The organism is Dyadobacter sp. CY323 (assembly GCF_021390245.1).
GTDB lineage: Bacteria > Bacteroidota > Bacteroidia > Cytophagales > Spirosomataceae > Dyadobacter.
Map to the genome: position 1 here is coordinate 230,686 of NZ_JAJUXH010000005.1, position 196,354 is coordinate 427,039.

General features: G+C 45.4%; 149 protein-coding genes, 2 tRNA genes and 2 pseudogenes (1 of these 153 cut by a window edge). 79 read left to right on the top strand and 74 right to left on the bottom strand.

The features are described 5' to 3' along the window. The 5 genes in view from LZG72_RS11780 to LZG72_RS11800 are tightly spaced (at most 45 nt apart) and all read left to right on the top strand, a layout consistent with a single transcriptional unit that may run on beyond the window. Positions 1-3,275, top strand: partial view of a TonB-dependent receptor gene (locus tag LZG72_RS11780; RefSeq protein WP_233871965.1) — the 3' portion only. 232 nt of this gene lie to the left of the window's left edge; the window shows 3,275 of its 3,507 coding nt (coding positions 233-3,507); its start codon lies beyond the left edge, outside the window; it ends in the stop codon at positions 3,273-3,275. A 24-nt stretch (positions 3,276-3,299) separates the two neighbouring features. Continuing rightward, positions 3,300-4,745 carry a RagB/SusD family nutrient uptake outer membrane protein gene (locus LZG72_RS11785; RefSeq protein ID WP_233871968.1) on the top strand — a complete coding sequence of 482 codons (1,446 nt, stop codon included), beginning with the start codon at positions 3,300-3,302 and terminating at the stop codon, positions 4,743-4,745. Positions 4,746-4,790: 45 nt separating this feature from the next. Further along, positions 4,791-5,846, top strand: a complete 1,056-nt coding sequence (locus LZG72_RS11790) for a carbon-nitrogen hydrolase family protein (protein WP_233871971.1) — start codon at positions 4,791-4,793, stop codon at positions 5,844-5,846. Between the two features lie 31 nt (positions 5,847-5,877). Continuing rightward, positions 5,878-6,954 (top strand): DUF1611 domain-containing protein, encoded by a 1,077-nt coding sequence (locus tag LZG72_RS11795; protein WP_233871974.1) that lies wholly within the window; start codon positions 5,878-5,880, stop codon positions 6,952-6,954. A gap of 11 nt (positions 6,955-6,965) precedes the next feature. Continuing rightward, positions 6,966-8,036 (top strand): mandelate racemase/muconate lactonizing enzyme family protein, encoded by a 1,071-nt coding sequence (locus LZG72_RS11800; protein WP_233871977.1) that lies wholly within the window; start codon positions 6,966-6,968, stop codon positions 8,034-8,036. 45 nt (positions 8,037-8,081) lie between these two features. On the opposite strand, the gene LZG72_RS11805 is transcribed toward LZG72_RS11800, so the two are convergent. The 10 genes from LZG72_RS11805 to LZG72_RS11850 all read right to left on the bottom strand — a co-directional run bounded on the left by LZG72_RS11805 (position 8,082) and on the right by LZG72_RS11850 (position 23,894). Then, a complete protein-coding gene (locus LZG72_RS11805) occupies positions 8,082-11,948 on the bottom strand; it encodes a hybrid sensor histidine kinase/response regulator (RefSeq protein ID WP_233871980.1) in 3,867 nt (1,288 codons plus the stop codon). Between the two features lie 149 nt (positions 11,949-12,097). Then, positions 12,098-13,648, bottom strand: a complete 1,551-nt coding sequence (locus LZG72_RS11810) for a rhodanese-like domain-containing protein (RefSeq protein WP_233871983.1) — start codon at positions 13,646-13,648, stop codon at positions 12,098-12,100. A 105-nt stretch (positions 13,649-13,753) separates the two neighbouring features. After that, entirely contained in the window at positions 13,754-14,995 is a 1,242-nt protein-coding gene (locus tag LZG72_RS11815; RefSeq protein WP_233871986.1) for an MFS transporter, read from the bottom strand. A gap of 49 nt (positions 14,996-15,044) precedes the next feature. Beyond that, positions 15,045-15,632 (bottom strand): hypothetical protein, encoded by a 588-nt coding sequence (locus LZG72_RS11820; protein WP_233871989.1) that lies wholly within the window; start codon positions 15,630-15,632, stop codon positions 15,045-15,047. Between the two features lie 8 nt (positions 15,633-15,640). Next, positions 15,641-16,549, bottom strand: coding sequence for a DUF1684 domain-containing protein (locus tag LZG72_RS11825; RefSeq protein WP_233871992.1), 909 nt, complete (start codon positions 16,547-16,549; stop codon positions 15,641-15,643). Positions 16,550-16,582: 33 nt separating this feature from the next. Continuing rightward, positions 16,583-17,941: a RagB/SusD family nutrient uptake outer membrane protein gene (locus tag LZG72_RS11830; RefSeq protein WP_233871995.1), complete on the bottom strand. Its 1,359-nt coding sequence runs from the start codon at positions 17,939-17,941 to the stop codon at positions 16,583-16,585. A gap of 11 nt (positions 17,942-17,952) precedes the next feature. After that, complete coding sequence (locus LZG72_RS11835) at positions 17,953-21,324, bottom strand: SusC/RagA family TonB-linked outer membrane protein (protein WP_233871998.1); 3,372 nt, start codon at positions 21,322-21,324, stop codon at positions 17,953-17,955. 230 nt (positions 21,325-21,554) lie between these two features. Beyond that, complete coding sequence (locus tag LZG72_RS11840; protein ID WP_233872001.1) at positions 21,555-22,514, bottom strand: FecR family protein; 960 nt, start codon at positions 22,512-22,514, stop codon at positions 21,555-21,557. A 56-nt stretch (positions 22,515-22,570) separates the two neighbouring features. Then, a complete protein-coding gene (locus LZG72_RS11845; protein WP_233872003.1) occupies positions 22,571-23,122 on the bottom strand; it encodes an RNA polymerase sigma-70 factor in 552 nt (183 codons plus the stop codon). 316 nt (positions 23,123-23,438) lie between these two features. Continuing rightward, complete coding sequence (locus LZG72_RS11850) at positions 23,439-23,894, bottom strand: PA2169 family four-helix-bundle protein (RefSeq protein WP_233872005.1); 456 nt, start codon at positions 23,892-23,894, stop codon at positions 23,439-23,441. A gap of 153 nt (positions 23,895-24,047) precedes the next feature. Between LZG72_RS11850 and LZG72_RS11855 the strand changes: the two genes are divergently transcribed. The 11 genes from LZG72_RS11855 to LZG72_RS11905 all read left to right on the top strand — a co-directional run bounded on the left by LZG72_RS11855 (position 24,048) and on the right by LZG72_RS11905 (position 44,647). Further along, positions 24,048-24,464 carry a BLUF domain-containing protein gene (locus LZG72_RS11855; RefSeq protein ID WP_233872007.1) on the top strand — a complete coding sequence of 139 codons (417 nt, stop codon included), beginning with the start codon at positions 24,048-24,050 and terminating at the stop codon, positions 24,462-24,464. A gap of 154 nt (positions 24,465-24,618) precedes the next feature. Further along, on the top strand, positions 24,619-25,227 hold the full coding sequence (locus LZG72_RS11860) for an RNA polymerase sigma factor (RefSeq protein WP_233872009.1): 609 nt from the start codon (positions 24,619-24,621) through the stop codon (positions 25,225-25,227). Between the two features lie 81 nt (positions 25,228-25,308). Then, the gene (locus LZG72_RS11865; protein ID WP_233872011.1) at positions 25,309-26,412 is read left to right on the top strand and encodes a FecR family protein; all 1,104 of its coding nucleotides are present in this window, start codon (positions 25,309-25,311) and stop codon (positions 26,410-26,412) included. 184 nt (positions 26,413-26,596) lie between these two features. Continuing rightward, positions 26,597-30,040, top strand: a complete 3,444-nt coding sequence (locus tag LZG72_RS11870; RefSeq protein WP_233872013.1) for a TonB-dependent receptor — start codon at positions 26,597-26,599, stop codon at positions 30,038-30,040. Positions 30,041-30,050: 10 nt separating this feature from the next. Then, on the top strand, positions 30,051-31,868 hold the full coding sequence (locus LZG72_RS11875) for a RagB/SusD family nutrient uptake outer membrane protein (protein WP_233872015.1): 1,818 nt from the start codon (positions 30,051-30,053) through the stop codon (positions 31,866-31,868). A 10-nt stretch (positions 31,869-31,878) separates the two neighbouring features. Further along, positions 31,879-32,865: a sugar phosphate isomerase/epimerase gene (locus tag LZG72_RS11880; RefSeq protein WP_233872017.1), complete on the top strand. Its 987-nt coding sequence runs from the start codon at positions 31,879-31,881 to the stop codon at positions 32,863-32,865. Then, positions 32,862-34,271, top strand: coding sequence for an enolase C-terminal domain-like protein (locus LZG72_RS11885; RefSeq protein ID WP_233872019.1), 1,410 nt, complete (start codon positions 32,862-32,864; stop codon positions 34,269-34,271). Before LZG72_RS11880 ends, LZG72_RS11885 begins: the two co-directional genes overlap by 4 nt. Positions 34,272-34,317: 46 nt before the next feature. Continuing rightward, positions 34,318-37,395, top strand: coding sequence for a PVC-type heme-binding CxxCH protein (locus LZG72_RS11890; RefSeq protein WP_233872020.1), 3,078 nt, complete (start codon positions 34,318-34,320; stop codon positions 37,393-37,395). Positions 37,396-37,443: 48 nt separating this feature from the next. Continuing rightward, on the top strand, positions 37,444-39,936 hold the full coding sequence (locus LZG72_RS11895) for a plastocyanin/azurin family copper-binding protein (RefSeq protein ID WP_233872023.1): 2,493 nt from the start codon (positions 37,444-37,446) through the stop codon (positions 39,934-39,936). Positions 39,937-40,091: 155 nt separating this feature from the next. Next, complete coding sequence (locus LZG72_RS11900; protein ID WP_233872025.1) at positions 40,092-41,015, top strand: ABC transporter ATP-binding protein; 924 nt, start codon at positions 40,092-40,094, stop codon at positions 41,013-41,015. Then, complete coding sequence (locus LZG72_RS11905) at positions 41,012-44,647, top strand: ABC transporter permease (protein ID WP_233872027.1); 3,636 nt, start codon at positions 41,012-41,014, stop codon at positions 44,645-44,647. Before LZG72_RS11900 ends, LZG72_RS11905 begins: the two co-directional genes overlap by 4 nt. Before the next feature lie 58 nt (positions 44,648-44,705). Here LZG72_RS11905 and LZG72_RS11910 read toward each other — a convergent pair whose 3' ends face one another. The 5 genes from LZG72_RS11910 to LZG72_RS11930 form a co-directional block, all read right to left on the bottom strand. Next, on the bottom strand, positions 44,706-45,056 hold the full coding sequence (locus LZG72_RS11910) for a hypothetical protein (protein WP_233872029.1): 351 nt from the start codon (positions 45,054-45,056) through the stop codon (positions 44,706-44,708). Positions 45,057-45,326: 270 nt separating this feature from the next. Then, positions 45,327-46,751, bottom strand: coding sequence for an RNA polymerase sigma factor (locus LZG72_RS11915; protein ID WP_233872032.1), 1,425 nt, complete (start codon positions 46,749-46,751; stop codon positions 45,327-45,329). A 129-nt stretch (positions 46,752-46,880) separates the two neighbouring features. Further along, entirely contained in the window at positions 46,881-47,738 is an 858-nt protein-coding gene (locus tag LZG72_RS11920) for a hypothetical protein (protein WP_233872035.1), read from the bottom strand. Positions 47,739-47,790: 52 nt separating this feature from the next. Continuing rightward, positions 47,791-49,203, bottom strand: a complete 1,413-nt coding sequence (locus LZG72_RS11925) for a Dyp-type peroxidase (protein ID WP_233872037.1) — start codon at positions 49,201-49,203, stop codon at positions 47,791-47,793. Between the two features lie 89 nt (positions 49,204-49,292). Then, the gene (locus tag LZG72_RS11930; protein WP_233872040.1) at positions 49,293-50,651 is read right to left on the bottom strand and encodes a hypothetical protein; all 1,359 of its coding nucleotides are present in this window, start codon (positions 50,649-50,651) and stop codon (positions 49,293-49,295) included. A gap of 411 nt (positions 50,652-51,062) precedes the next feature. On the opposite strand from LZG72_RS11930, the gene LZG72_RS11935 reads away from it, so the two are divergent. Beyond that, the gene (locus LZG72_RS11935) at positions 51,063-51,704 is read left to right on the top strand and encodes a response regulator transcription factor (protein WP_233872042.1); all 642 of its coding nucleotides are present in this window, start codon (positions 51,063-51,065) and stop codon (positions 51,702-51,704) included. A 32-nt stretch (positions 51,705-51,736) separates the two neighbouring features. Next, positions 51,737-52,063, top strand: coding sequence for a hypothetical protein (locus tag LZG72_RS11940; RefSeq protein WP_233872045.1), 327 nt, complete (start codon positions 51,737-51,739; stop codon positions 52,061-52,063). 50 nt (positions 52,064-52,113) lie between these two features. On the opposite strand, the gene LZG72_RS11945 is transcribed toward LZG72_RS11940, so the two are convergent. Continuing rightward, a complete protein-coding gene (locus LZG72_RS11945; protein ID WP_233872048.1) occupies positions 52,114-54,042 on the bottom strand; it encodes a sensor histidine kinase in 1,929 nt (642 codons plus the stop codon). 315 nt (positions 54,043-54,357) lie between these two features. Here LZG72_RS11945 and LZG72_RS11950 point away from each other — a divergent pair, with 315 nt between their 5' ends. From LZG72_RS11950 to LZG72_RS12010, 13 genes are all read left to right on the top strand, one after another. Continuing rightward, a complete protein-coding gene (locus LZG72_RS11950) occupies positions 54,358-55,632 on the top strand; it encodes a hypothetical protein (protein ID WP_233872051.1) in 1,275 nt (424 codons plus the stop codon). A 3-nt stretch (positions 55,633-55,635) separates the two neighbouring features. Further along, complete coding sequence (locus LZG72_RS11955) at positions 55,636-57,000, top strand: Dyp-type peroxidase (protein WP_233872054.1); 1,365 nt, start codon at positions 55,636-55,638, stop codon at positions 56,998-57,000. 392 nt (positions 57,001-57,392) lie between these two features. Further along, a tRNA-Ser gene (locus LZG72_RS11960) sits at positions 57,393-57,477 on the top strand. Positions 57,478-57,750: 273 nt separating this feature from the next. Further along, entirely contained in the window at positions 57,751-58,713 is a 963-nt protein-coding gene (locus tag LZG72_RS11965) for a site-specific integrase (RefSeq protein WP_233872057.1), read from the top strand. Further along, a complete protein-coding gene (locus LZG72_RS11970; protein ID WP_233872060.1) occupies positions 58,710-58,949 on the top strand; it encodes a tyrosine-type recombinase/integrase in 240 nt (79 codons plus the stop codon). Before LZG72_RS11965 ends, LZG72_RS11970 begins: the two co-directional genes overlap by 4 nt. Before the next feature lie 296 nt (positions 58,950-59,245). Beyond that, complete coding sequence (locus LZG72_RS11975; RefSeq protein ID WP_233872063.1) at positions 59,246-59,530, top strand: hypothetical protein; 285 nt, start codon at positions 59,246-59,248, stop codon at positions 59,528-59,530. A 275-nt stretch (positions 59,531-59,805) separates the two neighbouring features. Beyond that, positions 59,806-61,170, top strand: coding sequence for an IS110 family transposase (locus LZG72_RS11980; RefSeq protein ID WP_233872066.1), 1,365 nt, complete (start codon positions 59,806-59,808; stop codon positions 61,168-61,170). A gap of 42 nt (positions 61,171-61,212) precedes the next feature. Beyond that, the gene (locus LZG72_RS11985) at positions 61,213-61,605 is read left to right on the top strand and encodes a hypothetical protein (protein ID WP_233872069.1); all 393 of its coding nucleotides are present in this window, start codon (positions 61,213-61,215) and stop codon (positions 61,603-61,605) included. A 5-nt stretch (positions 61,606-61,610) separates the two neighbouring features. Next, positions 61,611-62,525 (top strand): IS3 family transposase, encoded by a 915-nt coding sequence (locus LZG72_RS11990; RefSeq protein ID WP_233872072.1) that lies wholly within the window; start codon positions 61,611-61,613, stop codon positions 62,523-62,525. A 589-nt stretch (positions 62,526-63,114) separates the two neighbouring features. After that, the gene (locus LZG72_RS11995) at positions 63,115-64,257 is read left to right on the top strand and encodes a hypothetical protein (protein WP_233872075.1); all 1,143 of its coding nucleotides are present in this window, start codon (positions 63,115-63,117) and stop codon (positions 64,255-64,257) included. 149 nt (positions 64,258-64,406) lie between these two features. Then, positions 64,407-64,841: a response regulator gene (locus LZG72_RS12000; RefSeq protein ID WP_233872078.1), complete on the top strand. Its 435-nt coding sequence runs from the start codon at positions 64,407-64,409 to the stop codon at positions 64,839-64,841. A gap of 569 nt (positions 64,842-65,410) precedes the next feature. Beyond that, positions 65,411-68,443 (top strand): PAS domain S-box protein, encoded by a 3,033-nt coding sequence (locus tag LZG72_RS12005; protein WP_233872081.1) that lies wholly within the window; start codon positions 65,411-65,413, stop codon positions 68,441-68,443. After that, entirely contained in the window at positions 68,440-68,838 is a 399-nt protein-coding gene (locus LZG72_RS12010; RefSeq protein ID WP_233872084.1) for a response regulator, read from the top strand. The genes LZG72_RS12005 and LZG72_RS12010 overlap by 4 nt, the downstream gene beginning before the upstream one ends. Before the next feature lie 441 nt (positions 68,839-69,279). On the opposite strand, the gene LZG72_RS12015 is transcribed toward LZG72_RS12010, so the two are convergent. The 8 genes from LZG72_RS12015 to LZG72_RS12050 all read right to left on the bottom strand — a co-directional run bounded on the left by LZG72_RS12015 (position 69,280) and on the right by LZG72_RS12050 (position 80,663). Then, the gene (locus LZG72_RS12015) at positions 69,280-70,197 is read right to left on the bottom strand and encodes an AraC family transcriptional regulator (protein WP_233872087.1); all 918 of its coding nucleotides are present in this window, start codon (positions 70,195-70,197) and stop codon (positions 69,280-69,282) included. Positions 70,198-70,257: 60 nt separating this feature from the next. After that, complete coding sequence (locus LZG72_RS12020) at positions 70,258-71,058, bottom strand: SDR family oxidoreductase (RefSeq protein ID WP_233872090.1); 801 nt, start codon at positions 71,056-71,058, stop codon at positions 70,258-70,260. 355 nt (positions 71,059-71,413) lie between these two features. After that, positions 71,414-71,647: a hypothetical protein gene (locus tag LZG72_RS12025; protein WP_233872093.1), complete on the bottom strand. Its 234-nt coding sequence runs from the start codon at positions 71,645-71,647 to the stop codon at positions 71,414-71,416. Positions 71,648-71,891: 244 nt separating this feature from the next. Then, complete coding sequence (locus LZG72_RS12030; RefSeq protein ID WP_233872096.1) at positions 71,892-73,421, bottom strand: tannase/feruloyl esterase family alpha/beta hydrolase; 1,530 nt, start codon at positions 73,419-73,421, stop codon at positions 71,892-71,894. Positions 73,422-73,506: 85 nt separating this feature from the next. Continuing rightward, positions 73,507-74,463 (bottom strand): LamG domain-containing protein, encoded by a 957-nt coding sequence (locus tag LZG72_RS12035; RefSeq protein WP_233872098.1) that lies wholly within the window; start codon positions 74,461-74,463, stop codon positions 73,507-73,509. An 86-nt stretch (positions 74,464-74,549) separates the two neighbouring features. Continuing rightward, on the bottom strand, positions 74,550-76,226 hold the full coding sequence (locus LZG72_RS12040; protein WP_233872101.1) for a RagB/SusD family nutrient uptake outer membrane protein: 1,677 nt from the start codon (positions 76,224-76,226) through the stop codon (positions 74,550-74,552). 12 nt (positions 76,227-76,238) lie between these two features. Next, positions 76,239-79,628: a TonB-dependent receptor gene (locus LZG72_RS12045; RefSeq protein ID WP_233872104.1), complete on the bottom strand. Its 3,390-nt coding sequence runs from the start codon at positions 79,626-79,628 to the stop codon at positions 76,239-76,241. A gap of 90 nt (positions 79,629-79,718) precedes the next feature. After that, complete coding sequence (locus tag LZG72_RS12050; protein ID WP_233872107.1) at positions 79,719-80,663, bottom strand: FecR domain-containing protein; 945 nt, start codon at positions 80,661-80,663, stop codon at positions 79,719-79,721. Between the two features lie 230 nt (positions 80,664-80,893). Here LZG72_RS12050 and LZG72_RS12055 point away from each other — a divergent pair, with 230 nt between their 5' ends. Then, complete coding sequence (locus tag LZG72_RS12055) at positions 80,894-81,403, top strand: RNA polymerase sigma factor (protein ID WP_233872110.1); 510 nt, start codon at positions 80,894-80,896, stop codon at positions 81,401-81,403. A gap of 212 nt (positions 81,404-81,615) precedes the next feature. Next, a pseudogene (locus LZG72_RS12060) lies at positions 81,616-82,776 on the top strand (IS3 family transposase). 600 nt (positions 82,777-83,376) lie between these two features. Here LZG72_RS12060 and LZG72_RS12065 read toward each other — a convergent pair. The 12 genes from LZG72_RS12065 to LZG72_RS12120 all read right to left on the bottom strand — a co-directional run bounded on the left by LZG72_RS12065 (position 83,377) and on the right by LZG72_RS12120 (position 98,330). Then, positions 83,377-84,636 (bottom strand): MFS transporter, encoded by a 1,260-nt coding sequence (locus tag LZG72_RS12065; RefSeq protein WP_233872114.1) that lies wholly within the window; start codon positions 84,634-84,636, stop codon positions 83,377-83,379. A gap of 29 nt (positions 84,637-84,665) precedes the next feature. Further along, positions 84,666-85,745 carry a hypothetical protein gene (locus tag LZG72_RS12070; RefSeq protein ID WP_233872117.1) on the bottom strand — a complete coding sequence of 360 codons (1,080 nt, stop codon included), beginning with the start codon at positions 85,743-85,745 and terminating at the stop codon, positions 84,666-84,668. Positions 85,746-85,755: 10 nt separating this feature from the next. Next, the gene (locus LZG72_RS12075; RefSeq protein ID WP_233872119.1) at positions 85,756-86,835 is read right to left on the bottom strand and encodes a Gfo/Idh/MocA family protein; all 1,080 of its coding nucleotides are present in this window, start codon (positions 86,833-86,835) and stop codon (positions 85,756-85,758) included. 13 nt (positions 86,836-86,848) lie between these two features. Next, positions 86,849-87,619, bottom strand: coding sequence for a hypothetical protein (locus tag LZG72_RS12080; protein WP_233872122.1), 771 nt, complete (start codon positions 87,617-87,619; stop codon positions 86,849-86,851). 13 nt (positions 87,620-87,632) lie between these two features. Continuing rightward, positions 87,633-88,388: a sugar isomerase domain-containing protein gene (locus LZG72_RS12085; protein WP_233872125.1), complete on the bottom strand. Its 756-nt coding sequence runs from the start codon at positions 88,386-88,388 to the stop codon at positions 87,633-87,635. A 12-nt stretch (positions 88,389-88,400) separates the two neighbouring features. Continuing rightward, positions 88,401-89,447 (bottom strand): hypothetical protein, encoded by a 1,047-nt coding sequence (locus tag LZG72_RS12090; protein WP_233872128.1) that lies wholly within the window; start codon positions 89,445-89,447, stop codon positions 88,401-88,403. 203 nt (positions 89,448-89,650) lie between these two features. Then, positions 89,651-90,682, bottom strand: coding sequence for a hypothetical protein (locus LZG72_RS12095; protein WP_233872131.1), 1,032 nt, complete (start codon positions 90,680-90,682; stop codon positions 89,651-89,653). A gap of 40 nt (positions 90,683-90,722) precedes the next feature. Continuing rightward, positions 90,723-92,153 (bottom strand): RagB/SusD family nutrient uptake outer membrane protein, encoded by a 1,431-nt coding sequence (locus LZG72_RS12100; RefSeq protein WP_233872134.1) that lies wholly within the window; start codon positions 92,151-92,153, stop codon positions 90,723-90,725. Between the two features lie 19 nt (positions 92,154-92,172). Next, positions 92,173-95,475 (bottom strand): TonB-dependent receptor, encoded by a 3,303-nt coding sequence (locus LZG72_RS12105; protein WP_233872137.1) that lies wholly within the window; start codon positions 95,473-95,475, stop codon positions 92,173-92,175. Positions 95,476-95,824: 349 nt separating this feature from the next. Beyond that, positions 95,825-96,868, bottom strand: a complete 1,044-nt coding sequence (locus tag LZG72_RS12110) for a FecR family protein (RefSeq protein ID WP_233872140.1) — start codon at positions 96,866-96,868, stop codon at positions 95,825-95,827. A gap of 63 nt (positions 96,869-96,931) precedes the next feature. Next, on the bottom strand, positions 96,932-97,567 hold the full coding sequence (locus LZG72_RS12115; RefSeq protein ID WP_233872145.1) for an RNA polymerase sigma-70 factor: 636 nt from the start codon (positions 97,565-97,567) through the stop codon (positions 96,932-96,934). A 445-nt stretch (positions 97,568-98,012) separates the two neighbouring features. Next, positions 98,013-98,330, bottom strand: coding sequence for a hypothetical protein (locus LZG72_RS12120; RefSeq protein WP_233872148.1), 318 nt, complete (start codon positions 98,328-98,330; stop codon positions 98,013-98,015). On the opposite strand from LZG72_RS12120, the gene LZG72_RS12125 reads away from it, so the two are divergent. Further along, positions 98,320-99,723, top strand: coding sequence for a HAMP domain-containing sensor histidine kinase (locus LZG72_RS12125; protein WP_233872151.1), 1,404 nt, complete (start codon positions 98,320-98,322; stop codon positions 99,721-99,723). The two genes, LZG72_RS12120 and LZG72_RS12125, sit on opposite strands and share 11 nt — an antisense overlap. An 83-nt stretch (positions 99,724-99,806) precedes the next feature. Here the strand turns inward: LZG72_RS12125 and LZG72_RS12130 are convergent, their stop codons facing one another. After that, entirely contained in the window at positions 99,807-100,307 is a 501-nt protein-coding gene (locus LZG72_RS12130; protein WP_233872154.1) for an AraC family transcriptional regulator, read from the bottom strand. A 546-nt stretch (positions 100,308-100,853) separates the two neighbouring features. Here LZG72_RS12130 and LZG72_RS12135 point away from each other — a divergent pair. After that, positions 100,854-101,222: a hypothetical protein gene (locus tag LZG72_RS12135; protein ID WP_233872157.1), complete on the top strand. Its 369-nt coding sequence runs from the start codon at positions 100,854-100,856 to the stop codon at positions 101,220-101,222. A 182-nt stretch (positions 101,223-101,404) separates the two neighbouring features. Here the strand turns inward: LZG72_RS12135 and LZG72_RS12140 are convergent, their stop codons facing one another. Next, positions 101,405-101,830 carry a response regulator gene (locus LZG72_RS12140; protein ID WP_233872160.1) on the bottom strand — a complete coding sequence of 142 codons (426 nt, stop codon included), beginning with the start codon at positions 101,828-101,830 and terminating at the stop codon, positions 101,405-101,407. A gap of 110 nt (positions 101,831-101,940) precedes the next feature. On the opposite strand from LZG72_RS12140, the gene LZG72_RS12145 reads away from it, so the two are divergent. Continuing rightward, positions 101,941-102,201 (top strand): hypothetical protein, encoded by a 261-nt coding sequence (locus LZG72_RS12145; protein ID WP_233872163.1) that lies wholly within the window; start codon positions 101,941-101,943, stop codon positions 102,199-102,201. Between the two features lie 188 nt (positions 102,202-102,389). On the opposite strand, the gene LZG72_RS12150 is transcribed toward LZG72_RS12145, so the two are convergent. Further along, positions 102,390-102,611, bottom strand: a complete 222-nt coding sequence (locus LZG72_RS12150; RefSeq protein WP_233872166.1) for a DUF6965 family protein — start codon at positions 102,609-102,611, stop codon at positions 102,390-102,392. Between the two features lie 364 nt (positions 102,612-102,975). Here LZG72_RS12150 and LZG72_RS12155 point away from each other — a divergent pair, with 364 nt between their 5' ends. From LZG72_RS12155 to LZG72_RS12175, 5 genes are all read left to right on the top strand, one after another. After that, a complete protein-coding gene (locus LZG72_RS12155; protein ID WP_233872170.1) occupies positions 102,976-103,224 on the top strand; it encodes a hypothetical protein in 249 nt (82 codons plus the stop codon). 438 nt (positions 103,225-103,662) lie between these two features. Further along, positions 103,663-104,085: a response regulator gene (locus LZG72_RS12160; RefSeq protein WP_233872173.1), complete on the top strand. Its 423-nt coding sequence runs from the start codon at positions 103,663-103,665 to the stop codon at positions 104,083-104,085. A 166-nt stretch (positions 104,086-104,251) separates the two neighbouring features. Then, on the top strand, positions 104,252-104,659 hold the full coding sequence (locus LZG72_RS12165; RefSeq protein ID WP_233872175.1) for a hypothetical protein: 408 nt from the start codon (positions 104,252-104,254) through the stop codon (positions 104,657-104,659). A 232-nt stretch (positions 104,660-104,891) separates the two neighbouring features. Further along, a complete protein-coding gene (locus tag LZG72_RS12170) occupies positions 104,892-105,284 on the top strand; it encodes a response regulator (protein WP_233872178.1) in 393 nt (130 codons plus the stop codon). A 118-nt stretch (positions 105,285-105,402) separates the two neighbouring features. After that, positions 105,403-105,690 carry a hypothetical protein gene (locus tag LZG72_RS12175; protein WP_233872181.1) on the top strand — a complete coding sequence of 96 codons (288 nt, stop codon included), beginning with the start codon at positions 105,403-105,405 and terminating at the stop codon, positions 105,688-105,690. 103 nt (positions 105,691-105,793) lie between these two features. Here LZG72_RS12175 and LZG72_RS12180 read toward each other — a convergent pair whose 3' ends face one another. Beyond that, positions 105,794-105,973: a DUF3606 domain-containing protein gene (locus tag LZG72_RS12180; protein ID WP_233872184.1), complete on the bottom strand. Its 180-nt coding sequence runs from the start codon at positions 105,971-105,973 to the stop codon at positions 105,794-105,796. A gap of 121 nt (positions 105,974-106,094) precedes the next feature. Between LZG72_RS12180 and LZG72_RS29155 the strand changes: the two genes are divergently transcribed. The 3 genes from LZG72_RS29155 to LZG72_RS12190 all read left to right on the top strand — a co-directional run bounded on the left by LZG72_RS29155 (position 106,095) and on the right by LZG72_RS12190 (position 112,596). Continuing rightward, the gene (locus LZG72_RS29155; RefSeq protein WP_255701011.1) at positions 106,095-107,378 is read left to right on the top strand and encodes a DNA polymerase ligase N-terminal domain-containing protein; all 1,284 of its coding nucleotides are present in this window, start codon (positions 106,095-106,097) and stop codon (positions 107,376-107,378) included. Beyond that, on the top strand, positions 107,291-108,787 hold the full coding sequence (gene ligD, locus LZG72_RS29160) for a DNA ligase D (RefSeq protein WP_310590554.1): 1,497 nt from the start codon (positions 107,291-107,293) through the stop codon (positions 108,785-108,787). Before LZG72_RS29155 ends, ligD begins: the two co-directional genes overlap by 88 nt. 1,049 nt (positions 108,788-109,836) lie before the next feature. Next, on the top strand, positions 109,837-112,596 hold the full coding sequence (locus LZG72_RS12190) for an MGH1-like glycoside hydrolase domain-containing protein (protein WP_233872187.1): 2,760 nt from the start codon (positions 109,837-109,839) through the stop codon (positions 112,594-112,596). A gap of 41 nt (positions 112,597-112,637) precedes the next feature. On the opposite strand, the gene LZG72_RS12195 is transcribed toward LZG72_RS12190, so the two are convergent. The 12 genes from LZG72_RS12195 to LZG72_RS12250 all read right to left on the bottom strand — a co-directional run bounded on the left by LZG72_RS12195 (position 112,638) and on the right by LZG72_RS12250 (position 131,227). Then, entirely contained in the window at positions 112,638-114,977 is a 2,340-nt protein-coding gene (locus LZG72_RS12195; RefSeq protein WP_233872190.1) for a phosphocholine-specific phospholipase C, read from the bottom strand. Positions 114,978-114,999: 22 nt separating this feature from the next. Further along, positions 115,000-116,277, bottom strand: coding sequence for a ComEC/Rec2 family competence protein (locus tag LZG72_RS12200; protein WP_233872193.1), 1,278 nt, complete (start codon positions 116,275-116,277; stop codon positions 115,000-115,002). Then, positions 116,264-117,490: a ComEC/Rec2 family competence protein gene (locus LZG72_RS12205; RefSeq protein ID WP_233872196.1), complete on the bottom strand. Its 1,227-nt coding sequence runs from the start codon at positions 117,488-117,490 to the stop codon at positions 116,264-116,266. Before LZG72_RS12205 ends, LZG72_RS12200 begins: the two co-directional genes overlap by 14 nt. A 12-nt stretch (positions 117,491-117,502) precedes the next feature. Beyond that, on the bottom strand, positions 117,503-119,275 hold the full coding sequence (locus tag LZG72_RS12210; RefSeq protein ID WP_233872199.1) for a metallophosphoesterase family protein: 1,773 nt from the start codon (positions 119,273-119,275) through the stop codon (positions 117,503-117,505). Positions 119,276-119,435: 160 nt separating this feature from the next. Beyond that, a complete protein-coding gene (locus LZG72_RS12215; RefSeq protein WP_233872202.1) occupies positions 119,436-121,010 on the bottom strand; it encodes a RagB/SusD family nutrient uptake outer membrane protein in 1,575 nt (524 codons plus the stop codon). A 21-nt stretch (positions 121,011-121,031) separates the two neighbouring features. Beyond that, the gene (locus LZG72_RS12220) at positions 121,032-124,505 is read right to left on the bottom strand and encodes a SusC/RagA family TonB-linked outer membrane protein (protein WP_233872205.1); all 3,474 of its coding nucleotides are present in this window, start codon (positions 124,503-124,505) and stop codon (positions 121,032-121,034) included. 170 nt (positions 124,506-124,675) lie between these two features. Next, a complete protein-coding gene (locus tag LZG72_RS12225; RefSeq protein WP_233872208.1) occupies positions 124,676-125,800 on the bottom strand; it encodes a FecR family protein in 1,125 nt (374 codons plus the stop codon). Between the two features lie 69 nt (positions 125,801-125,869). After that, positions 125,870-126,475 carry an RNA polymerase sigma factor gene (locus LZG72_RS12230; RefSeq protein WP_233872211.1) on the bottom strand — a complete coding sequence of 202 codons (606 nt, stop codon included), beginning with the start codon at positions 126,473-126,475 and terminating at the stop codon, positions 125,870-125,872. Positions 126,476-126,563: 88 nt separating this feature from the next. Further along, the gene (gene eutC / locus LZG72_RS12235; RefSeq protein WP_233872214.1) at positions 126,564-127,403 is read right to left on the bottom strand and encodes an ethanolamine ammonia-lyase subunit EutC; all 840 of its coding nucleotides are present in this window, start codon (positions 127,401-127,403) and stop codon (positions 126,564-126,566) included. Then, entirely contained in the window at positions 127,400-128,782 is a 1,383-nt protein-coding gene (locus LZG72_RS12240; protein ID WP_233872217.1) for an ethanolamine ammonia-lyase subunit EutB, read from the bottom strand. Before LZG72_RS12240 ends, eutC begins: the two co-directional genes overlap by 4 nt. Before the next feature lie 12 nt (positions 128,783-128,794). After that, a complete protein-coding gene (eat, locus tag LZG72_RS12245) occupies positions 128,795-130,117 on the bottom strand; it encodes an ethanolamine permease (RefSeq protein ID WP_233872220.1) in 1,323 nt (440 codons plus the stop codon). 915 nt (positions 130,118-131,032) lie between these two features. Beyond that, the gene (locus LZG72_RS12250) at positions 131,033-131,227 is read right to left on the bottom strand and encodes a hypothetical protein (protein ID WP_233872223.1); all 195 of its coding nucleotides are present in this window, start codon (positions 131,225-131,227) and stop codon (positions 131,033-131,035) included. Between the two features lie 278 nt (positions 131,228-131,505). Between LZG72_RS12250 and LZG72_RS12255 the strand changes: the two genes are divergently transcribed. The 13 genes and pseudogenes from LZG72_RS12255 (at position 131,506) to LZG72_RS12315 (ending at position 154,145) form a co-directional block, all read left to right on the top strand. Further along, entirely contained in the window at positions 131,506-132,111 is a 606-nt protein-coding gene (locus LZG72_RS12255) for an RNA polymerase sigma factor (protein WP_233872226.1), read from the top strand. 75 nt (positions 132,112-132,186) lie between these two features. After that, complete coding sequence (locus LZG72_RS12260) at positions 132,187-133,233, top strand: FecR family protein (RefSeq protein ID WP_233872229.1); 1,047 nt, start codon at positions 132,187-132,189, stop codon at positions 133,231-133,233. A gap of 193 nt (positions 133,234-133,426) precedes the next feature. Further along, a complete protein-coding gene (locus tag LZG72_RS12265) occupies positions 133,427-136,819 on the top strand; it encodes a TonB-dependent receptor (protein WP_233872232.1) in 3,393 nt (1,130 codons plus the stop codon). 20 nt (positions 136,820-136,839) lie between these two features. After that, a complete protein-coding gene (locus LZG72_RS12270) occupies positions 136,840-138,477 on the top strand; it encodes a RagB/SusD family nutrient uptake outer membrane protein (RefSeq protein WP_233872234.1) in 1,638 nt (545 codons plus the stop codon). Between the two features lie 61 nt (positions 138,478-138,538). Further along, on the top strand, positions 138,539-140,116 hold the full coding sequence (locus tag LZG72_RS12275) for a CehA/McbA family metallohydrolase (RefSeq protein ID WP_233872237.1): 1,578 nt from the start codon (positions 138,539-138,541) through the stop codon (positions 140,114-140,116). Between the two features lie 53 nt (positions 140,117-140,169). Next, positions 140,170-143,199, top strand: a complete 3,030-nt coding sequence (locus LZG72_RS12280; protein WP_233872241.1) for a PVC-type heme-binding CxxCH protein — start codon at positions 140,170-140,172, stop codon at positions 143,197-143,199. 45 nt (positions 143,200-143,244) lie between these two features. Beyond that, positions 143,245-144,576, top strand: a complete 1,332-nt coding sequence (locus LZG72_RS12285; protein WP_233872244.1) for a neutral/alkaline non-lysosomal ceramidase N-terminal domain-containing protein — start codon at positions 143,245-143,247, stop codon at positions 144,574-144,576. Positions 144,577-144,613: 37 nt separating this feature from the next. Further along, positions 144,614-145,864, top strand: a complete 1,251-nt coding sequence (locus LZG72_RS12290) for a polysaccharide deacetylase family protein (protein WP_233872247.1) — start codon at positions 144,614-144,616, stop codon at positions 145,862-145,864. A 610-nt stretch (positions 145,865-146,474) separates the two neighbouring features. Continuing rightward, the gene (locus LZG72_RS12295; protein WP_233872250.1) at positions 146,475-149,477 is read left to right on the top strand and encodes a type I restriction endonuclease subunit R; all 3,003 of its coding nucleotides are present in this window, start codon (positions 146,475-146,477) and stop codon (positions 149,475-149,477) included. 51 nt (positions 149,478-149,528) lie between these two features. Continuing rightward, entirely contained in the window at positions 149,529-150,854 is a 1,326-nt protein-coding gene (locus LZG72_RS12300) for a restriction endonuclease subunit S (RefSeq protein ID WP_233872253.1), read from the top strand. A 9-nt stretch (positions 150,855-150,863) separates the two neighbouring features. Further along, entirely contained in the window at positions 150,864-151,877 is a 1,014-nt protein-coding gene (locus LZG72_RS12305) for a virulence RhuM family protein (protein ID WP_233872256.1), read from the top strand. A gap of 68 nt (positions 151,878-151,945) precedes the next feature. Beyond that, positions 151,946-153,507 (top strand): annotated as a pseudogene (locus tag LZG72_RS12310) (type I restriction-modification system subunit M). A gap of 350 nt (positions 153,508-153,857) precedes the next feature. Beyond that, entirely contained in the window at positions 153,858-154,145 is a 288-nt protein-coding gene (locus tag LZG72_RS12315; RefSeq protein ID WP_233872259.1) for a hypothetical protein, read from the top strand. Between the two features lie 543 nt (positions 154,146-154,688). On the opposite strand, the gene tilS is transcribed toward LZG72_RS12315, so the two are convergent. Then, the gene (gene tilS / locus LZG72_RS12320) at positions 154,689-156,116 is read right to left on the bottom strand and encodes a tRNA lysidine(34) synthetase TilS (RefSeq protein ID WP_233872262.1); all 1,428 of its coding nucleotides are present in this window, start codon (positions 156,114-156,116) and stop codon (positions 154,689-154,691) included. A gap of 27 nt (positions 156,117-156,143) precedes the next feature. Between tilS and LZG72_RS12325 the strand changes: the two genes are divergently transcribed. From LZG72_RS12325 to LZG72_RS12370, 10 genes are all read left to right on the top strand, one after another. Next, positions 156,144-157,757, top strand: coding sequence for an OstA-like protein (locus tag LZG72_RS12325; protein WP_233872265.1), 1,614 nt, complete (start codon positions 156,144-156,146; stop codon positions 157,755-157,757). A 175-nt stretch (positions 157,758-157,932) separates the two neighbouring features. After that, positions 157,933-158,553, top strand: coding sequence for a T9SS type A sorting domain-containing protein (locus tag LZG72_RS12330; protein WP_233872268.1), 621 nt, complete (start codon positions 157,933-157,935; stop codon positions 158,551-158,553). Between the two features lie 75 nt (positions 158,554-158,628). Beyond that, positions 158,629-159,552, top strand: a complete 924-nt coding sequence (locus tag LZG72_RS12335) for an outer membrane protein assembly factor BamD (protein ID WP_233872270.1) — start codon at positions 158,629-158,631, stop codon at positions 159,550-159,552. 47 nt (positions 159,553-159,599) lie between these two features. Continuing rightward, positions 159,600-159,911, top strand: coding sequence for a DNA-directed RNA polymerase subunit omega (locus LZG72_RS12340; protein WP_167268283.1), 312 nt, complete (start codon positions 159,600-159,602; stop codon positions 159,909-159,911). Positions 159,912-160,045: 134 nt separating this feature from the next. Next, a complete protein-coding gene (gene coaBC / locus LZG72_RS12345) occupies positions 160,046-161,254 on the top strand; it encodes a bifunctional phosphopantothenoylcysteine decarboxylase/phosphopantothenate--cysteine ligase CoaBC (protein ID WP_233872273.1) in 1,209 nt (402 codons plus the stop codon). Then, a complete protein-coding gene (locus tag LZG72_RS12350) occupies positions 161,251-162,159 on the top strand; it encodes a DUF4835 family protein (protein WP_233872276.1) in 909 nt (302 codons plus the stop codon). The genes coaBC and LZG72_RS12350 overlap by 4 nt, the downstream gene beginning before the upstream one ends. 382 nt (positions 162,160-162,541) lie before the next feature. Continuing rightward, the gene (recN, locus tag LZG72_RS12355; RefSeq protein WP_233872279.1) at positions 162,542-164,209 is read left to right on the top strand and encodes a DNA repair protein RecN; all 1,668 of its coding nucleotides are present in this window, start codon (positions 162,542-162,544) and stop codon (positions 164,207-164,209) included. Positions 164,210-164,239: 30 nt separating this feature from the next. Further along, complete coding sequence (locus LZG72_RS12360) at positions 164,240-164,677, top strand: viral A-type inclusion protein (protein ID WP_233872282.1); 438 nt, start codon at positions 164,240-164,242, stop codon at positions 164,675-164,677. Positions 164,678-164,679: 2 nt separating this feature from the next. Further along, positions 164,680-165,342, top strand: coding sequence for an SCO family protein (locus LZG72_RS12365; protein WP_233872285.1), 663 nt, complete (start codon positions 164,680-164,682; stop codon positions 165,340-165,342). Next, positions 165,326-165,763, top strand: a complete 438-nt coding sequence (locus LZG72_RS12370) for a cytochrome c (RefSeq protein ID WP_233872288.1) — start codon at positions 165,326-165,328, stop codon at positions 165,761-165,763. Before LZG72_RS12365 ends, LZG72_RS12370 begins: the two co-directional genes overlap by 17 nt. On the opposite strand, the gene lptC is transcribed toward LZG72_RS12370, so the two are convergent. Genes lptC through LZG72_RS12385 form a run of 3 tightly spaced genes read right to left on the bottom strand, consistent with a single transcriptional unit; the run spans position 165,711 to position 168,332 of the window. Next, positions 165,711-166,319 carry an LPS export ABC transporter periplasmic protein LptC gene (lptC, locus tag LZG72_RS12375; protein WP_233872291.1) on the bottom strand — a complete coding sequence of 203 codons (609 nt, stop codon included), beginning with the start codon at positions 166,317-166,319 and terminating at the stop codon, positions 165,711-165,713. The genes LZG72_RS12370 and lptC overlap by 53 nt on opposite strands. Positions 166,320-166,330: 11 nt before the next feature. Next, positions 166,331-167,626, bottom strand: coding sequence for a hypothetical protein (locus LZG72_RS12380; protein ID WP_233872294.1), 1,296 nt, complete (start codon positions 167,624-167,626; stop codon positions 166,331-166,333). Next, positions 167,610-168,332 (bottom strand): type III pantothenate kinase, encoded by a 723-nt coding sequence (locus LZG72_RS12385; protein WP_233872298.1) that lies wholly within the window; start codon positions 168,330-168,332, stop codon positions 167,610-167,612. Before LZG72_RS12385 ends, LZG72_RS12380 begins: the two co-directional genes overlap by 17 nt. A 496-nt stretch (positions 168,333-168,828) precedes the next feature. Between LZG72_RS12385 and rho the strand changes: the two genes are divergently transcribed. The 3 genes from rho to LZG72_RS12400 all read left to right on the top strand — a co-directional run bounded on the left by rho (position 168,829) and on the right by LZG72_RS12400 (position 171,702). Next, positions 168,829-170,709 (top strand): transcription termination factor Rho, encoded by a 1,881-nt coding sequence (rho, locus tag LZG72_RS12390; RefSeq protein WP_233872301.1) that lies wholly within the window; start codon positions 168,829-168,831, stop codon positions 170,707-170,709. Positions 170,710-170,833: 124 nt separating this feature from the next. Next, positions 170,834-171,184: a hypothetical protein gene (locus tag LZG72_RS12395; RefSeq protein ID WP_233872304.1), complete on the top strand. Its 351-nt coding sequence runs from the start codon at positions 170,834-170,836 to the stop codon at positions 171,182-171,184. Further along, positions 171,181-171,702 (top strand): hypothetical protein, encoded by a 522-nt coding sequence (locus tag LZG72_RS12400; protein WP_233872307.1) that lies wholly within the window; start codon positions 171,181-171,183, stop codon positions 171,700-171,702. The genes LZG72_RS12395 and LZG72_RS12400 overlap by 4 nt, the downstream gene beginning before the upstream one ends. A gap of 58 nt (positions 171,703-171,760) precedes the next feature. Here LZG72_RS12400 and htpG read toward each other — a convergent pair whose 3' ends face one another. Then, on the bottom strand, positions 171,761-173,599 hold the full coding sequence (gene htpG / locus LZG72_RS12405) for a molecular chaperone HtpG (protein ID WP_233872310.1): 1,839 nt from the start codon (positions 173,597-173,599) through the stop codon (positions 171,761-171,763). Positions 173,600-173,840: 241 nt separating this feature from the next. On the opposite strand from htpG, the gene LZG72_RS12410 reads away from it, so the two are divergent. Further along, a complete protein-coding gene (locus tag LZG72_RS12410; protein ID WP_233872313.1) occupies positions 173,841-174,392 on the top strand; it encodes a hypothetical protein in 552 nt (183 codons plus the stop codon). 62 nt (positions 174,393-174,454) lie between these two features. Here LZG72_RS12410 and LZG72_RS12415 read toward each other — a convergent pair whose 3' ends face one another. Together LZG72_RS12415 and LZG72_RS12420 are read right to left on the bottom strand one after the other, a co-directional pair. Then, positions 174,455-175,159, bottom strand: a complete 705-nt coding sequence (locus LZG72_RS12415) for an MCP four helix bundle domain-containing protein (RefSeq protein ID WP_233872315.1) — start codon at positions 175,157-175,159, stop codon at positions 174,455-174,457. Positions 175,160-175,329: 170 nt separating this feature from the next. After that, a complete protein-coding gene (locus LZG72_RS12420) occupies positions 175,330-177,795 on the bottom strand; it encodes a TonB-dependent receptor domain-containing protein (RefSeq protein WP_409017696.1) in 2,466 nt (821 codons plus the stop codon). Positions 177,796-178,174: 379 nt separating this feature from the next. Here LZG72_RS12420 and LZG72_RS12425 point away from each other — a divergent pair, with 379 nt between their 5' ends. Then, positions 178,175-178,912 carry a DUF6962 family protein gene (locus LZG72_RS12425; protein WP_233872321.1) on the top strand — a complete coding sequence of 246 codons (738 nt, stop codon included), beginning with the start codon at positions 178,175-178,177 and terminating at the stop codon, positions 178,910-178,912. Between the two features lie 77 nt (positions 178,913-178,989). Here LZG72_RS12425 and LZG72_RS12430 read toward each other — a convergent pair whose 3' ends face one another. Further along, positions 178,990-179,625, bottom strand: coding sequence for a peroxiredoxin (locus tag LZG72_RS12430; protein ID WP_233872324.1), 636 nt, complete (start codon positions 179,623-179,625; stop codon positions 178,990-178,992). A gap of 400 nt (positions 179,626-180,025) precedes the next feature. Here LZG72_RS12430 and LZG72_RS12435 point away from each other — a divergent pair, with 400 nt between their 5' ends. The 7 genes from LZG72_RS12435 to LZG72_RS12465 all read left to right on the top strand — a co-directional run bounded on the left by LZG72_RS12435 (position 180,026) and on the right by LZG72_RS12465 (position 185,935). Further along, positions 180,026-181,204 carry a cysteine desulfurase family protein gene (locus LZG72_RS12435; RefSeq protein WP_233872388.1) on the top strand — a complete coding sequence of 393 codons (1,179 nt, stop codon included), beginning with the start codon at positions 180,026-180,028 and terminating at the stop codon, positions 181,202-181,204. Next, a complete protein-coding gene (locus LZG72_RS12440; protein WP_233872327.1) occupies positions 181,170-182,372 on the top strand; it encodes an XdhC family protein in 1,203 nt (400 codons plus the stop codon). Before LZG72_RS12435 ends, LZG72_RS12440 begins: the two co-directional genes overlap by 35 nt. Next, positions 182,373-182,978 carry an NTP transferase domain-containing protein gene (locus LZG72_RS12445; protein ID WP_233872330.1) on the top strand — a complete coding sequence of 202 codons (606 nt, stop codon included), beginning with the start codon at positions 182,373-182,375 and terminating at the stop codon, positions 182,976-182,978. A gap of 125 nt (positions 182,979-183,103) precedes the next feature. Continuing rightward, the gene (locus LZG72_RS12450; protein ID WP_233872333.1) at positions 183,104-183,937 is read left to right on the top strand and encodes an ATP-binding cassette domain-containing protein; all 834 of its coding nucleotides are present in this window, start codon (positions 183,104-183,106) and stop codon (positions 183,935-183,937) included. Positions 183,938-184,039: 102 nt separating this feature from the next. After that, positions 184,040-184,849, top strand: a complete 810-nt coding sequence (locus LZG72_RS12455; protein ID WP_233872336.1) for a hypothetical protein — start codon at positions 184,040-184,042, stop codon at positions 184,847-184,849. Positions 184,850-184,862: 13 nt separating this feature from the next. Then, positions 184,863-185,243, top strand: a complete 381-nt coding sequence (locus tag LZG72_RS12460; protein ID WP_233872339.1) for a GntR family transcriptional regulator — start codon at positions 184,863-184,865, stop codon at positions 185,241-185,243. Positions 185,244-185,254: 11 nt separating this feature from the next. Next, entirely contained in the window at positions 185,255-185,935 is a 681-nt protein-coding gene (locus LZG72_RS12465; RefSeq protein WP_233872343.1) for a GIN domain-containing protein, read from the top strand. Between the two features lie 56 nt (positions 185,936-185,991). Here LZG72_RS12465 and LZG72_RS12470 read toward each other — a convergent pair whose 3' ends face one another. The 14 genes from LZG72_RS12470 to LZG72_RS12535 form a co-directional block, all read right to left on the bottom strand. After that, the gene (locus LZG72_RS12470) at positions 185,992-186,822 is read right to left on the bottom strand and encodes an SPFH domain-containing protein (RefSeq protein WP_233872346.1); all 831 of its coding nucleotides are present in this window, start codon (positions 186,820-186,822) and stop codon (positions 185,992-185,994) included. A gap of 5 nt (positions 186,823-186,827) precedes the next feature. Then, on the bottom strand, positions 186,828-187,004 hold the full coding sequence (locus tag LZG72_RS12475; protein WP_233872349.1) for a hypothetical protein: 177 nt from the start codon (positions 187,002-187,004) through the stop codon (positions 186,828-186,830). Between the two features lie 159 nt (positions 187,005-187,163). After that, a complete protein-coding gene (gene pgl, locus LZG72_RS12480) occupies positions 187,164-187,886 on the bottom strand; it encodes a 6-phosphogluconolactonase (protein WP_233872352.1) in 723 nt (240 codons plus the stop codon). A gap of 3 nt (positions 187,887-187,889) precedes the next feature. After that, on the bottom strand, positions 187,890-189,398 hold the full coding sequence (gene zwf / locus LZG72_RS12485) for a glucose-6-phosphate dehydrogenase (RefSeq protein WP_233872355.1): 1,509 nt from the start codon (positions 189,396-189,398) through the stop codon (positions 187,890-187,892). Between the two features lie 11 nt (positions 189,399-189,409). Beyond that, positions 189,410-190,825, bottom strand: coding sequence for an NADP-dependent phosphogluconate dehydrogenase (gene gndA, locus LZG72_RS12490; protein WP_233872358.1), 1,416 nt, complete (start codon positions 190,823-190,825; stop codon positions 189,410-189,412). A 227-nt stretch (positions 190,826-191,052) separates the two neighbouring features. Beyond that, positions 191,053-191,259, bottom strand: a complete 207-nt coding sequence (locus tag LZG72_RS12495; protein ID WP_233872361.1) for a hypothetical protein — start codon at positions 191,257-191,259, stop codon at positions 191,053-191,055. Further along, entirely contained in the window at positions 191,260-191,439 is a 180-nt protein-coding gene (locus tag LZG72_RS12500) for a hypothetical protein (RefSeq protein ID WP_233872364.1), read from the bottom strand. It lies immediately after the preceding gene. A gap of 23 nt (positions 191,440-191,462) precedes the next feature. Continuing rightward, positions 191,463-191,927 carry a hypothetical protein gene (locus LZG72_RS12505; RefSeq protein WP_233872367.1) on the bottom strand — a complete coding sequence of 155 codons (465 nt, stop codon included), beginning with the start codon at positions 191,925-191,927 and terminating at the stop codon, positions 191,463-191,465. A 198-nt stretch (positions 191,928-192,125) separates the two neighbouring features. After that, positions 192,126-192,199 (bottom strand) — tRNA-Ala (locus LZG72_RS12510). Between the two features lie 356 nt (positions 192,200-192,555). Continuing rightward, positions 192,556-193,083 (bottom strand): PolC-type DNA polymerase III, encoded by a 528-nt coding sequence (locus LZG72_RS12515; protein ID WP_233872370.1) that lies wholly within the window; start codon positions 193,081-193,083, stop codon positions 192,556-192,558. Positions 193,084-193,196: 113 nt separating this feature from the next. Further along, entirely contained in the window at positions 193,197-194,219 is a 1,023-nt protein-coding gene (locus LZG72_RS12520; RefSeq protein ID WP_233872373.1) for an energy transducer TonB, read from the bottom strand. Positions 194,220-194,255: 36 nt separating this feature from the next. After that, positions 194,256-194,609 carry a PadR family transcriptional regulator gene (locus tag LZG72_RS12525; RefSeq protein WP_233872376.1) on the bottom strand — a complete coding sequence of 118 codons (354 nt, stop codon included), beginning with the start codon at positions 194,607-194,609 and terminating at the stop codon, positions 194,256-194,258. A gap of 85 nt (positions 194,610-194,694) precedes the next feature. Then, complete coding sequence (locus LZG72_RS12530) at positions 194,695-195,165, bottom strand: Lrp/AsnC ligand binding domain-containing protein (RefSeq protein WP_233872379.1); 471 nt, start codon at positions 195,163-195,165, stop codon at positions 194,695-194,697. A gap of 570 nt (positions 195,166-195,735) precedes the next feature. Next, complete coding sequence (locus tag LZG72_RS12535) at positions 195,736-196,035, bottom strand: hypothetical protein (protein WP_233872382.1); 300 nt, start codon at positions 196,033-196,035, stop codon at positions 195,736-195,738. Positions 196,036-196,354: the final 319 nt, after the last annotated feature.

Genomic DNA, 196,354 nt, shown 5'->3' on the forward strand with positions numbered 1-196,354 from the left:
TAATGGATGCATCTTCCATTCAGCAGGGTAACCTTTTGGACAAACTGAATGGCGCATTAAAACAGCAGGGATTGATCGTTGAAAAACTCGGGGAAGGTAAATATGTAATTAATTCATATCAGAATCCGTACCCCAGTGAGACGCCTGAAAAAGGAAATTCAAAAGCGTCAACAACGGAACAAAAATCAGCTGTTGAAACCACCATCCGGGGAAAAGTAACAAGCGAGGACGGACTGGGATTGCCGGGCGTAACGATCCTGGAAAAGACTTCCAAAAACGGAACGGTAACCGATGCGGATGGAAATTACAGCATTGTATTACCGGAGACACTCCCTAATCCGGCCCTGGTTTTTTCTTACATCGGATACATCATCCAGGAAGTTTCTGTCGGCAATCAAACCACGATCCATGTCACGCTCCGGCCGGACATCAAGACACTCAATGAAATTGTGGTGGTCGGGTATGGCACCCAGCAAAAAACGGAAGTAACTGCATCCATCGCTACGATTTCACGACAAAGCATAGAGAACCAACCACTTACAGGTCTGGATCAGGCGATGGCCGGCCAGGCAGCGGGCATTCAGGTTGCCCAGCGCTCGGCTTCGCCAGGGGGTGGGGTCACTGTCCGGGTACGTGGTTCGGGGTCGATCGGTGCTGGCAATGAGCCACTTTATGTAGTGGACGGGATCCCGATCGAGGGCAGTTTCAGCCGTGACCTGAACCCGCTCGCTTCCATTAACCCAAATGACATTGAGTCCATTCAGGTTTTGAAAGATGCATCCTCAGCCGCCATTTACGGGTCGCGCGGGGCCAATGGGGTGGTACTGATCACAACCAAAAGAGGAAAAGCCGGCAAACCGAGAATTCAGTTCGAAACCTACTATGGTATCCAGGAAGTGGCGAAAAAGGTTGACTTGCTCAATGCGCGGGAATACGCCGAATACAACACCGAAGCACGAAACAATGCCTGGGTGGACCAGGGCGGAAAAGCGACTGACCCAAATGAAGTCCGGGTGGACCGGTATAAGGTCCCGGAAATGTTCGCCAATCCCTCACAACTGGGAAAGGGAACGGACTGGCAGGATGCCATATTCCGCACAGCTCCGGTGCAAAACTGCCAGGTATCGATTTCGGGCGGGAACGAGAATACCCAATATCTGGTATCAGCCAACTATTTCGATCAGGAAGGCATTGTGATCAACTCAGGTTTCAAGAGGTACTCATTCCGGATCAATCTGGATACGAAATTATCGGAACGTTTAAAGATGGGCGTGAACCTGTCCCCTACTTTTTCAAAAAGCAAAATCGTGCAGGCGGAAGGGCAATTCTGGAACAATGGGATGATCGCTTCCGCATTGTCGCTGCCGCCCACCATTCCGGTATACAATGCGGATGGCACCTACGCGGTAACGACCACACCTTCCCCCTACAATATCGGCGCCATCGAGAACCCGGTATCGGTTGCCAACCGCTGGAAAAACAACCAGACGAGGTTCCGCGTGCTTGGGACGGTCTTCGCGGAATACAAACTGGCTGAATCACTTACATTTAAAACTTCGCTTGGAGGAGATTATAACGACTCGGAGCAAAGCATGTTTTATCCTTCCACGGTAAGCCGGGAAGGCGTAACGGCCCCGGTTGTGCCCGCGGCGGAGGCTTACTTTCAGCGGAATTACAACTGGCTGAATGAAAACCTGCTCACCTTCAACAAAGTAATGGATGGCAAGCATTCGATCAATGCGCTCGTGGGTTTTACGTCACAAAAAGCGAATTTGAAAAACGCCTCCCTCACGGCTACCAATTTCCCGAATGACCTCGTGCCAACTTTGAATGCAGGCCAGATCACAGGTGGCGGAACAGGCATTTCCGAATGGTCGCTTTTATCTCTTTTAGGGAGGGTCAACTACAGTTATCAGAACAAATACCTGCTCACCGCCACCATTCGCCGCGACGGCTCGTCACGTTTCGGCGCATCGAAAAAATGGGGCACTTTCCCTTCGGCGTCAGTGGGTTGGAATGTGCATGAAGAGCAATTTATGGGGAGCCTCAAAGCGGTCAGCAACCTGAAATTGCGTGCGAGCTACGGACTGGCCGGTAACAATACCATTGGCAACTACGGACATATTGCATCGCTGGGAAATGCCAAATATGTATTTGGCAGTGGCGCCGCCGCTGCTGTTAACGGATTGCTTCCTACCTCGATCAGCAATGAAAACCTGGGCTGGGAAATGATGCGCCAGGCTGACCTCGGCCTGGATCTGGGCTTACTCAGCAACCGCCTTTCCCTGACGGTGGATTATTACAATAAAATAACCGAAGACCTTTTACTGAGTGTACCCGTGCCGGCCTCCACAGGTTTTGCGACAGCAATCCAGAACATTGGGAAGATCAAAAACTGGGGCTGGGAATTTAGTCTGGGTACCAAAAATCTCGTCAATGCCTTAAAGTGGAGCACCGATTTCAACATTTCCTTTAACCGGAATAAAGTATTGGCCCTGGGCCCCGAAGGAAACCCGATCATCAGCCGGAGCCCGGCATTCACGCCGAGTACGCACATCACCCAGATCGGTGCGCCAATGGGCAGCTTTTACGGTTACCAGGTTGTGGGTGTATATCGTGATCAGGCTGATCTGGATTCGAGCCCATCGATAAAAGGCGCGGGCACGGCAGCTTCCAGACCGGGAGACCTGAAATTCAAAGACATGAATGGCGATGGGGAGATTACTTCTGCGGACATAGGCATTATAGGCAATAATCAGCCCGATTTCACATTTGGGATGACCAACAATTTTTCCTACAAAGCATTCAACCTGAATATTTTGGTAGACGGGGCCGAGGGTTTTTACACACTGAATGGAGCGAGGAGAAACATTACCGCCGTAACGGGAAGTTACAGTCGCAGGGATGTCCTGAACCGCTGGCAGTCGCCTGAAAATCCTGGCGACGGAAAAACGCCAAGGGCCAATACGAACCCTACCGGCGGCAACAACAACAATATTTCCACCATGCTCGTGGAAGATGCATCGTTTCTGCGGATCCGCAACCTGAATTTGAGGTATGCACTGCCGTCGACACTGTTCAATAAGGTGATCCAGGGTATATCGGTTTACGCAAGCGTTCAGAACGCTTTTACATTTACCAAATACATGGGCTACAATCCCGAGCAAAACTCGCAGGGCAGCAATGAGGCAACCACCAATTTAAATCCCGGCATCGACTTCAATGCGTATCCTCTGGCTCGCACCTACACGCTCGGCCTAAACTTATCCTTCTAAAAGACCACGGTAAAATCAGTTATCATGAAAAAAACAATACTTGCCACGTGCATTGGATGTTTATCCATTCTGTCCTGCCGGAACGACTTCCTGAACCTGGCCCCGATCAGTTCGGTGAACACGCAGAATTTTTATAAAACCGCCGGGGATATCGAACTGGCTGTCAATGCAGCATATAGCACTCTTCAGCTTGCGGGTCAGTTCTCTCAGGGATATTGGGTAGTAGGCGAAACCAGGTCCGACAATACGTTCAATTTTGAAGACGGCGGCAATAACGATCACGTAGACCTGGACCTGTTCCGGATGGCTTCTTCCAACAGCATCCTGAGTTTGATCTGGGTAGACTATTACCGCGGGATTATGGCATGCAATGTTGTTCTCGAACGTATCAACGGCGTTACCATGGAGAATGCGCTGAAAGAACGTTACATCGGAGAGGTCAGTTTCCTGCGGGCTTTGATGTACTTCAATCTGGTGCGGATCTTCGGCGACGTCCCGCTGGTCCTGACCGAAACCAAATCGGTGGAAGAAGGATATAGCCAGGGCAGGATCGCAGCGAACGAGGTGTATTCACAGATTATACAGGATCTGCAAAGCGCGGAAAACAAGTTGCCGAAAACGTACTCAGGTGCGCTAGTCGGCCGCGCCACCAGCGGCGCGGCGAAGGCCGTGCTGGGGAAAGTCTATCTGACGAAAAAAGAGTATGCGGCGGCACAGGCAAAGTTAAAAGAGGTAATAGACCAGGGAACATACAGCCTGCTCACCGATTACGCCGCATTATGGAACCCGGCCAACAAAAACAATGCAGAATCGGTTTTTGAAATACAATTTAAAAAGGGCACAACCGGCACGTCCAGTGCATTTCTAAGCTGGTTCGCCCCCCGGAATTCAGGCAATTCGGTCACCATCAATGGTTTCGCATATGGCCGGAACCTTCCGACAGAAGATCTCGCGAAAGCTTATGAGGCAAACGATCTGAGAAAAAAGAGCTCGCTGGCGGAAGGCTACACGAACAGTTCCAATGTTTTTGTAAAAGATAAATACACGCTAAAATTCAATGACCAGCCATTTACAGCCAATAATTATGACAACAACTGGCCCTACCTGCGCTATGCCGACGTGTTGCTGATGTACGCAGAAGCAACCAACGAAGTAAATGGAGGCCCGAACCAACTGGCCTATGACCAGATCAATGCAGTCAGGAAACGGGCCGGATTGAACCCGCTGCCCGCCAACCTGAACAAGAATACTTTCGCCCTCGCGCTCGAACACGAAAGGCAGGTTGAGCTTGCATTTGAGGGACACCGCTGGTTTGATCTGGTACGTACAGGCCGGGCGCTGGAAGTGATGAATGCGCACTTCAAAGGTTCAGTCGTATTGCAGTCGTTTCAGCTGCTTTATCCCATTCCACAAAGTCAGATCGACATTAACCCTGATCTCATCAGACAAAATCCGGGGCATGTCTTGTAAATCATTCATTTACCACATTCAAAGCAGATTTAAATGATCGACCATATGAAAAATTCAAACCGGCGCAGTTTTGTAAAAAACCTGGGTATTGGAAGCCTGGCAGCCATTGGCGCTACGTCAGCCACTACTGCCGCAAATCCCGCCACAGCCTCCGCTGCGGCTGCCAATGCGATTCCTGCTTCTTCCGGCAGGAAGATCTGGGTAGCGACCATGACCATGCACAAAATGGACGGGAATACCTGTGAAGAGATCGTTCAGGCAGCAGTTAAACAAATGCAAAAAGCGCTTCCCTACAAGCCGGACATCATTTGCCTCCCCGAAGCCTTTCACATACTGGCCATCCGGGGCAAGCGGCCGTCCGTCACCGAAACAGCGGAAAATGGCAGCGGCAACCTGACGCGTCCCTTTCAGGAATTTGCAAGAAAAAACAACTGCTATGCGATTGTTCCCTTGTATTCAAAGGAGGGAAACCGCTATCACAATACGGCTTTTCTCATCGACCGTCGCGGTGAAATTGTTGGTAAGTATCATAAGATCAGAACTACGACGGGTGAAATGAAAAACGGGATATCGCCCGGCCCCCTGGACCCGCCGGTTTTCAAAACTGATTTCGGGACGATCGGGATACAAACCTGCTTCGATATCGAATGGCTCGACGGGTGGCGCCGCCTGCGTGAAAAAGGCGCCGAACTGGTATTCTGGCCGTCGGCATTTGCGGGTGGAAAACTGGTTAATACCATGGCATGGCTGAATAAATTTGCCGTCGTTTCGAGTACCGCGAAAGATACTGCCAAGATCTGTGACATTACCGGAGAAGAGCTGGCTGCCAGCGGTTTGTACGATTCATGGGGGGTGTGCGCCGAGTTGAACCTCGAAAAAGCATTTCTTCATTCTTATCCTTATTACGAGCAGTTCCCAGCGATTCAGGCGAAGTACGGTCAGAAGGTCCGGATAAGGACTTTGCATGAAGAGGAATTTTCGATCATTGAAAGTCTGTCGCCCGATGTGAAAGTGGCTGATATCATGAAAGAGTTTAACCTCAAAACACATGAAGAACACCTGCATATAGCCGAAATACAACAAAGACAACACTGGATGTAGCCTAAGCTGCTACTGGACTAATCACCTTCTTATGCTTAAAAGTGCGATCATTTTCACGGATGGAATATTAAACCATCCTAATGCAAAAACGGCCCACGGGCTTATCCGGCGAAGTAAGCGGTACGAGATCATCGGTGTGATCGATCCGAAGTTCAATGGCCTGGATGCAGGCGAAGTACTGGATCGGATTCCCAGGAATATTCCCGTTTACGCGTCAGTAAAAGATTTTCAGGAGCAGTCTACCCGCAAAGCGGATTTCGGGATTGTCGGCATCGCCCTGCCAGGCGGAAAGATGCCGGAAAGTCTAAAAAACGAACTATCACAAGCCATTATAGCCGGCATATCCATTGTTTCCGGACTGCATGACTTTCTCTCTGAACACGACGAATTCAGAAAACTGGCCGGCGAGCACAACGTTGAGCTGATCGATATCCGAAAGCCCCGCCCGAAGAAGGAATTAAAGTTCTGGACCGGTGAGATCCGCCATGTAAAAGCGCCGGTGATAGCGATCCTGGGTACCGACTGTGCTCTTGGAAAAAGAACCACCACATCACTTCTGACGCAGGAACTGACCAACGCGCACATCCATGCGCAAATGATCTTTACCGGGCAAACCGGCTGGCTGCAAGGGTACGAATATGGTTTTATTCTCGACTCCACCTACAACGATTTCATTTCCGGCGAATTGGAAAATGCCGTGGTAAACTGCTACCGCGAAACTTCTCCGGACGTGATCATTCTGGAGGGACAATCCGCATTATGCAATCCCAGCGGGCCTTGCGGCGCGGAATATTTGCTCTCGGCAGGTGCGAAGGCTGTGATTTTACAGCATGCACCCGGGCGTACCTATTACAACGGACATGAAAAAACCGGAATAAAAATATCGCTGGAAAGGGAAATTGCCCTCATCAGGCTTTATGGCAGCGAGGTGCTGGCAATAAGCCTCAACACATCCGGCCTGGAAAAGGAAGAAATTGAACGATACCGACAAGCGTATCGCGAGAAATTCGGCATACCGGTTGTGCTGCCGTTACAGGAGATCGGGGCACTCAGTACTATCGTTAAACGATACATTCAAAGCCAGAAACAGGCAATCCCTGCCATTTGATTTCACCTATTTTGAAAATAAAATACATTTCGCTCAGCGTCGAGGACTTGCAGCTGAGCCGGCCTTATACCATTGCTTTCAAGACAATCAGTTCCGTTGAAAATGGGATACTCCGGATCCATTCTGAGGATGGACGTACCGGCCACGGTGCTTTCAACCCGATTTTCGAAGTAGTGGGAGAAACGCTCACGCAGGCAGTTGCGCTTTTCCGGACGGACGAGGCAGAGTTTCTCGCAGGCCGTGATATCCGCGAGCTAAATCAGCTCTGTGATGAGGTGCAGCAAAAATACAGGCAAAGCCCCGCGTTACGGACCGCATTTGAAATTGCATTGTATGATCTGTTTTGTCAAAACCTGCAGGTGCCGCTGGTCCGTTTTCTGGGACGCAAGATCCAATCGATGCCAACTTCGGTAACCATTGGAATTCTGGGCGTAGAACAAACGCTGGAAGAAGCCCGGGAATACATTGCGCGGAAGTTCAGGATACTAAAAGTGAAACTCGGAAAAAGCATTGACGAGGACATTGAGCGCATGCTGAGGTTACATGAACTTTGCAAAGACGATGTCGCGCTCATAGTGGATGCGAACCAGGGATACGACAGAGCAGAACTTCTCCGCTTTAAAAACCTCACTGCCAAATGCAACATACGATTGATCGAACAGCCTGTGAAAGCCGGAAATGAGCATTTGCTGGCAGGATTACCAGATGACTTACGGGAAAAACTAGTCGCCGACGAATCTCTGCTGTCCGTTAAAGACGCCTCTGCATTATCAGCAACTCCTCTCCTGTTTGGCTACTTTAACATCAAACTAATGAAATGCGGAGGTATTACCGAAGCCCTGAAAATCGCATCTGTTGCGGAATCGAGCGGGATTCGCCTGATGTGGGGCTGCAACGATGAAAGCAAGATCAGTATTACGGCTGCGCTGCATGTTGCATTTGCCTGTGCAAATACGGGCTATATTGATCTGGATGGCAGCCTGGACCTTAAAAAAGATGTGGTGGGGGGCGGTTTCGAGCTGAAAGATGGTTGGATGACAATCAGCGACAAACCGGGACTCGGACTGGAAACAATGGAATAGAATGTGGTAAGCGAAATATGCGAAAAAGGTGTGATCTGCATACCTTCAGGCATGCACGCCGTGGATCTTCTCAAAGGCTTTTTTCAGAACTTCCTTGATCACTTCCAGCTTCATTGGTTTGGCCATATAATCGTCCATCCCGATGCTCAGACACGTATTCCGGTCTTCATTCATGGCGTTGGCGGTTAATGCTACAATGTACGGCCGGGTGGCATGTTCCTTCCGGATGATCTTCGTTGTTTCCAGACCATCCATTTCCGGCATTTGAACGTCCATCAATACCACATCGTACTGACTCCTGCGAAGCATTTCCAGCACCTGCAAGCCATTGTTGGCGATCGGGGCCTCGTAACCCAGCTTTTTGAGCACATAGTCAATAAACTTCTGGTTCACCAGGTTGTCTTCCGCTACTAAAATGCGAAGGGGGTACTGACCTGAAAAATCAGGACCCAGTACTTTATCATCCGGAGAATCGGCCGGAATATTTCGCCGGTCCGGAACCCGATCCGTGTAGCCTGTCGTAATGTGGAAATGGAATGCAGATCCTTTCCCATATTCACTTTCGGCCCTGATCCCGCCACCCATTAACCTTACTAATCTCTCGCAAATGGCCAGTCCCAGCCCCGTACCGCCATATTTGCGGTTAATGGACGAATCCACCTGCGAAAATGCCTTGAACAGATTGGTCAGATTATCCTCCTTAATCCCAATGCCCGTATCTCTCACGGTGAACCCAACGCCGATCTCGCCGTACCTGGGTTCCGCCGATTTGTAGACCCGCACCGAAATCTCCCCGCTGTCTGTGAATTTGAGCGCATTGTTGATCAGGTTCGTCAGCACCTGTTTCAGTCTCGAACTGTCCCCGACCAGGAAATGCGGCAAAGCCGGGTCGATGTGATGAACGAGCCTGATATGCTGCCTGGAAGCCTGCAAAGCAAAAAGGTCCATGATCTCCTCCATGGCAAGCCGCAGCTCGAACTCGTGTGCTTCAAGGTCGATTTTACCGGATTCTATTTTTGAAAAATCAAGAATGTCGTTGATCACATTAACCAGCGTTTCGCCGCAGGCTGCAATGGTTTTTGTATAATCCTGCTGCTCCTCCGTTAACTGGGTTTCCGCAAGCAGCGCCGTCATACCGATCACGCCGTTCATCGGCGTCCTGATCTCGTGGCTCATGGTTGCGAGGAAAATGCTTTTGGCCTGGTTGGCACGCTCAGCTTCATCCCGGGCAATCTGTGCCTGCTCATGCTGCTCGTAGAGTTCTTCAGCCTGCACCCGAAGTTCTTCGGATTGTGACTGCAATTCTTCATTCAAAGCCTGCAAATGTTCCGATTGCGCATGAAGTTCTTCCGTCTGCTTTTGAATGAAGCTCGTGCGTTCTTCCACAAGTCTTTCAAGTTTGGCTTTTTGTCTGACAATGGCGGCGACCCGGTAATTATAAATGAGATAAATAATCGCGGCAGCGGCGGCGAGCGCCAATATCCGGAACCACCATGTTGCCCAAAAAGGCGGTTCTACGATAATGGAAAGACTTTGCTGCCCCATAACCCATTCGCCTGCGATGTTTTGCGCCTTCACTTTGAATGTATATTGTCCGGGGGGAAGATTGGTGTAAACCGCCGTATTTTTATTTCCCACATCATTCCACTCCTGATCAAAACCTTCCAGAATGTACGCGTAGTTTTTTCTAGATGAAGTAAAATCCAGCGCCGCATAGTCCAGCGCCACAAACGACTGGCCGTACGACAGGGTTACCTCCTTCGCATCTGAAATATTGCCGGGCAAAACAGGTGTAAAATCCTCTGCCGCGAACGACCGCACTCCCCGGTTGAAAATCTTGAAATTGGTGATTACGATCGGATAAGTCGCATTGCCCTGCTTGATCTCACGTGGATTGAGCCGGTTGAACCCATTAACACCTCCAAAATAAAGATTCCCAGCTCGATCCTTGAATGCCGCTTTTTGCTTGAACTCCCTACCCTGCAACCCATATTCCAACGAATAGTTCTGAAATTTTTCAAGCCTGGAATCAAATTGTGAAAGTCCGTCACCGGTACTGATCCAGAGCCTCCCCAGGTCATCCTCGACACTAGCCAGAGTTACATTGTTGACTAGTCCGTTTTCGGTCGTGTATCTTTTAAATTTCGCCGTGCCCGGGTCAAATCTTACCAGTCCTTTTGAGGTGGAAACCCATAAAATGCCGTTTTTATCCTCCATAATGTGATTGATCGCACCATTGGAAGCGCGCCCGGGATCGGTGATACGGAATCTCGTAAATGTGTCCGTAACCGGATTATAGCGGTTGAGCTGCCCCTCGTCGGTCCCGAGCCATACATTCCCTTTGCGGTCCGCCAGCAGGCAGTTTACAGTGTTATCGGAAAGGGTTTTAGGATCAGTAGGTTCGCTCAGGTAATGTTTAAAAATCCCCGTTTTGGGATCATACACATCGATTCCTTCTCCATAGGTGCTCAGCCAGAGCTTGCCGTCTGTTGTCTTTATAATGGCATATATGTTGTCGGTATACAGGCTGTTGGCGATGCCCGGCTTCTTTTTAAGCAACGTGGACCTTCCTGTTTTTGGATCAAAAAGGCTGAGCCCGTCACCCCATGTACCGATCCAGAGCTTTTGGTCGATGGCGGGTACAATGGCCAGCACAAAATTGCCGGATATCCCTGCCCCCGGACCTTGCTGCTTGTATGCGGTAAATTCCTGTGTTTTTTTGTCCAGAAGATTCAGCCCGCCGCCATCGGTGCCGATCCATATATTCTGGTCCGCATCTTCATGAAACGCGATTACGAAATTGTTGGAAAGACTGTTTTTTGACGAATTGTGCCGAAAATGCGCAAAGCTGTTGTTACTGTTATAAATGCTGACGCCGCCGCTGTAAACGCCGAGCCAGATATTGTTTTGGCGGTCCCTGTAAATGCAGTCCACCGAATTCCCCGCCACGCTGCTGAGATCTATTTCGTCGTGCTTGTGTGACGTGAATGTCCACGTTGTTGTGTCCAGGATGTTCAGACCGCCGTTTTCAGTCCCCACCCAAATTTCACCCTGGCTCTCGTTGATGCTGGTGATACTGTTGTTGGATAAACTTAACGGATCGTTTGCATCCTGTTGAAATCGCCGGAATGTTCCGGTTTCGGGCTCGAACAGATTCAGGCCTTTGCCAAACGTCCCGACCCAGATGCGGTTTTTAGAATCCTGAAAAAGAGCGCGTACATCATCCCCGGAAAGCGAGGCCCCCATTTTACTATCATGCACAAACCGTTTGAAAGACCCGGTTTTGCGGTCGAGCAGATTCAAACCGGTGGAAGTACCTGCCCAGATATTGTTCTGCCTGTCGCAGAAAACCGTATTTACATTGTCCCCACTGAGGCTGTTGGGTTTGGTGGGATCAAACTTGTAATGTACCGAGACAATGCCATTCGCGGGATCAAACAGGTCGAGACCGCCGGTCGTGGCGATCCACAATTTCCCTTCCTGATCGAAAGTGATCTTATTCAGGAAATCACCGGAGATCGTTTCCGGGTTTTTCAGGTCCGTGAGATAAGATTTGAACTGTTTTCCGTTGCGGTCGAGTACGTTCAGCCCGCCTCCGCTGGTCGCAATCCAGATATTTCCCGCTTTATCTTCGGCGAGGCAGGTTACAAAATCACTGCTGATGCTGCTTTTGTCCTGATCGTCATTTTTAAAAATTTTAAATTCATGCCCGTCATACCGGTTCAATCCCCCGTTCGTCCCGATCCAGATGAAGCCTTTGCTATCCTGAAATACACAATTGACATTATTATTGATGAGGCCGTTTTCCGCAGAAATATGTCGGAAATGAATCGGGTTATGCTGAGAAAATGCCTTTAATACCGTGAGCTGCATTAAAAACGCACACAACATATACTGGAAATACAGCTTCATACGATCCAAAAGGAGGTGTAATATTACTTCATGAATATTTGTAGTAATATACAGCTATATTGGAAAAATCCGCGCATCGCCCGGATAATCGCCTGCGCTAACTTGCTGACTCGGGACGCATTAAACCTTACTGTTGAATCTGTAAAACTTTACAACACAAAAAACCCATGCGTTGCATCACGGTCGAGCTGCCGGACCAGACCATACTCCCATTCCAGATAAGCCTCCATGGCGGCAGGATCAATGTTTGTACCTTCATAGGGACGCCTGTAACGATCATGGGGCGGTGACGCCAGCTGTGCATGTATATCGCCGGGACCAGTGAGTGCGTAACCGTGCTCCACCCAGGATTTTGTCCCGCCTTTCAATACAAAAACCGGTTTGTTTGTCAGCAACTTAAATTCCGTCGCTGCAAATGCGGCTAGGATCCCATCTGGCGAGGTAAGTATATATATTTCAGCAGAGGGCAGGTTTTCAATCGCTTCGTCCAGGCCGGATCGCAAAGCATACCAGGAATTGGGAATGTGGCCTTTCAGATATTGCCTGCTCGGGGCGAAATCAACTACAACAAGCTCATTATCAGATCTTAAAAATTCAGACAGGGTATCGGCATCGACCAAATCAGGTTTGTTTGTAAATGGAGGAACAGGATTTTCGGGGAAGCCTTTTTCCAACCAAAACGCATTGTCCGGTGTTTCAAGGACAAATACCTCCCAGTTCATCTGTGCCAGCCATGACGCAGTCATATTCGCGCGGACTTCCTCCTTATCCGCCAGAATGAGGCGGGCGCCCCGTACCGGCGCAAAATGATCGGTTTCCTGAACGAGCTGGCCTCCGGGCGCCGATAGAAAACCATGCAAATGCCCCGCTGCATATTCCTCGGGCATGCGCACATCAAACCAATAAGTCGTTTTGTCTTTATCCTCTAAAAATTCCCGAAGAGCCAGAAACGAGATCGTTTTTACGCCCGCCCTGGCTGCAACCGAGCGGCTTCGTGACAAAGCAAGCTCTGCATTTTCGGGACTTACCTCTCCAAAATGCCTGGATTGTCCGTGTTCGAGCTTTTGCCCGGCAAGCGTCCATCCGATCGTTCCGTTTCTTAATGCGGCGACCCGGTTGGAAATCCCTGCATTCACGAGTGACTGCGTGCCGATAATGCTCCTTGTCCGTCCGGCGCAGTTTACGATCACAAGCGTCTGCGGATCGGGCGCCAGGTCCTGCACGCGTAGTACCAGCTCCGCGCCGGGAACGCTGATGCTGCCTGGAATGCTCATGGTCTGGTACTCATCAAACCTGCGCGCATCGAGCACGACTACATTTTCTTTTTTTGAAATGAGCTGATCCACTTCTTCGGCCGATAGAGAAGGAGTATGTCTTTTAAAATCGACCAGTTCACCAAAAGCCTTGCTGGGTGCATTCACATCGATGAATACCTCTCCCCCGGCCTGTTCCCATCCTTTCAAACCGCCTTCGAGCTGCTGCACATTGATGTAACCAAGGTCTTCCAATCTTGCCAGCGATTTCTCGGCCAGTCCTTCCCCATTGTCATACACCACCAGTAAAGTATCTCGTCGTGGTATCCTTCGGTAGATTTCTGTTTCAATGACTGAGAAAGGAAGATTCGCCGCGAATAATGGATGTCCGGTGGCAAAAATGGCTTCTTCCCGAACATCGAGAATCGCTATTTCTTCCCGTTGCATAAGCGCCTTTCTGACTTGTTGATAACTTATGGTCTGAATAATTGAGGATGTTTTTGGCTGTGTTGAAACCGACATATTACACCGAATAAATGGACACCAATGTTTTTATTTTTCAAGAAAATCAAGATCTCTTCCATGTGTCTCCGGGATCGTCAGAATGGAAAATAATCCCACTCCAAAGGCCAGAATGCCTACCAATGCACCGGACTCTATCACTGTAAAAGAATCTTTGAACGACATAAAAAGGGTTGTCATGAGAATTACGGTGCCTCTCACCATGTTGGGCACGGTGGTGGCCGCCGTAGCTCGCAGGTTGGTCCCGAACTGCTCGGCGCTGATCGTCACAAATAATGCCCAGTAACCTATTCCCAAGCCCATCAGCACCGTTACCGCGTAAAGCTCGGCAGCTGTATTTATCCCGAAAAACAAATAGACGATGCTGAAAACAAATGCAAACGCCATCAGATAAGCAACCGCCTTCTTTCTGGACTGAAGCCAATGGCTGAGAATCCCGCAGGCAAAATCACTGATGGAAATACCGATATAAGCCCACATGATCGAAAGTCCGGGTTTGATCGGCTCCGCAATTCCAAATGCGCGTCCGAACTCGTCGCTGAATGTCGCCAGGACGCTGATCACAAACCAGAATGGAATGCCGATCCCAATGCATTTCAGATATCTGATAAGGCGATCCCTGTTTGTAAAAAGCGCAAAGAAATTCCCCCGCTGGACAGACTTCTGGCTTTTGATCTGTTCGAAAATCCCCGACTCAAATACGCTCATGCGCAACAACAAAAGTAAAACCCCCATGCCGCCACCGACGAGATAGGCATTACGCCAGTCGAAAATTTCAAATGTAAAATAAGCAAAAACAGCCCCCAGCATGCCTATTCCGCCAATCAGCGAGCTACCGAGCGACCGGATCTCTTTGGGCAGGATTTCGGAAACCAGCGTAACGCCGGCACCGAGCTCGCCCGCGAGCCCGATGCCCGCTATGAAACGCAGTGCTTTATATGTGGCGGGGTCTTGCACGTAGGCGCAGGCAATGTGCGCGACGGAGTACGTGATGATGGAGCTGAAAAGAACGGAAAGCCGGCCTTTTTTATCACCAAGTACACCCCAGAGAACGCCTCCTAAAAATAGTCCGGACATCTGCCAGTTCAGGATGCTGGCGCCCACTGTTGATATTTCGGCCGCGGAAAGCCCCATTGATTTTAAGCTCGGGATGCGAACGATCCCAAAGATCAGGAGGTCATACACATCTACAAAATAGCCCAGAGAGGCTACGATAACGGGTGCACCGAATAAATGAGATAATACAGAACGGTTCGCTTGTATGGCATTCATGATTGAACATTATAGTATACTAAAATAAAACCCGGGTTTTGGTAATGTTCTATTCCCGGGAAAGGTCCCATACATTGGGCAGCGTGCTGTTGGAATAACCGGAAATAAACGATTTGGCCGAACCATCTTCAAAGTAAACCGAGCGGCGCACCGCCCCGATGTTGGCACCATAAACGTGAATACTGATCGAAACATCGTCCGCCAGCGTGTTGCTTACTTTATGCAGATCACCCACTGTCGGCGAAACGAATTCGACGTCTCCCGGATGAAGGTATACAGGCTCTCCCGCCCGTTGCAGCCCGCCATCTTCTCCAAATTCGTAATTCTGTGAAAACTCGGACCCTCGCAGCATTCCGATCATTCCCCAAACGGTATGATCGTGAATGGGCGTTGTTTGCCCCGGTCCCCAAACAAAACTTACAACCGAAAAACGGGAAAGAGGATCGGCGTATAACAGATGCTGCTGGTAGTATTTCTGGTCAGGTTTTGCATAATCGTCCGGTAACCAGTCGTCGGCCTTCACCAGCTGTCTGAGTAAATCACCGCCTTGCTGAAAGATCACTTCTTCTCCGGGATCTTGCCCGATCAGTTCGGCCAGGGAAATAATGAACGTTCTTAATCTTGCCGGATTCGCCATAATCGCATTTAAATAGACTCCAGTGTATATTTTTTCTCGCCTGCCGGAATTGGAATGGTCAGTTTGTTTTGCTTAGGCGGCAACGGGCAAGGTGCGTATACCGAAAAGGCGCAGTTAGGATTTGTGGCTTTGTTGAAATCAACGATCACAGAACCGTCGCTGCCGGGTTTATCAGCATTTAAAAACCGGAAAGCATAGGTTTCCTTGCCACCGAGCTGGTCTGAAAAAACAATGAACAAACCGCCATTTCCCTTATCGAGTGCTTCCAGTTTGTAGGGCTTACCCCCAAGCTGGAATTCAAGCAGTCCGGCTGCTGCCCTTTCATTGGTTTTGCCAAAAATAGTCGTGATAGGGATCGTAGAATTGGAGGCATAAGGCTTGAAATGCGCTTTTACACGTAATTTTTCATCCACCGGAAACCTTTCCACGCCTTTGAATTTGGCCTGGTTTTCACTTTCATTGTTCAGTAAACGGATTGCCAGCTCGCCCCCGCTATCCTGAACGAACCAGTGAACGGCACCGCGTTCGAGCGAAACCGGCGCTTTTCCCGAATACACATTTAAGTTCTCTCCCGCGGGTTTCCCGTCAAGCAATACGCCCGACCGCTGATCAAATCGCGCAGTGACTTTCCGGCCTTCAACAAAGTAACTTCCTGCGATCTCCGGGAATCCCGGTACAGGCACAACCAGCTTGTTTTTTTCTCCGCTGCCAAAGGAATTCTCTCCCTGTTCCAGCCACAGCATACCGATCAGGTTCAATGGACTCGACGGAGCACGCAGGTCTTTGTCCCGTTTATCGAAAAAGGCGGTAATTTCTTTTTTGTAATCAGCGCTCTGCTCGTTGTTTTGTGCAAATGCGGCAGCGGCCTGTAAAAGAAGCAGCAGCGCGAATACCGTGGTCTTATTTAGATTTTTCATTTCAAAAAAAGTTTATGTTGGAAGTCGGAATTTTTAGTATCCTGGATTTTGCTCCAATGCTTTATCGGCATTCAGTTCCCGGATGGGTATGGGAAGCAGCGTTTTGTTCACATCTGTAACCTTTAATACCGCGGCAGCCCGGCCCGTTCTCACCAGATCAAACCAGCGGTGAGGTTCGTAGGCAAATTCGAGTCTCCGCTCATTCTCTATCGCCAGCAGCAATGCCGCTTTGTCGGCGGGAGTAACCGCAGCAACTCCGGCCCTGGTGCGGATGAGGTTCAGGTCGGCAACGGCCTCCTGAAACTTGGCAGCTCCACCCAGCTCTGCCCTCGCCTCGGCACGGATCAGGATCAGCTCAGCAAGGCGCAGCACGTAGGAAGGGTCAATGGACGGACTTCTGTAATACATGGTCCCATACCACAATCCGCCTATCGTCTTCGCTGCGAGCACGCTCCGGTTTCCTCCGATCTCCGGATTGTTGATCAGGTCGAGGAAAGCACTGTTGGGTACCCAGGTCCTGGTTCCTCCGTTTTCCGGCGGCTGCCATGAGTTACGGTGACTATTTTGATTGGTATTGCTGTACGATGTTTCCAGGATCGATTCGGCCGACGCGATCACGCCGTTACCCCAAAAGGAATTATAGGGAGCTGCGATTTTATAGGTTGGGTCTGCGATGAGCCTGGTCGCATATTCTTCCGCAAGCGACCATTCTTTTTTATACAAATGAAGTCTTGCCCGTAATGCCCATACGGTCTTTTTAGTGGCACGGATACGGTTGGTAGTTGCGGGGAGCCGCTTTTCAGCTTCATCCAGATCCTTCAATACCTGCGCATAGGTTTCTTCCAGAGAACTTCTTTTCAGACCGTCTTTATCTGTTACCGATTCTGTCGGCAGCAAAGCCAGCTGAGCGCCGCCCCAGGTCCGGGCCAGATCGAAATAAGATAGCGCCCGTATAAAATACCCCTCGCCTACCAGCTGGTTTTTCAGACTTTCCGTCAGCTTGATGTCCGCTACATCCGGCACTTTCAGGATTACGTGATTAGCCCGGTTAATGGTTTGGTAAATGGCCGTCCACACACTGCCGACCGTGCTGTTATCAGCCGTTACCTCATGGTTGATGAATTGGGAAGGATCTGTGCCCGGGCCCGTTCTCGCTATATTGTCGCCCGACAGGTAACCAATGGACTGAAAGGAGCTTCCATAATAATTGTTTCCCGCCAGCGCGCGGTACATGCCGCGAACTGCGGTTTCCGCCGACACCTTGTCGACGATCGTCACCTGATCGGACACCGAATCCAGCGGCTCGACTTCCAGAAAGCGGTCGCACGACCAGACAAAAATTGCTGCGAATACCAGGAAAATGTGTCTTAATAAGTTCAAAGAATGCTTCATTACTATATTTTTTAAAGAGTAATACTTAAACCAAGCTGAAAACTGCGGGGCTGAGGCGGCGTACAGAAGTCATCTCCGAGTACGTTCTGGTTGCTGGTGATGTAGGATTCGGGATCAAAGCCGGTGTATTTGGTCAGCAGCCACAAATTGGTTGCATTGAAATAAACCCTGGCAGCATCCACGCGCAATCTCTGCAATACGCCCCGGGGAAAGGTATAACCGACCGAAAGTGATTTCAAACGAATGAATGAGCCGTCTTCCAGCACCCGTGTCGTGGGGTCGAGTGTGTAATTTTGACCGACGGTTGTAATTCTTGGAAGTTCAGCAATGTCGCCGGGCTTTTGCCATCTGTTCCTGGCCGACTCCAGATAGAGACGTTCCGCCCGCGTGCCACCGCTTTCTCCGTAGGCCCGGTTGCGGTTGTACACTTTGTTACCCTGCTGAAAAGAGAAAAACAAGGAGAGATCCACATTCTTGTAGCGGAAATTATTGGTAAGCCCGCCAATGAATTTGGGAACTGTCTGCCCTACGATCTGGCGATCGGCGACTGTGATCTGGCCGTCTTTATTCGCGTCTTCATAAATGGCTTTCCCATTCTCCGGGTTGACAGACAAATGTTTATATGCCCAGAATGAGCCCAGCGGAGAACCTTCGATGGAACGGTGGTACGAATAGTTGATCGGCGTGGGCAGCTTTTCGATTTTGTTATAATTGCGTGCGATATTGAAGTTGGTGCTCCATACAAAATCCTCCCCTTCCACATTGGTACTGTTGATACCGATCTCAATTCCTTTATTGCTGATCTCCCCCGCATTGGTGTACAGGCTGGTGAAGCCGCTAACGGAAGGCACCGGCAGTTCGAGCAGTACATCTGTGGTGTATTTCCGGTACAGATTGACTTCGGTGGTGATCCTGTTTTTCAGAAATCCTGCCTCCACGCCGGCCGCGATCTGGTTGGTTTTTTCCCATCTCAGGTCCGGGTTTCCGAGTTGCTGCGGCGCGGTTCCTGGGTTTTCGGAAGATCCGGGCAGATCAGCATACCCCTGACCGCCAGCCCAGAGGCCTCTCGCTGCGAAGTCGTCGATCCCGTTCTGGTTTCCCGACAGACCGACGCTAGCCTTCACTTTCAGGTCGCTGATGGTATTGGATTTTTCAAGAAATGCTTCTTCCTTCAAACGCCACGCGATGCCGGCTGAGGGAAAGTATCCCCATTTTTTGTTTTCCCCGAATCGCGAGGAACCATCTGCCCGCACCGCCAGCTCTACGAAATATTTCCCTGCATAACTGTAATCCACCCGCGAAAAGAAGGAAGCCAAGTTCCCTTTCGTCCAGCTCTGCGCAGATTTCTGATTGGCGGCAGATGATATCTGCGTGTAGGAATTGTTGGGGAAATTGGTGCCTTGCGCAGACGTATTCTTGATCACATTGCTCTGAATGGTGTTACCCAGGAGAATGCCCAGATTGTGGTTCTCTCCAAATCTGCTTCTGTAAGATAAAGTTTGTTCATTGATCCAGGTGCTGTTTTGGGTAACGGACGAGCTCGCCGATCCGTTTGTCGGGGCCGCGCCTAGTACGGTTTTGTCTGTCCAGTACTGGTACTCGTCATAGTTGTTGAAATCGAGGCTCCAGCTGGTCCTGAATTTCAGGCCCGGGAGGATTTCCGCATCCACATACAAATTCCCGATGTAGCGCAGACTGGTCGTTTTGATAAAATTATTGTTCACCAGCACATCCACATTATCAAAACCACCCCATAATGCAGGCGTACCGTCGGTATTGAATTTGGGAAGATTGGAGGCGGTCAGCAATGCGGATTGAAAGATCCCGCGGGGGGTACTTCCGGTGATCAGCTGGTTGCGGAAAGAACGCGAAATGCTGTTGCTCGTCCCGATCGTAACTTTATCGTTAACGTTCTGATCCAGGTTGATTTTAAGACTGGCCCGGTCGAAATAAACCGGCTTGATCGTGGCTTCCTGCTTGGTATAACTTCCACCAATGTAGTATTTTGTTGATTTCGTGCCGCCCATTAATGAAAGGTCATAATTGCGCAGGCGCGCCGTCCGGAACACGTCGTTGAGCCTGTCGTACGTTCCCTGCTCGCTGGGCTCGCCTCTTCCGCCTTCGGAAACCGGTCTGTACGGACGGTTGGCGAAAGTTTGCTTTAACGCCGGATTGTCTATCCCGGAATTGATCCAGGATTCGTTGACAAATTCAGCCGTTTCGGGCCCCGATACAAGTTTCCACATGCGGCCCTGGTCTACTTTTGCAAATCCCTCCGAAACGTTCAGGCTGATCTTCGCACCGGAATCGTATTTTCCTCTTTTGGTGGTAATGATGATAACCCCATTGGCTGCCCGCGCACCGTATATGGACGTGGCGCTGGCATCTTTCAGCACCTCCATACTTTCAATGTCGTTGGGGTTTATATCTGCCAGTGCCGACGTGGACGTTCCGCCCATGTTGATCGTCTGCATGCTTTCATTGTTCAGAAACACGCCATCAATAATGTACAATGGAGAATTACTGGCATTAATGGAAGTCGTTCCGCGCAGACGTACAAATGCCGATTCGCCGGGAACGCCATTGTTGGACGTAACCTGCAAACCAGCCACTCTGCCCTGAAGCTGGGCATCCGCACTTGCCGCAGGGATCTGTTTGATCTCATTGGCATTGACTTTCGAAATTGCCCCTACGAGATCTTTTCTGGCGCGGGTGCCGTACCCTACCACTACAACTTCCTCCAATTGCTTGCGATCGGCCACCAGCTGGACCGACAGATAGGACTGACCTCCCGCTTTTACCTCCTGGCTCAGATAGCCGATATAAGAAAATACAAGTATGTGGTCCGTGCTGATATCACTGATTGAAAAATTACCTTCGGAATCGCTGACAGTTCCCTGGTTGGTCTCTTTAATGCGAACACTCACACCCGGCAATGGCTCGCTGTTCTGGTCGGTAATCTTTCCTTTTATGGCGAGTAACTGGGATTCACTCTGAATGGAGGCATCATTTCCGGTAACCTCCTTTTTTGTTTTTTTGACAAGAACATTACTTCCAATGATTTTGAAAGAAAATCCCCGGCTGACGAGGAGTTCGGTCAACACTTTTTCCAGTGGCTGGTTTCGGAAAGTATGTGTTATCCCGCCCTGGCCGGCAACTTCGCTGGCGTTATAGACGAATTTATAAGTACTCTGTTTCTCAATGCGATTGAGCGCATCTTTTAACGTCGATTTGTCGAGACTGAAGTTAAAAATAGATTGTCCGTCAGCATGATGCGCGTGCAGGCTGGTGGCAATTGTGAAAAACAAGGTAGCAAAGGCACAAGCAATTCTGACAACCTTTCGATGATAAAAGGCAACTGATTTTTTAAAACTTAAATGCATACATTTGTTTTGGTTTAATTTTTCCAAAGGTTAAATCACTCTTCCACTCTGCTTACCGATGGTCCAGATCGGTGTTCCGCAGAGTGGTTTTTTTTCTACATGTCAGCCAGGATGGTACTTACTTCCACCTCAGCCGCAACATTCATACAGTATCAGGATCGCAAGGCTTTTCATTGTTTACATTAAGATATAAATTCTATCATTTAAGTAGATTAAATAGCTAAAAAAAGTCAGCTGCACCCCTTCCCTATCAATTTTACCGTACGTCCATTCGTACCGAATTCGAACTTAATGTTGTTCACCTCACACAAAACATTCAGTAAATCATTGATCTTGATCGAATTGTCGAAACTAGCTGTGTAAATGCATTTGGTTAAATCCTCATCCGAGAACGTAAATTTTACCTGGTACCATTTTTCAAGCTGTGCGGTGATATCGGCGAGCGTTTGCTCATGAAATTCCAGTTTTCCTTCTTTCCAGGCAAATTTGGTACCCATATCAAAACGGGACGAAACGACTTCACCCGACTTCGCATTGTACTCGATTTGCTGCTCCGGCAAGAGTACGGCCAGCTGATCCTCACTCCTGTTCACCTGAACTTTACCTCGTTGAACAGCTACGGTCATCCATTTCTCGTCGGGGAATGCCCTCACTACAAATGCAGTCCCCAGTACTTTGGTGAGCAGTACGCCCGAACGCACATGGAAGGGACTTTTACTGTTTGGTTTTACATCAAAAAATGCTTCGCCATCAAGCTCAACATCGCGATTTGCGGTAAAATCTTTTACATATTTCAACCTGCTGCCTGCATTTAGCCACGCATGCGAACCATCCGGAAAAGCGATTTGTGTCACCTTCCCGACGGGACTGCTCACTGTAATATAGTCCTTTTTCGCCTGACCTGATAGTTTGTAAGCCAGCCAGCCAAACAGCAAAACCAGGCTAACGGATGCCGCCATACGCAACCAGGTATTGACAAGAAATCTGTTATGCCCGAAGTGGGTTTTGACTTTGATGTTCCGGAAAATCCGATTTCTCAACTCCTCCGGCTCCTCAACAGAATCAACCTCCCAATGCACCTCTTTTTCATTTTCGGAACGATACCAGGCATCCAGTTTCTCTGCCTCCTCCCGGGTAATATCCCCGGTCCGGTATTTTTCCATAAGTGTGCGTACGTCCTGTCTGGTCATTGTCGGGCTGATATATGAGTATGTACTACAGGTATGGTCACTACCCTTAGTGGATATTAAAATTCTTTTAACAAAGCCACCATCATCAGGAGCTGGATGTCTTTTAATGAAAGTCGTAATATCTTCAGTGCTTTTGAAAGATGTGCTTCGACGGTTTTGGGAGAAATGTTCATCTCGCGGGCAATGTCCGGGATTACGAGTCCCTGCTGGCGGCTATATATAAATACCAGCCGGCATTTTTCGGGAAGGCTTTCAGTAACGGTATTCAGGTATTCTTCAAGAAAACGGGCATGGATCTGCGGCTCATCCCACTGCACGGTCTCCTGGGTATAGTTGCTGCTGATGAGGTCTTGATGTCTTTTTTCGGTGGCGATGGCTTTAAAAACAGCAAACTTGACCGCTGTTGCCAGGTATGCGGGGAGTGATTCTATCTCTACCTTGCTTCTACGCTCCCATAATGTGATGAATATTTCCTGAACAACTTCCTCAGATGCCTGTTTGTCTCTCAGATGGTTATAGGCGATTGCCAGCAGTTTGTTCCAGTAGCGGTCATATATTGCCTCAAAAGCTGACTCATCAGACGCCTTTCTCTGAAGTCGTTCAAGCAATTCGGTGTCTGTATATATTCTCTGTGCCCCGTACCCCATATGACATTAGATTATCTCAGAAGCTTATGAATCAACAATAGTATGGACTTAGGATCGGAGTGGTTTGCCGGATCATCACAACCCAAAAATACATGATTTAAAAGTCTACTAATCTTATAGACAAAATAAGTTAATATAACTTAAAGAACCAAACATTCGGGCGGAACTTACATTCAATTCAGCAGGTTTTCTGTTGCCGTTATGGGATGAAGGCGTAATGGAATTAAATGAAAAAAGCTGCCCTTTGCAAGGCAGCTTTAAATTGGGTTATTTTCGCTTACGCTTTGGCAATATCGCGTAAAGCTTTGATCCTGTCATGAGCAGAATTAATTCCCTGCGCCTGGCTGCTCACGATTGCGAGCGCGTCCGAGGGAAGTTCATTGCTGGTCAGGGCATCACTATATGCTTTTTTGATGGCGTCCTCTCCGCGTTCCGCTTCGGACAAAATGCTCGCCCGGTCGCTGCCTCCAAATAACGATTTTACGTCAATCCAGGCGCGGTGCAGGGTGCCGCTCACGCTTTTATCCGTTTCCAGATGGGGTGCAGACCCCGATATTGCAGACAGTTCCTGAACATTTTTGCGGCTTTGCTGCGCATATTCTTCAAAGAGTGTTTTTAAGTCGATATTCTCATCATTGATATCCGCGATTACTTTCTCGAAACCAGCTACGCGGTCATTATTAATTTCAATCAGGTCATTAATTACACCAGTTACATTTTCTAATGTTGCCATAATTTAGTTCTAGTTGTTTAAATCAATTTCTTACGAATACCGTGCCATACGCGCTTTCATTCACATGAGCGGGGATATAAATTTAGCCCTCATCATTCAGTGGCAGGATTTTTGAGTCTTGTTTTCGATTTAAAACATCGAACTAATTGTACTATGGATTACTGTCTTGTTTACATCAGCTCATCAAATGAACTTTCTGCTGACCAGCTACGCGAATTATCAACCAAAAGCCAGGAAAAAAATCGTCTGCTGGGCATCACAGGTGCGCTGCTTTACTGTAACGGCAGTATCATCCAAGTCCTTGAAGGTGAGGAAGAGAAAGTGAATATCCTTTACAATGTTATCGCTAAGGATCGCAGACATAACCAGGTAACAAAACTATATGGCGGGCAAATTAAAGAGCGATCATTTTCGGACTGGCTGATGGGCTACAGAACTTTGACGCAAAGCGAAATGAGTGCCCTGGAAGAGGAAATTCCTTTCATCAGAAACCCTTATTCAAAATCCGAATCAAAAACGGTGGTTATGTCTCTCGTACAAACATTTTATAAAAATAATCACCGCAATTAGTAGAACAGCTTGTGCGATTCAGTCCGCTATGTCCACAGAACTCCCCGATTTTGTGGCAACCGGGACAATGCTTTTGCCAAATATTTCTTTGTCAATGTCAATAAAACAATGATAAATTATAACTTTAACGCTTAATAATTATACAAATGGAGTAATGAAACGACAGGATTACGACCATGAAGCTGTTAATGAAGATCTGACGCTTTGGAAACAGATGTTGGATGGGGACAAAACAGCGTTGGGGACTCTGTTTGATATTTACGCAAAAGAACTGCTTACCTATGGTTACCGGATCTCGCCGAGCGAGTTGGTCAAAGACGCTGTTCAGGATGTTTTTGTGAACATCTGGCTACGTCGGAATACGCTTTCCCATGATATAAAAGTCCGATTTTACCTGTACCGGTGTCTGCGTCGCGCCTTGTTTAAAGGGATTTCCACGGAGGAGTTGAACAACACTATCACGACAGACCTGGAAAGATGGGCGGTATCGGAAAATTCGGCTGAAACAGACTGGATTTCCTCAGAATCCGAAAATCATCAGAACAATCAGCTATCTGAAGCTTTGAGCGGCCTCTCGCCACGGGAACGCGAAGTCATTTCCCTGAAATACTATTCGGATATGAAACTCCGGGAAATCGCCGCACTTCTTAACCTGAAAGAACAAACCATTGCCAACACGCTGCAGAACGCATTGGCGAAGCTCCGCAAGTACGTCTCCCACTCCGTTTTGCTGTTCTGGTTTTTGGGTGAAAAAATACTTTAAAAAATTTCACATTTCGTTTGGTAGTAAACTCAATTTTTGTCCTCTGTATGGTACAGGGATATATTTTCCTTGTAAAATACCATGAATAACTATCTACATTTCTCCACGGAGGATTTCGCGCAAGACGAATATTTCATTGGCTGGGTCGCTTCTACAAATATCGAAAAGGAGGCTTTTTGGCAAAACTGGCTTGAAACCTACCCTTTCAAACGAATGGAAGTTGAGGCAGCCAGACAGTTGGTTTTGATCGCCCAGCGTGCTGCTGAGTCGGAAATATCCGATTATGATATTCAAGTGCTGAAAGAATCCGTGTTCGAAAAAATTGAGACGATAGAAAATAAAGGAAAGCGGATAGCATGGAAAGTACCGTTATGGGCCGCAGCAGCGGTTGTGACAGCATTGCTCGGTTTAGCCCTTTTATACAATTTTACGAACCAAAGGTCCAGCCCCAAATACAGCCAGCTTGTTTCCAATGCATCAAAAAAATATGTGTTGAACGAAGTGGAAAACAAAAGCAAAGTGACGATGCTGGTGAACCTGCCCGACGGGAGCTCGGCTATTTTGCGGAAAGGCAGCAAGTTGTCGTATCCCAATCATTTCGGATTGGAGGCCAGGGAGGTTTTCCTGACCGGTGAGGCTTTTTTTGAAATTGTACGCAGTCCGCAAAGGCCGTTTTATGTGTATACCAATGAAGTAACAACCAAAGTATTGGGGACAAGTTTCAATGTACGGGCTTACCAGGACGACAAAGAGGTTTTGGTGAGCGTAAAAACGGGACGTGTTTCCGTACTGAAAACATCCGGCCTGGAAACCGGCCCGCAGGAGGAAAAGAACTTTTCGGAAGGTCTGATGCTGTTGCCAAATCAGCAAGCCGTGTTTGAGAAAGGCCAGACAAACCTGGTGAAGCAGACGAAAAGTCAGCCAGGGCAATCCGACGGCCGGCACATCGATCAAATGCGTTTTGAATACAATGAAAAAACAATCGCTGAAATATTTTCGCAGTTGGAACAAGCCTACAACATCAGCTTCGTATATGACTCTACCGTTATCGGAGACTGTCCAGTTACCGCCTCTCTGACGGGTGAGCCATTTAACCAGAAGCTAAACCTCATTTGTAAGGCGGTAAGAGCGAAATACGAGATTGTAAACGGGAAAGTAATTGTAACCGGAGATGGATGTAAATGATTTAAACCTAAACCCTTAATCACCTGTAACCGACATTTTATGAAATAAACCTACCAAATCAATTTCCCATAATGCAACGAATCCGATAAAGTTGCTGCTTTACCGGATCCAGGATTCCGTACATCATGACCGATGGACAGGAATGTTTTTGTCAAAATCTTCGAAAATTTTAACAACCAAACTTATGCAAAAAACGCAAAGATTGAAAAATCTGCTGTGGATTATTATGAAATTGACTTCATATCAATTGGTCCTCTGCATTGTTTTCGCCGGGCTGGTATCGGCGAAAACCATACGAGCTCAGGATATTCTTAGCCAGCCTGTAACTGTTCACATTTTGGAGCAGCAGATGAAAAGCGCACTTCAAACGCTGGAAAAAAGCTCCAACATCAAGTTCGTGTACAGCTCCAAATTAATAGATGCCGAACGACGCGTGAGCCTGCGCGTAACCAATGTGCCCCTGGCCACCGCGCTGGACAAATTACTGCGTCCGCTTCAATTAAAATATGAAGTTTCGGGACGGCAGATTGTGCTCGACAAAGCAGACAAGCCCACCAGCGCGCTGGAAATTAAAAGCGTTGCCGAAAACCTGGACAAGCTCATCGCCGGGCGGGTAACCGACATCAGCGGCGAGGCACTGCCTGGTGTAAATGTACTAATCAAAGGAACGCAGCAAGGTACGGTTACCGACGTGGAAGGACGTTACAAGCTGGATGTGGCCGACGACCAATCGGTCTTGATCCTCTCTTTTGTAGGCTACATTTCACAGGAAATTCCGGTTGGAAACCAGACGACAATCGATGTAAAACTTACGCCCGACAACAAAGCGCTGGACGAGGTGGTGGTAGTAGGATACGGAACAGCAAGAAAAGCCACGCTGACTGGCTCGGTATCCACTTTGAAAGGAGAAGCATTAAGTAATATCCCTTCCGGAAACCTTTCCAATTCGCTGGCCGGGAAGTTCAGCGGACTTACTGTCGTGACCACCTCCGGTCAGCCCGGTAACGATAACTCGACCCTGCGGATCCGGGGCCTGAATACCCTGGGCAACAACACACCGCTCATTGTCGTCGACGGCATTCAGGGCCGGGACTTCAACCGGTTGAATCCGAACGACATAGATAATATCACCATTCTGAAAGATGCTTCGGCCGCCATATATGGTTCCCAGGCTGCGAATGGGGTTATTTTGGTAACAACCAAACGCGGAGTTTCGGGAAAAAGCGAAGTGAGTATCAACGTAAGGCAGGGAATGTCGTCGCCGACCATTATCCCCAAGTTTGCCGACGCAGCTACTTACGCGCAAACATTGAATGAGATCGATTTATATGCAAAACGCCCGGCCCGGTATTCGCAGGAAGATATCAGACTGTTCGCCGATGGCACAGATCCCTGGTTGCATCCCAATACCAGCTGGTATGACCTCATTTTCAGAAAGTCCACCCCTCAAACGTTCGTTGACGCATCTATGAGAGGCGGCACCGAGAATGTCAAATATTACCTGTCGGCCGCATACAGCTATCAGGATGGGATATTCCGGAAAAGTGCCAACAATTACAACCAGATAGGTATCAGAAGCAACCTGGATGCCAAACTCAACAAATACGTCAATCTGGGAGTTGACCTCAATTTCCGTCAGGAAAACAGAAACAATTCCACCGTGGCGCTATTCGATCTGCTGCGTTATGGCATGGGACGGCCGAACCGCGTAGCATTTTACGGGGACTATCCGGCGTCTGGTTATGAATCGGGAAAAAATCCGGGAGTGGTTGCCACGGATGTTACCGGCTACGATAAAAGCATCGACTATATTTTCCAGAGCAACACCAAACTGGAAATCGCGATCCCCGGTGTCGAGGGGCTCTCACTTGTGGGTAATGCTGCATTTGATAAGTTCATCGAAAATCAGAAGACGTGGAGAACTCCCTGGATGCTGTATTCCTGGGACGGTTTGACGATGGATTCAAATAATATGCCGGTGGTTACCGGGGCGATGTCGGGCTATTCAACCGCCAACCTCGATCAATCCATGATCGATCGCAATGGGCTGGTTTTAAATGGTTTGATCAATTATTCGCGCACCCTTGGCCGTCACCACGTGAAAGGAATGGTAGGTATTGAGCGTGGATCCGGCAAGTCTATGAATTTCTCCGCTTTCCGCAGCTATTTTGCATCGACGCTGATCGACGAATTGTTTGCGGGAGGAGATCTGGACAAAACCAACACCGGCTCGGCCAGCAACAATGCGCGCCGGAACTACTTTGGTCGCTTTAATTATGACTTTTCGTCCAAGTATCTGGTCGAGCTGGTATTCCGCTACGATGGATCTTACATTTTTCCGGAAGGGAAACAGTACGGTTTTTTCCCCTCCATTTCGGCGGGATGGATCGCGTCTGACGAGGCATTCTGGAAGGATAATCTGTCGTTCATCAATACTTTCAAGGTTCGTGGATCGTGGGGACAAACCGGAAACGACCGGATAGATCCTTACCAGTTTCTGGCCAGCTATGGATTTGACAACTCTGCGAACGGGACCCAGAGCCAGCCAAAAGATTCAAAGAATACCACCGTATTTAACGGGCACGAAGAAGTGAAATTCCTGAAAGAATTGAGAATTGCCAATCCCTCCATTACCTGGGAAGTTGCCAGTCAGACCAACCTTGGGGTGGATATGTCTTTGATGAACCATAAACTCGATATCTCGGCAGACTATTTCTACAATCTCCGCTCCAATATTCTCTGCTACCGCAATGCCTCCATTCCTTCGACGGCAGGCCTAACGTTACCCCGTGAGAACATTGGCAAAGTAAGCAACCAGGGAATCGAATTTGATATTTTTTATACCAATTCAGCCGGGGATTTTACATATAGTATCGGCTTAAATGGCGGCTACGCAAAAAGTAAGGTGATTTTCTGGGACGAATCTCCCAATGTACCGGATTATCAGAGAGCGACCGGGAAACCTGTTAATACCGATCTGATCAGCAACAATTCCGCCGGTCTGTTTTACGAGGCGATCGGCATTTTCAGGGATGAGGAAGAGATCAAAAATAATCCGCATTGGCTGAATGCGCGTCCCGGCGACATTATGTTCAGGGATGTGAACGGGGACGGAAAGATCGATGGTCTGGACAGAGTTCGTTCAGACAAAACTACTACCCCGCTTTTTACCAGTGGTTTAAATTTCAATCTTGGGTATAGAGGATTGTATCTCAATGCCGGATTTCAGGCGGCAATGGGGGCTACGCGGTACCACGAAATCGAATCGGGTGAACTGGGCAACTTTTCAATGGAAGATCTGGACGGCCGCTGGACGCCGGACAACATCGACGCCTCGAAACCAAGAGTCGGCAACTACCGGTCTGAGTACTGGAATCAGGGAGCTACCGGACCTAACACGTACTGGAACCGGAATTCGGATTACCTGCGGTTGAAAAATCTCGAAGTGGGTTACAAGGTTCCGGACGCCGTCAGTTCGAAACTCGGACTGAAAAATTGCAGGATTTATTACACCGGAATGAACCTGTTGACATTCACCGCATTGAAGACGTTCGATCCCGAAACGACTTCCAGCACAGGTTACCCATTGAACAAGGTAAATAGTTTAGGTTTATCACTATCATTCTGACTTTCCGGTTATGAACTACAAAAAATATATTACCATCCTGATATTGACGGTGGGCGGCATCATGTCGTGTTCCAAAGACCAGCTTAATCTGGACCCGCTGAGTGAATATTCCGAAGCAGCAGTATGGAAGGACCCGGCTTTGGCGGAGCTTTTCGCCAATGGCATCTACGATGCGATGGACATCCCCTATTCAAAGTTTATGCAGATGTGTTTCGTCGACGAAGGGCACCGGCGGGACAATAGTAATGTTCTCAATTTTAATAATTCGATAATTAATCCTGACAATGTGCCGGGCTGGCTGCAAGGCGAAGGACATCCCCGTCTGATCTGGGGCGAACTGTATGCGATCAACAGAAAGTGTAACATTCTGCTGGAAAATGTAGACCGGTTACCGGACAATGCAAGGCTGATCGACGGAAAAACGATGAAAGACCGGCTGCGCGGCGAGGCTTATTTTCTCCGGGCATGGACGTATCATTATCTGATCAAGCTTTATGGCGGAGTACCTGTCATCGACAAAATTTATTCACTGAATGACGAATTCAGTATCAAGCGGAATTCTTTTGAAGAATGCGTTAAGTTCATTGTCAGCGATTGTGAGAAAGCCGCAGAGCTTTTGCCGGTCAAACATACCGGCAGTAACAGAGGCCGGGCTTCCAAAGGTGCAGCTCTTGCGCTGAAATCGCGGGTATTGCTTTCCGCAGCCAGTGATTTATACAATAAGTTCGATTTCGCGGGCTATACCAATCCTGAGAATGTGAGGTATACCACCGGAAATCAGAAGGACCGCTGGCTTCTCGCAAAAAATGCGGCCAAAGCAGTGATCGACATGAACGTGTATAATCTCTACAAAGCCTCGCCTGCTGCGTCGGATTCGGTTGCCCAGAACTTCATTGACTTCTTTTTGTTGGATTCTGAAACGGAGGAAGACATTTTCATCAGGTACTTCAGTGCGCGGCTTGTTCCCTACAACAATAATATTTTGAACAACAACAATCCGAACGGATATCACGGTGGCGGAAACAATTGTCCATTGGGAGATCTGGCGGATAGTTACGAAATGAAGAATGGCTCTGCATTTAGCTGGCAGAACCCTGCGCACGCTGCCTCGCCCTATGTAAACAGAGATCCGCGTTTTTATGCCTCAATCCTTTATGAAGGTGCAAGTTGGAGGCCAAGAACCGCTGACGTAGTCCCGATAGAGCCGAATGGGGTGATCAGCATTGGCGATAAGCAGATCTGGAACCCGCAAACCAATGCAATGCAGCTTTTAGGAGGGCCGGATGGACGGAACGGCACCGTTTCAGCTTTTGAAGGAGGATATACAGGATACTATCTGCGAAAATTCATGGATTACAGAAAGGATGGTCAATTCCAGAATATTTCACAGGATACGCCGTGGAGACACATCCGATTTGCGGAAATACTGCTCAATTATGCCGAGGCCTGCATTGAGCTTGGGGAATATGACGAGGCAAAAACCTATCTCAACAAAATAAGAAAGAGAGCCGGAATGCCTGACATAAAAGACACCGGCGACGCGCTCCGCAACCGCTACCGGAACGAACGCAGGGTAGAAATGGCTTTCGAAGATCAGCGGATGTGGGATGTAAGACGCTGGACCATCGCACCACAAGCTTATGCTCCCGTGCATGGGGTAAGCATTCTTTATAAGATGGACCCGCAAACCCGTATCACTTCGAAGGTACCCACAATCACGCCAAAGCAGGTTGAAAAAAGATCCTGGTTGGATAAGGCTTATTTTTTCCCGATTCCGCGGACGGAAATGGATCGGAATAAGCTGCTTTTACAGAACCCACTTTATTAAGATTCCTCAGATGAGTAATGAATCAGTAACCAATTTCAGCAACCTGTCCCGACGCCAGTTCGTCGGGAACATGGTTGCAGCCGCGTCGACACTGCCGTTAGCCGGCCTGGCGAATACCCTGGGTGCAGGTCAGGTAGCCAATGCTGAACCGATGATCTGCATTTTTTCCAAACACCTGCAATGGTTGTCCGTGCCGGAGTTGGTCGGTACGGTGAAAGATCTGGGGTTTAAAGGTGTGGACCTGACAGTACGGAAAGGCGGCCACGTGGAAGCCGCCCAGGTGAAAACCGACTTGCCAAAAACCGTGGAGCTGTTTAAAAAAGCGGGCGTGGAGGTGCCGATGATGGTTACCGATATCGTCGACCCTGAGCATCCCGACACCAAAACAATTCTCGAAACTGCCGGACAACTGGGGATCAAATATTATCGCACGGGCTACCTCAAATACGATCCTAAGATCAGTGTGTCGAAAAATCTGGATATCTACAAAATCAAAATCCGGAAGCTGGCCGAAATGAACGAGAAATACAAGATCCATGGCGCCTATCAAAACCATGCAGGAACAAATGTAGGTGGCGCAGTGTGGGACCTTTGGGAACTGCTCAGGGATGTTGACCCGCAATGGATGGGCTGCCAGTATGATATCAAACACGCGACAGCCGAAGGCGGATCGTCGTGGGTAAATGGGCTGGATGTACTGCAGCCTCACATCCGCTGCATGGATATCAAAGATTTCATCTGGGAGAAAAAGGATGGCAAATGGCAGAATGTGAATGTGCCGCTGGGAGAAGGTATGGTGGACTTTAAAACCTATTTCAATCTTCTGGCAAAGCACGGCATGTCCGGACCGTTTTCACTTCATCTGGAGTATCCGCTCGGAGGCGCCGATAAAGGAAGCAAACAACTCTCCATTCCCCCGAAAGAGGTTTTAGCCGCCGTTACGCGGGATTTTGAAACCTTGAAAAAAATGATCAAAGAAAATTACTCAGCCGGATGAAAGTGATAGAATCAATATTTAAGAATACCCTTTCAAGAAGAGAATTTATCCGCAATTCAGGGGCATTAACCGGTCTGGGACTAATTGGGGACAGGTTTTCAGAAAGTATGGGGCCGGTTCCGCAAAAGCTGATTAAAGTGGCAAAAACCAGTTCCAACTTTGAGAGGGAGCCGCTGATCCGGCCATTTGGCTTCAAAGGCGGCTACATGACCGAAATGTGGCAATCGGCCTCGCGGCTGGAATCGGAATCTGGCAAAAGCGAGATCGGGATCTGCACGCAGAATGTGTTATATGCCGATGCCGACGTATTCGCCGCATATTCCGAAGCCGGCGGGAATGCATTAATGTACGCGCTCACCGAAAAGGCTTTGCAGATCGTTAAAAATACCCCGTTCCGCGACCCGGTGGATCTTATCGAAAAGATTTTGCCGGAAGTTTACAGTGAAGGCCAGAAGCTTACCGGCAAACGCGGGCTCAATAAAATATTTGCCCTGAATGCATTGATCAGCGCCGACAATGCAGCCTGGCTGCTATATGCTGCGGAAAATAACGTCACGAATTTCGACGCAATGATCCCCGAGCCGTATAAGAAAGCATTGTCATACCATAATAAAAAGGTCGCCATCATTTACCTGGCATCGTACAATCTGCCGATTGCTGAACTTAAAAAGGCTGTACAGCAAGGGTATTTTGTGATAAAAATAAAAATAGGCCAGCCCGGTACTCAGGAAGAAATGCTTCAGAAAGACATGGCCCGCCTGACGGAAGTGCACGAAGCGATCAAGAATGCGCGTACCTCCCAGACCAAAACCGGAAAGCTTTTTTACTCACTGGATGCGAATGCGCGCTACGAGAAAAAGGCGACTTTCATGAGGTTGCTGGACCATGCCCGGAAGATCGGGGCGGCGGAACATATCTTGTTCGTGGAGGAACCGTTGCAGGAAGTGAATGAAGAAAATGTAGCCGATATAGGAATTAGGATCGCCGCAGACGAAAGTGCGCACGACGAAGCCGGGGCTTTGAGACGCCTGGAACAGGGATATAGTGCCCTGGCTTTAAAAGGTATTGCCAAAACGCTGAGCTTATCGATGAAAATGGCCAAACTGGCTCACGAGCGTGGCATTCCCTGCCTTTGTGCGGATTTGACGGTCAATCCGATCCTGGTTAACTGGCATAAAAACCTGGCAGCCCGCATTGCTCCATTCCCGGAACTTGATATGGGGATTATGGAAACCAATGGCGACCTCAACTATTTGAACTGGCAGAAAATGCTCACGTATAATTCCTTCCAGCAATCCTCGTGGGCAAGCGCGAAAAATGGCGCTTTTAATCTGGATTCGAATTTTTATGACCAAAGCGGAGGTATTTTCGAAGCTCCCGACCATTATAAAAAAATGCTTAAATGAGGTATTCGCGGCAAGCTGCTCCATTATTTTTTAATTGTGATCTGACATGAAAATTCCTGACTTCAAGATATTCAGCTGCATTTTTACCCTTATCTTAATTTCCGGTTGTCAAGGATTAAAGAAAGAAAAACCTACGGACCTGTCGGATATTGCAGTTAATGAAGAAGTTGCCAAAACACTCCGGGAATTCGAGGGAATGGGTGCGTTATCTGATAACTCAGCCCCTACCGCAGCCTCAGCTGCCCTCAACCAATTCAAACATCCGGACGATCTGGAACTTGACCTGATCCTCGCCGAGCCGAAAGTGAGGCAGCCCGTTTTCATGAACTTTGATCACCGCGGAAGACTTTGGGTCGTACATTATAATCAGTACCCATATCCAAAAGGCTTGAAAGTAGAGCAGCTTGATAATTATCTCCGGATTAAATACGATAAAGTCCCAGGTCCGCCTCCAGATGGCAACAAAGGCGCAGACCGGATCACGATTCACGAGGATACCGACGGAGACGGGCGTTATGACAAAGAAACGGACGCGATTACGGGGCTGAACATTGTTACCAGCGTGACGTTGGGCCGAAAAAAAATATGGGTACTAAATCCTCCCTACCTGCTGGCATATCCCGACCCGAACGACGACGGGATACCGGATGGGAAACCGGAAGTTCATTTGGAAGGGTTTGGAATGGAAGACACACATGCCGTGGCCAACAGTCTTCGATGGGGTCCCGACGGGTGGCTGTATGGGGCGCAGGGAAGTACAACCACGGCGAATATCAGTTCGAAAGTCTCTAAAAATGTTGCATTCCAGGGACAGGTTATCTGGCGCTATCACCCCGAAACTACTGTTTTTGAAGTGTTCGGCGAAGGTGGAGGAAATACGTTTTATATCGAAATTGACGACAAAGGCAGATTGTACTCGGGAGACAACGGCACATCGCGGGGAATGTATTACAAGCAAGGCGGATACTACAATCGCAACCTGGATAAACACGGCCCATATACGAATCCGTATACCTTTGGCTACCTGCCGAGCATGGATCTCACCGGAGACAAAAAACGCTTTACCCACGGCTGGGTCCGCTATCAGGGAGGCAGCCTGCCGACGCGTTATAACGATAAGATGATCGCCATTAACCCGTTGCAGGGATATGTACAATTGACGGCGATGACTGCAAACGGTTCCTCGTTTTCGAACAAGGATGAGGAACGTATATTAACTACCGATGACAGATGGTTTCGTCCGGTGGATATAAAATCCGGACCAGACGGCGCGATTTATTTGGCGGATTGGTACGACAGCAGGCTAAGCCACGTCGACGCACGTGATACCTGGCACAAAACAAGCGGCAGGATTTACAGGTTGAGAAATAAGAATGCCCCGAAAACTGAAAAGTTCGACCTAAAGAAATATAGCGGCGACGAACTGATCGCCTTGTTTTCAAATCCAAACCGATGGTTTCAGCAAGAATCTCTCCGGATACTTGGCGACAGGAAAGACAAAACACTCTTACCCAAATTAACGGCGCTTTTGAGAGACGGTACCGGACAGATTGCATTACAGGCTCTTTGGGCCATTAACCTCACGGAAGGATTCGATCATGCAATGGCAGAGGCCGCATTGACCCATAAAGATCCGTTCGTGAGAATGTGGGGAGTGCGGCTAATCGGCGACTCTCCGGAACGCGCAGATGCTTTCGGGGAAAACCTCATCGGGCTGGCTGCGACCGAAAGTCATCCCGAAGTGAGAAGTCAGCTGGCATCGACCGCAAAACGAATGCCTGATAAAACTGCGGTCTCAGTTCTCGAAAAGCTGATCAGAAGTGAACGCGATTCGAATGACCCCGACATTCCGTTGCTGATCTGGTGGGCGCTGGAATCCAAATTGGGCGCGAATACGGATAAAATCGTCACGCTGTTTTCCGATGAAAGTCTTTGGAATGTTCCGATCGTCAACAAGCATTTGTCCGGATTGCTGGTGAGAAGGCTTGTCATGGAAAATACAGCAGAAAGTTTTTCCGCCTGCGTTAAAATACTGAAAGCGATCCCAAAAGATGAGTACCGCGGGGTGGTGCTGAATGGTCTTCAAAAAGGATTACTGGGCAGCGATTTCGACAGGTTATCCGAAGAACTGACCACTATTTTAAAATCTTATGCCGCGACTTCCGGCGGCGGATTGTCATCCGCCATGTTACTGAAACAGGGAGATTCTGCCGCATTCGCATATGCTACGAAACTAATACTGGACAACCGGGCCGAAACCAGGGAACGAGTGCAATACATCCAGATACTCGGAGAATTGCGCACGCAAAAATGCATTCCGGTGCTGTTAAACCTCGTCGAAACCAGCCAGACCTCCGTTTTGATCAAACAGGAAGCACTACGGTCACTGCAACAATTTGAAGGAGAAGAAATAGCAGCAAAAGTGATTGGAATGTATCTTAAAAAACTGAACTATAACAAGGAACTGCAATCCGATGCAATTGCTTTGTTGGTCAGCCGGGCCGTGTGGGCGCATCAGCTGCTCAGCTCCATTGAATCGGGAAAAGGGATCACTAAAAAAGACATCAACAGTCAAATGCTGCTAAGGTTGAAAATGATTGACGATCCGAAGATAACAAGCCGGATTGATGCGCTTTGGCCTGAAAACAACGTGGCAACTTCGGCGGAGAAAACGGAAAAGATAAAAGCGATCTCGGCGATTTTACAAAAAGGTCAGGGCAATATTCCCAAAGGCAAAGAGCTTTTTGCCAATACCTGCGGAAGCTGTCACCGTCTTTTCGATGAAGGCGGCGATATCGGCCCCGATCTTACCGGATATGACAGAAGAAATGTTAACAACCTGTTGTTGAACACATTAAATCCGAATGCCGACATCCGGGAAGGTTATGTTTATTATCATGTTACGACAAAAGACGGCCGGATTTTATTAGGTAAACTCATTGACAGAAGCGGGTCTACCATCACATTCAGGCCAATCGGCGGAAGAGATTTGACTTTGTCACAAAAGGAAATTGTGAAAATGGAGGCTCAAAAGACTTCCATGATGCCGGAACGTTTGCTCGACGATATGACGGATGCACAAATACGCGACCTGTTTTCTTATATTACCAGGCTGAACCGCTAATTCAGCAACGTTTAGGTTTCTTAATTACTGTTTATTTATTGTGTACCAATGCTTTACAAATACTTTACTATCTTATTACTGCTGGTTTCTCCGTTTTTCCGTGACGAATCATATGGGAAGACAGAACCAAAAGAAGTCGTCATCAGGGCCATCGAAGGACTGCAATTTGATATAAAAAAGTTTAGCGTAAGGCCCGGATCCGAGGTGAGGATCAGGTTTATCAATACGGACGATATGAGCCATAACCTGGTGATTACCAGCCCCGGCGCCCGGGAAGAAGTAGTGACTGCCGCGCTCAATCTGGGAGATAATGCAATGAAAATGAATTTTATTCCGGCCTCATCCAAAGTACTTTGGTCGGTACCGGTACTTTCCCCCGGTGACACAAGCGTCATCAATTTTGTTGCGCCGCAAAAGCCCGGAGTATATCCGTATGTGTGTACTTATCCCGGCCACGGCTACCTGATGTTCGGCGAAATGCACGTTACCGACCAGGAAATTTCTCCGGCCGCTGCCACGGTTGCGGTTAAAAAAGAAACGAAAGATCCGGGTCATGAATCGCATCACACCAAATCCCCCGAACGGCCATTCAATGATACCATTCCCTATGTAAGCCGTGTATTTATAGAAGGCGCGGGGCCGGCTGCGATCGCCGTGCATTTGGCAAATGGTCTTTCATATTGCTGGGATGCAGGCAATTGCCAGTTGCGTTTCGCCTGGCACGGCGAATTTCTGGACTATACCGAATTCTGGAAAGGCCATAAAGATGCTTATGTGAAAGTTCTGGGCGATATATTTTACCGGAATGAAACAAAATCCTCCCTCCGCATAGGTAGCCCCGATAAGATGCCCGTTTCAAAGTTCAAAGGTTACCAGCTGGTAAACCGCTACCCGGAATTTCATTATTTCCTGGATGGTACAGAGGTTTTCGAGACACTGCATCCTACTGAAAACGGCGAAGGGATTGTCAGGACTTTCCGGTTTCCAAACAACAGCAAAGACATTTGGTTTGATTTTGATTCCAAAGACGAAGTCGTTTTCACAACTCCCGGCGGAAAAGTGTTAAAGGATAAGGTGAAACTATCCCTGGACAAGACCAGGAAGTTTACCATGGTTATTACGAAAAAGGATACTTCTGAACTCGCCTACCGCGTGGAGAATATTCCTACGCCTCCCGGCCTGACGCCCGAAACCGGTGCCATCGCATTTTTGCCAGACGGACGGCTTGTAGCCTGCTTCCTGAGAGGCGAAGTGATGATTTACACGCCGAAAACCAGGAAATGGAAACTGTTTGCGAACGGATTACATGAGCCGCTGGGAATTATGGTCGTAAATCCATCCGAATTTATTGTAATGCACAGGCCGGAGCTAACAAGAATAAAAGACACGAATGGAGACGGCCAGGCCGATATTTATGAAACGGTATCGGATGAATTTGGTATTTCCGGTAACTACCATGAATACAATTATGGTCCGCTGAAAGATGCGGAGGGTAATATGGTACTCGCATTCAATACGGCGTCGCCGAGAGGCTGGGTTATGAAGGAGTCGCGGGGCACCGTGGATGCCGTGGGGACCAATCCGCCGGGGCAGATGTTTTCGCCCGTCCCCTATCGTGGCTGGATCATGAAACTCACACCGAAGGGTCAGCTGCTTCCTTACGCAAGTGGGTTGCGTTCACCGAATGGGCTGGTCTACGATCCGAAAGGCAATCTATTTGCCACTGACAATCAGGGTGATTGGGTGGGCACATCGCCCCTGTACCACATCAAAAAAGACCATTTTTACGGACATCCGGCCAGTTTGGTATGGCGCAAGGATTGGAACAAAGGCGATCCATTTTCTCTTCCGGTGCCTGCATTGGACTCGATCCGGACCAAAGCCAGCGTGCTCTTTCCTCACAACATCATGGCCAACTCCATTACCCAGCCGGTATTTGACATTTCAAATGGCAAGTTTGGCCCATTTGCGGGGCAGCTTTTCGTTGGCGATATGAATCAAAGCAGGATTCTGCGGGTCATGCTCGAAGAAGTAAATGGAGATTTGCAGGGAGCATGCATCCCTTTTATCGATTCCAATGGCCTGAGAAAAGGGAATAACAGACTGGCGTTTTCGCCGGATGGAAGTCTCTGGGTGGGCCAGGCGGAACATGCATGGGCCGGCGCAACAGGTATCCAAAAGATCGCATTCACGGGAAGGCAGCCAGCTGATATTCAGACGATGAGCCTCACAAAAGATGGATTTGACATTACTTTTACCCAACCCATGGACGAGGCAAGTCTTTCGAATCCGGAAAACTATCAGTTTAAACACTACTATTATGAATACCACAAAAAGTACGGATCCGACCAGTTTGATATCCAGTCCATTCCAGTGGTGAATGTAAAAGTGTCGCCAGACAAAAAGAAAGTCTCACTCCGTCTTAAATCGCTGAAACCCGGATACATCTACGAACTGAAGCTGGATCGTTTACTGGCAGGAAACGGCAAGCCTCTTCCAAACAAAATCATCTGCTACACTTTGAACCAACTGAGAAAGTAGCTTTAAAGGTTTAGGAGCTCTCACGACAGGTTTTCGAATCAGATTAGAATTTCCTATGACATTTTTCCAAAATCACTTTGGAATTTTCCTCGCTGTTTATTTACTTTGAAATACAAAGTACTTTTTAAAATAGGCGCATCGAAAATAAAATTACAATGCCATTAGAAATTTACAATTTATCAAAAACGTACCGCAACGACAGATCCGGAGGCACGGTGCAGGCATTAGCGGACGTATCCCTGACCATCCCGGGCGGCATGTATGGTTTGCTTGGTCCGAATGGAGCCGGCAAATCCACTTTGATGCGCATTCTGGCAACGCTGCAGGAACCGGATGCAGGCCGTATTCAGCTGGGAAACATCGATGTGATCAATCAAAAAGATGAGGTTCGTAAAACACTCGGATATCTGCCGCAAGAATTTGGTGTTTATCCAAAAGCCAGGGCAGAAGATCTGCTTGACTATTTCGCGGTACTTAAAGGTTTTTCACAGCGTAAATCGCGGAACGAAGTGGTTGAGGCGCTGCTGCGCAAAACCAATCTTTGGGACGTCCGCAAACAAAAGCTTGGCGGCTACTCGGGTGGAATGCGCCAGCGCTTCGGCGTGGCAGTAGCGCTGCTAGGCAACCCGAAGCTGCTGATTGTCGATGAACCCACGGCTGGGCTCGATCCCGCAGAACGCGTCAGGTTCCTGAACCTGCTGAGTGAACTGGGCGAAAATAGTGTCGTGATCCTTTCTACGCACATCGTGGAGGATGTATCCGAGCTTTGCACGAACATGGCGATCATCAACAAAGGAAGAATTTTACTGGAAGCGCAGCCGCTACAAGCCGTATCAATGCTCAAAGGCAAGATCTGGCGTAAGCTGATTGAGAAGAATGCATTGCAGGAATTAACCCGGACCCATCAGGTCATTTCTACCAGGCTGCTCAGCGGACGTACACTGGTGCACGTTCAAAGCAGTCATACACCTGGCAGCGGCTTTGAGCAGGTTGAGCCGGACCTGGAAGATGTTTATTTCAGCACCATGGTTGGAAATAACAATATTGAATACACACCAAAACAGGATTCGAAACCATGAAATTTTCGGAGATCTTTCGTTTCGAGTTCGCCTACCAGGTACGGCGTCCCTGGCCCTGGCTGTTTTCCGGGGTTTTGCTTGTACTTTCTTTTCTGATGATCAGGGACGGATCGGTTTCCGAGGTACTTTACGCCGATTTCTTTCTCAATTCACCATTTTCCATTGCGCTTACCACTGTATTTGGTAGCTTGATATGGCTGATCATGGCTGCGGCGATAGCCGGGGAAGCAGCATCGCGGGATGTTGCCTCTGGAATGTACCCTCTGTTATACACCACGCCCGTCAGCAAGGCCGAATACCTTGGTGGACGGTTCCTCGCGGCCTTCATCTTAAATGCGTTGCTGCTCCTGTCTGTGCAGGCCGGCATCCTGCTGGGGACCTACTTGCCGGGTGTGGACGCCGAACTGATCGGTCCGTTCCGGCCGGCTGCATTTCTTACGGCTTACATTTTTATTTCGCTCCCGAATGCATTCGCTGCTGTGGCAATCCAATTCTGCCTTGCGGCACAAAGCGGCCGCGCCATGGCCAGCTACCTGGGAAGTTTCTTCATCGTCTTCATGGGTTTCTTCGTCGCCTCATTGCTATTTTTCAAGCGGAGCATCGGCACATTGCTGGATCCAATCGGTATTCGTTTTATCGTAGAAGACATCGCGCATTTGTGGACACCGATTGAAAAGAATACCCGATTATTAGAACTGGAAGGCGAGATACTTGCAAACCGGCTTCTGTGGCTCGGCATGGGTCTGCTGGTAGTTATGTTGACATATCTACGCTTTCGCTTTACCCATCGGACAGGCAGTCGCCGGGGCAACAGATCCAGGGCGAACTCCGCGGATGCGGACGTACCAGTCCCTGGCGACGTGATCGAGGAAAACAAATCATCGTCGGCACCTCACTTGCCGCATTCCATTGGCTTTGCTTTTCATACACGTCAGACACTTGCTATTGCCCGGGCTTCCTTCCGCTCGATCGCGACCAGCTGGGCAGGTCTGACCATGCTGGTTTTCATTCCACTCCTCGCCATTCTGGTAATTATTGACCAGATGGGCTCCATGGGTACTCCAATTTTACCCACAACTTCGCGTGTTACCCCTGAGTTAACCGGCTCTATGTCGGATGAATTGAACCGCTGGGTGATTGTTCCGTTTTTGATTGTCTTTTTTGCGGGTGAACTGGTCTGGCGGGAACGGGATGCCGGGATCAGCGAGATTACCGACGCCATGCCGGGTTCGGAATGGCCGCTTTTCCTGGGTAAATTCTTTGGAATCGCGCTGGTACTCGCTTTGTTCATGGCTATGCTCACTGTTGCAGGGGTACTTTCTCAGGTTATACTGGGTTACCAGCATTTTGAGATTGTGTTATACCTGAAAATTCTGTTTGGCTTTCAACTAATTGAATACCTGATCTTTGCGCTTCTTGCCGTGGTTGTGCATGTAGTAGTGGATCAAAAATACATTGGGCACCTCGTGGCGGTCCTATCCTTCGTATTCGTCTCTTTACTGGCGGGAATGCTCGGGATCGAGCACAATCTACTGATCTACGGGGCTGGCCCGAAATGGTCCCATTCTGAAATGATCGGGTTTGGCAGTTCAACCGGACCCTGGTTATGGTTTAAACTTTACTGGGCAGCCTGGGGATTGCTTCTTGCGGTGGTTGCGAGGCTGCTTTGGGTGCGCGGCGTGAAGAAAGATCTTTCGGTACGGATCCAGATCGCACGGCGCCGGCTTGCGGGGCCGACCGTGTGGGTGGGAAGCTCGGCAGTAGCGCTTATTCTGGCACTCGGAGGTTTTATTTTTTATAATACAAATATTTTAAACAAATACTCGACAACTCCGGAGATCAAGCATCTGCAGGCCGAATATGAGCGGCGCTACCGACAATATGCAGACAAGCCTCAACCGGAACTGACAGCGACCCGATTGCAGGTTGAAATTTATCCGGAACAACGGACAGTTGCGATTCAAGGCACCTATACCTTGGTCAATCCCCATTCACAAGCAATCGACTCGATCCACATTGCCACCGCAACGGGCATCGTTCAGACTAAAAGCCTGCGTTTTGACCGGACAGCAAGGCCGGTAATCGAGGACAATGAGCATGGATACCGCATTTACGCCCTGGATGAGCCACTCGCGGCCGGCGACACACTGAAATTGCACTTCAACCTGTTTTTTGAGCGGCGGGGTTTTAGCAACTTCGGAAATGATCCGGCTTTGGGGGAAAACGGCATCTACTTCACCAGTGAAAAGTTATTCCCGTTTATCGGCTACCGGAGACACCGTGAACTGATCAGTAGTGCAGACCGCAGAAAGTATGGGCTGGAAGCACGTCCGGTGATCGCGGCGCTCTATGCTGCGGAAGGACAAGAGCCGGGCTCACGCGGCGGGGGCATTGCCTTTGAAGCAGTAGTCGGGACCAGCAAGGGTCAGGTTGCCGTAGCTCCGGGCGCATTGCGGCGGAGCTACGGCAAAGGTGACCGAAGCTACTTTCACTATGCTGCCGATGCTCCGTTAGGCAGCGAGTGGGCTTTTTTCTCGGCTGATTACACCATCCACGAAGAACAATGGCTTAATCCTGATAAGTCAGGGCAAGATATTGCCATACGGATTTACCATCATCCTGCACACACCGCACATGTGAAGCGCGTAGCGCAAAGTACGCAGGCCTCACTTGACTATTACATCAATCAATTTGGTCCGTATCCCTACCGCCACATCACGCTCGTTGAGCATCCCGGCGCGCGCGGCACGGGTGGACATGCGGATGCCGGTTTGGTCTCCTATGGCCAGGGCTTCGAGTACTGGATACCCAAAAACGAAGAGAACAGCCTCGATTTCCCAAACTTCGTAATAGCCCATGAAATGGCACACCAGTGGACCTTACCCTACGCGATTGTGGAGGGGTTATCCTTTCTGAGTGAAGGACTTGCGACGTACTCTGCATTGCAGGCGGTAAAAGCGTCACGTGGCGGACAGCAGCTCCGGCGGCTTCTGCAACAACTCCGGGAACATCATCCTCACGCCCCGATCCGTCGTGGCGAGCCGTTACTGCGTGCATTGGACCCATACCTGGGATATCGCAGAGGACCCTTCGCGATGTACGCGCTGAGCGAGTACATTGGCTCCGATAAAGTGAATGGCGCACTTCGGGAATTAGTTAAAAAACATGACGCACCCACAGCCCCTCTCGCTACAACGCTGGACCTGTACCGCGAGCTGAAAGCGGTCACGCCCGACTCATTAAAATATTTGTTACACGATCTGTTCGAGGTGAATACTTACTGGGAATTTAAAACGGGACACACTGTGGCGAAGCAGACTAGCGCCGGCACCTGGGAAGTCGCGCTCACTGTGCGGGCGCGCAAGACCGTGTACGACAGCGCGGGCGTGGTGACTGAGCCGCGAATGGATGATTGGGTGCAGATCGGCGTGTTCGCCGAAACCAAGAATGGAGATGAATTGAGTAAACCGCTTCACGTACAAATGCACCGCATCCATTCCGGTCAGCAGACGATTACGGTTACCGTACCAGACAAGCCGGTCCGCGCGGGCTTGGATCCATACCATTTGCTCGATTGGGAGCAGGGGTACGGTGATAACATCCAGGAGATCAAAGCGTATGATAAAGATTGAGAAGATGTTGCTGACTAGCACAGAATATGGCTGGTAGCATCTGCCGATGTACAATCTTTTATTTGTCTTCCAGGCTTTCAGGAGATAGTCGTAAAGCTGCCGACAATGCATTCAATAACGAAGGCATTTCACCTTCTGCACCCATGTCCGGTGCAATCGACAATACTTTGGTCGCCACGAGTCCCATCTGACCCACTACTGAGCCTGCTTCCAGAGGATCGGCTTGGAGCAGCTCTTTCAGCTTTTGAAGTTCTTCGGCGATCGGTCTGGTATTCTCGCCCTCAGAAAGCGGCGCAATCCATTGATCGATCAGGTCGATCCCCATCCGGGGAGTTATTGGATTTTCCTGGTCCATCAACTGGGCCGTTGTTTTATCCATTAATGCTGTTGTATCTGCAAGGCTTTTCATATATCCTGGTCACTATCTGTAGTTTAGGCCAGGTCCGTATGAAACATCATGCCATGCGCCCGCCCAGTTAGAAAATGAGGTATAGACGCTCCACCGATGGTTCTGTGCGATTTTTATTATTCGAACCCAGGTATATGGGGATGTGATTGCCGTAATCGGGATCGGTGGTTGAATTAATGCGTTTGAAAGGACATAATTCAGTCAGCTTAGGAATGTGAGACAATGGAATGCAAATGGGCGCCCGGTTTGATACTGAACGCCCATTTGCATTTACTCAGCCAAGGTGATTTCCACCACGCCGCCTTTACCTGAATCTCCGTATTTTTTCAGGCCGTCTGCTTCGTTGAGCTGCCTGAGATTGTATTTTTTCTTTGCAAGATCAACCGTTTCATTCCGGTTTACAGGTACGCCATCGACCACCATGTGATTGACGTTATCCAGAAACGAAAATCGGCCACTACCAACAAATTTATTGGTGTTGAAATTAACCTTTACATTTTCGCCGAGTAAGTACACGACTTTGTTTTCATCGGACCAGAACAATTGAGACGCATAAAAGGTACCATGCGATAGCTTAGCCTTTGTTCGGTCAGGTCGTACATCCGCGGGTAAACGTACTATCTGATGTGCTTCGATATCCCTGTTTTTAAGGGTAACAGGCAGTTCTTTCACGAGGTTGGCGGTATCAAACGATAAGCCTGCAATTAATAATCCCCCCAGAGTGCTTAAATTTTTCATTGGTTCTCCATTTTTAGTTTTTTCAACTATGATGGAATTCCCGGAAATGGTGGCAGTGTTTGTATCGGAAAATATATGGGCACGAATTTCTTTATGATTTGCCGTTAAATCGGACATGTTCTTTTGAATCACCTGGTCTTCCTGCACGATTTCCGGCTTGCCGATATTTTTGTTTTTAAGATCATCAAAAATTAAAAATCCACAGAAAATGACGACTGCCGAAGTTCCCCAGATTGCGGTTTTCGATAGAAATGTCGAACCGCTGCCCGCTGGCTTCCATTTCGGAATGAGTGCGTGCTGCGCCCTGGCGGTTTGAAATGATGCACCTTTAAGTGGTTGAATCTGCAGGCCACCTAACTCACGGGATACGAACTCATCAATGTTTCGAAACTGAAATGGCAGGAAAAGAAGAGGAAACCATTTTCTGTGGCCTTTCTTTTCCCGGATTTGGGCACTGAGAAGCTCCCGGACCTTTTTTCGCGCCCGGGCCAAATGCGACTTGGATGTTCCTTCACTGATACCAAGCTGCGCTGCGATTTCACCATGTGTAAGGTTGTCGATCACATACAAATTGAACACAAGCCTGTGATGCTCAGGTAAATTGGCGATGACTTCCAGGAGCTCCGTTTCGGAAAATGAAAAGTGATCACAATCCGGATTTTCTTCCTGAATTACTTCATACGCAGCCGGATATGCGGCACCCTGAGCCAGCTTTTCCCGGATTTTTTGCTGCCGCAGATGTTGCAAGGCTACATTCACGACAATGCGTCTCAGCCAAGCTTCAAAAGGCCCTTTGTTCTCAAAACTCGACACTTTTCCGATTGCAACAACGAATGCATCATGCGCCAGGTCTTCCGCCGTTTGCCGGTCTTGCGTATACCGCCAGCAAACCCCGATCATTTTGCTGATGTTCTGCCGGTAGGTATTTTCCCAGAAATTGTTTGTAAGATTATCCATAACTGAAACAGTATCTCACATGATGCAATTTTTCCGAAAGGTTGCAGTGGGTATTCAAAAAATAAAAGAATAACCCGCCCGGGCTCTACCTGGTGCGGGTCTCTTAGTTACGTTCTGGTTTGAGCTAGATTAGTTTTGTTTTTCGGAAATTTCGACCTGAACCAGGAAACACCCGATATTGTCATCAAAATACAAATTGTCATATTTCGAACTGCTAATGTAATTCCAACTTTGAAGCCAACTGGATGATCCGTCTCCCAGATACGCTGTTTTTGAAACTGGCAATCCAGCTGGATCAAAATTTAACAATATATCGTTAACGGACAGAAATATTCTGATTTTCTTCCCAGTATCGTTTGGGATCGTACGTTCGTGATTGATCGTAAATATTTTCGGCGTCAACTCTTCACGTCTTGACACAAAGTAGCTTCTGAAGTCATTTGCTTCATCCATCGGTGCCAGGTAACCCAAAACATTTCCAATCGTCTCGCCCGGTTTTAGCAATAAACTCTTTTTAGCACTGATCTGCTTGTCGCTGTCGCCGATATTTACAAATTTGTTTCCATTCGATGTAGTCCACGGAACTGGATTTCGCTGATCCACACCCGCTTGCTTAACTACCGTATGAACGGCCAAATGTGTCGTACCTGATATTCGGAATTTGCATTCTTGGTTGGAATCCAGTTCAAGCCCCGTGTCAAACCAAACCACGTTGCTGGGCAGCAGGAAGGTTGAGAATATTGTCTTTTCGTCCGGCGAAAACAGGCTGTTTTTCTTAAATTCGAATACTAGTCCACCATTATCTTTCAACTCTGCTTTTAGTTCACCACTTGCTCCCACGGATCTAAAAAAAAGAATTGAGCCTGTAAAGAGAAAAATAAAGATCAATCCAAAAAAAACCATTGTCCTCCACAGATGTTCGTAAGACTGAATAATAGCTCCTATAAAGCTGGCTGTAACCGGCACTCCGGTATGTGGCTTGTCCATGTTTGCTTTTTTTTTAACGTTGACGTCAATGTACCTTCGCAGGTATAGTGCACTAAACAACTGTTTTAAGAAATGTCAGGCTGGGTGCAAAAAAGTACTCGCCGCCTTTCATGTGTACAAACTGTCTAAATGAAGCTTTTATAGATGGACTGGCTGTTCCGTACGTTTTAGGAAATTGATAGGTTCTGTCCATGTGCGATCCGACGGACTGGCCAATGATGGGATCAATTCCGGTATTCTTCTCGGGAAAAGATGGATCATTGCTAAATTTCTTTTGAACGTGTTCGAACTGCTCCACAATGCTGGCTTGGTAACTCATAAATAAAAGACCCACGCCAGCTTCCGGCATTTGCTGCATGATTGGCTCTAGTTCTGTGTCAACACTTCTCATACCAAAGGGTATTCCCCTGCGAGCCATCATTTTCTCGCTCGACTTTGACGTTCTGGGATTAACTTTTCTAATGTGAGCGAAATGCGGGCAACGCCCTTCACTAAGATCTTTTGAATAATTGAAATTGTTGTATTCCGCACTGTTGGGAATGGAGTCTTCGTCATCCAGCATCACGGGAGTACCATCTTCAAAGCGACCGACAAGATAAGCTCCTGCCAACTCTCGCTTGGATTCCTGACCCAAATCCGGGAATAGGTCTTCCCCTACAATTTCCTCAGCTTTTTTGAACTGGCGCACATTCTGCTCCAGTTTCCTGAAAACAAAATAACTTCCCAAAGCAGGTTTCGAATCATTTTGTTCTGCATATGGGTCAGGGATTAAAATGAGATCCGTATCCGCGGAAGGGTCAAAGTCCGGAGCAGACTTTGGATCCGAGATATCTATGTTATGCAGTTTGTAATATTCATCTATCTCCTCTTTGAGGAACAATGGCTGACTCGTGCCGTCCACGTATCCAAAATGTTCAATACCCTTTTCAGCTGAATTCCGGATGGCATTTCCATATTCAACCCCGCAGACACTGCAAAAAGTGGAAAGCGTATCGATCAGTTCTTTTGCAAACTCACCCATCCGATTCTTATCATCATCTGCCAGCAAGATCATGGCGTCTATCCTAGTGCGAAATCCCGATTCCCATCTGCGACTATCAGGATCATTGAGTTCTCCCTTTCGAAGCTTCATCCCTTTTAAAAATGCCTCATCCTTAAACCTTTTGTGAACATCATTGAAGCCTAGCACTTCATAGCCCGAAGAGGTCAGAAAAAATGAAGCAAACAGATTTCCGGGTTTCTTGTCCTTCTTAAATGCCTCTCTTTCCTCCAGCTGTTTTTTTATGCTGGTAAGATGGTTTTCCGCGAAAGTGCGGATCCATTCTTTAGTTGTTTTTCCTCTGTTCACACGAAAACGGACAAAAATATGTGTGGTGTAATCCCGACCATGGCCTTTGAGGGTGTTCCCCTGAATGTTTTTAAGAAAGCGGTCGGTTGAAAGAAGAGTTGGGTCTACGGGTTTCATAATATCAGAATGATAATTTACGATTTTAAATGAAAAGTAATGTGCCTCGTCAGGATACTAACATTTGTCTCAACCAAGCTTGCCAATGCTTATTTTTTGATAATCCGGTTCGCAATATTGTAGGATACGCCAATAAAAAAAGCTGGTCTGATTGCCTTCTCTGTGATTTCAGCGAGCTTTGTCTCCGTCTTGTATGACGCCCCCTCCTGGTATTCCGGTTTCAGCCGGTCTACGGAAATGAAGCTCACGCCTGAATTGATTATTATTCGTTGACTTTTGCCAAGTACAATGGAGCCGCCTAAATAATAAGATGCAACCAAGGTATTTTCTTCTTTAAATCCGGCGCCCACTCCCATCATAAAGCCAACTGCGTGGTTCTTGCCGGTTCTAGGATAGGCATGCATCATGGCAGCTATTCCCGGACGGACCTTATTATAATTATCCGCCTTCTCCAGCTTGCCCTCACCATCTGAAACGTCTGCATAATGGTATTTGGCATCCTTTGCTCCATTACCAACCGCAAAGTTAAGGCCCACACTGAAATCGGCTTTCCAGCCACCTTTCACAGGAATTTCTACATCAATCGGCTGAAAGCTTCCAGCCGGCAGCAGCCGACTGGTTTCCGGATCACGTTCGACCACTATACTATACTTGATAAAGTCACAATCATCCGCCTGTACCGGTGGCCCCCATACGGTGAAAAAAAAGTCTGTTGCCAGTGCATTCTGAAGAGCAACTACGTCGTCGACTAACTTCATCAAATCCTCCTCGTCGATATGGTCGTAAGATGTTTCAAATAAATCCAGTGCATCATCCACTATCTTTTTCGAGACGTCATCCGGTGCGGTTTCCCGGGCTACTTTATATTTGGCTTCGGCAGTCTGATAAGTCTTTTGAAAATTGTTTATATCACGTCGCATATCCGAATCAACCAATGGAACTTTGGGCAACTTCTCTGCTAACAAAGCATACTTTTCCCACGGGAATTTTGCAAGAGCAGTCAATTCAGCTCTCCGTGACTTTATCTCAACAATTTTGTCGGCCTCCATAAGATATGCCTTGCATGAGACGATGAGGTCTGTCATCAGCGCTTTAAAGTTGCCAGCATCAGCCTTATTTTTAACCTGAGTCATCTCTTCGGTGGCCTTTGCACCTTCGCCCGAGCCCTCACTGGCTTCTGATGCGGCTTTCGCCGGATCTTCTATGCGGAATAATGTATTAAGCTCGCTGGAAGATGGGGTCGTACTCACCACTTTTTCCCCCTTTATACTTACCTTATAAAGAAGGGTATTGATGTTAATGATTTTCAACGAAGCCATGGTACCGTGCTTGACAGGGGTTATTTTGTTATAGACCGACCAGCTCGGGAAATCAAAAGTTGCATGCTGCGCTTTTGCGACGGTTGTGGCGGCCAAAAGAAGGTTTAGTGCAAATACACGTGTTTTCATAATCAGGAAGTTTGTAATTGAGGAATGCATTGGAAATGCTACTTTGAGCACTTCAAAATTCCACAAGACTCACGGAAGCTCAAATCCCTGATAATTACTATATTATATCCTCAAATTTAAGGATATTCAAAACGACTTTCCTGGCTATCAAGTTTTCAACCAGATAGGTATCCTTAAATTTGAGGACTTAAAATACTGGGAATTGGGGATTTTCTTGTGGCGGCCTAGATCTGAAATTTGTCTTATAATTATTCCTACCCACTGATAACCCGGATACGAGAATAAAGACACTTTTCCATGGTGAGAACAGTAAATTAATTAAGTAACCTACTAAAATTCAATATGGTATATCATTGCTTTTTAACTTTTTATTTCACAGATTGAAGCTGATTCAGACTCGGCGGTCACCCTATGCGCATACTTATTGCAGAAGATCATCGGATCTTATTAGAAAGTCTGGCCATGTTGCTTTCCAGTATCGATGGTGTAGAGGTTGTTTCGAAACATACCAATGGCAAACAGGTGTTAACTGCTCTTGAACTGGATGCTAACATAGATCTCGTTGTCTCAGATGTACAAATGCCCGTGATGGGTGGAATTGAACTTACACTTCAGATACGAAGTCGGTTTCCGGGCATAAAAATATGCCTGCTTACGGTTTCTGATCAGCCGGAAGCAATAAAAGAGGCGATCCGGGCAGGGGCGGATGGATATGTACTGAAAAGTGCTGAACGGGCTGAATTAGAATCTGCATTGCGCATTATAGCCAGAGGCAACAAGTTTTACAGTGAAGAAGTGATGATGCAATTGGCCAATAGCAAGGGACTCGAATTTGTCCCGGACAGAGACAAACCACAAAAAATTGCCATTACCCAAAGAGAACTTGAGGTACTTAGACTCATTGCACAGGAATTTTCAGGTACCCAAATCGCTGAGAAGCTATTTATAAGTCCAACAACAGTTGAAACGCATCGCAAACACCTCATGCAAAAGCTGGGCGTGCAGACAACGATCGGCTTGGTTAAATACGCAATTCAATTTCAGATAATTTAATAAATGTTCCACAATTAAACCCAACTCAAACTATGTCTAAAACAAAGTATGTGCACCTGAAAGGCCGTGCAGATATTAGAATGACCCCTGAGGGAAAAATCGCGCTGTACCTTTATGACCCGTTGACGCAGGAAACGATTATTAATCCAACGAATCCAATCGTCTTCACTCATATACCCAGCGAGGGACTTCCATTGATGTTCCTAAACATCGATATGATCGCTGAATTTGGAGTCAATTCCTTTAATCTTCATTTACCCACATTGGAACAAATATATTGCGGGATAACGTGGGAGAAGGCGGAGGACCCAGAAGCGGGGACAATTGATGTCATGAACTCAACTGATCCACCGGACTGAAATTCCAGGCCAAATCTAATTTTATGCACAAGAATCAGATTCCTATCGAATCAGACAGATTCGATAGGAATTTTTATTTGTATTTGTGTACCCGTGTTCCCAATCGGCGGCGTATAGTATGTACCGCCCAAGGATTCCAGCCGAGTCTGAATGTTTTGAAGACCAATACCTCTTTTACTGTTGGTTTGAACAAAGCCGATGCCATCGTCTACCACGGTAAGTGTGATATCACATTCCGTCCTGCACAGGCTGATGCCGACATTGCTTGCCTGAGCATGCTTGATGGCATTGTTGATCAGCTCCCAGACAATGCTATAAATGTTAAACTCAATTTCCATTGGCATTCGCTCATTCAGCCCGACAATGGACAACGAAAACTGCAATCTTGAATTTTGGTTCAATTGGCCAACCAATGTTGTCAGCGTGGAAGTGAGCCCTTCCTTTTCCAATTCAGAAGGAAGGATATTGTGGGAAATGTTACGAACTTCCGCATAAGCATTTTTTATTAAATGTTTTAGGTTCTTGTAAACAGATTGTTCCGCCTCGGATAAGTTTTGAGTGTTAATGGACTGAATTGTCATATTGACCGCGCTGAGAAGACTGCTAAGGTTGTCATGAAGTTCCAAAGCCACTCTCTTGCGCTCGATAGTCTGTCCCTTAAAAAGGGCCGTTTTGATTTCCTCATTTTTATAAATGAGTTCCTGGTTGGCGATAACCAATTCCATTGTCCGCTCTTCAACCCTGGTTTCGAGGTTTTTGTTTGCATCAGCGAGCTGGGTCCGGGCTTCTTCTATCAACGTACGCTGATGTTCTATCTCCCTGTTTTTCGACGCAAGTTTTTTATTATTCCAAAACAACAGGACTGCTGCTACGATCGCAACCGTTATTCCTAAAAACAATCCATTACGTGTCTGTGCCAATTGCTGATTCCTGTTTTGTTCAGTCTGGAGTTCGTTTGTTTTTTTTACATTGTCATATTGTGCCTGCAATGTTTTGATCCTCTGGTCTTTTTTCTCCCTCGACAAGCTGTCCCTCAAAAAAATAAAACTTTCATAGGAAGCCAATGCCCTGGCAGGCTGGCCAATTTTTTTGAAAATTTGATAAAGTCTGTCCTCCGCTTCTGTTACAATACTTCCATTCTTTACCGATTTCGCACTTTGCTTCGCCAAATTGCAGTAATGCAATGCTTCGCGCCAGTTTTTTTGATCGGTATAAACTTCACTGATATGTAGTAAAATACCACTTTCTAAATCAATACTCCCTGTTTTCCGGGCTATTGTTGCGGCTTCCTTGTAGAAACGGAGCGCCTTCGACATGTCCCGCATTTCTTTACATGCCCACCCGATCGTGTGCAATCCCTGGGCTTCATACCACGGCACATGGTTGGCTTTTGCAAATCGATACATTTGCTCACTAACCTTTAATGCCTGAGGGAACCGTCGCTGTCCACGGTACATTTCCCCATACACATTCAGAATCGACAGATAGACCTTCTTGTCGGGATGGGTGCTGAGCACTGCTAACCCTTTTTTGCAGAATTTTTCCGCTTTTTCATATTCTTTTAGATTAGCATATGCATGAGCCAGAGCTCCATAGGACCTGGCCATGCGCAAATACTCTTTTTGATTCTCAGCAATCGCCAAAGCGTCAAAATGAGACAATATGCTGGCGTAATTATCTCCCTGTAAAAGATGGAGATACCCGGTATACTGATAGGCAAAAATAAGTCTTTCCTTAATCCCTCGTTTCTCGCAAAAGCGAATCATCAGGTCGGCATAATGCTTCGCAGAGTCGATGTTGATGTTCGTATACAACCTCATAACCTGCTCCAGATCAGCCAGGAAAATTGAATCTCTGGCGTGATTAAGCGGAGCCTTTCTTAAACGCTCAATATGCTTTTTCAAATTGTCAATTTCATGCACCTGGCAATATCCTAAATGCGCACACAAACACAGAAAAAATAGAATTGTCTTCATCATTGTAACGGAGGATTTAGAACAAGTCTCAGTATGTACTCTTCTGCTGATAAATATCCTTAAAATTCAGGATACAATATCATTATTATCAGGGATTTACGAAAAGATTTACCGGTACTAGCTTTGGCTTACATTCTTATTCTTTTAAACCCTGACCTAATCGCTCGACAGATCTACCTTGCCGTAATTCAGAAAGTAAGACTGCATCTGGTTACATAATGCACATACACAACGATATGCCATATACGTGCCGTAGTTACCCTGAATTTCCAGCTTCGGACCGAGAGGATCAATCTTATTATCAAATTAAACAAGCTTATGGCGATCACAACAACTTCCGGACATACGTTACTCACCATCGTCTGCGAAATAGATACATCCAAACGAGCTCGACTCGAGAAGATTCTTGCGGAGATCCGCAACGATTTATCGGACAATCAGTATATCCCTTTCCCCGCTATCCGCCTGCTGCATTTCGCTAGTTTCGTCATCACCCGTGAAGAATCAGAACCAGCGTTACTGATATTTGAAAACAATTTTGACGGTAAATGGAATCCATATCTTAATGAACTGGTAGAATGTGCCGGACCAGGATTGCACCCTATTTTCGAGTGCTGCATTCATTATAATTCACCGCATTTTCACCCGGTATACCTAAAAAGGTTTTTGACTAAATGTACTGTCAGGCCAAATGCATATCATATAGGGAATGTTGGGCGGGCAGCGGGGGATATCAAAATGAACCAAAAATTGCGGGAGCATTTACAGACATTTTTAGATGACCTATTTGCAAATGCCAATCCTGAAAGTTTCTCCCCAAAGGATTTACGAAAACGCATGCAAGATTATACCAGATCACTGCGAGAACCCGATTACTTAAAACAGCTCCCGCCGCGCCAGAAATTTCTGGAAATCGTTGTACCCAAATTCCTCAAGCTGTTCTTCTTTGCATTAACCGTCGTTTTAGCACTAGGATTTTTGCCTGTCTCAATCATTCTGCTGCTCATTTTACGCAAAAAAGAAAAAAACGATCCTGTTGATACGGTGCATCCATCTCTTTCGAAAGTCGATCATTTGATGAATTCCGAAAATCGAATCACACAGAATCACCTTGCCAACATCACAGAAATAAAGCCGGGTTGGTTCCGTCTAACCTTGTTGAGAGCGGTGCTCTTCTTTACTAACTTACTGGCCCGTACCTCAACACAAGGAAAATTAAGCGACATTTCAAGCATCCATTTCGCACACTGGTCAATCATTAATGATGGTAAACACCTCTTGTTTCTGAGCAATTATGACGGTAGCTGGGCTAGTTACCTTGACGATTTTATCGATAAGGCGAGCTCGGGACTTACCGGTATATGGAGCAATACCAAAGGATTTCCTTTAACGCGTTACCTTGTCAGGGACGGCGCCAGCGATGAAATTCCTTTCAAGGCGTTTGCCCGCAATCATCAGGTCCAGTCCCTTGTATGGTACAGCACTTATCCTGATTTGACCGTTCAGAACATTGACAAAGACAGTATGATCCGGGAAAACCTGTTTAAGGCGTTAGATGACTCGGAAATTCAGGAATGGCTAAAACTATTTTAACAAATGGCACAGTTGGAAAACTCAGACATACAAGGATTCGCATTGAGTTCTTATTCGAAAAACATGCCTTGTGCAAGTTATTATCTCCTGAAAATTACGGATCCGGAGAAGTGTAGACGATGGCTTAAAGGGCTTTTGAATGAGATAACGACCGGTTTGGACAGAAAGGAAGATTTTTGTCAAAACATCGCATTTACGGCTACCGGTCTTGCAAAGTTTGGGTTTACAGAGGGTGAACTTGGATCGTTTTCAGCTCCATTTCAGGAGGGAATGATTACATCCACACGACAACAAATATTAGGTGATTACAGGGGCAGTGCACCCCAAAACTGGTCCTGGGGCAATGCAAGCAAACCGGTAGATGTATTGTTATTATTGTTTGCCCGGGATGAGAACATGCTTGCCGAACGTCACAGAAAAATTACAACGCAAATACAATCCAATGGCGGTGTGGAACTGATTGTTTCACTCTCCGCGGGAAGGCAACCCGACTCTCGTGAGCATTTCGGATTTTTCGACGGAGTTGGTCAGCCGGTAATAGAAGGTACTGAGCAAAGGTCGAGACAACTAAAACGTACAGGTCATGCAACAGAAATAAAGGCTGGCGAGTTTATCCTGGGCTACGAGAATGAAATGCAAAAAATCGATTCTGTGCCAACCAGGAAAATCATGGAAAATTTTGGGCGCAATGGGACATACCTTGTATTTCGCCAGCTTGAACAACACGTCGCCGTTTTCTGGAATTATTTGAAAAACACAACGAGTAAAAACGGCGAGGAAGGTTCTATCCAAAAGCAGGAAAGTCTGGCTGCAAAAATAATCGGACGCTGGAAAAGTGGCGCGCCGGTTACGCTTCATCCCCTTTGCGATCCAACTAGTCCATCTGAAACGCCACAAGAAAATAACTTCACCTATGCCGAATTCGACAAGGATGGTTTGCACTGTCCGGTCGGAGCCCACATACGCCGAACAAATCCCCGGGATTCGTTACTTGACGATGGATCACTGTCCCTTCTTACTGTGAACCGACACCGAATCATCCGTAGGGGCAGATCTTATGGAGACCGCTTGCTAGATGTTTATAATGACGACAAAAAAGAGCGCGGGCTACATTTCATATGTATCAACAGCAACATTGAAAGACAATTTGAGTTTATTCAGCAAACCTGGGTAAATAATCAAACATTTGGCGGTTTGAATAGTGAACTGGATCCTCTGATAGGACACAGGGAAACATCAGATACCTTTACAATTCCGGGTTGCCCGGCGAGAACAAGAATTCATGGACTGGAAGACTTTGTTACTACTAAAGGTGGAGCTTACTTCTTCATGCCGGGGATTGAGGCCTTAAGGAATTTGACACAGTAGTTAATAACTTGAATGTAAACACTTTAAAGTTGTATTAACTGAAATTGCACCTCATATTTTGAATTAGACTGCAATTCATTTCTGAGTCCAAAAAGAAGAAGCTGGAACAACAGCTTTGGGGATATTGCCAAAATTCTGCGCGAAAAATGAATGCGGATGAGTTCCATAATACAGCTCAGGAGGCAAGTAAGGTACTTGTCAAGATCGTCATTAATGGCAAAGACAAGCTCAGGTACAAGATTTAGTACTCAGGTTTGCCTTCAAATGTCATTCACAGATGGCATATGAATTCCCAGTTCAGCTTTTGGATTCTAAAAAAATTGAGCTCAGATCTTGCGCTTAAAGATTTTGTTCCTATTTTTGCACCACGTTTCGCACACGGCGAAACATTTAGAGAGATGGCAGAGTGGTCGATTGCGACGGTCTTGAAAACCGTTGACTGTAACAGGTCCGGGGGTTCGAATCCCTCTCTCTCTGCGAAAATCAATATCAAAACACATCAAAAGCCTGCAAATCAACGATTTGCAGGCTTTTTTTCTTTCCACGCTATGCCAAAATGTTCAATAAAGCCCAATATGTTGGTGAGCAGTTCGGTGAGTAGTTGGAGGTGGAAAAAAGTGCTCACCGAATTACTCGTTACTTTTTGTTTATGAACCTGTTTACGGCGTAAACATCTTGATTTAAATAGGCTGCAATCATAATTTTATTCACTTTAAAATTTGATTGCTATGTTAATAAAAATGCTTCACGTTGCTCTTTTATCTTAAAAAGCGCAACAATTATGTCAAAGGTGAATTGCCAATTTACATGAGATTGACAGTCGACGGTCAAAGGATTGAGATCAGTACCAAAAGGGAGTGCGAGCCTGAAAAATGGAACTCGTCAGCTGGCAGGAAGAATGGTGCCAAAGAAGATGTAAAGCTTCTCAATGCGTATTTGGATACCCTTCAGTCCAAAGTTCATGATGTTCACAGGCAGCTCATTGAAGCAGGTCGACCCATTACAGCCGAATCTGTAAAAAATATTCTGGTTGGAAGTGCGGTAAAACCGAAGATGATCCTTGAGATTTTTCACGAGCACAACGACAAGATGTCGAAATTGGTAGGAACCGACTTTGCTCCCGGCACATTGGAACGTTATAAGACATCTTTTGAGCATACAAAGGAGTTCATAAAATATAAGTACCGAACTGCCGACCTTGAAATTGAAAAGCTGGATTATGACTTCATTGCCGACTATGAATTTTGGATGAAAGCTGTCCGGAAACGCAGTCATAATACGACAATGAAGTACTTATCAAACTTTAAAAAGATCTCTCTTCTGTGTATCAAGCGGGGATGGCTTGCCTGTGATCCATTTCATGCTTATAAAATGACAAAGCACGAGGTAGATAGGCAAGCGCTGACCGGTCCTGAACTGCAAGCAATAACAACTCGTGATTTCGGGCAAGGCCGATTGGCGCAAGTACGCGACATATTTCTGTTCTGCTGCTATACTGGTTTGGCGTATGCTGATGTTTTCAAGCTGAAACGTTCGGAAATTATCGATGGTAGTGATGGTGAAAAGTGGATAGTCATAAAGAGACAGAAGACCGAATCGCCTTCAAGAATTCCACTTTTGCCACAGGCATTGTCCATAATTTCTGTCTATGACGAGCATCCGCAATGCATCGCCAGGATAGGTTGCTACCAGTGTTGTCAAACCAGAAGATGAATTCTTACCTTAAAGAAATCGCTGATCTATGCGGGATTACCAAGGCGATCATTTTTCACTTGGCCAGGCATACCTTCGCGACAACTGTAACCTTGACGAATGGAGTGCCAATCGAGAGCGTTTCAAAAATGTTGGGGCATCGTAATATTAAAACGACTCAGCTTTATGCGAAGATCGTCGATAAGAAAATTGGGGACGACATGAGAAGGTTGAAAGAGGTATTAGGTAATTCATAGATAATTGTCTGACAAACAAACTCGGCAAAAGGGCAGCTAAATAAGTGGCCCTATAACTTGAGGATGGTGAGAAGCCGCCAAAAGCGTTCAGCATAATGGCGGCTTTTCTATATCCTAGCTTTCCCCAACAGAGCCGCCAGCCCTCCGGGCACTTATATCCGTTTCCTTTTGGCTGTTAGAGGGCCACTGTTAGAAGGGCTTTCTTTTTTTTCGTTTTTTCTTTGTCAAACATTCATTTAAGAAAGGGCGAGAGGAAGAAGAAAGAAAACATTTTCTAACTTCTAGCAGCAGTAATCATGGCTCACAACATCAATTTCGATGAAAATATCGACAAACACAGCTTTTTTAGTGTAAAAGAAAAAGCATGGCACGGGCTCGGTCAAATCGTGGATCAATACGCAACAAGTGGCGAAGCAATCCAGCATGCAGGCCTCAACTACCAGGTTCAAAAAGCCGGTTTATCCGCAGTAAACCTGAGCAGCGGAAATGCGGGTGAGAATGTACCGGTACCAAACTATTATGCAACCATGCGCACTGAAAACGATGCAGTCATTGGAATTGTAGGCAATGTATTGTCCTGAAATCATTAGACTGTAAAAATGCAGTTGAATAAGAATGACAACTAGAGAGACGGACTCATAATTTCTTATCTTGTATTAGCTTCATAGAAAAGCTCCTAAGCTAAATGGTATTTTAAAGTCCTTCCTGAAATCTGGGCTGGAATGTATACGTCCTTGTTGTTGCAGAGACATTTGTTGAATTAATTGGTGATCTCAGTTTGAGAATCCCGTACAGAAAAATCTTAAATCCACAATACATTCCATGAAGCTATTTACTCTTTATAGCAATCGATCATATGGAAAGGAAATCATTACCACTTCGGGTTGTCAATTTCAATGCAGCAGGGATTGACGTCGGTTCTCGCAGTCATTTGGTTGCGGTAGATCAAAATAAAGATAATGTCCGCACATTTGGAATTTATACCAAAGATCATGAGGAGCTTATCAAACACCTTCAAAATCATGGAATTTCCTCGGTTGCGATGGAAAGTACTGGCAGCTACTGGCAGACACTATTCAATGCGCTTCAAAAAGCGGGTTTTACCGTTCTATTAGTTGGAGGGAGCCAGACTAAAAATGTTCAAGGGCGTAAAACAGATGTTATCGATTGTATTTGGATTCAAAAGTTACATTCACTCGGCTTGTTGTCAGGAAGTTTTTTACTAAGTGATGCGCTACAGGAATTACGAACCTATTATTACCACCGGCAGCATCTAATTGAACAAATATCTAAATACACTCATAAGATGCAAAAGTCGCTTCGACTGATGAATATCAGATTAGATGTGGCCATTCGGGACATTACCGGAAAATCCGGGCTGGCTATAATAGATGCGATCTTATCCGGAAGTAGAGATCCACAGTACTTAGCATCTTTAGCGGACATACGGATGAAAAAATCCAAACAAGAGATCGCTGATTCGCTGCAGGGCTGGTGGCGTGATGAATTATTATTTGAACTAAGCGCTGCTAGGGAATTTTATAAACTTTACGAAAAAGCACTTGTCGCCTGCGACAGTGTAATTGAGAGCGCTTTACAAAAGTCTGCTCCCTCGGATTCAGATTCTCTTCCCGGAAGCGAAATGAAAAACATAAACAAGCAAAAAAGCAAAAATGCTCCCGATTTTAACGTATCGTTCCTTGCGCGCCAATATTTTAAAACAGATCTATTTGCAATATCAGGCATAAGTTACAGCACCGTTCTTTGTCTACTGACCACAATGGGTAACGATATACATAAATTTCCGTCTGGCAAGAGCTTTGCAAGTTGGCTCCGCTTGGTTCCAAATAATAAGGTCAGCGGTGGACGTATAATCAGTAGCAGAACACCATCTGGTAAATCATACTTGGCTTCTGCGCTACGTCAAGCAGCAAACTCGATTGGAAATCAAAAGAATCATGAATTAAGCCCGTTTTTTAAGAGAATCGCTTACAAAAAAGGAAGAATAACAGCTATTACTGCTACTGCCAGAAAGCTTGCCGTTATTATTTGGAATATGATTACGAAACGGACGCCGTATAAAAAAGATCAGGTCAAGGAGACTGACCAAAAATCCAAATCAGTTGTGTTAAGACAAGTTGAACGACGTATTGATGCATTGAAATTAAGTCATGATGAACTCAAAGCACTTTTTACAAGAGCCTCATTATTAACTAGTTGATGCTGAGTTGTACAGAAATAGCTTTACACAAAAGCAAAACGGATGAAAGCAAAAGAGAAAAAAGTTACGGTAAAAAATCGGATGCCTTATGAAAGACTAAGCGATACGGAAAAGAAAAAGATCGTTCATGAGATCAATTCCGGATTAATTGGTCAGAGAGCAGCTGCTCGGAAATATGGTTTGAACCGAAAAACGGTTGGTGCATGGGTTGTTGATTTTTCTTCGTTCAATATTAAGCCACGGGAGGTGGCAGAAGAAGCCATCAGCAATATGACTGAAAGTTCAAAAACCCGAATCCTGGCCAAGCAGGTTCAGGATCTTACGAAGCAACTTGAAAAGGCTAACCTAAAAATTAGCGGACTACAGACTATGATTGAAGTCAGCGAGCAAGAACTTCATATTAAAATCAGAAAAAAGCCTGGTACCAAACAGTAAAAAGAATGAGACAGAAGCATCCGGAAGAAAGCCTCGGAAGTCTCTGTGAACTGTTTGGTGTTTCGCGTCAGGCTTATTACGATGCGGCAGAGCATGAAAAGAAAACATCGATTGCCCACATGCTGGTGTTGTCATTAGTCAAAGAATACCGAAGTGATATTCCATTGATAGGGACCAGGAAACTTCTCTTTATGCTAGTGCCTGACTTGGCACAACATGGTATTAAAATCGGGAGAGATCAATTGTTTGAGCTACTGCGTTTCCATGGCCTTTTAATTCGAAGAAGAAAGCGAATTGTAAAGACCACCGATTCCCACCACTGGCTTAAAAAGTATCCCAATTTAATCAAAGGGTTGGAAGTGACCGGAGCGAATCAATTGTGGGTTAGCGACTTAACTTATATACGAACCTTAGAAGGATTTAGCTATCTGAGCTTGATAACGGACGCATTTTCAAGGAAGATTGTAGGCTTTTCCCTTTATCAAACCTTGGAGGCAGCTGGTTGCATAAGCGCTTTAAAGATGGCAATTGCTGAACGAAGATTTGACTCCCCGTACTTTTTGATCCATCATTCCGATCGTGGAATTCAGTACTGCTCTGCAGAATATGTGAGTATCTTAAATGATGAAAACATCGCGATCAGTATGACTCAGAGCGGAAGCCCCTATGACAATGCCCTTGCAGAGCGGGTAAATGGTATCATAAAGAATGAGTTTTATCCGAAACGGGTTTATCAGAATCACAAAGAGGCTGCTAAGGCAATCACGAGAATTATTCATACATACAACAACAAACGGCCGCACGCAAGTATCGACTATTTAACTCCCGACCAGGCGCATACGCATGAAGGATCATTGATGAAACGCTGGAAACGGTATCAGAGAAAAAGGAAGAATGTGCCTGAGCCCGTTGAAGTATGATGCGAGCAATTCGATGTCCACATTGTTCTTATAACCCCCATTTCAATTGAGGGGGATTATAAGAACAATGTTCAAAGCCAATTGAAATTTGAATTTGAAAATGGCGTATATTAAGCTTGCAAAGTAATTCCAGTACTAAGGAAATTCCGGTGTAAGATTTTAGTAGTATTAACAAGAAGTCTAGTAAAGTTCAATCAGGATTATCACTAAAAACTGTAAGGTTTTTTCAGGACGACACACTATTAAATAAATTCTGTTCCAACTGGTCTGCCGCCGGCGAATCATATCCATACTTACAGTCTGCTCATAGATACGCCGCCGCGGAAACCAACTAACCGGCCAGGCCAGAAAGATGTCTGTGTTGCTTGCCAGCCCGGTAACGTGTCCCATCTTTGTTTTTTTGACTAATCATTTTCCGGTTTGTAACAAACCATTTAAGGTGCTGGTTACACAAAAAAGAACCGGCAAGTGTGCCCGCATTATTAGAATATTATTAGAAGTTATAAATAACGGCACAATCTATCATCATTACATTTCGCATAGTTTTAAATTAGGGCTTCGGATCTACCCCTCTCACATTTTCAGAAAAATGAAACGTATTCCTATAATCTTCTCCGAGCAGAAGGTTATTCTGGCTTTTTATCTGGGTGTAAGTATGCTCGCCGGTTTCTGGCAATACGCCTATGGCCCTGTCACATACGACCACTTTTTGATACTCAGAGCTGGATTTGAGCATTTGGCTGAACAACAAAACCTGTATCTGCATTATCCAGGCCAGTATGCGGGCACGTATGGCTACCACCCGATTGTCTCCATTTTATTTGCACCCTTCAGTTTTTTAAGCATAGCCACAGGTATGACCTTGTGGTTATCAATCGTATCGTGTATCCTCTTCTATTCGATTAAGTATCTCCCGATCAGCCCTGCGGATAAGGTTTGGTTTTGGTGGCTGATTTTAGCAGAATTGGTCCTCTCATTCAACTTTCAACTTCATGACCCACTGCTCGGCGCGCTGGGGTTACTGACCCTGGCATCCTTTCAGAGGGGCCGGAGCAGGAGCGCAGCGATGTATCCGGTCATAGCCGCCTGCTTACACCCGTTTGGTATCCTGTTTGCAGCACTGTTTGTTTTCTATCCGAACCGGCGTAAATATTTGCTTCATTTAGTGATCTGTGCATTGATCATTTGTATCATTCCTTTGTATTTTACAGGCATCGATTATTTTATCCGAGTGTACAGTGATTGGGCCATTTCACTGCTGGCAACCCTTGGGCCAGTCGCCGATGCGGCGACCCGCGTCAGGCAATCATGGGTATCAAGCGTGAATTTGTGGAATTTATATGCTGTTGCGGCCTTTTTTTTCGGCTTAATTTGGGTTACCAACCTAGTCCGGATTGCGTTAATCGACAGAAAAAGAATGCTTCTTCTTCTTGCCTATTGTTGCATTTGGATCAGTATTCTTCAAAATGGCCCGTGGACGGCCTCTAATTTCCTGACCTCGCTGGCGCTGATCCTGTTTTTCCTGGCCAACAAGGAGCGGCCACAACCATACCTAACCGTATTTTCCGTTACACTGCTACTCGTTATTTTTTCGACCAGCCTGGACATGTATGTGACTGATTGGCTGACGGACTCCGAGCGGTTACAACTCTGGCCGGGCATCATGGTGTTGCTGACATTACAATTTCTGCTACTTTCCCCAAAAAGTGAGAACAGGTTTGCAATAAAATGACCAGTCAGAAGCAATGATAGGTATAATTGGAACAATCAGGCATTGCTGTCAGACCGAATACACTTTTAATCATCAGGACCTGGAGCAGACCTTCTTAACCACTTCTGGCACAAATGTTATCCGGGCCGCCACTCAGAATTTCTTTCCTTATGGCAAATACCGATAAAGAGCATAACTCCACGGTCCGCGTTTTATTAGTAGACCAAGATCACGAACAATCTTATGTGACCGGTATGTTACTGGTCGCCATGGGATATCAGGTCCAGGTTTGTAACAGCGGAAGTGATTGTATTAATGTAACGGAAACATTCAGCCCTCATGTGATCTTGCTGGATATCGATATGCCAGCCGTGGATGGTTTTCAAGTATGCGGCCACATCCGCAAGCAGATGTGGGGAAAGCAGGTGCGCATCATCGCGCTAACCGGTCGTAGTGATAACCAAATCGGCAAATTTACCCCGGCGGGTGGTTTCGACGGACACCTCAACAAACTAGCTGGTTATCAGGATCTCTCAGACAGAATTGCGGAATACTTAAGAAATAACTGCGCAGCTGGCTATTTGCCAAACAATACGGGTAAGTAGTATAAACCGTGAACATCGATGGCGAATGAGTGTAAGCGCCGGTTTGAACAGGTCTGAGTGACTTATGGAAGGGAACCGGGTGAATTGCAACGCTCGGCCGAGCCACGGCAAGTGTCAATTAGCACTATGAAGCCACAGAAGCTACGTGGTTTTCAATTACTCAAGCTGAAACTAGCACCGGAGATGTTCATTTTTGGTGCTGCTTTTACCACTGATTTATCTCCCAGATAGGGATAATGCTACGAATTTTGGCACGAAAAATACCTCTGTGCCCTGAGAGGGCATAACACCTCTAATGGATAGTTGGTTTTCAGTGCCTAATCTAAGACTTAGTGACCCACTTGGGTATGTAATTGGTGCGTGCCCTGCGGTTAATGCTATTGTCGAAACTCAGGTTTATGAACTTATCCTTTAAAAAAGCATGACCACCAGTAGGCCACATTCTACTTAGATGTCAAATATATATGCATTTACTACGAAATTGTTTTACATTCAGGGGATAGTGGGTGCTTTAAATCTATTATAGGAACAAAGTCTTGCCGAGTTTAGCATATATAAAATACACAAAAGTGAAGAGCGATTTGAAAATAGTGTACCTGGAAGGTTCAGAGGCGGGGACAATCACGGCGAAACAAGCCTTGGACAAAAAAGGGATAAACGCGGAGATACGTGTTGGCTGCAACAAGGATCAATATATAGCGGAACTAGCGGGTTTTACGCCAGATATTATCCTCTCTGAATATACTCTGGCCGGTATACACTGCTCTGAAGCAGTTGCGAGTCTACGGCAGAGCGGGATGAAAATCCCATTTATCATCGTTTCCAATGCAGTGTCTGATGAAATGGCGGAAGAGCTTCTGCTGCTGGGGGCGGACGACTACATTATTAAGGACCAGCCCGGCCGCCTGCCGTTGGCAATACAGCAGAGCCTTGAAAAATACAAGCTTATAAAAGAGCAGCAGGACATGCTCGAACAGTTAACCAACAGTGAAAAGCGTTTCCGAGCGCTGGTGGAAAACAGCACGGACGCCGTTGTCGTGCTCGATGCGCAGGCCAGGCCAACCTACGTTTCGCCGACCGTTATAAACGTATTGGGATACACCCCACAGGAGGTCCTTACCATGGATCTTTTTACTTTGGCACATCCTGACGACGTGGAAGAACTCTCTAAGGTCATGATGAAAGTACTTGCCACTCCGGGGGTACCCATCCAGGGGCATACGGGGCGGATGCTGCACAAAGATAGCACCTGGCGCTGGATTGACGCTACAGTAACCAACCTGTTGCATGATCCGGCTATCAACGGCATTGTTGACAATTTCAGGGACGTAACCGAATCGGTCCTGGCCGACCAGCAACGCAAACACAGGGAAAGACGCCTGAACCAAGCACAGGCCGTTGCCCATCTGGGCAGCTGGGAACTAGATATGGAGACACAAATTAGTATGTTCTCCGATGAAGCATGCCGGATCTATGGTTTGTCCCAAACAGACAATATCCAAAGTACGGCTTCCTGGATATCCTTCGTACATCCTGATGATGTTGAATACGTACTCAAAAAGAACCAGGATTCACTGGATTCCCAGCAGGCGGCGGACTACTACTACCGCATCGTCAGAAGGGACGGGCAGGTCAGGCACCTGCATGCACAAACCCATATTGAGTTCAATAGCCAGCGGCAGCCCGTCAGTTTATACGGCGTGATGCACGATGTGACTGAAATTAAAAAATCTCAGCAGGCCCTGCGAAATTCGGAGTCCAACCTGCGGGCAATCTTTGAAAATTCCACGGAAGGTTTTATCCTGGCAGATACCCAGGCGGCAGTCAAGTACTTCAATAATAAGGCGGCCCGTTTTTATGAGGTAATTACCGGCGAAAAAATTGAAGTCGGCTGCAGTTTATATCATGGGGTCAGTAAGGACAAAAGCGCTGATTACGAAAAGGTGATCACCAGTGTACTATCCGGTAAGACCCGCCAGTATGACCATGTATATGAGCAGATCGATGGGGACAGCAAATGTCTGAGCATTATGTTCATCCCGGTGTATGAAAACGGTGAGATCACGGGGCTCAGCCTGGCTATGAGGGACGTTACCGAACGGAAACTGGCCCAGGAACTACTCCAGCGTTCAGAGTCGAACATGAACGCGATCATCAACAATACGGATGCACTCATCTACTCCCTTGACACCGACCTGAGATACATCACCTACAACGACGCACTTAAAAGCATGATGAAGGAAAGGTACGGCATAGATGTGCAGCCAGGCGATAACATCCTCAAATCTATGGAAAAGTTTGATCCGGGTTCTGAGTCGGACTGGTCGCAAATCAATGCCAGGGCGTTAGGTGGGGAAATTATGAAATTTGAAAAGGAAATTCCTTATAACGGGAAGCGCAATCATTTTAGATTCTCCATTCATCCAATAAAAGAGAACAACACTCTTGTCGGTTTATCATGTTTTGCCAATGATATTACCAAGGAGAAACAGGCCGAAGATGAGGTGCTCAAAGCGCTTGAAGAAAAAAATATCATTCTTGAAAGTATCGGGGATGCCTTTTATACAATGGACCGCAACTGGATTGTCACCTACTGGAACAAAGAGGCCGAGACGGTGTTGAGTTGTCCAAAGGAAAGCATACTGGGTAATAATTTATGGGATTTGTTCCCTGATGCTGTGGGCTCTTTATTCCATACTTCTTACCAAAAGGCTTTTGAGCAGAATACCATCCAGCATTTTGAATCCTTCTATGAAAGGGACAATACCTGGCTGGAAGTGTCAGCCTACCCGTCAGCGAGTGTTCTTTCAATATATTTTAGGGACATTACCCAAAGAAAGCATTCGGAGTCGCAACTCAACGAGCTCAACAAAAGCCTTCAGAAATATACGGACGAGCTCATCGCATCCAACAAGGGCCTTGAACAGTTCTCCTACATTGTATCACACAACCTGCGTGCACCAGTAGCCAATATCATAGGCCTGGCCGAACTTGCCAACGAGGGTATTTATCCTATGGAAGTTAAGGAGCAATTTTTAAGCGAGCTATTGATAAATGTCGAACGGCTCGACGATGTCATTTCAGACCTTAACACGATTTTACAGGTTAAAAGAGGAGTAAGCGAGAAAAGGGAGCTGGTTTCTTTGCAGCGACTGATAGATGAAATCAGCTCGAGCATTCAAAACATCATTGAAAAAGAAAATGTGAGGATAGAAACCGATTTTAGCACTGTAGGCGAATTGTTCACCCTGAAAAGTTATTTACACAGCATTCTTTTTAACCTGATCATGAACAGTATTAAATACCGCCGAAAGGACATTGACCCAGTGATCACGATAAAAAGCAGCCTGGACCAGGACCAGGTTGGCCTTTCCCTTCGGGACAATGGTATGGGAATTGACCTGGCCGGCAAAGGTGCGCAACTCTTTGGTCTTTACAAGCGCTTCCACTACCATGTAGAAGGAAAAGGGATGGGGTTGTTTATGGTCAAGACACAAGTAGAAATGCTTGGGGGGAAAATTGCCGTAAACAGTGTAGTCAATCAAGGCACCGAATTTAAGGTTGAATTTAGTTCGAACGCGTTCCGCACCCCTACCCCATGAAACTGCCCTCTCAATTCATTGTCGTCGATGACGATCGCGGTAATAACCTCATTTGCAAATATGCCATTGCTTCTATTGCACCCCACGCCCGCATTCAACTCTTTACTGAGCCCGAAAAAGCACTGGAATGGATCCAGAAAGACTTTAGCAATAGAGCAGAAGACCTGAGCACGGCCCTCTTTCTGGATATCAACATGCCGGTGATGAATGGCTGGGAATTTCTAGATGAATTCAGTTCGTTCCTCCCCGGGCTCCACGCAAATTACAACATATTTATCGTTTCTTCATCCATCGACCCGGAAGACAAAGAGAAGGCAGAAAACCACCCGCTTGTGCAGGGCTATTATTCGAAACCATTGAGAAAGGAAACAATAAAACAGATATTTAGCACATAATTATTGCATCCAGGCTGGCTAATGTTCATAACAAGTAATTGAATTCGTAATGTAACCGTTAAATTCTCAGATGTTAAGAGTTAAACGCCTTATCAACATAAGCAACATTCGAAGGAGAATCTAAATGTAAGGCAAGCTGCTCCCTTTTTCATGGTTGTTGATATCCAAACATCCTCAAATTAAATATTAAAGTAGAGATTAGGCCCGTTCAGCCCAAGCCTAGTGCCGATACTTTCAACCCGCCATTTCCCTATTGTCTTCGTTCCATTACTATGTTCTCGATTATAAAAAGTTTGGAGTAAAGCTGCGTCAGTTGCTGAACGGCCGTTATATAAAACAACTTCTGGATATTTGATGGTGTTGTGGGAGAAGTAAATTTCTTCTCACTTATTGCGATAGGTTCCTATACGTATCACCCTCAAAATTCATAGCCTGCCTTTCTTAATTAAAGCTCGCTCTGAATTCCAGAGGGGAATAGTTTGTCTTTGATTTGAATAACTTACTAAAAGACTGCGGATGCTCAAAACCGAGCTGGTAGGCGATTTCTCCTACTGTGAGATTACTGAATGTCAGCACTTCCTTTGCTTTTTCGATCAGCTTATTGTGAATGTGCTGCTGCGTATTCTGGCCTGTTAGTGCGCGGAGCATGTCGCCCAGGTAGCGGGGCGAAACATGTAGTTCGTCCGAAAGGTACTGGACGCTCGGCAGCCCTTTTATCAAGGCGGTTTCGTCATCGAAATAATTATTCAGCAATTGGTCAAGCTTTTCCAGCAATGCATTGTGGATCGGGTTTCGGGTAATGAACTGGCGTTTGTAAAACCGCTGGCTGTAATTCAGCATCAGTTCCAACTGCGAAATCAGCACATCCTGGCTCAGGTCGTCGATCGCCGTTTCGAGCTCATCGCAGATGTTGCCGGCAATGCCCTCGATGATCGACTTTTCCTTGTCTGACAAATGCAGCGACTCGGTCACCGAGTAAGAAAAAAAGCCATAATGCTTGATTTTGGCGTCAAGTGGATAGTTTCGAAGAAAATCAGGGTGGATCAGCAAGGTAAATCCCAGGGTTTCTTCGGCCACCTGAATGCCCGTCAGCGGCTGGCCCGGCGAGGAAAAAAACATTCCCCCTACCTGGAAATCGTAGGTTGTTTGCCCATATCGCATCCGGCAGCCCGCCGATTCGTTATAGGTGATATTATAAAAATCCATGGCAAAAGTATCGGCCAGCATTTCGGCCGTGATGCGTACTTTATTGAAGTCGAGCAGGCTGATCAGCGGGTGCAAAGGTTGTGGCAGGCCGAATGCACGCTGCATTTCGGAAATGGAGTGGTACACGCGTGGTTTGAGATGTTCCCTTTTCATAATCACATAATGGGCTGCCGGCGCAAATCGTTCCAGCTCGCTCCGGCAGCCCGTTTGATTTTAAACAGCGGCTAACAATTGTTTAATCCCGTATCGAAAAGCCTCGTCGCCCTCGGCCAGGCGCTTCGCATACCATTCTTTGGCATCGTCGCCACAGACGTATCTCAATGTGTCGGTCCCATCGGTAGCCGCACCGAACACCACTTCGGCGATTTGTTCGGAAGTCGTCGCCGCTTGGTCAGGTGCCAGCATCGCCGTGAATTTGTTTATCAATGTTTCATAAGCCGGGTGCGTGGCAAACACCGACTTCGCACCGATTTCCGTCGCCACCAATCCGGGTTCAATGGTTTTAATCCCAATTCCAAATTCATTAAGCTCATAAGACAAACTTTCCGCCCAACCTTCCAGCGCAAATTTGCTGGCATCGTACATCGAGCTCATAGGGAAAGCCATCAGCCCTGCCGAGGAGCCGGTTGTGATAAAAAGTCCCGCTTTCCGCTTGCGGAAGTAGGGAATAAAGGCCTGCGTCACGCGCACGACACCGAAAAAATTGGTTTCCATTTGCTGTATCAGCTGCTCGTCGGTCATCGCTTCCAATGCGCCAAACAATCCATAGCCCGCATTGTTAAATACCACATCAATATCGCCCAAAGCTAACACTTGCTGCGTGATTTCGCGGATTTGCGCCGGGTTGGTCACGTCCAGGGGCAGCACCGTTACATGATCCAGCGCATTGAGTTCTGTTTCATTTTCAGGCTTGCGCATGGTGGCGATCACCTTCCAGCCTTTGGCCGCAAACAATTTGGCCGTAGCCCTTCCGATACCTGTTGAAGCACCAGTAATAAAAATCGTCTTTGTCATTTGTCTAACTTGTTATTTTCGTAAGACAAATTTCTGCGTCGCGCAGCTGGCGCTTGTAGCGGATGTGGAGATTGTTGTAGCCGAAATGGTCTTGCGCCATCCTTTACTTCTAGCTAGCCAGTGCCAGCTCTTTTTGCATATCTTCACCCAATGCCTTCCTGAGCGGCGCGGGCTGAATTCGACGCTATCAATGATGGCCTAAAACTTAATATGACGTTGTCGATGTTTGATAACCATTGGGTTGATCCAAGTGAATTATATGCTGAATATCTGGTTTATCATTTCCATTCTTAACGGTTTCACATGTTAACCCTGGGCAGCGGGCGTTTTTTCCACGTTTTCTTTGTCTTCTGGATCAATGGAAGAGGAGAGGATAAATATGGTGATTTATTCCTGTAACAGGCCAGGGAACGAACAGAATGTATCCAGAAACTCCCACCCGTTCATTACCGCATATTGATATCGAGAACGAGCGCAGCGTGCTGATCCTGTGCACATTAGTATAGTCTTCCTTGATCCATTCCAACGCCTTTTCAGGGGCAGTAAACAGATTGATGCTGGCATTAGGCGCAATAGGAGGCAATGACATATTTGCAGATTAGGTTGTTGCCGGGATCGTCATCGACCACAATGAATTTAGAAGGTTGTTTCATGAAATTGGAATTTGGTAAGCACTGGCGCGCTTTCACGATCTCGGGGGAACTGCGCCAAGTTTCTACCAGCGCTTCATACGGACGGCAACCTGTTATCAAAAACACCACCATTTAAAGTAAGGTTTGCGAGGTAAACATGCCGATACGGTTAAATTTTTCCAAATAACAATTTCATACAAATCATCTTTCAGGATTGAAACTTGCTTCTTTCATAGGATCGCCTTTTCCATCGAAAATTGCTTTGTTGGGATATGGAAAAACAGGGCGTGTCATCGTCGTCTTTCCCTCAACTAATTTCGAGGCAGTCAGCCGGTCGGGGACTATACCTTTTTCAACCCAATCCTGTACTGCTCGCAGCCAGTTGACCTTATCCGGACCTTGCCCGCCGCCGTGAAGCACACCCGGCATTAAATACAGACGGACATACTTGTTCAGCTCAGGGTCGACCTTTTCGGCTTCCTTATAATACTCAATAATATCCAATGCGGAAATAACCGGATCGGCCCATCCCTGCCATATCAGCATTTTGCCGCCTCGTTTTTTGAATGCGCTATAGTCCTTACTATCGGCATTGAGGTATGCAGCCGCATACCTTGTATCCTTTGCCAGATTGGCCAGGTCATAAGTTGCATAATCCCAGTCCTTATCATTAAAAATTAAGTATTTGAAAGTTTCTATACCAAAATAAGAATGCAGGCTGGGGTATGCGGCAGTAGGAGGTTTGGATGCCGCGATCCACGGGTCCCAGCCACCAGGCTCATTCTCGCCGCCAAGTGGAAAGCCTGCATGTATCTTTTTGCCATTTGCTACAAGAGGTTCATAAATCGTCCGGAGAACTTCGATCTGTGCACCGGTAAAACAAGCCGGTCCCGCCGCGTTGCCTTCACATACCGGCAGACTGGCAAGGTCAAACCGGCACGCATTTGGGTCATTCAAAATAGTGTCTCTGACACCGTCCAGTGCGTCACATTGTTGCATGATTCTAGATTGCAGCAGTGCTAAGTGATCTTTGCCCAGTACTTGTGCGCCCAGCTTGCCATCCCGGTATAACTTCTGAGCTATTTGAACAAGTTTTGCTGAAAACCCCGTCCAATTGAATGCAGGCGCGCCTGCTACGATGCCATCAAAGTCTTCCGGATATCGCTGCGCTTCCATCATTGCCTGCCCTCCACCTCGTGAAGCTCCCACAAAATAACTGTAGGAGGGAGGGGAACAATAAAAGCGTGCTATCAGATTTTTACAAACTACCGCTGTTCTGTGAATTGCCAGGTGACCAAAATTAAGCTGTCGTTCCATGTTGTCTACGGCCCAGATCGAAGGATCATGTTTAGTATGTCCAACGTCTGTACCGGCATTGGCATAGCCCTCATCGGTCAGGCTCCTGAGGCTATTACTGACAACGCCGACAAAGCCCCCGCCGCCGCTCATGGCAAAGCGACCATTAAAGTCTGCCGGTAAGATCAGTTCAAAATTGATTTCACGCCCGATCACCCCCAATAACTTACAATAGGCCTTTTTTGCAGGCCCTTTCCCGTCCGGATCATCTCCTGCGTTTATCTGCGTAGCGGTGTGAATGTTAACTTCCGGCAAATCGAGTGCTTTCATTTGCTCACAAGGCTTGCAGGATGCCCCCTGCCCATGACTCAACGAAGCGGAAGTCATGAACAGAAGGATCAAAGCAATTGAAAAAAGGCAATTCGTATTATTCATCGTAACATCAGTTAGTATGCCAGCGGGTTTTTAGAATCGGCGTGAACCACCGAAGACGTTTACTCAACGATGATCACCAACCAGCTTATTTTTTACCCAATGTAGCCTGATAAAGTGCGGCGATTTCTTTTGCGGTCAGTGCCCGGTCATACACAGCCAATCCTCCTAATTTTCCATCGAAGCCTTCCTCGTACGTTGGTTTCCCCTCTGGATAAGTCGGCCACATGGGGTGATCGCGCTGGGCTACGGTAAAATCAGCACCATTGGGACCACCGTCGAAAATCGGCCCTTCGTAATGAAAGGGATTGAAATTGGCGTTCGTATCCAGAGCTCCATTTACATAAACGCTGATCCTTTTGGTATCATAGGTATACGCGATCATGTACCATGTATCCTTCTCGAGAAACGTTTTACCCGTTGCATAGTCAAACGCAAAGGGATGATTGGGAGTGGCTCCTCCGTAAGGAGACAAGTATCCCATAGCCTGGTGCTTGGCCGGACTTCTTTTATATGTTCTATAGTCAGTCTGAGAAAGACCACTCATAAAGAGCGCATATTGTCTGGCTGGATACCTATCCCCTATCCCCTCTGCCTTACCGAGAAATTTCATATCACCTTCATTCCACATACCCGCTATGTACTGCCACGGGCGATCCGATTGCCGCTGAATCCACGAAACGATTGTGATCTGCTTTTTACTACCGTGAATATTCAAGCCTTGCGCGTCAGCGCGCTTTAATCTAAGCCACTGCCCCCACTCCAGGTCCGCGCTATACTTCCCGAATACCCCGTCTTCAACCCTGCGGATTGGTCCGTTCATTTCCTCCAGTTCGTATTTATACTTCCCTTTTGACTTCTTTGTCGATCCGGATTTCTCCTGAAAATCCCAGAAAGTCAACAGATTGGGAATATCGACCGGGCTTTTTATCTTCTTAAATTCACTGTTTTCGGGGTTATTTCCCCTTGCAGTATTCGTGCTTTTTGCGCTGCCTTCGGTTCTGTCATCATTGAAACCAATGGGATTTAGCAGTAGTACGGACAAAACTAAACTCGTTATTGTAGACATAAGATCTGACTTAAGAATTAAAACAATTGTTTTTTGAGAAATAAATAGCCCGGTAAGAGCAGTTAGTTATAACCAGGATTCTGGTCTATTTTCGCATCCTTGTTGGCTTCAATGTCTGTATTCGGAATGGGCCACAGGTTATGAAAATCCTTGATATCGTCCTGGTTCAGGTCATTGTATTTCCGGACACGCTCTACCAGCACTCCCATTCGGTGTAAGGTGATTCTCCGGTGTTCTTCATAGACCAATTCCCTTGCCCTCTCGTCGAGCAGAAACTCCAAGGTTACCTCACCTGCTGTAATAGCTTTGGCTTTCGACCTGCTGCGAACTTGATTTACGTCGTTAGCGGCCTGTGCCTTTTCACCCCTCAGCACATACGCCTCAGCGCGTAGCAAATACGTTTCCGCCAATCGTAATATATACATATCCCGATAGGTGCTTCCAGAAGTGGCTTTCAGGATTTTGTTAGCCTTGTCGGCATACAATTCGTCCGGATGATCTCCTGGCGTAGTTGCTTTGGAAGGCCAGGGATACCACCTCCAAGGCTGTAATTTTCCGTTTTGGGACGGATATTTAACTGCGCTCGAATCGTACCAGACAGAAGCACGATTGGTATATTTCACATCCCGTACAATGTTATGCGAAGCATTGCGGATGTCGTTGTTCCAATCGCTTTCCCACAAATCATAGAGATAGTAGTCGGTATTCATCATAAAAGAGACGCCACGTCCACCCATGTTGTAGTCAGACATTCCCTGACCATTCATACCGGTTTTTCCGTCCGGATCCGTGAGTGTCCAGCCTGCCGGTACCGCGTATCTCTCAAGACAGTTCTGACTTCCGCCAGAGGAAACCAGTAACCCACCCGGAACGTCAGGCTCCATTCTGGCGAGCCACAATGTTTCCGTATTTCCAGCGCTCCGTTTTTGGTTGCCTCTTTGAAACAAATCCCAGAACACATCCTTGTCCGTCTCGGCGACCCGGGCACCAAACCGGTTTTTCATCAATTGAACATGGGGGTCATTGATCACCTTGGTAGCGGCGGCAATGGCATCATCGTACCTCCCTAATGTAATGTAGGTTTCCGACAGTAAATGAAACGCAACCAGATCGGACACTTTCCCATCGACCACTTGATTAATAGAAGGCAGGCTCCGGGACGCCTCCTCAGCATCCAGCGCTATTTGTTGAAGAACCGCTTCCCTGGACGCCCGGGTCAGATCAGTTCTCGGGGATGCCACCTCTTCCAGAATCAGTGGAACTCCGCCGAACAGGTAAACCAGGTAACGGTAAGCGTAGGCCCTGAAAAACTTGGCTTCGCCAGTAATGTTCTGTTTCTGGGTATCGGCGATATCACTGGTTTCAATACGCGATATAATGGTGTTCGAATTTGAAATTATCTTGTACCAACTCTCCCAGTGATACTTCACCATATTATTGGTGGGCACAAGCCACACATTATAATCGCCGAACCTATCGGCATCGCCACGTGCGTGCTTGGCAATATCGGTCGCCTGAAAATGGGCAAAGTAGTTGACATTTTCTGCTATCCCGAAATTGATTTCCCGGACCCGCGCATAAAGGTCCGTCAGCGCACGCTCGTAATCATTGGCTGTTTTATAAGAGTTTTCTAGACTAAAAAAGTCCAGAGGCACCTCGTTTAGGAATTTCTGTTCATCGCAAGCCGTCGTGAAAAGCATGATCGCTCCGACCATTCCTGCTATTAGATTTTTTCTCATGTCCATTTTGATTTATAGAGAAACATTTAGCCCAACAGTATAAGCCTTCATCACGGGTAGCGGGTTGCTGCTGGTAACTCCTTGCCCTGTTTCCGGATCCCAACCATCCCATTTCGTCAGCGTTACCATATTCTTTCCGCTCAGGTAGAGGTTCGCTGATTTCAAGCGAATTTTGCTCAGCAGCTTAATCGGCAGTTGATAAGACAGCGAAACATCCTGCAGCCGTGCGAAACTTCGGGATACATAGCGTACAGGCGCGATCTGTGCAGGTTCCCACACCAAAGGATACTTGCCGTTTGGATTAGAAGGAGACCAATAGTCGTAAAAGGAAAACCAGTTCCCGTGCTGCGCCGTACTTTTTGTATTATTTACCCCGGTAGGATGGTTAGCACCCAGGTAAGCATTTTTGCCACCTTGGATGGTATTGATAAAAAACCGGAAGGAGAAGTTGCTATACTTCAATGTGTTCTGAATTCCCATCTGATATGCCGGCTCCGTTCTTCCCAGAATCCTCCTGTCCTTTTCAGCAGAAAGCTGTCCGTCTCCATTCTGATCGACCATCCGGTAAGTTCCTGGTGAGAAACCTGCTGGTATTTCATCGGACAATTGCCAGATTCCATTGGTTTCGAAATCATATACTGTTCCGATTGAATTCCCGATAAAAAGTCCGCTGGCAATCAGATCATCATCCCTGCCGTCCCCGTCTTTATCAACCCCTAGTAATTCGGTGATTTTATTACGGTTCGAAGAAAAATTCAAATCGACGTCCCAGCTAAATTTTGGTCTGTGAACCGCTTTGCCGAAAATTTGAAATTCAAACCCATGGTTGACCAACCTGCCTAGGTTGCTTGTTATGGACGAAAATCCGGTGGCAATAGGAAGACCGACGTTCCAGAACAAATTAGTCGTCACGGTTTTGTAGTAATCGACGCTTCCCTTTATCCGGTCATTGAAGATGCCATAATCCACACCAAGGTTCACACCCGCGGTCGATTCCCAGGCCAGGTTATCATTCGCTAAACTCGACGGAGACTGTCCCAGTGATGTGGTAGCACCATCGCCGAATACATAACTGGAGCTGGTGGTCGTGGCCACACGAGCCAGGGAGTTATAGCGTGCGATCTGATTGCCGTTCTCCCCGTAACTGGCCCTCAACTTCGCATAACTGATGACCGGGATCGAGAAGAATGACTCCTCCGAAAGTGTCCAGGCGCCCCCAATGGAAGGGAAAAGTGCTGTCTTATTATTTTTTGCAAACCCACTGAAACCGTCTCTCCGCAGGGTAGCAGTTAACATATACCGTCCCCGGTAATTGTAATTTGCTCTGATCATCTGATAAACAGACGATTCTTTATGTGCAGAGGAAGAGTTGAACATGGTAGTTGCCTGCTGGATATTGTTGTATCCCAGACTGATATTTGGAATATTGTATCCACCTGCATTTGTGGTTTCCCCAGCTATCTTATTGTATCCGGCCACAAAAGTCAGATTGATACCGTGCTGGCCAATTTTCTTATCATATGTGAAGATGTTATCAAATAACATATCCAGGATCGAGCCGTGTTCCTTGCCTACTGACCCGGTCTGTCCTCTGTCGTAGGGATTGCTGTTGGACCGGTTCCACCAGCGGAGGTTATTGCTGTAATTCATCCGGTAACTGAACCCTTCCAAAAAGGGCAGCTTGATGATCCCGTAAAAATTACCGGATGCCCTGTTACTGATATCTTTGTCGTCCGTCTGCGCGTCGAGAAATGGATTTATCGCGACATCGCCTCTCGGATTCACGATAAAATTCCCCTGCTCATCCCAAGGCAGTGACAGAGGCGATGTCCCCGACGCGATGGCACCTATAGCAGGAGTTTTTCCCGACATATCTAAAAACGAACCGAACGTATTGACACCTACGGTAAGCCACGGATTGATATTCGTTTCCAAATTGACCCTGACAGTGGCTCTTTTATACTTATCATTAAGAAGATATCCCCGCTGGTCCGTGAGCCCCCCCGACAAATAATAACTGGTAGATTCGGTACTTCCCGCAATACTCAGCTGATGATCATTGATATACGCAGCGTTTGTCAGCGCGTCCCACCAATCAAAGTTGTTTTGTTTCTCTATCCCCTCGATCTGCATCGGACGCAGTTCGGATAAACTAAAATTCCAGTTTGGATTGGGATTAACATAGTCAGGGGCCAGATAGGCGTTTTTATAGTCTATAGCTTTCACCTTTTGAAGTGTTTCCTCGCGATCGAGCAGCCGCGCATTCACGCTCGGATTCTGGATGGAATAGGATCCCGAATAACTGATTACCGGTTTTTTGGCCGATTTTCCCGAGTTGGTGGTGATGATGATTACTCCATTGGCCGCTTGCGCGCCGTATATCGCTTTACTACTGGCGTCTTTTAAAACATCCACCGATTTGATATCGGCCGGATTCAAGTCGGAAAGTCTTCCCCTGAAGATAATCCCGTCGACCACAATCAATGGGCTGGTGCTTCCGCTCAAAGTGTTCTGTCCACGAATCATAATACTGGGCTCCTGCCCGGCCTGGTTGACCTGACCGATCCGGACGCCAGGCACGGAGCCTTGAAGCGACTGCAAAATATTGATGTTCGGAGCCTCCTTGAATGCTTCCAGGTTCACGGAAGAAACAGCGCCGGTCAAGTCACTTTTTTTCTGACTTCCGTAGCCTACAACAACCACCTCGTCAAACGATTTCTGATCGGTCGACAGCGAGATCTCGATCGTGCTCTTGTTCCCTACAACCACTTCCCTCGTGTGATATCCCACAAATGAGAATACCAGAACTGAACTTTCATCAGCCACATCGACAGAAAAGTTTCCGTTGACGTCGGTGACCGTTCCTTGCTGCGAACCCTTGATGAGGATGCTCACGCCGGGCAACCCCTCGCCTTTTTCATCCTGCACCTTCCCGCTAACGCTAATTGATAAACGCGCGACGGTTGGCGGGACGATTTCCACCTTCTCTTTGGCTGCTGGTCTGGTGACATTAGGCAACGTGTTCCCTCCCTTTTTCTGATCAATGATCTCTTGAAGGACATTCACCATTTTCTTCAAGGATTCCATACCTTTCTTATCGTCCTGATAAATGATGACATATTTCGAATCTAGGATCTTATACTTTAACCGCGTGTGTTCAAGTGCGCTGCTTAAAGCTTCGTTCGCACTGGTATAATCGTCAGGATTATAATCTTTCCGGATACTAATATTTTCCACGATCTCGCGGTCGTAGGTGAAATGGACATGGTAACGTTTGTTGATATCCTGAATTACCGTGAGTAATTTCTCTCCGTTGACGTACCTCTCCGACCCACTGGAGTCGCATATGGTTAGACTGAGAAACAGGACTCCTGACAAGAGAACTTGCAAGTAGTTTTTCATACCAGATTAAATTTTGAAGTAAGGGTTTAGGGTTTAAGGGCATTAAAGAACACTAATTGAAAGGGCGAAGTATTGCATGGGAAATTGCGTTTAGTTGACAATGATGGTGTTTTCATGCTCTTCGAATTCAATATCAAGGGAAATTTCGAGCGCATTCCGGATGAGTTCCCAGTTCGCATACGGTAAAGACAAATCCATCCGCTTGCTCAGCAGAGCCTTGTTCTCAATTTGAAATTTCTTCCCATAGAGCTCCTCAAAGCGATTTAAAATATCGGCAAGGGACTCGTTCTGAAAGTCCAGCATGCCGTCTACCCATGATGCGTTACGGATCAGGGTCGTGGATTCTTTTACAACCAGTTCCGTCCGCTTGTCGTCATAGTGCACAGAATTGCCTGGTTCCATGGTTATCGTTTTTCCATCGATGTTATCCAGTTCCAGTTTAACTTTTCCCGATTCTAAGAAAACATCTGTTAAACCCCGGCGGTTGCGGACATTGAATACTGTCCCCAGTACCTTCACCTTCACATCGCCCGACTGCACCACAAACTCGGTCCCATTCAACTTTTTTACTTCGAAGAAAGCTTCCCCTTCCAGTTTCACTTTCCTGATACCCTTCCGTTTCCAGTTGTTATCCCACGACAGCTGTGTGTTTGCATTTAGCAAAACCTTGCTGCTATCAGGTAATATGATACTTTTCGTCTCGCCATAAGACGTTCGATGCGTAATGGACTCAATTTTTTGAAGATGAAACGGCCAGTAATTAAACAATGAAATAATCAGCGTTACAGATGCTGCTATCATCAGGCCCCAGCGAACGATTTTGTATGATTTACGACTGCCTCTCTCCTCGTCGAATTCCATCCCCAAGAGGATTTCGGCCGATCCCTGCCAGTCTCGTTCTGCCATCGTGTCAATAATTTTTTCAGATTCCGGCCCACCGATCAACAGCAGGAACTCTTCGTATTCCGATGGTGACAGATCGTTATTCCGGTATTTTATCAGCAACTGAGTTAACCTCTGATCTCTATTACTCACTATGTAGTTCTTTTAAGGTGTCTGACTTTGGTTTTTGCACTTCACACATGAGTCATCGAACTTTCCTTTCTTTTTATACTGCATTGACGGATTGCTCCCTTTTTAGGACTAGTGAAACTTATAATTTTTTCACAATTGTAATAATTCGTGATTTTTCATACCTTTATTGAGCACTTTACTATGGGTTACAACTTCACCTTTCACAGGGAATTGGCTTAAAATCTGTGAAAATGGAAGATATTAATAAGCAGTACAGGGAATTTCTCTATCGTTTTTTTCTTAAGCATGTAAAGGTCCATGCACTTGCGGAAGATCTCGCGCAGGATGTGTTCATCAAGTTCTGGCAGCGCAAAGATCATGCTGACTCCATTGAAAATATCAATGCCTGGCTCTACACACTGGCCCGTAACCGACTGATGGACCACTACAGGAAACTTGCATCTGAAAAAAAGTACCAGGACTTGATTTGGTATGAAATGGAACAGCATTCCAATGATGTCATTCAGGAGATATATAAAAACGAACTGGATGAGAAAATAGGGGCCCTTCTGAAATCTCTTCCCCCGCGCCAGATTGAAGTGTACCGGCTAAGCCGCGAAAATGGTCTGTCATTGGATGAAGTTGCAAAGACCCTAGACATCTCCCCCAATACCGCGAAAAACCATCTGGTTCAGGCCCTGAAGGTGCTCAGGATTGCATTAAAAAGCAGTTATGTCCTCTTCCTGTTTAGCATTAATTAAACGTTTCCTATTAAGGGAGATACTTCGAGTACCGCGTCACCCTTTGGCCGAACTGGAATCACGGCCAGTCCCTACATGAAATTGTCTTTGTAAATAAAGGCAGCTCCTCAGTCACTGATACGCGATTTGACCTGACCTCCCCCCGGCAAACGAGACAGCTGAAAACTAGAGATTTCGGTGGCAAAAACGGATCAAAAACGTAATTTGTCACTATGAAAAAGTCAAAATTCACTGAAGCGCAGATCGCTTTTGCACTTAGACAATCGGAGACCGGCACACGGGTCGAGGAGATCTGCCGCCAATTGGGAGTTTCCCAGGCCACTTTTTTCAATTGGAAGAAAAAGTACGGCGGGATGGGTGTTGCTGAGCTGCGCAAGTTACGGCAACTTGAAGAGGAGAACGCGCAGCTAAAAAAGCTTGTGGCGGACCTGAGCCTGGACAAGCAAATGCTTCAGGATGTGATTAAAAAAAAGCGGCCGCCGCGCGGTTGTGAAGCCACCCTATAAGAAGGAAATGGCAAATTGGTTGGTGTTTAATTACCGGGTTTCAATCCAGAGAGCCTATCGCTGCGTGAAGTTAGTCAGGGCAATGTATTATTATAAGCGCCACCGCCGCGATGATACGCTGTTGGCAATGCGCATGAAAGAAATTGCAAATACTCGGATTAGGTATGGGTTCCGGCGGATTTTTGTGCTGTTGAAAAGAGAAGGATTTGGCGATAATCACAAACGTGTTTATCGTGTTTATAAGGCCTGTGGGCTGAATTTACGAACAAAGAGGCCTCGACGAAGCCGTAGTGCAGAACACCGATTGGAACGTTTGGACACTCAAGGAATCAACAAAGTTTGGAGCGGACGCCGCGCGGCATGGATTTTGTCCAGGATGCGCTCTTCAACGGCGAGCGGTTTCGGGTATTAACTGTAGTCGATAATTGTACAGGGCCGCCTGGCGGTAAAATTTGCCACGGGTTAATGGCCGGAAAATCGCTAAAAGGCATTGACGTTGTTGCTGAACTAAGCCGGATTTGTTTGGTCGAAGGTCGTTTTCCGGAACGCATTCAATGTGATAATGGCAGTGAATTTACATCAAAAGAAATGGACTTATGGGCATACTCCAATGGTGTTACGCTTGACTTTTCAGGACCTGGAAAACCAACCGATAATCCATATGTTGAATCATTTAATGGTAAATTCCGAGATGAGTGCCTTTCCGTTAACTGGTTCTTGTCATTGGATGACGCACGAGAAAAAATTGAAGATTTTCGGTGGGAATACAACCACTTCAGGCCTCACAGCGCACTGAATGATTTAACACCGAAGGAATTTGTTAATTTACATCAAGAAACACCGGAAACTCTACTTTCAACCGTCTGAAAACCAGGGAGGGCCTCAGGAGTATTCGTACGAGACGTGCAAACTATTCGGGAAGGTTTATTTATCCGATGACAAGAGAGGGTGCGCCTTAGCTTCCTTTCCTGAGCGTAAGAAAACCACTCTAAAGTCACTGTGGCTAGAAGCAAAACTCATTTTCACAGGTATAGGAATTAGTAATATTTCAAAGGCCATCAACCGTGAAAAGGAAATTTCTCGACACTATCCCGCCAGTCCAATTTTTACCAATGGTTCATAGGCGTACGCCCAGAAAGTCATAACAACGGCGTCGGCAGACAGCTGATGAACGAGCTTGTAGCTGAGTCCGAACGTATGAAGAGACCGATATATTTGAGACCTCCACTATCAAAAACCTTCCCTGGTATAAGAAGTTTGGGCTTGACGTTTATAATCAGCTAGATTTTGGATACAATCTTTTTCTCATCCCAAATGGTCAATAGCAATGCGCATTGGAGGCACAGATATGCACGTGGTAACACTCGTGTTCATTACCGAATGCGATAACTAAATACCGCAATTCGTACTAATAATCCAGAGGCTAGAAGTCTGTAGCCGCAGAGCATTATATATCAATGAAAGTTTCTAGTCACCTCCTGATATCAAAACATCATTAGTTTTTAGGCAATCCTTTCTGTAGAAGAATAATAACGCCACTATAATACATAAGGCTGCAAAGAAATAGCCAAGTGACAAGAAAGCGATCCCATTAGACAAGCCAAAAACAGGTTTTAACAGCCCCAACACATATGGAGATATGGCTCCAACGATAAAGGCGAAAGATAACATGATACCCGTAGCTGTGGACCGATATGGAGGCTCGACAACATCAAATAATGACGCGAAAATGTTGGAGTCATAAAGTCCCTGACAAAGGCCAAAAACAACCAGTGTTATATAAACTGTCGAGAGAGAATCCGTAGTCCCCATGAAGTATAATGCGGGAACTCCCATCATCAAGCCACATAACTGAACCATTCCACGCATTCCGGTCATTTTCCGTGTGAACCGGTCTGCAATGCGAGCTCCTAAAAGGATCCCTAACAATGCCGTCACCTTATAGTAAAAAGTAGAATCAAATCCAGCTTGTGCGAAAGATAGATTATATTTTTCATGCAGAAAAGTCGGCATCCAGGTCATAAACCCAACCCCCGCGAATTGCATTCCTGCAAAAGCGCATGCAAGCAGGATCGCTGTCGGTTTCTTGAAAAATATGGAAATTACTTCTTTGATGCTCTTCTGCGAAGGGATCACACCTACGATGCTTTGTCCTGAAACAATATTTCTTACCCTCCAGTAAATAAGCGCGGCAAGAAATATACCCGCTCCTCCGAAAACGTAAAACGCCATGCGCCATCCGTACAAATCTGCAATGTAGCCAGTTACAAAACTACTAGCAATTACACCGACATATAGGGCTGTCTGATGGATGGACAGTGCCGTCGCCAGCGTCTTTTTGTGAGATTCGCCTATCAGAGAATTAGCGGAAGGTGAATAAAAAGCCTCGCCGCCGCCCGTAGCAACGCTTCTCAGCAAAATCAATTGAAGCAGCGTCTGGCTCAGTCCCGTAGAAAGGGTTGCACAAGTCCAAACAAGCAGACTGATAATAATTACCCTCTTCTTGGGATATCGATCTCCGATGACACCCGCTACCGGAACCAATAATCCGTAAATTAATATGAGCGAAGAAGATACAAGTCCCATATCGGCATCCGACAACGCTAAATCATCACGGATGGCAGATAACACCACGTTGTAAATCTGCCGATCCGCCTGATTAAAGAAAAAGGCCAGCCAAAGCAATCCTACAAGCTCCCATTTATAGGGAACGCTTTTTTTTAACATAATATGGAATATTTATTACCCTGATCTATTTATTTTCGGTTTTTGTCAAACCATTTTTTCGAATCTGCGGTGAGGTCGATGCCGGTCAGGATTAGGTTTCGGTATTCTTCAATTGTGGGCTTCCAAAAGGTCTGAAGAAATCCTAGTAAACGGGTGTCTGCGACCTGCTCCGTACAAAATTTAACCGTATTGCCTATGCTGTGGGTATTGTTATCATGAAAGCTTCCTGTAGGAATCTGATCATACCCATTTTTTTCAAGATCTATGTAGGAGGCGGCCCTATTGGAATCGCGCTTGATCGCTGCTGTCTGCGGGTTCTCTTTGAGGTTTTTCGCATTTTTAGCAGATTTCAGAGCGAAACTTTCTCCGTAGTACCAATTGCTTTGGACAACTGATTTAGGCATTTTCTTTAAGAACAAATCCAGGTTATCCCACATATAATCCGACCAGATCCAGGGGCGGGCCCCTCCTTTTTGTACTTCGCCGATCAGGTAGTAAAAATCACCCCACCATACATCATTTTTTCGGACAACTGTATGTAAATAGTAATGTTGGTGAGAGGCCGTTTCTTCATCCATTCCCAAGTGAAAAAAGCGTGGTTTGTCGAAGATGTCGATTACTTCTGCAATAATATTCCTGCAAAAGGTATAGTAGGGTTGCGTAGACACCATGCGTGCGTACGGCCCCATCCATGTATCATGGCCAGCCGAGAAATTTAGTTTCGGGATCGGCTCCAGACCTAAAGCACGCATTTTTGTCAACTCCTGACGTAAACGGTCGGGCGACCATGCATTGTGAACAGAGATTTCAGGATGGCTTTCGTATTTCACCGCATCGCCCAAGTCGATCACTACCATATTCATACCCGACTTGGCCATACGCTCCAGCGCTTCATTCCACAGCGGCTCGCTCAATCGTAAGTCGGGCCTGTAACCTCTGAAGGGCCTGTGAGGAGATATGTATTCTTCCCACATATTAAAACTCAAATGCAGAAGCCCTGCCCATATTTTTTTATCCTCAGGTTTGGGCTGGGCGTGTAAAAAGCCCGGAATCGTACTGAGTGCCCCCGCAGCACATATTTGTTTCACGAAAGTTCGTCGAGCAGTCATTTGTTGTAGTTTAGGGTAAATAGACGGGACTTTGGGTGGCAATGCTTTCGTAGCAGGCGTTCATCACTTCAATTGTTTTCTGATGCCATTTCAAATTAATGGCTGGCTGCCTGCCCGTACGGACACAATCGGCAAACTCTTCCATCAGGCCGATCCACTCATCGAAATAGGTATACTGCACCGTGTAGCGGTCGTTGGGCGCACCGTTATGGTAAACATTGGGTCCAAAGCAATCCGCCAGCACAACACCATTGTCCCCGCAAATTGAGACGTTCACTTCCATGCGTTTAGGATGGACTTCCCAACCCGGTCCAGGTACCTCAAGCCGTTCTTCCAGTCGCGACCAGGAAGGGTCGAAAAGGAAGCTCGTGCCATTCTTCATTTTTCCGGTAACTAGCATGGTGTCCTCTACTTGTAATTCCGGACGAATGTTAGGGCCGGCTTCGGCATACACATAGTCAAAATCACTCTTAGTGAACCAACGTATCATGTCAAATACGTGGGGGTGGTCGCACAGGCACCCGCCCCTATACCGGGTGGCGTCAGAACTCAATGAAACACGTTCCCCAAAACTCTTTTCAGGGACGCCCTGCCAGGGAAAAGCCCAAACCGGCGTCAGGGTAATATTGGTCGCATTGAAAGTGCTGATGTCTCCAACTGCACCTTCCGAAATGAGTTTCTTCAACCTGGCCACCACGGGATTATAATGCAGCTCCAGCTCGATCTGACAAACAATGTTGTTTTCCGCTGCAAGGCGCATCATTTCTTCATATTCCACCATGTTGAAAGTCGGGACTTTCATGCTTAAAATATGGATACCCCGGCCGGCGCAAAGCCTGAACTGACTTATATGCTCCGAATTAGCTGATGCCATTACGACAGCTTCGATATCGGGGTGATTATCAAGCATTTCCTTTTCGTCGAGATAGCAAGGGATGTCATAACCCCGACTTAAAAAGTCCTGCTTGATTTTATCGCTTTCGGCGCTTACAGCCACCCATTCAAAATGACGGTTATCATTCAAAGTCTGGAAATATTTCCTGGAATGACCATGCGTCAGCGATAGCATGGCTATTTTTATAGGTTTCATGAGATGGATGGAGTTAAGCAATGATTACTTTTCTACGTTCACTAGCAGATGTATGGACGGCATTGACCAGATTTACCAGGTGCAAATGCTGGTCGGCCCACTGCCGTATTAACACCGGGGTTTTTAATAATTCAAATGCTGAACGCACATGTTCTATCTGATTTTCATCAAAACCAAACAGCTCCATATCGGTATCTTTGTACTGTTCAATTCCGTTTCGCGTATAACCGTAGATCGAATATTGAGAAACCTGTGTATCTACGACCCGATCGCTGGCCGTACCACGCTGACCAATCAACTCATGCCTTTCCTGGAAAGGGGACCCCGCGGGGAGTTGTGTGCTAATTTCAATACTGCAAAGCACCCCGGTATCCAGGCGTAAAATGATGTTGATGGATTGCTTTTCCCGAACTGCAAATACCGACATCGTTTTTCCCCCGCTTATAAATTCGCAAAGATCAATTTCACGGTAAATCAGCGCATCAACAGACCATTGATCAGGGGATGCCAAACAGCTGAAGCGAAACAGACACGCATTTTCGACCACAGAATCCGCGATGATCTTTCGTAATTCGGTGAAAGCACGATTGACCCTCCAGGTAAGCAATGGCTGCTGATTTGTTTTAGGCAGAGAGGCTAGCAAATGCCAACCCGGGAGTAGCTGAAGTGAATCGCCTGGTTGAGAGAAAGTACTTAAACTAAGAGGCTGGTCAACTTTTACATTGTACTTGTCGAGTAGCTCCTGTAATGCCACTTCGGTGGCTTTACTTCTAGATTGTTCCATGCATTTTAATGATTTACAAAGACTTTACGCGGGGGAAATATTTCTTAACGTATTTGGCATTAATCTCATCTCCACCAGGTGCATTCGCACTGGACCAAACGGGGGGAGTTATGCCCCTTTCGACGCACTTTTTTACTGTGGCTATCTCTAAGCGGTGTGCAATGTAAAAATCGACAATGTTCGAAATGGGGGCGATCGCTGTATCGAATCCGTCAACATTAACCACAGCGTCACCCACAGGATTGTAATCGTCGATGCACACATCGGCATAATCAAACAGGTTTTTCTTGTTCGGGTGGCGAATGAAATGGTCCTCCGGCATATCATTCTGCCAGAAAGATGAGCTTACGGCAATTATTTTTGCGCCATTTTCCCTGGCTTCCATCGCGGCATCAATCGTTGCAGCATTAATCCCTATGTTATGAAAAATGATAAGCACATCGTCTTTTTGAAGCTTGAAATACTTTACAATGCTTCTTCCATAATTGACCGTCCGTTCCAGTTCAAGGTATTTCAATGCCTGGTTAAATACCGAAAGCCCTGTTTCCATGAGCGGATTAATATTTGCCAGTCCACCAGCCCTGAAAAACATTTCGCCCATCACCAGCGTGGTGTGCCCGCCACCCCCATATACATGGATAAGCTGGTCTTTCGCTATCGCGCCCGCCATCAGATCGGCGGCCTTTTCAATATTTTCTGCCTGTTCGGTTTCTACTTTCTGCAGATTGGCTATTACTTGCTGTAAATAGCCCATATCATTTGTTTCCATTGTATTCAGTGCTTATTTGATACGATATTTTTCATCCAATACTTCTCCGTACGCGTCGCCGAGCATCTTCCACATTTCAAGTGCTCTCGGAGCCGCCAGCACGGTGCCATGACCGCCGCGGTACGTCCATGCAAACAGACTGTCGGTACCCATATCATTATAGAGATGGACGATCTCCTTGATCTCGGAAAGATCATCAGGCTCCTGATAGTAGTTCATCAGCCACCGTTGTGACTCCTTACCGTATTTTTTGGCAACATCAATGGTCTGCTGCGTGATTGATTTAAAGTAGCTCCGTGGTAATTTATAGCTAATGATAGTGGTACTGAATACATCAAAAGAATTTACTTTTGCTACCTTATCCCAGTTATCGTAGCCCCTGTTTTCTTTCACATAGTAGTTGTTGATCGTTGCATGTACGCATACCACGATCTTACTTGCCGGGCGTATCGCTTTAATTTTATCGGAAGCGACTTCAAGAATTCGTAAAGCGTTGGTTTCTCTGAATTCAACTACCTCTTTGGTAAGCATACGAGGCATTTTGTAATTATATTCTTCTCTAAATTTCTGCTTACAAGTATCACAACGACATGCCCAATCGTCGCCTGGGCCACCTGTAATAGAGGCATAACTTTTCGGAAGCGCATAATGGGGCTCATCCCAGAAGAAACCGTCAGCATCAACCTCGTAAGCCAGTTTTTCACAAATCCTATAAAAGTATTCCTTAAAAGCTTTGGTGTTGAAGCAGACCGCAGGCAGCTGTTCTCCTGTAAATGCTGAGACTTGCCGGTTTCCCGGGTTATTGGTCAGAAATATGCTTGGTGGTTCGCCGCCAAACCATTTCCCTATTCCCCAGGTATCCAGATAAACTTTCAACCCCAGGTTCTTTGCAACTTTTGTCACTTCTATGATATTGGGGAACCAGAAGTCGATATCAAATTCGGATAATGCCAGGATAACCGCATTACAGTTATGCGAGATCATTTCTTTGAAATCCTTCTCTGCATGTTCAGGATAACTTAGGCCGTAATAACTTACGCCTGTTTCTTTTACGCTCATAAAAACTGGATTGGTTGAATAATTATAAATCGGTATTAAACTCCCCGTTCTACTATCTGATAGTATAGCTGTAAGGGCGCCTGACTGGTGTCTTGCTTATGGTTTTACGAGATCCATGCGAATCAAATTCAGCGGAAGACGGAACAAAACGGTTAAAGAAAACGCTAGCTGTTATTAATATACGCGAACAGTTTTTTTCACCTTTACGACTTTTTATTTTGATCAAACCACTTCTTGGATGCCCCCATCAGGTCAATCCCTTCCATAATTAAACCTCTGTATTCCTCAATCGTCGGTTTCCAGAATGTTTGTAAAAAACCCATCAATCTTGCATCCGGAATGTGCTCACTGCAAAACTTGACGGTGTTGCCTATACCGGTAGTGATCTTTTGATCATTGCTCGAAGTAGGGATTTGATCATAGCCATGTGATTCCAGCTCCAGATAAGCGTTGACATACGTCTTCTTGGGTTCTGTAAGCGTCTTAAAATCAAACTGGTCCTGGTAATACCAGTTGCTCTGAATGACCGATTTCGGCATTTTTTTGTAAAAAGTTTCAGGGTTATGCCAAACATAATCCGACCAGATCCAGGGGCGTGCTCCCCCTTTCATAACCTCTCCTATTATAAAATAGAAATCCGCCCACCATAGATCATTCTTCCGGATCACCGTATAATCGAAATGCCGCTGATGTTGTTCCGTTTCCTCATCCAGTCCCAGGTGAAAAAAACGTGGTTTATCGAAGATATCAATTGCTTCCGCGATCAGGTCTTTGCAAACATTATAATACTTATCGGTTGACAACATTCGGGAATATTCCTTCATCCACGCATCGTGTGTGGATGAGAAGTTCAACATGGGGATAGGCTCCAAACCTAGCTTACGAATCTTAGCTAGTTCTTCACGTAGGCGTTCTGGTGTCCAAGCGTTTCTAACAGCTATCTCGGGGTGGCTATTCCATCTAACGGAATCGTCAAGATTGATAAGCACGACATTCATGCCAGAATCAGCCATTTTCCTTAAAGCGTCATTCCAGAGAGCCTCGTTTGGCTCAAACTCTTCTCTCAAACCGCCATACTTGGCAATACCCGCAGCAAAGTTAAAGGAAAGGTGTAGCAGCCCAGCCCACACCTTGCTCGGTGGCGGCGCTACCCGCCCGGCGATGAGCGAGCCAGGAATCGTTGCTAATATACTTGCTGCCGTGGCCTGTCTGATAAATTCTCTTCTGGTATTCATATGTATATCTGGTATTTGATTGGGCTGGAATATGATCGGGTTAGTACCCTGGATTTTGGTCCGCGGTGGGATTTAGAGCGCTGTTATAGTTGAGTTCCGAGACAGGGAGAGGCCACAAATAGTGTTTTTCCGAAATCGATTTTTTCGTTGCGGCTTTAATGTAGTCATTGGCTTTCCCTGTTCTTTTCAGATCGAGCCAACGTTTTCCCTCGGCCTGGGTTTCATACCCCCGCTCTTTACGGACTAATTCGATGAACGATTCCTTGCTGTAATTCGCCAGCTTGTAATCCACCGGGGATACCTGGGCCGTATTGTAACCATACGCCCGGCGACGGACCTTGTTCAATGCCTCCAGTCCCAGGGTTGTAGGGCGCCCCTCAGCTTCGCAGGACGCTTCCGCGTACAACAGCAGCACGTCAGCATATCTGTATAAAGGGTAATCCGTTCGCGGCTGAAGGTTAGCGGCGTCCGAAAACTTTTTATTGAGGATGGTATTATCCCCCAGCCCAAATGACCATTTGTACCAGTTATAGCTTTTTCTCAAATCCTTATCGTCCCAGGACGCATACACCGGCTGCTCAAGAGTGCTGTATAACGCCATGTATCCCGCTTGCAGCAGATAAGGCGTACCCACGCCGTTTGTATATAGCGGATAAGCCCATGATTGTTCCTGGGAAAATTTGAAATAGAAGATTTCTTCTGGCGAAGACACCACATCTGCCCCGAATAGTTTCAAAAAATCGTCCGGTTTGGCGACTTCAACGAGGCTGTACTTGGACGATGATATCACTTCATTGGCTTTGCTGCTTGCCTGTGCGTGGTCTCCCAGATAAAAGTATACGTCGGCGAGCAGTGATTTGGCTGCCCATTTTGTGGCCCGACCGGCAGCGGATACTGCATCCGGGAGATTGTCTTCCGCAAACAAAAGATCTTGTTTAATCAGATCATAAACGGCGTCTGTACTGCTCCTGGTCAGGCTTTCTTCTTCCATGTTATCCTGCGTGCGAATGATAACTCCTCCCCAGTTCCTTACTAAATGAAAATATGTTAAGGCACGCAGGAATTTCGCTTCACCGATGAATTTGTTTTTGTCTGCTTCGCTAATACCCTTCCCGTTTGGCGCATTTTTAATAACCAGGTTCGCATTCCGGATGCTCAGGTAGAAGTTATTCCATACCGTCCCCACACGGGTAATGTTAGTTCCATCCAGCCCCTGGAATTCACTTGGTGGTGCCCAGCTGGCCCTTCCCATGTGATAGTCGGTGGATGTTTCCAGCATGGCAACGTAAACGGCGCCAAACCCGTTTCCATTTCTTAGGGGTGAATATATCGCGGCAACGGCGCCGTCAACCTCGTCGGCAGTATTATAGAAAGTCTGAACCGCCAGCGACTTCGGCGCTTCTACCAATAAATCCTCACAAGATGTTAGAGACACTAAAAGGGCCAGAATTGTAATAATATATAGTTTCATGTCTTTAATGTATTTAGCGTTAAAAATTGACCCGAATACCAACCATATATGACTTTGCAGTTGGGTAGGTAGAAAAATCTATCCCCTGTGCAATCGAGTTGGCACCTCCCATTGAGTTTACCTCGGGATCCCACCAGGAGTACTTCGTAAAAGTGATTAAGTTCTGGCCGCTCACATAGATCTTCGCGGCACGTATCCAATTGACGCCCCAGGTTTTTAAGGGCAGCGAATAACCCAGTTCTATATTGCGTAAGCGCAGATAGGATCCATTTTCAACGAAACGGTTTGCAAAGTTCAGCGTTTGGGTACGGGTGATACGCGGATATGCCGCATTGGTATTGTCCGGGGTCCAGTGGTTGTAATAAACCTCTTTTAGCATGTTGTTCCCGTAGCCATAATGCAGCGTATTCCCTACTCCGCTGATATTGACAATGTCATTTCCCTGCGAACCCTGCAGGAATAAATTCAGGTCCAATCCTTTGAAGGACATGGTAGAATTGAGGCCATAAATAAAATCCGGATTTGGGTTCCCAATAATAGTCTTGTCATTCAAATTAATAGCGCCATCGTTATTTATGTCCTGATATTGGATTGCGCCCTTCTCATTATAGCCATTTTCAAGGTATCCGTAGAAGACGCCCAGCTCCTCGCCTTCCCGGAGCAGCGTGGTATTGTCTGAGAAAACAAGCATATCCACAGCCCCACCCAGAATATCCTGGTGACCGTATAGTTTAACTACCTTGGTTTTATTGAAAGCGATATTTCCGTTGACATCCCATTTAAAAGCGCCGTCTATCAAATTCGCATTTACTGAGAACTCAAATCCCTTGTTCCGGATCTGCCCGATATTCCGGATGGTACTGGTGTAACCCAATGAAGAAGGCAGCTGAACGGTATTGAGAAGGTCACGGGTATTTTTAACATAATAGTCGGCCGTGATCTGAATTCTGTTTTGCATAATAGCCAGATCCATCCCAATGTCGGACTGCTCGGTCGTTTCCCATTTCAGGTTTCCCGGGAGTACCGTACCTGGCGCAAATGTATTATAAAGCGTATTGCCGAAAACATTTTTACCCGAAGATAGCTGGCTCAAAGTAGCGTAGGCATTAATTGCCTGCGAACCCGTTTGCCCCCAGCTTGTCCGAAGTTTAAGATCCGTTATGAAGGGAATATTCTCCATAAACTTTTCTTGCTTGATTCTCCATGCTAATGCGGCCGATGGAAAATGTCCCCATTTATTTCCCTCACTATATTTAGAAGATCCGTCGGCGCGAAAGCTCAATGTTGCAAGTACCCGGTTGTCGAAGTTGTAGTTTAGCCTTCCCAGGTAAGATAATAATACCGATTTGGAATATCCGGAACCGGGAATACCGGGTATTGAAGCCGACGCAAGATTATAGGTTTCAGTAACATCACTTAAAAACCCGGTGCCTGAGCCGCTCAGCGATGTGCTGGTGAAATCCTGGACCGTAAATCCGCCCAACGCAGAGAGTGAGTGCTTTCCAAACAATTTGGTATAGCTGATCGTATTTTCATTTAAAAGGCTTGTAAACTGGCTGCTGGACACGCTTGCGCTGCCCTGTGAATTAACATATTTCCGTGTTTGATAGTAATCGCTCCGGTCATCACTGTTTTCAACACCTCCGTAGACTTTCAATATCAACCCGCCGATTGGTTCATAACTAATCGAAGCATTTGCCATTACTTTATTGGATAGCGCTGCATCTTTTGTTTCGTTAATAAAGTTTAAGGGGTTGGTCAGACCTTCTGACAGAAATGGATAAGCTGTCGATAATACCCTGTACGTACCATTCTCGTTATAGGGGGTAAGCGTGGGGGGCGCTACCAGAGAAGCACTGATGAGCGAGGCACCGAACCGTGCCCCGGACGAATTTTGCCTGTCTGTTATGTTCCTGGAAAGTGTTGACGAGAAGTTTGCTTGGATTTTCGAACTTAGCGCGTGATGAATATTGGTACGAAGGGAGTAACGTTTATAATTACTGCCTTTGATAATACCTTTTTGATCAAAAATACTCCCCGAAAGAGAGAACTGGGTTTTCTCATTTCCTGCACTGATATTTAAGGAATGATTTTGGATCGGGGCCTTCTGAAAAACGAAATCCTGCCAGTCAAATCCATTGCCAAAACCGTTGATTTGATCCTCGGTAAAATAGATGCCTTGTCCATCATTTATCCGTTGCTCATTATAAAACCGGGCATATTCGACCGCATTCATAAATTCCAGCTTCTTCCGTAATTGCTGCGAACCATATGTTGATTCGTAATCTACCTGCATTTTCCCCTGCTTCCCGGACTTGGTAGTAATGAGTACAACCCCATTGGCTCCCCTCGATCCATAAATTGCGATGGCTGATGCATCCTTCAGTACTTCGATACTTTCGATATCCGCATTATTGAGGATCAACGGGCTGCCATTTGAAGGAAAGCCATCGATAACGTAAAGCGGCTCATTACTTCCTTGAATGGAGTTTGTCCCTCTGATACGAACACTGACCCCCGCCCCGGGCGCGCCCGTATTTTGCTTAACCTGCACACCCGAGGCCCTTCCCGAAAGTGCCTGCATTACATTCGCCGCAGGAAAAGAATTTATCTCCTCTCCCTTGATGGTAGACACCGAGCCTGTCAGGTCGCTCTTTTTTACAGTGCCGTATCCTACCACCACAAGCTCGTCAAGGGAACGCGTATCCACACTCAATGCGATACTCAGGCTGGTTTTTGTACCGACTTCAATCTCCCGGCTGATGTAACCAACAAAACTGAATATCAATACGCCCGCATCATTTTGCAGGGAAATTTCGAAATTACCGTCCGCATCCGTGGTGGTGCCTTGTGAAGTTCCTTTTACAACGATACTTACTCCCGGCAGCACCCCGCCCTTTTCATCGGTAACTTTTCCATTAATCAGCTGGAATATGGGCTGGTCGTGATGGATAGATGATTTCGTAGAATCAATATGATGTTGTATATTCCTCTCTTTTAAATTCCTGAAAATTACGATGGTTGCATTAGGGCCTTCTTCAAAAGACAGCCCCGTCCCGTCCAGTACGTGCCTCATGATCTGTTCAACTGACATTACCTCATTGGGTAAGGATACCTTCTTAAACTGGGAAACATTTTCCAAGGAATAAGCCATTCTGAACCCGGATGCTTTTCCTATTTTATTTAGCGCACTGCGTAATAATTCATTTTCAATTTCGAGCTTTATCCTTTTTTCCTGAATGCTCTGGCCATTTATCGTACTGGCCAGCATCAACTGCGTAGAACACAAGACAATGGTAATAATACATACACTGATCCTCATGATAAAATGATTTTGACTTGGCATTATACAATGCCATTTACACTCGGTAAAGAAATTTTTCATAAAATTCAGGAGTTTGAAATTAAACAATAACGCGTCAGGCCAACCCATTTTGCTTACGAGAGCAAAAGGGGATGTAAACAAGCTGTACTCTTTTGTAGGATAGGATTTATATAGGGTTTAGACGAACGGATACTTCACTAAGATTATGACGTCGGGTAAAAATAAATCGTTAATACTCACGTATACACTGATTTTTTCAGTATGATTTGATTCAGTAGCTCTATAAACTGAACTATTGACTATAAGTTTTTCCTAACAGGCAAAGGCGTAAATACGGGCTTTCAGATCAATTACATCCATTGCCATCGATAACGATGTCCATGTCTGATTTCATTGTATAGGTTGAATTTTGAATAGAACACAAGGTTTGCAGCACATTTTCAATGGATTCGGTACCAACGAATGAAGATACGATCCTGCAATGCTTCAATTTTTCGTTCTTAAACTGTATTGTCACGCCATATCGCTTCTCCAAGAACTGAGCGATATCTTCAAAGCGAACCCCGTCAAATTCCATGTCGTATTTCGTCCATTCCGTCTCTTCCGGGTCAATTTCCTCTTGTATGACACTCGAACTCTCATTACTATACGTCAGCTGCTGATTGGGTAAAATGACGGCCAGGACTTTTGATCCATCTTCAATACGCACCTTGCCTTCAGCCACCGAAACAGTAATGTTATTTTGCTCGGGATAGGCTTTGATGTTAAACGCAGTACCCAAAACCACCGTTTTTAGTTTACCCGAATAGATGGTGAAGGGAGATCGTTTATTTTGGCTGGCATTTATCTTTTTTACTTCAAAATAAGCTTCTCCCTGCAAAGTCACTTCCCTGCTCGTGTTCGAGAAATTTGGATGGATATCCAGCGTACTGCCGGCCTGCAAAATGATGGAAGTCCCATCAGGTAAATTTATAGTACGAACATAATCGCTTGGCGTTCTGGAATCCGCTGCGACAAATGCTTGCTTGTTTTTCTCTGATGTCTGAGGTGACATCCAGAAATAGGCGCCAAACGAAAGCAGCAACAGGGTAACACAAGCCGCCACCAGCCAGCTGCGGGCAGGCAATAACCTCCGCGTTTTAGTAGGAATATTCCGGCTACTATTTATATTAGTTTTGTCCAGAGACAGAATGCCGCTAAAATTGGCTTTATTAAACAACTCAACTTCCTCTGAGGTGATGCTGCTATCATTCATCATAGCCTGTAGAACCTCCAGCAAGACCGGTTCATTCTCAATTGTGTTAAGCGATATCAGTTCATTATGTTCTGCCGGGCTCAGCTGATCTGATAGGTGTTGCTCCAGCAAATATTTTATTCTTTCCTTATTCATTAATGAGATGATAAAAGACAAGCACAATTCAGGATTTATCGGTCATTCATATACAAGAATGAGCTAAGAGCAAAACGTACTATCGGGAAATGGAAAATTTTGCAAATATTTTATAACAACAAACATAACAAGAGCGAAGTCGAACCCCTCGTTACTCAAATGCTCCCTGATTTCTCTCAGGGCAGTAGTCAAAACATTTTTGACGGTACTTACGGAGAGGTTAAGTTCAACTGCTATTTCGGCCGGTTTCATGCCTTCATCACGGCTCAGCCGGAAAATACGTTTCCGCTGATTCGGCATCCGGTCTATGGCCTGGAGAATGAGTGCGTTAACCTCCTGAAAGTAAACCAGATCAACCGGGGTATTCACTCTGGCAGTGCTATCCTCGGTCTCCTCGCTCAGCTTGCTAAATTGGCTCCTGTCCAGCTGGCTTTTTCTCAGGAAGGTCAAACATTCCCGTGACGCAACTCTATATATCCACCCGTTGATATTTTCTAATTCCGGAAGTTTATCTCTGTTAAGCCAAATCCTTACAAATGTTTCCTGAAGGACTTCCTCTGCGTCTGCCGCGGATTTTGTAAACTTTAAAACGAAGGGATATAGGCGGCCGTAGTAAAAGTCAAAAAAAATCTCGTAGGCCTTTTCATCACCTTCGGAGATTCGAAGTAAGAGTTCACTAGAGTCTGGTAATGTTTTCAAGGTTTAAGAAATATTTATTTTATTAAGATTCAGAAGTCTGCAAACTACTTGAACCATAATCAAGTTCGCCTTGCCGGAATGATCGGGTGGGTCTTAAAAATCACGCACATATTGCATATTAATGATGCAAAACGGGGGGGCCTTACACCCCTTTGAAGTAGCGCAGACAATTATCAAGTGCCGCCAACAATGCGGGCGTTAGGCAATGCTTCCACATAGGTATAATTGCTAAATGGCAAGACGCATACTAGGACTGGGCAACTGATCTGTTCACCGCTGGCCTTGTCAAGATAGTGCAGCAGCTTACCTGCAAAATCATTCATCATTACGTCCGCAGCCTGATAACTGATATGAAACTGGCTTGCATGACCTTGCCAGATTCATTGAGGTGATGGCAAAACTGTGAGTACCGGTAACCATCCGGATATTGAGCTATGTATTCTTCCTAAAGTAGCTGACGCGTTACACCGGTATCTCTAAGCTCGGAAAGGAAATAAGCCAGCCGCTCACGAAAATCCGCTTTACGTTCAACCTCATTTTGAATAGAGGTGGAATCTGCATAGATCATCGATGATAATATACCATCATCCAGGGCAAGCAGTTGCTTAAAGGAGTAAGGGCCTGCTAGCAGTCGGTCTTTGTAAAACTTAATTGTATTGCGGGAAATGTGGAGTTGCCTGGAAATGTTCCGCTCTGATACATTCCGGTCCAGTAGTTGTATGATCAATCGCAGTGCCTGCATCGAAGTAACTTTGTTGGCCATCCTTTGCTTTTGTTTTTTTACAAAAGATGGTTGGTTTAGTACTTCAATACCAATCTGGGGTGGCTCTCTTGCCGGAATCTTACAAAACATCCAAGTGGCTCAGATTGCCGGAATCGTTGCCAAACATACGTTTTATGACTGGCTCTATTTCCCGGAATCACTGGCTCAAGTTGCCGGAACACTGGCTCTCTTTGCTCCGGAATATCAAGTTTGCGCCCAAGATTTAATTATGGTCAGTAAGACGAGCTTCTCCCGTGAGGAATTCAATGACCAGGCTCCCATTATCTTGAACATACTAAACCAGCGCCTCGCCAAATTACCGCAAGAGTCTGATGTTGTCTCCATCGCACAGGCGCATGGGCTGCACCGCTGGCAGCGTGGCTACTCGCTCCCTGAGCTGCTTGTAGAACTTGAGCATCTCTTTCGAGTAGTTGTTGGGCTCATCAGTAACTATCATCAAAACGTACACAAACTTTCAGCCGATGTAATACTGGAAGTACATGCACATGTTTTGGACATTTCACAGGAAGCAGGCCGCGGAAGTGTCCTTTACTTTGATGAGCTTAGGCAAACGAATGCTGCTGAGCAGGCTAGCATAACCATGCAGGCACTTCGTCAACTTGAACAACTGAGCAAAAGCAGAAGCAAGCATCTGCGTGAAAGCACGCACGATCTCAGATCAAGTTTTGGGGTATTGATGGGTACCTCACAGATGCTAAAGATGCCGGATACCGAGCAAGAGCGCATTACCCTGTTTGAAATGCTTAATAGAAATCTAGGCTTAGTGAGGGATATGCTGTTACAGTTGAGTGATTTCTCACGCATTGAAGCCGGACAAGAAACTTTGGAGATCAAGAAATTTGACGCAGCAGACCTGCTTAATCAGTTGATTGGAAGTGCCCAGCCGCTTGCCGGGAGCCGTAATCTGATCTTGCAAGGGGAAGGGCCAAGCGAGCTAAAAGTAACCAGCGACCCAGTTAAAACCCAAAGGATCGCTCAAAATTTGATGTTAAATGCCCTTAAATACACTATAAAGGGAGGCATCTATATTTCTTGGGCGCAAGAGAATGAGACAAGATGGATACTCAGCATCCAAGACTCGGGCCCCGGCTTTTCCGCAGACAGCCCAGCCGGTCTGCTGGCTGAACAGTTAAAACCTTTGGGCGAGCCTAGCAGCAGCCATCAAACTGGTGGAAAAGTTGAATATCCTTTAGACCATGCGCCCTCAACCGAGGCTATTAAACAGCATCCGATTGAAATGAAAGAAAGTGAGGGGCTCGGTTTGTTTATTGTAAAGAAATTATGCGAGCTTATGAAAGCTAGTATGGATATCGAAAGTGAACCTGGCCGTGGCACACTCGTTCGGATTAGGTTTCTTACTGATCAGCGGTAAGCATCTACAATTACTTGTAGCTTTTTTTTCTTATGAGCTGATGGTTATCAATTAGTTAATATTTTTACCTCATCCATATGTTTTTAGTGCGCCTTAATACGATCCTGGCTTTTAAAGAAGCTTGGGGTCAATCCTGTGATCCGTTTAAATTGGGTTGACAAATGGGCCACACTGCTGTAATTTAGCAAGTAAGAAATGTCAGTTAGACTTAGTTCGTCGGAAATCAAGAGCTTTTTTACCCGTTCAATTTTACTGGCAATAATAAAGTTCTCGATTGTGACGCCGGTAACCTCAGAGAAAGTGTGGGCGAGGCTTGAATAGTTCTGGCCAAATTTTTCACTCAGGTACTTTGAATTATTTAGTTTTAGCCTTTCACCGGACCGCGTTACCATGACGCGGATTGCTATTTTAATATTTTCAATAAGCTGTGCCCTTTTATTGTCCATCAATTCCAATCCCGACCTTTTTAAGGCGGCGTTCAGCCGTTCTAGTTGTTCGGCGGGCAGTTCTTCGTCAACTTCGACTTCTCCAAGGGAAATATGCCCATGCCGCATGCCTAACGTATCTAACTCTGCCTCTACCACAATCTGGCACCGCCGACTTACCATATTCCTAATGTGAAGTATCCCCATTTATTTATAAGATTTTAAACTTGGTTTTCTGTATGGACTATTATTGAATACTGGTGTTGTCTTAGTCATTATGACTGATGAAGGAAGGATTTTAAAAATCTTATAAACGGAGCGTATTTACGATCCAGATTTTACCCCGATGAATTGGCTTAACTAGATGCCGGACGATAGGCAGCTACCGGCGGCGTGGTTTCTAAGTAAGATATGACTTGAACCTCGGTAAAAGTAGGGTTGAACAATTTAAAATCTCCTACAAAATCATCTTCAACTAGTTGACAATTTGTATAGAAACAAAATGATTTGATCTTAGTAATTCCATTCTCGTTTGCTGACATTTCAATTGTAAAGTGGCCCATGGTAGTTGTTACTGTGTTTAGTTGGTGAAAGAACATTATTGGTAAGTGCATATATTATATTAACAAAATCCACAAAAAAAACGTGCTTAAAGATTGTGAATCAGACCGTTGAGGTAGCACCTATTTCAGCGTCGCGACACTCATGTGGAATGGTTTTTTTGTGGACACACGAAATTTTTCTAAACGGCATGGAGGATGCTTTTCAAAATATGATCAACCGTCACAGAACGGAAAGGAACGAGATTGTCAAGGAACGGGAATCAGAACGGGCAAGATTACTGGCGCGGCAAAAAGAAGAAGGGTTATGTTGAGTAATGATCGAGATGCAGTAACGATGGCTAAATTCCTATTAGAGAATTCAGAAGAGATAATTCAGATGGGAAACACGTACATGAGACGATGGATGGATACTATTGAAAGGCAGAAATACGAGATGGAACAATTTAAAGAGAATATGAAAGCGATCAAGCCAACTGATCATGGTGCACCATTGCTTTTGAATTTCTGGTAGGGTTACAAAGCCAACACATCAGCCTGGCTTGTCTTACCGTAGAAAATGGCTGTAAACATTGGTTATCGAGTTTTAACCGGCTTTAAGCAGTTGTAGATTGTCAATTCGTGAGGCAAGGCGAATTCTTGGAAATGCGCTGGATAGTATCGTACACGTTACGGAAATAGACATCAACAGTTTACTTATGCGAAATTATTCGGCGCGGCGCACCGCCTCCAATATTCCAAAATGACACTGATCGTTTTCCTCAGTTCGTCGAAAGCGCCCTGTTTGACGAAGAACCCCTGAGCGGACACACTATACGCGTCAATTACCATTTGCTGATTCACGGCTGTTGAGAAAAACAGGTACGGGATGCATCTAATTTGAAGCTCGGCATCGGTGTGAAGTTTTTTCCTTAGCTCGAACCCGTCCAGTCTAGGCATATTAATATCTGACAAAATCAGGAATGGCACTGAGGTAGAATCTTGCAGGTACGCCAATGCGGCTTCTCCATCTTCAAAATAGAGCCGCTTGTTGACGCACTCCAAGGAGTTAAATACGTCTTCAAGTAAATATCTGTCGTCTTCATCATCTTCTACAATGACGATGTCGCCGTTCTTATTCATGTTTAGGAAGGGGTCAGATGGTATTCGTGCAATATACCGATGTTTACTCAGAATCCGGGTGGAGTGATACCGGCTGGAATAATTTTCGCAGGGATGCCCAAAAATAGGCTATGACCAACGAATATCAGGAAATGCTTGCCCGTCATCGGGTCGAACGTGAAGAGTTTCTAGCCCAGCGCCAGGTGGAGCGACTAGCTTTGAAATTGAGGCAAGAAAACAATTTGGTCATAGCTGAACGGGAGAATCGCATTGCGAAATCCCAAGTCCTAATTAGTAATGCATCAGAGTTATTTCATTTCACCAAGGTCTATCTCGAAATATGGAAAAAGTTGCAAAAGCGGCAATTGAAGGAACTAAATGATTTAAACTAGACATTGTCCACCGAAACGACTATTGCTTTTCCTTATGTGATGCTCAGTTTACGATTGCGTTTACTTCCGAAAGGTGTCTTTGCTATTCCATTACTACTCAAAGAAATTTACTGATGTCATCAAGTGAATGTAGTCGTTTCCAGATAATTGAGATTTGTAGCGGCACCTGCCCATTTATCGGTTATATCTTACGCGCCCAGACTTTTTCTTGTCAGCAACCAATCTTTCAGTTCCATTAGTCTTAGCCGGCATGAATCATGCGGCTTGGAATTTGGATTAGCATCCAAAATTTCAAACTCTCGGTCAACAAATGTTCTCGCGTCCCCTATGGTGCTAAAACTATTGATCATAATAGGCCCTGTTGGCAGTTCCCTGCCTTCATACCACTCTTTAAGCTCTTCGACCGTCATTTTAAGTTGAGTTACGTAGCAAGCTACGAAGGTAACGAGTCCCAAAAATTTATTGCGTGGCGATAGCTACGGGATGTTCTCGAAGATTTTTCGGTGTCACGTATTGACACGCAGGTTTTTAATTGATACTATGATGTCAAATTTATGATATCATCAACATCAATAAGCTCAAAAATCACTACTCACCCAACAGAGGATTATCTCCTTTCAACCGCTTTCCCGCATCTGACTTCGGTGAAGCCAGAAATCCGCTGCCATCTGGGCCAATTCTACATGTGTGCTCAAAACTGCTCTACGTGTGTGGTGACATTCAAGTTTACAGATCAGTGGGAAGTCGATACATGCGTGAAATGGATAAACTGATATGGCACACTGGGGAAGCGATTACGTTGGCGGTGATCTCCAAGTAAAGAATGTTGTGTTCTTTGAGAGGGGTACCCTTGTGGAATGCCTGATCTGTCCCACTTATATTGCCCGCCAGGAAAACCCGTATGCTACGGGGACGACGATCATGCAGGTCAAGATCGGGCTAGAATACCGGCGTCAGTTTAAACTGGAAGAGGTAAGGAAGAGTATTTTAATGACAATCGAAAATATCTTTGAATTTGGATGATTCCATGTGATAAAGACTTAGCGCGACGATACGTTCGCCATACAGTGCCCGATACCAATGAAGCACCCTTTTGCGTGCCAGAGGGCTTGTATCAGATAACGGAAGTCAAGAGCTATCTGCGCGGGCAAAGGCTTGAATGCAGGACTTATAAGCCAAGCGAAACCCGTCCTGAATATACGCTGACCTTCTACCAGGGACTTCACCACCGAACAAACATTGAAAGTTTGAAGGTGATCACTGACCCTGAGAACTTTGGGAAATAGGGTGCAAAAAGACTTCTTAAAAGCGGAAGCTCCAACCATGCCATTTATCTACAGTGATTTGGTTGCGTTCGAGCCCAACCCCGGCGCCAGAACTTCTTTCCAGAATTAAAGGTTGTTATATCTACGTTGGCACTTTTATAAATGGCCGACTTAACCCCAGGTTGAACTCGGTTACATGAATAAGAGTGGAGAAATAGTCATTATTGAAGATGATGAAGACGACAGATATTTACTTGAAGACGTATTTAACTCCTTAGAATGTACCAACAATCGGCTCTATTTTGAAGATGGAGAAGCTGCATTGGAATACCTGCAACACTCTTCCTCGGTACCATTCCTGATTTTATCAGATGTCAATATGCCTAGACTGAACGGGTTCGAGTTAAGGCACAAACTTCACACCGATGCTGAACTTCAAATAAAATGTATTCCCTATCTTTTCTTTTCTACGGCTATAAGCCAGGAAGCGGTTATAGCAGCATATAGTATGTCAGCCCAGGGATTCTTTGTTAAACAAGGAGTGTTTGAGGATTTGAGAACAACCATTCAGGTCATACTGGAATATTGGAAGCGGTGTGCAGCCCCTAATAACTTTTGATTTCAACAATATCTGACCCATCCAAACTAAGAAAAAAAAACATTTTTAGCCCTCAAGGAATACATTCAGCTGACCTTTAAAAATAAAGGTAACTATATACGAGTTGGGACCAGGCGAAAATTGATTGGCTCGGTTTTGGTAAAGGCATAGCCTAACCCCGTATATTATGAACAACAATGGAGCTATCTTAGTAATTGAAGATAACGAAGACGATAGGTTTATAATGGAAGAGGTGCTAATCGACCTAAACTATCCAAATAACAGAGTCTACTTCAGCGGAGGAAAGGAAGCAATGGATTATTTACAAAACTCTGAGTCTAACCCATTCATTGTGTTTTCTGATATAAGCTTAATAAAGCTTAGCGACTTGGAAGTGAAAAGAGAGTTGCGAGCTGATAGAGTATTTTTATCAAGACGTATCCCTTTCATACTGTTATCCGATACCTCAAACACAAATATTGCCTACGACAGGTCACCGCAAGGCTCTTTTATTAAAACTTGCTCAATCTCCGAGTTTACAAAAACGATCAATACTGTCATTGAATATTGGCAACGCTGCTCACCTCAGAACTAATTAGATATTTACGGAGAGAAATTAGAGAGGCTTCGGCCTCTTTTTTGTGGGAAAATTGTTAAGGAGAAATAAAATTGACGGGCAAGCTCCATGAGTTCTCCATTGATGATCCTGGCGAGCTAAAAAATATTGAGAACTACAAATCGCGGTACAGGCATACGTGGCGGCAAACCTGGAATAATTTTTGGAATAATTTTTTTTGCGAAATTCTTTGCAAAATAATAAACGCTTAATGGGAAATAAACAGCTTCTTGTCATGATTGACGATGATATAGATGATCATGAAATATTTAGAATGGCCCTCAATGAGATTGGAGAGCCTGTACAATGTCAATTTTTTGTTGACTGTGAGTCGGCAATAGCGCATTTTTTGAAAAACACATCAACACCACCGGGATACGTTTTTATTGATATCAGGTTACCAAGATTGAATGGTGATCAGTGTCTACAAGAACTTCAACAACTAAAACAGTTTGATTCGCCCCTACTTGTCGTTTATTCATCTTCCATACCCCCAGAGTTCCGTAGCAAGCTTGCGAAAGTCGGGGTCGACAAATTTTTAGAAAAGACCGGATCTATACAACTGCTTGCTAACCGGATTGAGGAGCTGTTGACAGTCGAATAATTCAAATAATTGATGTTGCCCGTCGCGAGTGAATCTGAGAATTCACTTAACCATTTGCCTAAAACGATGGAACTTTGTAACATTATGCATGGCAATCCAGAACCATCGTATAATTACAATGCACTTACCGGAAGAAGACGCCTCCAAGATCAAAGAATTTGGGTACCTAACCATCAAGGAAAGACTTATAATGAGGTTTGTGGTCGCCAGGGATATCCTGGGCAAGGATTGGCGGGACGAGCTGGCCGAGAACGATCCATTCTTTAATACGAAACTCGGTCTGACTTTATGGGATCAGTATCTCAAGCGATTTCTGACACTTCAACGCGGTCACGTCGACCGTATTGAGCGCGTAGTCGTTGCCATGGAAAAGCTCGCTGGAATTAAAATTGTCCGGGAAGCTTAATTGGAGTGTGGCCAAATTTAACTTAGCACAATGCTTACCTGCAAAATGATAATGGCCATACCAAGCCTAAAAGAAGGCACTCCGTTTCCGGAGCATCATTAAATTACTTTTTTCCTAAGTATTCTCGGACAGCTTTCGCCGATGTTCCTGTTTCTTTGACTGCTTCAACTAATTTTTCCTTGGAAACGCCTAGGGCTTCTGTCCAATAAGCAACTTCATAGTCTTCGCTGAGATTGATTCGGCTGCTGTCTGCTGGTCCTCGTTTTGTTTTGTCATCTGCCATGGTCGTAATGGTTTGTTGATAAAGATTTGCCTATAAAATTGTACCCAACGCCATCTGGCACGCGCTTTGATATGTTTTGCCTCACCTTTACTGATCTCCAAATACTTAGCTACTACTTACAATGAGCCTGGTCAAATACAAAGAAAAACGCTCTGAAAATAAAACGCCTGAGCCATTTGGCGGTAAACCCGACAAGAATATCCTTCGGTTTGTGATCCAAAAACATGCAGCTTCACACCTTCATTATGACTTCCGGCTGGAAATGGAAGGTGTGCTTAAAAGCTGGGCCGTGCCCAAGGGGCCATCGATGGATCCGGAGGTAAAACGCCTGGCGATGATGGTGGAAGACCATCCGTATGACTATCGCACATTTGAAGGGATCATACCACAGGGAGAGTATGGAGGAGGCACCGTGATGGTGTGGGACGAAGGCGTGTATATGCCTTCAGAAGATCCCAAAAAAGACAAAAAGGCCAATGAGAAAAAGCTCTTGCATGAGCTGCACAGTGGAAAGATAAAGTTTGTAATGAGCGGCCAGAAACTTAAAGGGCGGTTCGCCCTTGTAAAGGCACATGGAAGAGGGGAGAATGCCTGGCTGCTGATGAAGCTCGACGATGAGTATGCCACAAAAGACGATATCACTTTGGAAGACAAATCGGTGATCTCCGGCCAGGATCTAAAAGAAATTGCCTCAACCAGTGAAAATGTATATGGACAGAAGCCAAAGGAAAAAAGCAAGCCTGTTTCAAAAAAGAAGGTTAAAGAAACCTTGGAGCAACAGGTCGATCCCGATGATACCCAGGTTCCAGAGTCGGAGCTGGACGTCACTGCTATTCTGAAGAAAGCGCCGAAAGGCAAATTCGATACCACGGTCACTCCTATGCTTGCCACGCTTGTAGACGCTCCTTTCGATGATCCGGGATGGCAGTATGAGGTAAAATGGGATGGATATCGAGCGCTAGCATTTATGAAAGACGGTGAGGCGGATTTGAAATCGAGAAATAATAAATCGTTTAATGACAAATTCTATCCGGTATTGACCGCGATCAAAGCGTGGAACCTGAATGCGATCATTGATGGGGAGGTTGTAGTGGTCAATGACAATGGTATTTCGAATTTTAACTCTCTACAAAACTGGCGAAGTGAAGCGGACGGAGAGCTATTGTTTTATGTGTTTGATATCCTTTGGCTGGATGGTAAGAACCTTATGGGGCTAACTCAGAAGGAAGAAGCGCAGTACTACTTCCGCTCGTTCCGGAAAGCGGCATCATCCGGAGCGGTTTCAGTGTCGAGGCCAGGGGGACCGAGTTTTTTGATGTGGCCAAAGATATGGGCCTGGAAGGGATCATTGCCAAAAGGTCAGATAGCACTTATCTGTCTGGTGACCGTTCTAAAAACTGGCTAAAAATTAAAGTACAAAAACGTCAGGAAGTGATTATTGCAGGCTATACAAGAAACGATGATTCGCCCAAGCAATTCAGTGCGTTGCTGTTGGGCGCATACAAAGATGGCCGGTTGCAATATGTGGGAAAAGTAGGGACTGGCTTTAACGACAAGCAGCAAAAGGAGATGATCGCACAGTTCAAACCATTGATCATTGACAAGGCTCCCTTTGAAGAAGCACCGGATTACAACAAACCATCACGCTTTCGCCGCAACCCGCCACATGCATCGGCCACCTGGCTAAAACCGCAGCTGGTCTGTGAGATCAATTTTGCAGAGGTCACCGACGAAGGCGTATTTCGGCACCCATCGTTCCTGGCTATGCGGGAAGATAAGAATGCAAAGGAAGTGGTTATTGAAATTGCTTCTGATACAGAAAAAGTAACCGAAACGCCAAAAGGAACAGCCCTTAAAGATGTGGTCAAACCGCCAGAAAAGCTGGATGGTAAAACGCTGTTGAACCCAACAGAGAAAACGCAGTGTAAGAAACTGCAAGGGCATGAGCTTAAATTTACCAACCTGGATAAGGTCTACTGGCCCGATGAGAAAATCACCAAGCGGGATATGCTCAATTACTATTACCAGGTTGCGCCCTACATACTACCTTACTTGAAAGACAGACCGGAATCCATGAACCGGCATCCGGGCGGTATTAAGGGGCCAAGCTTTTATCAGAAAGATGTGACTGGAAAAGTCCCTGACTGGATGACCACCTACAGATACCACAGCAATGACGAGCCGGAAGACAAGAATTATCTGGTAGCCAACGAAGAAGCGACCCTTCTATACATGGCCAATCTGGGCGCGATTGAAATTAATCCATGGAGCTCTACAACCAATAATCCGGATAACCCTACCTGGTGCATCGTCGATCTGGACCCTGCCGATAAAACGACTTTTGATCAGGTAATTGAGGCCGCCTTGGTTACAAAGAGCGTTTTAGACGAGCTTGGTGTTCCGTGCTATCCTAAAACGAGCGGTTCGACAGGAATCCATATTTACATTCCATTTGGCGGCAAATATACCTATGAGCAGTCCAAAGAGTTTGCCCGCATCATCGTGACGCTGGTGCATGATCAGATACCAGAATTCACTAGCCTGGAAAGGGCGATCAAGTCCCGGAATGGAAAAATGTATCTGGACTTTCTTCAAAACCGTCCTGGGGCGACCCTGGCAGCGCCTTATTCAGTCCGGCCAAAGCCCGGCGCGACAATCTCTATGCCCCTTCATTGGGAGGAGGTAAAACCGGGGCTGAAAATGTCAGACTTTACAATCTTCAATGCGATGTCTCAAGAGCGCCCTTTCCAATGGCTCCCGGACAAGGCTTTCCTGTATATTATCATCCAACTGCCAGCCAACTACCTGGCGTGAGAACAAATCGATCGGCACCGGCCACCCGGCAGACACACAAATAAGCCCATTTGCCGCCTTTCAAAGGCATAAATGTAATATCGGAAACCCACACACAATTAGGCTTGCTTGGCTTAGGTTGATCAGCAGAAGATTAGGAGAGACCCGCTTCCCATGCCTACTAGCTGTCGCTCTTGAACGAATGTAGGCGGTTGAATGGCTCTCAGACCCTCTTTTCGCATGATTTAATAACTTATCTGCGACCTATTTTTATACCCTTTTGTTTCAGAGATTCCTTAATGCGTTTGCTACCGTATCGCTTAAAATCCCGGATAAACTCAATCCTGACCTCATGCTTTGGAGGGTTATATTTTTTTGTCCGCATTATGACTTCCCCCTGCTGATAAAGACAATAAGCTGTCCGGCCGCCGGGCGGCCCCGTGACTTCAAAAGTGAGCACAGATAATTGATCTTTTGCGTCCGAGAAAAACGAGTATATTAACAACTCATAGACGTCCTGAGTCGGACTGGCTCAAAAGACCAAACGGGGGCCGCCCGGCGGGCTTTTTTAAGATTTGCGGTCGGTTTTAAGCCCTTCATTTCCCGCTTGTAGTTTAGGAACTTTCCACAGCTAGTTTCGCTGATTTACCGCTGCTATTTACTCCGCTTTTCGATTTCGTTGCCATCCTTCTCCAACGATAGAGAACCCGCGGCGGTGGACCGCTTCTCGGCAATTCCAATGCCTCTGAGATTTCCTTAGCGCTGCTGCCGGAAGCAAGCATCCTGTCATTTCCTGCTTGAGATCAGCATCGTAGCTCCCACGAGTTTTTACCAATTTCTGGTCTTTCATATTGCATCATGTTCTGCAAAAATGTGCCGATTTTCGGAGCCACCTCAGGAATCTAAGGAACTGGTCCATGATGTTTTCAAAAGCTTAGAGAACAAAAGAGGGTAGGTTGAAATAAAACATCTGAGCTTATTCTCTAATTTTGTTTGATCTAAGAGAATTCCATCAGCAATACTGATTTGCTGATGGAATTACTGTTTCAAACCCAAAACATTATAATAATATGTTGCTTCGATTCTTGCTTTTTTGGTACCTGTTATTTGCTACGGAATACTCGCTGCTGGCGCAACATGCAGGTGATGATTTAAGTCATACCGATTTTAAAAAGCTGGAACAATCGCATGATGTCAGTCTGTCAGCCTGGGGCCCTTATTCGAAGAAATATGCGGGCATTTCACATATCCCGGATCTAAAATCCGGTTTGCGGTTTGATTTTTCTGTCATGCCAGGCTACTATCGCAACAAAGTGCTCATTCCTAATGTGCGGTTTGAGTCAGGCTATTTCCCTTGGGAGTTTCAGCCGGATTTAGGCACGTTCACATATCGATACGAGTTGGAATGGAAAGATAAAGTATTTGTAGATGTAACCTATACGGTCCGCGACTCTTCATCGGTGCTGGTCAGGATCAGAAGCGTCAATAATACAGACCTGCCGCAAAATCTGGCTTTAAACCTGATGGCATTCATTGACTACCCTGAGAACTACTCCACTAAAACAATGGTGTGCTCTCCACAGGCACAATGGTATAATGCATTGGCTTACAATTCGCTGGACCATGCCATGAAAAGTGCAAAAGAGAATTTGGTATATGACGGATGGCTGAGAGCGGAAGTACGAAACAGCGACTTTATCGACGGCAGAGCCATAGGAAATGGGTTTGGCAAAAATCCTGGAGATAAGGTAACCTACCTGGTAGATATTAAGCCTGGTCAGACAAATGGTAAGATCAGTTTGGTTCATAAAGTAATGAAGGGTGAGACGGCAACTTTTAAAATAGAAGGATTGGCAGAAAGGCTGGTCGAATTAAAAGGAACCGGAAGTATCGAAAGCATAGCTATTCCCTTCTCGGTATCAAAGCCGGGCAACCAGACAATCTCTCTTGTATCCACCGGATCGGCACTGGCACAGATAAACGGGTTTGTCATTTCCAGCCAGTCAGATCAATCTCCTTTCAGTATCCAGAATCAGGATAAACATGTCATTGCGCAAACAACAGAAGATGCGAAAGCAAAAAATCTGATACTGAAGTATCAGGACGTTACACCTCACTATGGTATCGCCTGGAAGAATGAGCTGTTTCAGATCCGCGAAGTCCGAAACAGTGAACTGGATATTTACTTCAAGGATCTTGTTCATAACCATGTAGATAAAATATTCCAGGGAGATCAGAAAGGAAGTTATTCGAATGTTTTTATTAGGCCGGTTGAGCTGTTACCACATAGCGATAAAACCGAGTACGCTCTGATCAGTACGGGCACCGCAGATGCGGTCAGAAATCAGCTGGAGCGGTTTGCTGCCGGCGAGGCCGTGCCTGCTGAGAATGTCGCCTCTGATCAAAATAAAATTTATGAAGAGGGTGAGCAGTACGCTTTCAGTCAAAAAATGCTGCAGGCAACGATACTCTCGAACGTTGTTTATCCTGTGTACACACAAGACAGTTATATCAGAAATTTTACACCCGGCAAATGGTGGAATAGCCTTTATACGTGGGATTCCGGCTTCATTGCATTGGGCATGAACCAGATCAATAAAAGTTTGGCAACAGAATGTGTTAATGCATACACGACGCCGGAAGAAAGCCAGTCTGCTTTTATTCACCATGGTTCGCCGCTGCCCGTGCAGGCATACGCATTTTTCGATCTGTACAACGGCTCCAATTCCATGGAAGGGATCCGTCACTTTTATCCCCGGTTAAAACGTCAGTATTTGTTTATTTCAGGTAAATATCCTGGCTCAACTTTCGGGACATTACAGTCAGGGTTACTCAAATCCTGGGACTACTTCTACAATTCAGCTGGTTGGGATGACTATCCTCCGCAAGTGGGTGTACATGTGCAGAAGCTGGAAGATCAAATCGCACCTGTTTCCAATACAGCGCACGCAATCAGGGTGGCTAAGATGCTGAGAATGATGGCCGTGAAATTAGGAGAGAAAGAAGATGTTAAAGCGTACGATCAGCAAATCAACACCTTGTCCCGTGCTTTGCAGCAGCATTCCTGGGATCCCGAATCGGGTTATTTCGGATACGTCAAACATGATCCGAAAGGAAATGCCAATGGCATATTCAGATTTGGTGACCAGAACGTAAACTACAATATGGGACTTGATGGCGTATCGCCGTTAATCGCCGGGATCTGTTCAGAGGAGCAAGTGAATATTCTAACTGAGCGGCTGTTTTCGGCTAGTCATCTTTGGACAGCGAGCGGCATCTCGGCAGTCGATCAATCTGCTCCATATTATAAAACTGACGGATACTGGAACGGCTCGGTATGGATGCCGCATCAGTGGTTCATCTGGAAAACCCTGCTTGATTTAGGAAAGCCCAAACTTGCTTTTCAGTTGGCTCAAAAGGCACTTGATGTATGGAAAACGGAGACGGATGCTTCTTACTACACCTTTGAACATTTCCTGGCTAAGTCAGGCAGAGGTGCGGGATGGCACCAGTTTTCGGGATTGTCCTCGCCGGTACTTTGCTGGTTTGCTTCCTATTATAAAGTGGGCACAGTCACCACAGGATTTGAAACCTGGATTGACAAGCAAGCGTTTAACCAGCATCACACGGCATTTTCCGCGGATCTGATGTTTGATACTACTACAAAATCCCACCAAAGATCCATACTTGTAGCAATGAATCCCGACAAAACTTATGAAGTATTTTTCAATAGAAAAAAGTTGATATTTTCTGTGCTCAACAAGGGATTGTTGCAGATCAGACTACCCAACACAAACGCTTCTGGCAAGCTCGAAGTAAGACCGATTTAACCAGAATGTGACGTAACCGCGCGGAAGGCAGAACGGTTACGTCACATTGTCCGTCCCATCAAGGGATCCGTGTAGCTCGACTTACCGGTTTCTATTCTGCCGGCATAGCGGTAGGATGCAGAAAGAGGCCCTTTGCTGACCTGAACGGTAAAGTCGTACCACCCAAAGCTTTTTGACAGATCCAGCCCAACAGGTCTGCTTTTTCCTTTCAGGCTAATCGTTTCGTTTTGATAGCCGTAGCCATGATGGATAATGGCGCAGCTCACTCCCTTTGGGTCGGGACAGTTTACCGTAATGAGAACACCGGGCTTGGTATGGCGGTTGATTCTTTGATGGTCATGTACAACGGACACCTCAAAGTTATTCCATTCTGCTGCACCATTAAACTCCCTAAAAAAACCATTTGGACCCTGAACTACCAAATGATATTGATCATGATCAAAGTCCTCGATAGTCCATACGTCCTGTTGCCTGTCGCCCACCGTTATTGCATAATTACGGGGTGCATTATCTACGCCTGATTTTACCCGATATGTGTATACAATAAAGGGAGAAGCAGCGGTTTGCGGACCGAAAAGTTTATCAGAAACATGAAAATTCATCTCGAATTGCTTGTCATCCCGTAGTCTTCCATTTACTTCGGGCGAATAGGGCAAAGCAGAAGAAGGACGCACACCCGGCTCCTGGCGCGGCATTTGAGCAATCGGCGTATTGCTGTTGATGTCCTTCATTTCAGCCTCCGAGAGTGCGCGGAAATTAGCAGGTTCATTTTTAAACTTGGCCTTATGTATTTTTTCAATCAAAGGAATCTTCTCTAAAAATGGCAGGGGTGCCTCTTTTTTCGCCTCATAGGGCCTGAATACGGATGTTAAATCGCCGCAGATGGCGCGCCGCCATGCACTGATATTGCTTTCGTAAGTTTTTTTTCCAAATTTATTATCAACGAATTTTTCCAGAAACTGTAAGGACGAGGTATGATCAAACACTTCTGAATTCACCCATCCTCCGCGTGTCCATGGAGAAGCAATGATCATAGGCACTCGATAGCCCAATCCAATGGGAGCAATACGTCCTTTCTCCCGGTTACTCTGCTGGTCCAGACTCGTCACATATTCCGCCTGGGCATCCAGGGATGCGGACAATTTCCCCCTGTTCTTTTCATGTGGATGTGGCGGAACATAAGGAGGGATATGATCAAAATACCCGTCATTTTCATCGTAAGTCAATACAAAGATGGTCTTCTTCCATATCTTAGGGTTTTCGGTCAGGATATTGATCACCTCGCTCATGAACCAGGCGCCGTACCAGGGATGGCCCGGGTGATCGGAGAACTTACCGGCAGGAACCAGCCATGATACAAGCGGCAGGTTTCCGTTTTTTACATCGTCTCTGAACTGATGCAGAACATCGCCTTTGGGAATTTCCAGTTCCCGCTGCTGTCCTCCATCCTGGTAGGTTAATGTTTGCATATCCCGGTAATACGGGTCTGCTTTATTGGTCGTAAAGGCCCGGTCGTGAAGGGATTTTTGCTCAGATGTAAGGAATTTGTACTTCTCCTTTTGATATGCATCAACATTAAACTGACCGAAGTTTTCAAGCGTATTGTCCCCAAAATTATCTAACCAGGTTTCTTTCTCAGGAGGCAATCCTTGTTTATACAAATCATTCTGATACACTTTCCAGCTGAGCTGCAACGCTTCCAGGCGTTCGGGAAACGTTTTCCAGTGTGCCAAACTCCATGGTTTTGTATCTTCATTCCATACCCGTGCGAACAGCTTGGGGTCATTCCTGTCCCTCACCGTACCCGACCAGAAATGGACTCTGTTGGGCGTTGTGGAAGAAAGTGCGGAACTGAAATTCTGATCACAAATGGTAAATGCGTCCGCCAGCGCATAGTAGAAGGGAAGGTCCTGGCGGTTGTAATAGCCCAGGGTAAGCGGCATATGCCTGTATTCTTTTTTTGGAGATTTTTTAGATTCCAGCCATTTATCAAAATGCCCATGGTTACGTGCATCCGTTTGATCCGGCCAGCTATGCGGAAGATCGCTCATCCAGGTAGCTTTGGTATTATTAATGTCCAAATGAAAAGGCCTATAGGTTTCGCCCTTTTCATTGGTTTGCAGCCATACCTTATTGGCGTTTGGCAGAGAAATGCTTCTGGGATCATTGAACCCGCGTACTCCCTGGAGAGAACCGAACATATGGTCAAAAGACCTGTTTTCCTGCATCAAAAAAACAACATGCTCTGCATCGGAAAAGGAACTTCCATCCGCCGGCTCGATCTGCATTGCTTTCAATATACTGGCATGCAGCAATTCTGTTAAAGCCACGCCCCCGGTTAGAAGCATGGCTTTTTTTAGAAATTCTCTTCTATTATCCATTTCCTGATTGATTCCTTTTGCTTTACCTGCTTAGGTATGGTCCGTGCACCGCTTTGATGGTAAAACTTTCCGAAGAATCGTCTAATATATAAATGTCATACTGTCCGCCGCCCGGGTGAACCCGCACAACAACATGGCCCTGTCTGCTTTTTATAGGGCTGATCCGTCTTTCGCTAATCACAGCCAGGGTTTCCTTCATGAGATTGGTTGTGAATATGTCTCTTTCACCAGGATAGACTTTGCTGTTTTCCAACATGCGCAGAAATGTACTGTTGTTTGGATGGCTTGCCGTCCAAGCCTGTATGACAATGACCCTGGGACGAACTGCCATCAGAAAGTTTTCGCCCATGGCGTCGTAAGTAGCATGGTGGTTTGCTTCGCATACCTCAACCGGACCTGTGACGACACCCACCGGCGTTTCGATATTCTGCCATGCGCCAACCGGAGCACTGGAGTTAACAAGATCACCGCCGTTGAAATAATCAAAATTCCCGTAAGAGATACGGATTGCGGCGCTGCATTGATTTTCGGTCGGATATTCCTCTTTGGAAAGCCTCTCCAAAGGCGGGAAATGATTACGGACCTTATCTCCCGTACCCGTCCATACCTGCCCATTTACAGCAATGTTCCTGATCTCGAATTCGGGATATTGATCCGCTTGCTTAAGTAACCTGAATTGTTTACTGGACCCTGCCTTAAACTGTTCAGCCTTCGCACCACCGGCAATCTGGCTTTTTATAAACTGAATGTGGTTCTGTATATTCTTGTCGCCAGTCATGGGCCGCGGCCAGTTATAATCCGGCCAGCCGCGATCTACAATTTTCCCGAAAGGGATATTGTCACCCACTTCGCTAATTCCCGAGAGCAGGTAATTGCCTTTGGCAGATTTTTTCTTGCCGGGTTCGGCTGAACCCATATGGTCATCGTGTAAATGGCTCGAATGAATATAGTCTATTTTTTTCTCGGGCAGCGGCTGCATCATGCGGAGCACATAGCGCGAAATCCATTCGCCGGGAGTCCTGCTGTCATTCGGGCGTGCATCGGCGTTATGGTGGCCTTTGGCGATCTCTCCGGCGTCTATCATCATCGTTGTTCCATCCGGCAGGATCGCAAATACACATTCTCCCTTGCCGGTGTTGATATGATGAATATCCATGTAGCCGGCCGTCCAGTTGGGCCAGGCATCGCCAACTTTACCCTGGGCAAAAGTGATTGTCTGCAAACAAACCAGCAATGCTGTCAAAAATGAATTTTTTAACCCCATATTTAGAATAACCCTCAGCCCGCTATCTGCTTTCATATTTCCCATGAATGGATTTGATGATAAAGTTTTCCGACGTGTCATCCAATACGTACACTTCATAACTATCGCCGCCCGGATGTACCCGGATGACCGTATGTCCCTGCGTACTTTTCAGCTGACGCACTAAGGTTGAACCGAGAACCGTCTTGTTGACGTCAAAGAGATGAGAAGTAAAGATGTCCCGCTCGCCAGGATAAATATTCTTCGCCAGCATAGCTTTAAGCGCGATGGCATCGGGGTGGCTGAGGGCAAAACCCTGGATGACAAAAACCCGGGGAGCTACCGCCCGTACAAACTCAGCACTCATGGCATCTTTTGCATGATGGTTCGCTTCGCATACATCCACAGGCCCGGCAGCCAGGCCCACCGGCATCTCAATGTGTTTCCAGGTGCCAGGAGTGTGAGTGCGGATGAGATCACCGCCGTTGAAATAATCAAACTTCCCGTACGATATCCGGATCGCGGCGCTGCATGCGTTTTCTTCCGGATAATCGTCTTCGGGTAGTTTGTCAAGAGGAGGGAAGTGATGACGGGTATTGTTGTGTGTGCCGGTCCAAACCTGTCCGTTGGCGGCAATGTTCCTGATTTCAAACCCTGGAAATTTACCCGCCTGCCGTACAAGCTTAAACTGCTGATTGGAGCCTACCTGAAACTGTTCAGCTTTTGCCCCGTTAGCAACATGCCAATTCACAAAGCGAATGTAGTTTTGCATATCCTGGTCATCAGTCATTGAACGAGGATAGTTGTAATCAGGCCAGTTGCGGTCTATTATTTTCCCAAAAGGGATCAGCGTGCCTACTTCGGTAACACCCGTGAGGATATAGTCTCCTTTCTTGGATTTTCTATTGCTGAGCTTCACATTCCCCATATGGTCATCATGAAAATGTGTCAGCATAATGTAGTCTAATTTCTTCTCGGGCAGCGGTCGCATCATGCGGAGCATGTAACGGGATATCCACTCTCCGGTACTTCTGCTGCCGTCAGGTTTGAAGTTACGTTTGTCAGTGCCCGTTTCGCCTGCGTCTATCATCATCGTGGTGCCGTCGGGCAGGATGGCAAATACACATTCCCCTCTGCCTGTACTGATGTGATGAATGTCCATATAATCGGCCGACCAGTCCGGAAATATGTCGCCTGGTTTAACCTGTGCATTGGTGGCCGTAGCAAAACAAATCAACCATGAGAGAAATGATAATTGTCGCAATTTCATATCTGACAAGTTCTAATATCTAAGGCTTACTGTCCAGTTTTTACTCTTCGCAAGGCTGCGGTCGCAATCCCTTTCGCCCGGGTTGCCGCCGATGAATAATTTTGCAGGACTAGCGCTTTTGTGCAAGCTCGCAAACAAAGCATTCATGGTCTCGGTTGTGAATTGATTATCGGTACAAACCAACCACGTGAGTGCAGTATTTTTGCTGAAATCCAAAGTCATCAACCGGTTTTCGTAGCAATCCAGCCGTCTCAGTGCAGTGGTCTTGCTCAGGTCCAAACTCCTCAAATCGTTCTGATAACAATTCAGCCAGGTGAGCGCAGTGTTTTTGCTTACATCAAGGTTCATTAACCGGTTGCGATAGCAATACAATTCGGCGAGCAAGGTGTTTTTGTTTACGTCCAGGTTCGTTAGCTGATTACCATTGCACCACAATGTTTTAAGCGCAGTATTGTGACTTATGTTCAATTGCATTAACCGGTTATCACTGCAATCCAGCGATGTCAGCTCTGCATTCTTGCTGACGTCCAAATACGTCAGGCCAGCGCCTTTGCAGATCAATGTTGTGATATTGTCTCCATTAATAGAGATCGCGCGGGTCGATGCGGCTGGATAGGTATGGTCAATTTGCGATACTGATTCTTTAAGTGTCAGAACTTCTTTCTTCGAACCATCGCCCCAATCAATCGTGGCTGATCCAGGTCCTGATAATTGAATATTTACCTTGCGACCTTCCGTGATCATACTGATCTTATCAGCATTCGCTTTCTTTTCGGTAAATGAATCGGGGTAAGTCACAAAGAACATCCGTTCTTTGCTGTGAGTAGGTTTCCATAAATCCAGTTCGCGACTGTTGTCGTATAATTTTAAAATCCAGGAATCGAATTTTCTTTGTCCTTCATGCAATTCAATCACCCTGGCGCCTGACCCAAGGTCTCCGTAAATCTGGCGGCCGCCGGCTTGGCCGAATGCAAGGCAGATATCGTTTATGTTTCCAATGTAATTGTTGTTGTGCTCATGGCCTACAAATACGCCCATTACATCTTTCTTTTCCTGAAAAGCTTTAAACAGATTGGAGTTGATGCTCGACTTGGAATGCAGCTTTTCGTAGTTAATGCCATAAGTGGTGCTTTTTCCAACAACGTCCGCAAATTCCGGAAAAGGGATATGGAAAAACGCCAGTGCCGGAAGCGGCGTCCCGTTATTTTGTTTGGTCAATGCGGCGCTCTGCTCTTTGTACCATTGTACCTGGCTTTCATCCATCCAGTCTTTAACATTCGGCTCTCTCTCCTCGGAATCCAGACCATAAAGCACGGCCGCGGTCTTCTCTGACTTTGAAGCTTGTATAGGCAGCACGTAATTGCCCTTTCCTGCCAATTCTTTGGGTCCGGCGATGGTCAGGTTATAAGGCAAACCTACGATTGTATTCATAGTCTGCTCTTTATCCAGTTCATACTCTGCGTCGTGGTTGCCCAACACGGCTGCCCAGGGTACTTTTGCATCGATCATTACCTGCGCTACTTTCAGCCAGGCTTTCTTTCTGTTATCCGAACCGACCACGTCGCCGGTAAGTACCACCAGATCCGGCTTTTCTCTCTGGATAACCGCCCTCATCATTACCAGCGTACTATCCGACCGATATGCATCATACTGTATATGGATATCGGTAAACTGTACAATTTTGAACCTGGCCCGGGCATTGAATTTCAGTACCGGCTTTTCATCGCCTTTGGCAGATAAGAAGGAAAGGATGGTGAGGCTAATGATAAAAAGTATTCTTTTCATTGGGTTAGGAATAGTTCAGTCCGCTGAGCGGTCAGCGCATGTTTTTTACGGAATTTTAATTGAATGGATAGCGCAACTGAAAAGTCAGTTGCGCTATCCATTGGTTCAGGAATAGGAAACCCGCAGCTTTGACCGCTAAGCGAGTATTTTTAAAGCATTTTTATTGGTAGGATTGATTTTGTTGCTGCTCAATAAGCGGCACGGACCAAAAATAATCTGAGTAAGGTGGATTGATCGGAGAAAAACGAGCAGGATCTCTGTCTCCGATGCCCAGCGGCAGGCGTAAGCCTATCAGATAATAGGTACGGTCGCCGTGTTCGCTTGCCAGTTCCTTGGTACGATCGTTGTGAATATCGTTTGCTGTGATCTTGGACGCTGAAATATCGTCCAATCCTGCACGCTTCCTCACCACATTTAGATCCTGAGCGGCGCCTTGTTTGTCGCCTGCATTAAAGCGAAGTATGGCACGGGTAAGGTAAATTTCAGCCAGTCTGATCATAGGGCGGTTGGAATAACGTCCGCTAGATGAACGGAAATATTTATCTACCCATACTTCCGGCCTTGCTACCTTAGCTGTTGCATTAGGATCACCGCCCGGGGCACCATATTCCTCATAACGCTTATAGAGTTGCATATAACGTTTGTCCTTCTTCGCTTCAGGAATTTCAGCGTAATTGCCCTTCATTCCGTCAGCCATCCATCCGATTTCCTTCAAAGCAGCGTATGCCAGCGTGTAGGTGGAATAGTCTCCTCCCCTGTTGTTGTTGTTATACAGATTTTTCCCATAAATGCCTGGCGTTCTGTCAAAGCGTGTACTTGGGCTCACATAGGCTGTTTCCCAAATAACTTCGTTGGCATTTTGCCCGCCTGTCCGGTTGAACGCGACAATTGGATCTTCTGTAAGATCGTACATCGAACTGGCCAGTACAAAATCACATTCGGTCTTAGCTTTTGCATGTTGACCGGTTATGAAATATACCCTGGACAACATGCTGGAAGCCGCAAATTTGTTTGCTCTCCCTTTCGGCTGGGTTTCTGTCGAAACATAACTTTCAGGCAGTAATTCCTTTGCTTTTTCGAGATCGCTCTGAATCAGCGCCCAGACCTCCGCAACAGTACCCAGATAAGGCTCCTTCAATTCTTCCGGTGTTTTGACGTAGTCGGTGCGCAGGACAAAATGACGGCTAGCATTGGTCCCGTTCGGGTCAAAAGGAGGTGCATATAATCTTGCCAGATACCAATAGGCCACTCCGCGCATAAAATACAACTCACCTTTATAGCGTTTCACGACTTCGCGGTCGGCATTGACCATCCCCTCAAAAGGATCTCTTCCTTCCCTTTCCGCATCGTTCAGCAACTGTAAAGCTGCGTTATTATTGGTGATGATATAATACAGGAACTTGAAAGTCTCCGCTACTTCCTTATCCGAAGGCGCAGTGGCGTATGTACGGTTATAATATTGTGTCGCATAATTATTACCCTGTATAGCTTCGGGCAATAGCCGTACAATATCCGACTGTCCAAACTGAACCAGTGACAGCGATCCCATCGGGTTAAACCAGGGGTCATTTGACAAATGGAGATATCCTTCCCGGACGCCAAGTTCCAGCTCTTTTGTATTCTGCCACGGAAACTGAAAGGGTCTTTCCAGCTCAAAATATTTGTCACATGAGGATAACCCAAACGTCACAAAAAAAATGCAGCAGTTTTTGATAATCTTATTATACATTTTCATGATATACTACATTTCGATAGTTTAGAATTTAGCACTGACACCAACGGAGAAAACCCTTGATTGAGGCATCTCCAGTGCAAATACAACGCTGCTCAGTGAGCCGTCGGTAATATTCACTTCCGGATCATACCCCGAGAACTTTGTGAACGTAAGCAAATTGGTTCCGCTCAGATATAGGTAGAGGCTCTTTATTCGGCTTGCGTCGGTTAATTTTACAGGGATGTTATAACCCAGTTGAAGGTTTTTAAGCCGCAGGTAATCACCCTTTTCAAGGTACAGGGAATTTGGCGTGATATTTTCGCTTCCATATTGCACCTGGACATTAGAAGGGTTGCCATTGCTGTCAAAATAATAACTATTACCATACGTCGTCATTGGATATTTTGCATTGTCTCCGGGACTTCTCCACGTATCGGTAAGTATGTCTTGTGAAAGCGTCAACAAGCCAGTATTCGGTGTCATCAAACTTTGTCTCAACCGGTTATAGATGTAATGACCTGCCGCGAAATTCCAGAACATACTCACATTAAAAGCTTTATAGGTTACGTTTGTATTAACCCCGCCAGTGATTTTCGGAATTGATGTTTTCCCGTGGAGAATCATTCTGTTGGCAGTCTGGTTAGTGGTGGTAGCTGGTATTATTTTGCCAGTACGACGGGTAGATCCGTCTTCCAGCCTTTCGATTTGATAAATCAAAGGAATACCCTTTTCAGCGTCCACGCCTGCATAGTCAGCCATATACCAGTTAGCAAGCGGCAACCCTTTTTTGATAATTTCACGGACAGTTTCTGACGGTAGAATACCATTTCCTGTGTTATCCAATTCCGGTGTAAGTGCTAATACTTTATTCCGGTTGGTAGCGAAATTCCCACCAACTCTCCATTTAAAATCCTTTTTGGAAATAAGCACACCGTCAATATCGAATTCAAGTCCATAACTTTTCATGTCTCCGATATTCTGCCAGATCGAATTGCTTTGCTGTATACCTGCCGACAACGGAACAGCCGCTTTAAGCAACATGTCTGCAACATTTTTGTTGTACCAAGCTACCGACCCGTTGATCCTGTTTTGGAACAGTCCAAAGTCGATACCAAAGTCAATCGTGCTTGTTGTTTCCCATTTAACATTCCGGTTGCCTATGTTGGTAAGCATTTTAGAGTTGGTCATTTGCAGGGTGCCGTCGCCGGAGCGGTTACTCCAAATATCTCCTGTGATGCCCGTAGGAATGTTGGTATTTCCCGTTTGTCCGTAGCTACCTCTAAATTTCAAAAGGTTAATGGCGTCAATGCTGAAAAACTTTTCCTCAGAAACTACCCAGCCCAGAGACCCTGACAGGAAATTCGCCCACCTGTTTTTGTTAATAAATTTCGAAATCCCGTCGCGTCGCACACTTAATCCTGCGTAATACTTCTCCTTGAAATTGTAATTAGCTCTCCCAAACAATCCCATCAGATACATTTCGTTACCCAGGCCGCTGCTACCTGTGAGAGAGGCGGGCGTACCAATTTCATGATACACCCCAATCAACCCTACTCCTGTCAGCGTTGTACCGTGGGCTTTCGCACGCGTGCCTTCAACACCAGCCACCACATTAATGTTGTGATCACGGAAAGAAGCATCGTAATTAAGATACGTATTGTAATTCAGTGTTGAGGAGTTCGTTTTGTTTTCCTGCGCACGGCTGCCCAAAATGCGGACTTTTTCACTGATCCATGATGTTGCCTGGCTATTGATGTAATTCATTCCCAGTTCACCGTGTAAGACAAGACCATTGACGGGAAGTTTTAGATCGGCGGTAAGACCTGTGAGCAGGTTCAACGCTTTTAGGTTATTTTCCGAATGAATCCGGTCCATACTCGCAAGCGGATTGACCATTGACTGGGGGTTCCAGTATCCGTTGACACCTTCGGGGTCGTAAACTCTGTACCATGGAAGCGCATTGGAGTTCACCTGTCCCCAGCCGCCAGCACCTTGCTTGCCATCACCTGAGCTTATCCGGTTATTGTCCGTATAAGATGCCAGCATTCTGTATCCCAGGGATAATGAGTTAAGTAAGCTGTGTTTGATGTTAAAATTGCTGGAAATGGTTTGCATATCCCCGAATTTGAGATTGCTATTGTCCTTCCTGTAATTCAGCGACAGATACGAGTTTGTTTTCTCCGAACCACTGCTTGTTGATATCCGCACATCCGAGTAGCTACCCATGCGACTGATTTGATCAGCCCATCTGGTGTTTGTGTTCATGGCTTCCTCTCTTGTCATAGAAGTCTGGTATGTATCCAACTGCCCAAGGCTTTGGACAGGTTCGTACGTACCTGATAGGCGACTGTTGGTCCTCACCAGATCCATGATCTCTACGAACTCCTTCCCAGATGCGATACCAACATCTGTTTTCGTCCAATTGCTAACGCCACTACGGATATCCACATCAAAAGTGGTTTTCCCTTTCTTCCCGCTTTTTGTAGTAACAATAATCACTCCATTGGAACCACGCGAACCATAAATAGAAGTGGCCGCTGCATCTTTTAGTACCTGCATTGATTCAATGTCTGCCGGATTAATCATCGAAAGGATATTCTGATTGGCCGCTCCGTTAAAATCTGAACCGATTGAACCTGTTACAATGGGTATCCCATCGACAATCCAAAGCGGGTCTGTGTTCGACGAGATGGAATTAACACCACGAACTTTCACCTGTACGGGTGCTCCAGGCACACCGGAAGATGTCACCATTACACCTGAGGCCATTCCCTGCAGCGCCGCATCCATAGATGTGGGTTTGAGTTTTTGAAGGTCCTCCGATTTGAGCGTAGCTACCGAACCCAGGATATCCCTCTTTTTCATGGTACCATACCCCACGACAACCACGTCGTCAAACGATCTGGATGACGGCTTAAGGGAGATATTAAGCTGGCTGTTAGAGCCTGTCTCTACTTCCTGGCTATCGTAACCCACGAATGAAAACACAAGTATTGCATTCGTATTGGATAAATCCATCGAGTATTTTCCCTCTATGTCGGTTATGGTACCGGACTGTGTTCCCTTCACCCGGATAGTGACCCCAGGCATTGCATCCCCTTTTTCGTCTGTCACTTTTCCCGATACTTTCGTTTCACGGGACAAAGCATTACTTGCTTCCTCGTGACTAAATGGGGAAGCTTCCGACAGCTTATTTTTCTTCGTCAGGATAATATACTTTCCGGAGACCTCATAGGTCAGGCCCAATGGAGATAAAAGCTTTTCCAGTACCAGGGCAAGTGGGTCCTGGTTGGCAATCAAGGTTGTCTCTACATTTTTAGGTATAATGGCTGGTTCGTAGCTAAATTTTACTTTCGCCGATTTTTCAATGATTGACAGAGCAGTACGAATGTCCCTGTTCTGTACCTCAAAGGAAACAGGACGGGTTAACAACTCTTGACCTAGACCATCTTTAGCCATACCCATTCCAAAAGTCAGCAGGATCAGAATAATCTGTCGGCCTGAGAATTTGAGCATGGCAGATAAGACTTTAAAAGGTAAATATTCTTGTTGCATACAGAATGACGCGTTTTGAATGTTTTGGATATATATATAGGCAAAACCTATCTTCCCTCCCCTGCGGAAGTTCTGAAAGACAATCTGGCAATCAGCCATGTTTCACTATGCCTGATTGCTGTTGAATATGTTTATATCATAAACTGGAGGGTTAGGTTAGGAATAGGTTTAGGAATAAATTCAGGTTTTTTTTCTATAATCACTTTAGCGTCGACAATTTGATAGCTCATGCCAATTGTATTACATATCACATCCAGCTTTTCGTACATACTTTCGTTATCCAAGCTGACCCGCAGGGTCCGGCCTGCCATTACATCCGGATCATAGATAATTTCAATTCCATAGGCTGTTTGTAACGCATCAAATACCTGATTTAAAGGCGTGTCGTTGAAGTCGAATTGTATATTCTTTTTAGCGGGCAGAATGATGGGGTACTCCACTAATGTTTTGTGGAACTGCTGACCACTTCTGGAGAATTCTGCCTGTAGGTTGGCAGTCAGGATCACACCACGGGGCGTTTTGCTTTGCTCAAGTTCTTTCCGGGTAAAAACAGATACTTTACCTGTTGTTACGGAAACGACTACGTCTGGGTTGGCCTGAAACGCCTGTATACGGAAACTTGTCCCTATAACCTTTGTAACAGTCTCATTTGCATAGATCAAAAAGGGGTGATCCGCATCCTTGAAGACTTCAAAAAATGCCTCGCCTTCAAGTTGGACAATACGCTCTTTTGATCCAAATTTCTTCGGGTAGATGAGCCGGCTGTTTCTAGCCAGGCTTACAGCACTTCCGTCCGCTAAATATATTTTGAGAGTATTATTCGTTCTGTTAACCTCCGCAACCAATTGATGTTCTCCCTGTGCAACTAATGCCTGCGGAAGGCCGTCAATAGCACCGTCAGTCCTTACTAGCTTATACCAGCCCAGCATGGCTGCGATAATAAGCAGAATTGAAGCGGCAATTTGCCATCTGGACAGCCTTGTCCAAAAGGTAACCTGCTTGGGCCTGATCCTCTGCTGAACATTATCCCAAATCTCCTGCATTAAATCAGCGTAAGGCTCCCCAGGGATTTCATCTGTCCTTAATTTTTGAACCAACCTTCTGGCTGCAAGTATTTTATTGGTTTGATATGGATGCGCGGCAATGTATTCTTCCCAAAATCCTGAGGATCCGGAATGCTCCTCGAAAACCCATTTTTGAAAGGATTCGTCAAAAGCAAAATCTTCAATTTCGTATTTTGAATAGTCTTTGGACATAGACGCCATATCGGTATATATCCAAGTGCAGAAATTGGATGTTTTTAATCCATTCTTTATGACCTTTTTTCAAAGTTTCCCGAAAAAGGCGATTAGTAGCGGCGAAAAGCTTGAAAGATGCATGATTTGACGCAGGGATTTCAATGCCGTATAAATGAACTTACAGGCGGATTGGTAGTTTACGCCCATGACCTGAGCAACCTGCTCGTTACTCATATCGTGAAAATAACGGAGCTGTACCGCTTCACGCTGGCGCTTTGGCAAAAGATTGATTGCAGTGTCTAGTTTCTTATAATTCAATATGCTGGACTCTTCTTGCAACATCTGTAGCTCAAAGTTGTCCTCCTGGACCTTCCAATGGATTGTGTCCAGCGTATCCTCCCCGCTGTCTTCCAGATGCCTGATGATTTTGTAACGAAGTGCCTTTAATAAATAAAACTGGATTGAACTGACGTTCGCCAGGTTCCCCTTCGTTTCCCATAACTCAACGTAAAGATCTTGTATACAGTCCTTTACGACATCCTTATCTCCGGCTACTTTAATCCCGTAAGCGATGAGCTTTCTAAAATGCCGCTGATAGATATGTGCGAACGCCGTTCGGTCCCCTCCTTTAAATGCCGACCATAAATCCTGATCGGAGACTGAATCATCATCGTCGGAAGTGTATGGCTTCATTTTGTTAGGTTTCTGCTTTCCATATTCCAGAAGTATAGACTTTTATGTTTTCTCTAAGCAATCGTTTTACTATCGCACATCGCTACGCTCATTCATTTACAGGTAAGTTGCTACCAGCTGTTGGATGTATGATCATTCCGTTAGACGGACCACCTGTCGGTAATTGCGTAGGTTGACCTATATCGTTGTCTTTCAGGCTGACGCCAGTTGTCTGTAACCTGAATGCTTCCCGGACAAGATACATAATCTTGTCTACTGCCAGAGCAGCTGAAAGCCCATTTTGACGGATATTGGAAATGCAATTACGTCTTTCGTCGGTCAAACCTGGCGATGGTGCGTAGGTAATGTAGGCGCCCATACTGTCAAAAGAGCTTAGTCCCGGCCGCTCTCCAATAAAAATAATGCTCAGTTTCGCTTTGAGTAAACTACCGATCTCGTCTGCAATTGCCACGCGCGCGTGTTCAACCAGCGAAATAGCCGAAAGGGAAAAGTTCATGCTTTTAGCTGTCTGCACCAGTAAATTCACAACCGGCCAGGCATTTTCATTAATTGCAGAGGCAGATAAACCGTCAGCAAGAATGATGCACAAATCGCAGGGTTGCGCCAGCAGCTGGTGAAGTTTTCTTACAGAATCATCTGCAAGTCTTCTGCCAAGATCAGGCCTCTGCAGATAAATGTCGCGATTGGCCGCCTGGCTGTGCAGGGCGGCCACCGGCTGGTGTATTTCTTTAAGCAAATCAATCAATTTGCTCTGATCCAAAGAGGAGTAAACCGCGTCTTTGGCGTGGGCGTGGGCAAGTTTAAAAGCCATGGATGCGGCCACGGGAATCGATACGCCAGTTTTGCCCAGGGCAATACGGGCATCGGTGTAGGCTTTAAGCGACTGCCACTCGTCGGGCTCTATATTTGTTTTTAGGATTTTGTTCATACTTCAAATAGTACTGCATAAAGCTTTTTTTCGTTGCCGGTGAAAAGCCGTCTGCTGTCTGCATCCATAATTCCCTGTTGCAGCAGCCAGCTTTCAAATTCCGGCGCCGGTCTGAGGCCGAGTACCCGCCGCAAGTAAAGTGCATCGTGAAAGGATGTAGACTGATAGTTGAGCATGATGTCGTCTGCTCCGGGAACACCCATAATGAAGTTAATGCCGGATACGCCCAGCATCGTCAACAAGGTATCCATGTCGTCCTGATCGGCCTGGGCGTGATTGGTATAACAAATGTCCATTCCCATTGGCAGTCCCATCAGCTTTCCGCAAAAGTGGTCTTCCAGGCCGGCCCGAATGATTTGCTTTCCGTCAAAGAGGTATTCCGGGCCAATAAAACCAACCACCGAATTGTGTAAAAATGGCTTGAACTGCCGTGCAACTGCATAAGAGCGAACCTCACAGGTTTGCTGATCCAGGCCCACGTGCGCATTGGAAGACAAAGCACTTCCCTGGCCGCTTTCGAAATACATGACATTATTGCCAATCGTTCCGCGGTTTAACGAAAGACCTGCTTCATAACCTTCCTGCAAAATGGCCAGGTTGACGCCAAAGCTGGCATTTGCTTTTTCTGTCCCGGCAATAGACTGAAATACCAGATCAACGGGAACATTTTGTGCGATGAGCTCTATGGTGGTGGTAATATGGCTTAGGATGCAGCTCTGTGTGGGGATTTCAAAGCGCTCTCTGAGGTCGTTGATCAGATAAAGTAATTTTGCGGTCGCTGAGGGACTGTCTGTGGCCGGATTGATGCCAATTACTGCATCCCCACTCCCATACAGCAGACCATCGAGTACGCTTGCGGCAATGCCGCGCACATCATCGAGGGGGTGATTTGGCTGCAAGCGTACAGACAGATGGCCTTTCAAGCCAACTGTATTGCGAAAACGGGTGACGACCTCGCACTTTTTGGCAACCAAAATCAAATCCTGGTTACGCATCAGCTTAGATACCGCCGCAACCATTTCCGGTGTGAGGCCCATCGTAAGCTGCTGCAAAGCCAGCGTATCTGCCTGATCGCTCAAAAGCCAGTCGCGGAGGTCGCCGACGGTAAAGTGGCTGATGGGCAAAAAGGCATCTCGATCATGCGAATCGATGATCAGTCTGGTAACTTCATCGTTTTCGTAAGGGATAACTGCTTCATTCAAAAAATTTCTTAAAGGCACATCTGAAAGTGCCAGCTGGGCTGCTACACGCTCTTCGTAGGTAACAGCGGCCAGTCCTGCCAGCACATCGCCGGAACGCAGCGGGCTTGCCTTGGCAAGCAATTCCCGCAGGTCATCAAAACGATAGGTAAACTCCCTGATTGTGTATTGATAAGACATGAATTCTGTGTTTTATTCTGCCGCCACAGCAGCCGTAATGATCTTGCGGTGCATACCTGTGGCGTAGAAAACCCCGGAAATGATAGCTAGACCGCAAAAAAATATCAGCCCCAGCCAGGGATAGAAATACATCATTGCCATCAGCGCCACCAGGGCCAGAAGCAAGGCAATGGCTGGGAAATAAGGATAAAAAGGAGCTTTGAAAGGCCTTTCCATTTCAGGGTGGCTGCTTCTCAGTTTGAACAGAGAAAGCATGCTGATTACGTAAACCACGACGGCTCCGATGGTCGAGATGATGACCAGTTTCATAGTATCCAGCAGCAGCAACGCAACGATGCCCAATATAGCCCCGGCTATCAATGCCAGATAAGGAACCTGTTGTTTTCTGCTCACTTTTGAAAGTCCACTGGGCAGATACCCCGCTCGGGCGAGCGCATACATTTGTCTGGAATATGTGATGATGATGCCGTGAAATGAAGCGATCAGACCGAAAAGGCCCACGCTTGCAAACAGCTTTGTCAAGGCGTTTTCACGACCTAAAACCAGTGCAATGGATTCGGGCAATGGATAGTCCAGGTTGTCCAGATTTTCCCAGTGCGCAATTCCACCTACGCTGATCATCACCGCGAGTGCCAGGACGGTCAGCGTTAACAGCGCAGAAATATATCCTTTGGCAATTGCCTTTTTTTCGTCCTTCACTTCTTCTGCCACCATCGCCACGCCTTCCAGACAAACATAAAGCCAGATGGCAAATGGCATGGCTGCAAAAACGCCTCCCCACCCGAAAGGCATCGGATTGTGCATGAAGGTTTCAAGCTTGAAGTGGGGAGCGACAACACCGATAAACAAGATAAGCTCACCAATGGCCAGCAGTGTCATGATCAATGAAAACCAGGCAGCTTCTTTTATTCCAAGTAAATTAATCAGGGTAAAAAGTATGAAAGAAATGATAGAAGCCAGCAGCACGGCAACAGAAGGGTACAGGAAGTGCACGTAACTTCCCAGCGCCAGGGCAATAGCAGGTGTGGCGAACAAAAATTCGATTAATGTGGCATAACCTGCTACCAGCGCGCCTGGCGGGCCAAAAGCTTTTAGGGCATACGCGAACGGCCCGCCCGCATTGGGAATGGCAGTGGTGAGCTCTGTAAAGCTGAAAATGAATGTAAAATACAGCAGTGTAATGACCAGCGTAGCAATCAAAAGACCGATTGTTCCTGAAACGCCCCAGCCGTAGTTCCAGCCAAAATATTCTCCCGAGATGACGAGTCCAACGCCTATCGCCCACAAATGAATGGGCTTTAATGCTTTTTTAAGCGTAACCTGCTCGTTTTCCATCGACGATTAATTTTAAAGAACTTATAACAGGGTAAATTAACAACGGATCTGATGACCCTGAATGCTCCTCGAAAACCCGTTTTTGAAAGGGTTCGTCAAAGGCAAATCTGCAATTCGTATTTTGTATAGTTTTTTGGACATAGACGCCACATCGGTATATATCCAAGTGCAGAAATTGGATGCTTTTAATCCATTTTTTATGACTTTTTTTCAAAGTTTCTCGAAAACGCAGATCAGCACCTGAGAGAAGTTTGAAAGATGCATGATTACGCGCAGAGATTTCAGTACTGTATAAATGAACTTACAGGCGAACTGGTAGTTACGGCAAACGTGACCTTCCCCCCGCAAAGTAAGTCTCCGGAAACGGGAAGACGAAAATAAGGGTGGAAAAATTGCTTTTTGAGTGCTACCTCGTCGTGTAGGTATGAATACAAAACACATCACTTAAACACTGAAGACACCAAGTGTCGATGGATCTACGGCTCTATTCCTCAGGTTGTATTTATAGGTCCGAATAAGGTCACTATCCCAGCTGAATATGAAGAAACACCTTTAAAATCGCATCATATGCCTCCGTAATAGGGCCATTGCTTGCTTCATTGATCGACTCGGCGCACATCAGCATAGCGCAGCACCGTCCCGTTGTTATTCCCGTCGCCTTCTGCAAATGGCGTGTCCTGGTATTTTAATGTATAGGATTAGGCGCAAACTTACAGATGGCGGCATCGCTGACTTGGTGGCGAGTGACGCTGCTTCCGGGCGTCTCCCGTTTCGTAGTTGGCCAACATGTCGGATGTCGGATTATTTCTCCCACCCGCAAAACCAATCTTTATCACATTTGTGCCCGAGTTAGGCCGCGCAAAATTGTTGTGAAAACTGCTACCCGTACCAGTTCCGCCTTCCTTAAACTGCACTTCAAAAATGGATTCCTGGTATTGGCATTGGAAACCGGCAATAACGCAGTATAGTCGTCCAGCAATGGGTAAGTACCGGGACTATCACTTCATTGAGCTTGTCTTTCGCTTTGTTGAAATCACCGCTGGTGAGATATACCTTGCCCAAAAGTGCTTTCGCAGCATCTTGTGGCCCTGCCAATGTCGCCGCCGGCATGGCGCCTTTTTAAGGGATTAGTTGTGGAAGTTTGCAAAGAAATCAAACAGATTGTCACTAATTTTATACATCTATCAAAAGTTCTACCAATTAAACTTAATATTAAATTAATTGGTAGTTTTACTGAAATACATCGGCAATTAGGCAACTTTGTCCATTAATGATTACGGCTGTGATGAACGCATGTGAACACGAGCGGCATGATAGCTTTTTCAAATGTTTCTATTTTAGAAAAACCTCGTCTTTTAAAAGCTGGCGTAAATTAAGCTTAGATGCACGTGACTAATCAGGATAAAGATATTTGGGAGTCTTTTCGTAACGGGGATAAAGCAGCTTTTGAACAGCTGCTTTTGCAATACTATCGACCCATGTTCGACTACGGTATTCGCATTCAGAGTGATACGGATCAGTTGCGTGACGATCTTCACGATCTTATGGTCAACTTGTGGGAGCGAAGAGAGCACCTGCGAGCAACGGAGCATCTAAAATTTTATCTTTTTAAGGCATTACGCCACCAGATCCTTAAGGGCAAACGGAAAAAGGGTATTTTCGTTGATAGCGGCAGCCTTAATGAGGATGCTGTTGATGAGAACGATGACATGCTTTTCGGCTTCGAAAAAGAAGAAGCGGATGAGAGACAATCTCATCAGATACGGCGCATGCTTCTTAAACTCTCGAAACGCCAGCAGGAAGTCCTACATCTTAAGTTTTTTGAAGAATTCTCCAATGAACAGATAGCCGAAAGTCTAGGCATTTCCAGAGCCGCAACAGCTAATCTGCTTTACACCTCACTTCAAGCTTTCAAAGTACTGTGGAAAGTGGAATGTTATCCATTACTTCTACTCTTATCTTCCTGGAAATCAGTATCTTGTATCATTTTGTAAAAAAAAACTGTTTTTTTTACATTATTCCAGGGGCTCATTTCCACTATATAGGAAAAGCGACAGAGTCCGCCCGTTATGGAAAAGTATATAAACTATAAACTTGGGGAATTTTTACTGGACGACCAGTTCAGGGAATGGGTTCTCTCCGGCTCGGTACCGGAGGGGACAATATGGGGAGACTTGTTACTACAATACCCTGAAAAAAAGCAATATATAGACGAAGCTATCATTCTGGTCAGAGAATGGAAACGTACCGAATCCTCTTTGAACGATGAGCAGATGTTTCGGGATATACAAAGCATCCTTACCGATATTGACCGGCGTAAAACGGTTCTCCGTCCTATGTGGTACGGCTGGGTAAGGTATGCTGCGGCCGTATTTATTGCATTGGGTGTAGCCTGGTATTTCTATTCAAATCGTGAAACGCATAGGCTCGATCTAGCTACATCGGGCAATTCAACAAATATGATTGAAATAACTAATTCAGGACAAGTGGATAAGGTATTGCATTTGCCCGACAGCAGCGTTATCCGCCTTTCGCCTGGTAGCCGGATTACCTATTCGTCCGGGTTTGTGCATGAGCGTATGCGAGATGTAAACTTGACTGGAGCTGCTTTTTTTGAGGTGAGAAGAAATACTTTGAGGCCTTTCTCCGTCTATGCAGGTGGCTTAACGACCCGGGTACTGGGCACAAGCTTTTTCGTAAAATCCAGTGAAACGGATATTTCAGTCACAGTAAATACAGGTAAGGTTGCGGTGTCGCGATCCGGAGAGGAAGCTGCTCCTTTGATTTTAATGCCTAACCAAAAAGCGATCTATTATATATCTGAACCAAGGCTTATGAAAACGTTATCAGAGGTGCCGGTAATGGTTGAACCAGGTGAACTCAAAACGGGTGGTGCATTTGACGGAGCGAAAGCGGGGGATGTATTTCGTATACTGGAGAAGGCATACGGTATATCTATTTATTTCGATGAGCAAAAGATGGAAGATTGCTATGTGACACTTCCGTTCAGAGAGGAGCCTTTCTACCAAAAGCTGGATATTATCTGTCGTACTATAAATGCCACGTATAGGAGGACAGACGACGGGATAAGGGTTGAAAGCGAGGGATGTCAATAAAGAGAATGTGTATAAATCCTAAACCCAATTCATAAACAATAGACGTAACTGCCTATGACAAAAGCCTTAATCTAACCACCTCCAAACGAAAAATCCAGTGACGGGTCGAGCGCCACCGGACTAATTTCAAACCCATTCTCCTGAAATAGGAGAGCAGGAAATCTATGTTCCTTTCCAGAAACAAAAACAAATTATGAAAAAAAGAATTACCAGATACAAATACATTCATATTATTATGAAAGTAAGTTTACAGGTGTTACTTCTCTTATTTGCGATGGGCATTTCCTATGCTCATCCTGGCTCAGCGCAGGAGCTGCTTAGCAAAAGAGTCACATTCACGGCCAGGAACGAAACACTGAAAGGTGTACTCAATCGCTTGGAACAGAAAACCAAAGTACGGTTTACCTATACTGCGGCGATTGTTCGTGACAAACAAGTCAATGTTCAAGCCGCAGATCTGCCCTTGGAGCAAGTGTTAAAACAGATCCTCGAACCGCTGCGTATACATTACAGCGTTTCCGATGATTTTGTAATTCTTGGCCGTACTAAACAGGTAACTGGTTTGTCTGATCAGTCGCTCACGGAATATAAAGGAATGGAGACGGTCGAACAAAAAGTGAGCGGAGTAGTTACGGACGAAACGGGCGCGCCTCTCCCGGGCGTGAGCATTTTGATTAAGGGCACCCAAATGGGTACAATTACGGATGGTGCGGGACATTATCAGCTTGGAGTTGACGGTGAATCATCTGTGCTTGTTTTTAGCTTTGTTGGATACAGTAGCCAGGAAATACTTGTTGGATCTAAAACGGCTGTTGATATCACACTCAAATTCGATGCAAAGGCACTTGAAGCATTGGTAGTGGTGGGTTACGGTACTCAGAAAAAGACCTCATTGACAGCTGCCGTATCAGCGATGAAAGGGGAAGAAATATCTAAACTTCCGGTTACGAACCTGAGTAACGGATTAGGTGGCAGGCTGTCGGGTGTAATCGTTGGACAAGGATCCGGTGAACCAGGTCGTGATGGGTCAAATATCTATATAAGAGGAATTTCATCTACCGGGAGTAACCAGCCCTTGCTGATCGTGGATGGAATTCCCAGAGATTTTCAGAAACTTGATCCCAATACGATTGAATCTTTAACGGTACTCAAAGATGCTGCGGCAGTAGCGCCTTACGGTGTGGCCGGGGCAAACGGTGTAATACTTATTACCACGAAAAGGGGGAAGTCCGGGGCGCCTTCTTTGACTTATAATGGATATATAGGGTTCCAAAATCCCACAGCCCGTCAGAAGCACGTAACACCTCATGAGTTTGCTTTATTAAAGAATCTGGCTGCACAGAATGACGGACTTCCGATACCATACGATCAGAATGCCCTGCAAAAATTTCAGGATGGTTCAGCGCCGGATGTCTTTCCCGTAGATGATGTATGGAATGAGCTGGCAAGAAAAAACGCGGTGTTGACCAATCACAACATTGAAGTGACCGGCGGGAGCGACAGAGCCCGTTACTACGCCAGTTTTGGTTATCAGCATCAGGCTGGTCTCTGGCCGACCACTGGTGAAAATAAGTACAATTTAGCTCTCAACATTGATGCTGACGTAACCAAGAGTACCAAGCTGTTTTTTAGTTTCAACGGCCGAATGCAGAAAAACTGGTATCCTCCTATTGGTACAGCCCGAATTTTCGAATTGATAGGATATTCTCATCCGGCAAGGGGCGGCCCGTTGGTTTTCAGTAACGGCATGTATGGCAAATTCATCATGGGCAGCATATACAACGATGGATATGCGCGCGAAAACACCACAGCTATGTTTTCACAGTTATCTGTTGAACAAAATGTGTCTCTCATAAAAGGCCTTTCATTAAAAGGTACGGTTGCTTTTGACCCAACACATTCCCATAATAAATCGTGGCTTATGCCTGTCCAATTGGCTACGATCGATACCACCAAAACGCCTCACGTTATCAAGGATGGCGTATTTGGGCAGACGAAATCATCTCTGACCGAAGAGTATATCAGCCGGTACCAGCTAACATTTCAGGGAAGTCTGCATTATGCCAGGTCCTTTGGAAAAAATAATGTAACCGTACTAGGCGTACTGGAAAGCAAAGAGAACAGTATGAATAACCTGGGTGCTGTCAGACGGAATTACGATCTGGATATTGATGAGCTCAATATGGGAAGTTCTAATCAGGCCGATCTTTCCAATAGTGGAGCGTCTAACATGGGGCGTCAGCTGGGACTTGTGTACCGCCTGGCCTATAATTATGGAGACCGTTACCTTTTTGAGGCGAGTGGCAGATATGATGGAAGCTATTATTTCGCTTCTGATAAAAGGTTTGGCTTTTTTCCAGCATTTTCGGTAGGATGGAGGGTTTCCGAGGAATCATTCATGAAGAGCGTGCGCTGGATTGACAACCTCAAAATAAGGGGATCATACGGAGAAGTAGGGGCATTAGCAGGTAGTGATTATCAATATCTTACGCTCTATGGCGTCTCCAGCCCCGCTTATGTCATTGGAGGAAGTGCAGTTCAGGGTTTATCTGAAAGCGCAGAAGCGAACCGAAATATTACGTGGGAACGGGCCAGGAAAACAGATATTGGCCTGGAAGCAACCTTGTGGAATGGTTTGTTAAATATAGAGGCGGATTACTTTTTCGAAAAACGGGCAAATATGCTTGTACGTCCTGATGTAATCGTTCCTGACGAATACGGAATCGGGTTAAGCCAGGTCAACGACGGGATTATGAGCAATCGGGGTTTTGAGTTTGCCCTCTCATCCAGACATAAATTTGCGAATGATTTAAGTGTTTCACTGGGTGCAAATTTTACTTTTGCCAAAAATAAATTACTGCAGGTATTTGAAACAGCGGTGACTTATGATAATCCAAACCGGAGAAGAACAGGGCGTCCGTTAAATACACAGTATGGTTTAAAATCGTTGGGGTTCTTCAAAGCGGAGAATTTTGATGAATCAGGAAATCTGATTCAAGGTATTGCCGTACAACCCTGGGGCCGTGTTCAGCCGGGTGATATCCGATACGCTGATCTTAACAACGATGGCAAGATAAACAACGATGACGAAACAGTGATCGGAAAAACGGCCGTCCCCGTTGTTCTTTTTGGGATATCTCCTTCTGTCAGTTACAAAAACTTTAATGTTGACTTATTGCTCCAGGGGACTGGTAACCGGGATTTTTATATGGAAGGAGAAGGAGCATGGCTGTTTTTTAATGGAATGGGTGCTTTCACCGACAACCTCGATTACTGGACTCCTGAAAATATAAACGCTGCAAACCCGCGCGTGACTTCGGCTCCCACAACCAATAACACGCAACGGTCTTCTTTCTGGATGAAAGACATGGCCTATCTCAGATTAAAAAATGCTACGATCTCGTACAATGTTCCCTCTCCGGTCACAACTAAAATAGGGGTTCAGAGTATACGTGTTTATGTATCAGGCCAGAATGTCCTGACAAAAAGTAAGATCAAAAGTTTTGACCCTGAGGTGAGTAATAACTTGGGTCGTAACTATCCCCAGCAAAGGGTAATGTCTGTTGGTTTAAATCTCACTTTCTAGAATCAAAAAATCAAATGATAATGACAAAGTCAGAAAAATATAGAAGCTGGCCGGCAAGGCTTGCTTACTTGATGATCATGTTGGCGTTTTCAGCATGCAGCGATTACCTCGAATTAACTCCAACTAACCGGGTTACCGACAATATTGTTTGGAATTCGACCAGCAATGCCGACAAATTCTTGAATAACATCTATGCGGGCTTACCTCGCGAATACAATAATGCGGACCCGGTAGATAATTTTTCGGATGATGCTTTTGCCGGGCCGCCTAATCAGTACAGCAGAACAACGTTTGCACTCGCCAATTACACGTCCAATGATGCTCCGAATTATTGGTCAAGCAGTTATTCAAATATCAGAAAATGCAATCTGTTCATAGATAATATGAAGGAGTCCAAACTATCAACAGATTGGAAAACCCTCAGAACGGCAGAAGTTCGCTTTCTGAGAGCTTACTACTATCATATTTTGTGGATGAACTACGGGGGAGTTCCGATCATTACAGACGTATTGAATCAAAGCGAGCAGGGTGATGCGATATACAGAGCACGCAATACGCACGCTGAAACCTTCAATTTTATTATAGAGGAGCTGGAGTCGATCGTTCAGGACTTGCCGTTAAAATCGGAAGCAGGAAGAGCAACCAGAGGAGCTGCTTTAACGCTGAAAGGATGGTGTGAGTTATTTGAAGCAAGCGCTTTGAACAATCCGGGCAATGATCAGTCCAAATGGAAGTCAGCCGCAGAAACGAATAAGCAGGTGATTGAATCGGGTGTTTACAGCCTGTTCCCGAATTTCCAGAGTATGTTTTATGAGGAAAATAATAACAATGTGGAGGAAATATTTAGCAGACAATATCTTGGAGGGACGGCACTTGGTGGAAGCAGAGAGGGCCTTACCGGACCATTTAATGTAGGTGGAGAGTCGAAATCTTTTGGAGGAGTCCGGCCTACCCATAATATTGTGCAAGAGTTTTTTATGGCAAATGGCTTACCTATAACCGATCCCGCATCAGGTTACGATCCCAATGCACCTTATTTGAACCGGGAAAAAAGGTTTTACTACACCGTAAGCTTCGATGGAGCAGAATGGCTTGGAACCAAGATGGTCTACCGGGTTGGGTCGGGCAGTCTGATCGAATTTAATCGCGGTTCCCCGACTGGGTACGATCTTGTAAAAGGGATGAACCCAAAATATGCAGTACACAATGATCAAAAGTTGAATAGCGCATCTCAGAAGTACTTCAGATATGCAGAAGTTCTGTTGAATTTTGCCGAGGCTCAAAATGAAGTCAGCGGGCCGATAGCTTCTGTTTATGATGCTTTGAACCAAATCAGGAAAAGAGTTGATCTTCCTCCTTTGAAGGCAGGACTGTCGCAAGACGCGATGCGCAAAGCCATACATCAGGAGAGAAGAGTCGAGCTGGCATTTGAGCAAAAGCGTTATCTGGATTTACTACGCTGGAAGACGGCCGAAGTGGTGTTGAATCAAAACTTGCTGGGGATGAAAATTGAGAACGGCGGAAAGGGTACCATAGCAACCGTAGTACCTGTAGCGGGAGGTCAGAGACTTTTTTATCCTGAAAAGAATTATCTGCTGCCCATTCCGCAATCATCTATTGATAAGAATTCTCAGTTGAAGCAGAATCCAAATTATTAATTACTCAACAAGACTCACTTGTGTACTTTTTTTGCACAAGTGAGTCTGTGTCTTTCTACCAATGAAAAGAAGAAAATTTTTAGGGAATTTATCTCTGATTTCTGGCAGTACAACTTTACTTGGAACAGCATACGCAAAACCAGAAGCATCCCAGAATCAGGCGAGTCCATCTCCATCTAAGGTATTAACAGAGATCCGTGTTGCTACACCGAGTGTCGTGAGAGTGAATGAGCCTTTTTGGCTCGGGGTAAGATTACTGACAGACCCTTTCTTTGCCGGATGGGGGCCTAGCTGGCAAAGAAGCAGAGCTACGGTGAACGGGCCATTTAATCAATCTTCCAGAGGGATCCGGTATATGGAAAATGTGTTGCCATTGTGGGAGGGAGAGGTCAGTATAGCAGGAGATGAGGGATTTGAAGGCATCAGTACGTATTCATTTAAAGAAGGGAGCGGGCCTTATGAATCTGATCGTCGCCCGGTCCGGCGTTTGGAAGGGTTACGGTTTTCTAAACCCGGTGTAAAGTACATACGCATTACGGATCCCGTCACAGGAATTACCGGCATTAGTAATGCGATATATGTAGAGGAAGAGAAACCGCAAATGCGCTTGTTTTGGGGGAACACCCATTGTCACAGCATCTTTGGGGATGGTATTAGGATACCGGAGGAGATATATGCTTTTGCCCGGGATGAATCCTTTCTGGATATTTTCTCATTAACCGATCACACAGAGGCCATTACAAATGCGCAGTGGACTTATTTCAAGGAAGTCACCAATGATTTCAATCGGGCAGGCAGGTTTGTTACGTTTATCGGAGGAGAATGGACCAGTCCGAAATTTGGGCACAGGAACTTCCTGTATCCCGGGAACGATGGGCCCATTCTGCGTTGCACGGACCCTGAACAAGATAACCTGGCTAAACTTTTTGCGGTTGCAAGAAGCAAAGGTGCATTGATTATTGCGAACCATACGGCCAGTGCGGGGCATACTACCAATTGGGATAATGGACATGACCCGGAAGTGGAACGCTTGATTGAAGTATATTCAATAGGCGGCATTAATGAAATGAGGTTTGGAATGGGTAATTTATCCAAAAGCAGGGCGAAACAAAAGGAGGTAGTGGGGAGTCACGTCATTGACGGTTTGAAAAGGGGGTTCCGTTTAGGGATGATCGGGACGGGAGATGATCACGATGGCAGGCCGGGCGATGCGCTTCACAGTCTTCAGGAGAAGCCAGAAGATTATAAAACGCTCCTGGGGCCTGGGCTGATGGGGGTATGGGCGGAAGACCTGTCCAGAGAATCTGTTTTTAAAGCTCTATGGAATCGCCGGGTTTTTGGTACCACCAACAACAGAACATATCTAAAGTTCATGATCAATGAAAACCCGATGGGTTCCGAAATGCGCAGCTCAAAAGAGCTGTCAATTTTCGTTGAAGTAGCAGGAAATTTAAAGATTCAGCAGATTGACCTGATCAAGGAAGGCGTATCTGTTCAAACCAGTAAACCTGGAAAAAACGACACGCTATGGAAAACGGTGGAAAAGGCGCCGGGCGCACCAACGTGGTATTACGTGAGAGTTTCGATGGACAATGAACATATTGCCTGGTCTAGCCCCATTTGGATTAGTCCTGAGTGACGCTGAGTTCAGTGCCGTGCTTTATTTGCAGATAATCAACGCTTATATAATTAATGAATTCATTTACTACTTCTAAATTCCTTACCGGATGTCTCCTCTGCTGCCTGCTGGTAGCCATGAGCAGTAACCTGAAAACCAACCCTTCCCACGAAGTACCGCCGGACCAGGCGCTGGCCACATTCCAGCTGGCGGATGGTTTTCAGATCGAAATGATCGCCAGTGAACCGCTGATCGCCGATCCGGTTTCTATGGAAATTGACGAATACGGCCGGATGTACGTGGTGGAAATGCATGGCTATCCCCTCGATAAAAGCGGCTCCGGCAAGATCAAGCTGCTGAACGACACGGATGGTGACGGTAAAATGGATGACAGCAAGGTCTTTGCGGAAGGCCTCATGCTTCCAACGGGCGTGATGAGGTGGAAAAAGGGTATCATCGTAACCGACGCACCAAATGTATTGTATCTCGAAGACACCGATGGAGACGGAAAAGCGGACATTAAAGACACCCTCGTCACCGGCTTTGCTTTATCAAACCCACAGCATAATCTCAACAATCCCATTCTCGGGCTTGACAATTGGATCTACCTCGGTCACGAACCGGCCGTTTCTACGCAAACTTTCAAAAGCGAATTCGGTGACCGGGGTGGCGATGTGTTTTATCCTGGTAAAAAAGACAGCCCACGCCTTCCCGACAATGCACGTGGACGCAGCGTGAGGATGCGGCCGGACAGGACCGGCCTGGAAATACTGTCGGCCAATACACAATTCGGACATTCGTTTGATACCTGGGGCCATTATATGCTTGTTAGCAATGCCAATCACCTGATCCATCAGGTTATATCGGCAGCGTATCTCAACCGGAATCCAAGCCTGCTCGTTTCCAATGCAACCCAATCCATATCGGATCACGGATCAGCCGCAGAAGTTTTCCCAATTACACAAAATCCTCAAAATCAATTGCTGACGGACGTGGGCGTATTTACCTCCGCCTGCGGGACAACCGTGTACCAGGGAGGGCTTTTTCCACCGGCTTTCGATAGCATTGCTTTTGTAGCCGAGCCGGTTAGTAACATTGTTCATGCGGACGTGCTGCGCGATAAAGGCGCCACTTTTACCGGCAGCCGGGTTTATCAGAATAAAGAATTTCTCGCCTCGACGGATGCCTGGTTCAGGCCAGTCAATATGTATACCGGGCCGGATGGTGCGCTGTACGTGGTGGATTATTACAGGCAGATCATCGAGCACCCGGAATGGATGGCAGAGGATGTTGTGAAGTCCGGTGCATTGTATAATGGCATCGACAAAGGCCGAATTTATCGGATCACACCAAAAGGGACGAAACCGTATTCACTGTCAAAAGAACTGAAACCGGCAGAACTGGATAATGCACAATTGCTGAAAAGGCTTGCCGATCCAAACATCTGGTGGCGCCGAAATGCGCAGCGTTTACTCATCGACCGTAAAGCATCCGGTGAAGCAGCAGCATTGGAACAAATGGTGGTATCGGAAAAAAATCCCGTTGGAAGGCTGCACGCGCTCTGGACATTGGAAGGACTTGGACTGCTAAAATCCTCTTTGATAATCAATGCTTTGAAAGACCGGACTGCGGGAGTGCGGGAAAACGCTGTGAAATTATCCGAAGCATTTACCGGTGATGCCGGAATACGGGACGCACTTTATGCTTTGCAGAATGACAGAAACGCCAAAGTCCGCTTTCAGCTGCTTTGTACATTGGGTTCTATTGATACGCCGGAGTCGAGCCAAGCCAGGGAGAAGTTACTGTTCCGTGACATGGAAGATCCGTGGATGCAGATTGCCGCGCTTTCGGCGGCTCCTTCGGCGAAAAGCAATTTGTTGAATGCAGTAATTAACCGTTTTGAGAAAAACAAACCAGCCTATACCTCCCTCGTGGAACGGCTAAGTAATATGACCGGCGCCGGAGGCACATCGGAAGAGATTCGGTCGGCAGTCAAAAAATCATTGCAGCTCGGAAGCGGCACGCATTCCGGCTGGCAGGCTGCGGTATTACAGGGACTTTCTCAGGGATTAAAAAATAATAAGGAAGCAGCAGCGGCACTCAAAGCTGATCAGAACCTTTTGGTCAGTGCGGCGTTGAACAATAGTTCTACCGCAGTTCGTCAGGGCAGCATTCAGTTGCTGCGCATTACCGGCTTGCCTGCGACAACTGCCATTAAAACAGCTGTTGAGAAGTCGGCGAAAACGGCAATGGATAAAAAATCTACCCCTGAAACCAGGATCGCCGCCATTCATTTCCTGGCATTGGATAATCCAAAAACACATACTGAGCTCCTAAAAAGTCTCATTTCGCCCACCGAGCCCACTGCTGTGCAACTTGCCGCACTCCATACCCTCGCCTCCATTCCGGATGTGACGGTGAGTGAGTTTACTGTCTCACAATGGCCGTCGTTCACCCCGGATGTCCGGAATGCTGCTATCAATACTTTTATGGGTAATGAGGCGCGGGTTACACTGTTGCTGGATGCCGTGGAGAAAAAGATCATCGACCCTTCCAGCATCGGCTGGCCACGCAGCGTGGGACTGATGGCGCAGGGAAATGCAGCCCTGAAAAGCCGCTCCCGCGCATTGCTTACCAAAAAAGGCGATGGCCGGCAGGAGATTATCAAAAAATATACACCCGCCTTATCGATGACCGGAAGTGCCGACAAAGGGAAACAGGTTTTTACCAACAACTGCTCGGCCTGTCACCAGATCGGCGGCAAAGATGGAACACCTTATGGCCCCGACCTGGGCACGATCCGGAACCGGCGTCCGGAGTCGATCATGGGCGATATTCTCAACCCAAATCAATCCATCGCAGACGGCTATGATATCTGGTCGGTGGAAATGATATCAGGAGAGACTATCCAGGGGCTGATCGCGACAGAAACACCGTCCGCATTGACAATCCGAAATTATGGCGGACAAGAGACGGTCATCGCCAGGCAGAACATCAAGTCGCTCAAAGCACTCGGAATGTCGGTCATGCCGGCAGGACTCGAAAGTCAGATCACTCCCGAGGATATGGCCGACCTGCTGGTTTTTCTCAAACAAGGTAAGTAACGCGGCTTTTTATACAAATTGAATATTCCTAACCCAACAATCATAATGAATTACAGACGCGAATGTTTTTCAAAATCGGTGCATAACAGCATTCTCTTGCTTTTCCTGCTTGGAAATATGTTCGGCTCCGATGCATATGCGGGGGTTTTTCGGGCGGCAGTCGTGAAAGTCGACATCACGCCCGATACTCCGCAGATGCTCCTGGGTTACCAGGCGCGGCAGTCTACCGGTGTGCATGACAAGATCTATCACCGCATTATTGCGATGGATGATGGCACCACGCAGTTCTTTATCGTTTCTTCCGATATCTGTCTTGTATCACCGTCCGAATACGATAAAGTTTCCGCCCGCCTTTTGAAAGAGCACAAAGTGAGCCCTATTAATCTTTGGTGGACTTTTACCCACACCCATTCCGCGCCTGAAGTGGGCCCTCCCGGGTTACCCGTGATCTTTCTCGGCGATAGATACAAGCACGAATACGACAAGACTTATACGGCTATGGTGGAGCAAAAGCTGATCGATGGCATTGCCGAAGCCCGCAAGAACCTGGCCCCGGCCAAACTGGGGATTGGCTGGGGTTTTGCCCAGGCGAACATCAACCGCCGCGCGCGCTTCTCGGATGGGAATACGACATTAGGCATGAACCCGGATGGCCCCGTTGACCGCCGGATCGGTTTGCTCCGTCTGGAAAAAGCAGACGGCAGCCCGATGGCACTGATCGCTAACTACGCCATGCATGGTACCGTCATGAGCGGCGCCAACCTGGAAATCAGCGGCGATGCGCAGGGTGTGGTATCAGAATATGTGGAAAGCAAAACAGGTGTTCCATTGTTGTATATCAATGGCGCGGCTGGAAATATCGCGCCTATTTACAGTGTATATCCAAGTCCTGGCGCGGGACATCTTGCTCAGTTTCAGGTGCTCCTGGGCGACAAGATCCTCGATGCAAATAAAGCATTGACTGCCACCACTTCCGACATCAAGCTAAAATCCGCCGCCATTACCGTGGAAACGCCCAGAAAAGCCGGTCTGAGCTGGCCCGATGAACTGGCCGCCTATAACCGCACCAATAAAGCCGGCGTGAACCTGGTCAAGCTCCCGGTGCGTTTTCTGAAAATCAATGAGGAACTGGCCATATGGAGCGCGCCGCTTGAATTGTTCTGCGAGATTTCCAATGAGATCCGTGACCGGTCCCCGTTTCCGCACACGTTTTATTTTGGATATACCAATGGCTGGCTCGGCTACCTGCTCACCGTGGAAGAACTGAAATACGGTGGGTACGAGCCGACCGTTTCTCCGTACTCACCCTCTGCGGCAAAGGACCTTACCGACTCGGTAATTAATTATTTACAGGGTGAAATGAAAAACCCGCGTTAAAACCAGACCCATTAATCTTTAACAAATCACTATTAAAATGACCTCGACCCCTTTTAAACTTTTCTCCTCAGGGCTTCTTCTGACAGGATTAGTCTTCTCTAGCATAGAAACCGCTTCGGCACAAAAAAACACGTTTGCCTGGCCGGAGGGCAAGAAAATCGCCATCAGTCTTACCTTCGATGATGCGCGGGCAAGCCAGGCCACTACCGGGATCCCTGTCCTGAATGAGTACAATGTAAAGGGAACGTTTTATCTGGTACCATCGGCTGTAAAAATGCAGCTGGAAGGCTGGAAAAAGGCTGTTGCGGCAGGCCAGGAAATAGCCAACCACTCGGTAAACCATCCCTGTACGGGAAACTTTCCCTGGTCGCGTGGCAAGGCGCTGGAAGATTATACCCAGGAAAGCATGCACGCGGAGCTGACAGAGGCCAATGCGCAGATTTTTAATTTGTTGAGGGTAAAATGCGAGGGGTTTGCATATCCCTGCGGCAACACCTTCGTCGGCCGGGGCGTGAATACTAAAAGCTATGTGCCTGTGGTTGCAGATATCTTCGCGACGGGACGTACCTGGCGCAATGAAGGCCCCAATGCTCCTGAATTCTGTGATATGGCGCAACTGACAGGCATGGAAATGGATGGAAGGGATTTTGAAGAGATCATGCCCATGATCGAGCAGGCCAGGGCCAACGGCCAGTGGCTCATCCTGGCAGGACATGAAATGGGAGAAAACGGCCCGCAAACCACGCGCATTTCCATGCTTAGAAAGCTCATCCAATACGCGCAGGATCCGAAAAACGGGATATGGCTCGCGCCAGTTGGTGCCGTCGCCAAACACGTACTGACTACCAGAAGTGGCAAAACACCAGCGCCGGAACATGGCTCGCTGGTCCGTCCGGATGAAAAAGGGAACATTTCGCTGCATGCCGAGGCCGGAGTAGGGACGGGCCCTAAGATCAAGTTTATGCCCGAATGGAAAGCTTTTGGATGGTTTACCGGCGAAGACAAAGTGAGCTGGGACCTGGAAGTCGCACAAAAGGGAAACTATGAAGTGCTGCTGGATTGGTCTGTCTCCGACGAAAGTGCGGGAAAGCCGTTCATACTCGAGTTAGGCAACAAGAAAATCACTGGGACCGTCGCCAAAAGCGGCTCCTGGGAGACTTTCAAGGAAAAGAAAATTGGCGAAGTTAGCCTGGCACCCGGCAAATACAAAGTGGTATTCCGCGCTGCCACCCCGTTTAAAAACGATGCGTTACTGGATTTAAGAGAGGTGAAGCTGGTCGCGAAATAGGGAAATCCTATTACAAACAATTAATGTAGGAGTTACAAGCATAATAAGGGTTCGTGTCATTATTTGCGGTGCAACCCATAAAGTATCTCGAAATGGCAGTAGACACACTGGCTGATAAATTCGGTCGTTAGGAACTTCGGGTGGATAACTCTAAGCCTCTCCAATGATGATTTTCGGGGTAAGAAAGAGGTCACTATAATTCCTTGCAATCCGCGGGTTTCTATACTAGATTTGTGGATGGTTGCAGCCTATACAATCTCGGTGAGCAATTCGGTGAGCAGACTTTTTGTGTTCTTGTAAAATTCTGATTTTAAGTTAGATATGGGCTGATTTCGAATCCCTCTCTCTCTGCGAATAATAAAAACCTCGTTTAAGCGATTTAAACGAGGTTTTTGATTTTTTTGCGCTGCAATAACACACTAGGAAATTTTCAATAGAAATACATTTTATTGTGGAAGTGTCTGAAATAGAATTTCCATTAGTATTACTCTGGGGCGGGGTCAGCTTTGTAGCAAACCCGTAACAGGTCGATAAATTCAGTTTTTGTTAGCGCAACAAATCACTAACTGATAAAAAAGCTAAATTTAGCTGAACCTAGACCTAAACCCGAATGAGTAAGGAAACCCATATCGAAGTCGATTTGATCAGGCAACTTACTGATCTTAAATACATTCAACGGTCTGACATAATCGACCGCAAGACACTTGAACAAAACTTCAAAAGCAAGTTTGAGACACTCAATCGTGTCAGGCTGACCGAGAATGAATTCCTACGCCTGCGAGAAGAAATCATTACTACGGATGTTTTCAAAGCTTCAAAACTTTTAAGAGAAAGACAATACTTTCAGCGTGAGGATGGTACGCCCTTGCATTACACGCTGGTGAATAATAAGGACTGGTGCAAGAACGACTTTGAGGTTATCAGTCAGCTGCGCATCAATACTGAAAACAGCCATCAGCGGTTTGATGTAATTCTGTTGATCAATGGCCTGCCTCTTGTTCAAATTGAATTGAAAGGCCTGGATATTTCGCCACGAAAAGCCATGCAGCAAATCGTGGACTATAAAAGCGACCCGGGCAATGGTTACGGCAATTCCCTGCTTTGCTTCATGCAATTGTTCATTGTCAGCAACAGGACTAATACTTACTATTTTGCCAATAACAGAAATCAGCATTTTGCTTTCAATGCAGATGAACAGTTTTTGCCCATTTACCAACTTGCCGACGTAGACAATAGGAAAATCACTCACCTTGAATCATTCACAGAAAAATTCCTAAGCAAGTGTACGCTGGGCGAAATGATCAGCAAATACATGGTTTTGGTAGAAAGCGAACAGAAATTGCTCGTGATGCGGCCATACCAAATTTACGCGGTCAAGGCCATCATGGATTGCATTCATCAGAATCGGGGCAATGGGTATATCTGGCATACGACAGGAAGTGGAAAAACCTTGACGTCATTCAAAGCGTCCACTTTGCTCAAAGACAACCCCGATATTGAAAAATGCCTTTTTGTGGTGGATCGGAAGGACCTCGACCGGCAAACCCGTGAGGAGTTCAACAAATTTCAGGAAGGCAGCGTGGAGGAGAATACCAATACCGAAACATTGGTAAGGCGGTTATTGTCCAGCGATTATGCCGACAAGGTTATTGTTACCACTATTCAAAAATTGGGATTGGCGCTGGATGATTCCAGTAAGCAAAACTACAAAGACCGTTTGCTGCCTCTGAGCCAAAAGCGTGTAATATTCATTTTTGATGAATGTCACCGTTCTCAGTTTGGCGAAAATCACAAATCGATTAAGGAGTTTTTTCCGAATGCGCAATTATTTGGTTTTACCGGCACACCTATTTTTGAAACCAATGCGACATACATTACAAGAGAAGGTGAGGAAGCAAAATATAAAGAAACCAAAGACATTTTTGAGAAACAGTTACATGCCTACACGATAACCCACGCCATCGAAGATCGAAACGTTCTGAAATTTCATGTGGACTACTTTAAAGGGAAGGGAACTCAAACCCTTCGACTCGGGGAACAAGTCGCGCCCCAGGCGGTTGTCGAGGCCATTTTGGCGAAGCATAATGACGCAACCAATTCAAGACGCTTCAATGCGGTGTTGGCAACGGGTTCGATCAGCAATGCGATTGAATATTATCAATTGTTTAAAGAAACCCAAACTGCTCGTCTGGCAAAGGATCCTGAATTTCAGCCGTTGAATATAACCTGTGTGTTCTCTCCGCCCGCTCAATTGATCGCAAAAGACGGTGATAAGCAAAGCCAAAAGAACGCTGCGGATGTAAAGCAGTTGCAGGACGATTTGCTTCAAGAAAAGCAGGATAACCAAACCAACCCGGAAGAAAAGAAAAGAGCGCTCACAGAGATTATTGCTGACTACAACAAGCAGTATAGCACGAATCACACCATCAACGAATTTGATTTGTACTACCAGGATGTGCAAAGGCGCATCAAAGATCAGAAGTATAGCAACCAGGACTACCCGCACAAAAACAAAATTGACATTACGATTGTAGTGGATATGTTGCTCACAGGATTTGACTCCAAATACCTGAATACTTTGTATGTAGATAAAAACCTGAAATACCACGGTTTGATACAGGCATTTTCGCGAACCAACCGCGTACTGAATGACACCAAGCCTTATGGCAATATTCTGGATTTCCGCTCTCAGCAGGATGCAGTAAATCAAGCCATCACGCTTTTCTCTGGTGAAGACAGTGGAAGAGCCAGGGAAATATGGATGGTAGATCCCGCACCTGTCGTAATCGACAAATACCAGAAAGCGGTAAATACACTTGGCGCATTTATGCAGGAGCACGATTTATCGGTAGAGCCTGAGGATGTGTACAATCTGAGAGGTGACGCGGCACGGACTACTTTTGTAAAAAACTTTAAGGAAATCCAGCGTCTCAAAACCCAGCTAGACCAGTACACCGACCTGGACGCAGCGCAGAAATCTATTATCGAAGCGATTCTTCCCAAGGAGACACTGCAAGAGTTCAGAAGCTCGTATATCGAAACTGCCAAGCAACTGCGCGAAATACAACAAAAACAAGGCGACGAAACTCCCGTTGAAATTCAAGAGCTGGATTTTGAGTTTGTGCTCTTTGCTTCGGCAATTATCGACTACGACTACATTATAAACCTCATTGCCGATAACACGCAGAAGAAACCGGCAAAACAGAAAATGACCAAAGTGCAGGTGATCAGTTTGCTTAGCGCCAATTCCAACTTGATGGATGAGCAGGAGAACTTGACGGAATTCATTAACATATTAGATTGGAATGGAGGGCGTACTGTTGAAGAGTTGCGAAAAATGTTTGAAACCTTCAAGGTTGACAAAAGCGACAGAGAGTTAGCCGCCATTGCCCACAGACATGGATTACAAACGGCAGAGCTAAAAAGTTTCGTAGATGGAATCATGAGCCGGATGATTTTTGACGGCGAGAAACTTACGGATTTTCTGGAACCAATAGGTTTGAGTTGGAAAGAACGCAGGAATAAAGAGTTGGCATTAATGGAAGATTTGGTGCCGCAATTAAAGAAAATATCAGAAGGACGGGATATAAGTGGATTGGCGGCTTATGAATAAAAATTCCTCATCTATGCCTGAATTATCGAATTAAATGCTGTCAAAAAAGGGATGAACAATTACAAAATTGTCTTAGTACCCGACCTGCGATTCCCAGAGTTCAAAGATTGTCTTGGTTGGGAAAATGATACAGTAGGGAATACTTATGATTTCAAAGTAACAAATTCGTTTTCAAGGGAAAACTTAAACTATGAAAAAGGTTTGGTGAAAAATATTCACTATGGAGATATTCATACAAAATTCAATACTTTATTAGATATATCAAAAGAAAAAGAACTTCCATATATCAACTTAAATACCTCCATTGATAAAATTAAGGCTGAAAATTACTGCGTAGAAGGTGATGTTATCTTTGCAGATGCATCAGAAGATATCAATGATATCGGCAAGAGTATAGAAATTGTTAATCTCAATGAGCAAAAGGTTCTTTCCGGCTTGCATACTTTGCTAGCTAGAAAAAAGAATGGGAAATTTATTTCAGGATTCGGAGGCTATTTGTTTAAGTCTAATCACGTTAGAGAGCAAATTCAAAGAGAAGCCCAAGGGGCGAAAGTCTTAGGAATATCAGCTAGTAGGATTTCAAATGTAAATATTTATTACCCTAAATGCCCCGAAGAACAACAAAAAATCGTCTCCTGTCTTTCCTCCTTGGATGAAGTAATCGAAGCTCAAGCTCAAAAATTGGAAGCTCTCAAAGAATATAAAAAGGGCTTGATGCAAAACCTGTTTCCACAAGAAGGGGAATCGGTGCCGAGAATGCGATTTCCTGAGTTTTTGAAGGATGGTGGCTGGGAGGAACTATTATTAGGTGATGCTGCTAAATTCTCGTCTGGTGGAACTCCTTCCAAAGACATAGCTGAATATTGGAACGGAGATATACCCTGGATCAGCGCTTCTTCAATGCACGATTTAGTAGCAGAGAAATCTGAATTGTACCTCACTGATATAGCAATTAGAGATGGAGCGAGTATATCCCGAAAAGGGAATATACTTATTTTGGTAAGAGGTAGTATGTTATTTAAACGGATTCCCATTTGTATTACGGGAAGAGATGTGTCGTACAATCAGGATGTAAAATCATTAGAGTTAAAAAAAGAAATAGACAATGTGTTTTTTCTTTATCTGCTGATTTCGAATGAATCAAAGCTATTGGAATCTGTAACTTCAACAGGAATTGGTGCCGGAAAATTGGAAACTGATGGTTTGAAGAAATTAGCTCTGCGAGTACCATCGAATAAAGATGAACAACTGGCAGTCGCTTCTTGCCTAACAAATTTAGAAGTCTCTATCACTTCACAAACAGAAAAGATTGAACAATTAATCTTACATAAAAAAGGCTTAATGCAAAGTTTATTTCCGAAAATAATTAAGAATTAAGAGCTGATAATGACCAATTCATCAAACGAACAAAACTTCATACTTTACACGACACCTGCGGGTGAGGTGAAGCTGCATGTATTATTGCAAAATGAAACCATCTGGCTTACGCAAAGGTCAATGGGAGTCTTGTTCGATACCACACCACAGAACATTACCATACACTTAAAGAACATTTTCGAAAGTGGTGAATTAGAGGAAGATGCAACTTGTAAGGATTTTTTACAAGTTCAGTTGGAGGGTGGACGAGATGTTTCACGAACGCAAAAAATGTATAACCTGGATGCCATTATCTCAGTAGGTTATAGGGTAAATTCTGCCAAAGCTACCCAGTTCAGAATTTGGGCAACTAACACGCTACGCGAGTACATTATCAAGGGTTTTGTACTGGATGATAAACGTTTAAAGCAGGGGGAAACATTCTTCGGAAAGGATTACTTCAAGGACTTGTTAGAACGGGTACGATCCATTCGTGCCAGTGAGCGAAGAATTTACCAGCAAATCACGGATATTTTTGCCGAATGCAGCATTGACTACGACCCAAAGTCGGATATAACCCGGAACTTTTATGCATTGGTCCAGAATAAATTTCATTATGCAATAACCGGCAATACAGCTGCTGAAATTGTTTACAAGAAAGCCGATTCGTCCAAAGAAAATATGGGCTTGACGACCTGGAAGAATGCTCCCGAAGGCAGAATCTTAAAGTCAGATACGGCGGTGGCTAAGAATTATCTGCCGGAAAAAGAAATAAAGCAATTGGAACGGACCGTAACGGGATACTTTGACTATATAGAAAACCTGATAGAACGGGAGAACACATTCACCATGGATAGCTTGGCTACAAGCGTAGACAAGTTTCTGAATTTCAATGAATTTAAGATTTTGGAAGATGCGGGAAAAGTGTCGCACAACATGGCGGTCTCCAAAGCGAATACTGAATATGACCAATTCAATAAGACACAGAAAATAGTTTCTGATTTTGATAAAGAGATTAAAAAGTTAGGTAGTAAGAATAAATAATGACTCAAAAACAACAGCAGCAACTGGGGAAAACCCTTTGGAATATAGCGGATCAATTACGTGGAGCAATGAATGCGGATGATTTCCGGGATTATATGCTTTCGTTTCTTTTTTTAAGGTATTTGTCTTTCAATTATGAAGAGTCAGCCAAGAAGGAGCTCGGTGCGGACTATCCAAAACTAAATGAAAAAGACAGAAGAATACCCTTGGCGGTTTGGTATAATGAGAACGATACAGATGTAAAGGAATTTGAGGAGCAAATGCGCAAAAAAGTGCATTATGTCATCAGGCCCGATCACCTGTGGAGTAATATCACTGAACTGGCGCGTGTCCAAGACGATTTGTTACTTGAAACACTCGAAGAAGGATTTAGATATATCGAAAACAAATCTTTTGCTGATAGTTTTCAAGGCCTATTTTCCGAAATAAACCTGAGCTCGGATAAGTTAGGTAAGACCCCAAAGGAAAGGAATAAAAAGCTCTGCGCCATTATTCAAAAAATCGCAGACGGAATTGCGGATTTCTCGACAGATTCGGATACGCTGGGAGATGCTTATGAATATCTTATAGGTCAGTTTGCGGCGGGCTCAGGTAAAAAGGCAGGAGAGTTTTACACACCTCAACAAATTTCAACTATTTTATCAGAAATCGTAACCTTAGATAGCCAAGATCCGACGTCGGGGAAAAAGAAAAAGCTAGATAAAGTCCTGGATTTCGCCTGCGGTTCGGGCTCTTTATTGCTGAATGTACGGAAGCGAATAAAGGATAATGGTGGCAGCGTTGGTAAGATATACGGACAAGAGAATAACATTACCACCTACAACCTTGCCCGGATGAATATGCTGCTGCACGGGATGAAAGATACGGAGTTTGAGATTTTTCACGGGGACACATTATACAATCACTGGGATTTACTCAATGAAATGAATCCCGCCAAAAAGATTGAATTTGATGCCATTGTTGCCAATCCGCCGTTTAGCCTGCGGTGGGAGCCAAATGATACGTTGGGAGATGATTTTCGTTTTAAGGGTTACGGCTTGGCTCCTAAGTCGGCTGCTGACTTTGCATTTTTGTTACACGGCTTTCATTTCCTTGGAAAAGAGGGCACGATGGCGATTATCTTGCCGCACGGTGTTTTGTTTCGCGGAGGTGCAGAGGAAAGGATCCGAACGAAGCTTTTGAAGGACAATCACATTGATACCGTCATCGGTCTACCTTCCAATTTGTTCTATTCTACGGGTATACCTGTTTGTATCCTGGTTCTGAAAAATGCAAGAAGCAAGATGACGTGTTGTTCATCAATGCAAGTCAGCAGTTCGAAAAGGGTAAGCGCCAAAATACGCTGAGAGAAGGAGAAGATGGAGAGCTCAATGACATCAGGAGGATTATAGACACCTATCAATACCGACCTCAGCATATTGAACGATACGCCCGCAGGGTTTCAATGGAAGAAATCGAGCGAAATGGCTACAATTTGAATGTTTCGAGATATGTGAGTACCTCGGACGATGAAATTCAAATAGACTTGGCAGAAGTCAACAAAAAGCTGGTTGTGATCAATGAAAGCATCAGAACGCATACGGATGCTCACAATGCTTTTTTGAAGGAGTTGGGACTGGAACCAATCTGAATATGAAGCAATATACTTAGCTACCGGGAGTGGCTGAGTTGCTTTAATTATTTTACAAGAATCTTCGCGCTCGCAGTAAGCTTTCCATTTTGGGATAGTTGCTGGGGGCGCGTTCGTGTTGTGCTGGTTAGATTTACCGATGGTTCATTGACGCATTTTGGTTCAATTCTTTCTCCTATATTTGCCACGCAAACGTTTTTGATTAATAAGTATGGAACAATTAATAGTAACCAGGAGAAAATGGTCTTGGAGAGGCATACGGGTGAAAGTCCCGAAGCCTGGTCGATGTGTTCCATCGCTGACGTTTGCAGTGACCTCTCCTTTATTCATTCACCAAAATCCATTTCACCATGCAAACGTCGAATGGCGACGGTGTTGGCTCGAACAAAAATTCAGTCAACCCAACGAATGATGCACGTCACGCATCAAATGTCGGCGATCCGCTGACGGAGTCCCAAGCCGAGTTTTGGTATCTTGTAGAATGTCAGGGCTGCAACGAGCTGGCGCATTCGCTCAAAATGATCCACGATCTGGCGCTTTATCATTCGGATATTCCGTTTGATGCGGAAGAAAAGTCGGCGCTTTATGATTTGAAGGTGCTTTGGGAAGGCTTCGAGCAGATGGGGGCGAAAGCTTAGGAATTGGAGGACTGTTGGCGACAGTCCTTTTTTGTTTTTTAGATATATTGAGCCCAGAAGTGAATTATTAGACAAGCTTGCATGCAAATTTTTACAACCAACCAAACCACCCTCTCTCCACTCCACGAAGTTCCTTTCAAACTCGAAAAGGATTCCTTTGGGCTAGTTGAGGGCCACTGTTAGAAGGGCTTATACCTCAGTTCCTTTTAAAAAATTTTACAAATGAAATGGGCCAGCTTATCGCCTGAAGGTGCTTGTCAATTCAGCGAGACAGGTAGTAACTCCTATTTTGTTGTAGGTGAGGGAGTACTTGCGCGACAAATTATTTCAGGCGTCTTATTGAGCAGTTTTATGTCGTCTCGCGTTAACAGATAACTTCCGGAGGCGAGTTAGACACACCTGACGAACGGTGGTAAAAGCAGCAATAACCGCTTTAGTTCTGAACAATTAGTACATACCCTTTTATCAGTTCAAGATGATTCTGCAACAGATGAAGATGAGAAAAAAAAGACTAAAACTGTGTGTTTACTGTACGTGAAAAGTTCAACCCCTCTCGCTTAAAATCAATGTAAACTCTAAAAAGTCTACCGTGTCCTCGTCAATGCGGTAGCGTTCGTCCAATCGCAGGCCCAGTACCCAGATTATCTCTTGATTTCCATTCAGAAGGATCAACGTATTTCTTTTTGTGAATAGGTCCATTTTGAGATCGGCAAAAAAGTCGCTGAGCTTTTTTCTCTTACCGTTCATGCCAAAGGGCTGGAAAACGTCGCCAGTCTCCCACTTTCGGATTGTTAAGGGGAATTTTAGCTTTTTGGGGTCTACAATGACGGTATTTTTGTCGTTACAGGTCCATGGGTTCGAATTTCTTTCTTTTTGCGAAAGGCGTAGGGATTGGCCGCCCAAATGAAATTCACCCTCCAATGCATTTATTGATACACTTGAATATTCTTTACATTCATTTTTTTTCGTAACAATCAAGTACTCTCTGTCAATCAACAAAATATGTGAATTTGACAAGAACTGTCTTCCGGAAATGCCCGGTATGTTCGCGATGATTTGTGCCGACTGTTGATAGGAGTAACCATATTCATCCAACAAATACCAAAGCCGATAAACAGGCTGACTTTCAGTCAATAGCAAAAAAATATTGATCCGAATTTGATCATTTTTCTTCGTGACTATTGTTGCCGCCCATTCATGCAGCATTTCCTTAAGCAAGTGATCCGCACTTAGCAGCTTTTCAGCAGAATGTCCATGTGTTTTTTCAAGTGAAGGATTAAGCTGCTTTAAAATCGGAACGACTTTATGCCTGATCAGATTTCTTTTATAATCATCCGAATCATTCGACCGGTCCTCACGCCAAAGCAACCCGTTTTCCTGAGCGTACGACAAAATCTCTTCTTTCGTAGCGAGTAACAGCGGACGCAGAATGTGATTATAAATTCCTGAAATGCCATGCAAACCCGACAAGCCAGTACCTCGAACAAGATTAAGCAGCGTTGTTTCCAGTGAATCGTTTGCGTGATGGGCGGTGGCGATATATTTGTAATTGTGTTCTATTCGAAGCTCTTCAAACCACGGGTAGCGAAGCTCCCTGGCGGCCATTTGGGTGGAAATGCCTTTTTCTTTGGTGAGGGATTTGGGATTGAAATGCTTACTGAAAAACGGGAATCCATAACTCTCGGCAAGCTTACGGACAAAGACCTCATCGCCTTCCGACTCCTCCCCTCTCAAACCGAAATTACAATGTGCCACACCCGCCGGAAAATCGGCCTTGCCGAACAGATCGAGCATTACGATAGAGTCCACTCCCCCACTCACAGTAAGCAAACAGGGTTGTTTTTTGAGATCCAGCTTATGTTGGTTAATAAAAGTTAAAAAAGAATCCAAAATGAACCTGAAAAACGTAATTGATGTAATTTTGGCAGATACAATTCCCATTTCTTTTACCGATCCCGCGAGTTGTATCATTTCAAAGGTAAAAGAATGATTAGCAACATGAAGAAAAAAAATTACAGTGATCCCTGCAACGCTTTTAAACTTTTGAACGTCATCATTATCAAACGGAATATATTTCAACTTACGTTCTTTGCCTTACTGATTTTGTCACCTTATCTGTTCGCACAGAAGGTTTTAACTCAGCCTCAGCAAGCTAATCAAAGCGAGGATCTTGTGGAGATTTTGAAGTCTGATGAACTGGAAATAATTAATGAAAACGGAGTGGATTCCAGACGGGTTACCAATGGTGTTTTCAAGCACAAAGGTGCATTGTTATACAGCAAATTAGCGATCCAGAATATCAACACCAATGTGATTGAGGCATTTGGGAATGTAAAAATCGTCCAGGGTGATACTGTTACGGTTACGGGCGATACTCTTTTTTACTTTGGTAACACTCGTCTTGCCATTGTTAGCGGAAGAAAAACGGTTCTTAAAGACCAGAAACGGACATTGACGACGCGCAAAATCGAATACGACATGGCTAACGGGTTGGCCAATTACAAGGTTCCCGGAAGGACAGTAGACGAGGAAAATGTACTGACCAGCAAAGAAGGAATTTATAATACGTCGACAAAAGAATTTACCTATTATAAAAACGTGAAATTGGTCAATAAAAAATACACGTTGACAACGGATACCCTCCTTTATAATTCGCTTACTAAATGGTCTTACTTTACCGGCGCGACTAAAATCGTGAACAAAGACGGGACTGTTGTCGGAACAAGAGGTCAGTATAATACGGAATCCGCGCAATCATCTTTTCACAAAAGAACAACGGTTGACAATGAAACGTATACCCTTACCGCAGACTCGTTGGTTGTGGATGGAAAAACGAATAATGGTCAGGGAAAAGGGAATGTGGTGATTGTCGCTAAAAAAGATAAAACGGTACTGAATGGCGACGAAGGATATTACTGGAAGTCTCAGGGTTTTTCCAAAATATTCGGGCACGCCTACGTCCGCAATGTGGTTTCAGAAGACACACTATACATCCGGGCAGATACACTTTATTCGTACGAAAATGCCCGGGATAGCACACGCAAGTTGATCGGACATAAAAATGTGTTCATCTACAAGTCTGATTTTCAAGGTAAATGTGATTCCATTACCTACAACACGGCGGACTCCATTATCCGATTTTTTCGTCAACCCATTCTATGGAGTGACCAGCATTATCAGATGGAAGCTGACTCAATTACCGCATTTCTCGTGAATAACGAGATTAACCGGATGCTGTTAAAAGGTAAATCGTTTGTGATCACAGAGGATACACTGGTCAGGCAGTTTAATCAGGTAAAAGGTCGGGTGATCAATGCTTATTTTGAAACCGGAAACAAGTTAAAACAGGTCCTGGTGGATGGAAACGGCGAAAGTGCTTACTATGCGATCGACGATAAGGATAAAAATATCGGATTAAACCGGGTTGAATGTGGAAGGATGAACCTCCAATTTGTCAATAACCAAGTACAAAAAATTTCGTTTGTCGGGAAACCGGATGGGAAATTGATCCCTCCGTCCAAGATCAAGCCGACAGAACGACAGTTGGATGGTTTTAACTGGCGAATAAAAGAAAAGCCAACCAAGGAAAAGACGACGTGGGCTGAGCTATAATTTTTTTCCAAAAATCAGTAAAAAAGTTTTTTAACGGCATGGTTTTTTATGATTAAAAATAAACATCTCCGTTCGCACAATATATTTTGAATATACAATTATTTCTCTATATTTTTGTAGCGTACTTTTTAACTAAATCACCTAAATATTAGTCAAAAGTATCTGATTATCAGCTATGAAAAGAACTATACTTTGCTTATTAATACTTACCGCATTCTTCCTGGGACACCGGGAAATCAATGCTCAAAACGTCTCCGGCGGGAGCCGACTGAACATAGCCGGCAAAAAGAAACCGGCGACATCTGAAAATATAAAGTTTACGACGTTTGCTTCCGGTCTAAGTTACAAACCTCTGTCTCTGCAAAATCCCAACGCACTTAATAAATTCTATACTTCCTTTTTGTTTTCAAGTCCGGGATCGGCAGAAAGTAACAATATACTGGCAGCTGAAATTGTAGAGAAAAATGCTGAAAGAAGATCCCCATCCCTGGAAGCGCACATTAAGGCGGAAGAACTTCTTTACGTGAGCGATAAAATCTCTGTTTCAAACATTTACCCAAATCCGGCCAGCGAATATGCTGAGATTGACTTTACGATCTCTCCGGGTCTACGCGACGCAAAGCTGATTTTTTATAATGTTCTTGGATCCGAAATGGGAGCTTTTACATTAGGCAAAAACGACAGAAAACTTCGGGTGAATACGAAAGACATGCCGACAGGGCTTTACTTCTACCAGTTATCGGTCGATGGCAAAAAAGTAGCAACCAAAAAGATGCTTGTCCGCCATCAGCAATAGACAGATTTTTGACACTATATCAGCTACGTATTCGTTATGAATGCTGTAGCTTTTTTTATTACCTTTGCAGCCAATATGCGAAAAAACAGTCGAGCAAGCTATTTATTGCTAATTATTGCAGTTCTAATCATTACGTCCTGCAGTAAATTCTCAAAATTACAGAAGACGGGGACGGATCAGGAGAAGTATGATGCCGCGATGGCCTATTACAAAAAGGGTGATTTTTATCGCTCAGGTCTGTTGTTTGAGGAATTGATTCCCTTGCTGAAAGGTAGTACTGAGTCGGAACTTGCGCAGTTTTACTATGCGTACACCCAGTATCATCAGAGTCAATACAATACCAGTCAGTTCCTGTTCAAGAAATTCTTCGATACGTATGCAAGAAGCGATTATGCTCAGGAAGCATTTTACATGCATGCATTTTCGCTTTACAAAGACTCGTCGCCTTATAACCTGGATCAGACAAGTACGTTTACAGCGATTTCGGCGATGCAGGATTTCATTAATACATATCCTGAAAGCCCGTTTCGTGAAGAGTGTACCAAATACATTCTGGAACTGAGATCAAAGCTGGAAAAGAAGGCGTACGAACGCGCAAGACTTTATCACAAAATCAGCGATTTTAACCCAATGTCTTTGAAGTCGGCGGTGATATCCATTGAGAATTTTCGCAAAGATTTCCCTGACTCTCAATACAATGAGGAACTGGCATTTTTGAAAGTCGAGTCTCAATATAACCTGGCGTCAAACAGCTTCATTGATAAACAAAAGGAACGTTTTCAGGATGTTTTGAAGTTCTATCAGGAATTGATCGACAAATATCCCACAGGAAAATATAACCGTGATGCCGAGAAAATGTTCGACGAAAGTCAAAAACAGATTCAAGTTATCGCGAAGCTGGAAGAGGAAAAGCAAAAGCTGAAAGATGCCCAACCTGACCCAACTACCAAACCAACGAAAGTAACAACTCCCGCAATTGCAGAACCAAAAGGACAATAAGTTGCGGCCTTTATAATGTTTCAGAATTTTAAACTATAACAAAAAGCATGGCAACGAATCCATCGATCATTACCCGGGACACGGATAAAATAGCCGACGTTACCGGTAACTTATATGAGTCCGTATCTGTCATCTCAAAGAGAGCACGCCAGATTTCAAGCAAAATGAAAGAAGAGCTTAACAATAAGCTGGCTGAATTTGCTTCTGGTGTCGACAATCTTGAAGAAGTTTTTGAAAACAGAGAGCAGATTGAAATCTCCAAATTTTACGAGCGGATGCCAAAAGCAGGCAGCATTTCAATCGACGAATTCATCGAGGGAAAAACATATCACGCATACCGCGAAACTGACGAGGAATAGTCAGTAAGCAAGCAAAAAAACCAGCCATTAAGATATTATGGCTGGTTTTTTTATTTACACCCCCATCGTAAAGACCTTCGTATAGGTTATCTCAGTAACTTTATCAGGTAGTACTAACTTTCTATTCTTTTAAATTGAGTCTCAAAGGCAAAAAAATCCTGGTAGGCGTTTCCGGAAGCATTGCTGCTTACAAATCAGCATTGCTCGTCAGGCTGCTCGTCAAAGCTGATGCATGGGTGAGAGTTGTAATGACCGATTCTGCAAAGGAATTCATTACGCCTTTGACTTTGGGAGTGCTTTCTAAAAATCCGGTTTTAAGTACGTTCACTGATCCTGAAACCGGAATGTGGAACAACCATGTCGATCTCGGACTTTGGGCGGACTTGATGATTGTCGCACCGGCAACTGCAAAAACCTTATCAAAATGCGCGACGGGGAACTGCGACGACTTGCTCACAGCAGTTTACTTGTCTGCAAGATGTCCCGTATTTTTTGCCCCGGCCATGGACGTGGATATGTTCCTGCATCCATCTACCAAACAAAACATGGTGATCCTGTCAAGTTATGGGAATCACTTCATCGCGCCTGATCATGGCGAGTTGGCGAGTGGGCTGGTGGGTGACGGCCGTCTTGCTGAACCGGAAAAAATTATAGAGGAAATCGCTTCCTACTTTTCATTGAACGCGCTTGCACGCGGAAAGCGGGTTTTAATCACCGCCGGACCAACGGTGGAAGCGATTGACCCTGTCCGTTTTATCAGTAACCGCTCATCTGGAAAAATGGGATATAGCCTGGCAGAGGCATTTGCTTCCGCAGGAGCAGAAGTAACTTTGGTGAGTGGCCCTACAAATTTGAAGGTATTAAACAAAAATATTACCTGCATTTCCATTGAGAGCGCCGAGCAAATGCTAAAAGCCACCAGCGAGAATTTTGATAACCAGGATGTTATCATATTTTCAGCAGCGGTTGCAGATTACACTCCCAAAAATGTCGCTCCCCAGAAAATTAAGAAACAAGGCCCGGAAATGACTCTGGAACTTTCCAAGACGAGTGATATCGCCGGGGTTTTGGGGTCATCGAAACAACCCGGGCAGATCGTGATCGGCTTTGCGCTGGAAACTGAAAACGAGACCGAGAATGCGGTTGACAAACTTATTCGCAAAAACCTGGATTACATTATATTGAATTCATTGAATGACGCCGGTGCCGGGTTTGCACACGATACCAACAAAATTACCGTTATTGACAAGGAGAAAAAGGTGCAGCATTTCGATCTTAAATCCAAGGACCAAGTTGCCCAAGATATCCTGAATATCGTTTTAGCTAAATGGAGCGAAGCATGAAAAAGTTTTTTGCATTCCTGTTTGTTTTGAGTTTCTCAGGTGAATTACTTGCTCAGGAGTTTCAGTTCACGGTTAACCTGAATTATGAACAGCTCGTAGCACAGCAAAAAACGGATCCGCAGTCGATGAATCAGCTGCAAACGTATATGAATGATTTTCTTAACAATACGCGCTGGACAAACGACCAGTTTAACAAGGAAGAAAAGATCAAATGCAAGTTAAATGTAAACCTGACGCGTTCGCTGGCCCAGGGAAATTATGAAGGAAACGCACAACTTGTCGTGTCGAGGCCGGTTTTCAACTCAAATTATGAGACGGTTTTATTTACATACATCGATAAAAATTTTACATTCACTTACCTTCCAAACACGCAGCTGTATTTCAACGAGAACAGCTACACCGAGGAACTTCCTTACATTCTAGCATTTTATGCGAATGTCGCACTTATTTTGGATTACGATTCCTTTAGCAAAATGGGAGGTGCACCTTATGTTCAAAAAGCATTTAATCTTGTAAACCAGGCGCGTAATTCTTCACCAAACAAACGCGGCTGGGATTCCAATGGAGATTCGAGAAACCGCTACTGGCTGGTAGAGAACCTCATGAGCCAGCAATTTACTCCGTTCAGAGAAGGTCTTTATTCTTATTATCGACAAGGATTGGATGTGGCGACACAAAATCCGGTAGAAACCCGTACCAAAGTTTTGCAGTTTTTGAACACTATGAGAGATGTCAACCAGTTGCGACCGGCGAGTGTTGTCATCAACTCTTTTTTGGACGCCAAATCCGACGAGCTTTATAGAATTCTTATCGAGGCGCAACCCGAGCAGCGTTCTCAGGCTTATAACATTTTGGTAAGTCTTGATCCCTCAAAAACGCAATTGTACCAACGTCTTTCACTTTAAGCATTCCTTTATTCAAAAATTATCGATGAGTAAAAGGTTAATTCGTATTGCAGGGTCAAAGCTCTTACCGGAGTTAGAAAAACTACGTTCTCGTGAGGTGAGTGCAGTCCTCGAAAATGGCAATACGTATTCTGGAAGACTAGTATCCTATGATCAGGCCGGTTTGATATTAAAAGATTCCCGCGACCATTCTCATGATCTGGCTTTTACCGAGCTCTACGAACTGATATACGATGCGGCCCAACCAAATTAATTAATCATTTACCGCGGCGGTTATATTTTAGTTTGTTGATATCATAGCTATCTTCGTAACGGAGACAAACTCATATTTTCTTCTCAAAGCACGATTGCATGCTCCGGTAATTCGTCGCTTAAATTAGATATGCTTTCTAATTTACTGATTAAAAATTACGCGCTCATCAAGCAACTGGAAATGTCCCCGGATCCAGGATTGAACATCATCACTGGCGAAACCGGTGCCGGGAAATCCATTATGCTCGGAGCAATCGGCTTGTTGCTAGGTAATCGGGCAGATGTGAAAGCATTGTACGATGCCGCTGAAAAATGTGTAATCGAAGGAAGTTTCGACCTCACTGGTTATGACCTGTCGAGCAACTTTGAAGAAGAAAATCTGGACTTTTCCAATGAGTGTATCATACGAAGAGAGATCTCAGTTGCCGGCAAATCCCGTGCGTTCATTAATGACACCCCGGTCAATCTGGATACTCTTAAAAAAATCGGCAGCCAATTATTAGACATTCATTCGCAGCACGACTCCATTATGCTCGGCAATAACGAGTTTCAATTGCAGGTTGTGGATTCATTTGCTGATAATAGTGAAATACTTAAATCCTACTCCGCTGATTTCCAATCATATCGGTCTGCGGCTCGTTTTCTCGACGACTTGAAAAAGCGGGAGCAACAACTGCGCAAGGAATTCGACTATGACCAGTTTCTGTTTCAGGAATTAAGTAATGCGGACCTTCGGTCCGGAGAAATGGAAAAACTGGAACAGGAGCTTATAATCCTGGAAAATGCTGTCGAGATTAAAGAAAAACTGCAAGTTGCATACGCATATCTGGAAAATCCCGAAAGCTCGGTACTAGACATGCTGAAAAGCACAGTGAGCGCCTTGTCGCAAGCTTCTCGCCTTGTGCCGGATTATGAAGCGCTACGCGAACGCGCGCAAAGTTCTTTGATCGAATTACGCGACCTGGCGGATGAAATCGACCAATCGAATGCAACGGTGGATATCGACAGCAATAGAACCGATGTTGTTCAGGAGCGCCTTGATCTTATTTATACTTTGTTAAAAAAGCATAAGCTTTCCTCCGTTGACGAGCTTCTTGAACTTCAACAGGAATTGCAAGATAAGTTGAGCATAGTTCTCAATCTGGATGAAGAACTTAACAAGGCAGAGAAAAACGCCGTCGTGACGAAGGACCGAATGCTGAAAACGGCCGGAAATTTATCTGCGAAGCGTCACAAGGTTATGAAACCGATCGAGAAGCTTATTCTGGAACGGCTTGTTGAACTTGGAATTCCGAATGCGACATTCTCCATTCAAATTACCGAAACTGCCCCTACCCCAGCTGGTATAGACACCATTTCTTTTTTATTCAGCGGGAATAAAGGCATTGCGCCGCAAGAACTTAAACAGGTTGCTTCCGGTGGCGAGTTTTCGCGACTAATGATGGTGATCAAATATATTCTGGCGGATAAAAGAAAGCTTCCTACTATTATTTTTGACGAGATTGATACTGGAGTATCCGGTGAAATCGCAAAAAAAATGGGCAAAATGATGCTGAATATGGCTTTGAGCCATCAGATTATCGCTATTACGCACCTTCATCAGATCGCAAGCAGTGGCGGTGCCCATTACTTTGTTTACAAGGATCATTCTTCCAGCAGAACCGTCAGCAAAATTAGGAAACTAACCGTTGACGAGCGTGTACAAGAAATCGCACAAATGATCGGAGGTCATAATCCGTCCGAATCCGTATTAACAAACGCCCGTGAAATGGTATCAAAGTCCGGGCATACCCTCTAAATAACTACTCACTTAAATAACTAAAATGACATGAAGCGAATTATACAGGCACTTGCTCTTTGTATCATCCTGACAGCATGTGGTAAGGATGCACAAAAAGATAAGGTGACAACTTTGGAGGCCGAGGTCATGACCATACACGACGAGGTAATGCCTCAAATGGAGGACATTATGACGCTGAAATCACAACTTTCGAAAAAAATCCAGAGTATTGACAGTATGCAGAATGTTGGCATTAGCAGCAACACATTAGCCGAGCAGCGCATTAAGGCTGTCGACATTAATCAAAGATTGAATGACTCTGATAAGTTGATGATGGACTGGATGCATGGTTACCAGGGTGACTCCGCCAAAAAACTGCAGCCTGCGGAGGCAGTCGCCTATTTTGAAAAGGAAAGAGAGAAAATTCTTCTTGTCAAACAAACTACGGTCAAATCTATTCAGGAGGCTAAAACATTTCTAGAATAATCATGAAATTCAATTTGAGCGCCCGTTTTCTTTATCTCACCCTGGTTTCCGGTGCATTAACCGGATTGATTGGTTGTGGCAATTCGGATAGTAAACTTCCCATTCTAGGAGAACGGGATTGGGTTAAGAAAACGGTAGACGGCAAGGAGGTTGTCGACACCATTTATAATACGATTCCAGCCTTTGCATTTATTAGTCAAAACGGGGACACTATTACTGAAAAAGCCGTGGAAGGGAAAATATATGTAACAGACTTTTTCTTTACAACCTGCCCGACCATTTGTCCCGTCATGAAAAGGCAAATGACGAAAGTTTACAATGCATACAAAGGAAACCCAGAGCTATTGATACTCTCCCACTCCATTGATCCTGAACATGATACCCCGCAAGTTCTGAATAAATATGCTCAGGATTTGGGAGTTAATGGGGATCAATGGCTTTTTCTGACCGGACAAAAAGAGAAAATTTACGAGATCGGTCAAAAAAGCTACATGGCAACTGCGAAAGAAGACAAATCCGCAGAAGGTGGATATATCCATAGTGGAGCATTTATTTTGGTTGACAAAGACCGACACGTTCGCGGAATGTACGATGGTACCACCGAAGAAGGCACTGAAAAATTGATTTCAGATATCCAAAAATTGTTAAGTGAATATAAAAATTAGCCTATACTTACTCAGTTTGCTGACGTTGCTTGTTTCTTGTCAAACCAGCGAAGAATTAAAGAGCGAGCAATATTTCGTGGAAGGCTATCAATTGTATACTGCTAACTGTGCGAATTGCCACCAAGCCGAGGGAGGCGGGATGGCTAACCTATACCCTCCTGTCGACGGGTCGGCGATCTTATCGGATAAAGCGATGATCGCCTGTATTATCAGGAATGGGATGAAAGACACGATCATGGTGAACGGCAAAACGTTCAGCCGGCCGATGCCGCCCAATCCAAAACTTACCGAGATCGAAATTGCTGAGATTGTCAGCTTTGTGACTATGAAATGGGGCAAGGACAGCGTTTATACGCGAATTGAAACAGTTAAGGAGGCGTTGACAGCTTGTAAAGAGTATCCGCAGGGGGCGGGGCTGTAAACTTATAAACTCCTGTCGCTTTTCTAAATTTGATTCTCGTAAAATCCTGCTCTGCATCCATTCCGATCGCATTGGTAATCTCCGAGGTTCTTTTATTTATGACTGAAAGTGGTTTCTCTGTGAACACTTTACGCGTTCTCGGACTCCAGTTTAATTCTGAAGTAGTGAGCAGTTCATTCGTCTCAGATTTTACAACCCGGACATTTCCCTTTACAATATATACATCTGCATTCTGATCATACCTCCCGGAATCTGAACGCAATCTTGTGACCACTGTCCCAAGCGTGTCAAAAAAGCTGATATTAATCGTATCCGGAAAAACTTTCGTTTCATTCTGAAACCTCAGCGACTTTGGTGTCCGCATAAGTACCTTGATTTTACCCTGCTCGCTGTATTTGACCTCTACATCGTTTACAATTTCCAATGGGCCGGTATATACTGCGCCGATTTTGTTCTTTTTCCCCTCACATGAAAGAAATATAATGCCGAGGAGCATAATGCAAAAAGGAGATAAAAATTTATCTCCTTTTAAAACAGGTATAATGGAAAATTTCAAAAACATACCGTTTAATCGATTTTCTGTTTTACAAACCATCTTTCAAGCAATGTTATTCCCAAGACGGCGCGTCCGTAACGCTCCCGGATCAATCCGGCGCCGGTATTGCCGCGCTGCCCGGCGATGAGAGCGAGCGAAATGAAGTTTTGATACCCTCTGCCCATCGGGAATGTAAATCCTAAACTGACATTGGTATCTTTTACATCCGTTCCGTTAATGGAGTACGGCGTGTTACCATGACTAAAACCAACCCGATAACGTACCAGATTAAAGTAGTTCAGAGAAGTAAACCGAGGTAAATATTCCGCGCCAACATGAATACGGCCGACATCTTTAAGGTTATCATTTGAATTTGTAAAGCTTCTGTATTTAGACCAGGACTGGTAACTGTAATCTGCTGAAAGTACCAGTTTAAATGGCCATTCCAAACTTGCACCTACCTGATATTGCTGAGGTATCGTTAGTCCGCCACCAAGCTCATTTTCAAGGGTATCTGGATTCATTACCGGAAATGATTCCTGGGTAAGCTCGAAGGATCTTGTTTGACTTGAATTCAGATTGGAGCTGAAACTATAGGTACCTCCCAGGTTCAAATTCAATTTATTTTCCTTTTTGATAGGAATCCTGCCGGCAACACCTGCACGAAAAGAAAAATCGGAATAAGTTGTCCGTTCATTCAAGGTCACCACATAGTCACCTACTTGACCCGACCCCAATGTAACTTCGGACGCCTTTCTCACATTCCCGAAAAAATAGCTGGTTTCAAGACCTAAGCTGATATATTTAGTCAGTTGAACAGAATTGGTTAACGAAGCCTTGTTAATCCCACCTTTGCCCGAAGTGTAATATTGGGCTGATGCAGGAGTACCCGGAACCGCTCTGGACGAGGTATTCTCATAGTCAATAAAACTATAAGGTTTCAGATTAACGCCGATGGCCCATTTTGGACTTACCGGAAATGACAGGGAAACGTACGCAAGATTACCTCCCGCATTATTTTGATTCTTGCTACCAGCCACAATATTCTTGTACTGTCCGATCAGGCCAACATCCAGCGTCGTGAAACGGTTTCGCACCCAAAGTGCAGGGTTCAAATTATTAACCTGAAATCCACTTCCGTAGCTGACCCCGGATTGTCCCATACCCGCCTGGTCTGAGTAGGCATCTCCATAAAACTCTCCCATTCCCAGGGAAGAATACGGAGAATTTCCCAAGCCCTGCGCTTTCAGATTTTGTGTAAGACTTGTACAACTCCACCCGAGGGTAATTGCAAATGTGAGAGTTACTATTTTACCGTAAAGAGACATTATATGTTAAAATTCTGTTCAATCCAATTAAAACCAGTTCTGGAACCGCAAAGATGGGTGGTTTCAGGCTGTTTTCAAAAAAAGCCGCGTCGCCACCACATAATACTACGCGCAAACTTGGTGATTTGTGTCGGTATCGCTCAATTATTCCTTCCATTTCTGCAAGGATCCCATTCATCACACCACTCTGCATCGCTTTTCTGGTGCTTTTCCCAATAAATTCAGGATTTATTTCCGGTTCAACGAGCGGAAGCCTTTTAGTGAACGAATGCATTGCATTGAATCGCATCTTCATTCCGGGGGAAATTAACCCGCCCTGAAATACCGCCTGCGCATCAATCAGATCATACGTAATGCAAGTCCCCATATCAATCACCACAAGATCTTCGTCTGGAAAAAGAAAGTTTGCACCCGCGGAGGCAGCAATGCGGTCCGCTCCCAAGGTTTCAGGTGTATCGTAATTTTTTGTGATTGGTAAAAGAGTGTCGGCTGACAGGTTGTAAATTTTAACCGGAAGATTCAGTGCTTCTTTAAATTCGTCAACGGTATGACGTACGGAGGAATACAGCATGTTTTCCGGAATTTCCACTCTGATCATTTCGATCACTTCCTCAAAACTAAGCCTCGTCGTATAGCGTATGAGTTTTTCACTTTCGAAGTATCCAACTTTGAAAAAGGTATTTCCCGAATCGACCACAATGTTCATAATAGTGCAAAAATCTGATATTTCGGTCACAAAAACTAGCTTGCCTTTAATTTAGTATTGCTATTATAAGCTACACACTATCAACACCTTATAATATCAAATAAGCAACTTTGTTTACCATTTGAAGCGTGGAAAGGATTTTAAGAGGAAAAATTTGGAATTGATATTCAGAATTTTTACCTTCGTCGAGCTAAGTCCAGTATCGACTTATAAATCCAAAATCCATCTCGCGGTAACTCTCTATCCCAACGTTATCGGGTTTTAAAATTTCTTGCCGATTTATTGTCAATACTTCCAGTGTATCACATTGCAAACTTTTCAGAGTTGATCTATCAAAGTTTATCCGTTAGTAAGGTCATTTAAACAGACTCTACAAACATTTTTTACATAAATGACCATCACATGACTTCGGGACAGATCCCCGATTTTGTATCCAATCAAATTCACAAACTTATTATCCCATTGGTAAAGTCCCCCTTTACTTCCCTTTTTCTGTATGCCTACAATTGATGAATTGAACATTAAGCTTTTATCAGAGCTCAAAGAAATCGCCGGAAACCTTGGCATTTCTGATCATACAAAACTTCCTAAAAAAGAACTTATCAGCAGAATCCTTGCCCGTCAGGAGAGCGTAGCTCAACCCGTAGTGGCACCTGCTTTTGAAGATACTTCGGCCACTGACGCGGATGAGCCGAAGAAAAAGCGTGCGCGCAGGCCAGTTGAGCCTACTCCCATAGCAGTTAAATCAAATGGGAACCGTCCCGCTAAAAACAAGAAGGATCATGCCTCAAGTGCACCTTTATTTAGCCCGGCACCTCTTTTCGATTCCTCACCTTCGGCAGGAAATGAAATACAGGCGGAAGATAATGCTGAAGTTCGAAACGAAACTTCCGTCAACAACGAAGCTCCGGCACGAAATGAGCAACAGTCGAGAAATGAAAAACCGGCTAGAAATCAGGAGAGACCACGCAATGTGGAAATGGCCGAAGACATTGATTCTGACAATGATACAGCAAACGATTTAGGCAAAGAAGAAGTAATTTCTTTAATGCAAGAAACTGCACCTGCGGAAGTATCAGAATCGACCAGCGAAACGCCGGCTGCCAATAATTCTCAGGATCAAAATACAGGCGGACAGAAAGAAGAAAAACCTGCCCGTCAAAACAATGAAAATGCGGACCGCCAACCACAGGCGCAGGCACAAAGAGAGGATCCGTCTTCTAAAATTAAACGCAACTATAATAATTACGTCCGTGAATTTGACGGTTTGATCGTCAATGAGGGTGTTCTTGAAATTATGCAGGATGGCGGATATGGTTTTCTCCGTTCAGCAGATTACAATTATCTCGCAAGTCCGGACGATATATATGTTTCTCCGTCTCAAATTAAACTCTTCGGTCTTAAAACCGGGGATACGGTAAAAGGGCAAATCCGCCCTCCAAAGGAAGGTGAAAAGTATTTTGCATTATTAAGAGTTGAAACAGTTAATGGAAAAACAACGGAAGAAATCAGGGACCGTATTCCTTTTGAATACCTTACCCCTCTTTTTCCTGATGAATGTCTCAAACTGAGCTCCCGGCCCGACCAATACTCAACAAGGATCCTCGATCTTTTTGCCCCAATCGGAAAAGGACAACGAGGAATGATCGTTGCGCAGCCTAAAACCGGTAAAACGGTTTTGTTAAAAGAAATTGCAAACGCGATCACACGGAACCACCCGGAAGTTTTTCTTCTGATATTATTGATTGATGAACGTCCGGAAGAAGTAACCGATATGCAACGCAGCGTTCGCGCGGAGGTAATTGCATCTACGTTCGATGAACAAGCTGACCGTCACGTAAAAGTTGCCAGCATTGTGCTTGAAAAAGCAAAACGAATGGTTGAATGCGGCCACGATGTTGTTATTCTTCTTGATTCCATTACCCGTCTTGCCCGTGCGTATAATACGGTAGTTCCCTCATCCGGTAAAATTCTCTCCGGTGGTGTGGATGCCAATGCATTGCACAAACCTAAACGTTTCTTTGGTGCAGCCAGAAATGTAGAGCACGGCGGTTCACTGACCATTATCGCAACTGCCCTGATCGATACAGGATCTAAAATGGACGAAGTTATCTTTGAAGAGTTCAAAGGTACCGGTAACATGGAATTGCAACTCGATCGCAAGCTTTCAAACAAACGTGTATTCCCTGCAATCGATGTGATGGCGTCAGGTACCCGTCGCGAAGATTTGCTGCTTGATAAAGAAACACTGAAAAAGGTATGGATACTTCGCAAACATATGTCTGATATGAATGCTATGGAATCCATGGATTTCCTTTTAGAACACATGAAAGGAACCAGGAATAACGAAGAGTTCCTGATTTCAATGAACCGATAAGTAAAAAGAGCCTGAGCAACACTCAGGCTCTTTTTACTTAGTGCCCGATTTGTTGCATCTGTTCGTTCCTAAAAGTATCTTTAAAAGGATAATCGTTTTGGGCTAACTCAAAAACAGTCGGATTATGTTCAATGTCAAGGCGTTGTTGTGGACTGTATTAACCGCCTGGATACTGGGTTCAACATATTGGTATGTTTGTAAAATCAAGCTTCTCTGTGACACCATTGTCAATCCCGCACTTTTTCCGACTGAAATAGTCTCAGAATCCGGAGAGTTTATTGCCGGTCGATCCATTCCATTCCTGACCTACACCATTGATGCAGGCAAGCTTGCCCAATATGCCACGATGTTTACCGTCGCGCTGCTGTTGGGCTTTTTTATTGGCAAAAGTTATGGTGACAAAAAGACGACGGAACTTAAATATCGGTTAAGCAGGATAAATCGTGAAATAAAATATTATCGGTCGAAAGAATGACTTTACCAGACTATCCTTTTGACCCTCAATCAGTTCCCGTAGCAATAACGGAGATCATTTTGATGCTTTGCATTGCCTCTGTCGCCGGCTGGCTGCTGGCAAGGATAATCATCAGACGCAGAGTTCGTATCTTGCACGACCTCATTGAGGAGAAAAAAATTGAGCTTGCTGACTTCCGGACATTCATGAAAAATCCAACCGATCAACCTGTGGCCACGAATGCTTCAAAAACGGCATATCCCGTAACGAGCCCGGATCACGCACCGGACGACCTCAAAATCCTGGAAGGTGTTGGTCCAAAAATCGAAGAAATCCTGAATAAAGAAGGCATACATACCTTTGAACAACTTGCCGAAACTTCGGTGATCCGCATTGTTGGCATTCTAAAAAAAGCGGGGCCCAGATACCAGCTCAATGATCCGTCTTCCTGGCCAAACCAGGCAGTACTGGCCAAAGAACAGAAATGGGAAGAATTGGGAAGTTTGAAAACGCAGCTGATAACAGGCGAAAAAAGATAGTAGTATATAGACGAAAAAACCCGCTCCTGGCGGGTTTTTTCGTCTGATAAAGTCAAGCTTACAAATTCGTAACGGTTCTTTGAATGAACTGAGTCAGGTCACTGCCAGAAAGCAAACCCTGCGAAAGCAATGCAAGATCGTAAACCTGCTTTGCCAAAGCTTTCTGATCCGAATCGTTTTCAGTCGCCAGGATCCGGCCGATGACCGGGTGATTTGAATTCAGTGAAACGGTATACATCAGAGGCATGTCGCCGAACATTGAACGTTGCCCAGAGCTGGCCTGCATATCTGTCATACGACGCATAAATTCAGGGAAAGTAATGACTACCGGCAACTCGTCCACAGGCATCGCTTCAACCTGAATATTAGCTGCTTTGCTTCCCGCAACTTCCTCGAAAACTTTCTTCACTTTGTCCTGATCGTCGGAAGACAAAATGCTTTCCAGCTTCACATCTTTCTCAACAAGCTTGTCTAAAGTGTCCGCATCAACACGTTTGATATTGATTTTTTCAAGCTTCTGCTCTAATGTATTTATGAAATGCGAGTCAATCATACTGCCAAGTTCAAGCACATCATAGCTTCTCTTTTTGGCTGACTGGATAAAGGCATCTTGTTTTTTCTCGTCCGTTGTGTAAAGCCAGATTTGCGTGTCGTTCTTATCCGTCTGATTTTCCTTCACCAACTCGCGGTATTCTTCAAATGTGTGGAACTTACCGTCTGTACTTTTCAGCAGACAAAAATCCTTCGCTTTTTCGTAAAATTTATCATCGCTGATGATACCATATTTTACAAACAAACCGATATCGTCAAATTTCTTTTCAAATCCCTCACGGTCGTTTTTGAATATTTCCGAAAGCTTGTCAGCTACTTTACGTGTGATATAGCCATTGATTTTCTTCACATTACCGTCAGCCTGCAAATAACTCCGCGATACGTTCAGAGGAATGTCCGGCGAGTCGATCACCCCATGCAGTAATTGAAGGAAATTAGGCACAATGTCTTTTACTTCATCCGTAATAAAAACCTGGCGGCTATAAAGCTGGATCTTTTCACGTTGTCCCTGAAAATCGTTGCGCAGCTTGGGAAAGTAAAGAACACCGGTAAGATTGAATGGATAATCGACATTCAGGTGTATCCAAAATAAGGGATCTTCGCTGAAAGGATAAAGCTCTTTATAGAATGCAATGTAATCTTCGTCAGTCAGATCCGACGGGTTTTTAGTCCAGATCGGAGTTGGGTTGTTGATTACCTTATCTTCAAATTCAATGGGTATCGGCAGAAATTTACCATATTTTTCAAGAATGCCGCGAAGACGATGCGCGTCCAGGAATTCTTCTGAATCTGGCGCAATGTGCAGGATAATGTCCGATCCGCGTTCTTCTTTTTCAGCAGGCGAAAGTTCAAATTCGGTCGAACCGTCACATTGCCAGCGAACCGCTTCTGAACCCTCTTTGTAAGATTTTGTAAGGATCTCAACGTTTTCAGCAACCATGTAGGCGGAATAGAAACCTAATCCGAAGTGACCGATAATGCCTTTGTCACCTTTTCCGTCCTCACCCTTATCCTTATACTTTTCGACAAACTCAGTAGCGCCGGAGAAAGCGATCTGATTGATGTACTTTTTTATTTCATCGGCGGTCATACCGATACCGTTATCACTGATTGTGATCGTTTTGGCATCTGCATCCAGTTTAACAACCACTTTAAGATCTCCCAGTTCACCATTAAACTCGCCATAAGATGCCAGTTTCTTGATTTTCTGAGACGCATCCACTGCATTGGAAACCAATTCTCTTAAAAAGATTTCGTGGTCCGAATAAAGGAATTTTTTGATAATCGGGAAGATGTTCTCAGTATGAATACTAAGATTTCCTTTTTCCTGAATCACTGACTCCATAGTTATAATGTTTGGTTTTTATGAATTAGAATTGTTTTTCTGCTTTTGCAATACGGAACAAAAATATGCGTTCCAATAACAATCAAAATACGGACTGCTGACACATTGTCAGTCGTGAATATATGCATCTGGGCACAATTTCGGGGTTGGTATCTCATTCGCTTTTTCTTAATATTGCGATCGGTAAACTACCCCAGCTAAAATCCATCAAACGTTCATCTGAAGAACACCAATTTTAAACATGAATCTGATTAAAAAACTTTTTACGGCGGTACTTTTTCTAAGCATTGTTTCAGCTTGTACTACCATGAATTCTGTCCCTCTTTCTAATTACACCGTTTTTACGGAGGATTTACGGCGTGACCTGGAAGCTGCAAACATCGATCTCGCCAAGGTGCAGTTCTTCAATGACAAGGCGATTAACATCCGCAGAGAAGTTTCCGATCCGAATGACATCAAGGTAAACCCGGAAGGACAGATTACGATGAGTAACGGAAAAAGCATTCAGACAATCAATGTGCTTCCATTTACGCCAGGCGTTTCTTTAGGTTCGGGAAATGGCACACTTCATGTTTCATGGGACGACACACAGCAGGATACGAAAGGAATGCAGTTCAACCTGAGTGGGCAGAACTACTTTCTGGATGTATTGCCGAATAACAAATTTGAATACAAGGAGCGGACGTTCGATCTGCAAGGTGGAAACGGAGCCCGGCTTTTTGTTAAGAAGGATTTGTTGAAGCAAGTAAAAAATTCGAGAGAAACATTAAAAGGACGAAAAGTCGGTCAGTAATCGCTTTTCATGATACACAAAAAAGGTCAGGAAATCCCTGACCTTTTTTGCTTTACAACACTTCAATTCAGATTAAAATACTGTTGTTTTTTGTTTGCGGTAATCTCCGGCTTATTGATAATGCGATCATTTTGAATGAGTATCAAAACAATTAACCCGATAATGACCGAAAGTCCGATCTGCAAAAAGGAAATGATGTCGAAACTGGCTGCCTCACTTTTCGATACCTTCATGAGGTCCGCCCCAATGTCCGATTGAATGCTGGTCAGCTCGTTCAGAATATGTATCGATTCCTGAAATGCAGCCGCGCCAGTCTTCGCAAAAACAAGCTTCCCCTCCTCGTTCGCACCCAAACTGGTTAAGTTCAATATCGTCGCTTCCAGCAAACGATATTTATCCACCTGATACTTAAATTTCTGGAGACTCTTTGTTTCCTGATCAACCAGGTAAGTCTTCTCAAAAACTCCTACCAACGAATCGATATGTGTATCATAGGTCTTTAACTGTGATCTCAGTTCATCTTCCGATTTCGGATCTGGCAAAAAAAGATGTTTTTCGAGTGTGAGACGCTTTCCGTAAAGATTTTCTGTCAGGTAAATAATCGTCGTCGCGGGAATAAGGCGATCCTTATAAATCGAGGAGACCGACTGATCGATTCCGTGCACATTGTATCTCGAAAGAACCGATCCCAAAATGATCAGGACCATAATACTGCCAAGTAAGACCGCAGCTTTTAACTTTTGTTGAATTACAAATGACCATTTCATCCGATAATAATTAAGCTTGCTCCGCTATCCGTTTAAGTGTCTTCAAAATACAAAAATATCTTTCTATAATAACGTTATAGTGCTTTTAATATTGATTTCAACCACGTATGAAAGCAAAAGTGTTCCAAAACGTCTGTCCTGAAACACTTTAACTGACTTATCTGATGCTTTTATTTCTGTCCGTCTCCGCCACCTATTACATCGGTATTGTTGACAGATTTCGTTTTCTTCTTGGGAGCGTCAAAGCTCATTTTACCGATTGAATAATTAAATGTAATCTTGAAATTCCGGTTATATAACTGCGTTTGAGACGACTGTATGAACTGCGGCGAAGTAAGGTCCGAAGTAAAACGGACACCTTTCGTCATGAAATTCTCCGCAGCGAAACCAACACTACCCTTTTTATTAGCAAAATCTTTCTTGAAACCCAGCGAATACATGTAAAAGCCGGTGCGCGTTCCTTGCAACTGTATTTCCTTACCGCGATAGAAGCCAAATGCCTGAACTCCCCAGCCCCGCGCCAGTGAAATTTGCGACATCAATCGTCCGCCATAGTTGAAACCAGAATTGCTGGCCATCACCGGCGCCCCTTCCAGACTCGTTGTCTGACCTTCCAGATACGAATGCAGAATGTCAAGACTTCCGTTTAGCGTCCATTTCGGCGTGAGATATACGTTCGCAAAAACATTCATTCCGTATGCCTGCTGCTTTCCGATATTCTCATAAGTAGTTACGATTGCACCCTGCAGCGTATCAACGGCCATTCTCACTTGCGTAATGGAGTTGTTTGTCTGACGTGCAAATGCGGAGACATTCAAATAGGTTTTCTTGATATTGGTACTCAAAGCCAGCTCAAAATTATCGGTCAGCTCGGGACTCAGCGCCGGATTACCAGTACTGATATTTTGTGGGTTTGAGAGATTTACATTGGGGTTGAGCTGCTGAATACCCGGACGTTGAATTCTTCTGTTATAGGCTGCTTTCAATGTTGTATTACCCGTCAATGCTTTCGACACATTAATACTAGGTACCAGATTTCCATAATTTGGGATCGTCACCTTCCCAGCTTCACCCAGATCGGCCGTTATGCCCGTATATTCATACCGGGTCCCTGCTTTAAATGTGTATTTATTTTTGGTAGTCAATGTATAAGAAATATATCCCGCAGCCACATTCTGATTGTAATTCAACGTACCGGAAGGGTTTGTCGGACTTACCGAGAAATCTCCTGATTCAGTAGCAGAAAGGTATTTAAAGTCACTATTAACCGTCCTGAAAATACCTTTCGCCCCAAATTCGATCAATTGATTTTTAGCGATGGGAGTCTGATAATCGGTTTGTAGTGTAAATTCCGAATTAGTATTATCGTTGACGTTTTTCAGACGGCCACTTACTGCGCCAGATTCAGTGAGTAAATCCGTGTTAAAATTGTTTGTCAAACCCGTGCGGCTATACAAAGTTGAAATGCTCCATTCCTGCTGAGGCTTGAAAGTCCGGAGATAATCAATGTTAAAATCAACGGTCCCGGAAAGATCTTTACGATCTACTTTCCGCTGGGAAGTCATACCTAACACATTGTTTTGGAATTGATTTATGGTCAGATCCTGCTTTTGGATAAAGTTCCGTGTTCCGTAACGCAAACCCGCCGACAATGCCTGATTTTTACCAAGATCATAATCCCATCCCAGCGAATATTGTCCGAATAATCCCTGGTCTTTTGCTTTGGAAGATTGATTTGTTAGAAACGAGCTGCCTTCTGAAAAAGTAGTCTGGTTCAATACCGATTCAGCTTTATTATAAAATGCACGTCCAAAACCGCCCAGCGTAAACCCCATTTTCCCTTTCCGGTAACTTCCATTCAAACCCAGGTTGGTACCCCGGTTTCCAACGCCCGAATCAATGTTCAATGTCAACCCCTGCAGGCTATTCTTTTTAGTAATAATATTGATAATCCCACCAGAACCTTCCGCGTCGTATTTGGCAGACGGCGATGTGATGACCTCCACAGACTTGATCATATCCGCAGGAATTTGTTTCAATGCGTCAGCGACATTGCTCGCGATAATGGTCGAAGGTTTATTATTGATCAAAACCCTGATATTTGAACTTCCGCGCAATGAAACATTTCCATCCAGATCGACCGACAGCATAGGTACTTTCCGCAGAAGATCCGATGCATCGCCACCTTTGGATGTAATGTCTTTTTCAGCATTGTAAACCAGCCTGTCTACCTTTTCCTCCACCAGCGATTTTTCACCGGTAATCGTCACTTCCTGCAAGTTCTGCACGGTCGAAGCCAGCTGTATAGATCCCAGGTCGATATCTTTTCCTTTTTCAATCTGAATGTTATCAACCGTTTTGTCTTTAAAACCAATGAAAGAAATCAGCAGCTTGTAATTGCCAGGTGCAACTTTGGTAATAGAGAATTTCCCCGTTTCGTCAGCCGTAGTACCGTCAATGGCTTTGTTTCCGACAACACTGAATAATGCAATACTCGCAAACTCCACGCCTTTTGCAGCGGATGAATCCAGTACAATTCCCGAAATTTTCGAATTGCCTTTTGGAGCCGTTTCAGTTAATACGGCGGGAGCGGATGCAGGAGCTTGCCCGAAGGAAAATGTGGCAAAAAAGCTCATAATAAGTACAAAACCTGAGGCAGCCGTTTTAGAAAGAATTAATTTGTTCATGGATGAAAACTTTGATAGATAGAGAGGCAACTGTGCAAGTCCTATTTAAATACAATTCCCGATACAAAAGAAACGAATACGGTGCACACCAAAAATGATAATAGATAGGCACGTCGTTTTCATCTGCCAAATGGCAATTTCGCCCGTTACAGAGCGGCACAGGTTAGATGAATCCGGGAATATCCGATATCAACAACTGGTTGGTATAATTTTATTATTTGGAGTTGTTACAACAATATTGTTGCATATAATTGCTGATTTGTGGCTTACTTTGGACTTGTAATGTCCGGGACATTCACTCCTTTACGCGATTTATACTCTTCTGTTCATGAATGAAGTTGCCATTGATTTCAGTAAGGTTCATCAGATCCAGATTTTCGGGATCACCATTCTGGAACCTTCCTCTGTGATTTCGAGTCTGATGATGACTGCGGTATGCATTTACGCCTTCGTCCACTTAAACAGGCTCGGACGTGCGCACCGGATGTACAAGCAAATCCAGTACTTCTTTTTATTCATGGGTATCGCGACTGCAATCGGCGGAATACTCGGTCACGGTTTTTTATATTTAACGGGACAAGTCGGGAAGATCCCCGGATGGTTTGCGAGTATGATCGCAGTCGCATTGTTTGAAAGAGCGGCAATTTGGCACATTAAACCCTTGCTCCACAAACGTAACGGACTCATACTCGGCTGGCTGAATTATGTAGAGCTGACGATTTTCTTCGTCCTCACATTCATTACACTCAACTTTGTGATCGTCGAGATCCATGCCTTTTATGGACTTTTTCTGATGCTTTTCCTGATTGAAATTTATGTTTACAAGAAACGTCGCGATCCGGGGAGTGTCAATATATTCATCGCGACGCTCATGGGCGCGCTGGCGGCCGGAATGCACGCTTTGAAATTCAGCTTCGGTCCGTGGTTCAATTACAACGATATCAGTCACATTCCGATGGCGCTATCCATTTGGTTTTATTACCAGGGTGCCCGGCATATGATCTATTACGGAGATGAAATGATCGTCCCCGAAAAGATTATAGAGAGTGAAAAAATCGAGGACTGAGTTGATCTTTTAAAACATACAATGCAAAAAAATAGAGCGCCTGATGCAGGCACTCTATTTTTTTGCATGATAACACCTTACTTGTTAGGCTGCGGCGTGTAACGCAAATATGGTTTTACTATATTCAATCCTTTTGTAAATCTCTTTTCAGCATCCTCGGTGCTCACCGCAGGAACCACGATCACATCATCCCCATCTTTCCAGTCCGCGGGAGTCGCAACAGAATAATTAGCAGTCAGTTGCAGTGAGTCCACAACCCGGAGAATCTCATTGAAATTTCGGCCTGTTGATGCAGGATAAGTCAGGGTAAGCTTGATTTTTTTATCCGGTCCAACGATAAACACCGAACGAACCGTTGCTTTCTCGCTCGCATTTGGATGGATCATGTCATACAGCTGCGCTACTTTCCGGCCTTCATCTGCGATAATTGGAAAGTTAACTTCGGTGTCGCTCACCTCATTGATATCCGGGATCCAGCGGTTGTGAGAATCCAGATCATCTACGCTCACTGCCAGCACTTTAACATTGCGTTTTTCAAATTCGCCTTTCAAAAGCGCCGTTTTACCAAGTTCGGTAGTACATACCGGCGTAAAATCTGCCGGGTGAGAAAAAAGCAATCCCCAGCTATCGCCAAGCCATTCGTGAAATTTAATAGGGCCTTGTGTGGTATTTGCCTCAAAGTCCGGGGCAATATCTCCTAGTCGCAGTGACATAAGCAATAAAATTTAAGTTTGACAATAATCTACCAAAGTTGTAGAGTTTAACACAAAAATAGATAATTAGTTTCAATTAAGCGGTAATTGTCAGATGAATAAATGTATCCAAGATCGGATATGACTAAACCCTGATAAATCCTCAGAATATTAACCTCAATGCAATTTTAACCTCATTTTAAATCCCCTTTAATTGCGTTTTAATTGAAAGTCTGCTCCTTTGAATGTGCTATCACACACCAATCCATCGCCGACAATAGCTCACAGACCTTTATAATAATAGATAACCTGTTCGTTTAAATTGTAGAAACCATCTCATCATTAAAATGAGATGGTTTTTTGTTTAAATTGAACTATCACTCCGCATTTTACTTTCTTGATAAAACAACCGTTCATGTCTTTGAAACTGCCTGTTTACCTGGATTACAATGCTACTACTCCGATGGATCCGAGAGTTTTGGAAGAAATGCTGCCTTATTATACAGAGAAATTTGGTAACGCAGCCAGCAAAACGCATGCATTTGGATGGGAAGCAGAAGAAGCTGTGGACATTGCCCGTGAGCAGATTGCCAGCCTGATCGGTGCTCATCCTCAGGAAATTGTCTTTACTTCCGGCGCAACAGAAGCAGTTAATCTCGCAATCAAAGGTGTTTTCGAAAATTATCCGGTCGAAAAAAAACACATGATTACGGTATCAACCGAACATAAAGCGGTTTTGGACACGTGCAGGAAAATGGAAAGGAATGGCCACGAAGTCTCGTATTTACATGTGAATGCAGATGGGCTCATCGATCTGGAAGAACTTGAAAATGCGATCAACCAAAATACCATTTTAATCGCCGTCATGTATGCCAATAATGAGACAGGTGTAGTAATGCCGGTGAAAGAAATTTCAGCGATCGCCAGAAAACACGGTATTCCGTTTTTAAGCGATGCGACACAGGCTGTCGGTAAAATACCTGTAAATGTAGATCGGGATGGCATTGATCTGATGACTTTCAGCGCACATAAATTGTACGGCCCAAAAGGCGTGGGTGCATTGTATGTAAGAAAGAAAAACCCTACGGTGACGCTCACCGCGCAGATCGACGGCGGCGGGCATGAACGAAATATGAGAAGCGGGACATTGAATGTACCGGGTATCGTCGGCTTTGGAAAAGCGTGCGAAATCTGTGAAAATGAGATGCATACAGAAAGTACGCGGCTCGGTGCATTGCGCGATTATTTTGAAAAACAACTGATGGATCTCGAAGATCTGGAAGTAAATGGCGATCAAAAATCGCGGCTTCCTCATGCGACCAACATCTCGTTTCATGGCATTGACGGAGAAAAAATGATCTTCGAATCGAGCAGCGATCTCGCCTTTTCCCGAAGTTCCGCCTGCACGTCGGCAACATTGGAACCGAGTTATGTGTTAAAAGCAATGGGGCTGACCGACGAGACAATTCACAATTCTTTCCGTTTCAGCTTTGGTCGGTTCTCTACCGAAGAGCATGCTGATCACGCGATCGGAATTATTTCACGAATCATAAAAGAGCATCGCCATGAAAGAAATTTCGGACATCATAAAGTCCTATGAAAACGCCATAATGAGCGGTAAAAACATGGCACTCGCTACTGTGGTACATGTTGAAGGCTCATCCTATCGCAGGCCGGGCGCGAGAATGCTCGTCACGGACGACGGTCAGCTTACCGGGGCGATCAGTGGCGGCTGCCTCGAAGGTGATGCATTGAGAAAAGCATTACTGGCCATTTCACAGCAAAAAAACAAACTGGTCACCTACGATACAACCGACGAAAACGACACGACATTAGGTGTGCAGCTGGGCTGTAATGGCATTATTCACATTCTTTTTGAGCCGATTCATATTGCCGATAAAGACAACCCCATTGAATTGTTGAAAAGGGTTTTGGTCAAAAGACAAAATGCCGTACTCATCACCTTGTTTTCCCTGAAATCCAGAACCGGCGCACAGCCGGGCACGTGTTTCCTGCATTTAGAAACTGAGGATCAAATCATTACAAAAGATTTGAAAGAGCCGGCTATTTCTGATTTGTTAGTCGATTCACAATTAGCTTATTCAAAGTCCGATTCATTCTTTAAGACTTTTCTGTATGATGGTCAAAATCTCACTGGTTTCATTGAGTACGTAAATACGCCACCTTCCATTGTCATTGCCGGTGCGGGAAACGATACAATACCGCTGGTGGAAATGGCGAATATCCTGGGCTGGAAAACGACGGTTGTGGATGGTCGGGCCGGACATGCTACGAAACAACGCTTTCCGAATGCAACAAGGGTAATCGTTTCCCGGGCCGAAGATGTTTTAAATCATATTGAATGTGATGAAAGAACATTTTTCCTGCTAATGACACATAATTACAATTACGATCTGGCGCTACTGAAACAGTTGGTCACTGTTGAATCTTGCCAGTACACTGGTACCTTGGGGCCAAAGAAGAAATTGGAACGAATGTTTTCAGAGCTGGAAGAAAATGGAATTGGTGTAACGGAGGAACAAAAAACACGCATTTACGGACCAGTGGGCCTCGATATCGGCGCTGAAACTTCCGAAGAAATTGCATTGTCTGTTTTAGCTGAAATCAAGGCGGTTCTCAGTAATAGAAAAGGATTTTCGCTCCGCGACAAAATGGAGCCGATACACAACCGGTCTGACCAGAAAGTGGACTACTCCAAGGCGGAAATGGAGGAATTTCTTTGTGCCGTGCAAATTGCGACTTCTTAAATGAGCGCCTACGCTCCATATAGCATTGTTATACTCGCCGCAGGGAATTCATCCAGGCTCGGCGAACCCAAGCAATTATTGAAATATCAAAACAAAACACTCATCCGTCATATCACCGAAACTGCTCTGGCTAGTGGGTTTTCGGAAGTGATTATAGTGACTGGTTCCAACTCCGAACGTATTGAAAATGAATTGAATGGACTAAAATGTCATTTCACCTATAATGCAAATTGGGCGGAAGGAATGGGATCTTCCATTGCGCAAGGAATACATGGCTTACAATCTATGAATATTTTATCAGCCGGCGTGATCCTCGCAGTCAGTGATCAGCCATTTGTAGATATTTCCCTGTTTCAGTCACTAATTGATCAGAAAACCCGCACAAATGCAGGAATCGTAGCTTCGTCTTATGCCGGTACATTAGGAACTCCGGTTTTATTTTCTGAAAAATATTTTACTGACCTCCTGAAATTAAGCGGTGCCGAAGGCGCTAAAAAGCTTCTTTCAAAATTTTCTAATGAGGTGACTTCCTGCCCATTCCCGCTCGGAAACATCGATATCGACACAAAAGAAGACTACAAAAATCTCTTAATTTTTCAATCTTGATTTAATTGCCGTCGTCTTAAGCCGACGGCAATTAAATCAGATTGAAAAAATCTTTTTGTTTAAGTCAAGATCTTCTTTTATCATTGCAGTGTACTATTTAACTAGAACACTAAATCTCTCAGACCATGATCCATTTTGACCAGGTATCCTTTGGATATAGTACGCGTAAAAAGCTTTTTGAAAACCTCACGCTGAATCTGAAAGCCGGGCATATTTATGGTTTGCTGGGAAAAAACGGTGCAGGGAAATCCAGTTTGCTCAGAAACATGGTCGGACTGCTTTTTCCGCTCAGCGGCAAGATCAATGTGGCCGGCTACGAACCTGGCAAACGCCAGCCTGCATTTTTGCAGGATGTCTTTTTTATTCCCGAGGAAATTTATCTGCCTTCGGTCACAATCGATAAGTACCTCGATATGCTCGCGCCGTTTTACCCCAGGTTTGACGAAAAACAATTCCGGGGATACATCGCTGAACTCGACATTCCCGAAAAAAACAAGCTAACGGGCATGTCTTATGGTCAGAAGAAAAAAGTGCTGATCGCATTTGCACTCGCGACGAATACCCGGATTCTCATCATGGATGAGCCTACAAACGGTCTCGATATTCCCTCAAAAAGTCAATTTCGCAAACTGGTATCCTCGGTTCTGGACAAAGACAGGCTGATACTGATCTCCACACATCAGGTTCGCGACCTTGACAATCTCATTGATTCCATCATTATTCTGGAAGATAGCCAGATCCTGTTGCAGCATAGTCTCGACGTGGTTACCGAGCGACTGTGTTTCGGAACGCTCAGCAGTATCGAATTCGACAATCGGGTTCTTTACTCGGAACCTTCATTGCGTGGCTATAAAGCAGTTTTTGAGAATTCCGAGCAGGAGGATAGTCGCGTAGATCTTGAACATCTGTTTAATGCAGTCATGGAAAATCCGGCGCGTATCAAATCCATATTCCGATAAGATCATGAAACAGCTACTAATCCTATTTCTTATCGTACTCATTTTATTGATCCAATATCTGGCTCCTTCCATCCTACCTGACCAATTTTTATCTTTCATCCTATGAATCAGACATTTGACATTCACCGCTTTGCATTAATGCTGAAACTGGATTTGGCAGAAAAAGGCAGAAATATGCTGTTGCTGGCGACACTTCTTGTTGTGATGCTTTTGCTGATGCTGCTACCGATCACGATGTCCAGGGAACCGAGCGGATTGCGGGAGGCATTGCATTATGTTGCTTTATTTACGGTTGTGCTTTTTGGCGGAAGTTTCTATTCCAGCAATGCATTAACTCAATATTCCACACCGCAAACGTGTATTGCAGCGTTAATGGTGCCGGCATCACGAGTCGAAAAGTACCTGAGCTCATTCATTCTGAACGTCATTTTCGTTGTCCCATTCCTGATCCTTTTTGTAAAACTTCATCATTACACGATAGACATCGGGAATTCAAAACTTCCGGCAGGCGGGTACAAATACAATTATATCCAGAATGAGCCACTACAGTATTTTTATTTCTGCTATTTCATCCTGCATTCGGTCATTTTTCTGGGATCGGTCTATTTTCCGAAAGCATCGTACATCAAAACGGCAACATTTGTTTTGATCACTATACTGGTTGTTTTTGGCGTCAATACGTTGATTGCAAGTTTATTTACCGGCTTTCCTAAGAAAATTGTAGCATTTCCAATGACTGGCTGGCGCATCTGGGAGAGCGACACAATGTCTCTGACCAAAAACGTACATGAGAAATTCTTTCATGTTCTGATCCCCGAAACCACCGATAATCTGCTACGTGTTTTTGCGGTGCTGGTCGCGCTCAGCTTTTGGTTTATTGCCTACATACGGCTAAAAGAGAAGGAAATTTAACCACACATGATTTATGGAGTTTAAAGATAAACAATCTATTTACCTGCAGATCGCCGACTATATCTGCGAGCAGATCCTGCTCGGTAAATGGCCGCCCGGAGAACGCATCCCGTCTGTCAGGGACCTGGCCGCGATGCTGGAAGTCAATCCAAACACCGTGATGAGAACGTACGATTTCCTTCAGAATAAAGAAATCATTTTCAACAAAAGAGGAATTGGATACTCGGCTGATGATAAGGCAGTTGAACGAATTTTACTTTATCGAAAAGAGCGTTTTCTCGAAAGCGAGCTGCCCGATCTTTTCCGGACGCTCTACCTTCTGAATATCAGTATGGGCGAGTTACAGACCCGCTACAACAAGTTCATCACCGAAACATATCCTGTCACGAACTAACTTTTAATACAATGAAGACAAGTAACATCTTACTTATCACGCTATTTTCATTGACACTGCTTGTTTTGTTAGGGTCAAATCTGGTTTTGAAGGCAGGGTATGACAGAATAGACAAAAGCGACCCCTTGTGGGGATATAGAAAGGAACCTGCAAAGCCATTCAAATATGTGAAACTTCAGGGAAAAGCATTTGGCCTGACGGAGATCAGCCCTGGCAAAGAGTATAAAATTACGGCCGGGCCGGATAAAAAGTATTACGACTGGAAAGTGGTGGGTGACACCCTGGTTTTCAATTATCACCGCGACTGGGAACTCTCCGCACCATTTACGGAAGAGGCTTTGAACATTGGCCCTAATTTTTACATTACAGCCCCGGATATTAAATCCATTACCTCACAAGATGTACCGGTTCACATCACAAACTGGAAAAGTGGCGATCTGGTTATAAAAATGAATAAAGGCGCATTGCTCGTAAGCGATAATGTGATTGACAACCTGAATACGGATGTTCATTCAGGAGGATTCGTAAAATTTGGGAAGAGCAATAATCTCGGGAATGTGTCTGTGCAGGTGAAGGATAGCAGCAGTTTGAAGGTAGAAAAAGATATTTTCAAATCATTTAAGGCAAATGTAGATGGCAAAGCTCAGATTAATTTGCCGGGGAGCCTCTATAAAAATGTTGCTGAAAATTAAGAATGCCGGGAATTTGAGCTCCCGGCATTTCGAATAAATTCACGATGCAGCTTTTGCTATTTGATTCCCAGCATTAAGCTTGCACCGCCCGCATTTGTTGTTGGAAGAATACCGTTCCATTTGGCAACCCATTCCTGCTGGATTAATAATGGAGTTAATGTCTTCTGGCGGAGTTGATTGGCTTCTGCTTCGGCGCGGGCTTTGATCAATGTCGCTTTTGCCTGGCCTTCTGCGCGGGCGATAATCACTTTTGCCTCAGCCTCAGCTTGTTTCGCCATATTTTCAGCTTTTAGCCTCGCCTGAATGGACGTATTTTTTTCATCGATCATCTGGCGCAGTGACGGTGGCGGTGTGATCGCGGAAGTTAATTGGTCATAAATAAATCCGTCTCTGCCAAGAGTTTTGGTCAACACATTCTGCACACGATCTTCAAAAACTTCCCGGTTGGACATCACACTGTCGGAGGTAAATGAATTCGCTGCGATCCGGTATGCATCGTAAATGGTGTTTTTCATAAAACCCTGCTGAATCTCCGATAACGGTCGTCTGTATTGGCGGTAGATCTGCGGGACTTTATCCGGGTTAATGTGGTAGTTTAATTTGGGATCCACTTTAAATTCTGCAGCATCCTGGGTTGTAATTACAAAAGGGTCGTAATCAACACTTTGGGTATAAGTTGGAAATTCGATGATTTTGGTCGTCCAGGTATTGTACCAAACTCTTCCGGTCACCAAAGTAATGTTATCCACCCCTTTATCGGATCCGTAAAGATTTATTTTGATGCCCACATTCCCGGCGTCGATGTTTTCGTAGGTAAACGGCTGGACGGTAACGACGATGACAAGGATTATAAAACTAACGATAGCGATGATAATGTTTCTTCTCATGTTCATTATAGTTTAGATTTGATTTGCTTCAACAGATTTTTTATTTCTCCAAAAAGGTAAAAAAGAGCCGCTCCGATAAACGCCAGGCCGCCAAAGACTAGCAAATCCGACTGAGAATTAACCAGTTGCAGGGAGTAGGTAATCGCAACGATCACCAGGATCACTTTCAGAATATATTCCATATTAGCTAGATTTTTTCTATAAATGTATCGTGTGATCATGCATTGACATGAATATTTTATCCAATGGTTTGTTATGTCAATGAACTGGTGAAATTCATATATAAACAAAAAGCGCATCGATTATCGACACGCTTTTCAAATGGTAGCTTTTATTTACTTTCAGGCTAAAAGACTAGCCGCAGCTTCGTCCACAAACCAATGCAGCTGACCTTTTTCTGGATTAATGATCTGAGATGGATAAACATCCAGGTTCTGCTCACCTTTCAGCACATGTTTCAGTGTTTCAGCTTTCCCGATACCTGTTGCCAGAAAAGCCACACACGCCGCCTGATTTACAACCGGCGCCGTCAAGGTGATTCGGTACATATCCTGCGCGGGCAGAAAGAATGAAGTTGCCCACACATCTTTTTCATGAATGACATCGGTTCCCGGAAATAGCGATAACGTATGTCCATCATCCCCCATTCCCAACAGCACAAAATCAAATGTGGTCTCAGAGCCCGAAAAGTATTGTTTCAAAACGGATTCATATTCCAGTGCAGATTCCGCAGGCGGAATATCAGTACGCATTACATGTATGTTTTCGGGTTTTGCAGGTACTTTATCCAGCAATTCCTCAAAACACATTTTCGCATTATTTCGTGAATCTTCGAATGGTACCGCACGTTCATCCCCCCAGAAAAAATGAATTTTTCCCCACGGAATGGACTGTTTATATGGCGATTCCGCCAACAAAGCATAAAGCAGCTTCGGCGTACCTCCACCTGACAAAACAAATGTAAAACGCTCCTGCTTCGACAAAACTTCCTGAATGTAATCAGCCAGCCAGGAAGCCAGCTTTGTACTAAGCTGACTTGCGTCCTTTTCAATATGCAATTCCATAGATCAGGGAACGGGTGGTAAATTAATCCAGGTATGACCATCACGGGCGATTAATGCATCGGCATCGTCGGGCCCCCACGAATCCGGCGCGTAGTTCGGAAAATCCTGCGGCGTCCGGCCTTCCCAAGTTTCGAGGATCGGCATGATCACCTTCCAGGCAGCATCCACCTGATCATTACGCATGAAAAGTGTTGCGTCTCCCTCCATTACATCCAGCAACAAAGTTTCATACGCCTCGGGTGCATGCTCACCGGCTACCTCATCGTAGTCAAATGTCATATCTACCGGATCGAGCGTCATGGTCTGTCCGGGACGTTTCGCCTGGAAACGGATGCTGATATCCATATTCGGTTGAATACTGATCGTCAACCGGTTAGAACGCCAAGACTCGGCGGATTCAGCCGGAAATGCATAATGCGGTGCTGGTTTGAACTGCAGAGTAATGTGAGTAGCTTTTTGATTGAGATATTTTCCAGTCCTCACGTAGATCGGAACTCCCTGCCAGCGCCAGTTATCGATATAAAACTTAACCGCAGCAAACGTATCGATATTGGATTGCGGGTTAACACCTTCTTCCTGGCGATATCCAACTACTTTATCACCCTTTTTCCAGCCGCCCGAATATTGACCGCGTACTGCAAAATCGTGTACCTGTTCTTTCGAAATACGACGGATCGCATTCAAAACATCCACTTTCTTGTTACGGATTTCATTTGCATCAAATGAAACCGGCGGCTCCATGGCAATCATGCAAAGGATTTGCAGAATGTGGTTTTGTACCATATCCCGCAATGCACCCGCATGCTCAAAGTAACCTCCCCGACCTTCCAAACCCACACTTTCGGCAGCTGTGATCTGAATGTGGTCAATGTAATTCCGATTCCAGAGTGGCTCAAATAATGCATTAGCAAAACGCAATGCAAGAATATTCTGAACGGTTTCTTTACCCAAATAATGGTCGATTCGGAAAATTTGCTCCTCGGCAAACATGCCTGAAAGCAATTCATTCAATTCGTGCGCACTTTCCAGATCATGACCAAATGGTTTTTCAACCACGATTCTGGTTGTACTTTTATCATGACAAATCTGAAGAGCCCCCAATTTCTGCGCGATCGACGGCACCAGTTGTGGCGCTACTGCGAGGTAAAAGATCACATTCGGATGAACGCCCCACTCTTCTTCCTTTTTGGTGACAAGATCGGTGATCTTATGATAAGCTGCCGCATCATCGCCATCCATTTGCAGATACAAAACGTGCTGACTAAACTCTGTCCAATGCCCGTTCTGTTTGCCTTTTCTTCTCGAAAACTTAGTCACACCATCAAGCAAATGCTCGTGATATGCCTCATCCGTGTACGGACTTCTGCCGATACCTGCGATCGCGAATTGCTCCGGCATCCAGTTATCAAGAAATAAATTATAAAGAGCAGGAGTTAACTTTCTGTAATTCAGGTCACCGCTGCCTCCGAAGATAAAAAGAACCGTGGCAGGTGGGCGTTTAGTATTTTGCATAATTCACTTAGTTATTGTTGACCCCATTCCGTATGAAAGGTACCGGGGGTATCGATACGTTGATAAGTATGCGCGCCGAAATAGTCGCGTTGCGCCTGGATCAGGTTTGTCGGCATGCTGGCCGATTTGTAGGCGTCGAAGTATGCCAGCGAAGACATCAGACCAGCGATCGGAATGCCCGATTTAGCTGCGAATGCGATCAAAGAACGAGTCTTATCTTCCGCTGATTTAACGAGTGAAGCTACTTCTTGGTTCAGCAAGATGTTGGATAATTCCGGGTTCTGGCGATACGCTGTCGTAAATGTTTCCAACAACGAAGAACGGATGATACAGCCTCCACGCCATACACTCACCACTTCCGGCAGCGGAATATCCATATTCAGGTCTTTTGATGCTTGAAATAACATAGCGAGACCTTGCGCATAACTCAGAATGGTTGCAAAATACAATGCATCATAAACCAGCGCGATCAACTCCTCGGAAGGAAGGGATTCATTTCCAGCTGGTTCGCCATATATTTCAGCAGCCTGCACGCGCTCATCTTTATATCCTGACAACGTGCGCATAGCGACGGCAGTATCAATTACCGGCACTGCAACGGGCAGTTCCATCGAATCCTGCGACGTCCATTTACCGGTACCTTTCGAACCTGCTTTATCTGAAATTACGTCTACCAGGTCGCCAGTGCCTTTGTCGTCTTTTTGGAGGAATATCTCCGCCGTGATCTCGACAAGAAAGGATTGCAGTTTTTCATTATTCCATTTGGCGAAAACTTCATGCATTTGCTGATTGTTCAGCCCCCCGTGTTTCAGTATTGCATACGATTCGCTGATCAGCTGCATAATCGCATATTCGATGCCATTATGCACCATTTTTACATAATGGCCCGCACCTTCTTTCCCCAGATAGGCTACGCAAGGTTCGTCGCCCACTTTCGCGGCAATGGCTTCCAGCATTGGCTGCACGTGCCCATATGCGATCTGGTCGCCACCGGGCATGATACTCGGACCGGTACGCGCGCCTTTTTCACCTCCTGAAACACCAATTCCCATAAAGTGTATATTCTTCTCACGTAGGGCTTTTACACGACGAAGCGTATCGGTGTAATGCGAATTTCCACCGTCGATGATCACGTCACCTTCTTCCAGAAGAGGTAGTAATGAAGTAATTACATCGTCTACCGGCTGGCCGGCTGGTACCAGCATCATTACTTTCCGAGGACGTTGCAAAAGCTGGATCATTTGCGAAAGCTCGCCAACACCTTTAACAGTGGTTCCCGGAGTGGCCGAACTCTCCAAAGCTGCATTTTTGGTCGCATCCTTATCGAAACCGATTACTGCGAAACCATGATCGGCCATATTGAGCAACAGGTTGCGACCCATTACCCCGAGACCAATCATTCCAAATTCGAATATGCTGTCTGACATAATAATTCTACTTCTTGATTTAACACATGCAATATTAGGGTTTTTACAAAAGCAATGTATGTCAAAATGAAGGTTTCCCCAGTACCTGTACGTTTTTGACGTGATTATCCAGGACAGTCATGTACCTGATCAACCTAAAATTAATTGTGTCTTATCCCGTAGTTGCTTGAAATGTCGCGGCCGGGAACAAATTTGTTTGAAAACCAAACAAATTTCAAACAAAAAAATTACTTTTTGTAGGTCACAAGCAACTTAACTTCAAATCCATAGCGTTCCAGGATAGCTGCCATTTTTTTTGGCGAAATACCCAGTTTGTGCGTATAGTTTCTCCAAGCATTTGTTAACTCTCCTTTTTTTTCTTCGGCAGGTAAATTTTTATATACGTTGTCAAGAAACCATCCAAAGGCCTCTTCTATCGTAGTGAACGTCTTCATTTACTTAGCCTTTCTGAATTTACCACCCTTCCAGGATTTTTTGCTCAAAAACAGAAGTCCCAGCAATTCGCCAACCGGGGAAACGATCGCCGCCATGATGGCTAATACAGAAGCAAACAGGATCAGAAAACCCTTTGCGACAGTTTTGGAGTTATTGGTAAGTTCTTGATCTTGGTCCATTTTGTACAGTTTAAATTAATCCTTCAATTCTTTCTCACCGAATCATTGACACCGACCTTGTGATATAAGCTCATGTAAACTGACTCAATATAGTAAACAACCTCCTGTAAACGATGATAAGCTTTCCGAAAATCATCAATTTCGGCAACAATAAACCCGTGTCTCACCAAAATTTCATAGTCATTCGCCAGCAGTTCCGAATTTTTACACAAATGGCGGCAGTAGCCAATCATATCTTGAATGGTCTGTAAAGTCTGTTCGTCGGGATGCTGCAATGTGCGGGTAAGTCCGCGCATTCGTTTGCAAATATGCTTGGTAACCCGTGTGGAATGCATAAACCACAATCGGATATGATTAATATGATCACTGTTTTCCTCCGATCGGATTTCCACCAAGTTCATCAGCATTTTTTCAAAAGCCTCAGGTTTGGCATTTTCGGACGAAACTCTATATTTAATTTCTCTAAGGTTTTTGATTCGTTCAGGCATATTGATGTTGAAAATAAGGTCGCTCGAAACGGCGTTTGTGAAAAATTTAAAAGTAGAAGAAGACCGGAGCATTAGGAAGTACTGCTACCCTGAGGCGGGATTAGTTATCCAACGGTATGATAGAATAGCTAAATGCCGTCCAAAATGGGTTAAAACAAAAAAGCCGTAACTGTTTCCAGTTACGGCTTAATACTAATGTGGAGAATAACGGATTCGAACCGTCGACCTCTTGCATGCCATGCAAGCGCTCTAGCCAACTGAGCTAATCCCCCGTTTCTGATAAGATCCCCCTTTTGAGGAGTGCAAAGATGAAACGGAGAATTTTTAGATGCAAGCTAAGTCCTGATTTTATGTCTTGAAGTAAAATACTTCATTCCTTAATCATCGTCGGCCTCCGCCAAATGCTTTAGACAGTGCCCATATCACAACGGCGATTATTCCAACTACGAGAATCACGCCGGTCCAAACCCCGGTTTTGAAAATGCTACCAATTGCTTCACAACTTGTAAGTGTAAAAGTCAAAAGAAGAATAACCAGACAGTTAATAAATGCTCTCATTGGAAGGAAAATTTAGGTTGAAAAATCTAAGTCCAGCACTTAAAAAATCATTCCAACGTTCCCCGGAGCTTTAAACCTGAAAAATATCAAACGGGATGAGCTTTTGACTATCATTAACCAAAAGCTTTTCGAAAAGCTGCACCGTCGCTGCAGCATCGCCATGCGCACGGTGTCGATTTTCAATGCATATCTCCAGACTCTGGCAAAGGTTTCCAAGACTGTATGATTTCAGCCCGGGGAATATCTTGCGGCTCAACTGAACGGTGCAAAGTAAATCCCGTTGAAAAAACTCGTCCATTGCACCAAATTCGCGTTTTATGAAACCGTAATCGAACTTGGCATTATGGGCGACGAACCAGGCATCTTTCGTCAAATTCCGAACGTGATCCTGGACATCGTAAAAAGTGGGAGAATCTTTTACCATCGCATTATCAATTCCCGTGAGGCGGGTAATGAACGGTGGTATGTATATTTCCGGATTGACCAGTGAATGAAAAACGTCAACGATCCTGCATCCGTCGTGCCTGAAAACTGCTATTTCTGTAATACGCGCTCCACCTCCCCCACCTGTTGTTTCAATATCGACAATTGCGTACATGCACCTCGGAATCTTCTGAATATATATTTTTTGATTTGCAAAAAAACAAAAAAATCCCCGCCTAAGCGAGGATTTTATTCAATAACAGGGAGGCATTTACACAATTCCGGGCATTAATTGAGCTGGAACGAAATCGGCAACGTGAACCTTACCCGAACCGGTATACCAGCTTGTCGGCCGGGCATCCAGTTCTGCATCAGCTTCACTACACGAACCGCCTCTTCGTCACAGCCAAATCCTATTCCTTTCAATGCGGCCACGTTCTCCACTTTTCCATCAGAACCTACTGTAAACTGTACAAATACCCTACCTTGGATACCCGCTCTGGAAGCTTGCATTGGGTATTTGAGATTTTTTTGCAGAAATGCCGACATTGCCTCCGCCCCGCCATTATACTGCGGCGCCTGCTCGACATTTAAAAATGTTTCTTCATTCTTGATTTCAACTTCAATCGGAGAAGATTTCGCACTACCTACTCCTGCTGCAGGGGGAATGATAATCGTGATATCTTCTACACCATCCAGAGTTCGGGAATCCGGTTGCGCTTTTTCCAATTCTTCCAATGCTGGTGGGAGATTCTCCATCTCCACCTGATTATCGGGTAAAACTTCCGGCGTCAAAGATCGTATCGTTTTCGGGGCAGGAGCCGGTTCTTCCAACTTAACGAGAGGCTTGGTAATCATCTCACGTATATCAATGGGTTTTGCCTCTACGATGTACGCGATATCATCATCTTTTGGATCAGGGACCAGCCGTGCATACAGATTGGGAAACATTACAATCAAAATAAATAACGTCACGCCCATGATCACGGACCTTTGAATAGTCTGCCCGTAACTTTTCCTCAGATCATACGCTCCATAAAGTTTATTCCGGCCCTCGAACACGATGTCATTAAATGAATTTTCCATGGCTAACAGATTTTTATGATCAACACTAAGATCCAGCAGGACTTTACCGTCAGCAGTTTCCATGATATTGTCATAGATCTGCTCAAACGGTTTACCGTCCCAAAGACGCTCTTCCGCTTCACAAGCCAAATGATCCAGGATTTCCGGAAACAACTCGGGATCCAGCTTGCAGGAATGCAAATATTTTTTAATTAAATCAATCCGATCGTTTTGAAGGCGTTTCATAGTGTTTATCCGTTAGATATTTCCATGTAACCAGGTTTATTCAGTTGCCAGATTCTTGGGAGCCAGTAGTAACCTCACAGCATCTATAAAACGTTCAAGGTCATTGGTTTTAGTCTGTGCAGTTTCATTACCATATGTGGTGAGCGAATAATATTTCCTCAGCCGTCCGTCCACTTCCACCGACTCGGTGATCAGCAGACCTTCCTGCTCCAATTTATGTAAGACCGGATACAATGCGCCGAATGTAAGTGCAATGGCGCCGCCGGTTCTTTCCTTTACTTCTTGTGTTATTTCGTATCCATACATCCGGTCGTGTTCTGCCAATAAATTCAACACAATCGTTTTTAATGTTCCCCTCACATATTCGTTACTTGTTGCGATATTATCCATATATTCAATTGTTTGTTGAACAAATATATATAAGTTTTTTATATATACAAATCCCGTCTAAAATTTGATGAAATTATTTTTTACCTCAGCTTTCGGCCAGCGGAATGGAACGATTGATACGCTCTTCCAGTGAAATAAATGTCTCCGTCCGCTGTATACCACTTACCTTTTGGATCTTATCATGAAGAATCTCACGAAGGTGCCCGGTATCTCTGCATACAATTTTCAAAAAAATACTGTAGATGCCGGTAGTATAATGAATATTTACCACCTCGGGAATCCCCTCTAATGCGGTTGCTACCTGTTCGTATAAAGAACTTTTATCAAGGTAAATACCTAGAAATGCACTGATATCCCATCCCAGCTTGGCCGGATCAATTACAAGCTGCGAACCCTTTACTATACCCATTTGTTCCAGCTTCTTCATTCTGACATGAACGGTTCCACCAGAGACAAAAACTCGTTTTCCAATCTCCGTGTACGGTAACGCTGCATTCTCAATGAGGAGCGACAGAATGCGCAAATCAGTACTATCGATATCTGAATATTTCTGCATTTTGGGTTAAAAGTTTGAATATTTCACAATATAACCATCCAAATTATGCAAAACTTGTAAATTTTGTCAATTTTAAATGAAAATATTTTATATTTAAAATCAGAAGTTTTAGTTTTGCAGAACCAAATGTTGAGAAATGTCGTTCAGACAGTCCCTGATAATTGGAAAATCACATTGTAGGGTGATGAAACTGGCAGCCATGCCCTCCTGTCTCGGGGGTGGTGAATAAGGGATAAACGCGGCATAATGCCGACTTACGTCGACTGGGGTGGACCACCAACAGTATTTGTACCGTAGCTAACCGCACCGTGGGTGGTTCGAATCCCCCTCCTACAGCAAAAAAAACTTGACAAGCGAATTTTTTCGTATTAGTTTTATTTGGTTTTTAGTTTGTTGATGAAGTGTAATTTGACACGCGGGTTCATTTTGAAACCTGCGTGTTTTTCATTTTCAGACCAAACCGATATTGTCTCTCCTTCCTTTACCGCTACTTTTTGATCCAAGTCAATTAAACTCTCGGCGCAGAGATGAATAATCGTTCAGAAATCCTGCTGTGTACGAAAATAAAGCCTAATGATTATTTCCCTTTAAGAAGATGGTAGCGAAGATCATTGCTAAAAAAGCAAAGACCATAAATGCTAGCGGAATGAGCGCGACTATTGTAGCATATTTGTCGCTTTTAAAATAGTACTTGGCAATAAGACTGCCCAGAAAAAGACTCCCCAACACGATTGCCGGCAAAACGACCGTATCATATCGAGGTGTGTATCCAATCTCCTGCTTCTTTTTGTAGAGGACCCAAATTTGGATCAGATAGTAAAAAAATGCACTCCCCTCTATGGTGACAGCGAGCCAGAAGATGAATTTCATAAGATTGAATAGTTAGACCGAAATAATAGCCCAACTTAGAAATATTACCTTCCACAGTTCCACCAAATGATCAAACGGTGAGCGACATCGAACAAACGGATTTAACCAGGTGCGACCCGTGATATAAATTCGCTGAAAACGATTGCTTAGTAAATCAGGTAGGTCGAGCGAGTACCTCGGAAATGAAAAAAGCCCAGATTTCTCTGAGCTTTTTGCGGTCTGGACGGGACTCGAACCGGGCGGCGTTCCGCACGCGACCCCATGCGTGACACCGAACGTCGGGCGGGCATGTATTCTAACCAACTGAACTACATGTAAA

Excerpts from the sequence above, each read along its gene's own strand:
- LZG72_RS12275 (WP_233872237.1), top strand. The coding sequence starts at position 138,539 with ATGAAAAGAAGAAAATTTTTAGGGAATTTATCTCTGATTTCTGGCAGT.
- LZG72_RS12120 (WP_233872148.1), bottom strand. The coding sequence starts at position 98,330 with ATGGCCAACAAAGTTACTTCGATGCAGGCACTGCGATTGATCATACAA.
- htpG (WP_233872310.1), bottom strand. The coding sequence starts at position 173,599 with ATGGAGTCAGTGATTCAGGAAAAAGGAAATCTTAGTATTCATACTGAG.
- LZG72_RS11855 (WP_233872007.1), top strand. The coding sequence starts at position 24,048 with ATGGATTACTGTCTTGTTTACATCAGCTCATCAAATGAACTTTCTGCT.
- LZG72_RS11870 (WP_233872013.1), top strand. The coding sequence starts at position 26,597 with ATGCAAAAAACGCAAAGATTGAAAAATCTGCTGTGGATTATTATGAAA.
- LZG72_RS12040 (WP_233872101.1), bottom strand. The coding sequence starts at position 76,226 with ATGAGAAAAAATCTAATAGCAGGAATGGTCGGAGCGATCATGCTTTTC.
- LZG72_RS12000 (WP_233872078.1), top strand. The coding sequence starts at position 64,407 with ATGGCAAATACCGATAAAGAGCATAACTCCACGGTCCGCGTTTTATTA.
- LZG72_RS12445 (WP_233872330.1), top strand. The coding sequence starts at position 182,373 with ATGAGCGCCTACGCTCCATATAGCATTGTTATACTCGCCGCAGGGAAT.
- LZG72_RS11900 (WP_233872025.1), top strand. The coding sequence starts at position 40,092 with ATGCCATTAGAAATTTACAATTTATCAAAAACGTACCGCAACGACAGA.
- LZG72_RS11980 (WP_233872066.1), top strand. The coding sequence starts at position 59,806 with ATGGAAAGGAAATCATTACCACTTCGGGTTGTCAATTTCAATGCAGCA.
- LZG72_RS11825 (WP_233871992.1), bottom strand. The coding sequence starts at position 16,549 with ATGAAAAATCTAAATAAGACCACGGTATTCGCGCTGCTGCTTCTTTTA.
- LZG72_RS12455 (WP_233872336.1), top strand. The coding sequence starts at position 184,040 with ATGAATCAGACATTTGACATTCACCGCTTTGCATTAATGCTGAAACTG.
- LZG72_RS11995 (WP_233872075.1), top strand. The coding sequence starts at position 63,115 with ATGAAACGTATTCCTATAATCTTCTCCGAGCAGAAGGTTATTCTGGCT.
- LZG72_RS11985 (WP_233872069.1), top strand. The coding sequence starts at position 61,213 with ATGAAAGCAAAAGAGAAAAAAGTTACGGTAAAAAATCGGATGCCTTAT.
- LZG72_RS12395 (WP_233872304.1), top strand. The coding sequence starts at position 170,834 with ATGTTCAATGTCAAGGCGTTGTTGTGGACTGTATTAACCGCCTGGATA.
- LZG72_RS12020 (WP_233872090.1), bottom strand. The coding sequence starts at position 71,058 with ATGACAAAGACGATTTTTATTACTGGTGCTTCAACAGGTATCGGAAGG.
- LZG72_RS12070 (WP_233872117.1), bottom strand. The coding sequence starts at position 85,745 with ATGACTGCTCGACGAACTTTCGTGAAACAAATATGTGCTGCGGGGGCA.
- LZG72_RS12325 (WP_233872265.1), top strand. The coding sequence starts at position 156,144 with ATGAAGAAAAAAAATTACAGTGATCCCTGCAACGCTTTTAAACTTTTG.
- LZG72_RS12415 (WP_233872315.1), bottom strand. The coding sequence starts at position 175,159 with ATGAAATGGTCATTTGTAATTCAACAAAAGTTAAAAGCTGCGGTCTTA.
- LZG72_RS12460 (WP_233872339.1), top strand. The coding sequence starts at position 184,863 with ATGGAGTTTAAAGATAAACAATCTATTTACCTGCAGATCGCCGACTAT.
- LZG72_RS12535 (WP_233872382.1), bottom strand. The coding sequence starts at position 196,035 with ATGAAATTCATCTTCTGGCTCGCTGTCACCATAGAGGGGAGTGCATTT.
- LZG72_RS11910 (WP_233872029.1), bottom strand. The coding sequence starts at position 45,056 with ATGAAAAGCCTTGCAGATACAACAGCATTAATGGATAAAACAACGGCC.
- LZG72_RS12155 (WP_233872170.1), top strand. The coding sequence starts at position 102,976 with ATGGCACACTGGGGAAGCGATTACGTTGGCGGTGATCTCCAAGTAAAG.
- LZG72_RS12080 (WP_233872122.1), bottom strand. The coding sequence starts at position 87,619 with ATGGAACAATCTAGAAGTAAAGCCACCGAAGTGGCATTACAGGAGCTA.
- LZG72_RS12160 (WP_233872173.1), top strand. The coding sequence starts at position 103,663 with ATGAATAAGAGTGGAGAAATAGTCATTATTGAAGATGATGAAGACGAC.
- LZG72_RS11875 (WP_233872015.1), top strand. The coding sequence starts at position 30,051 with ATGAACTACAAAAAATATATTACCATCCTGATATTGACGGTGGGCGGC.
- LZG72_RS11935 (WP_233872042.1), top strand. The coding sequence starts at position 51,063 with ATGCGCATACTTATTGCAGAAGATCATCGGATCTTATTAGAAAGTCTG.
- LZG72_RS12215 (WP_233872202.1), bottom strand. The coding sequence starts at position 121,010 with ATGAAAATGTATAATAAGATTATCAAAAACTGCTGCATTTTTTTTGTG.
- LZG72_RS12260 (WP_233872229.1), top strand. The coding sequence starts at position 132,187 with ATGGAAAAGTATATAAACTATAAACTTGGGGAATTTTTACTGGACGAC.
- LZG72_RS11920 (WP_233872035.1), bottom strand. The coding sequence starts at position 47,738 with ATGGACAAGCCACATACCGGAGTGCCGGTTACAGCCAGCTTTATAGGA.
- tilS (WP_233872262.1), bottom strand. The coding sequence starts at position 156,116 with ATGATACAACTCGCGGGATCGGTAAAAGAAATGGGAATTGTATCTGCC.
- LZG72_RS12065 (WP_233872114.1), bottom strand. The coding sequence starts at position 84,636 with ATGTTAAAAAAAAGCGTTCCCTATAAATGGGAGCTTGTAGGATTGCTT.
- LZG72_RS12515 (WP_233872370.1), bottom strand. The coding sequence starts at position 193,083 with ATGTACGCAATTGTCGATATTGAAACAACAGGTGGGGGAGGTGGAGCG.
- LZG72_RS12010 (WP_233872084.1), top strand. The coding sequence starts at position 68,440 with ATGAAACTGCCCTCTCAATTCATTGTCGTCGATGACGATCGCGGTAAT.
- LZG72_RS12265 (WP_233872232.1), top strand. The coding sequence starts at position 133,427 with ATGAAAAAAAGAATTACCAGATACAAATACATTCATATTATTATGAAA.
- LZG72_RS12145 (WP_233872163.1), top strand. The coding sequence starts at position 101,941 with ATGACCAACGAATATCAGGAAATGCTTGCCCGTCATCGGGTCGAACGT.
- LZG72_RS12140 (WP_233872160.1), bottom strand. The coding sequence starts at position 101,830 with ATGAATAAGAACGGCGACATCGTCATTGTAGAAGATGATGAAGACGAC.
- LZG72_RS12240 (WP_233872217.1), bottom strand. The coding sequence starts at position 128,782 with ATGTCTTATCAATACACAATCAGGGAGTTTACCTATCGTTTTGATGAC.
- LZG72_RS12425 (WP_233872321.1), top strand. The coding sequence starts at position 178,175 with ATGAATGAAGTTGCCATTGATTTCAGTAAGGTTCATCAGATCCAGATT.
- LZG72_RS12210 (WP_233872199.1), bottom strand. The coding sequence starts at position 119,275 with ATGAAAAGAATACTTTTTATCATTAGCCTCACCATCCTTTCCTTCTTA.
- LZG72_RS12025 (WP_233872093.1), bottom strand. The coding sequence starts at position 71,647 with ATGTCATTGCCTCCTATTGCGCCTAATGCCAGCATCAATCTGTTTACT.
- LZG72_RS11905 (WP_233872027.1), top strand. The coding sequence starts at position 41,012 with ATGAAATTTTCGGAGATCTTTCGTTTCGAGTTCGCCTACCAGGTACGG.
- LZG72_RS11975 (WP_233872063.1), top strand. The coding sequence starts at position 59,246 with ATGGCTCACAACATCAATTTCGATGAAAATATCGACAAACACAGCTTT.
- LZG72_RS11860 (WP_233872009.1), top strand. The coding sequence starts at position 24,619 with ATGAAACGACAGGATTACGACCATGAAGCTGTTAATGAAGATCTGACG.
- rho (WP_233872301.1), top strand. The coding sequence starts at position 168,829 with ATGCCTACAATTGATGAATTGAACATTAAGCTTTTATCAGAGCTCAAA.
- LZG72_RS12465 (WP_233872343.1), top strand. The coding sequence starts at position 185,255 with ATGAAGACAAGTAACATCTTACTTATCACGCTATTTTCATTGACACTG.
- LZG72_RS11940 (WP_233872045.1), top strand. The coding sequence starts at position 51,737 with ATGTCTAAAACAAAGTATGTGCACCTGAAAGGCCGTGCAGATATTAGA.
- LZG72_RS12220 (WP_233872205.1), bottom strand. The coding sequence starts at position 124,505 with ATGCTCAAATTCTCAGGCCGACAGATTATTCTGATCCTGCTGACTTTT.
- eutC (WP_233872214.1), bottom strand. The coding sequence starts at position 127,403 with ATGAACAAAATCCTAAAAACAAATATAGAGCCCGACGAGTGGCAGTCG.
- LZG72_RS12520 (WP_233872373.1), bottom strand. The coding sequence starts at position 194,219 with ATGAAACGCCTTCAAAACGATCGGATTGATTTAATTAAAAAATATTTG.
- LZG72_RS12440 (WP_233872327.1), top strand. The coding sequence starts at position 181,170 with ATGAAAGAAATTTCGGACATCATAAAGTCCTATGAAAACGCCATAATG.
- LZG72_RS11830 (WP_233871995.1), bottom strand. The coding sequence starts at position 17,941 with ATGAAGCATTCTTTGAACTTATTAAGACACATTTTCCTGGTATTCGCA.
- LZG72_RS11915 (WP_233872032.1), bottom strand. The coding sequence starts at position 46,751 with ATGGATAATCTTACAAACAATTTCTGGGAAAATACCTACCGGCAGAAC.
- LZG72_RS12380 (WP_233872294.1), bottom strand. The coding sequence starts at position 167,626 with ATGTCTCTTTACGGTAAAATAGTAACTCTCACATTTGCAATTACCCTC.
- LZG72_RS12100 (WP_233872134.1), bottom strand. The coding sequence starts at position 92,153 with ATGAAACTATATATTATTACAATTCTGGCCCTTTTAGTGTCTCTAACA.
- LZG72_RS12505 (WP_233872367.1), bottom strand. The coding sequence starts at position 191,927 with ATGCCTGAACGAATCAAAAACCTTAGAGAAATTAAATATAGAGTTTCG.
- LZG72_RS12095 (WP_233872131.1), bottom strand. The coding sequence starts at position 90,682 with ATGAATACCAGAAGAGAATTTATCAGACAGGCCACGGCAGCAAGTATA.
- LZG72_RS11790 (WP_233871971.1), top strand. The coding sequence starts at position 4,791 with ATGAAAAATTCAAACCGGCGCAGTTTTGTAAAAAACCTGGGTATTGGA.
- LZG72_RS12305 (WP_233872256.1), top strand. The coding sequence starts at position 150,864 with ATGACCAATTCATCAAACGAACAAAACTTCATACTTTACACGACACCT.
- LZG72_RS12470 (WP_233872346.1), bottom strand. The coding sequence starts at position 186,822 with ATGAGAAGAAACATTATCATCGCTATCGTTAGTTTTATAATCCTTGTC.
- LZG72_RS12090 (WP_233872128.1), bottom strand. The coding sequence starts at position 89,447 with ATGAGCGTAAAAGAAACAGGCGTAAGTTATTACGGCCTAAGTTATCCT.
- LZG72_RS11880 (WP_233872017.1), top strand. The coding sequence starts at position 31,879 with ATGAGTAATGAATCAGTAACCAATTTCAGCAACCTGTCCCGACGCCAG.
- LZG72_RS12045 (WP_233872104.1), bottom strand. The coding sequence starts at position 79,628 with ATGAAAAACTACTTGCAAGTTCTCTTGTCAGGAGTCCTGTTTCTCAGT.
- LZG72_RS12075 (WP_233872119.1), bottom strand. The coding sequence starts at position 86,835 with ATGAAACCTATAAAAATAGCCATGCTATCGCTGACGCATGGTCATTCC.
- LZG72_RS12335 (WP_233872270.1), top strand. The coding sequence starts at position 158,629 with ATGCGAAAAAACAGTCGAGCAAGCTATTTATTGCTAATTATTGCAGTT.
- LZG72_RS11955 (WP_233872054.1), top strand. The coding sequence starts at position 55,636 with ATGGCACAGTTGGAAAACTCAGACATACAAGGATTCGCATTGAGTTCT.
- LZG72_RS11815 (WP_233871986.1), bottom strand. The coding sequence starts at position 14,995 with ATGAATGCCATACAAGCGAACCGTTCTGTATTATCTCATTTATTCGGT.
- LZG72_RS12300 (WP_233872253.1), top strand. The coding sequence starts at position 149,529 with ATGAACAATTACAAAATTGTCTTAGTACCCGACCTGCGATTCCCAGAG.
- LZG72_RS12110 (WP_233872140.1), bottom strand. The coding sequence starts at position 96,868 with ATGAATAAGGAAAGAATAAAATATTTGCTGGAGCAACACCTATCAGAT.
- LZG72_RS11805 (WP_233871980.1), bottom strand. The coding sequence starts at position 11,948 with ATGAAGCTGTATTTCCAGTATATGTTGTGTGCGTTTTTAATGCAGCTC.
- LZG72_RS11850 (WP_233872005.1), bottom strand. The coding sequence starts at position 23,894 with ATGGCAACATTAGAAAATGTAACTGGTGTAATTAATGACCTGATTGAA.
- LZG72_RS12495 (WP_233872361.1), bottom strand. The coding sequence starts at position 191,259 with ATGAAGACGTTCACTACGATAGAAGAGGCCTTTGGATGGTTTCTTGAC.
- LZG72_RS12530 (WP_233872379.1), bottom strand. The coding sequence starts at position 195,165 with ATGCAGAAATATTCAGATATCGATAGTACTGATTTGCGCATTCTGTCG.
- LZG72_RS11890 (WP_233872020.1), top strand. The coding sequence starts at position 34,318 with ATGAAAATTCCTGACTTCAAGATATTCAGCTGCATTTTTACCCTTATC.
- LZG72_RS12525 (WP_233872376.1), bottom strand. The coding sequence starts at position 194,609 with ATGGATAATATCGCAACAAGTAACGAATATGTGAGGGGAACATTAAAA.
- LZG72_RS12400 (WP_233872307.1), top strand. The coding sequence starts at position 171,181 with ATGACTTTACCAGACTATCCTTTTGACCCTCAATCAGTTCCCGTAGCA.
- LZG72_RS12015 (WP_233872087.1), bottom strand. The coding sequence starts at position 70,197 with ATGAAAAGGGAACATCTCAAACCACGCGTGTACCACTCCATTTCCGAA.
- LZG72_RS12150 (WP_233872166.1), bottom strand. The coding sequence starts at position 102,611 with ATGACGGTCGAAGAGCTTAAAGAGTGGTATGAAGGCAGGGAACTGCCA.
- LZG72_RS12030 (WP_233872096.1), bottom strand. The coding sequence starts at position 73,421 with ATGAATAATACGAATTGCCTTTTTTCAATTGCTTTGATCCTTCTGTTC.
- LZG72_RS12230 (WP_233872211.1), bottom strand. The coding sequence starts at position 126,475 with ATGAAGCCATACACTTCCGACGATGATGATTCAGTCTCCGATCAGGAT.
- LZG72_RS11785 (WP_233871968.1), top strand. The coding sequence starts at position 3,300 with ATGAAAAAAACAATACTTGCCACGTGCATTGGATGTTTATCCATTCTG.
- LZG72_RS12450 (WP_233872333.1), top strand. The coding sequence starts at position 183,104 with ATGATCCATTTTGACCAGGTATCCTTTGGATATAGTACGCGTAAAAAG.
- LZG72_RS12340 (WP_167268283.1), top strand. The coding sequence starts at position 159,600 with ATGGCAACGAATCCATCGATCATTACCCGGGACACGGATAAAATAGCC.
- LZG72_RS11835 (WP_233871998.1), bottom strand. The coding sequence starts at position 21,324 with ATGCATTTAAGTTTTAAAAAATCAGTTGCCTTTTATCATCGAAAGGTT.
- LZG72_RS12190 (WP_233872187.1), top strand. The coding sequence starts at position 109,837 with ATGTTGCTTCGATTCTTGCTTTTTTGGTACCTGTTATTTGCTACGGAA.
- LZG72_RS12285 (WP_233872244.1), top strand. The coding sequence starts at position 143,245 with ATGAATTACAGACGCGAATGTTTTTCAAAATCGGTGCATAACAGCATT.
- LZG72_RS11885 (WP_233872019.1), top strand. The coding sequence starts at position 32,862 with ATGAAAGTGATAGAATCAATATTTAAGAATACCCTTTCAAGAAGAGAA.
- LZG72_RS12315 (WP_233872259.1), top strand. The coding sequence starts at position 153,858 with ATGCAAACGTCGAATGGCGACGGTGTTGGCTCGAACAAAAATTCAGTC.
- LZG72_RS12180 (WP_233872184.1), bottom strand. The coding sequence starts at position 105,973 with ATGGCAGATGACAAAACAAAACGAGGACCAGCAGACAGCAGCCGAATC.
- gndA (WP_233872358.1), bottom strand. The coding sequence starts at position 190,825 with ATGTCAGACAGCATATTCGAATTTGGAATGATTGGTCTCGGGGTAATG.
- LZG72_RS11865 (WP_233872011.1), top strand. The coding sequence starts at position 25,309 with ATGAATAACTATCTACATTTCTCCACGGAGGATTTCGCGCAAGACGAA.
- LZG72_RS12360 (WP_233872282.1), top strand. The coding sequence starts at position 164,240 with ATGAAGCGAATTATACAGGCACTTGCTCTTTGTATCATCCTGACAGCA.
- LZG72_RS11970 (WP_233872060.1), top strand. The coding sequence starts at position 58,710 with ATGAATTCTTACCTTAAAGAAATCGCTGATCTATGCGGGATTACCAAG.
- LZG72_RS11990 (WP_233872072.1), top strand. The coding sequence starts at position 61,611 with ATGAGACAGAAGCATCCGGAAGAAAGCCTCGGAAGTCTCTGTGAACTG.
- LZG72_RS12290 (WP_233872247.1), top strand. The coding sequence starts at position 144,614 with ATGACCTCGACCCCTTTTAAACTTTTCTCCTCAGGGCTTCTTCTGACA.
- LZG72_RS12135 (WP_233872157.1), top strand. The coding sequence starts at position 100,854 with ATGTGGAATGGTTTTTTTGTGGACACACGAAATTTTTCTAAACGGCAT.
- LZG72_RS12175 (WP_233872181.1), top strand. The coding sequence starts at position 105,403 with ATGCACTTACCGGAAGAAGACGCCTCCAAGATCAAAGAATTTGGGTAC.
- LZG72_RS29155 (WP_255701011.1), top strand. The coding sequence starts at position 106,095 with ATGAGCCTGGTCAAATACAAAGAAAAACGCTCTGAAAATAAAACGCCT.
- LZG72_RS12055 (WP_233872110.1), top strand. The coding sequence starts at position 80,894 with ATGGAAGATATTAATAAGCAGTACAGGGAATTTCTCTATCGTTTTTTT.
- LZG72_RS12350 (WP_233872276.1), top strand. The coding sequence starts at position 161,251 with ATGAAAAAGTTTTTTGCATTCCTGTTTGTTTTGAGTTTCTCAGGTGAA.
- LZG72_RS12475 (WP_233872349.1), bottom strand. The coding sequence starts at position 187,004 with ATGGAATATATTCTGAAAGTGATCCTGGTGATCGTTGCGATTACCTAC.
- LZG72_RS12270 (WP_233872234.1), top strand. The coding sequence starts at position 136,840 with ATGACAAAGTCAGAAAAATATAGAAGCTGGCCGGCAAGGCTTGCTTAC.
- LZG72_RS11895 (WP_233872023.1), top strand. The coding sequence starts at position 37,444 with ATGCTTTACAAATACTTTACTATCTTATTACTGCTGGTTTCTCCGTTT.
- LZG72_RS11810 (WP_233871983.1), bottom strand. The coding sequence starts at position 13,648 with ATGCAACGGGAAGAAATAGCGATTCTCGATGTTCGGGAAGAAGCCATT.
- LZG72_RS11930 (WP_233872040.1), bottom strand. The coding sequence starts at position 50,651 with ATGAAAACACGTGTATTTGCACTAAACCTTCTTTTGGCCGCCACAACC.
- LZG72_RS12085 (WP_233872125.1), bottom strand. The coding sequence starts at position 88,388 with ATGGAAACAAATGATATGGGCTATTTACAGCAAGTAATAGCCAATCTG.
- LZG72_RS11840 (WP_233872001.1), bottom strand. The coding sequence starts at position 22,514 with ATGACCAGACAGGACGTACGCACACTTATGGAAAAATACCGGACCGGG.
- LZG72_RS11795 (WP_233871974.1), top strand. The coding sequence starts at position 5,878 with ATGCTTAAAAGTGCGATCATTTTCACGGATGGAATATTAAACCATCCT.
- zwf (WP_233872355.1), bottom strand. The coding sequence starts at position 189,398 with ATGCAAAATACTAAACGCCCACCTGCCACGGTTCTTTTTATCTTCGGA.
- LZG72_RS12195 (WP_233872190.1), bottom strand. The coding sequence starts at position 114,977 with ATGGATAATAGAAGAGAATTTCTAAAAAAAGCCATGCTTCTAACCGGG.
- LZG72_RS12430 (WP_233872324.1), bottom strand. The coding sequence starts at position 179,625 with ATGTCACTGCGACTAGGAGATATTGCCCCGGACTTTGAGGCAAATACC.
- eat (WP_233872220.1), bottom strand. The coding sequence starts at position 130,117 with ATGGAAAACGAGCAGGTTACGCTTAAAAAAGCATTAAAGCCCATTCAT.
- LZG72_RS12500 (WP_233872364.1), bottom strand. The coding sequence starts at position 191,439 with ATGGACCAAGATCAAGAACTTACCAATAACTCCAAAACTGTCGCAAAG.
- LZG72_RS12420 (WP_409017696.1), bottom strand. The coding sequence starts at position 177,795 with ATGAGCTTTTTTGCCACATTTTCCTTCGGGCAAGCTCCTGCATCCGCT.
- LZG72_RS12250 (WP_233872223.1), bottom strand. The coding sequence starts at position 131,227 with ATGCCGGCGGCGACATTGGCAGGGCCACAAGATGCTGCGAAAGCACTT.
- LZG72_RS12385 (WP_233872298.1), bottom strand. The coding sequence starts at position 168,332 with ATGAACATTGTGGTCGATTCGGGAAATACCTTTTTCAAAGTTGGATAC.
- LZG72_RS12170 (WP_233872178.1), top strand. The coding sequence starts at position 104,892 with ATGGGAAATAAACAGCTTCTTGTCATGATTGACGATGATATAGATGAT.
- LZG72_RS12105 (WP_233872137.1), bottom strand. The coding sequence starts at position 95,475 with ATGAGGATCAGTGTATGTATTATTACCATTGTCTTGTGTTCTACGCAG.
- LZG72_RS12295 (WP_233872250.1), top strand. The coding sequence starts at position 146,475 with ATGAGTAAGGAAACCCATATCGAAGTCGATTTGATCAGGCAACTTACT.
- LZG72_RS11945 (WP_233872048.1), bottom strand. The coding sequence starts at position 54,042 with ATGATGAAGACAATTCTATTTTTTCTGTGTTTGTGTGCGCATTTAGGA.
- LZG72_RS12200 (WP_233872193.1), bottom strand. The coding sequence starts at position 116,277 with ATGAAAGCAGATAGCGGGCTGAGGGTTATTCTAAATATGGGGTTAAAA.
- LZG72_RS12280 (WP_233872241.1), top strand. The coding sequence starts at position 140,170 with ATGAATTCATTTACTACTTCTAAATTCCTTACCGGATGTCTCCTCTGC.
- LZG72_RS11925 (WP_233872037.1), bottom strand. The coding sequence starts at position 49,203 with ATGAAACCCGTAGACCCAACTCTTCTTTCAACCGACCGCTTTCTTAAA.
- LZG72_RS12225 (WP_233872208.1), bottom strand. The coding sequence starts at position 125,800 with ATGTCCAAAGACTATTCAAAATACGAAATTGAAGATTTTGCTTTTGAC.
- LZG72_RS12165 (WP_233872175.1), top strand. The coding sequence starts at position 104,252 with ATGAACAACAATGGAGCTATCTTAGTAATTGAAGATAACGAAGACGAT.
- LZG72_RS11950 (WP_233872051.1), top strand. The coding sequence starts at position 54,358 with ATGGCGATCACAACAACTTCCGGACATACGTTACTCACCATCGTCTGC.
- pgl (WP_233872352.1), bottom strand. The coding sequence starts at position 187,886 with ATGGAATTGCATATTGAAAAGGACGCAAGTCAGCTTAGTACAAAGCTG.
- LZG72_RS12330 (WP_233872268.1), top strand. The coding sequence starts at position 157,933 with ATGAAAAGAACTATACTTTGCTTATTAATACTTACCGCATTCTTCCTG.
- LZG72_RS12410 (WP_233872313.1), top strand. The coding sequence starts at position 173,841 with ATGAATCTGATTAAAAAACTTTTTACGGCGGTACTTTTTCTAAGCATT.
- LZG72_RS11820 (WP_233871989.1), bottom strand. The coding sequence starts at position 15,632 with ATGGCGAATCCGGCAAGATTAAGAACGTTCATTATTTCCCTGGCCGAA.
- LZG72_RS12365 (WP_233872285.1), top strand. The coding sequence starts at position 164,680 with ATGAAATTCAATTTGAGCGCCCGTTTTCTTTATCTCACCCTGGTTTCC.
- recN (WP_233872279.1), top strand. The coding sequence starts at position 162,542 with ATGCTTTCTAATTTACTGATTAAAAATTACGCGCTCATCAAGCAACTG.
- LZG72_RS12205 (WP_233872196.1), bottom strand. The coding sequence starts at position 117,490 with ATGAAATTGCGACAATTATCATTTCTCTCATGGTTGATTTGTTTTGCT.